General features: G+C 61.0%; 202 protein-coding genes, 10 tRNA genes, 1 other RNA gene, 3 pseudogenes and 3 riboswitches (1 of these 219 only partly in view). Of the genes and pseudogenes, 90 read left to right on the forward strand and 126 right to left on the reverse strand.

The genetic code is table 11. The annotated features are described in order from the left end of the window. The first annotated feature begins 170 nt into the window (after window positions 1-170). Entirely contained in the window at window positions 171-1,283 is a 1,113-nt protein-coding gene (locus QMY55_RS14830) for a porin (protein WP_283484959.1), read from the forward strand. A gap of 151 nt (window positions 1,284-1,434) precedes the next feature. Then, window positions 1,435-3,006, forward strand: a complete 1,572-nt coding sequence (locus QMY55_RS14835; protein WP_283484960.1) for an acetolactate synthase large subunit — start codon at window positions 1,435-1,437, stop codon at window positions 3,004-3,006. Window positions 3,007-3,124: 118 nt separating this feature from the next. Here the strand turns inward: QMY55_RS14835 and QMY55_RS14840 are convergent, their stop codons facing one another. The 9 genes and pseudogenes from QMY55_RS14840 to istA all read right to left on the reverse strand — a co-directional run. Continuing rightward, a complete protein-coding gene (locus tag QMY55_RS14840; protein ID WP_283484961.1) occupies window positions 3,125-4,183 on the reverse strand; it encodes a BKACE family enzyme in 1,059 nt (352 codons plus the stop codon). Window positions 4,184-4,406: 223 nt separating this feature from the next. Beyond that, the gene (locus QMY55_RS14845) at window positions 4,407-6,419 is read right to left on the reverse strand and encodes a UvrD-helicase domain-containing protein (protein WP_283484962.1); all 2,013 of its coding nucleotides are present in this window, start codon (window positions 6,417-6,419) and stop codon (window positions 4,407-4,409) included. Between the two features lie 210 nt (window positions 6,420-6,629). Further along, on the reverse strand, window positions 6,630-6,923 hold the full coding sequence (locus QMY55_RS14850) for an H-NS histone family protein (protein ID WP_283484963.1): 294 nt from the start codon (window positions 6,921-6,923) through the stop codon (window positions 6,630-6,632). A 423-nt stretch (window positions 6,924-7,346) separates the two neighbouring features. Then, entirely contained in the window at window positions 7,347-7,784 is a 438-nt protein-coding gene (locus QMY55_RS14855; protein ID WP_283484964.1) for an outer membrane protein assembly factor BamE, read from the reverse strand. A 45-nt stretch (window positions 7,785-7,829) separates the two neighbouring features. Next, a complete protein-coding gene (locus QMY55_RS14860) occupies window positions 7,830-9,119 on the reverse strand; it encodes an HlyD family efflux transporter periplasmic adaptor subunit (protein WP_407650521.1) in 1,290 nt (429 codons plus the stop codon). Continuing rightward, window positions 9,116-11,383: a type I secretion system permease/ATPase gene (locus QMY55_RS14865; RefSeq protein ID WP_283484965.1), complete on the reverse strand. Its 2,268-nt coding sequence runs from the start codon at window positions 11,381-11,383 to the stop codon at window positions 9,116-9,118. Before QMY55_RS14865 ends, QMY55_RS14860 begins: the two co-directional genes overlap by 4 nt. Continuing rightward, window positions 11,380-12,759, reverse strand: a complete 1,380-nt coding sequence (locus QMY55_RS14870; RefSeq protein WP_283484966.1) for a TolC family outer membrane protein — start codon at window positions 12,757-12,759, stop codon at window positions 11,380-11,382. The genes QMY55_RS14865 and QMY55_RS14870 overlap by 4 nt, the downstream gene beginning before the upstream one ends. A gap of 315 nt (window positions 12,760-13,074) precedes the next feature. Further along, window positions 13,075-13,617 carry a hypothetical protein gene (locus tag QMY55_RS14875; protein WP_283484967.1) on the reverse strand — a complete coding sequence of 181 codons (543 nt, stop codon included), beginning with the start codon at window positions 13,615-13,617 and terminating at the stop codon, window positions 13,075-13,077. A 34-nt stretch (window positions 13,618-13,651) separates the two neighbouring features. Beyond that, window positions 13,652-14,131 (reverse strand): annotated as a pseudogene (gene istA, locus QMY55_RS14880) (IS21 family transposase); the annotation flags it as partial. Between the two features lie 11 nt (window positions 14,132-14,142). Here istA and istB point away from each other — a divergent pair. Next, a pseudogene (gene istB / locus QMY55_RS14885) lies at window positions 14,143-14,805 on the forward strand (IS21-like element helper ATPase IstB); the annotation flags it as partial. On the opposite strand, the pseudogene QMY55_RS14890 reads toward istB, so the two are convergent. The 15 genes and pseudogenes from QMY55_RS14890 to QMY55_RS14960 all read right to left on the reverse strand — a co-directional run bounded on the left by QMY55_RS14890 (window position 14,701) and on the right by QMY55_RS14960 (window position 30,148). Next, window positions 14,701-15,591: pseudogene (locus tag QMY55_RS14890) on the reverse strand (IS3 family transposase). The pseudogenes istB and QMY55_RS14890 sit on opposite strands and share 105 nt — an antisense overlap. Window positions 15,592-15,872: 281 nt before the next feature. Continuing rightward, window positions 15,873-16,373: an HAD domain-containing protein gene (locus QMY55_RS14895; RefSeq protein WP_283484968.1), complete on the reverse strand. Its 501-nt coding sequence runs from the start codon at window positions 16,371-16,373 to the stop codon at window positions 15,873-15,875. Window positions 16,374-16,636: 263 nt separating this feature from the next. Then, window positions 16,637-16,713, reverse strand: a tRNA-Pro gene (locus QMY55_RS14900). A gap of 30 nt (window positions 16,714-16,743) precedes the next feature. Next, complete coding sequence (locus QMY55_RS14905; RefSeq protein ID WP_283488973.1) at window positions 16,744-17,202, reverse strand: MerR family transcriptional regulator; 459 nt, start codon at window positions 17,200-17,202, stop codon at window positions 16,744-16,746. 138 nt (window positions 17,203-17,340) lie between these two features. Continuing rightward, the gene (locus QMY55_RS14910) at window positions 17,341-17,667 is read right to left on the reverse strand and encodes an integration host factor subunit alpha (protein ID WP_218240006.1); all 327 of its coding nucleotides are present in this window, start codon (window positions 17,665-17,667) and stop codon (window positions 17,341-17,343) included. Window positions 17,668-17,695: 28 nt separating this feature from the next. Then, the gene (pheT, locus tag QMY55_RS14915; RefSeq protein WP_283484969.1) at window positions 17,696-20,149 is read right to left on the reverse strand and encodes a phenylalanine--tRNA ligase subunit beta; all 2,454 of its coding nucleotides are present in this window, start codon (window positions 20,147-20,149) and stop codon (window positions 17,696-17,698) included. A 165-nt stretch (window positions 20,150-20,314) separates the two neighbouring features. After that, on the reverse strand, window positions 20,315-21,367 hold the full coding sequence (gene pheS / locus QMY55_RS14920) for a phenylalanine--tRNA ligase subunit alpha (protein ID WP_283484970.1): 1,053 nt from the start codon (window positions 21,365-21,367) through the stop codon (window positions 20,315-20,317). A 115-nt stretch (window positions 21,368-21,482) separates the two neighbouring features. Next, complete coding sequence (rplT, locus tag QMY55_RS14925) at window positions 21,483-21,842, reverse strand: 50S ribosomal protein L20 (protein WP_283484971.1); 360 nt, start codon at window positions 21,840-21,842, stop codon at window positions 21,483-21,485. Window positions 21,843-21,868: 26 nt separating this feature from the next. After that, entirely contained in the window at window positions 21,869-22,072 is a 204-nt protein-coding gene (rpmI, locus tag QMY55_RS14930) for a 50S ribosomal protein L35 (protein ID WP_003053571.1), read from the reverse strand. Between the two features lie 281 nt (window positions 22,073-22,353). Beyond that, a complete protein-coding gene (infC, locus tag QMY55_RS14935) occupies window positions 22,354-22,983 on the reverse strand; it encodes a translation initiation factor IF-3 (RefSeq protein ID WP_283484972.1) in 630 nt (209 codons plus the stop codon). Window positions 22,984-23,066: 83 nt separating this feature from the next. Further along, a complete protein-coding gene (gene thrS / locus QMY55_RS14940) occupies window positions 23,067-24,986 on the reverse strand; it encodes a threonine--tRNA ligase (protein ID WP_283484973.1) in 1,920 nt (639 codons plus the stop codon). Between the two features lie 342 nt (window positions 24,987-25,328). After that, entirely contained in the window at window positions 25,329-26,666 is a 1,338-nt protein-coding gene (locus tag QMY55_RS14945) for a cytochrome-c peroxidase (protein ID WP_283484974.1), read from the reverse strand. Beyond that, the gene (locus QMY55_RS14950; RefSeq protein WP_283484975.1) at window positions 26,666-28,132 is read right to left on the reverse strand and encodes a metallophosphoesterase; all 1,467 of its coding nucleotides are present in this window, start codon (window positions 28,130-28,132) and stop codon (window positions 26,666-26,668) included. Before QMY55_RS14950 ends, QMY55_RS14945 begins: the two co-directional genes overlap by 1 nt. A 194-nt stretch (window positions 28,133-28,326) precedes the next feature. Continuing rightward, on the reverse strand, window positions 28,327-29,658 hold the full coding sequence (gene aceA / locus QMY55_RS14955) for an isocitrate lyase (protein ID WP_283484976.1): 1,332 nt from the start codon (window positions 29,656-29,658) through the stop codon (window positions 28,327-28,329). Between the two features lie 322 nt (window positions 29,659-29,980). After that, window positions 29,981-30,148 (reverse strand): hypothetical protein, encoded by a 168-nt coding sequence (locus QMY55_RS14960; RefSeq protein WP_283484977.1) that lies wholly within the window; start codon window positions 30,146-30,148, stop codon window positions 29,981-29,983. Here QMY55_RS14960 and QMY55_RS14965 point away from each other — a divergent pair. Then, window positions 30,147-31,061 carry a DMT family transporter gene (locus QMY55_RS14965; RefSeq protein ID WP_283484978.1) on the forward strand — a complete coding sequence of 305 codons (915 nt, stop codon included), beginning with the start codon at window positions 30,147-30,149 and terminating at the stop codon, window positions 31,059-31,061. The two genes, QMY55_RS14960 and QMY55_RS14965, sit on opposite strands and share 2 nt — an antisense overlap. 28 nt (window positions 31,062-31,089) lie before the next feature. Here the strand turns inward: QMY55_RS14965 and rraA are convergent, their stop codons facing one another. Together rraA and QMY55_RS14975 are read right to left on the reverse strand one after the other, a co-directional pair. After that, on the reverse strand, window positions 31,090-31,596 hold the full coding sequence (gene rraA, locus QMY55_RS14970) for a ribonuclease E activity regulator RraA (RefSeq protein WP_283484979.1): 507 nt from the start codon (window positions 31,594-31,596) through the stop codon (window positions 31,090-31,092). A 141-nt stretch (window positions 31,597-31,737) separates the two neighbouring features. After that, window positions 31,738-31,968: a hypothetical protein gene (locus QMY55_RS14975; RefSeq protein WP_283489062.1), complete on the reverse strand. Its 231-nt coding sequence runs from the start codon at window positions 31,966-31,968 to the stop codon at window positions 31,738-31,740. On the opposite strand from QMY55_RS14975, the gene QMY55_RS14980 reads away from it, so the two are divergent. Next, window positions 31,886-32,194: an SWIB/MDM2 domain-containing protein gene (locus QMY55_RS14980; RefSeq protein WP_283484980.1), complete on the forward strand. Its 309-nt coding sequence runs from the start codon at window positions 31,886-31,888 to the stop codon at window positions 32,192-32,194. The genes QMY55_RS14975 and QMY55_RS14980 overlap by 83 nt on opposite strands. 75 nt (window positions 32,195-32,269) lie before the next feature. Here the strand turns inward: QMY55_RS14980 and QMY55_RS14985 are convergent, their stop codons facing one another. The 5 genes from QMY55_RS14985 to QMY55_RS15005 all read right to left on the reverse strand — a co-directional run bounded on the left by QMY55_RS14985 (window position 32,270) and on the right by QMY55_RS15005 (window position 37,296). Then, window positions 32,270-33,679: a flavodoxin domain-containing protein gene (locus tag QMY55_RS14985; RefSeq protein WP_283484981.1), complete on the reverse strand. Its 1,410-nt coding sequence runs from the start codon at window positions 33,677-33,679 to the stop codon at window positions 32,270-32,272. Continuing rightward, entirely contained in the window at window positions 33,676-34,791 is a 1,116-nt protein-coding gene (locus QMY55_RS14990; protein WP_283484982.1) for an FAD:protein FMN transferase, read from the reverse strand. Before QMY55_RS14990 ends, QMY55_RS14985 begins: the two co-directional genes overlap by 4 nt. Before the next feature lie 208 nt (window positions 34,792-34,999). Beyond that, window positions 35,000-35,800, reverse strand: a complete 801-nt coding sequence (locus QMY55_RS14995) for a DUF4198 domain-containing protein (RefSeq protein ID WP_283484983.1) — start codon at window positions 35,798-35,800, stop codon at window positions 35,000-35,002. 184 nt (window positions 35,801-35,984) lie between these two features. Beyond that, window positions 35,985-36,506 carry a DUF2271 domain-containing protein gene (locus tag QMY55_RS15000; protein WP_283484984.1) on the reverse strand — a complete coding sequence of 174 codons (522 nt, stop codon included), beginning with the start codon at window positions 36,504-36,506 and terminating at the stop codon, window positions 35,985-35,987. 139 nt (window positions 36,507-36,645) lie between these two features. Continuing rightward, window positions 36,646-37,296, reverse strand: coding sequence for a PepSY-associated TM helix domain-containing protein (locus QMY55_RS15005; protein WP_283484985.1), 651 nt, complete (start codon window positions 37,294-37,296; stop codon window positions 36,646-36,648). Between the two features lie 358 nt (window positions 37,297-37,654). Here QMY55_RS15005 and QMY55_RS15010 point away from each other — a divergent pair, with 358 nt between their 5' ends. From QMY55_RS15010 to QMY55_RS15040, 7 genes are all read left to right on the forward strand, one after another. Then, a complete protein-coding gene (locus tag QMY55_RS15010) occupies window positions 37,655-39,919 on the forward strand; it encodes a TonB-dependent receptor (RefSeq protein WP_283484986.1) in 2,265 nt (754 codons plus the stop codon). Window positions 39,920-40,187: 268 nt separating this feature from the next. Next, window positions 40,188-40,868 (forward strand): Fe2+-dependent dioxygenase, encoded by a 681-nt coding sequence (locus tag QMY55_RS15015; protein ID WP_283484987.1) that lies wholly within the window; start codon window positions 40,188-40,190, stop codon window positions 40,866-40,868. A 135-nt stretch (window positions 40,869-41,003) separates the two neighbouring features. Then, the gene (locus QMY55_RS15020) at window positions 41,004-42,170 is read left to right on the forward strand and encodes an alpha-hydroxy acid oxidase (RefSeq protein ID WP_283484988.1); all 1,167 of its coding nucleotides are present in this window, start codon (window positions 41,004-41,006) and stop codon (window positions 42,168-42,170) included. A 106-nt stretch (window positions 42,171-42,276) separates the two neighbouring features. Then, window positions 42,277-42,579: a (2Fe-2S)-binding protein gene (locus tag QMY55_RS15025; protein ID WP_283488974.1), complete on the forward strand. Its 303-nt coding sequence runs from the start codon at window positions 42,277-42,279 to the stop codon at window positions 42,577-42,579. A gap of 148 nt (window positions 42,580-42,727) precedes the next feature. After that, entirely contained in the window at window positions 42,728-43,450 is a 723-nt protein-coding gene (locus QMY55_RS15030) for an energy transducer TonB (protein WP_283484989.1), read from the forward strand. A gap of 23 nt (window positions 43,451-43,473) precedes the next feature. Further along, window positions 43,474-44,196 (forward strand): MotA/TolQ/ExbB proton channel family protein, encoded by a 723-nt coding sequence (locus tag QMY55_RS15035; protein WP_283484990.1) that lies wholly within the window; start codon window positions 43,474-43,476, stop codon window positions 44,194-44,196. 3 nt (window positions 44,197-44,199) lie between these two features. Then, the gene (locus tag QMY55_RS15040; protein ID WP_283484991.1) at window positions 44,200-44,616 is read left to right on the forward strand and encodes an ExbD/TolR family protein; all 417 of its coding nucleotides are present in this window, start codon (window positions 44,200-44,202) and stop codon (window positions 44,614-44,616) included. A gap of 160 nt (window positions 44,617-44,776) precedes the next feature. Here the strand turns inward: QMY55_RS15040 and QMY55_RS15045 are convergent, their stop codons facing one another. Continuing rightward, a complete protein-coding gene (locus QMY55_RS15045) occupies window positions 44,777-45,760 on the reverse strand; it encodes an IS5 family transposase (RefSeq protein ID WP_283484992.1) in 984 nt (327 codons plus the stop codon). A gap of 345 nt (window positions 45,761-46,105) precedes the next feature. On the opposite strand from QMY55_RS15045, the gene QMY55_RS15050 reads away from it, so the two are divergent. Beyond that, on the forward strand, window positions 46,106-46,273 hold the full coding sequence (locus QMY55_RS15050; protein WP_407650699.1) for a hemin uptake protein HemP: 168 nt from the start codon (window positions 46,106-46,108) through the stop codon (window positions 46,271-46,273). A gap of 225 nt (window positions 46,274-46,498) precedes the next feature. On the opposite strand, the gene QMY55_RS15055 is transcribed toward QMY55_RS15050, so the two are convergent. Continuing rightward, the gene (locus QMY55_RS15055; RefSeq protein WP_283484994.1) at window positions 46,499-46,906 is read right to left on the reverse strand and encodes a GlcG/HbpS family heme-binding protein; all 408 of its coding nucleotides are present in this window, start codon (window positions 46,904-46,906) and stop codon (window positions 46,499-46,501) included. Between the two features lie 193 nt (window positions 46,907-47,099). Here QMY55_RS15055 and QMY55_RS15060 point away from each other — a divergent pair, with 193 nt between their 5' ends. The 3 genes from QMY55_RS15060 (at window position 47,100) to QMY55_RS15070 (ending at window position 48,993) form a co-directional block, all read left to right on the forward strand. Continuing rightward, window positions 47,100-47,792, forward strand: coding sequence for a Bax inhibitor-1/YccA family protein (locus QMY55_RS15060; RefSeq protein ID WP_283484995.1), 693 nt, complete (start codon window positions 47,100-47,102; stop codon window positions 47,790-47,792). Between the two features lie 102 nt (window positions 47,793-47,894). After that, on the forward strand, window positions 47,895-48,251 hold the full coding sequence (locus tag QMY55_RS15065; RefSeq protein WP_283484996.1) for a hypothetical protein: 357 nt from the start codon (window positions 47,895-47,897) through the stop codon (window positions 48,249-48,251). Window positions 48,252-48,453: 202 nt separating this feature from the next. Continuing rightward, on the forward strand, window positions 48,454-48,993 hold the full coding sequence (locus tag QMY55_RS15070) for a DUF2325 domain-containing protein (protein WP_283484997.1): 540 nt from the start codon (window positions 48,454-48,456) through the stop codon (window positions 48,991-48,993). 166 nt (window positions 48,994-49,159) lie between these two features. On the opposite strand, the gene rlmD is transcribed toward QMY55_RS15070, so the two are convergent. Together rlmD and QMY55_RS15080 are read right to left on the reverse strand one after the other, a co-directional pair. After that, the gene (rlmD, locus tag QMY55_RS15075; RefSeq protein ID WP_283484998.1) at window positions 49,160-50,659 is read right to left on the reverse strand and encodes a 23S rRNA (uracil(1939)-C(5))-methyltransferase RlmD; all 1,500 of its coding nucleotides are present in this window, start codon (window positions 50,657-50,659) and stop codon (window positions 49,160-49,162) included. A gap of 141 nt (window positions 50,660-50,800) precedes the next feature. Next, the gene (locus QMY55_RS15080) at window positions 50,801-51,112 is read right to left on the reverse strand and encodes a hypothetical protein (RefSeq protein WP_283484999.1); all 312 of its coding nucleotides are present in this window, start codon (window positions 51,110-51,112) and stop codon (window positions 50,801-50,803) included. A 233-nt stretch (window positions 51,113-51,345) separates the two neighbouring features. Between QMY55_RS15080 and QMY55_RS15085 the strand changes: the two genes are divergently transcribed. From QMY55_RS15085 to QMY55_RS15105, 5 genes are all read left to right on the forward strand, one after another. Continuing rightward, window positions 51,346-51,900 carry a GbsR/MarR family transcriptional regulator gene (locus QMY55_RS15085; protein ID WP_283485000.1) on the forward strand — a complete coding sequence of 185 codons (555 nt, stop codon included), beginning with the start codon at window positions 51,346-51,348 and terminating at the stop codon, window positions 51,898-51,900. 43 nt (window positions 51,901-51,943) lie between these two features. Continuing rightward, window positions 51,944-52,828 carry an NAD-dependent epimerase/dehydratase family protein gene (locus QMY55_RS15090; protein WP_283485001.1) on the forward strand — a complete coding sequence of 295 codons (885 nt, stop codon included), beginning with the start codon at window positions 51,944-51,946 and terminating at the stop codon, window positions 52,826-52,828. Between the two features lie 19 nt (window positions 52,829-52,847). Further along, window positions 52,848-53,267, forward strand: coding sequence for a DoxX-like family protein (locus tag QMY55_RS15095; protein ID WP_407650700.1), 420 nt, complete (start codon window positions 52,848-52,850; stop codon window positions 53,265-53,267). Beyond that, window positions 53,264-53,740: a DUF2269 family protein gene (locus QMY55_RS15100; RefSeq protein ID WP_283485002.1), complete on the forward strand. Its 477-nt coding sequence runs from the start codon at window positions 53,264-53,266 to the stop codon at window positions 53,738-53,740. The genes QMY55_RS15095 and QMY55_RS15100 overlap by 4 nt, the downstream gene beginning before the upstream one ends. A gap of 93 nt (window positions 53,741-53,833) precedes the next feature. Next, window positions 53,834-54,592: an MHYT domain-containing protein gene (locus tag QMY55_RS15105; protein ID WP_283485003.1), complete on the forward strand. Its 759-nt coding sequence runs from the start codon at window positions 53,834-53,836 to the stop codon at window positions 54,590-54,592. Between the two features lie 34 nt (window positions 54,593-54,626). Here the strand turns inward: QMY55_RS15105 and QMY55_RS15110 are convergent, their stop codons facing one another. After that, window positions 54,627-55,103, reverse strand: a complete 477-nt coding sequence (locus QMY55_RS15110) for an Lrp/AsnC ligand binding domain-containing protein (RefSeq protein WP_283485004.1) — start codon at window positions 55,101-55,103, stop codon at window positions 54,627-54,629. 168 nt (window positions 55,104-55,271) lie between these two features. Between QMY55_RS15110 and putA the strand changes: the two genes are divergently transcribed. Next, window positions 55,272-59,039, forward strand: coding sequence for a trifunctional transcriptional regulator/proline dehydrogenase/L-glutamate gamma-semialdehyde dehydrogenase (putA, locus tag QMY55_RS15115; RefSeq protein WP_283485005.1), 3,768 nt, complete (start codon window positions 55,272-55,274; stop codon window positions 59,037-59,039). A gap of 206 nt (window positions 59,040-59,245) precedes the next feature. On the opposite strand, the gene QMY55_RS15120 is transcribed toward putA, so the two are convergent. From QMY55_RS15120 to tauA, 4 genes are all read right to left on the reverse strand, one after another. Continuing rightward, the gene (locus QMY55_RS15120) at window positions 59,246-59,461 is read right to left on the reverse strand and encodes a TOBE domain-containing protein (protein ID WP_283485006.1); all 216 of its coding nucleotides are present in this window, start codon (window positions 59,459-59,461) and stop codon (window positions 59,246-59,248) included. A 134-nt stretch (window positions 59,462-59,595) separates the two neighbouring features. After that, on the reverse strand, window positions 59,596-60,498 hold the full coding sequence (locus tag QMY55_RS15125) for an ABC transporter permease subunit (protein WP_283485007.1): 903 nt from the start codon (window positions 60,496-60,498) through the stop codon (window positions 59,596-59,598). A gap of 94 nt (window positions 60,499-60,592) precedes the next feature. After that, window positions 60,593-61,447 carry a taurine ABC transporter ATP-binding protein gene (locus tag QMY55_RS15130; RefSeq protein WP_283485008.1) on the reverse strand — a complete coding sequence of 285 codons (855 nt, stop codon included), beginning with the start codon at window positions 61,445-61,447 and terminating at the stop codon, window positions 60,593-60,595. Continuing rightward, complete coding sequence (gene tauA, locus QMY55_RS15135) at window positions 61,434-62,456, reverse strand: taurine ABC transporter substrate-binding protein (protein WP_283485009.1); 1,023 nt, start codon at window positions 62,454-62,456, stop codon at window positions 61,434-61,436. Before tauA ends, QMY55_RS15130 begins: the two co-directional genes overlap by 14 nt. A 203-nt stretch (window positions 62,457-62,659) precedes the next feature. On the opposite strand from tauA, the gene tauD reads away from it, so the two are divergent. Next, window positions 62,660-63,499 carry a taurine dioxygenase gene (gene tauD, locus QMY55_RS15140; protein ID WP_283485011.1) on the forward strand — a complete coding sequence of 280 codons (840 nt, stop codon included), beginning with the start codon at window positions 62,660-62,662 and terminating at the stop codon, window positions 63,497-63,499. A gap of 170 nt (window positions 63,500-63,669) precedes the next feature. On the opposite strand, the gene QMY55_RS15145 is transcribed toward tauD, so the two are convergent. Continuing rightward, entirely contained in the window at window positions 63,670-64,896 is a 1,227-nt protein-coding gene (locus QMY55_RS15145; protein ID WP_283488976.1) for an FAD-dependent monooxygenase, read from the reverse strand. A gap of 139 nt (window positions 64,897-65,035) precedes the next feature. On the opposite strand from QMY55_RS15145, the gene QMY55_RS15150 reads away from it, so the two are divergent. Together QMY55_RS15150 and QMY55_RS15155 are read left to right on the forward strand one after the other, a co-directional pair. Continuing rightward, window positions 65,036-65,977 carry a LysR family transcriptional regulator gene (locus tag QMY55_RS15150; protein WP_283485012.1) on the forward strand — a complete coding sequence of 314 codons (942 nt, stop codon included), beginning with the start codon at window positions 65,036-65,038 and terminating at the stop codon, window positions 65,975-65,977. 555 nt (window positions 65,978-66,532) lie between these two features. Further along, entirely contained in the window at window positions 66,533-66,955 is a 423-nt protein-coding gene (locus QMY55_RS15155) for an SgcJ/EcaC family oxidoreductase (protein WP_283485013.1), read from the forward strand. Between the two features lie 635 nt (window positions 66,956-67,590). Here QMY55_RS15155 and QMY55_RS15160 read toward each other — a convergent pair. The 3 genes from QMY55_RS15160 to QMY55_RS15170 all read right to left on the reverse strand — a co-directional run bounded on the left by QMY55_RS15160 (window position 67,591) and on the right by QMY55_RS15170 (window position 70,871). After that, a complete protein-coding gene (locus QMY55_RS15160; protein ID WP_224648616.1) occupies window positions 67,591-68,787 on the reverse strand; it encodes an IS91 family transposase in 1,197 nt (398 codons plus the stop codon). 9 nt (window positions 68,788-68,796) lie between these two features. Beyond that, entirely contained in the window at window positions 68,797-69,672 is an 876-nt protein-coding gene (locus QMY55_RS15165) for a tyrosine-type recombinase/integrase (RefSeq protein WP_283485014.1), read from the reverse strand. A 236-nt stretch (window positions 69,673-69,908) separates the two neighbouring features. Then, window positions 69,909-70,871, reverse strand: coding sequence for a LysR family transcriptional regulator (locus tag QMY55_RS15170; RefSeq protein ID WP_283485015.1), 963 nt, complete (start codon window positions 70,869-70,871; stop codon window positions 69,909-69,911). A gap of 94 nt (window positions 70,872-70,965) precedes the next feature. Here QMY55_RS15170 and QMY55_RS15175 point away from each other — a divergent pair, with 94 nt between their 5' ends. From QMY55_RS15175 to QMY55_RS15185, 3 genes are all read left to right on the forward strand, one after another. Continuing rightward, window positions 70,966-71,952: a Bug family tripartite tricarboxylate transporter substrate binding protein gene (locus QMY55_RS15175; RefSeq protein ID WP_283485016.1), complete on the forward strand. Its 987-nt coding sequence runs from the start codon at window positions 70,966-70,968 to the stop codon at window positions 71,950-71,952. 9 nt (window positions 71,953-71,961) lie between these two features. After that, window positions 71,962-73,149, forward strand: coding sequence for a M20 aminoacylase family protein (locus QMY55_RS15180; protein WP_283485017.1), 1,188 nt, complete (start codon window positions 71,962-71,964; stop codon window positions 73,147-73,149). A 419-nt stretch (window positions 73,150-73,568) separates the two neighbouring features. Next, the gene (locus tag QMY55_RS15185; RefSeq protein WP_283485018.1) at window positions 73,569-74,060 is read left to right on the forward strand and encodes a GNAT family N-acetyltransferase; all 492 of its coding nucleotides are present in this window, start codon (window positions 73,569-73,571) and stop codon (window positions 74,058-74,060) included. Between the two features lie 167 nt (window positions 74,061-74,227). On the opposite strand, the gene QMY55_RS15190 is transcribed toward QMY55_RS15185, so the two are convergent. From QMY55_RS15190 to QMY55_RS15250, 13 genes are all read right to left on the reverse strand, one after another. Beyond that, window positions 74,228-76,195, reverse strand: coding sequence for a family 2A encapsulin nanocompartment cargo protein cysteine desulfurase (locus tag QMY55_RS15190; RefSeq protein ID WP_283485019.1), 1,968 nt, complete (start codon window positions 76,193-76,195; stop codon window positions 74,228-74,230). A gap of 48 nt (window positions 76,196-76,243) precedes the next feature. Then, window positions 76,244-77,176 carry a family 2A encapsulin nanocompartment shell protein gene (locus QMY55_RS15195; protein ID WP_283485020.1) on the reverse strand — a complete coding sequence of 311 codons (933 nt, stop codon included), beginning with the start codon at window positions 77,174-77,176 and terminating at the stop codon, window positions 76,244-76,246. Between the two features lie 51 nt (window positions 77,177-77,227). Further along, the gene (epsC, locus tag QMY55_RS15200; protein ID WP_283485022.1) at window positions 77,228-78,160 is read right to left on the reverse strand and encodes a serine O-acetyltransferase EpsC; all 933 of its coding nucleotides are present in this window, start codon (window positions 78,158-78,160) and stop codon (window positions 77,228-77,230) included. 196 nt (window positions 78,161-78,356) lie between these two features. Further along, window positions 78,357-78,845 (reverse strand): rhodanese-like domain-containing protein, encoded by a 489-nt coding sequence (locus QMY55_RS15205; RefSeq protein WP_283485023.1) that lies wholly within the window; start codon window positions 78,843-78,845, stop codon window positions 78,357-78,359. Window positions 78,846-78,942: 97 nt separating this feature from the next. Next, on the reverse strand, window positions 78,943-79,875 hold the full coding sequence (locus QMY55_RS15210; protein WP_283485024.1) for a CysB family HTH-type transcriptional regulator: 933 nt from the start codon (window positions 79,873-79,875) through the stop codon (window positions 78,943-78,945). Between the two features lie 61 nt (window positions 79,876-79,936). Further along, window positions 79,937-80,944 (reverse strand): ATP-binding cassette domain-containing protein, encoded by a 1,008-nt coding sequence (locus tag QMY55_RS15215; protein WP_283485025.1) that lies wholly within the window; start codon window positions 80,942-80,944, stop codon window positions 79,937-79,939. Window positions 80,945-81,079: 135 nt separating this feature from the next. Beyond that, window positions 81,080-81,916, reverse strand: coding sequence for an aliphatic sulfonate ABC transporter permease SsuC (ssuC, locus tag QMY55_RS15220; RefSeq protein WP_283485026.1), 837 nt, complete (start codon window positions 81,914-81,916; stop codon window positions 81,080-81,082). Window positions 81,917-81,926: 10 nt separating this feature from the next. Next, complete coding sequence (locus QMY55_RS15225) at window positions 81,927-83,231, reverse strand: FMNH2-dependent alkanesulfonate monooxygenase (RefSeq protein ID WP_283485027.1); 1,305 nt, start codon at window positions 83,229-83,231, stop codon at window positions 81,927-81,929. A gap of 11 nt (window positions 83,232-83,242) precedes the next feature. Continuing rightward, on the reverse strand, window positions 83,243-84,307 hold the full coding sequence (locus QMY55_RS15230; protein ID WP_283485028.1) for a sulfonate ABC transporter substrate-binding protein: 1,065 nt from the start codon (window positions 84,305-84,307) through the stop codon (window positions 83,243-83,245). 20 nt (window positions 84,308-84,327) lie between these two features. Next, window positions 84,328-85,350 carry a sulfonate ABC transporter substrate-binding protein gene (locus QMY55_RS15235; RefSeq protein ID WP_283485029.1) on the reverse strand — a complete coding sequence of 341 codons (1,023 nt, stop codon included), beginning with the start codon at window positions 85,348-85,350 and terminating at the stop codon, window positions 84,328-84,330. Window positions 85,351-85,548: 198 nt separating this feature from the next. Next, the gene (gene ssuE, locus QMY55_RS15240) at window positions 85,549-86,145 is read right to left on the reverse strand and encodes an NADPH-dependent FMN reductase (RefSeq protein ID WP_283485030.1); all 597 of its coding nucleotides are present in this window, start codon (window positions 86,143-86,145) and stop codon (window positions 85,549-85,551) included. A 51-nt stretch (window positions 86,146-86,196) separates the two neighbouring features. Beyond that, window positions 86,197-86,400: a hypothetical protein gene (locus tag QMY55_RS15245; protein WP_283485031.1), complete on the reverse strand. Its 204-nt coding sequence runs from the start codon at window positions 86,398-86,400 to the stop codon at window positions 86,197-86,199. Window positions 86,401-86,458: 58 nt separating this feature from the next. Next, window positions 86,459-87,496 carry a sulfate ABC transporter substrate-binding protein gene (locus tag QMY55_RS15250; protein ID WP_283485032.1) on the reverse strand — a complete coding sequence of 346 codons (1,038 nt, stop codon included), beginning with the start codon at window positions 87,494-87,496 and terminating at the stop codon, window positions 86,459-86,461. A 145-nt stretch (window positions 87,497-87,641) separates the two neighbouring features. Here QMY55_RS15250 and QMY55_RS15255 point away from each other — a divergent pair, with 145 nt between their 5' ends. The 3 genes from QMY55_RS15255 (at window position 87,642) to mnmC (ending at window position 90,915) form a co-directional block, all read left to right on the forward strand. Then, the gene (locus QMY55_RS15255) at window positions 87,642-87,917 is read left to right on the forward strand and encodes an oxidative damage protection protein (protein ID WP_283485033.1); all 276 of its coding nucleotides are present in this window, start codon (window positions 87,642-87,644) and stop codon (window positions 87,915-87,917) included. 163 nt (window positions 87,918-88,080) lie between these two features. Further along, a riboswitch (glycine riboswitch) is annotated at window positions 88,081-88,173 on the forward strand. A 13-nt stretch (window positions 88,174-88,186) separates the two neighbouring features. Then, a riboswitch (glycine riboswitch) is annotated at window positions 88,187-88,307 on the forward strand. Between the two features lie 51 nt (window positions 88,308-88,358). Then, window positions 88,359-89,024: a trimeric intracellular cation channel family protein gene (locus QMY55_RS15260; protein WP_283485034.1), complete on the forward strand. Its 666-nt coding sequence runs from the start codon at window positions 88,359-88,361 to the stop codon at window positions 89,022-89,024. A 46-nt stretch (window positions 89,025-89,070) separates the two neighbouring features. Then, window positions 89,071-90,915: an FAD-dependent 5-carboxymethylaminomethyl-2-thiouridine(34) oxidoreductase MnmC gene (mnmC, locus tag QMY55_RS15265; protein ID WP_283485035.1), complete on the forward strand. Its 1,845-nt coding sequence runs from the start codon at window positions 89,071-89,073 to the stop codon at window positions 90,913-90,915. A 134-nt stretch (window positions 90,916-91,049) separates the two neighbouring features. Here mnmC and QMY55_RS15270 read toward each other — a convergent pair whose 3' ends face one another. Then, window positions 91,050-92,375 (reverse strand): hemolysin family protein, encoded by a 1,326-nt coding sequence (locus QMY55_RS15270; protein WP_283485036.1) that lies wholly within the window; start codon window positions 92,373-92,375, stop codon window positions 91,050-91,052. Between the two features lie 275 nt (window positions 92,376-92,650). Between QMY55_RS15270 and QMY55_RS15275 the strand changes: the two genes are divergently transcribed. The 8 genes from QMY55_RS15275 to QMY55_RS15310 all read left to right on the forward strand — a co-directional run bounded on the left by QMY55_RS15275 (window position 92,651) and on the right by QMY55_RS15310 (window position 100,499). Next, window positions 92,651-93,454 (forward strand): sulfite exporter TauE/SafE family protein, encoded by an 804-nt coding sequence (locus QMY55_RS15275; protein ID WP_283485037.1) that lies wholly within the window; start codon window positions 92,651-92,653, stop codon window positions 93,452-93,454. Between the two features lie 7 nt (window positions 93,455-93,461). Beyond that, complete coding sequence (locus QMY55_RS15280; protein WP_283485038.1) at window positions 93,462-95,249, forward strand: nitrite/sulfite reductase; 1,788 nt, start codon at window positions 93,462-93,464, stop codon at window positions 95,247-95,249. Between the two features lie 25 nt (window positions 95,250-95,274). Beyond that, the gene (locus QMY55_RS15285) at window positions 95,275-95,682 is read left to right on the forward strand and encodes a DUF934 domain-containing protein (protein ID WP_283485039.1); all 408 of its coding nucleotides are present in this window, start codon (window positions 95,275-95,277) and stop codon (window positions 95,680-95,682) included. After that, window positions 95,679-96,329, forward strand: coding sequence for a phosphoadenosine phosphosulfate reductase domain-containing protein (locus QMY55_RS15290; protein ID WP_283485040.1), 651 nt, complete (start codon window positions 95,679-95,681; stop codon window positions 96,327-96,329). Before QMY55_RS15285 ends, QMY55_RS15290 begins: the two co-directional genes overlap by 4 nt. 138 nt (window positions 96,330-96,467) lie before the next feature. After that, window positions 96,468-97,400, forward strand: a complete 933-nt coding sequence (cysD, locus tag QMY55_RS15295; RefSeq protein WP_283485041.1) for a sulfate adenylyltransferase subunit CysD — start codon at window positions 96,468-96,470, stop codon at window positions 97,398-97,400. Window positions 97,401-97,529: 129 nt separating this feature from the next. Beyond that, complete coding sequence (locus QMY55_RS15300) at window positions 97,530-98,903, forward strand: sulfate adenylyltransferase subunit 1 (RefSeq protein WP_283485042.1); 1,374 nt, start codon at window positions 97,530-97,532, stop codon at window positions 98,901-98,903. A gap of 147 nt (window positions 98,904-99,050) precedes the next feature. Continuing rightward, complete coding sequence (gene fdxA, locus QMY55_RS15305) at window positions 99,051-99,380, forward strand: ferredoxin FdxA (RefSeq protein WP_283485043.1); 330 nt, start codon at window positions 99,051-99,053, stop codon at window positions 99,378-99,380. A gap of 36 nt (window positions 99,381-99,416) precedes the next feature. Beyond that, window positions 99,417-100,499, forward strand: coding sequence for an NAD(P)/FAD-dependent oxidoreductase (locus QMY55_RS15310; protein ID WP_283485044.1), 1,083 nt, complete (start codon window positions 99,417-99,419; stop codon window positions 100,497-100,499). 151 nt (window positions 100,500-100,650) lie between these two features. Here the strand turns inward: QMY55_RS15310 and QMY55_RS15315 are convergent, their stop codons facing one another. Together QMY55_RS15315 and def are read right to left on the reverse strand one after the other, a co-directional pair. Continuing rightward, window positions 100,651-102,141, reverse strand: a complete 1,491-nt coding sequence (locus tag QMY55_RS15315; protein ID WP_283485045.1) for a nucleobase:cation symporter-2 family protein — start codon at window positions 102,139-102,141, stop codon at window positions 100,651-100,653. A 594-nt stretch (window positions 102,142-102,735) separates the two neighbouring features. Further along, on the reverse strand, window positions 102,736-103,275 hold the full coding sequence (gene def, locus QMY55_RS15320; protein WP_283485046.1) for a peptide deformylase: 540 nt from the start codon (window positions 103,273-103,275) through the stop codon (window positions 102,736-102,738). Window positions 103,276-103,504: 229 nt separating this feature from the next. Between def and QMY55_RS15325 the strand changes: the two genes are divergently transcribed. The 4 genes from QMY55_RS15325 (at window position 103,505) to QMY55_RS15340 (ending at window position 103,952) form a co-directional block, all read left to right on the forward strand. Next, window positions 103,505-103,580: transfer RNA gene (locus tag QMY55_RS15325), tRNA-Asn, on the forward strand. A 48-nt stretch (window positions 103,581-103,628) separates the two neighbouring features. After that, a tRNA-Asn gene (locus tag QMY55_RS15330) sits at window positions 103,629-103,704 on the forward strand. Window positions 103,705-103,752: 48 nt separating this feature from the next. Beyond that, window positions 103,753-103,828: transfer RNA gene (locus QMY55_RS15335), tRNA-Asn, on the forward strand. A 48-nt stretch (window positions 103,829-103,876) separates the two neighbouring features. Next, a tRNA-Asn gene (locus QMY55_RS15340) sits at window positions 103,877-103,952 on the forward strand. Window positions 103,953-104,002: 50 nt separating this feature from the next. Here QMY55_RS15340 and QMY55_RS15345 read toward each other — a convergent pair. Further along, on the reverse strand, window positions 104,003-104,239 hold the full coding sequence (locus tag QMY55_RS15345; RefSeq protein ID WP_283485047.1) for a hypothetical protein: 237 nt from the start codon (window positions 104,237-104,239) through the stop codon (window positions 104,003-104,005). A gap of 305 nt (window positions 104,240-104,544) precedes the next feature. Here QMY55_RS15345 and aat point away from each other — a divergent pair, with 305 nt between their 5' ends. The 3 genes from aat (at window position 104,545) to QMY55_RS15360 (ending at window position 107,037) form a co-directional block, all read left to right on the forward strand. Then, window positions 104,545-105,333 carry a leucyl/phenylalanyl-tRNA--protein transferase gene (aat, locus tag QMY55_RS15350; protein WP_283485048.1) on the forward strand — a complete coding sequence of 263 codons (789 nt, stop codon included), beginning with the start codon at window positions 104,545-104,547 and terminating at the stop codon, window positions 105,331-105,333. A 2-nt stretch (window positions 105,334-105,335) separates the two neighbouring features. Continuing rightward, a complete protein-coding gene (locus QMY55_RS15355) occupies window positions 105,336-106,091 on the forward strand; it encodes an arginyltransferase (protein ID WP_283485049.1) in 756 nt (251 codons plus the stop codon). A 115-nt stretch (window positions 106,092-106,206) separates the two neighbouring features. Next, a complete protein-coding gene (locus QMY55_RS15360; RefSeq protein WP_283485050.1) occupies window positions 106,207-107,037 on the forward strand; it encodes an IclR family transcriptional regulator in 831 nt (276 codons plus the stop codon). 99 nt (window positions 107,038-107,136) lie between these two features. Here QMY55_RS15360 and pbpG read toward each other — a convergent pair whose 3' ends face one another. From pbpG to QMY55_RS15395, 7 genes are all read right to left on the reverse strand, one after another. Next, window positions 107,137-108,387, reverse strand: a complete 1,251-nt coding sequence (pbpG, locus tag QMY55_RS15365) for a D-alanyl-D-alanine endopeptidase (protein WP_283485051.1) — start codon at window positions 108,385-108,387, stop codon at window positions 107,137-107,139. A gap of 112 nt (window positions 108,388-108,499) precedes the next feature. Then, the gene (locus tag QMY55_RS15370; RefSeq protein WP_283485052.1) at window positions 108,500-110,038 is read right to left on the reverse strand and encodes a 2-isopropylmalate synthase; all 1,539 of its coding nucleotides are present in this window, start codon (window positions 110,036-110,038) and stop codon (window positions 108,500-108,502) included. A 107-nt stretch (window positions 110,039-110,145) separates the two neighbouring features. Beyond that, on the reverse strand, window positions 110,146-111,816 hold the full coding sequence (leuA, locus tag QMY55_RS15375; protein WP_283485053.1) for a 2-isopropylmalate synthase: 1,671 nt from the start codon (window positions 111,814-111,816) through the stop codon (window positions 110,146-110,148). 237 nt (window positions 111,817-112,053) lie between these two features. After that, window positions 112,054-112,923 (reverse strand): CDP-diacylglycerol--serine O-phosphatidyltransferase, encoded by an 870-nt coding sequence (gene pssA / locus QMY55_RS15380; protein WP_283485054.1) that lies wholly within the window; start codon window positions 112,921-112,923, stop codon window positions 112,054-112,056. Between the two features lie 196 nt (window positions 112,924-113,119). Next, window positions 113,120-114,136 carry a ketol-acid reductoisomerase gene (gene ilvC / locus QMY55_RS15385; RefSeq protein WP_283485055.1) on the reverse strand — a complete coding sequence of 339 codons (1,017 nt, stop codon included), beginning with the start codon at window positions 114,134-114,136 and terminating at the stop codon, window positions 113,120-113,122. A 74-nt stretch (window positions 114,137-114,210) separates the two neighbouring features. Further along, complete coding sequence (ilvN, locus tag QMY55_RS15390; protein ID WP_283485056.1) at window positions 114,211-114,702, reverse strand: acetolactate synthase small subunit; 492 nt, start codon at window positions 114,700-114,702, stop codon at window positions 114,211-114,213. 160 nt (window positions 114,703-114,862) lie between these two features. Beyond that, window positions 114,863-116,650, reverse strand: coding sequence for an acetolactate synthase 3 catalytic subunit (locus tag QMY55_RS15395; RefSeq protein WP_283485057.1), 1,788 nt, complete (start codon window positions 116,648-116,650; stop codon window positions 114,863-114,865). Window positions 116,651-116,912: 262 nt separating this feature from the next. Here QMY55_RS15395 and QMY55_RS15400 point away from each other — a divergent pair, with 262 nt between their 5' ends. The 6 genes from QMY55_RS15400 (at window position 116,913) to QMY55_RS15425 (ending at window position 120,365) form a co-directional block, all read left to right on the forward strand. Beyond that, window positions 116,913-117,479 (forward strand): RNA polymerase sigma factor, encoded by a 567-nt coding sequence (locus QMY55_RS15400; protein WP_283485058.1) that lies wholly within the window; start codon window positions 116,913-116,915, stop codon window positions 117,477-117,479. Further along, window positions 117,476-117,931, forward strand: coding sequence for a DUF3619 family protein (locus QMY55_RS15405; RefSeq protein WP_283485059.1), 456 nt, complete (start codon window positions 117,476-117,478; stop codon window positions 117,929-117,931). Before QMY55_RS15400 ends, QMY55_RS15405 begins: the two co-directional genes overlap by 4 nt. A 20-nt stretch (window positions 117,932-117,951) precedes the next feature. Further along, complete coding sequence (locus QMY55_RS15410; RefSeq protein WP_283485060.1) at window positions 117,952-118,794, forward strand: DUF3106 domain-containing protein; 843 nt, start codon at window positions 117,952-117,954, stop codon at window positions 118,792-118,794. A 105-nt stretch (window positions 118,795-118,899) separates the two neighbouring features. Continuing rightward, on the forward strand, window positions 118,900-119,364 hold the full coding sequence (locus tag QMY55_RS15415) for an RDD family protein (protein WP_407650701.1): 465 nt from the start codon (window positions 118,900-118,902) through the stop codon (window positions 119,362-119,364). A 12-nt stretch (window positions 119,365-119,376) separates the two neighbouring features. Continuing rightward, window positions 119,377-119,775, forward strand: a complete 399-nt coding sequence (locus QMY55_RS15420; protein ID WP_283485062.1) for a diacylglycerol kinase — start codon at window positions 119,377-119,379, stop codon at window positions 119,773-119,775. Beyond that, complete coding sequence (locus QMY55_RS15425; protein ID WP_283485063.1) at window positions 119,772-120,365, forward strand: LOG family protein; 594 nt, start codon at window positions 119,772-119,774, stop codon at window positions 120,363-120,365. The genes QMY55_RS15420 and QMY55_RS15425 overlap by 4 nt, the downstream gene beginning before the upstream one ends. 135 nt (window positions 120,366-120,500) lie before the next feature. Here QMY55_RS15425 and QMY55_RS15430 read toward each other — a convergent pair whose 3' ends face one another. Further along, on the reverse strand, window positions 120,501-120,839 hold the full coding sequence (locus QMY55_RS15430) for a P-II family nitrogen regulator (RefSeq protein ID WP_283485064.1): 339 nt from the start codon (window positions 120,837-120,839) through the stop codon (window positions 120,501-120,503). A 50-nt stretch (window positions 120,840-120,889) separates the two neighbouring features. After that, on the reverse strand, window positions 120,890-122,536 hold the full coding sequence (locus tag QMY55_RS15435) for an NAD+ synthase (RefSeq protein WP_283485065.1): 1,647 nt from the start codon (window positions 122,534-122,536) through the stop codon (window positions 120,890-120,892). A gap of 206 nt (window positions 122,537-122,742) precedes the next feature. Here QMY55_RS15435 and QMY55_RS15440 point away from each other — a divergent pair, with 206 nt between their 5' ends. Then, on the forward strand, window positions 122,743-124,008 hold the full coding sequence (locus tag QMY55_RS15440) for a GNAT family N-acetyltransferase (protein ID WP_283485066.1): 1,266 nt from the start codon (window positions 122,743-122,745) through the stop codon (window positions 124,006-124,008). 58 nt (window positions 124,009-124,066) lie between these two features. On the opposite strand, the gene QMY55_RS15445 is transcribed toward QMY55_RS15440, so the two are convergent. From QMY55_RS15445 to QMY55_RS15460, 4 genes are all read right to left on the reverse strand, one after another. Continuing rightward, window positions 124,067-125,821, reverse strand: a complete 1,755-nt coding sequence (locus QMY55_RS15445) for a methyl-accepting chemotaxis protein (RefSeq protein ID WP_283485067.1) — start codon at window positions 125,819-125,821, stop codon at window positions 124,067-124,069. A 413-nt stretch (window positions 125,822-126,234) separates the two neighbouring features. Next, on the reverse strand, window positions 126,235-127,992 hold the full coding sequence (locus QMY55_RS15450) for a methyl-accepting chemotaxis protein (RefSeq protein ID WP_283485068.1): 1,758 nt from the start codon (window positions 127,990-127,992) through the stop codon (window positions 126,235-126,237). Between the two features lie 233 nt (window positions 127,993-128,225). After that, window positions 128,226-128,753, reverse strand: a complete 528-nt coding sequence (gene ppa / locus QMY55_RS15455) for an inorganic diphosphatase (RefSeq protein ID WP_283485069.1) — start codon at window positions 128,751-128,753, stop codon at window positions 128,226-128,228. 205 nt (window positions 128,754-128,958) lie between these two features. Next, window positions 128,959-129,504, reverse strand: a complete 546-nt coding sequence (locus tag QMY55_RS15460) for an Mpo1 family 2-hydroxy fatty acid dioxygenase (RefSeq protein ID WP_283485070.1) — start codon at window positions 129,502-129,504, stop codon at window positions 128,959-128,961. A gap of 127 nt (window positions 129,505-129,631) precedes the next feature. Here QMY55_RS15460 and QMY55_RS15465 point away from each other — a divergent pair, with 127 nt between their 5' ends. The 6 genes from QMY55_RS15465 (at window position 129,632) to QMY55_RS15490 (ending at window position 134,950) form a co-directional block, all read left to right on the forward strand. Then, on the forward strand, window positions 129,632-130,429 hold the full coding sequence (locus QMY55_RS15465) for a Crp/Fnr family transcriptional regulator (RefSeq protein WP_283485071.1): 798 nt from the start codon (window positions 129,632-129,634) through the stop codon (window positions 130,427-130,429). Between the two features lie 143 nt (window positions 130,430-130,572). Continuing rightward, entirely contained in the window at window positions 130,573-131,154 is a 582-nt protein-coding gene (locus tag QMY55_RS15470) for a DUF2889 domain-containing protein (protein ID WP_283485072.1), read from the forward strand. A gap of 99 nt (window positions 131,155-131,253) precedes the next feature. Next, window positions 131,254-132,396 carry a GTP 3',8-cyclase MoaA gene (gene moaA / locus QMY55_RS15475; protein ID WP_283485073.1) on the forward strand — a complete coding sequence of 381 codons (1,143 nt, stop codon included), beginning with the start codon at window positions 131,254-131,256 and terminating at the stop codon, window positions 132,394-132,396. Between the two features lie 10 nt (window positions 132,397-132,406). Continuing rightward, the gene (gene mobA / locus QMY55_RS15480) at window positions 132,407-133,096 is read left to right on the forward strand and encodes a molybdenum cofactor guanylyltransferase MobA (protein WP_283485074.1); all 690 of its coding nucleotides are present in this window, start codon (window positions 132,407-132,409) and stop codon (window positions 133,094-133,096) included. Window positions 133,097-133,191: 95 nt separating this feature from the next. Further along, the gene (gene moeA / locus QMY55_RS15485; RefSeq protein ID WP_283485075.1) at window positions 133,192-134,583 is read left to right on the forward strand and encodes a molybdopterin molybdotransferase MoeA; all 1,392 of its coding nucleotides are present in this window, start codon (window positions 133,192-133,194) and stop codon (window positions 134,581-134,583) included. A 40-nt stretch (window positions 134,584-134,623) separates the two neighbouring features. Then, on the forward strand, window positions 134,624-134,950 hold the full coding sequence (locus QMY55_RS15490; RefSeq protein WP_283485076.1) for a thioredoxin family protein: 327 nt from the start codon (window positions 134,624-134,626) through the stop codon (window positions 134,948-134,950). Between the two features lie 89 nt (window positions 134,951-135,039). Here QMY55_RS15490 and rnhA read toward each other — a convergent pair whose 3' ends face one another. Then, on the reverse strand, window positions 135,040-135,489 hold the full coding sequence (gene rnhA / locus QMY55_RS15495) for a ribonuclease HI (RefSeq protein ID WP_283485077.1): 450 nt from the start codon (window positions 135,487-135,489) through the stop codon (window positions 135,040-135,042). A gap of 19 nt (window positions 135,490-135,508) precedes the next feature. Further along, the gene (locus QMY55_RS15500) at window positions 135,509-136,426 is read right to left on the reverse strand and encodes a class I SAM-dependent methyltransferase (protein ID WP_283488977.1); all 918 of its coding nucleotides are present in this window, start codon (window positions 136,424-136,426) and stop codon (window positions 135,509-135,511) included. A 19-nt stretch (window positions 136,427-136,445) separates the two neighbouring features. Here QMY55_RS15500 and gloB point away from each other — a divergent pair, with 19 nt between their 5' ends. Then, on the forward strand, window positions 136,446-137,219 hold the full coding sequence (gene gloB, locus QMY55_RS15505; RefSeq protein WP_283485078.1) for a hydroxyacylglutathione hydrolase: 774 nt from the start codon (window positions 136,446-136,448) through the stop codon (window positions 137,217-137,219). Further along, a complete protein-coding gene (locus tag QMY55_RS15510; protein ID WP_283485079.1) occupies window positions 137,219-138,733 on the forward strand; it encodes a transglycosylase SLT domain-containing protein in 1,515 nt (504 codons plus the stop codon). The genes gloB and QMY55_RS15510 overlap by 1 nt, the downstream gene beginning before the upstream one ends. Window positions 138,734-138,929: 196 nt before the next feature. On the opposite strand, the gene recR is transcribed toward QMY55_RS15510, so the two are convergent. The 3 genes from recR to dnaX form a co-directional block, all read right to left on the reverse strand. Further along, complete coding sequence (gene recR, locus QMY55_RS15515) at window positions 138,930-139,520, reverse strand: recombination mediator RecR (RefSeq protein ID WP_283485080.1); 591 nt, start codon at window positions 139,518-139,520, stop codon at window positions 138,930-138,932. A 175-nt stretch (window positions 139,521-139,695) separates the two neighbouring features. Then, window positions 139,696-140,028 carry a YbaB/EbfC family nucleoid-associated protein gene (locus QMY55_RS15520; protein WP_158392060.1) on the reverse strand — a complete coding sequence of 111 codons (333 nt, stop codon included), beginning with the start codon at window positions 140,026-140,028 and terminating at the stop codon, window positions 139,696-139,698. 27 nt (window positions 140,029-140,055) lie between these two features. Next, window positions 140,056-142,191, reverse strand: a complete 2,136-nt coding sequence (gene dnaX, locus QMY55_RS15525; RefSeq protein WP_283485081.1) for a DNA polymerase III subunit gamma/tau — start codon at window positions 142,189-142,191, stop codon at window positions 140,056-140,058. 102 nt (window positions 142,192-142,293) lie between these two features. Here dnaX and ffs point away from each other — a divergent pair. Next, window positions 142,294-142,389: signal recognition particle sRNA small type (gene ffs, locus QMY55_RS15530), an RNA gene on the forward strand. 137 nt (window positions 142,390-142,526) lie between these two features. Here ffs and QMY55_RS15535 read toward each other — a convergent pair. After that, a complete protein-coding gene (locus tag QMY55_RS15535) occupies window positions 142,527-143,813 on the reverse strand; it encodes a TIGR03862 family flavoprotein (protein WP_283485082.1) in 1,287 nt (428 codons plus the stop codon). 237 nt (window positions 143,814-144,050) lie between these two features. Here QMY55_RS15535 and trxA point away from each other — a divergent pair, with 237 nt between their 5' ends. The 7 genes from trxA to QMY55_RS15570 all read left to right on the forward strand — a co-directional run bounded on the left by trxA (window position 144,051) and on the right by QMY55_RS15570 (window position 153,130). Next, entirely contained in the window at window positions 144,051-144,380 is a 330-nt protein-coding gene (gene trxA, locus QMY55_RS15540; RefSeq protein ID WP_158385286.1) for a thioredoxin TrxA, read from the forward strand. 293 nt (window positions 144,381-144,673) lie between these two features. Continuing rightward, complete coding sequence (gene rho, locus QMY55_RS15545) at window positions 144,674-145,936, forward strand: transcription termination factor Rho (RefSeq protein ID WP_003053478.1); 1,263 nt, start codon at window positions 144,674-144,676, stop codon at window positions 145,934-145,936. 183 nt (window positions 145,937-146,119) lie between these two features. Further along, complete coding sequence (locus QMY55_RS15550) at window positions 146,120-147,607, forward strand: efflux transporter outer membrane subunit (protein ID WP_283485083.1); 1,488 nt, start codon at window positions 146,120-146,122, stop codon at window positions 147,605-147,607. A gap of 11 nt (window positions 147,608-147,618) precedes the next feature. Continuing rightward, the gene (locus QMY55_RS15555; RefSeq protein WP_283485084.1) at window positions 147,619-148,698 is read left to right on the forward strand and encodes an HlyD family secretion protein; all 1,080 of its coding nucleotides are present in this window, start codon (window positions 147,619-147,621) and stop codon (window positions 148,696-148,698) included. 20 nt (window positions 148,699-148,718) lie between these two features. Beyond that, on the forward strand, window positions 148,719-151,505 hold the full coding sequence (rbbA, locus tag QMY55_RS15560) for a ribosome-associated ATPase/putative transporter RbbA (RefSeq protein WP_283485085.1): 2,787 nt from the start codon (window positions 148,719-148,721) through the stop codon (window positions 151,503-151,505). 159 nt (window positions 151,506-151,664) lie between these two features. Further along, window positions 151,665-152,792: an ABC transporter permease gene (locus QMY55_RS15565; RefSeq protein ID WP_283485086.1), complete on the forward strand. Its 1,128-nt coding sequence runs from the start codon at window positions 151,665-151,667 to the stop codon at window positions 152,790-152,792. Window positions 152,793-152,881: 89 nt separating this feature from the next. Next, window positions 152,882-153,130, forward strand: coding sequence for a helix-hairpin-helix domain-containing protein (locus QMY55_RS15570; RefSeq protein WP_283485087.1), 249 nt, complete (start codon window positions 152,882-152,884; stop codon window positions 153,128-153,130). Between the two features lie 89 nt (window positions 153,131-153,219). Here QMY55_RS15570 and QMY55_RS15575 read toward each other — a convergent pair whose 3' ends face one another. The 4 genes from QMY55_RS15575 to QMY55_RS15590 form a co-directional block, all read right to left on the reverse strand. Further along, a complete protein-coding gene (locus QMY55_RS15575) occupies window positions 153,220-154,425 on the reverse strand; it encodes an acetate/propionate family kinase (RefSeq protein ID WP_283485088.1) in 1,206 nt (401 codons plus the stop codon). A gap of 71 nt (window positions 154,426-154,496) precedes the next feature. After that, window positions 154,497-155,624 carry a bifunctional enoyl-CoA hydratase/phosphate acetyltransferase gene (locus QMY55_RS15580; RefSeq protein WP_283485089.1) on the reverse strand — a complete coding sequence of 376 codons (1,128 nt, stop codon included), beginning with the start codon at window positions 155,622-155,624 and terminating at the stop codon, window positions 154,497-154,499. Beyond that, entirely contained in the window at window positions 155,621-157,939 is a 2,319-nt protein-coding gene (locus QMY55_RS15585; protein ID WP_283485090.1) for a DUF3141 domain-containing protein, read from the reverse strand. Before QMY55_RS15585 ends, QMY55_RS15580 begins: the two co-directional genes overlap by 4 nt. A gap of 183 nt (window positions 157,940-158,122) precedes the next feature. Beyond that, entirely contained in the window at window positions 158,123-158,596 is a 474-nt protein-coding gene (locus tag QMY55_RS15590; RefSeq protein WP_283485091.1) for a phasin family protein, read from the reverse strand. A 541-nt stretch (window positions 158,597-159,137) separates the two neighbouring features. Between QMY55_RS15590 and QMY55_RS15595 the strand changes: the two genes are divergently transcribed. From QMY55_RS15595 to QMY55_RS15605, 3 genes are all read left to right on the forward strand, one after another. Then, window positions 159,138-159,383, forward strand: a complete 246-nt coding sequence (locus QMY55_RS15595) for a type B 50S ribosomal protein L31 (protein WP_184708200.1) — start codon at window positions 159,138-159,140, stop codon at window positions 159,381-159,383. Window positions 159,384-159,601: 218 nt separating this feature from the next. After that, window positions 159,602-161,329, forward strand: a complete 1,728-nt coding sequence (locus QMY55_RS15600; protein WP_283485092.1) for a hypothetical protein — start codon at window positions 159,602-159,604, stop codon at window positions 161,327-161,329. Continuing rightward, complete coding sequence (locus QMY55_RS15605) at window positions 161,326-162,684, forward strand: MATE family efflux transporter (RefSeq protein WP_283485093.1); 1,359 nt, start codon at window positions 161,326-161,328, stop codon at window positions 162,682-162,684. The genes QMY55_RS15600 and QMY55_RS15605 overlap by 4 nt, the downstream gene beginning before the upstream one ends. Window positions 162,685-162,695: 11 nt before the next feature. On the opposite strand, the gene phoR is transcribed toward QMY55_RS15605, so the two are convergent. From phoR to pstS, 7 genes are all read right to left on the reverse strand, one after another. Continuing rightward, entirely contained in the window at window positions 162,696-164,099 is a 1,404-nt protein-coding gene (gene phoR / locus QMY55_RS15610) for a phosphate regulon sensor histidine kinase PhoR (protein ID WP_283485094.1), read from the reverse strand. Window positions 164,100-164,254: 155 nt separating this feature from the next. Continuing rightward, complete coding sequence (gene phoB, locus QMY55_RS15615; protein WP_283485095.1) at window positions 164,255-164,950, reverse strand: phosphate regulon transcriptional regulator PhoB; 696 nt, start codon at window positions 164,948-164,950, stop codon at window positions 164,255-164,257. A 19-nt stretch (window positions 164,951-164,969) separates the two neighbouring features. Next, complete coding sequence (gene phoU, locus QMY55_RS15620) at window positions 164,970-165,671, reverse strand: phosphate signaling complex protein PhoU (protein WP_283485096.1); 702 nt, start codon at window positions 165,669-165,671, stop codon at window positions 164,970-164,972. A gap of 81 nt (window positions 165,672-165,752) precedes the next feature. Then, window positions 165,753-166,529 carry a phosphate ABC transporter ATP-binding protein PstB gene (pstB, locus tag QMY55_RS15625; protein WP_283485097.1) on the reverse strand — a complete coding sequence of 259 codons (777 nt, stop codon included), beginning with the start codon at window positions 166,527-166,529 and terminating at the stop codon, window positions 165,753-165,755. Window positions 166,530-166,545: 16 nt separating this feature from the next. After that, window positions 166,546-167,430 carry a phosphate ABC transporter permease PstA gene (pstA, locus tag QMY55_RS15630; RefSeq protein WP_283485098.1) on the reverse strand — a complete coding sequence of 295 codons (885 nt, stop codon included), beginning with the start codon at window positions 167,428-167,430 and terminating at the stop codon, window positions 166,546-166,548. After that, a complete protein-coding gene (pstC, locus tag QMY55_RS15635) occupies window positions 167,427-168,365 on the reverse strand; it encodes a phosphate ABC transporter permease PstC (protein ID WP_283488978.1) in 939 nt (312 codons plus the stop codon). The genes pstA and pstC overlap by 4 nt, the downstream gene beginning before the upstream one ends. A 166-nt stretch (window positions 168,366-168,531) precedes the next feature. Then, complete coding sequence (gene pstS / locus QMY55_RS15640; RefSeq protein WP_283485099.1) at window positions 168,532-169,563, reverse strand: phosphate ABC transporter substrate-binding protein PstS; 1,032 nt, start codon at window positions 169,561-169,563, stop codon at window positions 168,532-168,534. Between the two features lie 331 nt (window positions 169,564-169,894). Here pstS and QMY55_RS15645 point away from each other — a divergent pair, with 331 nt between their 5' ends. Continuing rightward, window positions 169,895-171,376 carry a Ppx/GppA phosphatase family protein gene (locus QMY55_RS15645; RefSeq protein WP_283485100.1) on the forward strand — a complete coding sequence of 494 codons (1,482 nt, stop codon included), beginning with the start codon at window positions 169,895-169,897 and terminating at the stop codon, window positions 171,374-171,376. A 184-nt stretch (window positions 171,377-171,560) separates the two neighbouring features. On the opposite strand, the gene ppk1 is transcribed toward QMY55_RS15645, so the two are convergent. The 5 genes from ppk1 to QMY55_RS15670 form a co-directional block, all read right to left on the reverse strand. Beyond that, window positions 171,561-173,600 (reverse strand): polyphosphate kinase 1, encoded by a 2,040-nt coding sequence (gene ppk1, locus QMY55_RS15650; protein ID WP_407650702.1) that lies wholly within the window; start codon window positions 173,598-173,600, stop codon window positions 171,561-171,563. A gap of 422 nt (window positions 173,601-174,022) precedes the next feature. Beyond that, complete coding sequence (gene glmM / locus QMY55_RS15655; protein ID WP_283485102.1) at window positions 174,023-175,357, reverse strand: phosphoglucosamine mutase; 1,335 nt, start codon at window positions 175,355-175,357, stop codon at window positions 174,023-174,025. A gap of 49 nt (window positions 175,358-175,406) precedes the next feature. Then, window positions 175,407-176,246 carry a dihydropteroate synthase gene (gene folP, locus QMY55_RS15660; protein WP_283485103.1) on the reverse strand — a complete coding sequence of 280 codons (840 nt, stop codon included), beginning with the start codon at window positions 176,244-176,246 and terminating at the stop codon, window positions 175,407-175,409. 67 nt (window positions 176,247-176,313) lie between these two features. Further along, entirely contained in the window at window positions 176,314-178,236 is a 1,923-nt protein-coding gene (gene ftsH, locus QMY55_RS15665) for an ATP-dependent zinc metalloprotease FtsH (RefSeq protein ID WP_283485104.1), read from the reverse strand. A 246-nt stretch (window positions 178,237-178,482) separates the two neighbouring features. Continuing rightward, the gene (locus QMY55_RS15670; RefSeq protein ID WP_283485105.1) at window positions 178,483-179,145 is read right to left on the reverse strand and encodes an RlmE family RNA methyltransferase; all 663 of its coding nucleotides are present in this window, start codon (window positions 179,143-179,145) and stop codon (window positions 178,483-178,485) included. 32 nt (window positions 179,146-179,177) lie between these two features. On the opposite strand from QMY55_RS15670, the gene QMY55_RS15675 reads away from it, so the two are divergent. Beyond that, entirely contained in the window at window positions 179,178-179,648 is a 471-nt protein-coding gene (locus QMY55_RS15675; protein ID WP_283485106.1) for a YhbY family RNA-binding protein, read from the forward strand. Window positions 179,649-179,710: 62 nt separating this feature from the next. Continuing rightward, the gene (locus QMY55_RS15680; protein WP_034367331.1) at window positions 179,711-180,469 is read left to right on the forward strand and encodes a glycosyl transferase; all 759 of its coding nucleotides are present in this window, start codon (window positions 179,711-179,713) and stop codon (window positions 180,467-180,469) included. 117 nt (window positions 180,470-180,586) lie between these two features. Here QMY55_RS15680 and QMY55_RS15685 read toward each other — a convergent pair whose 3' ends face one another. The 21 genes from QMY55_RS15685 to rpsB form a co-directional block, all read right to left on the reverse strand. Beyond that, window positions 180,587-181,471, reverse strand: coding sequence for a Kdo hydroxylase family protein (locus QMY55_RS15685; protein ID WP_283485107.1), 885 nt, complete (start codon window positions 181,469-181,471; stop codon window positions 180,587-180,589). A gap of 46 nt (window positions 181,472-181,517) precedes the next feature. Next, entirely contained in the window at window positions 181,518-181,937 is a 420-nt protein-coding gene (locus QMY55_RS15690; protein ID WP_283488979.1) for a DUF4149 domain-containing protein, read from the reverse strand. 135 nt (window positions 181,938-182,072) lie between these two features. Beyond that, window positions 182,073-182,549 carry a transcription elongation factor GreA gene (greA, locus tag QMY55_RS15695; RefSeq protein WP_283485109.1) on the reverse strand — a complete coding sequence of 159 codons (477 nt, stop codon included), beginning with the start codon at window positions 182,547-182,549 and terminating at the stop codon, window positions 182,073-182,075. Between the two features lie 234 nt (window positions 182,550-182,783). Then, window positions 182,784-186,032 (reverse strand): carbamoyl-phosphate synthase large subunit, encoded by a 3,249-nt coding sequence (gene carB / locus QMY55_RS15700; protein WP_283485110.1) that lies wholly within the window; start codon window positions 186,030-186,032, stop codon window positions 182,784-182,786. Further along, on the reverse strand, window positions 186,025-187,197 hold the full coding sequence (gene carA, locus QMY55_RS15705; RefSeq protein WP_283485111.1) for a glutamine-hydrolyzing carbamoyl-phosphate synthase small subunit: 1,173 nt from the start codon (window positions 187,195-187,197) through the stop codon (window positions 186,025-186,027). The genes carB and carA overlap by 8 nt, the downstream gene beginning before the upstream one ends. A gap of 170 nt (window positions 187,198-187,367) precedes the next feature. Next, window positions 187,368-188,159 carry a TrmH family RNA methyltransferase gene (locus tag QMY55_RS15710; RefSeq protein ID WP_283485112.1) on the reverse strand — a complete coding sequence of 264 codons (792 nt, stop codon included), beginning with the start codon at window positions 188,157-188,159 and terminating at the stop codon, window positions 187,368-187,370. Between the two features lie 203 nt (window positions 188,160-188,362). Further along, window positions 188,363-189,094: a ribonuclease HII gene (rnhB, locus tag QMY55_RS15715; RefSeq protein ID WP_283485113.1), complete on the reverse strand. Its 732-nt coding sequence runs from the start codon at window positions 189,092-189,094 to the stop codon at window positions 188,363-188,365. Further along, complete coding sequence (lpxB, locus tag QMY55_RS15720; protein WP_283488980.1) at window positions 189,057-190,199, reverse strand: lipid-A-disaccharide synthase; 1,143 nt, start codon at window positions 190,197-190,199, stop codon at window positions 189,057-189,059. The genes rnhB and lpxB overlap by 38 nt, the downstream gene beginning before the upstream one ends. A gap of 128 nt (window positions 190,200-190,327) precedes the next feature. Then, window positions 190,328-191,116 carry an acyl-ACP--UDP-N-acetylglucosamine O-acyltransferase gene (gene lpxA, locus QMY55_RS15725; protein WP_283488981.1) on the reverse strand — a complete coding sequence of 263 codons (789 nt, stop codon included), beginning with the start codon at window positions 191,114-191,116 and terminating at the stop codon, window positions 190,328-190,330. A gap of 15 nt (window positions 191,117-191,131) precedes the next feature. Further along, entirely contained in the window at window positions 191,132-191,572 is a 441-nt protein-coding gene (gene fabZ, locus QMY55_RS15730; protein ID WP_003053425.1) for a 3-hydroxyacyl-ACP dehydratase FabZ, read from the reverse strand. Continuing rightward, window positions 191,572-192,573 (reverse strand): UDP-3-O-(3-hydroxymyristoyl)glucosamine N-acyltransferase, encoded by a 1,002-nt coding sequence (lpxD, locus tag QMY55_RS15735; protein WP_283485114.1) that lies wholly within the window; start codon window positions 192,571-192,573, stop codon window positions 191,572-191,574. Before lpxD ends, fabZ begins: the two co-directional genes overlap by 1 nt. A 19-nt stretch (window positions 192,574-192,592) precedes the next feature. After that, on the reverse strand, window positions 192,593-193,099 hold the full coding sequence (locus QMY55_RS15740; RefSeq protein WP_283485115.1) for an OmpH family outer membrane protein: 507 nt from the start codon (window positions 193,097-193,099) through the stop codon (window positions 192,593-192,595). Continuing rightward, window positions 193,099-195,414: an outer membrane protein assembly factor BamA gene (gene bamA / locus QMY55_RS15745; protein ID WP_283485116.1), complete on the reverse strand. Its 2,316-nt coding sequence runs from the start codon at window positions 195,412-195,414 to the stop codon at window positions 193,099-193,101. The genes QMY55_RS15740 and bamA overlap by 1 nt, the downstream gene beginning before the upstream one ends. A gap of 44 nt (window positions 195,415-195,458) precedes the next feature. Next, window positions 195,459-196,826: an RIP metalloprotease RseP gene (gene rseP / locus QMY55_RS15750; protein ID WP_283485117.1), complete on the reverse strand. Its 1,368-nt coding sequence runs from the start codon at window positions 196,824-196,826 to the stop codon at window positions 195,459-195,461. Between the two features lie 94 nt (window positions 196,827-196,920). Further along, on the reverse strand, window positions 196,921-198,099 hold the full coding sequence (gene ispC / locus QMY55_RS15755) for a 1-deoxy-D-xylulose-5-phosphate reductoisomerase (RefSeq protein WP_283485118.1): 1,179 nt from the start codon (window positions 198,097-198,099) through the stop codon (window positions 196,921-196,923). After that, a complete protein-coding gene (locus tag QMY55_RS15760; protein WP_283485119.1) occupies window positions 198,096-198,953 on the reverse strand; it encodes a phosphatidate cytidylyltransferase in 858 nt (285 codons plus the stop codon). Before QMY55_RS15760 ends, ispC begins: the two co-directional genes overlap by 4 nt. A 14-nt stretch (window positions 198,954-198,967) precedes the next feature. After that, window positions 198,968-199,705: a polyprenyl diphosphate synthase gene (uppS, locus tag QMY55_RS15765; RefSeq protein ID WP_283485120.1), complete on the reverse strand. Its 738-nt coding sequence runs from the start codon at window positions 199,703-199,705 to the stop codon at window positions 198,968-198,970. 26 nt (window positions 199,706-199,731) lie between these two features. Beyond that, entirely contained in the window at window positions 199,732-200,292 is a 561-nt protein-coding gene (gene frr / locus QMY55_RS15770; protein WP_283485121.1) for a ribosome recycling factor, read from the reverse strand. A gap of 39 nt (window positions 200,293-200,331) precedes the next feature. Beyond that, the gene (pyrH, locus tag QMY55_RS15775; protein WP_283485122.1) at window positions 200,332-201,054 is read right to left on the reverse strand and encodes a UMP kinase; all 723 of its coding nucleotides are present in this window, start codon (window positions 201,052-201,054) and stop codon (window positions 200,332-200,334) included. Between the two features lie 96 nt (window positions 201,055-201,150). Further along, entirely contained in the window at window positions 201,151-201,981 is an 831-nt protein-coding gene (gene tsf / locus QMY55_RS15780; RefSeq protein WP_283485123.1) for a translation elongation factor Ts, read from the reverse strand. Between the two features lie 108 nt (window positions 201,982-202,089). After that, a complete protein-coding gene (rpsB, locus tag QMY55_RS15785) occupies window positions 202,090-202,842 on the reverse strand; it encodes a 30S ribosomal protein S2 (RefSeq protein WP_283485124.1) in 753 nt (250 codons plus the stop codon). A 225-nt stretch (window positions 202,843-203,067) separates the two neighbouring features. Here rpsB and QMY55_RS15790 point away from each other — a divergent pair, with 225 nt between their 5' ends. Next, a complete protein-coding gene (locus tag QMY55_RS15790) occupies window positions 203,068-204,459 on the forward strand; it encodes an amidase (RefSeq protein ID WP_283485125.1) in 1,392 nt (463 codons plus the stop codon). Between the two features lie 236 nt (window positions 204,460-204,695). Further along, complete coding sequence (locus QMY55_RS15795) at window positions 204,696-206,264, forward strand: NAD(P)H-hydrate dehydratase (protein WP_283485126.1); 1,569 nt, start codon at window positions 204,696-204,698, stop codon at window positions 206,262-206,264. Between the two features lie 173 nt (window positions 206,265-206,437). Here QMY55_RS15795 and rnr read toward each other — a convergent pair whose 3' ends face one another. Next, on the reverse strand, window positions 206,438-208,993 hold the full coding sequence (gene rnr / locus QMY55_RS15800; RefSeq protein WP_283485127.1) for a ribonuclease R: 2,556 nt from the start codon (window positions 208,991-208,993) through the stop codon (window positions 206,438-206,440). Window positions 208,994-209,027: 34 nt separating this feature from the next. Between rnr and QMY55_RS15805 the strand changes: the two genes are divergently transcribed. From QMY55_RS15805 to QMY55_RS15825, 5 genes are all read left to right on the forward strand, one after another. Then, window positions 209,028-209,112 (forward strand) — tRNA-Leu (locus QMY55_RS15805). 131 nt (window positions 209,113-209,243) lie between these two features. Beyond that, a tRNA-Leu gene (locus QMY55_RS15810) sits at window positions 209,244-209,328 on the forward strand. 142 nt (window positions 209,329-209,470) lie between these two features. After that, window positions 209,471-209,555 (forward strand) — tRNA-Leu (locus tag QMY55_RS15815). Between the two features lie 144 nt (window positions 209,556-209,699). Then, window positions 209,700-209,784, forward strand: a tRNA-Leu gene (locus tag QMY55_RS15820). A gap of 143 nt (window positions 209,785-209,927) precedes the next feature. Continuing rightward, a tRNA-Leu gene (locus QMY55_RS15825) sits at window positions 209,928-210,012 on the forward strand. A 133-nt stretch (window positions 210,013-210,145) separates the two neighbouring features. Here QMY55_RS15825 and QMY55_RS15830 read toward each other — a convergent pair. From QMY55_RS15830 to QMY55_RS15840, 3 genes are all read right to left on the reverse strand, one after another. After that, complete coding sequence (locus QMY55_RS15830) at window positions 210,146-212,809, reverse strand: DUF349 domain-containing protein (protein ID WP_283485128.1); 2,664 nt, start codon at window positions 212,807-212,809, stop codon at window positions 210,146-210,148. Between the two features lie 215 nt (window positions 212,810-213,024). Further along, window positions 213,025-216,894 carry a DUF748 domain-containing protein gene (locus tag QMY55_RS15835; protein ID WP_283485129.1) on the reverse strand — a complete coding sequence of 1,290 codons (3,870 nt, stop codon included), beginning with the start codon at window positions 216,892-216,894 and terminating at the stop codon, window positions 213,025-213,027. Window positions 216,895-217,436: 542 nt separating this feature from the next. Then, window positions 217,437-217,688, reverse strand: a complete 252-nt coding sequence (locus QMY55_RS15840) for a hypothetical protein (protein WP_283485130.1) — start codon at window positions 217,686-217,688, stop codon at window positions 217,437-217,439. A 116-nt stretch (window positions 217,689-217,804) separates the two neighbouring features. Between QMY55_RS15840 and QMY55_RS15845 the strand changes: the two genes are divergently transcribed. From QMY55_RS15845 to nrdR, 3 genes are all read left to right on the forward strand, one after another. After that, window positions 217,805-218,671, forward strand: a complete 867-nt coding sequence (locus QMY55_RS15845; RefSeq protein WP_283485131.1) for a lytic transglycosylase domain-containing protein — start codon at window positions 217,805-217,807, stop codon at window positions 218,669-218,671. Window positions 218,672-218,884: 213 nt separating this feature from the next. Beyond that, window positions 218,885-219,041, forward strand: a riboswitch (ZMP/ZTP riboswitch). A gap of 34 nt (window positions 219,042-219,075) precedes the next feature. Then, window positions 219,076-220,323, forward strand: a complete 1,248-nt coding sequence (glyA, locus tag QMY55_RS15850) for a serine hydroxymethyltransferase (RefSeq protein WP_283485132.1) — start codon at window positions 219,076-219,078, stop codon at window positions 220,321-220,323. A gap of 21 nt (window positions 220,324-220,344) precedes the next feature. Next, on the forward strand, window positions 220,345-220,830 hold the full coding sequence (gene nrdR, locus QMY55_RS15855) for a transcriptional regulator NrdR (RefSeq protein ID WP_283485133.1): 486 nt from the start codon (window positions 220,345-220,347) through the stop codon (window positions 220,828-220,830). Window positions 220,831-220,948: 118 nt separating this feature from the next. Here the strand turns inward: nrdR and QMY55_RS15860 are convergent, their stop codons facing one another. Continuing rightward, window positions 220,949-222,775: a bifunctional metallophosphatase/5'-nucleotidase gene (locus tag QMY55_RS15860; protein WP_283485134.1), complete on the reverse strand. Its 1,827-nt coding sequence runs from the start codon at window positions 222,773-222,775 to the stop codon at window positions 220,949-220,951. A 162-nt stretch (window positions 222,776-222,937) separates the two neighbouring features. Beyond that, complete coding sequence (gene aroC / locus QMY55_RS15865) at window positions 222,938-224,035, reverse strand: chorismate synthase (RefSeq protein ID WP_283485135.1); 1,098 nt, start codon at window positions 224,033-224,035, stop codon at window positions 222,938-222,940. A gap of 107 nt (window positions 224,036-224,142) precedes the next feature. Between aroC and QMY55_RS15870 the strand changes: the two genes are divergently transcribed. After that, complete coding sequence (locus tag QMY55_RS15870) at window positions 224,143-224,388, forward strand: hypothetical protein (protein WP_283485136.1); 246 nt, start codon at window positions 224,143-224,145, stop codon at window positions 224,386-224,388. Here QMY55_RS15870 and QMY55_RS15875 read toward each other — a convergent pair. Together QMY55_RS15875 and QMY55_RS15880 are read right to left on the reverse strand one after the other, a co-directional pair. Then, window positions 224,368-225,795, reverse strand: a complete 1,428-nt coding sequence (locus QMY55_RS15875) for a CoA transferase (RefSeq protein ID WP_283485137.1) — start codon at window positions 225,793-225,795, stop codon at window positions 224,368-224,370. The two genes, QMY55_RS15870 and QMY55_RS15875, sit on opposite strands and share 21 nt — an antisense overlap. A 110-nt stretch (window positions 225,796-225,905) precedes the next feature. Next, window positions 225,906-226,361, reverse strand: coding sequence for a CBS domain-containing protein (locus QMY55_RS15880; protein ID WP_283485138.1), 456 nt, complete (start codon window positions 226,359-226,361; stop codon window positions 225,906-225,908). Between the two features lie 254 nt (window positions 226,362-226,615). On the opposite strand from QMY55_RS15880, the gene QMY55_RS15885 reads away from it, so the two are divergent. The 4 genes from QMY55_RS15885 (at window position 226,616) to QMY55_RS15900 (ending at window position 230,120) form a co-directional block, all read left to right on the forward strand. Continuing rightward, window positions 226,616-227,914 carry an O-acetylhomoserine aminocarboxypropyltransferase gene (locus QMY55_RS15885; RefSeq protein ID WP_283485139.1) on the forward strand — a complete coding sequence of 433 codons (1,299 nt, stop codon included), beginning with the start codon at window positions 226,616-226,618 and terminating at the stop codon, window positions 227,912-227,914. Then, the gene (locus tag QMY55_RS15890) at window positions 227,914-228,336 is read left to right on the forward strand and encodes a GNAT family acetyltransferase (protein ID WP_283485140.1); all 423 of its coding nucleotides are present in this window, start codon (window positions 227,914-227,916) and stop codon (window positions 228,334-228,336) included. Before QMY55_RS15885 ends, QMY55_RS15890 begins: the two co-directional genes overlap by 1 nt. Window positions 228,337-228,402: 66 nt before the next feature. Continuing rightward, window positions 228,403-229,212, forward strand: a complete 810-nt coding sequence (locus QMY55_RS15895; RefSeq protein ID WP_283485141.1) for an alpha/beta fold hydrolase — start codon at window positions 228,403-228,405, stop codon at window positions 229,210-229,212. A gap of 17 nt (window positions 229,213-229,229) precedes the next feature. Next, complete coding sequence (locus QMY55_RS15900; protein ID WP_283485142.1) at window positions 229,230-230,120, forward strand: PoNe immunity protein domain-containing protein; 891 nt, start codon at window positions 229,230-229,232, stop codon at window positions 230,118-230,120. On the opposite strand, the gene QMY55_RS15905 is transcribed toward QMY55_RS15900, so the two are convergent. After that, window positions 230,106-230,686 carry the 3' portion of an alpha/beta fold hydrolase gene (locus QMY55_RS15905; RefSeq protein ID WP_283485143.1) on the reverse strand. Its footprint extends 235 nt past the window's final position, so the window shows 581 of its 816 coding nt (coding positions 236-816); its start codon lies beyond the right edge, outside the window; the stop codon is at window positions 230,106-230,108. The genes QMY55_RS15900 and QMY55_RS15905 overlap by 15 nt on opposite strands.

A 230,686-nucleotide genomic window follows, 5' to 3' on the forward strand; every position in this document is an offset into this window, starting at 1 on the left:
GCGGCGACCTCATGCTCCACTGCGGCAACGGCCCGACAGAGCCCGGTGCCGCAGCCTGAGCAGCCCCTGCTTCCACCTTCACTCCCGATTCCAGCCTTGGCGAGCGCGTATCCATGCGCCCGGTGGCTGACTGCGCCCGCAATCTGGCGCGTTTTCTGAAAGAAACGGCAATGCATCCTTCCAAACTCATGTGGAGTCTCATGGCGCTCGCGCCCTGCCTGGCATCCGCTCAATCGTCGGTCAGCGTATATGGCGTGGTCGATATGGCGATTTCGTCCTATCACGGCACGGGCTCTGGCTCCAAGCAAATGCTGACATCCAGCGGCAACCAGGCCAGCCGTATCGGCTTCAAAGGTCAGGAAATTCTGGGCGATGGCCTGTCGGCAGGCTTCGAGCTTGAGGCCGGCCTCAATACCGATTCGGGGACCGGTCAGCCGACTAGCGCCGACAATCAGAAAAATACGGACAGCGGTGGCGGCCTGACCTTCAACCGCAAAGCCTACGTCTATCTGCAAAACAACGATTGGGGACAGCTGCGCCTGGGCAGAGACTACACCCCCGCCTTCTGGAATCTGTTTGCCTACGATCCATTTCGCGTAGGCGTTGGCATCAGCAGCCAGGTGGTCTATGGCACGACAGCCACAGGGTTTCGCGCCTCCAATAGCATTGGCTACTTTTCTCCCGGCTGCTACAGCTTTCAGTGCAAAGGCGCTTTCTTCCAGGGCATGGTGGCCTTTGGCGAAAACGGCGGCAATGCCCCCAGCCGGCACGATGGCGATCTTCACGCCTTCCGTCTGGGCTATGGTGGTGAAAATTTTGACGTCGCCATTGCCTCCGCCACCACCAAGAGTGCAGCCTACGGTGACTACATCCAGAGAAATATTGGCGCATCCTATCTGTGGCAGGGCCATCGCCTGATGGGACTGCTTGGACAGAACAGAACCAGCAATCTGGTGAACTTCAAGGATGGTGGCTCAGCCAACCGCATCAACTTCTGGCAGTTGGGCGCATGGATCTCCACGGGCCCGGGCAAAGGCTATTTCCCGGTCAGCTATATGCAGCTGCGACGCAACGATGTGCAGGGTGCTTCCTCCGCCCGCAAATTAGCGGTTGGCTATGTGCATCCGCTATCCAAGCGCACCGTCCTGTACGGAACATATGCGCATATCAGCAACAAGGGTGCGCTGCGCTTTCCCGTGAGTTCGGGCTCGGCGCAAGGGCCGGAACCGGTGGCAGGCGGCAATGCATCGGGTGTCGATCTGGGCATCCGCCACATCTTCTGAGCGGCTCCGACCACGCGGCTGAATAAACATCAAATCAGCCGCAAACGCTTTCTCCTTGAGCGCAAGCAGCTATTGTTTTGCGCTTTTTTTATTTCCAAGGCACAGCTTGCCTGCCTTGCGCGCAAACTCCATCCAACAAGGACTCTCCACCATGAATGGCGCAGAAACACTGGTCCACACGCTGCTTGACCATCAGCTCGATGTCTGCTTTACCAACCCTGGCACTTCCGAGATGCACTTCGTCGCGGCGCTGGACAAGATCGACGGCATGCGCTGCGTGCTGGGCCTGCATGAGACCGTGGTAACCGGTGCGGCTGACGGCTATTACCGCATCGCCGAACGCCCTGCCGCCACGCTGCTGCATCTGGGGCCCGGGCTGGCCAATGGTCTGGCCAATCTGCACAACGCGAAAAAGGCACGCTCGGGCATAGTCAACATCGTGGGCGACCACACCGCCAGCCATCTGGCGCTGGATGCGCCACTGACCTCCGATATCCACGGCATTGCAGCCCCCATGAGTGACTGGGTGCACACCACGGCCTGCGTGCAAGACATTGCCAGTGACGGCGCCGAAGCCGTGCGCCGTGCCGGCGCCCGGCCCGGGGCCATTGCCACGCTGGCGCTGCCCGCCGATGTCGCCTGGTCCGAAGTGCCCGAAGCGCATCGCCAGGCTCATGCAACTGACAGCCCAGCCAGTGCAGACAGCGCAGGCGATGCCGAACCTCGGGACTGGCAGGCCATCATCAAGGCCTTGCGTGATGAGCCCCAGTCCACCCTGCTCCTGCTGGGCGACCGCGCTTTGCGCGAAAGCGGCACGCTGCTGGCCGGCAAGATCGCCGCTGCCACGGGATGCGCGATACACGCCGAGTTCTATACCGCCAGAATGGAACGCGGCGCCGGCCGCGTGCGCGTACCGCGCCTGCCCTATGCCGTGGACCTGGGTGTGGCAGCTCTGGCCTCTTTCCGGCGCATCATTCTGGTTGGCGCCAGGCCACCCGTGGCTTTCTTCGCCTACCCCGACAAGCCTGGCCGCTTGAGCGCCCCTGGCTGCGAATTCCTCACGCTTTCCACCCCGCAAGACTGCCCCGAGCAGGCACTCTCCGGGCTATGTGATGCCCTCAATGCCCATCACCTGCCGCCAGCCCACATCAGCGAACTGCAGCAGACGCAATCTCTGTCCGGCCCCTTGACACCGGAGGGCATTGGCAAGGTGCTGGCGGCAACCCTGCCCGCCCAGACCATCGTGGTGGAAGAAGCCATGACCACAGGCCGGGGCTTTGATGCGCTGACCGCCGAAGCTGCGCCCCATGATTGGCTGACCAGTTGCGGCGGCTCCATCGGCTTTGCCTTGCCTGCAGCCGTAGGGGCGGCCATTGCGGCGCCGGAGCGGCGAGTCCTGGCCCTGGAAGGTGATGGCAGCGGCATGTACACCTTGCAGTCGCTGTGGACGATGGCGCGCGAGAGTCTGAACATCACCACCGTGATTTTTGTGAACCGTGCCTATGGAATTTTGCGCGGCGAACTGGCGGCCGTAGGCGCAGGCAAGCCAGGCAAACGCGCCACGGACATGCTGTCGCTGGACAGGCCCAACCTCGACTGGTCTGGCCTGGCGCAGAGCATGGGGGTAAGCGCCGTCAAGGTCGGCAATCTGGAGTCGCTGACCCAGGCGTTGCTACGCTCATACAGCAGCCCTGGCCCCAGTCTGATCGAAGTCATTTTCTGATCGGTCAACAGCTCTGCCGCATGAAAAAGGTCTCCACGAATGGAGACCTTTTTTGCGCATATCAGCTCAGAGAGTTAAGCCGGACATTGCCCAAAGAGCGCAGCCTCGCTTTTGATCATCAGGCCGTTTTGCGCAAAAAGCCTTGATTGGCGCCTGGGCGGTTGGGCGCAAAGCCGTTGGCCGCCAGGCTTTCCTCCACGGTGTCGTAGAACACGCCGATCTTGCTGATTTCACGCGCTTCCTTGGCGGTGGCAATGGGGCGGCCGAACTCGCGCGAGATGCGCACCAGCTGCTCGATCTGCGAGACGGTGCTGGCCTTTTCGGTACGCGTCTGGTTCCACAGACAGTCTTCGGTGCCGCAGCGCACATGCAGACCGGCGGCGATGCCCCACATGTTCACGGGCAACACATTGCGCACATTGCTCTCCACCGTCAGCACCGCGCCATCGGGCACGGCGCGCACAAAGTTGGCCAGGCTGTACAGGCTGGGGGTGTCCATGCCGCCAGCAATCGCCACCCAGTTCATGACCAGCGGTCCCATGTAGAAGCCGCGGCGCATCAGGCGCTCCACCGACTCAAAACTGTTGAGGTTGTAGCACTGGAAGGCGCTCTGAATACCGGCCTTGGTCAGGCGGCGCACATGCTCCTCCACCCAGCCCGGCTGCGCGGGCACGGTCATTTCCTTGTAGGCATTGAACAGCGTGGGGTTCTGGCGCGACGTGCCGGCAAAGTCGGCGTCTTCGGCCTGGTCGGTCACATTCATCTGTGAGGTGTTCACCGTCACGGTCACCTGATCGGGCACAGGGTCCAGATCGGCCAGCATATGGCGGGTATCGTCACTCAGCCACTTGGCCGCCTGGCCCTCGTCTTCGGGAGCAAAGCTGATGGAGCCGCCGACCTGGATGATCATCTCCGGCACGGCCTTGCGCACACCGGCGATCAGCTCGTTGAACTTGGACAGGCGCTTGCTGCCCTTGCCATCGAGTTCGCGCACATGCAGATGCAACACAGTCGCCCCAGCGTTGTAGCAATCCACTGCTTTCTGGATTTGCGCTTCCATCGTGACGGGGATGTCCTCGGGGAAGTCGGAAGGCAGCCAGCCTGGCGCGTAAGGCGCTGCGGTGATGATCAGGGGCTGCTGGTTTTCAGGGAACAGATGGCCGTCGAGAAAGTTCATGTGCGTCTCCAGTTGAATGCTGATTTCGGCGGATCTGCCAGGTTGGGCTCGCACCTTGCGCAAGGTGCGGGCTCCCTGATCGGACTGACTGCCTGCAGTCATTCATCCGCCCAAAGCCAAAGTCAATTCACTGTAGAACAGGCATGGGCCTGAGCATTTGCCATATCGCGCTGCCGGCTTGGCAAAGTACGCCACGCCGCAGGCGAAAACGCGCAAGCCCGCCCTATACCGGCCCCGGCCTGACGGGCTTGGCACGCCCTTCCAGCAGCCACAGGGCCGCACGCGCACGGGTCATCGCCACATACAACATATTGCGCTCCCTATAGGCCTCCTCATGCCGCGAGGGGCCGGGGAAGCGCCCCCTCTCCACAAAGGGCACAGCCACAAACATGAACTCACGCCCCTTGCTGGCTTCAATGCTCAGAATGCGCAGGGTCACGGGCTCCTTGCTTCTGTGCATCTCAATGCTCTTGGTCACGATCAAGGTCAGGCGCCCCAGAAATTCACCCACCGGTATGCCGCGCGCCAGATCGGCCAGGGCCTTCAGGCTGGCCAGGCAGGCTTTGCGCTCTTTCTCGTTGATCGGCGCTTCAGCAAAAATACGCCGCAGCAATGAATGCTCGCAAAATTCCCCGGCGTCATCGGGCCATGGCCCGGAGCTGCCCAGGATGGCAGCGCAGGCATCCGTCTGGGGCACGGCCCTCAGGTCCAGCGTTCCATAAGTGATATAGCGCCGTGTACGCTCTATGTCGCCATGGAGCGACGCCGCCACCGTATGGCCTTCCCGGATACCCGGCAGCTCGCGCCAGCCGGACTCGTCAAACTGGCTTTGCGCCAGGCGATCAGGGTTAGCCGCCTTGCTGCCCAGGCTGCGGCGACCATAGTGCGCCAGCCCTTCCACGGCGGCGCTGAGGATGCCCGGCGTCAACAGCTTTTCCCCGGCATTGCCGTGGATGGCCCACATCAAAGCCAGCGTCAGCGCCACCTCCTTGCGCAGATAAAAGGGGCTGATGCCCTGGCAGCCATAGTGCACGCCTTCATGCCCGAACATCCATTCGATCAGGAAGCTGTCCTTGGGCTCGCGCAGTATGACGTTGAGCGCGCTGTCCCCACCCTGCCTGCCCTGTCTAGAGCTCCAGCCATTCGCGACCTGGGCATGCAGCTCCACCAGTTGCTGCACGCAGTGCAGATCCGTGTCGTAGCTCAGCGGCACAAAGGCATCGGACACCTCTTCCAAAGGCTGAAATTCCACCTTGAACAAGGGGTTCAGCGCATTGCAGATTTCTGCGCCGAAACGGCGCGTGGTGTTGATGTTCAGAACCTCGGTATCTTCAGGGAGATAGGCCTTGATGCGCTGCAGCGACTCGCCAAAGACGGAAAAAGCACCTTCGTGGATATGCTGGTTGAAGTCCCCGGCGCCGACAAAAATGCCGTTGTTGCCATGTACCAGCTTGCGCAAGACCATCAGCGCGCCTTCGTCCAGGTCGTGCAGCTCATCGAAAAGCACGGCGTCATAGCGCTCTTGCAGCCACTCATAGGGCTGGTCCCAATCCAGCAAATCCAGTTGGCGGCATACCTCGAAAGTACAGTCCCCTTCGGCGTAAAAGCCAGGCTCCCCATTGATGCCAACACGCATGCGCTCGTATTTTTGATAGAGCCTGTAGCAGCCGTAGTGCAAATCCATGTCGGCGCAAAAATCATGGAGGCTCATGCCCGAGTCCTGCTGCTGCCTGTCCAGCAGCCTTTTCTTGACCAGGGCTTCCAGGGCCAGAAACGCGTCGATATCCACATCCCGTGCCAGCCATTCGCCAAGCTCCAGGTCATGTTCATGCTCCAGGTCCTGCAGCAAGGCCTGCTGCGCCTGCAGGATCATTTGGCGCTTGCGCACCGGGTCCTCCAGCCGCTCCATGGGGTCGCCCTGCTTTTCCAGCAGACCCGCGCAAAGCTGCTCGATGGTGAGGACCTCCAGACCCTCGGGCATCACGCCATTGAGCCTGACCATACGGTCGCGAATGGCAATGACCCCGGCCCGGGAATAGGCCAGCACCAGAATGCGCGCCTTGCCCCCCTGCCGGCTGATCAGATTGCAGGCTTTCATGCACAGCGTGGTCGTTTTACCGGTTCCGGCCAGCGCACTGATGATGATCGCAGCAGCGCCGGAATCCAGTACCTGCCGCTGCTCGTCGGAAGCGGTGATACGGGGCTTGAGCCAATGATTGGCAAAGGGAAGATTCATGGGAGCGTTCGACGCGGGAAGCAAAGGGCTACGCCCATTGTCCACGAGCCCAGACCCATGAATGGCATAGCCCTAGAGAAGCAGTTCTTTCGTCGGCCGCATTTCACTCATGGTGCTTTCTTTTCAACACGAGCTACACAAATCAGGTTCAAGTCAGAGCTCCGCCTCTGGACAACAGCCCTTGGTGCATCCTTTTTTGCGTAAGCCCTATTAAATTTCGAACCGCGCAAAATCCTGGCCCTTGATCCACTCCGGCTGCCTGCCCCATCCTGTCCAGGTGCGACCACTCACTGGGTCACGATATCTAGCGGCGCCCTGGTTTCTTTCACGCTTTGGCTTGGCGGTTGGGAACACATCGGCCTGAGTCAGGCCGAACTCCTCAATCAGCGCCCGGGCTTGCTTTATGGCTGCACCGACTTCAGCTTCTCGAACCATGGCAATCTGCTGCTCAAGAGCCGCGTGCTGTTTCAGCAATTCTGTGTAGCTGGTGCTTGGTGTTGTCATGACGCGTCTCCTCTATGAATCCTCTAGGTGCGCTTGGCTTTCAATGCCTGCGGGCGTATCCGCGGCGCCATTTTTTGCTGCGAGATGCCGGAACCTGTCCATGAACTGAGATTCGTCCTGCCGATAGTTCCGGGCCAGGTGGCGTGCTTCGACACCTACTTTCCAGCCCCACACTGCCACGACGGGCAGGAAGACACTGGAAGTTGCAAGCCACCCTCTTGACTCCGGCGCACCAGGGCATCGAAGAAGCGGCAAGCTCCACGGCACCGGTCCTCGGCTCGACAGAACGCCGCACAGGCAAGAACACCTGTTTGTGCGGCTGTGCCATTGATCAGCGCTCGCTCACACCGGGGTCTGAGCAGATGGCTGCAATCAACCAGCAGTCATCACGCCAATCCTGGAAGAGTCGGAACTGGTGAGGCCTCAATGCTGCGCCAGTTGCTGGCACTGCCGGCGACGCCAGACAGACTCGCGTACCGCTTTGGCATCATCGAACACCACCTTGTACTGGCACACCAGCAGATTGCCCGATTGGGGCTGGCGCAGCTTGAAGTTGTAATCCCACTCCTGCCCCTTGGGGCTGGAAGTTTGCGTCAGGGGTTCGCCCAGCGCCTGCTGCACCTGCTCCTGGGCCATGCCGGGCTTGATGGCGCGAACGCCGTCAAGCTTGTTCAGCACGCCATCGCGGGCGAACTCTGGCTTCATCTCGGCGTAAGACACATTGACGTCGGAATACTGCAGCTTGTCCGGGTTGCTGATGGCATCCTCGGGGTTGTCGCGTGCCCCTGCGGGCATGGCGATACAGGCTGCGGCAGCCAGCACCAGGGCGGAAAGGCGGAAGGTGGATTCAAACATGCTCATGGCATCCTCTCTCATTAGAATCAAAAAAACACGCGCTGCCGGGCTTCAGCGCTCTCGCAAGGCCTCGCGCGCCTTGTTCAGCGGCTTGGTCAAATAGTCCCAGACGGTCTTGCGACCCGTGCGGATATCGGTAGCTGCCACCATGCCCGGCACAATGGGCATGCGCTGGCCGGCCTTGTTCACCAGCACGTCCGAATCGGTGCGCACCAGAACCGGGTAATAGACGATTTCGGGCTTGACCTCGTCGCGCTGGGTGTCCGGGGCAATCGTCACCACCTGGCCCTTGAGGCCGCCATAGACCGCGTAGTCATAGGCAGTCACCTTGACCAGAGCCTCCTGGCCTGGACGGATGAAGGCAATGTCGCGCGGCGAGATATGGGCCTCCACCAGCAACTGATCATCGAGGGGCACCAGGGCCATCAGCAAGCCGTTGGGTGGTACCACGCCGCCGATGGTCGTGACCTGCAGGCTCTTGACCACACCCCGCACCGGCGACTGCAGTGTCAATCGCTCCAGTGAATCCGCACGTCCACGCACCACCGAAGACAGGGACTTCGCCTCCGCATCTGCCTTGGCCAGCTCCTCGCGGCTGCGCACCATGTAGCTGGAGCGCGCCTCGGCGATCTTCAGCTCCAGCTCCGCTCCCTGACGCTGCAAGCGGATAAGCTCGACGCTGCTGGCCGCACCGCTGGCCTGCAGCGACTGCGTGATGCCCAGTTCCTTGCGCACCAAGGCCAGCGCCTGGTTCAGACCTGTCACCGTATCGTTCAGCGCCGCGCGGCGTGAACGGAACAGCGCGCTCTCCGAGGCCTTGAGCTGCGCATGATCATCCAGCTCCTGAGGGAACTGCAGGCTGTCGCGGCCCTCGACCTCGGCACGCAAGCGCACGCTGGCGGCCAAAGCCGCACGGTATCGGGCCGCAGTCTCCTCCACGCTGGACTCGCCACGCGTAGGTTCCAGCTTGGCCAGCACCTGACCTTTCTCCACGATATCGCCCTCGTGCACCAGCAGCTCGGACAGAATGCCGCCCTCCAGTGACTGGATGCGCTGTTCGCGCGAGGACGGGATAACCTTGCCACTGCCGTTGGATACCTCGTCGATCTCGAAGAACCAGGCCCATGCCAGAAAAGCCAGCACAAAGGCCGTGACCAGCCACACCACACGATCCGAATGGCTTGCGCGTACCTCGTCGAAGTCACCTATGACCGGCATGGCAGCATGCCGACGCGCAGACCCGGGCATGGGTGAAGGCATGGGCGCGGACTCAGCCGTCATCGCGGGTGTTGTTGTGGATGTGGCCTTCGATGTCTCACCGGGCACTGCTGTCTCCGTCATTCCTGCCCCTCCTCTGCAGAGACCAGTCTTTTCACCGGTTGCACCGCTACCTTCATGCGCCCACTCTGCACGACGCGAACATTCTGCTGCGGGGCTGCCTGCTGGACACCGCCATTCAGGCGCTTGAGCACCTCATCGCGCGCGCCCTGCAACACCACCTGCCCCTTGTCCACCACGATGATCTTGTCCACCGCCTGCAGCACAGCGGGCCGGTGCGTGGCCACGACCAGGGTGCGCCCCGGTGCAAGCTTGCGCAACCGGGCAATCACGTCACGCTCGGCCACATCGTCCAGCGCCGCCGTGGGCTCGTCCAGCAGCAGCACGCGCGGCTGGCGCAACATCAGGCGCGCCAACAACAGACTCTGACGCTGACCGCCCGACAGGCCTTGCCCTCCTTCCATGACCATGTGATCCAGCCCCGTGGGCAGGGTGCACACAAAGGCCCAGGCACCCGCGTCCTGCAGCGCAGCCATGAGTTCCGCATCGCTCGCATGAGGAGCGCCCAACAGCAGGTTCTCGCGCAGCGAACCGTAGAACAGTCGCGCATTTTGCGTCAGCAGGCCTACGTCGCGGCGCACGTCGGCCGGGTCTATGTGGGCCAGAGCCACGTCGTCCAACAGCAGGCGCCCGCTCACGGGTTCGGTCAGACCCGACAGCGCCTGCAGCAGCGTCGACTTGCCCGCTCCGTTGCGCCCCAGGATGGCGATGCGCTCACCGGCTGCGATCTGCAGCTTCTTGACCTGCAGTGCCGGGGTCTTGCCGTCGTAGCTGAACACGGCTTCGCTGAAGTCGTAGCGCCCCTCGATGACAGGGCGGTGGACGCGGCTGCCGTCCTCGGCGTGGTCCACGGGCAGGTGCATGAGCTGGTCCAACCCATCGCTGGCCATCTTGGCCTGCTGCCAGCGATTGAGCACACCGGTCACGCTGGACAAGGGCGCCAGCATGCGGCTGACCAGAATGGAAGAGGCAACCAGCACGCCTGTGCTCATCTCGCCGCGCATCACCTGGGGAGCGCCAAAGAACACCACAAAGGCGAAAGCACTGCCCTGCACCGTCTGCATCCAGTTGCTCAGATGATGCAGCAATGCCCGCAGCTTCAGACCCGACTCGGCATTCACGACGTTGTAGTGATTCCACTGATTCTGAAAGCGCGGCTCGGCCTGCAGCAGCTTGATGTCCTCAATGCCCTGCACCGTCTCCACCAGCATGGCATTGCGCAGCGCCGATTCGCGCATGTTGGCCTGAGCCAGCTTGCGCAGACGCTTTTGGGCCAGCAGGCTGGGCGCCAGCAGCAGCACAAAGGCCGCCAGCGGCACCCACACCAGCGAGCCCGCAATCATCCAGAAGATGAAGCAGAACAGCAGAAAGAACGGCAGGTCGGCCACGGCCGCTGCCGTGGTGGAAGTCAGCATCTCCCGCACCGGCTCCAGCTCACGGATCTGGGCCACAAAGGTTCCTGTGGCGCGCGGACGGGCGCTGTTCTTCACGCGCAGCGCATGACCGAAGACGCGGTCCGAAATGCGCAGGTCTGCCCGCTTGCCCAGCATGTCGGTAATGTGCATGCGCGCGGCGCGCATGGCCCAGGCAAACGCAATGGACAGCAGCACACCGCCGAACAGCACATACAGCGTGGGCTCGGACTGGGACGGCACCACGCGGTCATAGACCTGCATGGAAAACAGAATGCCGCCCAAGGCCATCAGATTGGTGATGAACGAGGCCAGCAGAATATGGCCATAAGGTCGCAGATCGGCAAACACGATGTCGCGCAGCCAGTGACGCTTCACGGGGCGCAGGTAGCTGTCCACGCGCGAGTCGGGTGCCGACTGCAACGGACGCAGCACCGCCATGGTCTCCACCTCGGGCTGCAACTCGGCCAGCGTGTGCGTGCTCTCGCCGCCCTCGTCGCCGCTCAGCAGCAGGCGCAAGCCGCCCTCGGTCAGAGCCGTGACGACAGCCACCTGCCCGCCGCGCAGCTGCACGGCCACGGGTAGACGCCAGGCCGTCAACCGCGCCAGGTCCGGAGCCACCTCGGTCACGGCAAGACCTGCCTGCTGGGCCATCTGGCGCATGCCGTGGCGCAAATCCTCGCTAGACATGCCATCGGCCGCCCAGGCTGCGTCCACACGCAGACGCTCGCGCGAGGTATCGATCTGGTAATGCGCTGCCACTGCCAGCACGGCGTCCAGCCAGCCCTGCATCAATGGCGGCAATTGCTTGGCGCTTGCCTGCTCGGCAGCTACCTGGTTCATCGCTTCGTTCATCGCATCACTCCCTGGCCCCGGTCACGCAGCCGGGTATCCAGCGCGAACTCATCGGCCAGCCGCCCGCTCTGGTACCAGCACTCCACGGCCAGCCGCTGCAGGTCATGGGCGCTATCCACCTGTTCAAAGCGCGCGCCGTGGTATTCCTGCTCGGCGTTGAGCAGATCCAGCAGCGAGCGTGTACCCAATTGCAGATACTGCTCACGGTACAGATCGCGCGTGATGCGGATGCTGGCGATACGCTGGTCAACCACTGGCTGACGCTCCAACAGACCCAGGCTCTGGTCCTGCGCGTCGCGCAGCGACTGACGCGCCTGGAACTCGGCGTTGGCCACTGCCGCGTCGGCGGCCTCCAGCGCATGGCCGGCCGCGCGCTGGCGTGCCTGGTTGCGCCCGCCTTCGAACAGCGGTGCCGAGACATTGAACATCACGCGCATGTCCACATCCGGGTAACCTGCCGGACGCGAGGCGGCGTTCAACCCGCGCGAGGCCGAGCCATCCACCGACAGCGTGGGCATGAGTTGCGCATCGGCCGCCTTCAATTCGGCCAGGGCCTGTGCCCGCTGCCCCTGAGCCCGGCGCACCGCTGCCGTGGGCTGCACCTGCGCGGCGGCGCAGGCCTGGGGCAGAGCATCGGGCACACCGCCTTTTCCTGAATTCGCTTCACTCACTGTAGGTGGCGTCTGCAACCCGGTCAGAGTCATCAGCCGCGCTTGCCAGCGGCGCGCCTGCGCCTCGTAATTGATCAATTGGCCACGCGCGCCATCCATGCGCGACTGTGCCTGCATAAAGTCCGAACGGGTGCTCGCACCCTTGAGCTGACGCTCCCTGGCCAGCTCCGCCAGCGCGCCCACGCCTTCGAGCTGACTTTTGGCAATCGCCACCATGGCCTGCTGGCGGCGCAGCTCCACCCAGGCCTGCGCAGCCTCGCGTGCCACATCGTCGGTGGACAGATAAACCTGCGCCTGGGCAACCTCAATGCTGGCCTCGGCCTGCTGCACGGCGCTGTCCACCTTGCCGAAGTCGTACAGCATCTGCGACACCGAAACGCTGGCGTCATAGACACGTCGCGAGGTATAGGGGTAGACATCCCGGTTGTTCACCTGCGCCCCCAACTCGCCCTTGACCTGCGGGTAATAACCGGCGCGGGCCGAAGCCACGCCCTCATCTGCTCCCAGCAATTGCCCCTGCGCCGTACGCACGGCAGGGTGCCACGCCACAGCCGCCTGTACCGCTGCACGCATATCCATGGCCAGGCCCGGCCTGGCCTGGCTTGCAGGCTCTGCTGCCTGGGCTGCACCCATCGCGCAGACCAGCGCGACCGCTGCTGCGGCCTGGCGCATGGAAGGCACAGGAAGTGGGGACTTGATCAACATATCCATCGCTATCGCTATCTCTATCGCTGGGGACTCACGCAGATCAGGATTCGCCAGGACCGCTTCCTTGAGGCGAAGCAGGTACCCGAACCTGATTTGCGTAAGTCGTGTTGCTGTTTCACAGCTTGGCATCACGGCGCTCTGCCGCGATCACCACTCCACATCGCAGCACCCAGGCCGGCGACACAGACTGTTTGTTCTTCTGATTGCTATCGCTTATATAGCTGGCAGCGCACACAGCACGCCGTTTCAAGCATTTCTCATACTTGAAACGGCGTACCTCAGGCGCTGGCAGCTATCAGGTTTGATGAAGCATCAAACATGCACCGGCTGGTGCAGCTCCTCCTCAGGCAGCGGAGCTGGCATATACAGCGCCAGATCCTGCGGCGCAGCTACAGGCGCTGCGGGTGCAGCAGGCGCATCCGCCGAACCCAGTCCTGCGATATTGCCGCCAGCCTCGCCGGCTGCAGTCTGGGGCTGTAGCACATCGTGCAGCGCAGGCAGAGCGGCAGGATCGTCCGCATCCGCATGCAGGGCATCAAGATGCTCCAGATCCAGGCTCATGGCCATCATCGGCGACGCATGCGCAGGCTTGGGTCCGGGGTCCCCACCGTTGTAGACCACCTTCACATCCTTGACGGTCGATGCGGTGTCGCCATCCATGTCCTGAATGGTGTAGCCGAACTTGTCCCAATAGGAACTCTGCGCCTTGCCCACATAGGTGAACTTGGCCGTATCGAGCTCCACGGTCAACGAGCCCTCCATCCCCGTCTTGACGGTGATGATGTGCTTGACTTGTTGATTTCCACCCAGAAGTGACCCACTAGCCCCCGGTTTTTCCATCTCAATCTGACCCACGCATTAACCCTAGCCTGCTGCTTTCTTGTGCAGCAGGAGACCAGGAGTGATTGACGTGGCCACTTTGCTCTAGCCAATCGTTGAGGGCTCTGAGTGTCGGAAACGCTGGTACAGATTGCCAGATACGATGGCGAGCGTCCCGAACATTCTTCTCGACCTGTCCCTTCTCCCATCCCGAGGCTGGATTGCAAAACTGTGCCTCGAACAGGAAATGGCTGGCCATAGCGCTGAAGCGGGCGTTGACCTCTCTGAGCTTGCCACGGCCGACACGATCGACGGCTGTGCGCATGTTGTCGTAGATCCCCCGCCTAGGGACGCCTCCAAACACCGCAAAGGCACGGTTGTGGGCATCGAACAGCATCTCATGGGTTTGCAGGGGATAGGCCCGCAGATAGAAGGCTCGGCTGTGGCTGAGCTTGAAGTGAGCCACTTGGAGCTTGGTGCGTACACCCGCGATGACAGCCCAATCCTCGCTCCAATCAAACTGGAAGGCTTCTCCAGCGCCGAAGACCAGGTTCCCTGGTCTACAGAGATCTGGCAGGCTTTGACTTCGCACACAGTGAAGTCAATGAAGCCTTGGTACGCAGCCTTCATCGCTGTGAGTTCATCGAGAAGGCTAACAATGTGGTGCTTGTCGGTGGGCCTGGCACGGGCAAGACGCACATTGCTACGGCACTGGGTATTCAGGCCATTGAGCACCACCGTCAAAGGGTGCGCTTCTTCTCTACTGTGGAATTGGTTAATGCCTTGGAGCAAGAGAAAGTGCAAGGCAAAGCCGGACAGCTCGCCCACAGGCTGGTGCATACGGATCTGGTGATACTCGATGAGCTGGGCTATCTGCCCTTCAGCTCATCAGGTGGTGCACTACTGTTTCATCTACTCTCGACGCTTTACGAACGCACCAGCGTAGTAATCACCACCAACCTGAGCTTCAGCGAATGGGCCAGCGTGTTTGGTGATGCCAAGATGACCACGGCTCTGCTGGACCGCCTGACCCACCACTGCCATATTCTGGAAACAGGCAACGACAGCTACCGCTTCAAGCACAGCAGTTGGGCTGCTGCCGGTTTCGTCGACACCAGCCTAAGCTTCTCGAGCTTCCTCGAACTCTATCGGACTGATGTACCCAAGCGTCGAGTGCCGACGCGTCGGGTTGTAGAACCGCTCGATGTAATCAAATACATCTGACCTCGCTTGCTTGCGCGAGCGGTAGATCTTGCGAGCCGTGCGCTCCGTCTTCAGACTGCTGAAGAAGCTTTCCATTGCCGAGTTGTCCCAGACTTCGCCAGCACGGCTCATGCTGCACACGATGCCTTGCTCATTCAGCAGATGCTGGAAGTGCTCGCTGGTGTACTGGCTGCCCTGGTCAGAGTGATGCAGCAATTCCTGCGGCCGTCCACGACGCCAAACAGCCATCATCAGCGCATCAGCCACGAGTTGGCTGGTCATGCTGGACTGCATCGACCAACCCACGATGCGTCGCGAGTACAGGTCCAGCACCACCGCCACATACAGCCAGCCTTCAGCCGTCCAGATATAGGTAAAGTCGGCCATCACTCAGGCTACGCTGGCTGCGTGGCCTCACCAACCAGGCATAGAAGCTACTTCGCGAGACACCGAGCGCCTCGCACATCAGATTCACCGGCCAGGCCCCTCGGTGTTTCGCAACGAAGCCGAACTTCACATCGACTCCTTGGCGAAGAAGGCCGCGGCTTTTTTCAGGATGTCGCGCTCCATCTTGAGCTTGGCAACCTCCTTGCGCAGCCGCTCTATCTCGGCCTGCTCGGGCTTCATCACACCCTTGCCGGGGAACGCCTGCTGCGAGTCTGCCGTCAGCTCGCGCATCCATGCCCTCAGCCGCGTCTCGTGCACATCTAGATCGCGCGCAGCTTGCGCCACTGCAACGCCTCGCTCGGTCACCAGCTTGACCGCTTCAACCTTGAATTCCCGGCTGAACTGCCGTCTCGTCCCCATAAACTACCTCCGGTTTCATCTTCCACCTTAACAAGGTGTCTTTGAAACCGGCAGCAGCCCAGAAGGAGAGAAACAAAACCTGATCCACATCTTGAGCCTTGCGGCTCAAGTCAAAGGGTGGGTCAGTTTGAGATGGAAATGGCGGGTCAGTTTTGCGTGGAAATTAACACACGAACGGCAGCTCGCAGCCTGAAGCAGCCCCACAAGTGAGGGTATGCAGAATTTTCTGTACACAGGCAAAACCGGATCAACCGTGAGGCTCAGATCGGAACTTCTATAAGCTATCGCAACATGCAATACTCTTGCAGCTTTTCCGAGAGCTCGGCAACTGCCTGTGGATCTGCTATTCCATTGCGCCCGCAGGTCAGCACAAGATGCTTGGATGCAGCACCTATCCATCCTTCGTCATCATCATCGAGCGCCACCCAACGAGTGGCCGACCTCCGTGTTGCATCAGCCAAGACTTGTGCGCCGCGAGTCATGGCATCGAACTCAAATTTGTTCATCGTGCTGTGAAAAGTGGCACCGATCACTCGTGATCGTAAAGCTTCTGGAAGATAGGCCTTCGCTTGAGAGAATCCCAGAACGCGAACCCATGATGTCGACAAAACGATACGCACGTCAGGATGCAGCGCCAGTGCGTCAACGAGGATTTCTGCGTGTTCGAACAAGGCATGACCAGTGTGGTCGACACCGAAATACATTCCACCTCTAGGGTGCCTGTAGACGGGCTCTGGATGCAGGACTCCGTCATAGTCAAGATAGAGAATCGTCTTGGACATGCACTCTTGTGGACTGAAGCCATCGGTCACATGGAAACAACCTCCTGGGCATCCTATTTGCAAAACGAGGAGATGCCGGGAGTGATGAGTCTAGAGCAGTCGCAGACTGAATCACCTTGTGCATGGAGGTCTGCGTCGCGCCCCTGCGGTCAGGCACGGTATTTCTATCTACCGTTACCCCCTGAGTTACCCCCTTTTTGAGGTAATTTCGCTACAATAGAAAAAGGGCTCCTAACTTCATAGCTAGGAGCCCTTATCTAGATTGGTCGGAATGGCGGGATTCGAACTCGCGACCCCTTGCACCCCATGCAAGTGCGCTACCAGGCTGCGCTACATTCCGAAGACTTGAATTATACACAGATTTCTGCCATCAAAGAGAAAGCAGCGACCTGATCTGCAAAAGCTCCTCTTTGACTTCTTCAATGCTCAACGTTGGCACCTCCTTGGTGGGGCGTTGCGCCAGTATTTCCTGCAGCAAATGATTCTTCTCTGCCAACGCTTCCTGAGAGAGCACGGAAGCAATTGCGGGCAGCTCCTGCCCCTGCCTGACGGACTGACTGGCATGACCTGCAGAAGCCAGCTCACGCAGTCGGTTGCGTGCCCCGCTGATGGTGAAGCCCTGTTCATAAAGCAGTTCGCGGATGCGACGCACCATCAGCACTTCATGGTGCTGGTAGTAACGGCGATTACCCCGGCGCTTCATGGGCTTGAGCTGCGCAAACTCCTGCTCCCAATAGCGCAGCACATGGGGCTTCACATCGCACAAATCAGCCACCTCCCCAATGGTGAAGTAGCGCTTGGCGGGAATCGCTGGCAAATAGGAAGCCATGACGGGTGCGGTCAAGTGTGAGTTTTGAAAGAGGAAGTGCTGCAATATAGCGCGAAGAGCTGACAAATCATGCAGACCTGTCAGCTCTTTCATTGTGCAATGCCTGGCAAGCTCAGGCATCAGGCTTCACGCCTATGACTACAGCTCCGGGCTATCGCCCTGAATCAGCTCCTTGAGCTTGCTGCTGGCATGGAAGGTCACCACGCGGCGCGCAGCGATGGGAATCAGCTCTCCGGTGCGCGGATTGCGACCGGGACGTGGCGCCTTGGTGCGGATCTGGAAGTTGCCAAAGCCCGAAAGCTTGACATCTTCGCCGTCCACCAGCTTTTGCGAGATCAGGTCGAAAAATGCATCCACCATGTCCTTGGCTTCGCGCTTGTTCAAACCGATTTCGTCAAACAGCAGATCGGCCAGCTGCGCCTTGGTCAGCGCAGGGCTGTCGATGCTCTCTACAGCAAGCTCCATGGGTCGATCTCCTTGTGGATTGAACATATCAGCGCAGACGAGCCGCAACGCGTTCAACCAGAGCCGCAATGGTGCCCTGCATGGCGGCCTCGATTTCCGCATCGGTCAGCGACGCGGTGTCGCTGCCCAGCGTCAGACGCACGGCCAGGCTCTTCTCGTCCTGGGCCAGACTGCCCGGTGCAGCTTCCTCGCCAGCCTTGAGCTTCTTGGGACGGAAGACGTCGAACAGCACGGCCGAGCGCAGAATGCCGCCCTGCACACCTTGCTGCACGGCTTCCATCACCTGGGCGTGGGTCACGGCTTCCTTGACGACCACGGCAATGTCGCGCTCCACGGCCTGGTGCTTGGCCACAGGCTTGAAGACGGGCACCTGACGGGCCAGCACGGCATCAAGCTCCAGCTCGAACATCACCGGAGCCTGGGCCAGATCCCATTCCTGGCGCCATTGGGGGTGCAGCTCGCCGACAAAGCCGATGGCCTTGCCGTCCAGCAGCACGCGCGCGCAGCGACCGGGGTGCATGGCCGGATGCTCGGCAGGCTCGAACACGGGCTTGGCCGGGGCCAGCAGTGCCTCCACGTCGCCCTTGACGTCGTAGAAGTCAACCTTGGCTTCTGCCCTGCCCCATTGCAGCTGGTCGGCAGCGCCGTAGGCGAGACCCGCCACGCGCATGGGCTGATAAAAGCCCTTGACGGTGGTGTCGGAGTCGACCACGGACTCGTCCTTGAAGAACACGCGACCCAGCTCGAACACACGCACGCGCTGAGCCTTGCGGTCCACGTTGAACTTGAGCACCTGCAGCAGCGAGCCCAGCAGGGACGAGCGCATCACGCTCAAATGGCTGGCGATGGGGTTGAGCAGCTTGATGGCGTTGTTGTTGCCGGCCAGCTCCTGCTCCCACTTTTCTTCGACAAAGCTGAAGTTGATGGTTTCCTGGTAGCCCAGGCCCGCCAGCTCGTGGCGCACGGCATAGGGGCTGCGCTCGTTCTCGGCGCGCAGCTTGGGCGAGATCGGGGCCAGTGGCTTGGTGGTCGGCAGGTTTTCGTAGCCGATCATGCGGGCCACTTCTTCGATCAGATCTTCTTCCAGATTGATGTCGAAGCGGAAGGTGGGAGCGGTGACGCTGATCACGCCTTCGCTGGCCACCGCAGCAGGCAGACCCAGGCCGTTCAAGGCATCCAGGCATTGCTGCTGGGTCACGCCCATGCCGATGACCTTGGCCGCACGCGCAACGCGCAGTTGCACGGCCTTGGAGGCGGGCATATTGGGCTTCTGGTCGTCCATGGCACCGACCTGTGTCTCGGGCGTGCCGCAGATTTCCAGCACCAGCGCGGTGATGCGCTCGATGTGCTCGGTGGTGAACTCGGGGTCCACGCCACGCTCGAAGCGGTGACCGGCATCGGTCGAGAAGTTGAAGTGGCGCGAACGGCCGGCCACGGCCTTGGGGAACCAGAACGCGGCTTCGATGTAGATGTTCTTCGTGTCGTCGGACACGGCCGTGGCGTCGCCGCCCATGATGCCGGCCAGCGACTCGACCTGCTTGTCATCGGCAATCACGCCGACCTTGATGAAGTCGTCGATCTTGATGGTGTTGCCATTGAGCAGCTTGAGCGTTTCGCCCTCCTTGCCCCAGCGCACATTCAGGCCGCCGCTGATCTTGTCCAGATCGAAGATATGGCTGGGACGGCCCAGCTCGAACATCACATAGTTGGAGATGTCCACCAGCGGGCTGACCGAGCGCTGGCCGCAACGCGCCAGGCGATCCACCATCCACTGGGGCGTCTTCACCTGGGTGTTGACATTGCGCACGATACGACCCGAGAAGCGGCCGCACAGATCGGTCGCCTCGATCTTCACCGGCAGCTTGTCCTGCAAGGCCACGGCAGCAGCGGGGAAGGACAGGGCTTTGAGCGGCGTGCCGGTCAGGGCCGACAGCTCGCGGGCCACGCCGTAGACGCTCAGGCAGTGCGCCAGATTGGGCGTGAGCTTGAGCGTAAACAGCGTGTCGTCCAGGTTCAGGTACTCGCGCACGTTCTGGCCCAGGGGCGCATCGGCGGGAAACTCCAGCAGGCCGCTGGCGTCTTCGTCAATGCCCAGCTCTTTGGCCGAGCACAGCATGCCAAAGCTTTGCACGCCGCGCAGCTTGCCGATCTTGATCTTGAAGGGCTTGCCGTCTTCGCCGGGAGGCAGCTCGGCGCCCACGGTGGCGCAAGGCACGCGGATGCCGACGCGGGCATTGGGCGCGCCACAAACGATGTTCAGCAGCTCGGGGCCGCCCACATCCACTTGGCAGATGCGCAGACGGTCGGCGTCGGGGTGCTGCACGGCTTCCTTGATTTCGCCGACCACGATGCCGGTGAAAGGAGGTGCCACGGGATCGAGTTCCTCCACTTCCAGACCGGCCATGGTCAGGGTGTCGGCCAGCTCTTGGGTCGTCAGCTTCGGGTTGCAGTATTCGCGCAACCAGGATTCAGGAAATTGCATAGTCAGACTCTTTGGCGTTCAGGCCGGTTGCACCTTGCAGGTCTGCAGCCGGCTGGGCATGCGTACATTCAAAAGAGGAGCAGCCTGTGCGCTTGTACCTAGGACTTCAACATCAAAACCATCTGAAGTGCTAGGTGCATGCGCTAGGGCAGCTCACTTTTTTAATTACTGAAATTGCGACAGGAAACGGATGTCGCCGTCGAAGAACAGGCGCAGGTCGTTCACGCCATAACGCAGCATGGTCAGGCGGTCGGGGCCCATGCCAAAGGCAAAGCCGATGTACTTTTCGGGATCCAGCCCCATATTGCGCACCACGTTGGGGTGCACCTGGCCGGAGCCAGCCACTTCCAGCCACTTGCCGGCGAGAGGGCCGCTCTGGAACTGAATGTCGATTTCAGCCGAAGGCTCGGTGAACGGGAAGAAGCTGGGGCGGAAGCGCAGCACCAGGTCATCCTGCTCGAAGAAAGTCTTGCAGAAGTCGGTGAACACGACCTTCAAATCCTTGAAGCTCACGTTCTCGCCAATCCACAGGCCTTCGCACTGGTGGAACATGGGTGAGTGGGTGGCGTCCGAGTCCACACGGTAGGTGCGGCCGGGGGCAATCACGCGGATTTCGGGCATGGACTGACCAGCATCCAGTTGATTGCGGTATTTCTTGACATGCTGCACAGCGTGGCGCACCTGCATGGGGCTGGTGTGCGTGCGCAGCAGGTTGGGCGCGTGGGCCGTGCCGCCTTCCACATAGAAGGTGTCGTGCATGGAACGCGCGGGGTGGTCTTCGGGCGTGTTCAGCGCCGTGAAGTTGAACCAGTCGGATTCGATCTCTGGGCCCTGGGCCACATCAAAGCCCATGGAGCCAAAAATGCCCTCGATGCGCTCCAGCGTGATGGACACGGGGTGCAGACCACCGGCACCGCGGCGGCGGCCGGGCAAGGTCACATCCAGCACCTCGGCCTTCAGATGGGCCTGCAGCTCGGCATCGGCCAAGGCCTTGCGGCGGGCGGTCAAAGCAGCTTCGATCGCTTGCTTGGCCACATTGATGGCAGCGCCGCGCGATTTTTTCTCTTCGACGGAAAGCTGCGCCATGCCCTTCATGAGCTCGGTCATCTTGCCCGACTTGCCCAGAAACTGCGCCTTGGCGTTTTCCAGATCAGCGGGGGTGGCGGCCTGCGCAAACAGTTGTTGCGCGCTCTCGACCAGAGAATCCAACTCGTTCATATCGACTCTTTATCGAATCTTAAAAATAAACAAGGGCTAGTGCCTTTTCAAGCCCTAGCCCTTGCTGTTTGTGCACCAGCAGCTACTGAATCAAGAGTAACTACCGATCGTGACCTTAGGCAGCCAGCTTGGCCTTGACTTGGTCGACGATGGCTGCAAAAGCAGCCTTGTCGTGCACAGCGATATCGGACAGCATCTTGCGGTCGATTTCGATGGCAGCCTTCTTCAGGCCATTGGCGAATTGGCTGTAGGTCAGGCCCAGTTCACGTGCAGCAGCATTGATACGGGCGATCCACAGTTGGCGGAACACGCGCTTCTTGGTACGACGGTCACGGTAGGCGTACTGACCAGCCTTCATTACGGCTTGCTTGGCAACGCGGAAGACGTTACCACGGCGGCCGCGGAAACCCTTAGCAAGGGCCAGAACTTTTTTGTGACGGGCGCGAGCCGTTACACCACGTTTGACGCGAGGCATGTGTTTTCTCCTTGTTCGTCAGTGAATTACAGGCCTGCGGAAGGCAGCATCTTTGCGATGGAGCCCATATCGCCGGAATGCACGTTGACAATGCCACGCAGGTGACGCTTGTTCTTCGTGGTCTTCTTGGTCAAGATGTGACGCTTGAAGGCTTGACCGCGCTTGACGGTACCACCGGGACGAACGCGAAAACGCTTCTTCGCGCTGCTCTTGGTCTTCATTTTGGGCATGTGAATGCTCCTATTGAATTGTGCTCGCAAGGCGGCGTGCAACCTGCACGCACTTCGCTAGCCTCCGAGGCACTTATTCATCAGCCCCGCCAAAGCCGGGCCGATGTCTTGCAGGAAACCCTGCAAATTCCCAGGACTTACGCTATCAAGGATGTGCCAGGAACCTCAGCCTTGAGGCGAAGCTCCTGCCTGAACCTGATTTGCGCAAGTCGCGATTCTTTCCCTGCCGTACAAAACAAAAGTGGGCCGAGCCCACTCTTGCCTGCAAAGCAAGACAGCAATTATGCCTTATCTACGGCCTCAGGTGTAGCAGCGGCGCTATCAGCCTGGGCTTTTGGGGCAGCAGCAGACTTTTTACCTGCACGAGCCGGGGCAACCATCATGATCATCTGACGGCCTTCCAGCTTGGGGAACTGCTCCACCTGGATGGAGTCGGCCAGATCGTCACGCAGACGATTGAGCAGATTCAGACCCAGTTGCTGGTGCGTGATTTCACGGCCACGGAAACGCAGCGTGACCTTCACCTTGTCGCCATCAGCCAGGAAGCGGCGGATATTGCGCAGCTTGATGTTGTAGTCGCCATCATCCGTACCAGGGCGGAACTTCACTTCCTTGATTTCGATGACGGTCTGCTTGGCCTTGGCCTCAGCTGCCTTCTTCTGCTCCTGGTACTTGAACTTGCCGTAGTCCATCAGACGACAGACAGGAGGAACTGCCGTCGCAGCAATTTCCACCAGATCAACGTCCAACTCACCAGCCATGCGCAGCGCTTCTTGCAGCGGCACAATGCCCAGCGGCTCGTTATCAGGTCCAGACAGACGCACTTCAGGCGCCATGATTTCTCGGTTCAGTCGATGCTTGCGCTCTTCACGGTGGCGCCGATCGCGAAATTCAGTAGCTATGGTTTTCACCCTTGGATTGAAATGGCTACAACAGCGTAGCCGCTTGCGCGCAGCGCACGCAAACGACTCGCCACGGAGAGGAAACCTCTGTATCAAGCCTTAGCTGCGATGTCCTTGGAGAGCAATTCAACAAACGCATCAACCGACATCACACCGAGGTCTTTGTTACCCCGGGCGCGCACTGCAACCGCACCAGCCGCCTTCTCCTTGTCGCCTGCAACCAGGATAAAAGGCAGCTTCTGCATTGAATGCTCACGTATTTTATACGTAATCTTTTCATTGCGCAGATCAGTCACTACTCTAACACTTTGATTCGGCAGTGCTTTTTGCAGCTTTTCCGCCACCTCGCGGGCATAGTCCGACTGCGCATCGGTGATATTGAGCACCGCCACCTGCACCGGAGCCAGCCATGCGGGCAAGGCGCCAGCGTGCTGCTCGATCAAGATACCGATGAAGCGCTCGAGCGAGCCCACGATCGCGCGGTGCAGCATGATGGGACGGTGGCGCTCGCCATCTTCTCCCACGAATTCGGCATCGAGGCGCTCGGGCAGGTTGGGGTCGACCTGAATCGTGCCGCACTGCCATTCGCGGCCCAGCGCGTCCTTCAGCGTGTACTCGATCTTGGGGCCGTAGAAGGCACCTTCGCCGGGCAGATATTCGAACTCGCAACCCGAAGCACGCAGGCCTTCGGCCAGCGCGTTCTCTGCCTTGTCCCAGCTCTCGTCCGTACCGATACGCTTTTCGGGACGTGTCGACAGGCGGTACAGAATGTTGGTGAAACCGAAGTCAGCATAGACCTTCTGCAGCAGCGAGGTGAAGGCCGTCACTTCCGCCTGGATCTGGTCTTCGGTACAGAAGATGTGGCCGTCGTCCTGCGTGAAGGCGCGCACGCGCATGATGCCGTGCAGGGAGCCGGTGGGCTCGTTGCGGTGGCAGTTGCCGAATTCGCCGAAGCGCAGCGGCAGGTCGCGATAGCTCTTGATGCCTTGCTTGAAGATGATGATGTGGCCCGGGCAGTTCATCGGCTTCAGAGCATATTCACGCTTTTCGGACTCGGTCGTGAACATGTTTTCGCGGTACTTGTCCCAGTGGCCGGTCTTCTCCCACAGACCCTTGTCCAGGATCTGCGGCGCCTTGACTTCCTGGTAGCCGTTGTCCTGATAGACCTTGCGCATGTACTGTTCGACCTGCTGCCAGATGCTCCAGCCCTTGGGGTGCCAGAACACGGTACCGGGCGAGCATTCGTCGATGTGGAACAGATCGAGTTCACGGCCCAGCTTGCGGTGATCGCGCTTCTCGGCTTCTTCCAGGCGATGCAGGTATTGCTGCAACTCGTCCTTCGAGGCCCATGCCGTGCCATAGATGCGCTGCAGCATCTCGTTACGGTGATCGCCGCGCCAGTAGGCGCCAGCCACCTTCATCAGCTTGAAGTGCTTAAGCTTGCCGGTGCTGGGCACATGAGGGCCGCGGCACAGGTCTTCAAACGCACCTTCACGGTACAGGCTCACGTCCTCGTTGCTGGGGATGGAGGCAATGATCTCGGCCTTGTAGTTCTCACCCAGGCCCTTGAAGTACTGCACGGCTTCATCACGGGGCAGCACGCGGCGCACCACCTGCTCGTCCTTGTTGGCCAGCTCGGTCATCTTCTTTTCGATAGCCGCCAGATCCTCGGGCGTGAACGGGCGCTTGTACGAGAAGTCGTAGTAGAAGCCGTTCTCGATCACGGGACCGATGGTGACCTGGGCTTCGGGGAACAGCTCCTTGACTGCGTAGGCCAGCAAGTGGGCGGTGGAGTGACGGATCACATCCAGGCCATCGGCATCCTTGGCAGTGATGATGGACAGGGGCGAGTCCTGCTCGATCACAAAGCTGGTGTCCACCACCTTGTCGTTGATCTTGCCGGCCAGCGCGGCCTTGGCCAGACCTGTGCCAATCGATGCAGCCACATCGGCCACGGAAACCGGACCTGGATATTCGCGCTTGGAACCGTCGGGAAGAGTGATTTGGACCATGTCTTTCAATCTCGCGTCGTGGGACGCGCCTCTAGAAAACAAAATGCGCGGACTGGCCGCGCAAACTTGTGAATTGAATCGAATTGTATAAAACGGCCGCGCCTGCAAAGGTGCGCGGACCAGCACCTCAGGCGGTCGGGAGTACTCCCGTAGAGCTCTGCGTTCGCGGTGTCATAACCTAGGTGCCTTCCTTCCCTGTATCTGCGTCAACGCCGCAAAGCACATGATGGCATCGCGGTTGACAGATGAATCCAACCATTTTAACGCGCGCCGCAGATCTGTCTCGGTTTGCGGATTTTGCGGCCTTGCACGTATCGCAGAAGGCGCCCATCACCTTCCATCTCAGCGGCGCTGCGGTACAAGTGGCATGAGCGCCACGTAGCGCTCATCAGTCAAGGTGCGCAAGAAACTCACAAGGTCATCAATGTCCGTATCGGAGAGCGCCGTAACACTGCCCGGCTTGCGGTTGAGCGGAGGCGAGTTCACGTTCACGTTGTCGTGAAATTCCGGCGCCAGATCATCGAACGTCCCGCTCTTGCCAAACCAGCGCACAGGATCTGTCCCGCGCGTGTTGTAGAACTCCATCACCTCGCGCAGTGAAGACAGCGATCCGTTGTGCATAAAGCTCTGGCGGATGGCCGCATTGCGCAGGCCCGGCGTGCGCACATAGCCGCACCATTGTCCGGGCTCCGGCCACTTCAGTTTTTTCGCGGTTTCGCACAGGCCGTTGTCGAAATGCCGCGGATTGCGGTTTTCAACAAGCCTTTTGTTGCGCGGCGCCGCCAGGGCCTCATAGCCGAAATCCGTGAACAGCGAGCGCTCCGGGCGCGAAGCCGTCTCGGACACGGTATGGCATGAAGCGCAGTTGCCCTTATCCGGATTCTTGAACAGAGCAAGACCGCGCAATTCAGCCACATCCAGATTTCCCTGACCCCGAATGAAGCGGTCGAACTTCGACGTGAATGGCGACAGTTCATCCGATTGGAGATAGGCCTGCAGCGAAACGCCCAAAGCATCAAGCAGGGCCTTAGGATCGCTTCTCACCTTTTCGCCAAACCGCGGCACGAGCATCTGTGCGACGCCGTTACGCCTGAGGCGCGCGAGCAGGTTTGCCACGCTGCGGTTGTTCATCTCGCGCGGGTTGAGCAAGGGTGCGCTCACCTGCTCGGCCAGCGAGTCGCTGCTCGCATCCACCATCAGACCGCCGAAAAAGGACGGCACGAGGGCATCGTCGTCCTGATAAAAATACCGGCGCGGCACATAGCGCGCGTACAGCAGCGAAGGCGCTGCACGCTGGCCAAACTGCCCCGCCCGGCTGCCCAGCGCAGTGCCCGGGCTTTTCTCGGCATCGCGAAGGCCGCGCCGCAGGTCCGGACCGAATGCACGCGCCGGGTCATGGCAGCTTGCACAGGAGGTCCCCGATGGCTCCGACAGCCGTGTGTCATGGAACAGCTGCCGCCCCAGCGCGACAAGCTGCGGGTCGGGCGTGAACTTGGCCTGGGTCGGGTCGTAGCGCTGGGCGACCTGCGGTGTAGCTGCAATCATCGCCACCACCCTCGCGCCAGCACCCGGAGCGAGCCAGACCCGTGTTTCAGGCACTCCTTGCGCCTGTGCGGCGAAAGCACAAAGCGCCGCCAGCGCGGTGGCGGCGCCAGACTTCAAAAACAACTGGCCAAGCATCAGGGCGTCAGAAAGCCGGTCTTGTCGCAGCTGAGCGAGTAGCCTTCCTGCAGGCAGGTGGCCAGCAGTTTTCCATCGGCCGTATAAGCCTTGAAGCTCCAGCCGGTCGAAGGCTTGGCGCGATGCTCCATCAGCAGGAAGCCGAAGCTCGCATGGTGCGAGATATGGTCGACGATGGCACCGGGTGCGGGCACCACATCCGCACCCAGCGGATCGGGCAGAGCCACGTCGAGGTTGTCGCCCGCCGTGCCGCTCACGATTGTCGCGGTCTGGCCGCTCTTGAAGCTGATGGCCTGGAAGTCATGCACATGGCCGTGCAGTGCCAGGTTCACGCCAGGCGGATAGTAGGCCTGCGCATACAGGCTGGTCATCACGGACTGCATGAACGGGTTCGCCTGCGCCGGCTTGGCTCCGGCAATGGGGGCGAAGGCAAGAATGGGGTGATGGTTGGTGAAGATGCTGTTGGCCACACCGCCCTTCGCGGCGAGGGTTGCCACCTGCTGGAATTGCTTCTGGTAGATCGCAAACTGCGTGTCTTCAGGCTTGAGCGCTGCCTTGCCGTTCTTGGCCGAATCGAACACGATGACCTGCGAGTCGCTGCCAAGCTTCACGGCATAGGGATCGCTGTAATTGGCCGTCGCGTCGTTCGCGGCAAGGTCGCAGGAGCGCGCATCGCTGAACGGCTGCGGATCGAGGAAGCGGAACCAGCCCTGGCCGGCGCGTGCGCACTCCTCATGGTTGCCACGCACCATGACCCAGGGAGCCTTGGCAAGCAGCTTGGCCGCAGGCTTGAACAGATCGGCCTGCCAGGTATCCCAGCCATAGCCCCAGGGGCTGTTCTTGCAGCCCGCGACGTCAGGCGGACAGGCGTTTTCGCGATAGTGGTAGTCACCCACATGCAGCACCAGATCGGGGCTGAAGGCCGCCGCGGCATTCGCCACCTTCTCGAAAGGCCAGGCCGCCGTGTCGCCGCAGGCCTGCCATGCGTTATCGGCCTTCTTCAGGCGGCAGCCGCTATCGCCAAACACGACGATGCGTTGAGGATCCGCCTTGGGCAGAGGCAATGACTGACCGGCAACGCTCACGTCCTTCGCGCTCGCAGGCAAGGTCTGCTCGCACACGCTGACCGGGAAAGTCGAAGGCTTGGAATCCTCGGGAGCGCTTGCCGTGGGTCGCAATGCCGGATTGCTCGGCGCCACACGCAGCGACATGCGCGAGACATTGCCATCCACCGAAATCTGCGGACAGGCGGCCTGCGCACCACCGGACACTGGCGGTACGTAATTGGTGATCACGCGCGCAATGGCCTCATTCTTGGTGCCGACCATGACAAAGGCCGACTGGATATAGCCCGAACGGCTGGCTTCATCGGCATCCGAGCCTCCGCATCCATGCAGGGCCAGCAATGCGGCTGCGGATGCCAGGGTGAATCCGCCCAGATAAATTGTGCGTTGTTGTGTGTTCATTGATTGTTCCGTGAGGCTTTGACTTCAGCTCTCTTTTCTGAAGGCCCACGGAGCTTATGAACGGATCGTGACGCGTTGGTGACTTCAACAGTCCTGTGACGGCAACTGCGCTTGCGCGCACGCAAAAAAGCGCCCGAGACTTTCGCCCCGGGCGCATAACCCACTTTTTACTACCTAGACAGATTGACCAATGTTCAGTGGAACTGCTCCTCTTCGGTGGAGCCGGTCAGCGCCTTCACGCTGGAAGAGCCACCTTGAATCACGGTGGTCACGTCATCGAAATAACCCGCGCCCACTTCCTGCTGGTGCGACACAAAGGTGTAGCCCTTGTCGCGAGCGGCGAATTCAGGCTCCTGCACCATGTTCACATAGTGCTTCATGCCTTCGCCGCGGGCATAGGCATGGGCGAACTGGAAGCTGTTGTACCAGTTGATATGGATGCCGGCCAGTGTGATGAACTGGAACTTGTAGCCCAGGGCAGACAGCTCGTCCTGGAAGGAGGCGATCTGGCTGTCGTTGAGGTTCTTCTTCCAGTTGAACGAAGGCGAGCAGTTGTAGCTCAGCAGCTTGCCGGGGCAGGCGGCATGCACGGCCTGGGCGAACTCGCGGGCAAAGCCGATATCGGGCACGCCGGTTTCGCACCACACCAGGTCTGCATAAGGTGCGTAAGCCACGCCGCGGCTGATGGACTGCTCCAGGCCGTTCTTGACGCGGTAGAAGCCCTCTTGCGTGCGCTCGCCGGTCAGGAAGGGCTTGTCATTGGCATCGTGATCGCTGGTGATCAGGTTGGCAGCTTCCGCATCGGTACGGGCCAGAATAATGGTGGGCACACCCATCACGTCAGCGGCGAAGCGCGCTGCAATCAGCTTTTCGCAGGCTTCCTGCGTGGGCACCAGCACCTTGCCGCCCATGTGTCCGCACTTCTTCACGGCCGCCAGTTGGTCTTCGAAGTGAACACCGGAAGCACCTGCGGAGATCATGTTCTTCATCAGCTCGAAGGCGTTGAGCACGCCGCCGAAACCGGCTTCTGCATCGGCCACGATGGGCAGGAAGTAGTCGATGAACTCCTTGTCACCGGGGTTGATGCCACGGCTCCACTGGATTTCGTCGGCGCGCTTGAAGGTGTTGTTGATGCGACGCACCATGGTCGGCACCGAGTCGTAGGCGTACAGCGACTGGTCGGGGTACATGGTCTCGGAAGTGTTGCCGTCGGCAGCCACTTGCCAGCCCGACAGATACACGGCTTCCAGACCGGCCTTGGCCTGCTGCATGGCCTGGCCGGCAGAGATGGCGCCAAAGGCATTGACGTAGCCCTTCTTGGCATCGCCGTTGATCTTTTCCCACAACTTGGCCGCACCGCGCTGAGCCAGCGTGTATTCAGGCTGCAGGCTGCCGCGCAGACGCACCACATCGGCAGCGGAGTAACCGCGCTTCACGCCTTTCCAGCGTGGGTTTTGTGCCCAGTCCTTTTCGAGGGCGGCGATTTGCTGTTCACGGCTCAGTTGCTGGCTCAGAGATTGGGGCATGGTGCACTCCTTAACGGTTGAAACGGGATGGTTGGTGTTCGTCCTTGGGATCCACTGTACGACGATCAAGCGTCTTCAATCACTCTTATGTCTTATAAAAGACCATAAATTTATTTCAATAAAATCAAATATTTATTTTTATTTATCACAATATGATAAGTTATTTCTCATATTGAGAAATATTGCCGCACCGCAACATTTAAATTTTTCATAATATGGAAAACAAATCTTGCCTGATGAAAAACCTTGAATCCATATCGCTGCAATTTCCGCCACTGCCCAGCGAATTAGTTCATCTGAACCATCAATGAAGCAGATTTCGTCAGCATCCTGGGCTTTTCTGCCCAGTGGCAAGCACTGCAATCCATGCACTCCAGATCCACTTCTTGTTGATCAGGGTTTGCAAGCCCGAAGGAATGACGGCATCCATCACGGCAACCGCTATGCTTTGTGCCCAAGCCTTATTCCCTTGTCCAGTCTCATCAGTCATGACCCTAGCGAGCCGCCCTATTGCCTATTTCTGTCTGGGTTTGAGCATGACGCTGGTTGGCAGCTATGTGGCGCTCTCCAAACCGTTGGCGCTGATTTTTCCTGTCATGCTGCTGGCCTGGCTGCGGTTTGGCATTGGCGCCATTGCCATGCTGGGATGGGTCAAGCGCCCTGCCGACGAGCCCCCGCTATCCCGTCAAACCCGCTGGCTGCTGTTTTTCGAGTCGTTTTTTGGCAACTTTCTTTTCACGCTCTGCATGATTACCGGCGTGGCGCTGACCAGCGCCGTCACCGCAGGCGTAACCATGGCGGCCATTCCTGCCGCTGTAGCGATCATGAGCTGGATTTTTTTGCGTGAATCCGTAGCTGCACGCACCTGGGCCGCCATTGCCCTGGCGGTGCTCGGTATCAGCCTCAACGCCTTGAGCAAGCCGGATACCCCCGGTGCCAGCCTCTCGGCCTCCCAGCCGCTGCTGGGCCAGTTACTGCTGGTAGCGGCGGTGCTCTGCGAAGCCACTTATGCCGTCATCGGCAAGAAGCTGACCGCCAGCGTCAGCCCCAAACGCATCACCGCACTGATCAACCTCTGGGGATTTGCCCTGTCTGCACCTGCCGGCCTGTACCTGGCCTGGCAGTTCGACTTTGCACAGGTCACGCTGCCGCAATGGGGCCTGCTGCTGTTTTACGCCTTGGCCGCCTGCGTCTGGACGGTCTGGCTATGGATGACGGGCCTGAGCACCATCCCAGCCTCTCAGGCTGGCATCTTCACCGTGCTGCTTCCCATCAGCGCGGCACTGATGGGCATGCTGGCACTGGGCGAGCGCATCAGCGGCATGCAGTCTCTGGCATTTGCGATTGCGCTGACCAGCGTTGTGATTGCAACCTGGCCCCAGAGCAGATCAGTCAAGCGCTGACAGCTATCAAAATTGATAGCCACCCGCATCAAGCCATGAGATTGCGGCGGCTGACGACAATACCGTCCTCGTCCGCATACAACCAGTCGCCGCTGCGCACGGGTACACCGGCGATCTGCACCGCCACATCCCGCAGCCCCTGTCCTTGCTTGACCGTGGGCATGGGGTTCAACGCCAGCGCGTAAAGGCCTACCGGTGTGGCACCAAGCTCGGCCACATCGCGCACGCAGCCATAGACCAGTACGCCCGCCCAGCCGTTTCTGGCCGCAGATGCCGCCACATTGCCGCCCACCAGCGCACGGCGCAAGGAACCGCCGCCATCAACGACCAGCACACGCCCCAGCCCCGGCTCGGCCAATGCAGCCCGAACCAAGCTGTTGTCATCCAGGCACTGAACGGTGCGGACCTCGCCCGCAAAATATGCATGCCCGCCCAGACTGCGAAAAACCGGCGGCAAAACCCGAAAATCGCCGCTGTCATCGCTGATCTGGGCATCGCAAAGGTCGCAGGTACTGAAAGCACGGGCATTCGTCATCACAAACTCCAATCAGAGTGCAGGAAAGAGCCCGATCTTGCCTTGCTCGCGCCGCCAGTCACTGCACACACGCCAGACAACGCCTACAGAGAGCAACTTTTTCACAACACTCTCGGGGGAAAAACTGTGCAAAACAGGGTTTCAAGGGCCTATGCGCAACAAATCGAGGCAAAAAAACAGCCTACTAGCTTGGAAGAGCGATTTTTTGCCATTAGCATCAGGTTCAGCCAGTGGATTGCAGCTGTATTTCGCTGGTGATAAGTCCACTACCCAATTAGGAATAAGCAAAATGGCAACTGCAAAGAAGGCAACCGCTGCAGCACCCGCAGCAGCTCCCGCCGCTAAGAAGCGCACTCCCAACGCTGCCTTCATGAAACCCCTGACTCCTAGCGCTGCTCTGGCTGCAGTGGTCGGCAAGGATCCCCTGCCCCGCACGGAAATCATCAGCAAGCTGTGGGTCTACATCAAGGCCAACAATCTGCAAGACGCTGCCAACAAGCGCATGATCAATGCCGACGCAAAGCTCAAGGAAGTTTTCGGCAAGCCCCAAGTCTCCATGTTCGAGATGGCCGGCCTGATCGGCAAGCACGTCAAGTAAGCCAAGGCTTGCAGACAAGGAAAAAGCTGGCATTGCCAGCTTTTTATGTTTCCGGGCAGCCTGTTTGCTAGCCGCTCAGTACACATCCCTGCGATAGCGGCCCGAGGCCAGCATCGCATCCACCTGTGCCTCGCCCAGAATGGCTTGCAGCGCCAGATGCACCCCCTGGCCCATGCCCTGCAGGCTGCCACAGACATAGATGGCAGCGCCCCGCTCCACCCAGCGCACCACTTCCTCGGCCTCACGATTGAGCAACTGCTGCACATAAAGCGACTGCGTGGCATGGCGTGACCAGGCCCGATCCAGGCGGGCAAGATGACCCTGCACCAGCCAGGTCTGCAGTTGCTCGCCATACAGCGCATCATGCTGCGGGCTGCGCTCACCAAACAGCAGCCATTGGTCGCCACACCCTTGCTGCACGCGTGCACGGATATGGCTGAGCAAGCCCGCCAGACCCGAGCCATTGCCCACCAGAATCAAGGGACGCCCGGCGTTCTCGCCCAGGCGAAAGCCCGCATGTTCGCGCACAGTCAATGGCAGCACATCGCCCACAGCCATGCCCCGGCACAGCCAGTCGGATGCCAGACCCGGCGAGCCGTCTTCACGCGTGCTCTGGCGTACCAGCAGTTGCAGGCTGCCATCGGCGGGCGTCGATGCAATCGAATAATCACGCGCGCGCTCGGGATCAGCCGGCACACATAGCGACACCAGATCGCCAGATTGCCACTGCGGCAACGCACCGAACTGCGGCTTCCATTCCAGCCAGTAAAGCGGCCCACCCTGGCTGCCGGGATTGAGCAGCTTGCGCTGGCTCAGCACCATGGGCACGGCTGCCGGCGTCTGCAGCCAATCCTGCGCCGGCGCGCTGACCGGAGCACCGGCTTTCCCCCCCTGCAGGCTCTGGTGCATCTGCGTGACCAGGCCTTGCCAGTCCTGCAGGCTCTGGCTGTCCATATTGTCGACACAGACCACCTGGCTTCGCGCGCCACAGGCCTGTAGCCACTCATGAACCTGAAGGCCAAAGGCGCAGAACTGCTGGTATTCGCGGTCCCCCAGTGCCAGTACCAGGCTTTGATGGTTTTGCAGGTCCGGTTGCGAAGCCATCAGACCCTGTACAAATCCCAATGCCTGATCTGGAGCATCGCCCTCGCCCGTGGTCGACAGCAGCCACAGGCTTTGTGAATACCGGGCCAGCAGCTCGGCGCCGAGCTTTTGCGCAGCCAATAGCCGCACCTGCAAGCCCCGCTCCGTCAACATGGCGGCCGTGGCGCGGGCCAGTGCCTCGGCCTGGCCCGTCTGGCTGGAATACACCACCAGCACTGCAGGTGCATCGGTCTTACCCTCTGGCGCGCTGCCCTGGGCCTCGTCGGCCAGACGCTGTTTGCGTACCTTGGCACCGATACCCCAGCACATGCCGGTGTATGCCGCGAGCAGGCCCATGGCAGCCGAGAGGCGATCGGGCGTCAAAATCCATTCCACTGTCATGCCCCAAATCTCTGAATCCAGGCGGGGCTCTTCAGCTGCCGCCGCTCTTGTCCATGCGCCGTCAGCACCGCGGCAATCGCGTGCTGCCGTGCAAACTCCATGCCTTGCTCAGGCCCAAGCACCGTCAGCACCGTCGCCAAAGCATCGGCGTGCATGCACTCTTCATGAAACACGGTGACGCTGGCCAGGTCATGCTGCACCGGCCAGCCCGTGCGCGGGTCCAGCGTGTGTGAGTAGCTGCGCCCTGCCACCGAAAACCGATGCCAGCAGTCGCCCGAGGTAGCAAAAGAGCCTTCCCCCAGGCTCACCACCAAGGGGGAGCTTTCATCTTCCGCACCCGTTCCCAGTTGCACCCGCCAAAGGCCGTCGTCAGGCCGGCGACCCCAGCTGCGCAGCTCACCGCCAATTTCAAACAAGCCGCCCTGCCAGCCAGCGGCTTGCAGGCGCTGCACCACCCAGTCCACGGCAAAGCCCTTGGCTATACCGCACAGGTCCAGCTCCAGTCCACCAGGTTGCAGCAACTCGCACCTGTCGGCATTCCACTGCAAATGGCGGTAGCCACTGGATTGCAGCAGGCGGTCAATATCCTGAGCCAGAGGCAAGCTGGCCGCATGCGGCTGCAGAGGTTTTTGGCGCGGACCAAAGCCCCAGAGCGAGACCAGCGCCCCCATGCTGGGGTCCATGGCCGAGCCCGAGAGCTTGGCCCAGTGCAAAGCCGCATCCAGAACATGAGCAAACTCCGCAGGCAGTGTCTGCGTTTGCCCAGGTTTTGATGCATTGAACTGGCTGATGGCCGAATCTGCCTCCCAATTGCTCATCTGGGCAATCACGGCATCCAGCACCTGCTGAACCAGCGCCTGCACAGGCTCCATGGGCTGGTAGTCAGGGTTGGCCAGCCGCAGCGACCAGGTCGTACCCATGGTGGCGCCGCTCAGGCGATGAACACGGCCATCGCTTTGCTGCTGCATGCGCGCTGACTGCCAGTGCACGCCGCCGAAATTGACTGCTGCACCGGACGCCACACCTGCGGATATGCCATTTGCAGGCGTTGCAGGCCGTGGCAGCTGCCACAGGCTGGCATCAAAGCGGACGCGGGGGGTTGAGGAGGTCATCAATACGGTCTTCACCTAAGAGCCACTCACACAACCCGGCAAATCGCAGATTTGCGGTTGAGACGAGGCGCGAAGCCGCAGGCAGTACAAGAGTACGACAAGGCGAAGCAACGACGTATCAAGGGTTGTGTTAGCGGCTCTAAACAACGACGCGCCCCGGGCATGGAATTGCCGAGGGCGCGTGTCTCAAGCCATCTGGGCCTGAAAATTAAGGCAGCACTTCCAGAGTGGCGGTATAGCTCAGGCGACGCTCGGTAGCCTTGGCAATCGTGGTCTTGTTGTCCTTGGCATCCGTGTTCAGCCAGAACAGGCCAGCGCGGGGGAACTTGATCAACACCCGTCCCTTGGCATCGGTCTTGAACTTCATCGCGTCCATACCATCGCGGTAACGGATGCCATCAGCCACCAGTTCAATCTCCAGGTCGGCGGCGGGCTTGCCATCGATCAGGAAATCAAACGTGGCTTCTTCGCTGGCCACCAAGTCGTTGGGATGGGTCACGGGCTTGAGCTCCAGACCCTTGCCGCTCACGCCCAGTGCCGAGGGCTTGCCCAGGGACACAAAGGTCTCCATCCGGCGCAGGCTTTCAATCACATGCACCTCCTTGGCATCAGCGGGGATCTGCTTGAGCACCTCTTCCACCGAACCGCGCACGCGCTTGGGCTGTCCTTTGGCATCCTTGTAGCTGCCCATCACACCGGTCGACAACATGGTCACGCGGTGCGTGCCGGTCTGCTCGGGCTTGAAATCAAAGACGCTGCGCAACTCACCCTTGGCCACATTCTTCATTTCCACGGCCGAGCCATCGGGAGCGCTGACCTTGACGCCTTCCAGGCCCAGAGGACGATGATTGAAGAAGAACACATCGTTGGAGACAGCGGCATCCACCGTCACCCAGTCCGACTTGGACAGCACTGTGCTCGAAGGCTTGAACCAGATGTCATGGGCCTGTGCACCCAAAGCGGCCAGAGCCAGGGTTGCAGCAACGAGAGCACGTGTTTTGAATTTCATATCGGGTCCTTGAAAACAGAAAGGATGACAAATCGAAAACAAAAGGCGCGTTCTCAAAAACTGGCGCGCCCTTATGAAAGAGACAGCGAGCAAGACCTAGGCGCCCCCCGCCGCCGCGCAGCGAAGCTGTCGTCCCCCTCCCTAGTGCGCAGCACGTAGAGAGAGGGGGAAGCGGCAAAGCCGCTCAGGGGGTGACATTTAACTTGATCGCACCCAGCTCGGTCTTGCCCGTGGCGCTCAGGCTGGTGGCAGATTTCGCGGGCCACTCGAAGGGAATGGACACCAGTTCACGGCCACCGACTTCGCGCGCGGCCTCCACCATCAGCTTGTACTGGCCGGGAGCCAGCTTGGGCAGCGGGTTCTTGCCTTCGGCAAACGACAGAGCATGGGCGCCCGCAGGCTTGGTAGGCTGAGTCACGCCGTCGATGGGAAAGCTCAGCTCGCGACCGGTACGGCGCCACCACTGGCGCATGTCCTTGAGCCATTTGGTGCCTTCGGCATCGTGCTTTTTCACGTCGTACCAGACGGACAGATTGGCCGCCATGCCGCCCTCGGCCTTTTCCAGCCACACGGCCACATAGGGCTTGTGGTACTCGGCCACCTGCAACTGGGGCACGGTCACCGTCACATCCAGTCCGCCAGCGATTGCCGGCAGACCCACCACGGCGCTCAAAGCCACCGAGGTCTTGAAAATCCGCTTCGCCATTTTTTCTTCCTTCACAAATTCCAGTAGTACTCCGCGCAATCAGCACCCCAACTCAGAGACAGCCAGCAAGGGCCTGAGCTGGCCGCGCCGCCCCGTCCCCTTTTGGGGGAAGCGGCTCAGCCGCTCAGGGGGTACTTCACTAATGCACCAGCAGCAGCACCAGCAGTGCTGGCAGCACCAGCCCAAGCCCCACCATGGGCCAGGTCATGGGACGGCGCTGTGCATGCATCTTCAGAATCAACAGCCCGGTGATACAGAACACCAGGCAGCCAATCGCAAATACATCAATGAACAGACTCCAGACGCCGCCGGTATTGCGGCCCTTGTGCAAGTCGTTCAGATAGGAAATCCAGCCTCGGTCGGTGCGCTCGTATTCCACGGCACCATCCTTGAGATCCACCCGCAGCCAGGCATCGCCACCGGGACGCGGCATGGGGACATAGGCCTCGTCCTCGCTCCACTCCACAGCAAAGCCCTTGGCGCTGACCCTGATCTGTTGGGCCAGCCAGCCGTCAACATCGACGGGCAAGTTCACTCCTGCATTGCTAGCAGCTTGCGCGCTCTGCTCCTGGGCTTGCAGGAGTTTTTTCAATAAATCTTCGGGAAGCTGCGCCTCGCGCGTTTCCACCTTGGGCCTGGCTTCGATCTGCCCTGCGTGGTTGAGGGTGAAACCTGTCACGGCGAACAACAACATGCCGATCAGGCAGATGGCAGAGCTGATCCAGTGCCATTCATGCAGTTTTTTGAGCCAGTACGCCCGCTGCGGAGCATTGGAAGAAGCCGCTGTCATTCAGAACTTTCAGGGATTGCAAAGCCACCAGACCCCAGCGGGACGCTTGGCACGCTGGGGCAAAACCTTGGACACCTTGTAAAGGCTTGCACAGCAAGGCGGCATTCTAGTTGCGCGAAATTCTAAATGCATATCACTTCTATTTACTTTACCTGACGTAAACAAACCCACAGCCGTCAGGTCCGCCAGGACAAAGCCGCTTGTCGAGCCTGAACCCAAGCTGCGCCGACCGAACTGTTGCCGCTCGGCAACAAGTCAAGAGCTGCCATTCCTTTTTTGGTAATGGTATCAAGAACCATTATCAATATCATCTAGAATCCGCCACGCTTTGCAAAAAACCGATTCTTCATCCAAAAGCATGTCCAACCACAACCACCTGACTCCCACCGACTCCAACGGCTTGCGCTGCGAGCTCAAGCAAATCGTGATTGCCGCAGGCCTGTGCCTGATTGGCGCCAGCGCGATGGCTCAGCAGGAAACCACACTCTCCACCGTGAACGTGGAAGCCGCAGCCGACAATGCCTTCAAGGCAGAAACCAGCAGCCAGGGCAAGTTCACCGCCCCGTTGTTGGACACGCCCAAGACCGTTCAGGTCATCAATGAAGAAATCATCAAGCAGACCGGCGCCACCAGTCTGCAGGACGCCCTGCGCTCCACCCCCGGCATCACCTTCGGCAACGGCGAAGGCGGCAACCCCTCGGGCGATCAGCCTTTCATTCGCGGCATGGACGCCCAGTCCAGCACTTTTGTGGACGGCATGCGCGATATCGCGGCCGGTACGCGCGAAGTGTTCAACGTGGAGTCGGTGGAGGTCATCAAGGGTGCCGACTCGGCCTACGCCGGTCGTGGCGGTGCAGGTGGCTCGATCAACATCACCACCAAGAAGGCCAAGAACGAGAACTTCATCTCGGGCGACGTGGGCCTGGGCACCGACAACTATCTGCGCGGCACGCTGGACATCAACCGCAAGATCAACGAAACCACTGCCATCCGTCTGAACGCCATGGGCCACAGCGCCGACGTTCCCGGCCGCAACGGTCCCGACAACAAGCGCTGGGGTATTGCTCCCACCGTGACCTTCGGCCTGGGCACCCCTACCGAAGTGACCCTGTCCTGGCAGCATCTGCAGACAGACAACACGCCCGACGGCGGCGTGCCCTATCTGTACAGCAACACCGCCATGGCCAAGCTGCCCGGCGGCTCCACCGTGCGCCCCACTTATGGCAATGACCGCGCTAACTGGTACGGTCTGAACAACCGTGACTATGAGAAGGAAAAGAGCGATCTGTTCACCGCCTCGGTCACACACAAGTTCACCGACACCAACAAGGTCCGCAACAGCCTGCGCTACAGCAAGACCAAGCAGGACTACATCTGGACTCAGCCTGACGACTCCAAGGGCAATGCCATCAACGGCTTTGTCTGGCGCCGTGGCAACTTCCGTTTCTGGGACACCACCACGCTGCAGAACGTGACCGAGTTCACCGGCAAAGAACAGACGGGCTCCATCGGCCATACCTATGCCTTTGGTCTGGAACTGTCCAAGGAAAAATCTGACGGTACTTCCGGCGCCATCCAGAGCGCCAGCGGCGTCTGCACCTCGGTGTCCGACCCCTGGTGCACCACGCTGAGTAACCCCAGCGGTGCCAATGCTGCCTGGAATTTCCCGATCACGCTGCCTGCTCAATCGACGATCAACAAGATCGACACGATTGCCCTGTATGGCTTTGACACGCTCAAGCTCAACGAGCAATGGCTGGTGAACGCCGGTCTGCGCGTGGACCACTACAAGCTGTCCTCCTCCGGCCCCGCCGGTGGCCGTGCCCCCAACAACTACCCTGCGTATGACCTGAGCCGCAGCGACACCCTGTTCAATTACCAGCTGGGTGTGGTTTACAAGCCTGCAGCCAATGGCAGCATCTACGCTAATATCGGCACTTCCTCGCGTCCCGGCGGCTCCACCCTGGGTAACGGCAGCGAAGACCTGACCACGACCACGGATGCGCTGATCAGCCTGAAGCCTGAAAAGACCAAGTCCATCGAGCTGGGCACCAAGTGGGATCTGCTGGACAAGAAGCTGAACCTGGCGGCTGCCATCTTCCGCAACGAAGTGACCAATGTCCGTATCTCCGATGCCACCGGCACCTATATGGGCGGCAACAAGGAAGTCAACGGTCTGGAACTGGGCTTCACCGGCCAGATCCTGTCCAACCTGAGTGTGTTCGGCGGCTATACCTTCATGGATAGCGAGCAGAAGAACATGGGCATCGGCAACGTGGCCAATGGTCAACCCTTCACCAACACGCCCAAGCACAGCTTCAGCCTGTGGACCAGCTACAAGCCCATGCCCAAGCTGACTCTGGGTCTGGGCATCTATGCACAAAGCAGCGTCAATGCCGCCTATGCAGTGTCCACCGTGGATGGAGGCATCGTGACCAAGGGCGCCAATGGCTTTGCCCGTTACGACGCCATGCTGGCCTACCAGATCGACAAGAATCTGAGCTTCCAGCTGAACGTCTACAACCTGGGCAACAAGGTGTACTACACCGGCGTGCGCTCGCCTCATTACGCCAATATGGGCGCTGGCCGCTCCGCCGTGGCTTCGCTCAAGTTCATGTACTAATTGGAGTCCGGCCTGTGCTTGATCCAGCACAGCTCAGCCTCAAGTCATGACACACAGCCCCGCCGGCCTCTGGTGCCAGCGGGGCTTTTTACATGCACACTTGCAGACTGGAAACCGCATTGCGCCAGTCCCAGCTATCAAAAGCATTGCTGCCAGCACTTGATATACAAGGTTTTAAACCATCAAGGCATTGAACTCAAGTAACAGCAAGCGCCAGTTGCTATGGTTTCCAGCATCTGTAGATCGATATCTCCTACCAGACCCAGCCATGCTGCTAAGAATTCCCGCCCTGCTCACTCCCGATGAAGTCCGTCACTGCCGCCAGGCACTGGAAGCTGCCACCTGGCAGGATGGACGCACCACGGCTGGCCATGTGGCGGCCCAGGTCAAAAGCAATCTGCAACTGCCGCTGGACAGCAAGACGGGCCAGCAGATTGGCGACCTGCTGCTGGACCGGCTGGGCCGCAACCCGCTGTTCATGTCGGCCGCCCTGCCGCTCAAGGTTTTGCCCCCGCGCTTCAACCGCTATGAAGGTGGCGGCACCTACGGCAACCATATCGACAATGCGTTCTTCACCATTCCGGGCACGGCCATCAAGGTCAGAACCGATGTCTCCACCACGGTCTTCTTCAGCGACCCTGAGGAATACGAGGGCGGCGAGCTGATGGTGGAAGACACTTTCGGCCAGCAAAGCGTGAAACTGGCGGCCGGCGATGCCATCGTCTATCCCGGCACCAGCCTGCACCGCGTCAACCCTGTGACCAGCGGCACACGCTATGCCTCTTTTTTCTGGACGCAGAGCCTGATCAAATCCGCCGAGCAGCGCCGCCTGCTGTTTGACCTGGACCAGACCATCCAGCAGCTGACGCAGGAGCAACCCGAGCACTCACGCATTGCTGCACTATCGGGCACTTATCACAATCTTTTACGCATGTGGTCTGAAAGCTAATCCCTGAGGGGGGACAACGCCCTCGGCTGGGCGCCCCCGCCGCGAGGCGACTCTTGCGCGGCGTCTCTGGGTTAGAGCATGCCGGTTTGCACATCGCGCCCAAACATTGATTTCGCTTGAGAACGCACCCGCAAAATGAATTCCACTCCCCTCAATATTCTTGGCACGCCGGCGCAGCCGCCTTTGCAAAGCATTCCGACCAATATCGCCAGTCTGGCCGACTACGCCTCTCTGGCACGCGAGCATATGGAAGCTGGAGCCTGGGCCCATATTGAAAGCGGCGCCGACCAGCAGCTGACACTGGCCCATAACCGCGCCGCCTTCGACCAACTACGCCTGTGCCCGCAGGCGCTGGCGGACCTATCGAGCGCGCACACAAGACAGACGCTGCTGAACGAGCCACTGCACTGGCCGGTGCTGCTGGCACCCGTGGCCTACCAGCGCCTGGCCCACCCCGAAGGCGAGCTGGCCGCCGTACGCGCCGCCATGGCCATGCGCACCGGCATGGTGGTCAGCACCTTGTCCAGCCATAGCCTGGAAGACATCGCCCAGGCTGCGCAGAGCGCGGCTCAGGAACTGGGACGCAGCGGCCCGCTGTGGTTTCAGCTCTATCAGCAAGCCTCGCGCGAGCACACGCTGCAGCTGGTGCGCCGTGCCGAAGCCGCAGGCTACACAGCGCTGATGTGGACGGTGGATGCGCATATCAAACGCTCCAGCTACCCGCTGCCGCCCGGCGTGGAGGCCGTCAATCTGCGCGGCATGCCGCAGCAACGCCACAGCGCCGATCTGATGAGCGAGCAGATTCTGTTCGGCACCGAACTGACCCGCCACGCCCCCAGCTGGGACGACCTTGTCTGGCTGCGCGCACAGACCCGGCTGCCACTGATTGTCAAAGGTGTGCTGTCCCCCCAGGTCGCCGCCAGGGCGGCTGAGCTGGGCGCCGATGCGGTCGTTGTCTCCAACCACGGCGGGCGGGTGCTCGATGGTGCTGTGTCGCCGCTGGAAGTGCTTCCGGCCATCCGCGCTGCCCTGCCCGGCTCCATCCCACTTCTGATGGACAGCGGCGTACGCCTGGGCACCGATGTGCTCAAAGCCGTGGCCATGGGTGCCAGCACCGTCATGGTCGGCCGCCCACAGATGCATGCACTGGCCGTAGCCGGCATGCTGGGTGTGGCCCATATGCTGCATCTGCTGCGTGCCGAACTGGAGCTGGCCATGGCCCAGACAGGCTGTGCCACGCTGGCCGACATCGGGCCGCAACTGCTTGTTTCCCAAGCATTTTCAGTGGAAAGCCAGCTTTAACCACAGCAGCAACACGCCTAATTGGCGGGCATGCATTGCAAATGCGATGGATTCTCATTTATACTCCAGCTATCACCTCAATAGCCAGCAACAACTGCCTGTAGCCATGATCGTCTGTGTATGCCGCCGGGTTTCCGACCGAGAAATAGCACGCCACGCGCATGCGGGTATGAGCTTTGACGAAATCCAGTTTGAATTGGGTGTTGCCATGCAATGCGGGCGCTGCGAAGGCTGCGCACGCGATGTGGTTGCCCAATGCAGTGCCACCCATCCGATCGCAGCCATTCATAACGAATCGCACGCCGGTGCATCCGTTCAGACGGTTCAGCTTGCCACCAATATTCTGGAAAGCAAAGCATGGCCCACCTCGCAAACTACACCGTCCTCTCAGCCCTTGTTGGCAGCCTGATTCTTGTGATGGCATGCACCTGGTGGATACTGCGTGACTGATCTTGTTGCGCCAGCGCACGCAGAACCCCTCACCGGGCGCCCTCTAGCCGGTTAACCAGCGCTTTCTTTTCTGATTCCAGCCTGCTCTGGTTGCCTTCCCCGCTCTTATGTCCCAGTCTGATCAATTTGCTTCTGCCAGCGGCCCCAGCCGCAACCTGGCAGTAGCTGGTGCCGTGGTTGTTGCACATGCTGCCGCCCTCTGGGCCATGCAGCATGGTCTGGCGCAGCAGCACCCTCCCGAGGTCGTGGTGCCTGCCGCCGTGATTGCCGAGTTCATAGCACCACCGGCGCCAGAGCCCAAGCCACCGGCTCCGCCACCACCGCCTCCAGCCCCGGCACCCAAACCGCAGCCCAAGCCCCAGATCAAGCCTGAGCTGAAAAAAGCGCCGCTACCCAAGGCCATCAAAGACCCCACGCCTGCTCCCGCAGCCCCGCAAGGCTCGACGGAAGACAGCCAGAGCAAGCCGGACAAGAATCCGCCTGCACCACCGGCGCCTCCGGCCCCGCCCGCACCGCCAGCGCCCCCCGCTCCACCGGCTCCACCCAAGATCGAGCAGCCGTCGAGCAATGCTGCCTATCTGAACAACCCTGCACCCGCCTACCCTTCGGTCAGCAAGCGCATGGGCGAGCAAGGTAAGGTCATGCTGCGTGTCTATATCAACGAGCAGGGTCAGCCCGAGAAGATCGAAATCAAACAGTCCAGCGGATTTGACCGCCTGGACGACGCCGCCATCAACACCGTGCGCCAGTGGAAGTTTGTTCCTGGCAAGCGCAATGGTGTGCCCGAAGCCATGTGGCACATCGTCCCCATCAACTTTGTTCTCAAATAAAACCGCAGTTTTCAGGAGTACCCATGGAATCCCAATTCGGCATTGCCCACGTCTGGACACAGGGCGACTTCGTGACCCGCGCCGTGGCCATCATCTTGCTGGCCATGTCGGTGGCCTCTTGGCTGGTCATCGTCATCAAGGCGCTGGACATCGTGAAATTCAAGAAGTACGCCAAGACTGCGCAGGACTTCTGGCACAGCGCCGATCTGGCTACAGGCCTGGAAAAGCTCGGGGACGACAAGCAGAACCCCTTCCGCTTCATGGTGCTCGAAGGCCGCGAAGCCTCTGCCCACCACCGCAAGACCAGCGCCCATCTGCATGACACCCTGGACATCAGCGACTGGGTGACCCGCTGCCTGCGCAACGGCATCAACGAATTCACGGCACGCCTGCAATCCGGCCTGGCGATTCTGGCCTCCGTCGGCTCCACGGCCCCCTTCATCGGCCTGTTCGGCACCGTCTGGGGCATCTACCACGCGCTGGTGGCCATCGGCATGTCGGGCCAATCCTCCATCGACAAGGTGGCAGGCCCCATCGGCGAAGCGCTGATCATGACCGCCCTGGGCCTGGCCGTGGCCATCCCCGCCGTGCTGGGCTACAACGCTCTGGTGCGCGGCAACAAGGGCATCCTCAATGCCCTCAACAGCTTTGCCCACGATGTGCACGCCTATTTCGTGACCGGCGCCCGCGTTTCCGTGGACGGCCAGGTCTCCGGCAATGTGCTGCCGCTGAAGAAAGGCGCCTAAGCCATGTCATTCGGAACCATGGACGATGGGGACAGCGACGAGGTGATGAACGAGATCAATATGACGCCTCTGGTGGACGTCATGCTGGTGCTGCTCATCATCTTCATCATCACCGTGCCCGTGATGAAACATTCGGTCAACGTGGACCTGCCGCGCGCCACCAATCAGCCCGAGGACACCAAGCCTGCCACCGTGCAACTGGGCATCACGGCCGACGGCAAGTATTCGTGGAATGGCCAGGAGGTCAGCGACGAACAACTGGAAAGCAATCTGCAGGCCGAAGCCGTCAAGGAACCCCAGCCTGATCTGCATATCCGCGGCGACAAGGAAGTGCGCTACGAACGTGTAGCCCAGGCCATGGCGGCGGCCCAGCGCGCCGGCGTCAAGAAGATCGGCTTTGTGACCGATCCAACCAAATAAACCACCACTGCATTTATCTCTGAACGGCCCCTAGGGAAGGTCTGCACGAATTACTTGGAAGTGAGCTACGCCCGTCCGTGAGATAAAGCCTGCCTCAGCAAGGCGCCCAAACGTTGTCCAGGCGCCTCCAGGGGGATGCAATTCCCCGATTTCGTGGGCATTACGCCCCTTGCACGCGCACCTGTGCCATGGCTTTCAGCTTGTGCCTGGCCATCCACAGGTTGGACAGGGCAAACAGCGTCACGATCTGCGCCGTGTTTTTCTTCAAACCACGGTAGCGCACCTTCACATATCCAAACTGCTGCTTGAGCACCCTGAAGGGGTGTTCCACCTTGGCCCGGATGCGCGCCTTGGTGCGCTCCAGCTGGTCGATCAGATCATCAAGAGGCTTGTCTTTGTCCAGCGCCCGGCGCAGGCCTGGGCGCATGGCCACGTGCCAGCACACGGCTTGCCTGGCATCGGGGCGCTTGTCCGCCCCTTGGTAGCCCGCATCACCAAAGGCATCTGTCTCCTGCCCGTGCAGCAGGCTGTTGGCTTCGACGATGTCGCTGACGTTGCCAGCCGTGCCCCGCACTGTGTGCACCAGGCCCGAGTCGGCATCCACCCCGATGTGGGCCTTCATGCCAAAGTACCACTGGTTGCCCTTCTTGCTCTGGTGCATCTCGGGGTCACGCTCGCCACTTTGGTTCTTGGTGGAACTGGGGGCCGCAATCAGCGTGGCATCCACCACGGTGCCCGCCTTCAACTGCAAGCCCTTGGCTTGCAGCAGTGCGTTGACCGTGGCCAGGATTTGTTCGGCCAGCTTGTGGCGTTCCAGCAGGTGCCTGAAGCGCAGGATGCTCGACTCGCTGGGGATGTGTTCGTCCCAACGAGACAGACCTGCGAAGTCACGAAACGCAGGCACATCATGCAGCGCTTCTTCCATTGCAGGGTCGCTGAGCTTGAACCACTGCTGCATGAAGTGGATGCGCAGCAGCGTCTGCACCGCAAAGGGCTGCTGACCCCGCCGCCCACTCTCGGGGGCGTAGGGCGCTATCAGCGCTACCAGTTCAGCCCAAGGAACCACCAGCTCCATGGCGTCCAGGAATTCGCGCTTGCGGGTGCGCTTGACGGTGTTGCTCAGGCCCAGGCTGCTTTGCTTCATGTCTGTATTGTCTGGGCTTCAGGCCCTTGCAAGCACATCAGGCGTGGATTCGTGCAGAGGATCCCTAGGGGCCGTTTTTCATGGAGAAAATCAGGCAAAAACAGGCTTAACCCCTTTGCAGTCATACGTCGAACGCTATGAATTTCAAAGCATCTAAGTAGCTACCAGCCAGCACATCGATTCACTCCTGAAAATAGACAGCAATTTTTTCTTGAATGAGACTGGGTATCACTTGCATTTCAATTGAGAATTGTTATCATTACACCAGTTTTGAATTTAAGGAATCACGGCATGTCCGCATCGCTTGCTGCGACTTCGCAGCTCCAAGTCCACCAAGCCGCCTCCATGGCCGCCGCATCCTCCCTGACACCTGACTCAGCATACCCTGCCAGCCACGCGGGCCTGGACAGCGCCCAGTTGCTCAACGGTCAGAAGGCCGTAACCATCGTGCACAACGGCACCCCTTATCGCCTGCAGGCCACCAAGCTGGGCAAGCTCATACTGACCAAGTAAAGGCCGCCCACATCCGTCAGCCGTACCGTTTCATCGTGGGGCGACACCGCAAGTGTCGTATTCGCCAGCCACAGCGGCCGTGGAGCACAAGCCCTCTCTTGCGCTCACGCCGCCGGTAGCCACGCGTTTTTTCCACATCCTGCGTCCAAAACAAAACCCCTGCCGCTTTCGCGCGCAGGGGTTTTGTTTTGGGGCCCGCCGCTCCAGGCTGCGGGACAGAGGCAATTACAGGCCCAGAGCAGCAATGCCGGCCTTGGCCACTTGCGCATCCTCGTTGGCCTTCACACCGGACACACCCACGGCGCCCAGCACCTGACCGTCCTTGACGATGGCCACGCCACCTTCGAGCAGACCGTCCACAAAGGGAGCGCTCAGGAAAGCGGTACGGCCGTTGTTGATCATGTCTTCAAAGGCCTTGGTGTCCTTGCGGCCCACGGCAGCAGAGCGGGCCTTGGCGGGAGCAATGTGAGCGGAAATGGGAGCCGCACCATCCATGCGCTGCAACAGCAGCAGGTGGCCGCCATCATCCACGATGGAAATCGTCACGGGCCAGTTGTTCTTCAGCGCTTCAGCTTCGGCTGCTGCGGCGATAGCTTTCACGTCGGCCAGTTCGAGTTCGTGCTTGGTCTTCATATAGGTAAAAAACTCCGTCGGATTGTTAATAAGAGGAGGATATTCTGTACGTTAACGGCAAAAATAGATGTCATGTGCAAAACATCCGAACCTAAAACTGCCTTTTTCCACCGGGGTATTGCAATCCCTCCGCAATACCCCCACCTAGAATGACAACGTTTCCATACACAATTCCTGAAGGAGGAATGGCTACATGAACGAACAAGTCACCACACTGGGCTCTGCGGGCTACGGTGTCTCGCAGCAAGAGCGCAACCGTGTTCTGCGCAACACGTACTGGCTGCTGGCACTCAGCCTGATCCCCACCGTGCTGGGCGCTTGGGTGGGCGTAGCCACTGGCATCACTGCATCGCTGCGCGGCGGCGTGGGCCTGATCGTTTTCATGGTCGGTGCCTTCGGCTTCATGTACGCGATCGAAAAGACCAAGAACAGTGCTGCGGGCGTGCCCGTGCTGCTGGGCTTTACCTTCTTCATGGGCCTGATGCTCTCGCGCCTGATCGGCATGGTGCTGGGTTACTCCAACGGCGTGCAGCTGATCATGACGGCCTTCGCCGGCACGGCAGGCGTCTTCTTCGTGATGGCCATGCTGGCCACCGTGATCAAGCGCGACCTGTCTGGCATGGGCAAGTTCCTGTTCGTGGGCGCTCTGGTGCTGATGCTGGGTGCGGTCATCAACGTGTTCGTGGGCTCCACCGCCGGCATGATGGCCATCTCCATGCTGGCCATAGCCATCTTCTCCGCCTACATGCTGTATGACCTCAAGCAGATCATTGACGGCGGCGAGACCAACTACATCAGCGCCACTCTGGCCCTGTACCTGGACCTGTTCAATGTGTTCCAGAGCCTGCTGGCCCTGCTGGGTATCATGGGCGGCGAACGCGACTAAGCTGCGGCCCTGCCCCGGATTTGAAAAAGGAGTGCTTCGTGCACTCCTTTTTTATATGTCCTGGGCTAAATTCTCACCAGTTGCTGCCGATATCCAGACAAGATGAAGCCAAACCACCTTCCCCGTGCGCTTGCCCTGGCCCTGCTGCCTCTGGTGCTCGCAGGCTGCAAGATTGAAGACATTCCAGGCCTGGGCCCCGATCCACGCACCATCGCGCGTGAATCCGAAGCCAAGGCCATCGGCGGCGCCTGCCGCCATGCCATGCGCGGCCTGGAAGACTGCTATGTCCTCAACCCCAAGGCCCCCAAAGCGCTGGTCTTTGCCGGCTGGAAGGATATGGACGAGTACATGCGCTCCAACAAAATCGAAGGCGTGCCTTCTGTTCTGGGCCAAAGTGCTCCGGAAAAGCGCAGCAGCACAGACAGTGATACCAATAGCGCCAGCCGCAACCGCAGCTGAGTCGCGAGTTCTACCGCTCAAACCCCAAGGCCGCAGCCACAGTGCTGCGGCCTTTTTTCATTCCACCTTGGCGTCACAAAACACGCCTCGCTTGTATCTCATTTATTGATAACGATTCCCAATTGCATTATCATTAATTCATGATCAAGCGACAGGCAGATGAGCTCCGGCCGGCCTGCCACTGACCCAGGAGGGATCTGCCATGAGCAATGATGAAATTGAGCAATTGCGGCGGGAGCATGGGGCTCTCTTGCTGAACTACCGCGAGGTTCAGCAGCGCTGCAGTGCCGAAATCCAGTCATTGGCCCGCCAGGTACAGACGCTGAGCCAGCAGTTGGTGCGCACCCGCGCCCAGCTGATCGCGCGAGACAGCGCCCTGGCCTGGGAGAGAGAGCTACGGCAAACCCTGGTCGCGCAGCAGCTGACGGCCTGGCTATCGTCACCCTCCACCGCGGTGCAGCCGGTCTCCCTGTTCAATCAGACAACTCTGGCACCGCAAGACGACGACCAGCTGGAACAGCAATTGCTGGAAAACAGCCTTCAGGCCGCCGATCTGGTGATCTGCCAAAGCGGCTGCATCAGCGATGGTGCTTTCTGGCGGGTTCAGGATCACTGCAAGCGCACGGGCAAGCCCTGTGTGCTGCTGGATGCCGCCAGCAACGCCCTGCATGTGGTGCAGCTGCATAGCGGCATGGAAGATGACTCACCCCAGCCCGCGCTGGGCAACCAGGAGACCGCATGATGAATGCCTATATGGAATCAAGCCGCCACAACCCGCACCCGAGCATGCGTACCCAGACCGTGCTGGGCTTGCTCATCTGCCTGGGAGGTCTGCTGGTGCTGCTCTCTTGGTGCTGAAATGGCCGAGCTGCACTCCTGTCAGGCAAAGCCCGGACCTCAGAGCCTGATCAGTCGCGCTCGAAGACGGCCATGGACTCCACGTGGGCCGTGTGCGGGAACATATTGACCACACCGGCTGCCACACAGCGGTAGCCTGCCTGATGCACCAGCAGGCCGGCATCACGCGCCAGCGTGGCAGGGTTGCAGCTCACGTAAACGATGCGCTTGGGGAAGTTCCAGCTTTCCTGGCCTTCAGGCAGGGGCGGCAACAGATCGGGCTGCTCTTCGGTGGCCACACCGGTCTGCTTGGCGCCGATACGGATCTGGTGAATATCGGCCATGGCTTTGGCCAGAGCAAACGCACCTTCGCGCGGAGGGTCCACCAGCCACTTGTCGGCATTGCCGTCGGCAATCAGCATGGCCGGCGTCATCTCGAAAAGATTGCGGGCCACAAAGGCGGTAGGCGCCAGCTTGTCTTCCTCGGCACGCACGGCATTGTTGGCCGCATAGTTCTCGTGCGAGCGCTTGACCAGGGTGTCCGAGCCTTCGATACCCAGCACCTCGCGTGCCATGGTGGCAATGGGCAGGGTGAAGTTGCCCAGGCCGCAAAACCAGTCGATGACGCGTTCGTCCTTCTTCGCGTCCAGCAGGCGCAGTGAGCGTGTGACCAGCACACGATTGATATGCGGATTGACCTGGGTGAAATCCGTGGGCTTGAACGGCATGGTGATGCCGAAGTCTGGCAATCCGTAGGACAGTAGAGTGCCGCCCTCTTCCATCAGGTGCACCGTGTCCGGGCCCTTGGGCTGCAGCCACCACTGCACATCATGCTCGGCGGCAAAATCACGCAGACGCTGCTTGTCGGCATCGCTCAGGGGCTCCAGGTGACGCAGCACCAGGGCCGTCACATGGTCGCCGCAGGCCACTTCGATCTGCGGGCAGGTCTCGCGCGCATCCATACTGGCAATCAGGGCGCGCATGGGCATCAGCATGGCATCCACATGGGGAGGCAGGATCTTGCAGGTCTCCATGTCGGCGATGTAGCGGCTCTTGCGCTCATGGAAGCCCACCAGCGCCTTGCCCTTTTTGATCACATAGCGCACCGACAGGCGCGAGCGGAAGCGATAACCCCAGGCCGGGCCTTCGATGGGGCGCAGCAGGGTCTCGGGCTTGACCTTGGCCAGATGCCAGAGGTTGTCTTCCAGCACGCGCTGCTTGATGGCCACCTGGGCCGCCACATGCAGGTGTTGCATCTTGCAGCCGCCGCAAGCGCCCACATGCAAGCCGAAGTTGGGGCAACCGGGCGTCACGCGCTGGGAGGATTCGCGGTGGATTTCGGTCAGCGTGGCGGCTTCCCAGTTGTTTTTCTTGCGATGGGTGTTGGCACTGACGATCTCGCCCGTCAGGGCTCCGTCGATGAAGACGACCTTGCCGTCGGGCTTGCGGGCAACGCCCTGGGCATCCATGTCCATGGACAGCACTTCCAGCCAGCCCTCGGGCAGCGCCGGGGCATCAGACGGGACTTCGGGCAGGTTTTCGGGAATTTTGTTGTCGCGGGATTCACTCATGGTGCCCCGATTGTCTCAGGCTGCCCCATACCCGAGAGCCGACCACGGCAAAAAGCTGCGGCCTCCACCAGCAGGTCAAGCCGACAGTTTCAATAGAAATCAGCTGAAACGCTTGCCCTGCAATCGCTATCAGCTATGCAATCAGAAGCGCGAATCTTCGCGCAGACGCCGCTCACGGCCATTGCGTGCCTGGGACATCAGGGCCCGCTCGGCAATCAGATTGACCTCGGTTGCGCAGTTGTATTCGTCCAGTGAAAAAAGAAGGGTCGCGCCAGGAGAGAGCTTGGGCACCGTCATATGCAGCGGCAAAGACAGATCGACGGGAGAGCGATTGGAGCGGTAGATCAGCTCGTTGTTGGGCGCATAGACAAAGTAGCAGGCGGCAGAGGCAGCCTGCGCCAGAGCGCAGGCCGACAGAACCAGCGCGGCACGCATGGCGGATAAAGCGGTCATGAAGTCTCCCTTCCCTCGGAGCGATCTGCCCCGGCATCTTGGCGCCATTCTATAGAGGGAGTGCCGCAGACCCACCATTCGTACGAAATTTCCAAAAGCACAGAAATATCCCTCAGGCGCCCATTCAAAAGCGATATCAGCTGATCATTCGGCCATTCTGCCTCTTCAAGCGCCTTGTCAAATTACAAATTTCTGTATTGACAGAAATTTCAAAGAACACCACACTGCGGTGCATGCAACTGAGTCCTATCGCCGAACGCTTTGTGCACCACTGGGGTGACATGGGCAATGCCTGGGGTGTGAACCGCACCGTGGCGCAGATCCATGCCCTGCTGTTCTTTCATGGCCGCCCACTCAATGCCGATGAAATCTGCGAAACCCTGGGTGCGGCGCGCTCCAACGTCAGCACCAGCCTGAAAGAGCTGCTGAACTGGAACCTGATTCGCACCAGCCGCAAAAGCGGCGACAGGCGCGAGTATTTCGAAACCTCGGCCGATGTGTGGGAGCTGCTGCGCACCATTGTGCGAGAACGCAAGCAGCGCGAATTCGACCCTACCAGCGCCCTGCTGCGCGAGCTGATCGCCCAGCCCGAGTTCGAACAGGAAACTCCGGACACCCAGGACCGCGTGCACGAAACCTTGCGGCTCATGGATTCCATGGGCGTCTGGACCGACGAGATGCTGCGCCTGTCGCCCGCCACACTGGACAAGATCTTGCGCCTGGGCGCCAGCGTTCAGCGCTTTGTCAGAGGTACGGGCAAGGACAGCGACAAGGTCCCAAACCCATGACATGGAATTTCTGCAATGGCAGAAATCATGAAAGGAGCCCCATATGCGAGTTCTGATCTGCGGCGGCACCGGCTTTCTGGGCAAGCACATCGTCAATGCCTTGAGCCAGTCGGGCCATGACCCGGTGGTGCGCAGCCGCCATTCCAGCCCGGCACTGGATTTTTCCCGCTGCACCGCACCCGAGCAGTGGCTGGAGCATCTGCAGAACATCGATGCCGTCATCAATGCCGTGGGAGCGCTGCGCGACAAGCCCGGCCAGGACCTGCAGACCTTGCATATGAAGGCCCCTGCCGCCTTGTTCGAGGCCTGTGCCCAAGCCGGGGTAAGACGCGTGGTACAGGTGTCGGCGCTGGGCGTGGACAAGAGCGAAACCCGATACGCGACTACCAAGCGTGCAGCCGACGACTATCTGCTGGCCCTGGGCGAGCTGGACCAGCTCAACCCCGTCGTGGTACGCCCCAGTATCATCTTTGGCGGTGGCGGCTCCAGCAGCAAGCTGTTTCTGCTGCTGGCCGGTCTGCCCCTGTTGCCGCTGCCCTCCGTCATGCGCAGCGCCCATATCCAGCCCGTGGCAGTACGGGATCTGGCCGAAGTGCTGGCCAAAATGGCTGTCTCGACCACTCCATCCGGCGTGATCGAGATCGGCGGACCGGAGCCCGTCTCCATAGAACGCTTTATCGCCAGCCTGCGCTCGCAAATGGAATACGGCCCAGCCAGAGTGCGGCTGCTGCCGAACTGGCTCAGCAAGGCCAGCGCCAGCATGGGCGACCGCCTGCCATGGATGCCCTGGTGCAGCGAAGCTGCTGCGCTGCTGGAAAACGACAACATCACCAATCCACAAACACTGGCCGATCTGCTGGGGCGCGCACCTGTCGATATCCGCGACATGCTGGCCACCTTGCCCAAGGGTGGGCGCCTTCATGCCTGAACTTATGCCTGAGCATTCAATGATGGCCAAGACGCCTCCACCAGCGACCCGCGCCATGCATGCCAGTCTGGTCGCAGTCTGGCTGGGTACGGCCCTGGTCAGCGCACTGGACTATCTCGGTTTCTCCGGCCTGAACCACGAAGGCGCGCGCCTGCTGGCCGAGGGAGGCATTGCCAACCTGCAATGGCAGGCCTTGCTGATCTGGTCAGGCCTGCTGGCCGACCTGCTCATCGGCCTGGCTCTGCTGCTGCGCCCAGGCCGGGCCAGCTATCTGGCAGCGTTGCTGCTGATGACGGCCATGACCGTGGTGGGCACTGTGCTGCAACCCGCGCTGTGGCTGCACCCGCTGGGGCCGCTGCTCAAGAACCTGCCGATTGCCGCCATGTTGTGGTTTTTGCTGCAGGCAAGATCTTCTTCATCCGACGGACGCGAATCATGAATACCTATCTGCTGCTCAAGATGGTCCACATTCTCTCCAGCGTGCTGCTGGTGGGCACGGGGCTGGGCTCGGCCTTCTATATGTTTTTTGCCAACCGCAGCGGCTCGGTCGCTGCCCAGGCCGTGGTCAGCCGCCTTGTGGTACGCGCGGACTGGTGGTTCACCACTCCCTGCATCTTCATTCAACCCATCACCGGCATTGCCATGGCCTATATGGCGGGCTGGCCGTTGAGCACGCCCTGGCTGGCCATGTCACTGGGCCTGTATGTGCTGGCAGGCATCTGCTGGCTGCTCGTGGTGTGGTTGCAGATCCGCATGGCCGCCATTGCCGCCGAGGCCCAGGTCGGCAACCAGGCTCTGCCCCGCCTCTACCAGCAATACCAGCAGCGCTGGGAGGCCCTGGGCTACCCGGCCTTTATTGCCATGGCCGTGACCTATTTCCTGATGGTGAACAAGCCGGCGCTCTGGGGATAGCTTCAAAAATATCAGATTGATACTTTTTAAACATTTTGATAAAACTCACGCTGCACAGTCTCGATTCTTCTTTTCCAACACTGGGAGAAGCGCATGGATGCAGCGGTCAACACCAGCTACAACATGGAACTTGTTGTACTGTCTTATGTGATCTCGGCGGTCGGTGCCTTTATGGCGCTGGTCTCGGCCAAGCGGCTGCTTTCGGGCAAAAGCGCCAGCCAGTCCTACCGGCTGGGCCTGCTCAGCACCGGCATCGCCCTCGGAGGCATCGGTGTCTGGTCCATGCACTTCATTGCCATGCTGGCCCTGCGCATGGACCTGGGCGTGGGCTACTCCATCTGGGAAACCGGCATTTCCCTGATTGCAGCGGTGCTCATCTCTGCCCTGGCCTTCCATATCGTGGCACGCAATCCGCACAACATGGGCCGGCTGCTGACGGCGGGCTCCATGCTGGGCATGGGTGCCGTGGTCATGCACTATCTGGGCATGTACGGAATGCGCTTTGGCGGCCACTTCCAGTGGGACTACGGGCGCGTGGCCCTGTCCGTGCTGATTGCGCTGGTCGCCGCCACGGCGGCGCTGTGGCTGGCGTTCCATACCGTGCAGATCAGCGCCCGCCTGCTGGCGGCAGCCATCATGGCCATTGCGGTCTGCGCCATGCACTACACCGGCATGAGCGCTGCAGAATTCATCTGTACCACCAACACTCCACTGGCCATTCCCGGTGGCAGCTCCGTCGTCAGCGCCCTGGGCTTGCCCATGGTCGTGGTGGCGCTGGCCTTTGGCATGTCGCTGTTTCTGATACTGGATCTGCTGCGGGCTTCGTTTCAGAGGTATCAGCGCCCGGCCTGAGCCGGATGCACAAACCGTGCCCGGCCTCAATCTGCTACAGCGGCAGCCGGGCATCGTCCTTGACCTCCTCCATCACCGCATAGGTACGCGTTTCACGCACGCCGGGCAGTTGCCACAGCACACGCCCGGCAAATTCGCGGTAGGCCCCCATGTCGGCCATGCGGGTCTTGAGCAGATAGTCAAAGCCGCCTGCCACCATATGGCATTCCATGATGGCCGGATAGGCCAGCACGGCGGCCTTGAATTCGTCGAACACATGAGGCGTGGTGCGGTCCAGCAGCACCTCGACAAACACCGTCATGCCCACGCCCAGCTTGCGCGGATTCAGGCGCGCCTCATAGCCCAGGATATAGCCGTCGCGCGTAAGCCGCGTCACCCGCGCCTGCACAGCCGTGGGTGACAGCGCCACCTTCTCGGCCAGGCGCAGATTGGAAATGCGGCCATCGGCTTGCAAGATCGACAGGATTTTGCGATCAATCCTATCCAGATCTACTTCCAAAGCATCACTCATTGGTGAATTCCTCTTTTGAATTTCAAAAATATAGTGATTCATTCGTTGAAAGACCAGCAATGATTTGCCCCATGTAGACACCGCGTCGCAAGCGGCTTGCAATGCGGGTGTTCACAGGTGATGACAGCGCACCGACTCGCTGCCCGGCCCGCATTCTTCCGATCCGATATGCAGACCTCCAACTCCGTGTTCACCCCGCTTCCCGGTCCCCATCGCCCCGCCGACGCTTTGCGCCAGGCCATCACTGCTGCCACGCGCATGAGCGAAAGTGCCGCAGTCACCCGATTGCTGCCTGCCGCCACACTGCCTGCCTCTCAGGCCGCTCAAGTCGCCTCTCATGCACGCCTGCTGGTGGAGCAGTTGCGCGCCCAGCCCGCCAGCGTGGGCCGCCAGGGGCTGGTGCAAGGCCTGTTGCAGGAGTTTTCACTGTCCTCGCAGGAAGGCGTGGCACTGATGTGTCTGGCCGAGGCACTGTTGCGCATCCCCGATGACTGCACACGCGACGCGTTGATCCGCGACAAGCTGCGTGGCGGCGACTGGCAGGCTCATCTGGGCAAAAGCCCGTCGCTCTTCGTCAACGCTGCCGCATGGGGCCTCGTGATTACCGGCAAGCTGGTCGACACGCATAGCGAATCGGGCCTGCTCTCGGCGCTCAAGCGCCTGACGGCCCGCGGCGGCGAGCCACTGGTGCGCAAAGGCGTGGATATGGCCATGCGTCTCATGGGCGAGCAGTTCGTGATGGGCGAGACCATTGGCGAGGCTCTGCAGCGCGCGCGCGAGCTGCAGGCCAAGGGCTTTCGCTATTCCTACGACATGCTGGGCGAAGCCGCGCTGACCGCGCAGGATGCTCAGCGCTATCTGCAGTCCTATGTGGATGCGATTCACGCCATCGGCCAATCGGCTCCGGGCCTGGGCATCTACGAAAGGCCCGGCATTTCCATCAAGCTCAGCGCCCTGCACCCACGCTACAGCCGCGCGCAATGGCAGCGCGTGATGGATGAGTTGCTGCCACGCATGCTGCAACTGTGCGAGCTGGCACGCAGCTACGACATCGGACTCAATATCGACGCCGAAGAAGCCGAGCGGCTGGAGCTGTCGCTGGACCTGCTGGAGCAACTGGCCCACGCCCCCAGCCTCGCAGGCTGGAACGGTCTGGGCTTTGTGATTCAGGCCTATCAGAAGCGCTGCTCCTATGTGATCGACTATCTGGTCGATCTGGCCCGGCGCAGCGGCCGCCGCCTGATGGTGCGCCTGGTCAAGGGAGCCTACTGGGACAGCGAAATCAAGCGGGCGCAGATCGACGGCCTGGCCGACTACCCGGTCTACACGCGCAAACACCACACGGACCTGGCCTATATCGCCTGCGCCCGCAAGCTGCTGGCCGCGCCCGACGCCATCTACCCGCAATTCGCCACACATAACGCCCAGACCGTGGCCACCATCGAATCGCTGGCCAGCACCGAACCCTATAGCTCGGGCCGCTATGAATTTCAATGTCTGCACGGCATGGGCGAGCCGTTGTACCGCAACGTGGTCGAGGCTGGCGACCCAGCTGCGCGCCGCCCCTGCCGCATCTATGCACCCGTGGGCACGCATGAAACACTGCTGGCCTATCTGGTGCGTCGCCTGCTGGAAAACGGGGCCAATTCATCGTTTGTGCACCGCATTGCCGACCCCGACTGGCCCATATCGGATTTGATAGCTGCCCCCGCAGACCAGACCTTGGCTGAAAGCCAAAATGACTCCACGCCCATAGGACAGCCCCACCCGTGCATTGCCCTGCCCCGCGACCTGCTGGGCACGCAGCGCCAGAATTCCGACGGGCTGGATTTGAGCGACGACAAGGTGCTGGCTGCTCTGACCCAAAGCCTGAAAAGGTCCGAACCGGCCCCGTCAGCGGAGCAAGCCGACGCCATCACCAACCCCGCCAATCACCAACAAGTGCTGGGCCATGTGCCAGAAACCACGCCAGAGCTGCTTCGGCAGGCACTGACCGCTGCCGAACAGGCCCAGCCTGCGTGGAGCCAGACCGCTGCAGCACAGCGCGCCGCCTTGCTGGAAGCGGCTGCCGACAACTACCAGACCCATATCCAGCCGCTGATGGCGCTGCTGATGCGCGAGGCCGGCAAGACGGCTGCGAATGCCGTCTCGGAAGTGCGCGAAGCCATAGATTTTCTGCGCTACTACGCGGCGCAGATGCGCAGGCAGGATGAGGCCGGGCTGCTAGCAGCCGGCATAGGCCCCGTGGTCTGCATCAGCCCCTGGAATTTTCCGTTGGCCATCTTCACCGGCCAGATTGCTGCAGCGCTGGCCGCCGGCAATGTAGTGCTGGCCAAGCCTGCAGAGCAGACGCCGTTGATCGCCATGGAAGCCGTGCGCCTGCTGCATGAGGCAGGCATTCCTGCGCCCGTGCTGCAGTTGCTGCCAGGCCGCGGTGAAACCGTAGGGGCAGCTCTGGTCGCCGATGCGCGTGTGGCCGGCGTGCTGTTTACCGGTTCCACCGAAGTGGCGCGCCTGCTCAACCAGCAGACCGCGCAACGCCTGCGTGCCGATGGCGAGAGCGTGGTGCTGGTGGCCGAGACCGGCGGCCAGAACGCGATGATCGTGGACTCGTCGGCGCTGGTGGAACAAGCTGCGCTGGACATTGTGTCCTCGGCTTTTGACAGCGCAGGCCAGCGCTGCTCGGCGCTGCGCCTGCTGTGCGTGCAAAGCGATTGCGCCGACCGGCTCCTCGCCATGCTGCACGGCGCCATGCAGGAGTTGCGCTGCGGCGACCCGGCCCTGCTGGCCACCGACATAGGCCCGGTGATCGACGCCGAGGCCCAGGCCCATATCGAAAAACATATCGCCAGACTGCAGGCCCAGGGTCTGAACGTTCATCAATCGCCACTGGCTGCCGAAGTAGCCGCGCAAGGCCATTTTGTGCCACCCACACTGATCGAACTCAAGGACCTGCACAGCCTGCAACGCGAAGTCTTTGGTCCCGTGCTCCATGTGCTGCGCTACCAGCGCCGCGAGCTGCCGCAGCTGCTGGAACGCATCAACGCCCTGGGCTATGGCCTGACCATGGGCTTGCACACCCGCATTGACGAAACCATGGAGCAAGTCGTGCAAGCAGCCCATGTGGGCAATCTTTATGTCAACCGCAATATGGTGGGCGCCGTGGTCGGCGTGCAGCCTTTTGGGGGCGAAGGCCTGTCGGGCACCGGCCCCAAGGCAGGGGGACCGCTGTATTTGCCGCGCCTGCAGCAAACCGCCGCTGCGCCGCTGCAACTGCTGAGCCAGTTGCTACAGCAATCGGGCCCGGCGCTGCCCGCGCCGTCAGCCTCCTTTTCAGTGGCCAGCAAGAATCCACGCCAGCTGACAGATTGGGCACTTCGCCAATTGGCTGGCTGGGCCAATTGGCAGGGCGATAGCTTTTTGGCCGATCACTGCCAGACGCTGCTGGCCCAGTTTTCCGAGCTGCAAGCCGCACGCCTGCTGCCCGGCCCCACGGGCGAGCGCAATCTCTATACCCTGATCGGCAAGCCGCGCACGCTATGCCTGGCGCAAGGCAAGGCCATGTTGCAGCAGCAGCTGGCGGCAACCCTGGCCAGTGGCTCCAAAGCCGTCTGGGTCAATACCTCCGTCAGCGCCGATCTGTTTGCCAGACTGCCTGCTGCGCTCAGGGACCATGTCGAATTGCTGGCCGCAGACCTGCCACTGCCCGATATCGCCAAAAACACCGCCATGGACAACGCCTTGCTTGAATGCGATGACGCCCAGCTTCTGCAATGGTCGCAGGCTCTGGCGCAGCGCACCGGCCCGCTGGTACTGCCTGTGCGCTGCCATGCAGACCGGCCGATACAGCTGGAGCGGCTGTGGCATGAACGCACTCTCTCGCACAACACGGCTGCGGCCGGTGGCAATGCAGCATTGATGACACTCTCCCCCTGAGGCGCTTCGCCTGGGCAGCTCCGTACCTTCCCCCTCTCTGCTTCGCGGAGGGGGACGACAGCGGAGCGTGAGGGGCTGCCCTTGCTTGCTGTCTCTTGGCTGGAGCGCGCCAGTTTCAAGTGCCGCGCCCATCATTCATTCAAAAAAATAGCACCTAATGCAATACAGGCCTGCATTAAGTGCCGTTTTTGATGAATTTCTGAGATTTACAGCTTGGCGATGGACACCTCCGTGGACTTGACCAGGGCCACGACTTCCGAGCCCACCTGCAGGCCCAGATCCTTGACCGAGCGGGTGGTGATCACCGAAGTCACGATGCCCCAGGGCGTTTCCACATCCACCTCCGAAACCACATCGCCCAGGATGATCTCCTTGACCTTGCCCTTGAACTGATTACGCACATTGATGGCCTGGATCGACATAAATACCCTTCTGAAAAGTCTGTTCCTGAAAAGTGCGGCAACTGCTGCACCGGTGAAATCCATTCTGGATGCGGTTTCTAAAAACTCAAACAAATAAGAAATTGATTTTTTATTTCTCAAACATCTAATAAACCTCAGCGGCCATGCCAGGGCAAAAGCCAGTGCTCCAGCCTGCGCAGCAAGGCGTCGAGCAGCAGCGCGATCGCACCGATGACAAAAATGCCCATCACCACAATATCAGTGCGCAGAAAGTTCGATGCATTGAGCACCATCTGCCCCAGCCCCTGTGTCGCGGCCACCATTTCGGCAGCCACCAGCGTGGTCCAGGCAAATCCCATGGCGATGCGCAGACCCACCAGAACATCGGGTAGGGCTGCGGGCACCACGGCATGGCGCAGCAGTTGCCAGCGCGTGGCGCCCAGCGAGCGCAAGGCATTGATCTGCTCGGCACTGGCGTTGCGTGTGCCGGCCCGCGCGGCCAGGGCCATGGGCGCAAAGCAGGCCAGATAGATCAGCAGCCATTTGGAGGCCTCGTCAATGCCCAGCCAGATCACCACCAGCGGCAGATAGGCCAGCGGCGGCAGCGGGCGATAAAACTCCAGGATCGGGTCCAGCACGACCTGCGCCCAACGGTTCACGCCCATGGAAATGCCCACGGGCACTGCGGTCACGACCGCCAGTGTGAAAGCGCCCAGCACGCGAACACTGCTCCACTGCGCATGTACCCACAGCGCATCTCCCCCCTGGATATCGCCACGCCATGCCTGGCCGAAGGCCTTGATCACGGCCTCGGGCGGCGGCAGAAACAGGGGTGGCACCCAGCGCAGCTCGGTGGCCAGCCACCACAGCGCCAGCCAGGCTGCCACGCTGAGCAGTGCCCACCAGCGACGTGGGCTGGGCCGGTGATTGCGAAATGGGGCAACGGCGGGAATGTCCGTGGCAGGAATCTCTGCAGCAGGCTCCGCCCTCTCCAGGGCTTGCAGCGGCCGCTGGGCTGCCAAGGCCGGGCCTGTGGAAGAAAAAGTGCTTGTGCTCATATTCATAGCCCATGCATGGGCCAGTCAGTGGCAACAGATGCCGGATAGCGCTGCAGCGCTTATGGGACATACGCCTGCAGCTATTTTTTCGATATCAAACCGACAAAACTTCGGCTTGCGATGCCTGGGCGATGGCAGCCATCAGGTGCTCGCGCATGGCAATGAATTCGGGCAGGGATTTCACGGCCCGTGCGCTTTGGCCAGACAGATAGCGGCGGCCAAAATCCACATCGAGACTCTCGGTGATGCGGCCGGGCCTGGGAGCCATCACGATGATGCGCGAGGCCAGAAACAGCGCCTCCTCCACATCGTGGGTGATGAAGAACACGGTGCGGCGCGCCGCCGCCTGGGGCCGTTCGGCAGCCCATAGCCGCAAGATCAATTCCTGCAAGGCTTCGCGCGTGAAGACATCGAGTGCACCCAGGGGCTCGTCCATCAGCAGCAGGTCGGCGTCACCCACCAGTGCGCGCGCAATGCCCACGCGCTGTTGCATGCCGCCGGACAGCTGCCAGGGATAGGCTAGCGCCCGCTGCGCCAGCCCTACATGGGCCAGTTGCTCACGCGCAAGCCGCAGGCGTTCCTCGCGCCCCACACCGCGCAGGCGCAAACCCAGCGCCACGTTGTCTATCACATTGAGCCAGGGCAGCAGCGCATGCTTCTGAAACACCACGCCGCGATCCGCTCCGGCATCCACCACGGCCTGACCGCGCCATTCAAGGCTTCCGGCAGAAGGCGCGGTAAACCCAGCAATGCAATTGAGCAGCGTAGTCTTGCCGCAGCCCGATGCACCGACGGCAACCACAAACTCTCCGGGCTCGATCGTCAGATCCAGCTGGTGCAAAGCCAGGGCCTGCGCATCGCCCGCAGGTGCGCCCTCATAGCGCACCGACAGGCCTTGCACGGCCAGACCTGCATTACCGGTCGATGCAGCAGCATCACTGCGCGGCACGGCGCACCCAGCTATCGTTGACGCCCACGGCGTAGTCGGGCAGCAATTGCTGCACCGAGCCCTGGGTCTGCAGGAACTGCGCCGTGGCCGCCAGAGACTTGGCCACGACCGAGTTCTTGCCGCCACCCAGCCATTGGCTGCTGGCCTGCTCTGCAGGCGGGATGAAGGCATAAAGCTTGAGGCTGTCGGGCACGCTGGCAGCCTCGGCCCCCGACCACTTGGCAACGGCCTTGACCTCGGCCGAATCAGGCGTCCAGGCTGCGGGCTTGCTGGTGTAGCGCTGATCGGCCTCTGCCAGCACCTTGACGAATCGGGCCAGGAACTCGTCATGGCCCTTGGCAAAGTCCGTGCGCACGGCCAGCGCATCGAACGTGGCCTTGCCCGTCTTGGCCGCGATCTCACCCGATGTGGTCAGCACCTGCCCGGTTTGCTTGATCCTGGCCAGCACCGGGTCCCAGACAAAAGCCGCATCGATATCGCCGCGCTCCCAGGCAGCCAGGATTTCTGGCGGGCGCAGATTGAGAATCTTCACATCCTTGGCGTTGAGGCCTGCGGCCTGCAGTGCGACCAGTGCATGGAAATGGCTGGTGGAGACATAGGGAATGCCGATCTTCTTGCCCTTGAGATCAGCCAGCGTCCGGGCATTGCTGCCATTACGGGCCACCAGGGCCTCGGCGTTGTGGATGTTGTCTGCCACCCAGAAAATCTGAATCGGCACGCCCTGAGACAGCGCTGCCGCAAACGGCGAAGAGCCGGCCTCACCAATCTGGATGGCACCGCTGGCCAGGGCCCGCGTGACCTCGGCGCCGCTGGCCAGTTTGCGGTAGCTGATCTTGTAGCCCGTGGCTTTTTCCACGGCCTGGGTTTCCTGGGCATAGCGCCAGGGCAGGACCATGTCCTGGTAGCCGATCACCACCTCGCGGGTCTCGGACCACGCAGGCAAAGCCACCGCGCCTAGCGCAAAGGCGGTCAACAGCAAAGAGAAAAGGCGACGGTTTTTTTGTGACATGCAAATGACTCGGTGGCGCTTGATGGGAATGCGCCGAGTCTAGAAATTTCGCCTCTGCTTGCATGCTCGCAATTCGCATGTGCAAATGCAAAAAACGCGCAAGCCCCCAGGCTGCGGCCAGGCCACACTGAAAAGACCAACGGGGCACTCATCAGCGGAAGGCCCCGGTCTTTTTTCTATCGTCCTTGCGCCTTCTGTTCACCATGGATATCCAGCCTTTGGGCCCCGCCTTGGGAGCCACCGTCACCGGTGTTGACCTGACCCAGCCTTTGAGCGCCGACCGGCGCGACGCACTGCATGCCGCGCTGCTGGCGCATCAGGTGCTGTTCTTTGAAAACCAGCCCGTCACACCCGAGCAGCAGCGCGCCCTGGCCGCGCAGTTCGGCCCGCTGCACATCCATCCCGTCTACCGCAACATCCCCGAAGTGCCCGAAATCATCGTGCTCGACACCGATGACAACAACCCGCCCGACAACGACAACTGGCACACGGACATCACCTTTACCGCAGCTCCGGCGCAGGCCGCCCTGCTCTCGGCCAGACTGCTGCCGCCCAGCGGCGGCGACACGCTGTGGGCCAGCAATACCGCTGCGTTTGAAGCCCTGTCCGCCCCCTGGCGCCGCCTGCTCGAAGGCCTGCATGCCGAACATGACTTCATCAAATCCTTTCCCGCCTGGCGCTTTGCGCGCACGCCCGAGGAGCGCGTGCAATGGGAAGCCGCCAAGGCCAAGCACCCGCCGCTGCTGCACCCTGTGGTTCGTACCCATCCCGAAACCGGCAGGCAGGGGCTGTTTGTCAATGAAGGCTTCACCACACGTATCGTGGAACTCAGTGCCACTGAAAGCGACGCCGTGCTGCGCCAGCTGTTCGCCCATGTGAGCAAGCCCGAGTTCACCGTGCGCTGGCGCTGGAAGGTGGGCGACCTGGCCTTCTGGGACAACCGCTGCACCCAGCATTACGCCTGCGCCAACTACCTGCCCCATCGCCGTGTGATGCACCGCGCCACGGTGCTGGGCGAGCGCCCTTTCTACCGGGCATCTTGAGGTAGTGCGCCAGAGCAGGTGCAACTGGCGGCACAAAAATGCGACCGGGTGACCCAGTTGTTGAAACTGGCAGCCCGATAAAGCACATCAGGCGCCAGCAAAGCTCATCCGGCCGCTTGGTTTTCGTCACTGGGGAAATGGCTTTCTATCCGTGCGCAATCCAGCACCCGTCATTCAATGCGGTAAAGGCTGCCAATGCCGTCTCCCTCCACTGAAGTGATTTCAGCTCCACCAAGCATCGGTAGACCCTGCCCCCATCCGGCGGCCAAGACCTGCACATCACTCACAGGATCGGACGCCTTGGCCCGCTCGTTGCGGATGCGACAGATTTCGGGATCGGTGGCAAACAATCCGCGTGCGAAGACCCGGCCCTGTTCCGCCAGCCTTGCTGTCTTGGGGGCCCGAATTCTCGAAAACGCCTGGAAGACATCGTCCAAGCCACCACTTGCGCCATCCAGGCACCGGGCCAAATGCCACGCATCCTCCAGCGCCTGGCACGCACCTTGCCCCGAAGTCGGCAACGGCGCATGCGCGGCATCACCCACCAGCAGTACATTCGCCCGGCTCCATGTATGCAGCGGCTCCAGGTCATGCACCGCAATCAGCTGGATGGCATTGGCGGGCGTGGATCGGATGAGATGTGCGACCGGTTCAGGCCATTGCGCAAACAGGTCCTCGACCTCCTTACGCATATCTGCGGTGGGCGTGGCCTCATGCAGGGGTCGCACCTGCGCCGCGGCCCAATACACCAGGTCGGGTCGAATCGGCACGCAACCAAAGCGCTCGCCCGCCCCCCAGAAGTCCTGAATCGAAATATCGTCCACCAGCGGATGCTGCCCCTGCGCCACGCCGATCCAGTTCACAAAGCCTTGATAGATTGGTGTGTTGTCACCCGCGACAAACTTGCGCGCCACTGACCCCATGCGGCCGTCGGCACCAATGAGCAGATCCGGGCGGATGCTCGCGCCATTTTCGAAATGCGCCACAGCTCTGCCATGAGCATCCAGTTCGATGGCCACCGCCCGGCGCCCGAACTCCACCGGAATCTTCGCCCGTGCCGCATGGTCCAGCAACACCTGCTGCAAGTGCCTGCGCAGCACCGTATAGCTTGGGTATCCCATCGTACGGTCCAGCAAACCAATATCGAGGCCTCCCAATGCATTTCCCGCAGCATCCTGGCGGCGCATTGTCAGTGGTCGACCGCCAATGGCCGCTATGTCTTGCAGCAGTCCCAGTTCTTCCAGCACAAAGCTGGCATTGGGCCACAGCGTCACGCCGGCCCCCATGGTTGCAGGCACCGCACGGCGCTCATAGACCCGAGGGTTGTAACCCTGCTTGCGCAATGCCAGTGCCACGCTCAGGCCCGCGATGCCGCCACCAAGTATTCCAATTTCCACGCTGAAGCTCTCCTGTTCATACGGTGCCCAGTGCACGGTCCAGCGCGTCACATCGGGCAAAAGGGCATCTTAAATTTCGCCACTACAGAGAACTAGCATGCAAAATTGGGACGTTTTCATACCTCAAACGGGATAATCAATGCGCGATGCACTTGATCTGAATACTGTCCGTGTCTATGCGGCAGTTGTTGATGAGCAGAGCTTTGCTGGCGCATCGCGTCTATTGGCCATGCCTTCGTCCAATGTCAGCCGCCACGTTGCCGCACTGGAGAGCAAACTCGGCACACGCCTGCTGGAACGAAGCACCCGCCATCTGCGCATGACGGAAGCCGGTCGGCTGCTCTACGAACGCGCCAAGCCCTTGCTCGACACACTGCTCTCCACGCAGGAAGAGCTTGGTGCGGTACAGCGCGAACTGCGTGGTCCTCTGAAGATGTGCATGCCGGGCGAGGCACCAAGGCTGCTCGCCCCCATCCTCGCCGAATTCTGTAGTCTCCATCCAGGCATCGAGCTCGAATGCGATACCCGGATGACCGGACTGGAAGTGCTTCGAGAGGACGTTGACCTTTCCATCGTCTTCCATCGGGGCCATCAGGAGGACAGCGCTTTCATCACCCGCGAACTCGCCACTCTGCCCAGCATCGTGGTTGCCGCCCCCTCCTTGCTGGCCAGGACAGGCATGCCACGCCATGTGCGCGAGCTGAAGTCTCTGCCCTGCATCACCACCCTCAGTGCGCTGAAGGGCCAACCCTGGCAGTTTCAGGACGCCGCGGGCGAAATCGTCAAGGTGCCGGTCCGCAGCCGCTACCGCGTCAACAGCGGAGAGCTGGCCGTGGCTGGCGCACGGCAAGGCATCGGCTTCACGATTGTGGCTGCCTACCCCTGCCAGGAAGACCTTGCTACGGGCCGATTGCAGGAAGTACCACTGGACCTTCGTCCTGCCCCTCTGCAATTGCTGGGGGCGTACAGCCATCGCCATTCCGTGACTGCGCGCGTCCGGGCGCTGCTGGAGTTGATACAGGTACGGTTGGCTGGATCGGTTAACCCTCCCATGGACCCCAGTCCTTTTAGGACGATCTAGGATCGCGGACTCAAGGTGGAGTCCTTTGGAATGCAAGCAATCGCTTGGCATGACTTTCTCAAGCTCAGGTTTTGGCTGAGCGATGACGCCCTGCCCCAGTTGACTGCCTGTCCTGAACCGGACTCTCAAGGCGCAGCCCCGAGAGTCAGCTTTGCGGTGCTGTGCCCGCAAGTAGCTAAACCCGGCTGCGGCCAATAGCAGTCCTTGGAGCTGTTTCTGCAAGGGACGGCTTCTGGCTGTGTGAGCGGTCTGTCGCTGGATGGCCGACTTGATGGGGCAGCGCGATAAACAGAAGCTCCTCATCAGAGATCCTTCATGTCGACCAGCAATCGCCCCTAAAGAGACATTCTCTTAACAACCGCAAAGCGGTCTGCCACGCACCAAAATCCAAGGTGTCAAGCAGGAGGCCATCCCGTCCGTAGCAACCGGATTAAGCCTCCCTGACAATCAGCCACAATGGCAAAGGCGTTCATTGCCAGATCGAATAAATTCGACCTCTGATCGATCCCGTACATTCGCAGTCTTGCCCCCATGCACAGGTCAATACGGAGTCCCATGACCAATATGAAGACACCTGAAGACGTGGTCGCTGCGTTTCAAGCAGCCTGGAATGATCACGACATGGCCGCTTTCGGCCGCTTGTTTGGTCAGGACGCAACGTTTGTCAATCGCTTTGGTCACTATGTCCGAGGCGTTGAACAGGTAGTGGCGCTTCATGTCCCTATCCACGAGACGATCTATCGCGATTCGACATTGCAGAACGAGCTAATCGATATTGCCTGCGTTGCCGAGGGAGTTGCTGTTATACATTTCTGGAGCCGTCTAACTGCAGATGCAAGCCATCCGGCTGGGCCACACGTCATAGATACGGTGATCCAAGCAGTGCTCACAAGACAGGATGCAGCATGGCGAATTCAAGCGCTGGAGAATACGACTCTTACCAACCCTCGGACGGGTGAGATAGTCCTGCGCGGCTAAAAGACCGGCCCTTCTCTGTTTAGCAGCACCAAAGGTCATCTGAACCATATAGCCAAGCGTTGAAGGGTCCGTTCTCGACAGAAAGGTATGGCAACTTCTGGCCGATTGATGACGCCCCGCACCCATTGGCTGCCTGTCCTCAATCGGCCCCTCAAGGTGCAGCCCGGAAGTTAGCTTTGCGGTGCTGCGCTCACAAGTAGCTAGGCCCGGCTTCGGCCAATAGCGGCCAGTCAATGCGATTGTTTGGTGGGCGGCTTTAGTTTAGGGTTGTGGGATACCTGCCCGGAACGACTCCCCACGCGACGATCGCTCCCTGCCTGAGGGCAGGTGTCGCACAAGCCTCGATGGTGGAAACCGCGGAACACTTCTGTGTCGGTGTTCTGGGCGCAAACGCTATGGGGATTAAAGCGTTGCTCCTGCAAGCTTGGGCACTCTAATCAAGCTGTTCAGCCCGCTCCAACCTGGGAATGCAACCCGCAGGCGACGCCAAGCGCAGGTGTTCATGCCTGTGTGGCACCTGCTGGTAGTCCTATTGCATGCCCAGCCCTGCTTGCTGCAGAGACAGGCGCGCCAATCCCCTGTCGAATGGCTCATGAGCATCGACCTTGCTAGTAAATGAATGATCGGCAAGCTGTTCATGATGCTGGCGGTGCACGGATGGCCTGCCAGCATTGCAGGATCACCATGGCTTTGCCGCAGTGACGGCAGACAAAGGCTGGTGCAGTTCCTGCCTCTGCCTCTGGCTTGGCTGTTTTGTTCAAACTTGCTGTGTCATTGATGGCGGCCTGCATGGGAGTGGTTTGCAGCAGTTCACGGGCCAGTGCCAGACAGCTCTTGCGGGCCCCGTTGGCCAGCAAGCCGTAGTGCCTGATGCGGTGGAAGCCGCAGGGCAGCACATGCAGCAAGAATCGGCGCATGAACTCTTCGGGAGCCAGGGTCATAGTCTTGTGCCGTGTGCGGCCCTTGGCCCGGTAGTCCTTGTACTTGAAGCGCACGCCATGCTCATCCATGGCAACCAGCCGGCTATTGGAGATGGCGACGCGGTGCGTGTAGCGTGAGAGGTAGGCCAGCACTGCTTGCGGCCCAGCGAATGGTCGCTTGGCATAAACCACCCATTCACATTGGCGCATGGGGGCCAGCCATTGTTGGAAGTACGCTGCATTGGCCAGCGCTGCCAGTGTCCCAAAGAATCGGAGTCTGCCGGCTTGATGAAGACGCTCAAGCTCTTCAATAAAGCGTCTGCGCATCAGCCGGGACAGCACACGCACCGGCAGAAAGAAGCCGGGTCGGCAAGCCCTCCAGCATTGACCGCCATCTGCCAAGCCGCCTCCAGGCACGATCCCGTGCACATGCGGGTGATGGGTCAAGGCCGATCCCCAGGTGTGTAGTACCAACGTTGCCCCGATGCGAGCGCCCAGGTGTTTGTGATCTGCAGCGATGGTTTGCAGCACCTCGGCGGCAACATCAAACAGCAGCCCATAGAGCACCGCCTTGTTCTGGTAGGCCAGATCCGCAATGGGCGCAGGTAAGGTGAAGACCACGTGGTAATACTGCACGGGCAATAGGTCGCTCTGGCGGGCTTCAAGCCAGCGTTTGGCTGCAGCACTTTGGCACTTGGGGCAGTGGCGGTTGCGGCAGGAGTTATAGGAGACTTGCTCGGCAGCACAGTCTTCGCAGCGCAAAACATGACCACCCAGTGCCGCTGTGCGGCACTGTTCGATGGCCGACATCACTTTGAGCTGAGACAGGCTCAGGTGACCACGTTGGCTCTCACGCCAAGCAGCGCCATGTTGGAGAAAGATGTCGGCGACCTCCAGGGAGGGCCGCTGCACGAGTGCCTCTCAACTCGGCAGCATTGGCTCCAGCGGACCCATCACTTCCCGCAGCAGATCGGTCGCCACATGGGCGTAGATGGAAGTCGTCTCCAGCTTCTGGTGTCCCAGCAGCACTTGAATCACACGAATATCGACCTTGCGCTCCAGCAGGTGTGTGGCAAAACTATGGCGCAAAGTATGCGTCGTGACACGTTTGTCGATACCAGCGGCCTCGGCTGCAGCGTGCACCGCTCGGTTGAGCTGACGAATCGTCAGTGGCTCCAAGACCGTCATGCCAGGGAACAGCCAGCCACCGGGCAGCATCTTGCCCTGGGCATGTGCCAAATGCCACCAGGTGCGAAGGCGCTGAAGAACCACCGGGCTGAGCATGGCGTAACGATCCTTGGCACCCTTGCCTTGCTCGATGCGCAGGGTCATGCGCTGGCTATCGACATCTGTGACCTTCAAATGCACAACCTCGCTGGCACGAAGACCTGCGCCATAGGCCACGGACAGCGCCACTTGGTGCTTGATGTTGTAGGCGGCAGCCAGCAACCGTGAGACTTCTTCGTGGCTGAGCACCACAGGCAAGGTGCGAGGCAGCTTCACGGGCTGCATCTTGCCCATCAGCTCAATGTGGCCCAGCGTCACATCAAAGAAGAACTTCAGGCCCGTCAACGTGGCGTTGAGCGTTGTGGGTGATGAACCCGCATCGACCAAGTGGAGCTGGAAGTTGCGCAAATCCTCCACGGTGGCCGTGTCCGGGGAGCGCTTCAGATAGGCGGCCAGATTGCACACGGCACGAATATAGGCATCCTGGGTGCGAGGCTGGAGCTTGCGCATTCTCATGTCGTCGAGCATGCGCTGACGCAACGGGGAGATGGTTTGAATCGAGGGGGTCATGATCGCGCTCCTGTCGAAGAACGAGGCCGATTGCCTCATTCGTCAACATAGAGAGGGGCGCGATATGTACCTTGCGTCATGGCCTTCGCGTCGGATTACCGCGCGAGCGGTTTAGTCCTCAGATTGAGAGAGGTCATCAAGCTTTGACTGCTCAACGACTCCTGTTGGCCAATAATCACAAAAGAAAATGAGCCCTCTACGAAGCACAGCGCAATCGAAATAGGAAGACAAGCTCCTTACTGCGATCTGTCCGCCAAGTACTCAGTCAGCAGATCCACGCCATGTTTTTCGGGTGTTTCTGGCACCAGCAAGCCAATTGCGGCCAGTGTGGAGGGAAACTGTAGCGCCAACACTTGCAGCCAGCCTGCCTGTACAAAGGGCTGAACCACGCTGAGCGGCGTTAGCGCCACTGCATCCGTGGTGCGCAGGTACTCCAATAGCATGGGCAGGGAGCGCGTGATCAGAGGTGAATGCTGAGGTAATTGCTCGCAGGCTTCGAACAAGCGTTCGAAAGCTTCATGCATCTGCGTGGACAGGGGGGCCAGAACCCATCGCTGTCCAAGCATCTGGTTTGCATGCAATACACGCTTGCGTTGCAGCGGATGGGTGGGCCCGGCTACTGCAACCACCTTGTCCTCCAACAGTGGCACGAAACGCATCCCGCTGGCGACGACTGCGGGCTCGCGCACGAGCACCATATCGAGCGTGCGCGCCGCCAGCCCAGCTAACAGAGCATGGTGACTGTCTTCCACCACCTCCACACGCAATTGCGGATGCTGCTGAAGAAATGGCGCTAGCTCCCGGCCTAGAAAGCCCGACAAGGCACCTGTAATAGCCCCCACGCTGAGCACACCCTGCGCGCCTTCCGCGGCCGCAGCCAACATCTCTGCGCAGCCAGTGAGTGAGCCCAGCATGCTGCGCAACAGCGGTAGTAGGTCGCGGCAGATCAACGTGGGGCGTACTCCGCGTGCGTGACGCTCAAAGAGCGGCAAACCCACCATCCGCTCCAATTCAGACAAAGCTTTGGTCGCTGATGACTGCGTTTGTCCCACCACTTCGGCTGCGCGCTGGATGCTGCCCAGGTCGGCAATCAGCACGAGCAGCTGCAACTGACGCAACCGCGTGCGCGCCAACAAACGATTGAGCAAGGCCGAAGAGCGCCCTGAATTGGGCAAGTGCGAGGTAGTCGTAGATTGCATAGCTAAGTGCAATTTAGCACCTGAAAGATGGATCTCATGCCCCAGACTTGCCCTTGCCCGCTATCGAGGCTTGCCATCAATAAGGAGACGCATCATGACCTCTATGCCCCACTCATTTGCCCGTCGTCTGTTCTGCACGGCAGCCACTGTCAGCACTGCCTGGGCGCTGGCAGCCTCTGCCATGGCGGCAGGTTTTCCGGACAAACCCATCACCTTGGTCGTGCCCTTCGCCTCGGGCGGCTCCATTGATGCCGCCATCCGCGTGGTGCAGCCCAGGCTATCGGCTGAACTGGGTCAGCCCGTGGTGATCGAAAACCTGGGCGGTGCTGGCGGTGCCCTGGGAGCGGCCAAAGTAGCCAACGCCGCCAAGGATGGGTATACGCTGCTGGTGGGCTCCATCAACGATGTGGTGCTGGTACCCGTGCTCAACAAAAACGTGCGCTACGAACCCAAGGACTTTGTGCCCATCGGTCCTATCAGCTCGAACTCGCCACTGCTGGTGGCACGCAAGGATTTGCCTGCGAATGATTTGGATGGCGTGATTGCTGCGTTGCGTGCCAAGCCGGAATCTATCAGCTATGGCAGCCCCGGCATGGGCACCATGCAGCATCTGGTGATGGAAGACCTTCAGCAACGCGCCAATGTGCGAATGCTGCATGCACCTTACAAGGGCGCTGGCCCGCTGCTGACAGATTTGCTGGGGGGGCAGATCGACTTGGCTGTCATGGTGCCAGCAACTGCCCTGCCGCATATCCAGGCCGGTCGCATCAAGGTTCTGGGAGTGGCGAGTTTGCAGCGACAGCCCATGATCAAGAACATTCCCACGCTCAACGAGGGCAAGGTCGTCAAGGGTCTGGAGATGAGTGGCTGGATGGGCCTGCTGGCTCCTAAGGGTGTCGCACCGGATCGCATAGCTCGTCTGAAGACGGCATTGGAAGCTGCGCTTGCATCAAAAGGCGTTCCCGAGCAACTGACAGCCATGGGCATGCAAGTGGCGACGGCGACCGAGCAGCGCCAATTTGCCGATCAAATTGCGCGCGACGAGGCCAAAGCCCGTAGTTTGAGCGTGAAATTGCAATAAGAGAGCACCATGCCCATCATTCAAGCCATTGCCGACAACCCCGAATTCCGTCAGATTCGCCGCGACTTGCATGCCCATCCTGAACTTGGCTTTCAGGAAGAGCGCACCAGCGCGTTGGTGGCCAACTACCTGCAACACTGGGGCTATGAGGTCACGCGCGGCGTGGGCGGAACGGGCGTGGTCGGCACGCTCAGGCGCGGCCAGGGAGCGCGCCGCATAGGTCTGCGTGCCGACATGGATGCGCTGCCCATGCAGGAGCTCAATACCTTTGCACACCGTTCACAGCACGCAGGTCGTATGCATGCCTGCGGCCATGACGGCCACACGGCGACACTGTTGGCAGCTGCCTGGTATCTAGCCCAAAGCGGCAAGTTTGACGGCACGCTGCACTGCATTTTTCAGCCCGCTGAAGAAGGCGGACAGGCTGGCGCGCGCGCCATGATTGAGGACGGCCTCTTTGAGCGCTTTGACTGCGATGCGGTCTTTGGCCTGCACAACGCCCCGGGACGTGCCATAGGCAGCTTTGGCGTGCGAGCCGGACCATTCATGAGCTCCAGCAACCGCTTTCGCATTGATGTCAAAGGCAAGGGGACACATGCCTCACAGCCTGACACAGGTGTGGACCCACTGATGTGCGCGGGCCAGATCCTCATGGGTCTTCAGACCATCATCTCGCGCAATCGCACGCCTGATGATGCGGCTGTGCTGTCCGTCACGCAAATCCACGGTGGCGATGCCGTCAATGTGATTCCCGACAGTGCCTGGCTGGGCGGGACTGTGCGCGCGCAAAGTGCAGACACATTGGACATGATCGAGCAGCGCATGAAGGATATCGTCCAAGGCTCGGCCACGGCCTATGACTGTGAAGCACAGTTGCACTTTGAGCGTAGCTATCCGGCGCTGGTCAATGACCCCGAGCAGACGGCATTTGCGGTGCCGGTCATGCAGGAAGTCGTTGGTATCGAGCAGGTCGATGACAACGCGCCTCGGCTGACAAACTCCGAGGACTTTGCCTTCATGCTGCAGCAACGTCCCGGCTGCTATGTATTGCTGGGCAATGGAGAGGGTGACCACCGCCTGCCCGGCCATGGTCCTGGACCCTGCCAGGTGCACAACCCATCGTATGACTTCAACGATGCGCTGATTCCCGTCGGGGCCAGCTATTTTGTGCGACTGGTGGAGCGCTTCCTGAAGTGAAGTGCTGCAAGGCAAGAATTGATACTGACATCAGTGATCGTCATCCGCGTCGGTACTTGGATAACTGCTGTGGAAGCATGACTAGGAAGTAACGATACAGCTAGGACTGACTGCATTTGCTAAAAGCAGTCGTCGCTGACCAAGAATCGAAGGACTGCACGGGTCGATCGCTGGCGGGCTCGGTGGGCTGCTGATAGTTACCCTCCGTGTATCGCGTTGCCCCGTGAAGTCTGCCATCCGGCGACAGACCGCTCGTACAGCCAGAAGCAGTCCCTTGCGGGAACATCTTCAAAGGCTGCTACTGGCCGACAGTGACCGGTAGGGCCCCTGAGCTGCCGATCAGTTGTAGGTAAAGCGGCCAGCCATCACCACTTTGGTATGCTGGGTCTGGTTGATAGACAGCCATATTTAGCTTAAGCATGACCCTGGAGTTCAAGCGCCTTACCGAAGTTGACCTGATAGACATCATTTCGCTCAACAACAATCCCGATGTGCTAAGGCAAATGCCGCTTGGAAGTGCAAACTTCGACCTAGCGAAGGCAAAAGAATGGGTCCAGCAAAAAGATGCACAGTGGCTGCAATATGGCTATGGTCCGTGGGCATTTCTAATTGATCAGAAATTTGCTGGCTGGGGCGGCTTGCAGTACGAAGAAGGTGACGCCGATCTAGCTTTAGTGCTTCACCCTGACTTCTGGGGGAGTGGAAAAGCGATTTGCCAAGAGATTGCTAAACATGCATTCACCTCTCAGGGGCTGGAGTCCATAACAATTTTGCTTCCACCCTCAAGGACGAGAATTAAAGGGATTTTCAGGCTGGGCTTCCAGCCTGACGGCGAAGTTGACATTGAAGGTGCTCGCTTTCAGCGTTTTCGCCTTTATGCACCCAACGAACCAGTTCCGTCAGATAGCTGAGCAGTGTGCATGAAGTCGGCCTCCTATCCAGCGACCAGATTGACCAACTGGATTTGGCCGACCAGAGACCATCCCGAAGATCTTGATCTCACACTTTCTGATTTGAAATAAAACAGCGGCCAGCGCATTTGCTTCATACGCTGGCCGCTCTCTTTTTGATACCTGATTCAGTGCGTTGCAGGGCGTCGTGATGCCAGCTTGCGCACCTCGTTGACCATCAGATCAATCTCCTCGAAGGTGTTGTAGAAGGCAACCGAGGGACGCACCGCCGTCTCCACCCCAAAGCGCCGCAGAATCGGCTGCGCGCAATGGTGGCCGGTGCGCACGGCGATGCCCTCATGGTTCAGCGCCTTGCCCACTTCGTCGGTGGTATACCCGTCCAGCACAAAGGACAGCGCACTGGCCTTGCCCGGCACGGTGCCAATCAGGCGCAGGCCGGGGATGGTGGCCAGCTGCTGCATGCCGTAGTCCACCAGGGCATGCTCGTAGCGGCTGATGGCTTCGATGCCGATACGCTCCACATATTCCAGCGCTGCGCCCAGGCCTACGGCATCGGCGATATTGCCGGTGCCCGCCTCGAAGGTATTGGGCAGGGGCTGGAACAAGGTTTTCTCAAACGTCACATCGGCAATCATGTTGCCGCCGCCTTGCCAGGGCGGCATGGCTTCGAGCACCTCGCGGCGGCCCCAGAGCACACCGATGCCGGTGGGGGCAAAGATCTTGTGGCCCGAGAAGACAAAGAAATCCGCACCAATGTCCTGCACGTTGACCGGCGTGTGTGCAATGGACTGCGCGCCGTCGATTAGCGTGGTGATGCCTCGCGCCCTGGCGCGTGCCACCACTTCCTTGACCGGAACCACGGTGCCCAGCACATTGGAGACATGGCCGATGGCAACCAGTTTTGTGCGGTCGTTCAGCAGCTTTTCGTATTCGTCGAGGCGAATCTGGCCCTGATCATCGACCGGAATCACGCGCAGCCTGGCACCCTTGGCCTGCGCCAGCTGCTGCCAGGGCACGATGTTGGCGTGGTGCTCCAGGTGGCTGACGATAATCTCGTCGCCTTCGCCCACGTTTTTTCCGCCCCAGCTCTGGGCCACAAGGTTGATGGCCTCGGTGGTGCCGCGCACAAAAATCACCTCGCGCGCATCGGGCGCATGGATAAAGCGGCGCACCACTTCACGCGCGTGCTCGTAGGCATCCGTGGCACGGGCAGCCAGTGTGTGGGCCGCGCGGTGGATGTTGGAGTTTTCATGCTCGTAGAAATGCGCAATGCGCTCTATCACCTGGCGTGGCTTGTGTGTGGTGGCGGCATTGTCCAGCCACACCAGTGGCTTGCCGTTGATACGCTCGGCCAGGATCGGAAAGTCGCGGCGCACGGCGTTGACGTCGAAGCCGGGGTGGCGGTCGGCCCGGGCCTGCGGCGTGCTGGCAGTTTGCCCATGCGGATGGGGCTTGGCCGGAGTGACAAAGCCGCTGGGCAAGGTAACCGCATCCACAAAATAAAACCGGGGCGCCGTGCTGACAGGCGCGGCACTGGCGGGCAACGATGACTGAGACGAGACGGCCCCTAATCCCAGATCGGGCACATCCACAAAGCGGGGACGCGGGGCTCCAGCAGACAAGGCATGCAGCGCCTGCTGGCTCAAGGTATCCAGGCTGTCTGGAGCAACTGCCGTTGGAGCCTGCGGCAGATTCGCGCTGTCCGTGAGCCCCGCCAGGCGCGGCTCATAGGCAGGCAGCGCGGCAAAGGCTTTGTCAGGCACGCCATTGCCGGCCTGCGCCTGCGGCAGTGCTGCCGGCGCACGGTTGACCAGCGAGAGCGAGGTGGCGGGGCTGGACGGCAGCAGATTGCTGCCCGGCACCTGTCCCTGCAACGGCGAAGTACCTGGCACATTGGGCGAAAAGCCCGAGGGCGCTGCCAGCGGCGAGCCGCCGGGTGCCCATGTCGCAGGCGGCTGTGCGCCCTGCACGGGCAAGGCAGGTGCATCGCCTGGCAGGCTGCGAAACAGGCTGCTGGCCAGCTGCGCCAGCACCGCCGGATCAATGGGCGGCTGGGCACTGGCGGGCGCAATATTTGCAATATCGGAACTCAAGACCGTTCCTCCTGAATGAATCGCGAACTCGCTGGCAGGCATCGGAATCGATAGCCGCCAACGCTTTAAAACCAAGGGCTGCGGCGACTTTTACTTGTAGGTATCCAGTGCCGAGTAGTCGTGGTAACGGTCGATGCGCACATCGTCCAGCACCGCCAGCGCATCGGGCGTCAGCACCGCCAGCGAGCAGTACAGCGAGATCAGATAGGAGCTGATGGCCTGATCGTTGATGCCCATGAAGCGCACGGACAGACCCGGGCTTTGCTCGCCCGCCAGACCCGGCTGGAACAGGCCCACCACGCCCTGGCGGCGATCGCCCACGCGCAGCAGGATGATGCTGCTCTTGCCATCGGCCACGGGAATCTTGTCCGAGGGAATCAGCGGCACACCGCGCCAGGTGATGAACTGGCTGCCAAACAGGCTCACCGTGGGTGGCGGCGTGCCACGGCGCGTGGCTTCGCGGCCAAAGGCCGCAATCGTCAGCGGGTGGGCCAGGAAGAAGGCAGGTTCCTTCCACACCTTGGTCAGCAACTCGTCCAGGTCGTCGGGGGTGGGCGCGCCGCCGTCGTTCAGGGGGAAGATGCGCTGCTCGTCCGTCACCTGCGCCAGCAGACCATAGGAGGCGTTGTTGATCAGCTCGCTTTCCTGGTTCTCCTTGATGGTTTCTATGGTCAGGCGCAACTGTTCCTTGATCTGGTCGTGCGGGCTGCTGTACAGATCGGAGATGCGCGTATGCACATCGAGCACCGTGGAGACCGCATTCAGGAAATACTCTCGCGGCGCTTCGTCGTAATCCACAAAGGTGCGCGGCAGCTGGTTTTCAAACTGCTTGGCCGTGCAGGTGACTTTGATGTCCTCGGGGTTCCTGACCTGATTGACGCGGTAGATACCCGCTTCCACCGGCACCCACTGCAGCAGATGGGTGAGCCAGCGAGGCGTGATGGTGGCCAGCTGAGGCGCGGTCTTGGTAGCGTTGGCAAGTTGGCGGGCGGCGTTGTCGCCCAGAGTGTGCAAGGTTGTCATGAAGCTTGGTTACAGCGGTTGGGAGAACGGGTTGGGAAAAATCTTGAAAGCTCAGGCCGCAGCGGGCAGCGGATGGACTTTTTCCACCGGGCTGGTCTGGGAGACATGGGTTTGCGGCGGCACGTCCTGCGTGACCCAGACATTGCCGCCGATGACGGCACCACGGCCAATCGTGATGCGGCCCAGAATCGTGGCGCCGGCATAGATCACCACGTCGTCCTGCACGACGGGATGGCGCGGCCAGCCTTTTTGCAGATGGCCCTGGGCATCGCGCGGAAAGCGCTTGGCCCCCAGAGTCACCGCCTGGTAGATGCGCACATTGCGGCCAATCACCGCCGTCTCGCCCACCACCACGCCGGTGCCGTGGTCGATGAAGCAGCCCGCGCCAATGCGTGCGCCGGGGTGGATGTCTATGCCCGTCTGGCCATGGGCCAGCTCGGCCACCATGCGCGCCAGCAGCGGCAGCTCCAGCCGGTACAGCACATGGGCAATGCGGTGATGGATCAGCGCCAGCACGCCGGGGTAGCTGAGCACGACTTCGTCCACACTCTGCGCCGCCGGGTCGCCATGAAAGGCAGCCAGCACATCCACATCCAGCAGCTTGCGCAGACCGGGCAGCTCCCTGGCAAATTCGTGCACGGCCTTGGCGGCACGCAGCTCATGGGCACGCTCGCTGTGTTCGCTATCGCGGTCACCGTCCTGGCGGGCGCGGTAGCGCAGCTCGATACGGGCCTGGTCCTGCAACGTCTGCAAGGCGGTATCCAGCGTGTGGCCGATATAAAAGTCTTCGCTGGACTGGCGCAGCTCGGTCGGCCCCAGGCGCAATGGATAGAGCACGCCCTTGAGCGACTCTATGGCCTGCGTCACCGCGTCCCGCGAAGGAAACTCACGCTGAGCCGTATCGGTGCGGCCCTGCTGTACACGCCACTGCTCGCGCACCTGGCGCAGCTCGGCAACGATTTCGGGGATGGGAAAGTCACTCATCATTCACCTCTTTTCAGAGTCAAAACAGCCCACAACGCTTTCTCTCAAAGCGCTGACAGCTACTATTTTTGAAATTCAAAAAACCGTTATGGCTTGAAAACCGGCGTGCCCCAAGTCAGAGACGGCCAGCAAGGGCCGCCCCGCAGCCAAGGCCGTCGTCCCCTTCAGGGGGAAGCCGCGCAGCGGCTCAGGGGGCTCAATCCTGCACCCAGGGCAAGCCGTGGAAGCGCCAGCCATCGCCTTTGCCGCGGTGCTGGGCCTCGTCCAGCTCGCCTTCAAAGCCTTCGCTGATATTGAAGACATGGGCCAGACCGGCCTTGGCCGCTTCCTGCGCAGCCAGTGTGGAGCGCTTGCCGCTGCGGCACAGCAGCAAGGCGATGGGGGGAACATTCGGCTGGGCACCCCCCTCCTGCGTCCGCCTTGCCAGCAGTGCCGTCAGTTCACGCACAAAACGCGGGTTGCGCGACAGTGCCGTACCCGTAGCCCAGGGTACATGGGCGCTGCCAGGCACATGACCCACAAACTTGCGCTCTTCGGCGGTGCGTACATCGACCAGCAGGGCCAGGCCCTGCTCCACCAGTTGCCAGGCCTCACGCGGGGGGATGGAGCCGGCAAATGACAAGCCTTGCGCCGCGGCCTGAGCCGCAGCTTCTTTCAGCGCGGGAAGGTTGGAGACATCTGTCATGACTGATTCATCTAAAGAATTCAATGAGCTCATGCTGCGCCCAATAAGACATTCCAACAACGAACAAAAATCAGATTGCTTATGCGAAAAACAAGGATCAAACCGCTTCTAACTGCACGGCCTCACGAACCACCTCGGCGGTCAGCGTGGGCACAAAGCTTTCAATGAAGGCATAGGCATAGCCGCGCAGCCAGGCACCGCGGCGCAATGCCAGCCGCGTCAGATTGACTTCGAACAGATGACGCGCGTCGATGGCATGCAGATGGCGGTCACGCTCGGCATCAAAAGCGATGGACGCGATGATGCCCACGCCCATGCCCAGTTCCACATAGGTCTTGACCACATCGGCATCCATGGCGGTCAGCACCACATCGGGTGCCAGCCCTGCCTTCGCAAACGCCTTGTCGATATGGGCGCGGCCCGTGTAGCCCTGCTCGTAGGTGATGATGGGATGACACGCCAGCGCCTGCAGCGACACGGGGCCGGGCTCATCGAGCAAGGGATGGCCCGGCGGCACCACAATGCTGTGCGACCAACGGTAGCAGGGCAAGGTGGCCAGTTGCTCGTAACTGCCCAGCGCCTCGGTGGCCACGCCGATATCGGCTTCGCCCGAGATCAGCATTTCGGCCACCTGGCGCGGCGAGCCCTGGTGCAGATGCAAGGACACCTGGGGGTACAGCGCACGAAAGTCGCGCACCACCTGCGGCAGCGCATAGCGCGCCTGGGAATGGGTGGCGGCAATCGACAGGCAGCCCTGCTCGCTGGCCCGAAAATCCTCGCCGGCACGGCGCAGATTGTCGGCTTCGAGCAGCATGCGCTCGACGATGGGCAGCAAGGTCGTTCCCGGCGGTGTCAGCCCCGTCAGTCGCTTGCCCGCGCGCACAAAGATGTCGATGCCCAGCTCATCCTCCAGCTCCCGAATCTGCCGGCTCACGCCTGGCTGGGAGGTATGGAGCATGGCTGCCACTTCGGTGAGATTGAAACCCCGTCGCACGGCCTCGCGCACGGATCGCAGTTGCTGAAAATTCATTTTTTGATAGCTGCTGACGCTTTCTCCTCTTGCGTCAGCAGCTGTTTTCTCTTGTTTTCTATCAGATCGCCCAGCGCAGCCCTGTCGCGGGTACGCCGGGCCAGCTGTCCTGGGTAGGAGCCTGGGCCACATCGGTCTCGGGCTTTTGCAGCACGCGGTCCAGAATGCGGGTCTCCAGCGCCGCAAAGCGTGCATCGCCATGCACGCGCGGGCGCGGCAGGTCGATGCGCTCGTCGAGTGCAATGCGGCCGTCCTCGATCAGCACCACACGGTCTGCCAGGGCCACGGCCTCCTGCACGTCGTGGGTGACCAGCAAGGCCGTGAATCCGCGGCTGCGCCACAGACCTTCGATCAGCCTGTGCATCTCGATGCGCGTAAGCGCATCCAGCGCGCCCAGGGGCTCATCGAGCAGCAGCAGGCGCGGCTGGTGCACCAGGGCCCGCGCCAGGGCCACACGCTGGCGCTGGCCGCCAGACAGGCGCGCGGGCCATTCCTTCTCGCGGTCGGCCAGGCCGACCTGGGCCAGTACCTCGCGCCCTCTTTCGCGTGCCGAAGCAGGCAGGCCCAGAATCACGTTGTCCAGCACCCGCAGCCAGGGCAGCAGGCGCGCATCCTGAAACATGATGCGCGTGTCTTTCTTGGCCACTCTGGCCTCATGTGCATCCCCGCCATCCGCCAGCACCTGGCCGTCGCTGGCTTCTTCCAGCCCCGCCACCAGCCGCAGCAAGGTGGACTTGCCGCAGCCGCTGCGCCCCACGATGGCAATGAACTCTCCGGGTTGCACATCAAGCTGCACCTGCTTGAGCACCTCGCGCTCGCCATAGCGCTTGGTCAGCTGCCGGGTCTGCAGATGCACGCCGGGCAACTGGCTGCGCTCGGCCAGCGCAGCTGCCCTGACCTCGCCCGCCTGCTCCTGCTCTGCCTCCCCGGTCTTGCCCCGCTGCTTGTCGCCCGCCAGCAAGGCCTCGGTCTCTTCCCACGATGCCTCCCAGGCCACCAGCGGCCGCCGCGCATTCATGGTTCCGGCACTGACCAGAGACTGCGTCAAACGATTCCACAAATTGCCCATCACAAACTCCTGTCTTTTCTGTTCAAAACTGGCGCAGCACATGTGCGTGACAGCGAGCAAGCGCCGCCGCGCAGCGAGGCTGTCGTCCCCCTCCCGAAGAGAGAGGGGGAAGCGGCAAAGCCGCTCAGGGGGAGGCTACTGATACCCCGGATGCCAGCGCAGCCACCAGCGCTCCAGCCCACGGGCAAACAGATCGGCCAGCTTGCCCAGGATCGCGTAGAGCAAGATGCCCACCAGCACCACATCGGTCTGCAGAAACTCGCGGGCATTCATGGTCAGATAGCCGATGCCGGACTGGGCCGAGATGGTCTCGGCCACGATCAGGATCACCCACATCAGGCCCAGCGAAAAACGCAGACCCACGAGAATGGAAGACAGTGCGCCGGGCAGCACGATGTCGCGGTACAGCTGCCAACGCGTGAGGCCGTAGCTTTTGCCCATCTCGATCAGTCCCGGGTCCACATTGCGGATGCCGTGAAAGGTGTTCAGGTAGATGGGAAAGAACACCGAGATGCTGATCAGAAACAGCTTGGCCGACTCGTCGATGCCGAACCACAGGATGACCAGTGGAATCAGCGCCAGCGCGGGAATGTTGCGCACCATCTGGATGGTGGAGTCCAGCAGCGTCTCGGCCCAGCGCAGCGATCCCGTGAGCAGGCCCAGCAGCAGCCCGGCGCTGCCGCCAATGGCCAGGCCTGCCAGGGCGCGCCCGGCACTGACCTTGACATGGGTCCACAGCTCGCCAGACTCGGCCAGCGCCCAGGCCGCACGCAGTACATCCAGCGGCGCGGGCAGTACCCGCGTGGACAGCCAGCCATGGGCCGACGCCGCCTGCCAGACGGCAATCAGCGCCAGCGGCACCAACCAGGGCAGCAGCCGCAGGCTGACCTGCCGCGCGAACAGCTCCAGGCGCGGCGTGGCCGCAACGACCTGATCCGAGGGTTTCAGGGCCAGAGTTTGAATTTCGCTCATATTCAATCCTTCAGCTTTGCGAGACTCGGACCGTTTCGCGCGACGCAGCGGCGCTCGGCACGGCGCCCCCCGGCGTATCGACGCCCGGTGCATAAAGATTGGCCACGGTTTCACCAAACGGGCCGCCGGGGTTGCCGCCGCCCAGCTTCTGCCGCACGTTGACGGGCAGCAGCGGGAAGACCAGCTCGGCAAAGCGATAGGCTTCTTCGAGGTGCGGATAGCCCGAAAGCACAAAAGTGTCTATGCCCAGATCGGCGTACTCCGTGATGCGATCGGCCACGGTCTGGGCACTGCCCACCAGGGCCGTGCCCGCGCCGCCACGCACCAGGCCTACACCGGCCCAGAGATTGGGGCTGATCTCCAGGTCCTCGCGGGTACGCCCAATCGCCGACGGGCCGCCCCTAGGCGATTGAGCCCCCTCGGGGGGCAGCGAGGACGCGTCAGTGCCGAGCGTGGGGGCTTTGTTTCTCGCCCTCGCATGCAGCTGCGCCATGCGGCGCTGGCCTTCGGAGTCCATGCGCGCGAACGCGGCCTGGGCCTGCACCACGGTCTCGTCCTTGAGGCGGCTGATCAATCGCTCGGCATCAGCCCACGCTTCCTCGTCGGTCTCGCGCACGATCACATGCAGGCGAATACCGAACTTGACGCTGCGGCCATGACGCGCAGCCTTCTCGCGCACATCGGCAATCTTCTTGGCGACTTCTGCCGGTGGCTCACCCCAGGTCAGATAGGCATCGACCTGCTCCGCCGCCAGATCATGGGCCGCTGCCGACGAGCCACCGAAATACACGGGCGGATAAGGCTTTTGCAGCGGCGGGAACAGCAGCTTGGCGCCCTTGACACTCAGATGCTGGCCTTCGAAATCCAGCGACTTGCCTTCGTGGCTGCGCGCCAGAATTTCACGCCAGATCCTGATGAACTCGGCCGACTGCTCATAGCGCGTGGCATGGTCGAGGAAAACGCCATCGCCTTCGAGTTCGGCCTGATCGCCGCCCGTGACCAGATTGATCAGCAGGCGTCCCTCGGAGAGACGGTCAAAGCTGGCCGCCATGCGCGCCGCCAGGCTGGGCTGGTGCAGGCCGGGGCGCACGGCCACCAGAAACTTGAGGCGTTTGGTTACGGGCAGCAGGCTGGAAGCCACCACCCAGGGGTCTTCGCAGGAACGGCCCGTGGGAATCAGCACCCCTTCGTAGCCCAGGCTGTCGGCAGCAATGGCGACCTGCTTGATGTAGTCATGGCTGAGCTGGCGCGCGCCTTCGCCGGTGCCCAGATAGCGCGAATCGCCGTGGGTGGGAATGAACCAGAAAACTTGCATGAAATCTCTCCTCAAACCTTGGGGGTTGCCGCCTGGGCAAGTGCAGGGCCGGACTGGCCATAACTCGCGTATTCCGCAGGCGTTGGCTGCCAGACGATGTCGGCGACCTTGACCTGGCGCGGAATCACGCCCAGACGAAAAAACGCATCGGCCACGCGCTGCTGGTCGGCAACGATGGAGTTGCCCAGCAGCGTGGTTGGCGAGCTGGGCCGACGACCGATGAAGCGGCTCACCACATTGGCGTCGAGCCCGCTGAACGCGGCCACCAGTTGCACGGCCTCCTTGCGCGAGGTCTGCACCAGTTGGTCGGCGCGTGTGAGTTCCTCGAACAAGGCCTTGATGACCTGCGGATGCCTGTCCACCAGAGGGCGCGAGGCCAGATAAAAGGAGTTGTTGCCCGTCAGGCCCTCACCGTTGCTGAGCACACGCGGGTGAATGCTCAATTCCGTGGCCGCGTAATACGGGTCCCAGATGGCCCAGGCATCGACGCTTTTGCGCTCGAAGGCCGCGCGTGCATCGGCCGGAGCCAGATACACGGGCTGAATATCGGTCCAGGCGATGCCGGCCTTGTCCAGAGCGCGCACCAGCAGATAGTGGGCGCTGGAGCCTTTTTGCAGTGCAATGCGCTTGCCTTTGAGGTCGGCCAGGTTTTGCAGCGTGGAGTCCGCAGGCACCAAGATGGCCGAGCTTTCGGGCTTGGGCGGCTCGGCCCCCACATAGCGCAGCTCCTTGCCGGCCGCCTGTGCAAACACGGGCGGCGTGTCCCCGGTCAGGCCGAAGTCCAGGCTGCCTGCCGACAGCGCCTCCAGCAGCTGCGGGCCGGCAGGAAACTCCAGCCAGGTGACCTTGGTGCCGGGAAAACGCTTTTCCAGCACGCCATGCTGCTTGAGCACCACCAGATTGACGGCAGACTTCTGATAGCCCACACGCAGCTGGGCCGGCGCCCCGGCCACAGGATTGGTCTGGGCCCGGGCATAGTGAGAGGCCAGGGTCCAGCTGAATGCCGTCGTGCCCAGCAGCTGCAGCGCCTGGCGGCGGCCGCGATTGAAACGGGGGCGGGAGAGAGAAGAACTCATGATCACAACTCTTTCAGGGTTCAGCGCGCGGCCACCAGGTCCACGGGCGCCGCATGCAGCAGGTTGAGCTTCTTGGGAATCAGCTTGAGATCGAAGAAGGTGTCGGCGATCTTTTGCTGCTCGGCCAGAATGTCGGCGTTGACGGCGCTGGTGCCGTAGCGTGCGCGGCTCAGGTACAGCTGGGTCACGGCGGGATCCAGGCCCAGAATCTGGGACAGCTCGGCGGCTGCCGCGCTCTGGTTCTTGGCGGCCCAGCTATCGATGGCGGCAATCTCCTCGATGGCAATGCGCAGCACATCGGCATTGCGGCTGGCAAAGTCACGCGAGGTGAAGTAGTAGGCACGGTTGTTGACCACGCCTGTGGCATCGGCCAGCAAGCGCGCATCCAGCGACTTCTGGGCCGAAGCCAGGAAGGGATCCCAGATCACCCAGGCATCGACCGAGCCTTTTTCAAATGCGGCGCGTGCATCGGCCGGAGCCAGGAACACGGACTGCACATCGCCGTATTGCAGGCCGTGCTTTTCCAGCAGCTTGACCAGGAAGTAATGGACGTTGGAGCCCTTGTTATAGGCAACGCGCTTGCCCTTGAGGTCAGCCACCGAGCGTATGGGCGAGCCCTTGGGCACGATCACGGCCTCCAGGCCAGGGCGCGCCACGGTGGCACCCGCATAGACCAGGGGCGCACCAGCAGCCTGGGCAAAGATGGGCGGCGCCTCGCCCACATCGCCGAAGTCTATGGAGCCGACATTGAGCGCCTCCAGTTGCACGGGGCCGGCATTGAATTCGACCCAGCGTACGGCCACTCCCAGCGGGGCCAGGCGCTTTTCCAGCGTGCCGCGTTTTTTGAGGATGGACAGCCAGCCTTTTTGGTGACCCACACGCAGGACGCGCTGGCCTGATTGCACGGCATTGCCGGGCTGGGCATGCAGGCGGCCGGCGGCCAGTGCCAGCGCCGACACGGCAGCCCCGGCCAGCCAGTGACGGCGCGTGGTGCTCAGCACTTGCGAAGATGCGGTGGAAGAAATGTGCTTGCTATCGGTCATGAAAATCAATCCAGGGAATTCGCAGTCCACACATTGCTGGCACTTCTCATAACTGATCCAGACCTGATTTCAGGCGTAGAGCGGCCATCACAGTGCGGAGACTGCTATCAAAACAAAGACTTTGGAAAATCGGGTTCGCCCAATCCATGGGCCAGCGGGCAAAGACCTGGGCGGCCCTGCCGCCCTGCAGGTTCTTGTCTAGACGCTACATCGCACATCGGCAAACGCGATGTCTTCGAACTCGTGCGTGGCAGACCATTGCGCGGCACGGCGCAGGTCGGTCGCCAGCAGCTGGACGGCGTCGTCCACCCGTTGGGCAATATCGGGTGCCAGGCCATAGCCGCCCTCTGGCAGCAGCGGCAGGCTTTGATCGGTGGCATAGATGCCGGGCAAAATATGGCTGGCACCCAGCGACTGCAGCACGGGACGCAGCGCATAGTCCAGCGCCAGCATGTGGTGAGGGCTGCCGCCTGTGGCCAGGGGCAGCACGCGCTTGCCCTTGAAGGCCGTCTGGGGCAGGACATCCAGAAAAACCTTGAGCAGGCCGCTATAGGCAGCCTTGTAAACGGGCGTGGCCACCACCACCGCATCGGCGCGGGCCACGCGCTCGCTCACGGCGCGAATTTCAGGGTGGTCAAACCGGGCTTGCAACAGGGCTTCAGAGTCCAGTTGCCTGAGCTGCAGCAAGGGCTCGGTGCTCAGGCCCTGCGCCTGCAGGCGGGCTGCCACGGCGCTCAGCAAGGCTGTGGAGCGCGAGGGCTGTGTGGGACTACCGGCAATCAGCAAAATCGACATGGCTTGGCTTGATGTTTGTAGCTGCGTTAAGAGCTGTTAGCAGGCAATACCTCAGGGGGCTTGCACCGTGCTGGAGGATGCCTCCTGGGCCCTGCCTCCGGCCTGGGTTTGCGGTGGCTCAGGCCACAGCTTGCCGCTGGCAATCAATGCCTCGGCCTCATCCCACGAAGCCTCCCACGCCAGCAGCGGCTGGCGCGCATTCATCGCTCCCGCGCTCAAGAAAGACTGCCCCAGACGGCTCCAGAAATTGCTCATAACCCGCTCCTTTTTTGCTGTGACCTGGTGTGCGGCGGGCCAGCCCGCCGCGCTGTGCTTACTTCTTGGTGTAGATCTGGTCGAAGCTGCCGCCGTCGGCAAAGTGCGCCTTGTCCGCCGCAGCCCAGCCGCCGAACGCCTGGTCGATGGTGAACAGTTCCAGCTTGGGGAATTGCTTGGCAAACTCGCCGGCCACCTTGGCATCCGTGGGGCGGTAGAAGTTCTGGCCGGCGATGCGCTGACCTTCTTCGGAGTACAGATACTTCAGATAGGCCTCGGCCACGGCACGCGTGCCCTTTTTGTCGACCACCTTGTCCACCACGGCCACCGAAGGCTCGGCCAGGATGGACAGCGATGGCACGACGATCTGGAATTTCTCCGGACCAAACTCCTTGAGCGCCAGATAGGCCTCGTTCTCCCAGGCCAGCAGCACATCGCCCAGATTGCGCTGCACAAAAGTCACGGTGGAGCCGCGCGCACCGGTATCCAGCACGGGCACGTTCTTGTAGAGCTTGGTGATGAAGTCCCTGGCGCCGGCCTCGCCGCCATATTTGCGCTTGGCAAATTCCCAGGCCGCCAGATAGTTCCAGCGCGCGCCGCCCGAGGTCTTGGGGTTGGGCGTGATCACCTGTGTGCCCGGCTTGACCAGATCATCCCAGTCCTTGATGGCCTTGGGGTTGCCAGTGCGCACCAGGAACACGATGGTCGAGTTATAGGGCGCGCTGTTGTGGGGCAGGCGCTTTTGCCAGTCGGGCTTGACGCTGCCGTTCTTGACCAGCGCGTCGATATCGCCTGCCAGCGCCAGCGTGGCTACATCGGCCTCGATGCCATCAATGATGGAGCGCGCCTGCTTGCCCGAGCCGCCATGCGACTGCTTGATGCTCACGTCCTGTTTTTGCGTGGCTTTCCAGTGCTTGGCAAACGCCTGGTTGAAGTTCACATACAGCTCGCGGGTCGGGTCATAGGAGACATTGAGCAGTTGCACGGGTGCCGCGCCTTGTGCATGGGCGGGCAATGTTGGCAAAACAGATAGGGACAAGCCAGCGATCAGACCGGCGGCCAGGGGAAACTTGATAAAGTTGCGGCGATTTTTCATGTGACTGCGTGTTCTTGGAGTGAATGGGAAACGGGCTTCTCCCCCGTTGCTATGCATTCTTCAACCACAGTCTTAAAACTCAAACTACTAAGATTTCAGTTTGTTATTACCCAAACATCTGAGATCAAACAAGAGGACACTCGACATGGCACGTACCGTTCATTGCATCAAGCTGGGCCAGGATGCTGAAGGCCTGGACTTCCCCCCCGCTCCCGGCGAGCTGGGCAAGCGCATTTACGAAAGCGTGAGCAAGCAGGCCTGGGCCGACTGGCTCAAGCACCAGACCATGCTGATCAATGAAAACCGCCTGAACCTGGCCGACGCCCGCGCCCGCCAGTACCTGGCGCGCCAGATGGAAAACCATTTCTTTGGCTCTGGTGCCGATGCTGCGCAAGGCTATGTGCCGCCCAGCGAGCAGTAAGTCCTGCACGTTCTGCGAAGAAGCCCTGGGGTTTTGGCCTCAGGGCTTTTTTTGTTCAGGGATGACGGCCTGGCCAGCCGCGCCAAGCCCTGGCCCTGCGCAAAAACCAGTCAATCCAACTCAGTACAAACCCGAGTCCATCCTAGAAACTGGCTAGAATCCCGGCCATCCTGCGGGAGAGCGGAACCCTTCAACGGTTCCCGCCGAAGGCGCAAACTCCCATAATCGCTCAGGCAAAAAGTACCGCAGGTGGATCTGAACCGATCCGGATATCGCCAACTGGAGAGCAGCCCGCCGCTGAAAGCAAAATGCAGCAGGGCTCACCGAAGGGGCAAGCACGCAGCAGGACCGCGTGCGCAACTCTCAGGTACAAAGGACAGCGGGAGAGGCAAACCAGGCATTCCGCTGATGTGAGTGGCTGGTCTATTTTCAAGTGCCTTCATGCTTCCCTCCGTATCCCTGCTGGACTCGTTCCAGGCTTCCAATTTCACCGTCATGCTGGTCATCTATCTGGTGGCCATCACGGCGGAAGCCATGTCGGGCGCCCTGGCTGCGGGCCGACGCAATATGGACATCTTTGGCGTGGTCGTCATCGCTTTTGTCACCGCTCTGGGCGGCGGCACCATCCGCGACATGGTGCTGGGCCACTACCCCATAGGCTGGACTCAGCACCCCGAATATGTGTATCTGGTCATCAGCTTCGGCCTGCTGACCACGGTGATTGCGCGCCACATGGTCAAGCTCAAGCAGGTGTTTCTGTTGCTGGACGCCATGGGCCTGATCGCTTTTTCGCTGATCGGCAGCAATACGGCGCTGGAACTGGGCTACCCCACCGTCGTCGTCATCATGGCCGGCATGATTACCGGCATCAGCGGCGGCATCTTGCGCGATGTGCTGTGCAACCAGGTTCCCGTGGTCTTCCGCCGCGAGCTGTATGCCAGCGTCTCGCTGACGGTCTGCCTGCTGTTCCTGGGCCTGCGCTATCTGGATATCAGCCCGAACATCAGCACCATCATCTGCTTTGCCGGTGGGCTGGCCTTCCGTCTGGCTGCCATTCGCTTCAAGTGGCGCTTGCCGGTCTTTTCTTACCAGCAGCGCTGGGAGTGATTGCCCCCAGGCTTTGAGCGCTCTTCGCCCTATTCATACGTTTTCCATGTCCGAAACTGTTCATCGCCTGCTTGAAGGAATGCCTTCCAACGCCCAGCAGTGGCGGGTTCTGGAAACCGACTTCGGCTGCGGCCTGAGCTTTTTACAGACCTGGGCAGCATGGCAGGAACTGCCGCAGCGCCCACGCATTCTGCATTTTGTGGCTTTGCTGGATGTGCCTCCCACCCAAGCACAGTTGCAACAAAGCATGGCAGGCAATAGCGCGCCCCAGGCCCTGAGCCAGCAGCTGAGCGCCCAATGGTGGGGCCTGTTGCCCGGCGTGCACCGGCTGTCATTTGCTCAGGGTCAGGTGCTGCTGACACTCTATATCGGCGATACGCAGAACCTGCTGCGCAGACAGCCGCCACTGGCCGCTGACAGCATCAGCCTGAGCAATGCCGATGACGGCTGCTGGACGAATGACGCACTCAAGAATCTGGCCCGCCACTGCCGTCGTGGCACATTGCTGACAGCCCCCGCAAGCCTTCTCGCGCCGGCTCTGAGCAAGCTGGGTTTCAAGCAGCAAGCCATGTCCGGCACAGGCCTTATGGCGCATTACGACCCTGCGTGGGAGCCCCGTCATCGCTCTGACGGTCTGCCTCTGCCTGTTCAAACCCCGGGCCGCTGCCTGGTGCTGGGTGCAGGCCTTGCGGGTGCTGCAGCCGCCTCCAGCCTGGCAAGGCGCGGCTGGCAGGTGACGGTACTGGACGCGGCAGAGCAGCCCGCAGCCGGCGCATCGGGTCTGCCTGCTGGCCTGTTCTGCCCCCATGTCTCGCCAGATGACAGCCTGATCTCGCGCCTGTCGCGCAACGGCGTGCGCACCACGCTCCAGAATTTGCAGCAACTCAGCAGCCAGCAAAAGCTGCAACCGGGCCTGGACTGGGCGCAGGACGGCGTGCTCGAACATGATTTGAACCAGCCTGCACATCTGCCGCTGCAATGGCTAGCTAGCAGCGATACCCAATCGATCTGGGGCCTGCACTGGAGCCTGCCCGCCACGGCCGAACAGTTGCAGGCTGCACATCTGCCCATGGGCAGCCATGCCTTGTGGCATGCACAGGCGGGCTGGGTACGGCCAGCCCAGTTGGTCAAGGCCTTGTTGAACCAAGCTGGTATTCAATGGCAAGGCCAGACCCAGGTGGCCCGGCTCCGGCGCTCATCAGGCCAGGCTCGGCTCTGGCAGGCGCTGGATGAGCAAGGCCTGGCGCTGGCCGAAGCCGAGATGCTGGTGCTGGCGCTGGGCCCGGCCACTGCACCGCTGCTGGCGGCCAGCGGCCTGGAGGCCGGGCAGTGGGAACTGCAAGCGATACGCGGCCAGGTCAGCGTGGCAGAACATGATGCGCAGACGCAGGCCGCCATGCCGCCCTTTCCTGTCAACGGTCATGGCAATCTGGTGCCCGATTTTCCCGACAGCCGGGGCGCACGCCAGTGGGTCATGGGCTCGACCTTCGAGCGGGATGTGACCGAGCTGCCGCCCTCTGCCGCAGACCAGCAATCCGCGCACGCCAGCAACGGCGAGAAGCTGGCCGATCTGCTGCCCGCATGCCGCAGAGCACTGGATGGCTTTTTCGAGCAGCCCGATCTGCCGCCGACCTGGGCACGCCTGCGCTGTGCAGCCTATGACCGCATCCCCGTCACCGGTCCTGTCGGAGCCGATGCCGGCGCAGATACCAGCGGGCTTTGGGTGCTGACGGGCCTGGGCTCACGCGGGCTGACCTTGTCGCTGCTCTGCGCCGAAGTGATGGCCGCACAGCTGCATGGCGAGCCGCTGCCGCTGGACGCCAGGCTGGCCCAGGCCCTGGGTTCGGCACGTCTCTATGCCAGGGCCAGCAAGCAAAGTGCTTCCAGATAGATAGCCGCTGGCGCTGAATGGAAAAGGGCTTCCAGCCAATTTGACTGCAAGCCCTTTTTTGCGAGGCGCTGATGCTGCGGTATTACCCACAGACCCGCCTCTATCTGACTCAGAAATCGGAGCCTGCGGAAGTCTTAATCGCCAGCACTGACCAGCCCGCTCAGCAGACTGTCATCGGGCAGGCGGCTGGCCAGCACCTTGTCCAGCGTCTTGCCATCCATGTCCATGACTTCAAAGCGCCAGCCCTCCCATTCCACACTATCGGCCTCCCTGGGAACGCGGCCCAGCAGCAGCATGACCATGCCGCTCAATGTGTGATAGCGGCCGCGCTCCTCCTCGGGAACGCTGGGCAGATCCAGGTGGTCCTTGAGCTCGGGCACGGGAATATGGCCGTCCAGCAGCCAGCTGCCGTCTTCACGCTGCACGGCCCAGCTTGATTCGGGGTCGCGCGGCTGGAATTCGCCGGTGATCGCCTCGATCAGATCCTGCAGCGTGACGATGCCTTGCACCTCGCCGTACTCGTCGATGACAAACGCCATGTGCAGATCGGAATTGCGGAAGTTGTCCAGCAGTTCCATGCCGGTGATGGTCTCTGGCACGTAGAGCGCAGGCTGCAGCGGCTGATCCTTGAGCGTTTTCTCGCCTTTGTTGCGCACGGTCTGGGCCAGCCACTGGCGCGCGTTGAGCACGCCCACGATATTGTTCATATCGCCGCGAATGACGGGAAAGCGTGCATGGTCGGCCTGCTCCACACGCTCCAGATTCACCTCCAGGCTGTCATCGATGTCCAGGCAGATCACATCGCTGCGCGGCACCATCAGCGAGCCAATCTGACGGTCATCCAGGCGAAACACATTGCGCACCATGGTGTGCTCATGCGATTCGATCACACCGGCGGTGCGGCCTTCCACCAGGATGGCCTGAATCTCCTCCTCGGTCACCACCGCATTATTGTTTTCCTTGACGCCCATGAGCTTGAGCAGGCCACGGGTCGATGCCGACAGCAGCCAGACAAAGGGCTTGGTCGCCAGCGCCAGGAAGTTGATGGGGCGCGAGATCAGGCGTGCCAGGGCCTCGGGATGGGTCTGACCCAGACGCTTGGGCACCAGCTCGCCCACCACGATGGAGAAGTAGGTGATCAGCACCACCACCAGACCGGTGGAGACATAGCCAGCGGTCCTGGCCTGCATGCCCACCTCGGTCAGCCAGACGGCCAGAGGCCCGGCCAGAGCAGCCTCGCCCACGATGCCGTTGAGCACGCCGATGGAGGTGATGCCGATTTGAATGGTGGAGAGAAAGCGGGTTGGATCTTCTCCCAGTTTGATAGCGGCCGCCGCGCCGCTGTCGCCCTCGTCCACGAGCTTTTGCATACGGGTCTTGCGCGCAGTCACGAGCGCGATTTCCGACATGGCAAACAAGCCGTTCAAACAGATGAGTGCGAAAAGTATGGCTATTTCCATAGTCAGGCACCTGCTTTCAATCCAGGCGCCTCGGTCATTGAACAAGCCCCGATTCTATGAAAACCCAGGCGCCACCACGTATTGCCATACGCAAGCACCCTCCTGGGAGATAGGGACCGCACGGTCAAAACACGGCCCCTGAAAGGTGTATGTGAGCACCTCCTGGCGCAGCCCCGCAGCCGCAGATGCTCTCCGCCAGCACATGCACTTTTCGATATATATGAAGGACAAAATAATCGTTTGTTTCTATAAGGGGCCACTTTACAGTTCGCCCCATGCACGATTTCGCGTTCATCTTTGCTGGTTTTGCCGTGGGCCTGATTGTCGGACTCACGGGTGTGGGCGGCGGCTCGCTGATGACGCCGATTCTCATTTTCTTCTTCGGTGTCAAGCCTTATCTGGCCGTTGGCACCGACCTGCTGTTTGCCGCCTTCACCAAGATGGGCGGCACCGTCAGTCTGACGCGCCAGCGCCTGGTGCCCTGGCGCGTGGTCGGCCAGTTGTGCCTGGGCAGCATCCCGGCAGCGCTGCTGGCGCTGTGGGCACTCAAGGAACTGGGCCCGGCCAGCGCTCAGGCCCAGCACATCATGACGACCACGCTGGGCTTTGCCCTGCTGCTCACGGCAACCGCCACGTTCTACAAGGTGGTGGTGTTCTCCCAGAAGCGCCAGAGCGAAGAGCAGAGCCTGCGTGCCAGCAGCGGCCCCGAAGCCCTGCGCCCGCGCCACTGGAGCCTGCCCGTGCTGTTGGGCGCCGTGATCGGCACGCTGGTCACCTTCACCTCGGTAGGTGCCGGTGCCATCGGCGTCACCGTGCTGCTGCTGGTCTATCCGCTCTTGCCGCTGCCACGCATCATCGGCGCCGATATCGCCTACGCCGTGCCGCTGACGCTGCTGGCAGGCCTGGGCCACGCCACGCTGGGTTCGGTCGACTGGCCGCTGCTGGCGCAGTTGCTGGCAGGTTCGCTGCCCGGCATCTGGCTGGGCTCGCGCCTGGTCACCCGTACCCCGGAACGCCTGATCCGCTCTCTTCTTTCCGTGCTGCTCGCCTGGGCGGGCGCCAAACTGGTTTTGATCTGACCCCACCATGTACCAATACACAGAATTCGACCAACAATTCGTCAAGCTCCGCGCCCAGCAGTTCCGCGACCAGCTCGAACGCTGGCAGCGCGGCGAACTGACCGATGAGCAGTTGCTGCCACTGCGCCTGCAAAACGGCTGGTACATCCAGCGCTATGCGCCCATGGCCCGCATCGCCGTGCCTTATGGCGAGATCAACAGCACCCAGCTGCGCATGCTGGCGCGCATCGCCCGCGACTACGACAAGCCCGAACCCGAACTGCTGGCCCATGCCCAGGCCACGCAGGACCAGTTGCAGGCCGCCCAGCCCGGCCTGACCCTGGCCGCCGCGCCGCTGAAATACGGTTACGGCCACTTCACCACGCGCACCAACGTGCAGTTCAACTGGATTCCCATCACCAAGGCCGCCGACGTGATGGATCTGCTGGCTGACGTGGGCATGCACGGCATCCAGACCAGTGGCAATGCCATGCGCAATATCAACTGCGAAGCCTACGAAGGCATTGCCGAGGACTGCATTGTCGATGCCCGGCCTTTTGCCGAAATCCTGCGCCAATGGAGCACGCTGCACCCCGAATTCGCCTTCCTGCCGCGCAAGTTCAAGATGTCGCTCAACGGCTCTGCCGAAGACCGAGCCGCCACCAGCTGGTACGACATCGGCCTGCAGACCGTGCGCAACGATGCGGGCGAAGTCGGTTTCGTCGTCAAGGTGGGCGGCGGCATGGGCCGTACCCCGGTCATCGGTACCGTGCTGCGCGAGTTCCTGCCCTGGCACCAGATGCTCAACTACATTGAGGCCGTAATTCGCGTCTACAACATCTACGGACGACGCGACAACAAGTACAAGGCCCGCATCAAGATCCTCGTCAAGGCCGAAGGCCAGAAGTTCATCGATGCGGTGGAAGCCGAGTACCAGGCCATCCTGGAGCAGGACGGCGCCCCCCACACCATCACCCAGGCCGAGCTGGACCGCATCAGCGCCAACTTTGTCGTGCCCGAGCTGAAGGCCGCCAATCTGCCTTCCAGCGTCAAGACGGACGGCCAGCTCTACCAGCGCTGGATCCAGCAGAACGTGCGCGGCCACCGCTTGCCGGGCCTGCGCGCCGTGGCGCTGTCGTTCAAGCGCGTGGGCTTTGCCCCCGGCGACGCCGATGCCGACACCATCGACGCCCTGGCCCAGCTGGCCGACCAGTTCTCGGCCGGCGAAGCGCGCCTGACGCACGAGCAGAACCTGCTGCTGCCCTGGGTGCATGAAAGCGACCTGCCCGCACTATACGAAGCTGCGCGCAAGCTGGGCCTGGCCCAGCCCAATATCGGTCTGCTGACCGACATGATCGCCTGCCCCGGCGGCGACTACTGCGCGCTGGCCAATGCCCGCTCCCTGCCCATCGCGGCGGCACTGACCGAGCGCTATCAAGACCTGGACGAGCTGTTCGACCTCGGCCCCATCGACCTGCACATGAGCGGCTGCATCAACAGCTGCGGCCACCACCACAGCGGCCACATCGGCATCCTGGGCGTCGACAAGGACGGCAAGGAGTGGTACCAGATCACGCTGGGCGGCGCCGACGGCACCACACAGTCCGGTCCGGCCATCCCGGGCAAGGTGGTCGGTCCCTCGTTCTCGGCAGCCGAAGTGCCCGATGTGATCGAGGCCGTGCTCTCCACCTTCCGTGAGCTGCGCAAGCCGGGCGAATTCTTCATCGACGCGCTGCGCCGCATCGGCCACGACCCGTTCAAGGCCGCAGCCAATGGCGCCCGCCACCCCAAGGCCGAAGAAGCCATTGCCGAATAACGCAGCCGCCCCAAGAGAAAACGCTATGAAAATCATTGCTGCCAACGCTGTACCTGCCAGCGACAACGACCAGAAAACGCTGCAGATCGCCAATGACGCCGAACTCGCCGAGATCGCGGCCAGCGGCGCCCTGAAGGGCGTGGAGCGCATCGAGCTCTCCTTCCCCAAGTTCACCGACGGCCGAGCCTTCAGCCAGGCCGTGCTGCTGCGCCGCCGCTATGGCTTCACCGGCGACCTTCGCGCCACCGGCGATGTGCTGATCGACCAGCTCGTGCAGATGGCCCGCAGCGGCTTCACCAGTGCCGTGCTGGCCGAGGGCCTCAGCGCCGATGCCGCCGAGCGCCAGTTCACCCGTTTCAGTGCCTTCTATCAGGGCGATGCGCTGCAGCCCCGCCCCCTCTTTGCCCGCGAATCCGCACAGGAGGCCGCATGAACGCCGTCCATGCTCCCCATGCCGTGAATGCCGCCGAACTGGCGCGCGTGAATGCCGAGCTCGGCCGCGACGCCGCTGCCCTGGTGGACTGGGCCCTGAGCCTGGGCCAGCGCGCCATAGTCACCACCAACTTCCGCCCGTTCGAGGCCGTGATCCTGCACATGGTCACGCAGGTACAGCCCGACGTGCCCGTCATCTGGATGGACAACGGCTACAACACCGAGGCCACCTACCAGTTCGCCGACGCAGTCACCCGCCAGCTGGGGCTGAATCTCAAGATCTACCTGCCGCTGCGCTCGCGCGCCCACCGCGAGGCCGTCGAAGGTCCCACGCCCGCGCTCGACGATCCACGCCACGCGGCCTTCACCGAGGAAGTCAAGCTCGAGCCGTTCGCCCGCGCCCTGCGCGAGACCGCACCCCAGGTCTGGTTCACCGCGCTACGCGCCACCGACAGCGCCGTGCGCGCCCAGATGGAGCCCGTGAGCATCAACCCGGACGGCCTGATCAAGGTGGCACCGCTGCTGCACTGGTCGTCCAAGGACCTGTACGAATACTGCGAGAAGCACGGCCTGCCCAACAACTTCGACTATGTGGACCCGACCAAGGGCGAAGAGCAGCGCGAGTGCGGACTGCACTTGGCGCATTGAGATGACACCCCCTGAGCCGCTTCGCGTCTTCCCCCTCTCTCGCTACGCGGGAGGGGGACGCAGCCAGCGCGGCGGGGCGGCCCTTGCGCGGCTGCCCTCGCTCGGAGCGCGCCAGTTTTGAAAGCATTGGAAAAACAAATGAACGCCCGTGTTGACACTTCCGTTCTGACTCACCTCAGCAACAGCCACCTGGACGCACTGGAAGAAGAAACCATCTTCATCCTGCGCGAAGTGGCCGCAGCCTTCGAGCGCCCCGCCCTGCTGTTCTCGGGTGGCAAGGATTCGCTGGTCATGCTCAAGTGCGCCGAGAAGGCCTTCGGCGCCGGCCGCATCCCCTACCCGCTCTTGATGATCGACACCGGCCACAACTTCCCCGAAGTGACCGACTTCCGCGACCAGCGCGCCAAGGAACTGGGCGCTGAGCTCATCGTGCGCAACGTGGAGGACTCCATGGCTCGCGGCACGGTGCGCCTGGCCCACCCCGGCGAATCGCGCAACGTGCACCAGTCGGTGACCCTGCTGGAAGCCATCGAGGAATTCCGCTTCGACGCGCTGATCGGCGGCGCCCGCCGCGACGAGGAAAAGGCCCGCGCCAAGGAGCGCATCTTCTCCCACCGCGACAGCTTCGGCCAGTGGCAACCCAAGGCCCAGCGCCCCGAGCTGTGGACGCTGTTCAACACCCGCATTGCACCGGGCGAGCACTTCCGCGTGTTCCCCATCAGCAACTGGACCGAGCTGGACGTGTGGCAGTACATCGCCCGCGAGAACATCGCCCTGCCTTCGATCTACTACACGCACAAGCGCGATGTGGTGGAGCGCAAGGGTCTGCTGGTGCCCGTGACCGAACTGACCCCGCCGCGCGACGGCGAGCAGGTCGTGGTGCGCGACGTGCGCTTCCGCACCGTGGGCGACATCACCTGCACCTGCCCCGTGGAAAGCGATGCCGCGACCGCCGAGGACATCGTGATCGAAACCCTGGCCGCCGAGGTCAGCGAACGTGGCGCCACCCGCATGGACGACAAGACCAGCGAAGCCTCCATGGAAAAGCGCAAGAAGGACGGGTATTTCTAAGGCTCCCCCTGAGCGGCTGCGCCGCTTCCCCCTCTCTCGCTTCGCGGGAGGGGGACGACACCCTCGGTGCGCGGCGGCGCTTCCTCGGTGTCTCTCCGTTGGGCTGTGCCTGATCAAAGAAAGAATGCGATGACTGAAACTATTAATTCCGTAGCTGCTAGCGCAATTACATCAAGCGCTACAGGCCAATTTGACGCTCATAACAGCAGTGCGCTGCGCTTCATCACCTGCGGCTCGGTGGACGATGGCAAGAGCACGCTGATCGGACGCCTGCTGGTGGATACCAAGGCCGTGCTGCAGGATCACCTGGCCGGCGTGACCAAGTCGGGCGAGACCGATCTGGCCCTGCTGACCGACGGCCTCTCCGCCGAGCGCGAGCAAGGCATCACTATCGACGTGGCCTACCGCTATTTCGCCACCGAGCAGCGCAAGTTCATCATCGGCGACGCGCCCGGCCATGAGCAGTACACGCGCAACATGGTCACGGCGGCCTCGAGCGCCGATGCCGCCGTGGTGCTGGTGGACGCCACCAAGCTCGACTGGCAGAACCCCAAGCTGGAACTGCTGGCCCAGACCCGTCGCCACAGCCTGCTGGTGCACCTGCTGCGCGTCAATTCGCTGGTGTTTGCCATCAACAAGCTGGACGCCGTCGCCGACCCGGCTCTGGCCTTCGCCCATATCAGCGCCGCTCTGCGCCAGTTTGCCGAGTCTGCGGATATCCAGGTCAAGGCAACAATCCCCGTCTCCGCCCTCAAGGGCTACAACGTGGTCAACGCCCACGAAGGCTGGGCCGGCTACCAGGGCCCCAGTCTGCTGCAACTGCTCGAGCAACTGCCCAATACGCCCAGCGATGTGGAACTGCCTCTGGCCTTCCCCGTGCAATGGGTGGAGAAGTTCTCCTCCTCGGCCGACACCTCCCAGGGCCGCCGCGTGTTCTGGGGCCGCGTGGCCACAGGCCTGGCCCAGGTCGGTGCTCAGGTGCAGATCCTGCCCAGCGGCCAGTTGGCCACGGTGGCCCAGGTCATCGACCATGCACGCGCGCCCAAGGAAGTGGCCGCCGGCCTGTCGGCCGGCATCACACTGGACCGTGAAGTAGATGTCTCGCGCGGCGACTGGATCGTGGCAGCGCCCGTGCAAGCCGAAGTGGCCGAAGACGACTTTGACGCCCCTGCAGCCATCAGCCCCTGGCCCAGCCAGCGTGAGCTGAACGTGACCGTGGCCTGGATGGATGACGAGCCTCTGGTACCCGGCCGCGTGTACTGGGCACTGCACGGCCATCGCTGGATCAAGGCCAAGGTGCGCAGCGTGACCCACCGCCTGAACATCAACACACTGGCCAAGGAAGAGGCCCAGAAACTGGAAGCCAATGCCATAGGCCAGGTACAGCTGCAACTGCAGGAGGCGATTCCCGCCGCAGCCTTCACCAAGGCGCGTCAGCTGGGATCGCTGATCCTGGTGGACACGGCCAGCCACGCCACTGCCGGCGCCGTTCTGGTGCAATAAACATCGCTCCTGAACAAGGCCGCAGAGGCAGATCTGGCAGACAAACCAGATCGCTCTGCGGCCTTATCCGTGCCGGGTGCTGGCGCGCTTCAGGAAAAAACCTAAAATCATGGGGTTTACCAATCCCCATCCAGAAGAAGAATCTCCATGACTCACGTCGTCACCGAAAACTGCATCAAGTGCAAATACACCGATTGCGTGGATGTTTGCCCCGTGGACTGCTTCCGCGAAGGTCCGAACTTCCTGGTCATCGATCCCGACGAGTGCATTGACTGCGCTGTCTGCATCCCCGAGTGCCCAGCCAACGCCATCTTTGCCGAAGAAGATGTGCCCGCCGATCAACTGGCTTTCATCAAGCTCAACGTCGATCTGTCCCAACTCAAGAGCTGGAAGAGCATCACCAAGCGCAAGGCTTCGCTGCCCGACGCCGACGAGTGGAATGGCAAGCCGAACAAAATGGATTTGCTCGAGCGTTGATGCTCTGAGGCAGCGGACTGCGCTACGCTTGGCTGCATGAGCCCATCTGACGCGTCGCCCACTGCTTCCCCTCTCTCACAACCCGCCGTAGATACCGATGCCCTCATCATTGGCGCCGGTCCGGCGGGTTTGTTTCAGGCCTTCCAGCTAGGCCTGCAAGGTATTCAGGCCCATCTGGTCGATGCACTGCCCCATATAGGTGGCCAGTGCAGCCAGCTCTACGGTCACAAGCCCATTTACGACATTCCCGGTATTCCCGTCTGCACAGGCCAGGAACTGGTACAGCTGCTGGAAGCGCAGATCGCCCCCATGGCCGTGCCACGCAATCTATCGCAGCAGGTAGAAACCGTGCGACCGCTGGACGACGGCCGCTGGCAGGTGGGCACCACGGCAGGTACGGTGTTCCATGCGCGCACGGTCTTCATCGCAGCCGGTGTCGGAGCTTTTGTGCCCAAGGCACTGAAGGTGCCAGGCGTAGAAGCTCTGGCTGCAGATCAGCTCTTTTATCACCCCAGTCAGCTGGACATGGTGCAAGGCCGCACCGTAGTGATCTACGGCGGCGACGAAGAAGCGGTGAATGCAGCCATCCAATGCAGCGCTGAAGATGGTGCCAAGGCTGCAAAAACCTATTTGATGCATCGCCGCGATGCCTTCAATGCCGAGCCCGCCCAGCTGGCACAGCTGCAGCAGCTGCGTGACAACGGAGCCATTGAGGTGCTGATCGGCCAGATCACCGAGGTACAGCCCAATGGCGAGCTGCTCAAATCCGTTCAATGGATGGATGGCGATGGCAACGAGCACCCTCTTCCCACAGAGTTGCTGCTGGTCTTCCAGGGCATTTCACCTCGCCTGGGGCCTCTGACCGACTGGGGGCTCGCACTGGAACGCAAGCAGTTGCTGGTCGACCCTGCCACACTGGCCACCAGCGCCCAGGGTATCTATGCGATCGGGGACATCGTCAGCTACCCAGGCAAGAAGCGTCTGATTCTCTGCGCCTTCCATGAAGCGACGATGGCCGCTTTTGCCGCCGCCGAATATCTGCAAGGTCACAAGCCTTTGCTGGAGTACACCACGACCAGCGCACGCCTGCATTCCATCCTGGGTGTCAGCCACAGCTGAGGCCCGCTGATTGCTGGCAGAGTCCCCCCAAGGGGACTCTCATGGCCTTGGTGCGGCCCGGCCAGCCATAAAAAAACCGCTATCCCATTTGTGTGGGATAGCGGTATCAATCACGACGGGGTTCAACCCCACCGCGCGCACTTGCAGTATTTCAATGTCCGTGGGCTGGCTTGGCGGTAATGATCGGCACTTCCTTGCCGTCCTTGTCGTAGACCTTGCCGCCTTCAACACGGTCACCATCGGCCAGCATCTCCAGCACATGCTCGCTCAGGGCACGGCCATAGCCGGCCTCGAACACGGAAGGCTGATCCGTGTTGCCTTGCTTGAAGTGGTTGTAGACCAGGTTCAAAGTCACGGCCACCAGAGCCGTAGCACTGATACCGGAGTGGAAAATCGTGGCAAACCATGCCGGGAAATGGTCGTAGAACTTGGGAGCCACCACAGGCAGCAGGCCTGCGCCCACCGAAGTGGCCACAATGATCAGGTTCATATTGTTGTTGTACTCCACCTTGGCCAGGGTACGAATGCCGCTGGCAGCCACGGTACCGAACAGCACCAGACCGGCACCGCCCAACACGGAAGAAGGAACACAAGCCACGATACGGCCCATCACGGGCAGCACACCGAACACGATCAGGATCAGGCCGGAGAAAGCCACGACAAAGCGGCTCTTGATACCAGTCACCGCCACCAGGCCCACGTTCTGGGCGAAGGCGCTCTGTGTGAAGCCGCCGAAGATGGGAGCCACGATGCTGGACAGCATGTCGGCACGCAGACCATCGCCCAGACGACGACCGTCCACGGGGCTGTCCACGATTTCACCAACCGCCAGCACGTCGGCCGAGGTTTCCACCAGGATCACCAGGATCACGATGAACATGGAGATGGTGGCAGCCATATCGAAGGTGGGCCAGCCGAAGTGCAAGGGTGTGGGCACCGCAAAGATGGGGCCGTTGAACACTTGCGAGAAATCTGCCTTGCCAAAAAACACTGCGGCCAAGGTACCCACCACAATCGCGACCAGGATGGACAGGCGCGACAGCATGGCATTGCCCAGCTTGCTGAACAGCAGCACCATGAACAGCGACAGGCCAGCCAGACCGATATTGCCCATGCTGCCGTAATCGGCAGACTTGGCATTGCCGCCCATGGCCCAGTGCGCCGCCACAGGCATCAGCGACATGCCGATCACTGTAATCACGCAACCATTGACCAGTGGCGGGAAAAATTTGGTGATGCGCGAGAAAACCGGAGCAATGATCAACCCCAGTACCGAGGCGTACATGACAGCCCCCAGCACGCCTTGCATGCCACCGCCGGTATGCAAGATGCTGACCATGGTGGCAACACCGGCAAACGACACGCCTTGCACCAGGGGCAGACGGCAGCCGAAGAAAGGAATGCCCAAAGTCTGCAGCAGAGTGGCAACACCGCCCATGAACAGGCAGGCAGTCACCAGCAGACCGGCATCTGCAGCCGACATGCCAGCAGCCTCCGCCACAATCAGCGGCACAGCCACAATGCCGCCATACATGGTCAGCACGTGCTGCAGGCCATACATCAAGTTGGCCGTAAAACCGAGATTCTCGTCCTCGGGGCGCTGAACGCCTGTGTTTGTTGATGATCCGGATTGCTCGTTCATCGCTGTCTCCTAATGCTCTTCCTGCTGACCGAGGCTCGACCGGCCTCTTCTCTAACTCAATACTTCTGTAATTTGCTCGCGAAATCGCTGCCATCCGAACAGACGACAGCCAAAGCGGCACCTTCACCTGCCAACCAGGGCTTGCTTATGGCTCCTGAGTGCGTTGCGGGAGAACCAACGTTCTCTGCCCTGGCTACAGGCCTCAACCCCTGACAGCTCCTGAAGCAGCTCGATGCGACAAGCCATTCCATTGCGCTATCAAAGTCATACCCTTTAGGTCATGATGTCGAGACTGTACGTTCTCAGCACACCAAAATTGTCTACAGTTTTGTATACAAAGTGCTGACAAGAACCTTCCCAAGGGAAAACCCATGGTTTTCCCTGAATTCCAGACAGTCAATCAGGCGAATTCCCTTGGCAAAGGCGTCTAGGAGAGGGCAAAAGTCCGTGCCCCCAACCGACGCCAGCCGGCACCAGGGGCTATATCACAGTAAAAATCTTGGCTATTGCAGAGATTTGCACCGCCAGTCACCGGCACTGCTCAGGCCAACTGCATGAAGGACTGCCATCGAACAGGCTGCCGTCCCGCCTGTCTCAATCCTCTTCAGATGCGGCAATCCCCGGAAACAGAACATCTGTAAAGCCAAACTGGGCGAAATCACGCATGCGCATGGGGTAAAGCTTGCCCCAGAGATGATCACACTCATGCTGGACCACGCGTGCATGAAACCCCTCTACTGTGCGATCGATGGCATCCCCATAAACATCGAAACCGGTGTAGCGCACCTTGTTCCAGCGCGGAACCATGCCACGCATGCCCGGCACGGAAAGACAGCCTTCCCAATCCAGCTGCTCCTCATCTCCAATAGGGGTGATGACAGGATTGATGAGCACTGTACGAGGTACCACCGGAGCTTCGGGATACCTAGGGTTCACTTGACCGGAGCCAAAAACCACCATCTGCAGATCTTCTCCAATCTGGGGCGCAGCCAGGCCTGCGCCATTTGCCGCATGCATGGTGTCGAGCAAGTCCTTGAGCAACAGATGCAGTACATCCGTATCGAACTCGGTCACCGGCTTGGCTGTGCGCAGCAAACGGGGATCACCCATCTTCAAAATTGTGCGAATCGTCATGGCGTTAATGATCAGCCTGCCCCAAGACTGCCCAGGCAACGGACTGATGCTCCTATATATATGAAAGAAAGATGCCGCCCCCTCAAGGGCAGACACATCTGAAAAGCATAGCGCGAGGCCAGCGACCTAGGCCGCAAGCAAGGTCTTGGCGCAACTCCCGACAAATTTTCATGAAATTCTGGTGCGCTTCTTTTGAGGCTCGTTTTACAGCCTATAATCTAGGTCTTCTTCCTCAATAGCTCAGTCGGTAGAGCGCCGGACTGTTAATCCGTAGGTCCCTGGTTCGAGCCCAGGTTGAGGAGCCAGAATTCAAACGCCTTGCAATCGTTCAAGGCATTGTCAAACCGACATCTTCCTCAATAGCTCAGTCGGTAGAGCGCCGGACTGTTAATCCGTAGGTCCCTGGTTCGAGCCCAGGTTGAGGAGCCAAAATTCAAACGCCTTGCAATCGTTCAAGGCATTGTCAAACCGACATCTTCCTCAATAGCTCAGTCGGTAGAGCGCCGGACTGTTAATCCGTAGGTCCCTGGTTCGAGCCCAGGTTGAGGAGCCAGAATTCAAACGCCTTGCAATCGCTCAAGGCACTGTCAAACCGACATCTTCCTCAATAGCTCAGTCGGTAGAGCGCCGGACTGTTAATCCGTAGGTCCCTGGTTCGAGCCCAGGTTGAGGAGCCAAATAAAAGCCCACATGCAATGCATGCGGGCTTTTTCTTTTTCAGCAGCCATCACGCAGCTCGCACCACCCCCACGGCAGGGGACACCTGAGGAGCATCCATCACAACAGGCTTGGCGGCCGTGATGTGTGACGTCGCAGAATAGCGATGAGGCACCTCCGGCACATGGTGCTGATCACCAGCCTCCCACAGCCGCAACTCTTCTTCGAGCCTGGCTGCCCGCTCGGCATACATCTGCGCCGATGACTGGTAATACTCGGCCGCGATGGAATGCTCAAGCACAGCCATACGGGCCTCCTGCAAATAAGCCCTCGTACGGCGGATGTACCGGGGCTCAGAGAAACCAAAGCTGAAAAACTTAAAAGCCATTTCCGCCTCCTCTGCCTGCAGCGCACACAGCCATTGCATGCATCCCGCAGTCAACAAACCCAACTTAACCCAGTCTACCCCTGGCTCTTGTCCCACGAAAAGAGTTCGGCGCGTAGGAGTTCTACTCACCTCAATGACCCATTGGTGAAATACCCCAGCACAGCTCTCTTGCCATGGCCCAAAGCTGTGCAAGACTGAGAGGCATTCACGCTTTCCACTCATTCATGACACACGCCCTGCCCTGGCTGCTGCCCGCACAGGAATTTCCACCTATCGATACCACCTGGAGCGACCGTGACCCGATCCCCGGCCTGCTCGCAGCCGGCAACACCCTGGATGCAGCACACCTGCGCCGCGCCTACAGCCAGGGGATATTTCCCTGGTTCAGCGAAGGCCAGCCTGTTCTGTGGTGGTCACCCAATCCCCGCATGGTGCTTCACCCGCAGGAGTTTCGCCTGCGCCGCAGTCTGCGCAAGACATTGCAGAAATTCAGAGACACCCGAGGCTGCGAAATCCGCATCGACAGCGCTTTTTCCACGGTGATGCAGCACTGCGCCCAAACCCCTCGGGAAGGCCAGAGCGGCACCTGGATCGTGCAAAGCATTGTGGATGCATACAGTGAACTGCACCGCCAAGGAGCAGCGCATAGCGTCGAAACCTGGATCGACGACAAGCTGGTCGGAGGTCTGTACTGCGTGGCCCTGGGTCGCGCCGTGTTCGGCGAGTCCATGTTTTCACTGCAAAGCGATGCCTCCAAGATTGCCCTGTCGGCATTGGTTGCCATGTGCCGTGCTCAGGATGTGCCTCAGATCGACTGTCAGCAAGCCACCGCTCACCTCTCCTTCATGGGAGGGCGCGAAATAGCTCGCTCGGAATTCGCCGAGATTGTCGAGCAACAGCATAGGCGCGCCGATATGCAATGGCAGTTCACCTCCGTATACTGGGATCAGTTGCTGGGGCCGCAAACAGATACCCAGCAGACTCACGTTCCATTGCCAGCTGCCCCGGCCTGAACATGACGCACCCGAACGAACTCCCCTTGCAGGCCCTGCAGTTCTATGCGACTGCAGCCTACCCTTGCAGCTATCTGCCCGGACGACTGGCACGCTCCCAGGTCGCAACCCCCAGCCACCTCATTCAAAACCCCGCCTACTCGGAGTTGGTCAACCTCGGGTTTCGGCGCAGCGGCATGTTTACCTATAGGCCGTATTGCGATGGCTGCCACGCCTGCATTCCTTTACGCATCCTCGCCGCCGAATTCCATCCCAATCGCAGCCAACGCCGCGCCGCCACCCAACACGCCGGCCTGATCGCATCCACACAGCGACTGCACTACTCGGACGAGCATTACCAACTTTATCTACGCTATCAGCAACATCGCCACAGCGGCGGCGGCATGGATCATGACAGCGTCGACCAATACACCCAGTTTCTGCTGCAAAGCCGCGTCAATTCCCGGCTGGTCGAATTTCGTGAGCCAACGACAGATGGGCAGCCCGGTACGCTCAAAATGCTATCGATTCTGGACGTGCTGGAAGACGGCCTCTCTGCGGTCTATACCTTCTACGACCCCGAAGACCACGCCAGCTACGGCACCTACAACGTGCTCTGGCAGATCAATCAAGCCCGCTCCATGAATCTGCCCTATGTATATCTGGGCTATTGGATCGCCGAGAGCCCGAAGATGAACTACAAGGCCAGTTTTCTGCCGCACGAAATCCGCTGCGGCGAGCGCTGGGAACGCGTGGACCAACAAAGCCGCAAACGCTAGCAATATTGCAGCAACTCGTCTCGATATCCATCGTATGCAGATATGAGCAGATGACATGGCTGCATAGCGATTGCTGCCGCTAGAATGCCCTCATCCCGCAACGTATTTCCACCGTATGAAAAAAGACGACCTCTCGGCCTCCGCAAAGCCTAGCGTCCAGGTTCTGGAACGCATGTTCACGTTGATTGACGTGCTGGCATCGCGCGAGGAAGCGGTTTCTTTGAAGGAAATCAGCGAACGCACGGGCCTGCACCCCTCCACGACCCACCGCATCCTCAACGACCTGGCTCTGGGCCGTTTTGTGGATCGCCCCGAATCGGGCAGCTACCGACTGGGCATGCGCTTCCTGGAATTGGGCAATCTGGTCAAGGCCCGCCTGAACGTGCGCGAGGTTGCACTTCCACCCATGCGCCAGCTCTATAAGCTGATTCAACAGCCCGTCAGCCTGTCTGTGCGCCAGGGCGATGAAATCGTTTATGTAGAGCGAGCCTATAGCGAGCGCTCGGGCATGCAGGTGGTGCGCGCCATTGGCGGCCATGCCCCCTTGCACCTGACCTCCAATGGCAAGCTGTTTCTGGCTGCCGATGATTCGCAGCAAGTGCGCGCCTACGCCACCCGCACCGGCCTTCCCGGCAAGACACACTTCAGCATCACCCAGCTTGGCGAGCTGGAACATGAACTGGAAAAAGTGCGCCGATACGGCATTGCCCGTGACAACGAAGAACTGGAGTTGGGTGTGCGCTGCATGGCCGCAGGCATTCATGACGACCAGAACAAGCTGATTGCAGGCCTGTCCATCTCTGCGCCTGCAGATCGCCTCGATGAAAGCTGGGCGCCCAAGCTGCAAGCCACCGTCCAGGAAATCTCGGAGGCCTTGGGTTACAGCCGCCAGCGCCCAAGCGCCTCAACAGCATCCCCCTACAGCCGCAGCCAGCATCAGGACTGATAGTATTTCTATAGCGCACAGCGCTTACCCAACAAGAATTTCAACCCAATTTGATATAAAAAAGCCACCCAAAGGTGGCTTTTTTGCGGCAATCTGAAATCAACCGCGAATACGCTGGGCGATGGTGGTGCTGGCTGTCGGCCCCATGGCTTCCACCCAGTGGCGCACACGCTCCGCATCGGCCAAACGACTGAATTTACCGGCCGAGTCCAGGAAGACCATGATGAGCTTGCGACCGGAGACCTGGGCCTGCATCACCAGGCAGCGCCCGGCTTCTGAAATATAGCCAGTCTTTTGCAGACCGATATCCCAGTTGTCGCTCTTGACTAGGCGGTTGGTATTGTTGAACTGCAGCGTACGGCGGCCCACGGCCACTTCATAACCGGGTGAAGTGGAATATTCACGCATCAAAGGCTCGCCATGGGCAACACCGACCAGCAAGGCCAGATCACGGGCACTGGACTGATTGCTGCTGGACAGACCGGTTGGCTCCACATAGCGCGTATCCTTCATGCCCAGCTGCCGCGCCTTGGCGTTCATCTGCTGCACGAACTGAGCCAGACCGCCTGGATATGTACGGCCCAGCGCGTGGGCTGCACGGTTCTCACTCGACATCAGGGCCAGATGCATCATTTCGGAACGGCTCAGCGTCGTGCCCACGCGCAGGCGCGAGCTGCTGTGCTTTTCCGTATCCACATCATCCTGGGTGATGGTGATCATCTCATCCATAGGCAAGCGTGCTTGCGCGATCAGCAGACCCGTCATCAGCTTGGTCAGCGATGCAATGGGCAACACTGCCTGATCGTTCTTGCTCAACAGCACTTCATGCGTATCTTGATCGATCACATACGCCACGCTGGACTGCAGATCCAGAGGATCGCTCACCGAATGCAAGCCAGCCATCTGCCCGTAGGACAGGCGAGCAGGCTCGACAGGGGCCGCAATCGCTGCAGCCGCCAGCGCGGCACCACCAGCCGCTCCTGCACGCACCAGATGTTTTTTACCCGAGGAGCGCTCTGCTCGCTCAGCCTTGGCGATAGCCGTCTTGCTTCCGTGCTTGCCGGCCGCCGCCACACTGACCTTTTCGGCCTTGCCCCTGCCGGGCTTCTCAGCCTTTTCGGCCTTGGCAACCCGCCCAGCCTTGGCCGACTTGGCATCCGCTGCCACCTTGCCCTTGGCTACTGGCTCCTTGGCCGCAGCCTTCTTGGCAGAAGCCGCCGCAACCGGCTTTTTGACTTCTTTTTTACCCCCTGCAGCATGCGCTGCTGGAGCGGCCAGTACACAACTGAGAAGCGCCACAGACATCAGTTGAGGAAGCTTGGCAAGGCGGAAGGGAGTGAGCAGCTGCATGCGATACCCCAGACAACAAGATGTAATGATTTAATTCAATCAAAAAAGTTGTGAAGTGACAAGCACTTGCACAACTTTTTCGATAATCTGAGTGAAATTATAAATCCTGTACTCAACCTTGTGCAGCCACAATTTCCATATTGCTGTGCAATTTGTTAAGAGCGCTCAGATATGCCTTGGCAGAAGCCACCACAATATCGGGGTCCGCCCCCACGCCATTGACCACGCGACCACTGCGCTGCAGGCGCACAGTGACCTCGCCCTGGCTCTCGGTGGATCCGCTGATCGCATTGACGGAGTACAGCACCATCTCGGCGCCGCTGCGGACTTCGGATTCAATCGCCTTGAACGAAGCATCCACCGGGCCATTGCCTTCAGAGCTCGCCTTGATCTCACGCCCTTCGTTGCTGAACACCACGGTGGCCTGCGGGCGCTCCCCGGTCTCGCTTTGCTGCGCCAGCGAAATGAACTGGAACTGATTCTCATGGTGCTGTGCACCCTCCACATTCACCAGCGCCAGGATGTCCTCGTCGAAAATCTCGCTCTTGCGGTCGGCCAGTTCTTTGAAGCGGGTGAAGGCCTGGTTGATGGCAGCCTCGCTGTCCAATTCCACGCCCAGCTCCTGCAAGCGCTGCTTGAAGGCATTGCGGCCGCTGAGTTTGCCCAGCACGATCTTGTTGGCGCTCCAGCCCACATCCTCTGCGCGCATGATTTCGTAGGTGTCACGCGCCTTGAGCACGCCATCCTGGTGAATGCCGGAAGCATGGGCAAAGGCATTGGCACCCACCACCGCCTTGTTGGGCTGCACCACAAAACCCGTGGTCTGGCTGACCATGCGGCTGGCGGCAACGATGTGCTGGGTGTCGATATTCACATCCAGGCCAAAATAATCCTTGCGGGTCTTGATGGCCATGACCACTTCTTCCAGCGAGCAATTGCCTGCACGCTCACCCAGACCGTTGATCGTGCACTCGATCTGGCGCGCGCCGCCAATCTTCACACCAGCGAGTGAATTGGCAACAGCCATGCCCAGGTCGTTGTGGCAATGCACGGACCAGACAGCCTTGTCGCTGTTGGGCACGCGCTCGCGCAGATTGCGAATGAATTCACCATACAGCTCGGGAATCGCATAGCCCACGGTGTCAGGCACGTTGATGGTGGTGGCACCTTCCTTGATGACGGCTTCGATCACGCGCGCCAGGAAATCGGGTTCGCTGCGGTAGCCGTCTTCGGCGCTGAACTCGATGTCCTCGATCAGATTGCGGCCAAAGCGCACCGCCTGCTTGGCCTGCTCCAGCACCTGCTCGGGTGTCATGCGCAGCTTTTTCTCCATGTGCAGCGGGCTGGTAGCAATGAAGGTGTGAATACGCGCACGATTGGCATCCTTCAAAGCCTCTGCGGCGCGCGCGATATCCCGGTCATTGGCGCGCGAGAGCGAGCACACCGTAGAGTCCTTGATGGCACGGGCAATCCCCTGAATGGATTCGAAGTCACCATTCGACGCTGCCGCAAAACCCGCCTCGATCACATCCACCTTCAGGCGTTCCAGCTGGCGCGCAATACGCAGCTTCTCGTCACGCGTCATGGAAGCTCCGGGCGATTGCTCGCCGTCGCGCAAAGTGGTGTCAAAAATAATGAGTTGGTCGGACATGGTGGGTCTCACTTAAGTTATGGCGCAGCTTATACGCCGTTTTAGTACAGGGATTACCGATAAAAAAGCCGGAACGCTTTTGGCGGCTCCGGCTTTGGACACTAGCTTCAGGCAGCAACCGCTTCTACAGTTGCCGGAGCACGTTGCACTCCCGAGATGATGGCGCGAAGCGAGGCAGACACGATATTGGCATCCACCCCAACGCCGTAGCAGACCTGCTCGTCATCGACGCGCAGCTCCACGTAGGCAATCGCCTTGGCATTCGCACCTTCGCCAATCGCATGCTCGGCGTAATTGAGCACACGCACATTGCGACTCACGGCTGCCGAGAGCGACTGCACAAAGGCATCAATGGGGCCCGTACCTTCGCCTTCCAAAAAATATTTCTCGCCTCCCACTTCAATTTCAGCGGTCATGTTGACGACCCCATCCGCCTCCTGCAAGCGGTACTGGGGCGCCTTGACCGTGTTCACAGCGTATTCACGCTGGAACAAGTCCCACAGGTCGGCAGCCGACAATTCCTTGCCGCTGGCGTCCATCTCTCGCTGCACAACCTGGCTGAATTCGATCTGCAAGCGACGGGGCAGCTGCAGACCGAACTCGCTCTCGAGCAGATAGGCAATACCGCCTTTGCCCGACTGGCTGTTGACGCGAATCACAGCCTCATAGCTACGACCCAGATCCTTTGGATCGATAGGCAAATAAGGCATATCCCAGATATCGCCATCCTTGTGAGCGGCGAAGGCCTTCTTGATGGCATCCTGGTGGGAGCCGGAGAAGGAGGTGTAGACCAGATCACCCACGTAAGGGTGACGCGGATGCACGGGCAACTGGTTGCAATGCTCAACCGTTGCTCGGATATCGTCGATATTGGAGAAATCCAGGCCGGGATTCACACCCTGGATATACATATTGAGGGCAACGTTGACCACATCGAGATTGCCGGTGCGCTCGCCATTGCCAAACAAACAACCTTCGAGGCGATCGGCACCAGCCATCAGCGACAACTCGGCGGCTGCGGTACCAGTACCGCGGTCATTGTGGGGATGCACCGAGATCACCACGCTGTCACGGCGCTCGATATTGCGGTGCGTCCACTCCACCATGTCGGCAAAGATATTGGGCGTGGAATGCTCCACCGTGGTGGGCAAGTTGATGATGCACTTGTTCTCGGGCGTGGGCTGCCACACGGCAGTCACGGCATCGATCACACGCTTGGAGAACTCCAGCTCGGTATCCGAATACATCTCGGGCGAATACTGGAAGGTCCATTGGGTCTGCGGATACTGAGCTGCTATGTCCTTGAACATCTGGGCATTGATGGTGGCCAACTCCACAATCTCATCCTCGCTCATATTCAGCACCACGCGGCGCATCACGGGCGCGGTGGCGTTGTAGAGGTGAACGATGGCACGGGGCACCCCCTCCAGTGCCTCGAAAGTGCGGCGAATCAGATGCTCACGCGCCTGGGTCAGCACCTGGATCGTCACATCATCGGGAATGCGGTTTTCATCGATGAGCTTGCGCAGAAAGTCAAACTCCACTTGCGATGCCGAAGGGAAGCCCACTTCGATTTCCTTGAAGCCGATCTTCACCAGCTGCTCGAACATGCGCATCTTGCGCTCGATATCCATGGGCTCGATCAAGGCCTGATTACCGTCGCGCAGGTCCACACTGCACCAGACCGGGGGCTTGGTAATCACCGCGTCAGGCCAAGTGCGATGGGTCAAGCGCACGGGAGCGAAAGCACGGTATTTGGTGGAGGGGTTCTGCAACATGGTCAGTCTCTTGAATGGAATTGGAAAAAGTGAAAACCCAATCAGCGACGCCCAAACGCAAAAACGGCCCGTCGCTGTAGCTACGGGCCGTCGAGTAGGTGTGTGTCTGTACGTTTGTACGCGCGCGCTACTTCCTCTGCCCGTTGGACATTAGTAGTAGAGCTAGCGACAGGTTTTGCATACGGATCACTTTAACACAAGAAAAGTTGACAAGAGCAAGATTTTTGCGCCGCAGCGTCAATCATCATGCAGCCCACGCTCATCGGGCTCATCCTTGCTGGTTGCCACGATGCTCACCTGCTCACCCTTGGCCCGGCGCCACACATAGATCACATAGCCCGAAATGGAGTAGCCCACAAACACCAGGAACAGCATGGTTGCAGGCTCCACACTGACCACTGCCATCAGCAGGGCCACTACGACCAGCGAGACAAAAGGCATGCTCTTGGCTCCACCAATGTCCTTGAAGCTGTAGTAGGGAATGTTGGTAACCATGGTCAGGCCGGCAAACAAAGTGATGGCGAACATGATCCACGACAGATCGGCCCTATCCGTGGGATAGCCCCCGAACCAGGAAATCACATCGCCAAAGATGGGCACATCGCGGTGCGAGACCATGAGTGCGCTGGTCAACCAGATGAACCCTGCCACAAGCGCCGCCGCGGCAGGCGAAGGCATGCCTTGGAAGTAGCGCTTGTCTACCACACCCGTGTTGACATTGAAACGTGCCAGACGCAACGCAGCACAGGCGCAATAAACGAAGGCCGCAATCCAGCCCCATCGTCCCAGGGGACGCAGTGCCCATTCATAGGCAATCAAAGCCGGAGCCGCACCAAAAGACACCATGTCTGACAGCGAGTCCATCTGCTCGCCAAACGCGCTTTGCGTGTGCGTCATGCGCGCCACACGGCCGTCCAGACTGTCGAGCACCATGGCGCAGAACACGCCCACGGCCGCCAGCTCGAACTTGTTGTTCATGGCCATCACGATGGCGTAAAAGCCACCAAACAGTGCAGCCAAGGTAAATAGATTGGGCAGCACATAAATACCTTTGCGCAGCTTGCGCGAAGCGCCACCAATCTCGCCAGACTCATTGCTGTTCTGCATTAAACAGACCTCCAGTGCTTGCATGTCAATCGCATGCAGCTATTAAAACCATAGTATTTTAAGCAATACCGCATTGGCAATGCCTACTGGAGCCAGTGTACCCGCCAGCCATGCTGTACTTGGAATGAAAAAGGCCACCCTGGGGTGGCCTCTTGCTGACAGGTTTCATCGAGCCTGAGCCCGATGAGATCTGCCATCAGTTGCGAGTCTGGTCGACCAGCTTGTTCTTGGAGATCCAGGGCATCATGGAGCGCAGCTGGCCGCCCACCTGTTCGATGGCGTGTTCGGCATTCTGGCGACGGCGAGCAGTCATCGAAGGATAGTTCAGACGGCCTTCGCTGATGAACATCTTGGCGTATTCACCGCTCTGGATGCGCTTGAGGGCGTTGCGCATGGCCTTGCGGGATTCCTCATTGATGACTTCGGGGCCGGTCACGTACTCACCATACTCGGCATTGTTCGAGATGGAGTAGTTCATGTTGGCAATGCCGCCTTCATACATCAGGTCAACAATCAGCTTCAGCTCGTGCAGGCACTCGAAGTAAGCCATTTCGGGAGCGTAGCCAGCTTCGGTCAGGGTTTCGAAGCCCATCTTCACCAGTTCCACCGCACCGCCGCACAGAACGGCTTGCTCGCCGAACAGGTCGGTTTCGGTTTCTTCCTTGAAGTTGGTTTCGATGATGCCGCCCTTGCCGCCGCCGTTGGCGGAAGCATAGGACAGGGCCACGTCACGGGCCTTGCCGGACTTGTCCTGGTAGATGGCGATCAGGGAAGGAACGCCGCCGCCCTTCAGGTATTCGGAACGCACGGTGTGGCCAGGGCCCTTGGGGGCAACCATGATCACATCCAGATCGGCGCGGGGCACGACCTGGTTGTAGTGCACGTTGAAGCCGTGGGCGAAAGCCAGGGTCGCGCCGGACTTGATATTGGGCTCGACGTTGTTCTTATACACCTCGGGGATGTTCTCGTCGGGCAGCAGGATCATGACCACGTCGGCAGCCTTCACCGCGTCGTTGACTTCCATCACGGTCAGGCCGGCCTTGCCGACCTTGTCCCAGGAAGCGCCGCCCTTGCGCAGACCCACCACGACCTTCACACCGGAGTCGCTCAGGTTCTGAGCGTGGGCATGGCCTTGGCTGCCGTAGCCGATGATGGCAACAGTCTTGCCCTTGATCAGGCTCAGGTCACAGTCCTTGTCGTAGAAAACTTTCATGTTGGCTCCAGGTCTCTTATCTTGAGGGGGTTAAAAAGGTTTGTTCAGATTCAAAAACGCCGCAAAGACAGCGATTAGACACGCAGAATGCGTTCGCCACGGCCAATACCCGAGGCACCTGTACGCACTGTCTCCAGAATGGCAGTACGGTCCAGCGCTTGCAGGAAGGCGTCGTTCTTGGACTGGTCGCCCGTCAGCTCGACGGTGTAGCTCTTTTCGGTGACGTCGATGATGCGCCCACGGAAGATGTCGGCCATGCGCTTCATTTCCTCGCGCTCCTTGCCCACGGCACGCACCTTGACCATCATCAACTCACGTTCGGTATACGAGCCTTCGGTCAGGTCCACCACCTTCACCACTTCAATCAGGCGGTTCAGATGCTTGGTGATCTGCTCGATGACATCGTCCGAACCCGTGGTCAGAATGGTCATGCGCGACAGCGACGGGTCTTCCGTCGGCGCCACAGTCAGGGATTCGATGTTGTAGCCGCGGGCAGAAAACAGGCCCACGACGCGCGACAGTGCTCCTGGCTCGTTCTCGAGCAGCACGGCAATAATGTGTTTCATTGGGAGATTCCTCTTTTCGCCGCCCTCCCCTGACACCGGTAAGTGCCAAGCTTGGCGGGCAATAGATTCGTCAAAAATATCGCTATAAAGAATATAGCTGCTAGCGCTTACTTTACTTTGACTTCATGTCGATTTCATTCACAAATCGACATATCAGTCATCACAAATCGTCAGCACCCAACAGCATTTCCGTGATGCCGCGGCCTGCCTGCACCATCGGGAACACGTTCTCCGTAGGATCGGTGCGGAAGTCCAGGAACACGGTCTTGCTTTCCTCGCGCACGATACGGCGGGCCTCGCGCAGAGCCCCTTCCACATCGGCGGGGTTTTCGACCAGCAGGCCACGATGCCCATAAGCCTCGGCCAGCTTCACAAAGTCAGGCAGCGAGTCCATATAGCTGCTGGAGTAGCGGCCCGAGTACTCAATTTCCTGCCACTGGCGCACCATGCCCAGGAAACGGTTGTTCAGCGCGCAGATCACCACAGGCGTGTTGTACTGCTTGCAGGTCGCCAGCTCCTGAATGTTCATCTGGATCGAGCCTTCACCCGTGATACAGAAGACTTCAGAGTCTGGCTTGGCCAGCTTGATGCCCATGGCATAGGGCAGGCCCACACCCATGGTGCCCAGGCCGCCGGAATTGATCCAGCGGCGCGGCTCGTCAAAGCGGTAGTACTGCGCGGCCCACATCTGGTGCTGCCCCACATCGGAGGTGATGTAGGTGTCGGCATCCTTGGTCATGTTCCACAGCGTGTCGACCACGAACTGGGGCTTGATCACCTCGGTATTGGCCTTGTCGTAGCTCAGGCAGTCGCGGCTGCGCCAGCCTTCGATGGTATTCCACCACTGCCCCAGGGCCGCCTCGTCAGGGCGCTGAGTCGCTTCGCGCAGCATGGCGATCAGCTCGGTCAGCACATCCTTGACATCGCCCACGATGGGCACATCCACCTTCACACGCTTGGAGATGGAGGAAGGATCAATGTCGATGTGGATGATCTTGCGCTCCACCGACATGAAGTGCTTGGGGTTGCCGATCACACGGTCGTCAAAGCGCGCACCCACCGCCAGCAGCACGTCACAGTTCTGCATGGCATTGTTGGCTTCGATCGTGCCGTGCATGCCCAGCATGCCCAGGAACTTCTTGTCGCTGGCCGGATAGGCGCCCAGGCCCATCAGCGTGTGCGTCACGGGGTAGCCCAGCATGTCGACCAGGGTACGCAGCTCGTTGCAGGCATTGCCCAGCAATACGCCACCGCCGGTGTAGATATAGGGGCGCTTGGCCGTCAGCAGCAACTGCAGCGCCTTGCGGATCTGGCCCGCATGGCCCTTCTTGACCGGGTTGTACGAGCGCATTTCCACTTTTTCGGGATAGCCGGTGTACAGCGCCTTCTTGAAGGAGACGTCCTTGGGGATATCCACCACCACGGGGCCGGGACGGCCGGTACGGGCAATGTGGAAAGCCTTTTTCATGGTCTCGGCCAGGTCGCGCACATCCTTGACCAGGAAGTTGTGCTTGACGATGGGACGAGTGATACCGACGGTGTCGCACTCCTGGAACGCATCGGTACCGATGTAATTGGTCGACGTCTGACCGGCCACCACCACCATGGGGATGGAGTCGGTGTAAGCAGTCGCGATACCGGTAACCGCATTCGTCAGGCCGGGGCCGGAAGTCACGAGGGCGACGCCCACTTCACCAGTGGCACGCGCAAAACCGTCGGCGGCGTGCACGGCAGCCTGCTCATGGCGCACCAGCACATGCTGAATGCTGTCTTGCTTGTAAAGCGCGTCGTAGATATAGAGAACAGCCCCGCCTGGGTAGCCCCACAGATGCTTGACACCTTCGGCTTGCAGAGACTTGATGAGGATTTCGGAGCCCATCAATTCCTGGGCGCCCTTGGGGGAGGATGCGGCGGCTGCGGAGGCCAGCTCGGCTTTGGAGATTTCCATGATCAACCTTTGTGAATTTCTCTAACGAAAAACCTTCGGTGCCCTTAGCCTGAAGCCCTTGTGAGGCCGGTTTAGGACTTAAGACCACAAGCCATGGGCGTTCGTGTATACGCCGGACCGTGATCCGTTTGCTTCTTTAAGTTGGAAACATTATCGCACTGCAACAAGACCTTCAACTGCAGTACGCTAAAAAACATCAAGCGATGCCATAATCGCTCATTTTTCGCCGACCGGTAACCGGCTTCTCCAGGGTTTTCTTCTCTTGGCCACAGAACAAGAACTGACTGCATTCTTCAAGGACGTTGAAAAGCGCGCATTCAAGCGCAGCTTCTTCCATGTCCGTGATGAAGATGCGGCCCTGGATATCGTTCAGGACAGCATGCTCAAGCTGGCTCAGCACTATGGCGACAAGCCGATGCAGGAGCTGCCCATGCTGTTTCAACGCATTCTCTCCAACTGCACCCTGGATTGGTTTCGCCGTCAGAAGACACAAAAAGCGGTCTTCACCCATTTCAGCGATCTTGAGTCTTCCGACGAAGATGGAGATTTCAACTGGCTCGACACCTACGCCACCAATCGTGACGACTCCGAGTCCCTCAATGCAGAGAGCCTGACCGAGCGCAAGCAGGTTCTGCAAAGCATAGAAAAAGAAATACAAGAGTTACCGGCGCGTCAACGGGAGGCTTTCCTCATGCGTTATTGGGAGGAGATGGATGTCGCCGAGACCGCTGCCGCCATGGGCTGCTCAGAGGGTAGTGTTAAAACACATTGTTTCCGCGCCATACAAACATTGAGCAAGGCACTCAAGGCCAAAGGAATCGAGTTATGAAATCTGCGCCCACTCTCCGGCAAGAACAGGCTGCCGATCGTATCGCCCGTCATATCACTGCGCGTCTCAGTGAGGGCGAAGCCTTGCTCCCTTACGAAGTGACCGAGCGACTGCGTGCTTCGCGAGAGCGCGCCATCTCCGAGCGTCGCCGTGAAATCTCCGTTCTGCATACCCAGGCCAGCACTGCGGCCTCCGCTCATGGTCACACCATGACGCTGGGCACGCCTGAAAGCGAAGGCAACGGCTGGTGGCGCACGCTGATTTCTGCCATACCGGTTTTCGCACTGATTGCCGGCCTGGTGGTTTATAACGCTCCATCTGACCAGAGTCTGCTGAACGAGGTGACCGAAGTCGATACCGCCTTGCTGACCGACGACCTGCCGCCCGCCGCCTACGCCGACCCTGGCTTCATCCAATACCTCAAGACCTCTGCCACCAGCTCAGAGCATTGATACACCCGACAACTGTCTGAATGCCTTCTGAAAACCGCACCTCTTTGCCACCCGTCAACAGCGCCGCCATCATGGCGGCGATGTTGTTGATAGCCCTGGGCTACACAGGCTGGAATGTGGTGCAGCAGGTGCGACTGGCCCCAAGCTCCGTTCCGCCTGCCACGGTTGCGGCCTCCAAGGCTGTTCACGCTGACCCCAGCACCCGCCAGAAAACCTCCGCCATGGCGGCCGGGCCGCGCTGGGCCGAGCTCAGCCGCCATCAGCGCGACGTTCTGGAGCCCCTGGAAGAACGCTGGCCCATGATTGGCGCCGGCCAAAAGCGCCGCTGGATGGCGCTGGCAGACGGCTTTGACAAGCTCAGCGAACGCGAGCAGGAAAAGCTGCGCAGCCGCATGGAATCCTGGTCCAGCCTGAGCGCAGCCCAACGCAACCAGGCCCGGCTGAACTTCGCCATCACCAACAATCTGGCCACCGACAAGCAGGCTCAATGGGAAGCCTATCAGGCGCTGAGCGACGAGGAAAAGCGGATGCTGGCGGCTCGCGCCGCCCCCAAGGTGGTGACGGTCGCTCCGGCCATCAAACCCATCCCCCAAAAGAAACTGGCCCGTATTCCTGCGGCGACAGCCACCCCCAGCAATGTGCCGAATCTGCCCAAGATTCCCCCCGCCACCATTCACCACCCGCCGCCACCGGTGCCCGCCACTCCGGCCATGGTGGAGACACATCCTGTGCGTACTCCGTCCATCATCGTCGAGACGGCGCCTGTGGATATTCCCCGCGCCACCCCCACGACTTTGCCGCCACTCGATGCGCCAGCGCAAGAATCAGGTTCGAGCCAGGGCAGCAGCCTTCAGGGCAACTAAAGTGCCCTCTACAATGCCCTCATGCAGCAAGAATTACCGGCTCGCGAGGGCAACACCGCCCCTTCCGACACCCCAGTATTGATAGCACCCGGCCTGCGCCGCAGAATGGCTTGCTGGCTTTATGAGGGCATGCTGCTGTTTGGTGTGATCTTTATTGCCGGTTATCTGTTCAGCACCCTGTCGCAAACGCGCAATGCGCTGGACAATCGCCACGCGCTGCAGGCCTTCATGCTGGTAGTGCTGGGAATTTACTTTGTCTGGTTCTGGAGCAAGGGTCAGACCCTGGCCATGAAAACCTGGCATATCCGCGTTGTGGATGCAGCGGGCCGCCCTCTGACTCAGACCCGCGCCCTGCTGCGTTATGCGGCCAGCTGGATGTGGTGGTTGCCACCGCTGGCCGTGCTCTATCCTCTGGGCCTGCCGCCACTGGAAGTGCTGATCCTGCTCATGGGCTGGGTCCTGATCTGGGCTCTGCTCAGCCGCTTTCACCCACAACGCCAGTTCTGGCACGACGCCTGGGCCGGCACGCGACTGATTCACCAAGAGCCCGCACCCAAGCGTATTCGCTAATCACCTTTCCACATGACCCTGCCTCAGCAAGACCCTGTCAATCCACAAAAAAGCCGCACCGGGCTGTCACGCTTTCTGCATGCCGGAAAATACTCGCTACAGGGCCTGCAAGCCGCCTGGTTCGAGCCAGCCTTCCGCCAGGAAGTCATCTGTGCCTTTATTCTGGTACCCGCAGCATTCTGGCTGGGCCAGAGCTGGGAGCAGACAGCGCTGCTGGCCGGCACCGCCATCCTGGTGCTGATCGTGGAGCTGCTCAACACCGGCATCGAGGCGGCCATTGACCGCGTGGGCCTGGAATGGCACGAGCTCTCCAAAAAAGCCAAGGACATGGGCACGGCTGCCGTATTCCTTTCCTTGTGGCTATGCGGCGCCGTCTGGGCCGCTGCGCTCTATCACCGATTCATTGCATGACAAATCCCGCTTTTTCCATCTGCGTGTACTGCGGCTCGCGCCCCGGCACCAATCCTCAATTTACCGAAATCGCCAAGGCCACCGGCCAATGGATTGGCGAGCGCGGCGGCCAGTTGGTCTATGGTGGCGGACGCAGCGGCCTGATGGGTGTGGTGGCCGAAGCCACACGCCAGGCTGGCGGCCGCGTCGTCGGCATCATTCCCCAGGCACTGGTGGACAAGGAGCTGGCCAACCAGGCCTGCGACGAGCTGCATATCGTCAAGAACATGCACGAGCGCAAAGCCATGATGGCCGAGCGCAGCGATGCCTTTGTGGCACTGCCCGGCGGCATAGGTACCTTCGAGGAACTGTTCGAGGTCTGGACCTGGCGCCAGCTCGGCTATCACGACAAGCCCATCGGCCTGATCAATGTCGATGGCTACTACGACGCCATGCTGCAGTTTCTGCAATCGTGCGTCAGCAATGGCCTGATGGGTGAGTGGCAGATGGGCCTGATCGAAAGCAGCAGTGACGCCCCGGCCCTGCTGCAGAACATGGTTCAGAACTCAGGCACCCGCCTCGACACCCCCAACCTGAGATCCGTGATCTGAATAACAAAAAGCCAGCTTTTCTGCTGGCCTCTGCTCAAATCGCTCCCTGAATCAGGAACAACAGGCAAGGGCCTAGGCGGCCCCACCGCCCCGCAGCGATGGTGCCGTCCCCGCACAGCGCCTCAAGGGGGAAGATTAGATCGCCGAGTCGTCCAGCTCGCCCGTGCGGATGCGCACGACACGCTCCACGGGCGTGATGAAGATCTTGCCGTCGCCAATCTTGCCGGTGCGTGCCACATTGACGATGGCGTCCACGCAGCGCTCGGCGTCTTCGTCCTTGACCACCACCTCGATCTTCACCTTGGGCAGAAAGTCCACCACATACTCGGCACCGCGGTACAGCTCGGTGTGCCCCTTCTGACGACCAAAGCCCTTGACCTCCGTCACGGTCAGGCCATTCACCCCACATTCGGCCAGCGCCTCGCGCACTTCCTCGAGCTTGAATGGCTTGATGACGGCTGTGATCATTTTCATGGGCTTAACTCCTGACTAAATTGAATCGGCATCGCGTCTGAGGCCTGGCCTCAGGCGCGGAATTTGTTGGTGATGGGATAGCGCCAGTCCTTGCCAAAACTGCGAACAGTCAGACGCGGGCCTATGGGTGCCTGGCGGCGCTTGTATTCATTGATTTGTATCAGACGCGTGACCCGCTCGACATCGGCCGCTGCAAAACCCTCGGCAACGATGGAGCTTATGCTCTCATTGTTTTCCATATAGCGAGCCACGATGGCGTCCAGCACCTCGTAGGCAGGCAAGCTGTCCTGGTCTTTCTGGTCGGGGCGCAACTCGGCACTGGGCGGGCGCGTGATGATGCGCTCGGGAATGGGATCCAGACCCGTGCCGAACGGGTCATTGGCATTGCGCCAGCGTGCCAGCGCAAACACCTCGGTCTTGAACACATCCTTGATGACCGCAAAGCCACCGGCCATATCGCCATACAGCGTGCAGTAGCCGGTGGACATCTCGCTCTTGTTGCCCGTGGTCAGCACAATGGAGCCGAACTTGTTGCTCATGCCCATGAGCAGGGTGCCGCGGATACGCGCCTGCAGGTTTTCCTCGGTCGTGTCCTCGGCCCGGCCCGCAAAAGCCGGAGCCAGCGCCGCCTTGAAGGCCTCGAACTGGGGCGCGATATTGATTTCCTCATGCTGCACGCCCACGCGCTCGGCCATCTCGCGCGCATCCAGCCAGCTGATGTCTGCCGTATAGGGCGAGGGCATCATCACCGTGCGCACCTTGTCTGCACCCAGCGCATCGACGGCGATGGACAGCACCAGGGCCGAATCCATGCCCCCCGACAAGCCGATGATGGCACCGGGAAAACGATTTTTGCCCACATAGTCGCGCACGGACAGCACCAGAGCCGACCATAACGCCTCATGGTGAGCAGGCGCAGGCTGGATTTCGCCAGCCAGAGCCAGACGCCCGCCAACTGCCTGCGCTTTGACCAGGAGCAGGTCTTCGCCAAATGCAGCAGCGCGCGCAGCGATCTGGCCATCGGCCTGCACGGCGAAGGAGCCGCCGTCAAATACGACCTCATCCTGTCCACCCACCAGATGGGCATAGACCAGTGGCACACCTGTTTCTGTAGCACGCTGCGCAAGTACTGCCTCGCGCTCTGCCTGCTTTCCTGCATGAAATGGCGATGCATTGATGACTGCCAGCAGCTGTGCGCCAGCATCCACTGCGGCTTTTGCCGGGCCCGAGTGCCAGGCATCCTCACAAATCAGCAGGCCAATGTTCACGCCATCGATGTCCACCACACAGGGCTGATCACCGGCTGCAAAATAGCGCTGCTCGTCGAACACGCCAAAATTGGGCAGCAACTGCTTGGCATAGCTGGCCATCAGCTGGCCATCGCACAGCACGCTGGCAGCATTGAACAATGGAGCACCCGCAGCATCTTGCCGGGGATGACCGATAAGCAACGCCAGGCCAGGCCACCGGGTGCTGGCAGCCCTGAGCTGCTCCAGCGCCTCCTGGCAGGCGGCGATAAATGCAGGGCGCAGATACAGGTCTTCGGCAGCGTAGCCGCACAGCGCAAGCTCGGGTGTCAGCAGCAGGCGCGCGCCCTGGGCATGGGCCTGTTCAGCGGCATCAATGATTTTCTGGACATTGCCAGAGAGGTCGCCCACGACGAAATTGCGTTGGGCACAGCAGATGGAGAGCGTCATGAAAAGCAAGCTGGGTGCGAGGGCCACCTAAGAACGTGTTTACGATCTCCACGCGGGTGTGTAGTCGCGGCCTCGGGCGGTCTGCGTTGTTGCAAATCCTCGCAATAGCCAAACTATTGCTGCGGTTTGCGCCTAGCAGCCCATCCCGATCCGCATCCCACACCCCTTCGCGCAAGATCGCAAACACGTTCTCAGACAATCAGGGCATGGCCGAAAACAAGATTATCACTCGCGTGCTTGCCAGCGTGCAGCAGCTGGACGCACAAACCTGGAATGCCTTGCTGGCCTGCCAGCCCACGCCCACGCCTTTCATGCGCCACGAATACCTGGCCGCCATGGAACAAAGCGGCAGCGCCAGCGCCCAGACGGGCTGGGCCTGCCGCGTCATCACGGTTTGGGATGGAGATGAGCTGCTGGCCGCCTGCCCCGTCTATCTCAAGAGCCACTCCTACGGCGAATACGTGTTCGACTGGGCCTGGGCTCGTGCCTATCAGCAGCATGGCCTGCCCTACTACCCCAAGGCCATCGTCGCCGTACCGTTCACACCGGTGCCCGGCACCAGACTGCTGGCACGCAGCCAGCCGTTGCGCATGGCACTGGTTCAGGCGCTGCAGCAATGGGCGGAGGATGAACAGCTATCGTCCTTGCACCTGCTGTTTGGCGATGCCCATGATCTGCAAGCCTGCCATGCCGCTGGCTGGATGCAGCGCAGCACCGTGCAGTTTCATTGGACCAACGGGCAACGTGCCAACGAACCGGTTGCCATGGGCCAGGCATTTCTGGACTTCGATGACTTTCTGGCTTCCTTGCAGCAGGAAAAGCGCAAAAAAATCCGCCAGGAACGGCGCAAGGTGCGTGAAGCCGGCGTGCGCTTCAAAAGCCTGCAAGGCAAAGAGATTACGGCCAGCGACTGGGCTTTTTTCTATCGCTGCTATGAGCGCACCTATCTGGAGCACGGCAACCCGCCCTATCTGACGCCGGAGTTCTTTACGGCCATGAGCGAATCCATGCCCGAGAACTGGGTGATGTTCATTGCGGAACGGGATGGCCGCCCTATTGCCTGCAGTTTGATAGCGGTCAGCGCTGACCAGCCCCCATTTTCAGCGTTAAACCATTCTGAAATCATTTCCAATCAAGCGTCAGCAGCTATCAATAACAAAGTAGCCTACGGCCGCTACTGGGGAGCACTGGAGAGGGTGGACAGCCTGCATTTCGAGGCCTGCTACTACCAGCCCATAGCATGGTGTATTGCCAACGGCTACGGCCGCTTTGAAGGTGGCGCCCAGGGCGAGCACAAAATGGCCCGCGCCCTGCTGCCCATGGAAACACCCAGCGCGCACTGGGTGGCTCACCCGGCCTTTGCCGATGCCATTGCCCGCTTTCTGGAGCGCGAAGGCGAAGGCATGGCCGACTATCTGCAAATGCTGCAGGCTCACAGCCCGCTGCGCCAGACAAGGGAGCCGCAACCATAAAAAAGGCCGCTTTGCAGCGGCCCAAGAGGAAGAGACACGGCGGTCTCAGCCATACCAATCAGAAAGTTTCCCAGTCGTCCTCGGTGCTTGAGGTCTTGCGCGATGTGCTGCCCGTTAGCGCCTGAGGTGCCGGCTGCGGCACAGTCTTGGGCGATAGCGGTCGGCGTGGTGCCGGCATGGCTGCGCTGGCAGTCGGGCTAGCAACCGGACGGGAGGCAGAGCTGGCAACAGACGGCACCGCCGCCGAATGCGCGCCTCGCTCATGCATGGCATGGGGCGGCAACTGAAAGACGGCAACGGCCTGCACCAGTTCCTGGGCCTGCTTGCGCAGCGCGCCTGCGGCTGCGGCGCTTTCCTCCACCAGCGCAGCATTTTGCTGGGTGGTCTGGTCCATCTGCGTAACGGCCTCGCCCACCTGGGCCACGCCCTGGCTTTGCTCCTGGCTGGCCGCACTGATCTCCGCCATGATGTCGGTGACGCGGCGAATCGCCGTCACGATGTCCTCCATGGTGCTGCCGGCCTTGTCCACCAGCTGCGTGCCTTGCTCCACACGCTGCACACTGGTGGTGATCAGCGCCTTGATTTCCTTGGCAGCTTCGGCGCTGCGCTGGGCCAGCGTGCGCACCTCGCCCGCCACCACGGCAAAGCCACGGCCCTGCTCGCCCGCACGAGCGGCTTCCACCGCCGCGTTCAACGCCAGGATATTGGTCTGGAAAGCAATGGAGTCGATGACCGAGATGATGTCGGCAATCTGGTGGCTGCTGTTGTTGATGCCCTTCATGGTTTCGACGACTTCGGCCACCACGGCACCGCCCTGTGCCGCCACCTTCGAGGCGTTCTCCGCCATCTGATTGGCGGCGCGGGCGTTATCGGCGTTCTGACGCACGGTAGAGCCCAGTTGTTCCATCGAGGCAGCGGTTTCCTCCAGCGCACTGGCCTGCTCTTCGGTACGGCTGGACAGATCGGCGTTACCGGAGGCAATCTGCGAGCTGGCCGAAGCCACGCCTTCGGCGTTCAGGCGTACCGAACGCACGGTCTGCACCAAGCTGGTCTGCATGCGCTCCAGAGCCATCAGCAACTGACCGGTTTCGTCATGACGCGTGGCCCGGATGTCGGCACTCAAGTCACCGTTGGCCACCCGGTCGGCCGCCTTGACCGCCTGCTCCAGCGGCGCACGGATGGAGCGCACCAGCCAGATACCGGCAATCACGGCCAGCAGCAGCGCCACCACGGTGGCTCCCACCAGCATCACGACCGCACGGTCGTACACCTCGTTCGAGGCCTTGGTCTCGGCACGCGCCATATCGCTGTTGTATTTGACCAATTTCTCCAGCGTGGCCGTGGACTGGTTATAGAGCGTCAGCGATTCACCGGCCATGAGTTCCTTGGCCTTGTCCTTTTCGCCGTCATGCGAGAATTTGAGCAACTGCGTGCTCAATTCCAGATAGCGCTCACGCTCCTTGATGAACTGGTTATAGAGGCCCTGCTCCTCCGGAGAGATGATGAGCGGCTCATAGAATTTCTTGTCCGCCGCCAGGCGCACCTGCAGTTCGGCATATTGCTTTTCCACCTGCGCCATCTGCTCTGCGTCGGAGCTGTTGACATGACGCAATTCCAGCAGACGCGCGCGTACCAGCTCGGTGCTGATGGTGTTGATGGTTTCCACGCTGGGCAGTGCGTTGCCGGTAATGGTTTCGGTGTTTCCACGCATGGAGCGCAGCTGCATCAAAGCAATGCTGACCACCACCACGAGCAAAAGCACCAGAATGCTGATGAGTCCCAAGATGCGCGTGGAGATTTTGATGTTCTTCATCCCAAGTGCTCCCTCTGTCCCTGAAAATGTGGACGAATGCTGTGCTGCCAAGCAATAAGGCATTCAATGATTAATTCATATTCTCATCTGGCCAGGCCAGCCATCACGCACATGCTGCATGCGTTTTATCCATGCCAGTACTGCGCTTCAATTGATTGTATTTAATTGTTTCTTCATAAATTCGACCCGCACCCTTGTCAGCCCAGCCAAGATGCAGACGCGCTCCGAAAAACAATGGAATCTCGTTGATTAGCAAAGCAAAAATCCCGAACCAAATTTCGGTTCGGCAGGAACATCAAGAGGGAGCCGCACATTTATTGACGCTCAGGTGACTCACTCTGTACCTAGTGAAAAAGAAAGCCTCTGGCTGCCGGCAGCACAGAGGCTTTTTCACCAGGCGGCTGGTGGAAAAACTAGAACTGTTCCCAGCTGGAGTCGTCCAGCGAGACCGCATTCGCCACTCGCGGCGCAGCCACGGCGGCGGGCGCTGAAACGGCTGCCGCCTTGACTACGGGGGAGCGCGGCACAGCAGCGGTCCTGCTTGCAGGGGCGGCGCTGGGCTGGACAGAATTGAACTGAGCCGCAGCATCATTACCCAGCTGAAAAATGGCAACGGAATCCACCAGCGCACGGGCCTGACGCTGCAAAGCATCGGCCGCAGCAGCACTTTCCTCGACCAGCGCGGCATTTTGCTGCGTGCTTTGGTCCATCTGGGTAATAGCCTCGCCCACCTGTGCCACACCCTGGCTTTGCTCGCGGCTGGCAGCGCTGATTTCACCCATGATATCGGTCACACGACCAATGGCTGTCACGATCTCTGCCATCGTCTCGCCGGCCTTGTCCACCAGTTGCGAGCCCTGCTCCACACGCTCCACGCTGGCGTTGATGAGCTGCTTGATCTCTTTGGCCGCCTCTGCGCTGCGCTGCGCCAGTGTGCGCACCTCGCCGGCCACCACGGCGAAACCCCGCCCTTGCTCACCCGCACGGGCGGCCTCCACCGCGGCATTGAGCGCCAGGATATTGGTCTGGAACGCAATGGAGTCGATCACGCCGATGATGTCGGAAATCTGGTGGCTGCTGTCGTTGATGCCCTTCATGGTGTCCACCACCTGGGCGACCACGGCCCCGCCACGGCCTGCAACATCCGAGGCGTTTCTGGCCATCTGGTTGGCCGTCTGCGCATTGTCTGCGTTCTGGCGCACGGTAGAACCCAGCTGCTCCATGGAGGCTGCCGTCTCCTCCAGCGCGCTGGCCTGGCTTTCGGTGCGTGCCGAGAGGTCGGCGTTGCCCTGTGCAATCTCCCCCGAAGCCAGCGCCACGCCTTGTGCATTGCCACGCACTTCCTGAACCACGCTGGCCAATTGGCGGCGCATGTCTTCCAGTGCGTTGAGCAGCAAGCCCATTTCATCACGGCGCTGGCTGCGCACCGCTGTGGCCAACTTGCCCGCAGCCACATCCTGAGCCAGTTTCACGGCGGTCTCCACAGGCTTGGTGATGGCCCGCGTCATGGCAAAACCGACGGCAGCCGCAATCAGTACCACCAGCACCAGCGTGCCCAGCAACCAGTAACGGGCCAACGCAAACGCAGATTCTTCCGCCTGCTGCGCGCTGGCCGCAGCGTCCAGCTGCAGCGTCATGACCTTGCCTGTACTCTCGGCCAGCCGGGCAAAAGCGCTTTCAGATTCACCGGCAAAAAACAGACCCATCTCGTCTGCCATGGCCGCCTGCTCTTCCACGGTGTTGTAGCGGCCATCGCGTGCACGGCTGAGCAGTTGCTCGTGCAGGTCCAGAAAGGTCTCCTTGTGCTTCTGGTACTCGGCATAGGCAGCGCGCAGGGCCTCGCCTGCCAGCAGGCCCGCCATCACTTTTTCCTGCTCGCCGATGGTCTTCAGCCGCTGCTGGATCTGTTGCTCGTACCCCTCGATTTCCACCAGCGTGCGAGCCGTGGCAATGCCAGCCTCATGGCGGCGCAGGCGGTTGAATTCGGATCGCATGGAGGCTGCGTTGTAGACGCTGGGCAATGCCACCTCGGAGACAGCCGTGCTGGCCGCATGAATCTGTGTCAGTTGCAGCCAGGCGACCAACCCCAACAGCGCCGAAAAAAACACCATGACCAGAAAACTGATCCCCAGCTTGGTACCTATGCGCCAGTTCGATATCTGCCAACTCATGCCATCCCCCCGTTTTTTCTTGGACGATTCATGCCTGTCCGGGCAATAAAAAAGCCCCCACGCTTGCCCACTAACGTGTGGCTGCTGCCCCCTCAAGGGGGTTTATTGCCTTGGGGCGGCCCGGCGGCAATAAAAAACGCGCCAGACGCAAATCTGGCGCGTTTCAAATTGTATCCAACCCTTGTGCGCAACAGGGCTGCGCATCCAGGTTAGAGACTCTTTACTGCCTGGGATCAACCCTTGTAGTTGGCGATACCGTCGGCAATTTCCTTGTGCGCCACGTCCACGCCCTTCCAGCCCAGAACCTTGACCCACTTGCCCTTTTCCAGATCCTTGTAGTGCTCGAAGAAGTGAGCGATCTGCTGCAGGGTCAGGTCATGAATGTCGCCCAGCGTGTTGATCTTGTCGTAGGCGGGCAGCAGCTTCTGTGTGGGCACAGCCAGCACCTTGCCGTCGATACCGGACTCATCTTCCATCTCCAGGATGCCGATGGCGCGGCAAGGCACGACCACGCCGGTGGGCAGGGGGAAGGGAGTCATCACCAGCACGTCCACGGGATCGCCGTCGCCGGACAGGGTCTGAGGCACATAGCCGTAGTTCACGGGGTAGTGCATGGCTGTGCCCAGGAAGCGGTCCACGAACACGCAGCCGGTTTCCTTGTCCACTTCGTACTTCACGGGAGCAGAGTTGGCCGAGATTTCGATGACGACGTTGAAGACTTCAGGCGCCTTGGAGCCGGGGGTCACATTGTTCAGAGACATGATGGTTGGGAAAGTAAAACAAAAAAGGCCCCACTAGGGGTCACCCCGTAATTCTAGGCGCATGACCCTAACACTGGCATTACATGTTTGAAAGATGCAGCTGCACCGCTCTTCAGCCACAGAGGGTTTCAAGCCAAATCAGCCTCAAGCCATTTATCCATCGACGCTAAAAGCTATTCAAAAAAATAGCACCAAAGAGCGCCACTCAGGCTCCAGCCAGCTCCCTGCGGCGAACCGGGCCGCTGCGCCGCTCAATTTCGGCTTGCAGCGGCTTGCGCAGCCCCATGGCAAAGCTCAATTCCGCCACCACGAACAGCGGGCCTATCACCAGCCCCATCACATCGTCAAAAAATGCGGGCTTGCGCCCCTCGTAATAGTGACCGATGAACTGGATCACCCAGCCCACGCCAAACAGGCCCAGCCCCCACGCCAGCCAGAGCGCCGAGGACTGCGCGGCAATCGGTATGGCCAGAGCCAGCATGGTCGCGAGCAGCGCCGTCATGAACAAGCCGTAACGCAGATCGAGCCTGCAGTAGTAGACCGCAGCCGCCGAGGCGGCCACCAGGGCCAGTGACAGCGGCACACCGGCCAGCAGCCCCCACTGCACGCGCGCCAGCAAGATGACGACAGCCCACATGATCATGGGCACACCGATGTAATGCGTGAAGATGTTGCGCGGATCGCGGTGGTAGTCCGCATAGCTGGAGAGCTGATCGACTAGGGCAGGACTTCCGCAAACAAGGATGCGCAAGGCCTGTGTCCAGGGTGCAAACGTTTTGCCTGAACCTGACTTGCGTAAGTCGTTTAGGGTTTTCATCGCTGTATCTCCTTGTGTCATGCACCAGCATGGTGGCGCAGCCTCAACCGCCTCGTCTGTCATGCAACCGACACAAGCTCCTCTCCCGCAGTCCGGGCTGGCTCCCACGCGCAAGCGCAGTCTTCCCGCCACCTCTGCCAATGACCTCTGGGCCATCGTCCAGGCGGGTCGCTGGTTCCGTGCACTGCCACCCGAGCTGGTCCAGGAGTTGCAGCGCATGGCCAGACCCCGTTTTCTGGCACCTGGCGAATGGCTGTTTCGCCGGGGGGATGCACCATGCGGCATCTACGCCGTGGCGCGCGGCTCGCTCAATATCTCGGGCACGGCAAGCCTGCAGGAGCAAACCCGCACCGCGCTGCTGACTCTGGTGGAGCCGCCCATGTGGCTGGGCGAGATCGCCCTCTTCGATGGCGAGCCCCGCACCCATGACGCCCATGCCAACACGGCCTGCGCGCTGCTGCAGGTGCCGATTGCCCCGCTGCGCGACTGGCTCGATGTTCATCCTCATCATTGGCGCAGCATGGCGCTGCTGCTGACGGACAAGCTGCGCGCCAGCCTGACGGCGCTGGAGGAGCAAACCGTGTTGCCCGCCCCGCAGCGGCTGATGTGCCGGCTGGTACAAATGGCTCAGGGCCACGACCAGTGGGCCGACCGCCTGCGCACCCACCGCGAACTGGCGGTATCCCAGGAGCAACTGGCACGCATGCTGGGCCTGTCCCGCCAGACCACCAACCAGATCCTGCAGGACTTGCAGCAAGCGGGCTGGCTGCAAGTGCGTCGTGGCAGATTGGAAGTGCTGGACCTTCCCGCCCTGCGCGACGCCGCAGCCTTCGGCCAGACTCGCGCCCCGACAGGCTGACGGCGCGGACAGTTCTGTCCTCTTTGCGCTGGACAGCGCCCTGCCAGCTTCGATAATGAGTGCCGCGCTGCATGCACTGCGGCGCCGCACCCACGATCGAAAAAAGCCGGCGGGCCAGCAGCCCGCCAGAACCATCACCGCTCATGCCCCTGCCACCCAGCGCCAGCCGCACGCCTCTTCCCATCCACATGCGCGATGTCAAATACCGGGGCTATGCCCGCGATGACGGCATGTGGGACGTAGAAGCCGAACTTGTCGACCAGAAGACCTATGACATCGAGCTGCACGGCCGCCGCCAAGTGCCAGCCGGCAAGCCCATCCACCACATGTGGATTCGCCTGACCATCGATGCCGACATGGTGGTGCATGGCATCGAAGCCGCCATGGATGACCACCCATTGGCCCATTGCCCCGAAGCCACCCGTGCCATGCAGAAGATGCTGGGCTGCTGTATCGCCCGAGGCTGGCGCCGCGCCATTGCCGACAACCTGGGCGGCGTGGTGGGCTGTACCCATCTGCGCGAGCTGCTGTTCAATATGGCCACGCCGGCATTTCACACCGTGCTCAACCAGTTCAACACCGATGATTCAGGCCTTCCACCACGCCACCTGGGTCAATGCCTGGGCTGGGACTTCAACGGCCCCGGGGTCGCCGAGTTCTACCCGGAATTCAAGGGCTGGAAGCCATTGGTCCAGCAACCAGCATCAAGCCTGAAAAACGGCTGAAACGCAATGTCAGCAGGCTCAGGCAGCTATCAAATTGGAATCCCATCAATCAAGCCCGCGCCCAGCCCGGGCATAGAGCTTGCGGCACAATCGGACACCATGGCAGAACGTGTGATCCCTCTGGTCGATGAACGTGCGGCATCGCGCCCCGCAGTCGTCCCTCCCAACCTGCAGACCCCGACCGGGCTGCTGCAGGATCAATGGGGACGGCCTTTGCGCGACCTGCGCATCAGCGTGACCGACCGCTGCAACTTCCGCTGCAATTACTGCATGCCCAAGGAAGTCTTTGACAAGAACTACCAATATCTGCCGCACAGCTCGCTGCTGAGCTTTGAGGAAATCACACGCCTGGCCCGCCTGTTTGCCGCCCATGGCGTGCGCAAGATCCGCCTGACCGGCGGCGAGCCGTTGCTGCGCAAAAACATCGAAGCCCTGATCGAGCAATTGGCAGCACTGCGCACGCCCGATGGCCAGCCGCTGGAGCTGACGCTGACCACCAATGCCACGCTGCTGGCGCGCAAGGCGCAAGCGCTCAAAAACGCGGGGCTGAACCGCGTCACCGTCAGCCTGGATGGCCTCGATGATGCGGTTTTCCGCCGCATGAACGATGTGGATTTTCCCGTCGCCGACGTGCTGGCCGGCATAGCAGCGGCTCAGGCTGCAGGCCTGAGCGGCCTCAAGGTGAATATGGTGGTCAAGCGCGGCACCAACGACGACCAGATCCTGTCCATGGCACGTTACTTCCGCGGCACGGGGGTGACGCTGCGCTTTATCGAATACATGGATGTAGGCGCTACCAATGGCTGGCGCATGGACGAGGTCCTGCCCTCGGATGAAGTCATAGCCCGTCTGCGCGCCGAGCTGCCACTGATTGCCCTGGCGCCCCGCACCGTAGGCGAAACCGCCGTACGCTGGGGTTATGCCGGAGCAAACGGCCAGCATGACCCGGCCCTGGGCGAGGTGGGCGTCATCAGCAGCGTGAGCCACGCTTTCTGCGGCGACTGCAACCGGGCCCGCCTGTCCACCGAAGGCCAGCTCTATCTATGCCTGTTCGCCAGCCAGGGCTGGGATTTGCGCAGCCTGCTGCGCAGCGGCGCCAGCGATGCCGAAATCGCCTCGGCCATCGCGCCCATCTGGCAGCGACGCGACGACCGCTACTCCCAGTTGCGCAGCGAAATGCCGCCGGATGCCACGCCCGCAGGCACCGGCCGCCGCATCGAGATGAGCTATATCGGTGGCTGATTCGCCGCACATGAAGAGCCTTGCCCTCACGCCAGCAGACATCACGGGCTGTGTGCTGGCCGGCGGACGCGGTTCGCGCATGGGCGGTGTCGACAAAGGCCTGCAGACATTTCAGGGGCAGCCCATGGCCGCTCATGCACTGAAGCGCCTGGCGCCCCAGGTTGGCAGACTGCTCATCAACGCCAACCGCCATGCCGATATCTATGCCGAGCTGGCCCGCCCGCTGGGCGCGCAGCTGTGCAGCGATGCCCTGCCTGACTATCCGGGCCCGCTGGCCGGTTTTCTGTCGGGTCTGACGCAGTGCCAGACCCCCTGGCTGCTCTGCATTCCCTGCGACACGCCTTTGTTCCCGGCCGATCTGGTGGATGTGATGGCCCAGGCCTATCAACTGGCAGACATGCAGGCCGACATCATCATTGCCCATGGCCGCGAAACCGAGAACGATGGCGAATGCGCCAGCCCGGGCCAGCTCCCGGAGCTGCGCGCCCAGCCCGTGTTCTGCCTGCTCCGGGCCTCGCTCAGGGACAGCCTGGAGGAATTCATCACTTCGGGCGGCCGCAAGATCGACGCCTGGACCCGCCAGCACCGCTGCATCGCGGCCTTGTTTGACCGCCCCCAGGACGCCCAGGCCTTCAGCAATGCCAATACCCTGGCCCAGCTCCATGATCTGGAGCAAGCAATGCCCGCAGCAAAGCCATGAACCATCGGCAAGCCACGCCAAAAGCGTAAAGTTGCTTCAATCCATGGGCCGGCCCCGCGCATATCGGGCTCTGCGGCTTTCTCATTTCTTCCGCCATGACTGCGACTTTTCATCCCGCTGCCGCCTCCACCGCCCAGAATCTGAGCACAACCCAGGTTCTGGAACAGTTGCGCGCCCTGCTGCAACCTCTGGGCGCAGTGGCCGAGCAGGAAACACTGAGCCTGTCCGATGCACTGGATCGCATCCTGGCAGAGCCCGTGGCCTGCCCCGTCGACGTTCCACCCCATGACAACAGCGCCATGGACGGTTACGCCTTCGACGGCACAGAACTGGACTCGGTCAATGGCGGGCTCTTGCGTCTGCGGGTGGTGGGCACCGTGCTCGCTGGCGCGCCGTGGACCCAGGCCTTGGCCCAAGGCGAATGCGTGAAGATCATGACGGGTGCCGTCATGCCCGCCGGCCTAGATACCGTGGTGCCGCACGAGCAGGTCACGGCCTGCGGCGAAGAGATTGAATTTGACACCTGCGGCATCAGGCCGGGCGCCAATCGCCGCCTGCGCGGCGAAGACCTGCGTCAGGGTGAAGTCGCTCTGCCAGCCGGCCAGCGCCTCACACCCGCAGCCTTGGGTCTGCTGGCCAGCCTGGGCCTGGGCCTGGCCACGGTGCGCCGCCGCCTGCGCGTGGCCTATTTTTCCACCGGCGACGAGCTGCTCAACCCCGGCGCGGCGCCGCGCGAAGGCGCCATCTACGACAGCAACCGCTTCAGTCTGCAAGGCCTGCTGCGCCGCATGGGCGCTCAAGTACTGGACCTGGGCTCTGTTCCGGACGAACCCGCCGCGCTGGAGGAACGCCTGCGCGAAGCCGCCACCCTGGCCGATGTGGTGCTGACCAGCGGCGGCATCAGTGCCGGCGAAGCCGACCACACCCGTGCCATGCTCCAGCGCCTGGGCACGGTGCAATTCTGGCGCGTAGCCATGCGCCCCGGCCGCCCATTGGCCGTTGGCCTGCTGGCACCGGCGGCCATGGCGCTCAACCCCGTGGCCGAGAGATTCACCGAAAAATCAGCAATCAGCCCAATACCAGAAAGCGTCAACAGCTCTGAAAAGCAGAGCATCTCCATGTCCAGCAAACGCCCTGCCGTCTTGCTGGGCCTGCCGGGAAATCCGGTCGCCGCCATGGTCAGCTTTCTGATGTTTGTACGTCCATCGCTTGCCTTGCTTTCGGGAGAGCGCGCCGCCCCCACAGTCATGCTGCAGGCATTGAGCAGCGAGCGACTGCGCAAGCGCGAGGGCCGCACCGAATATCTGCGCGGCGTACTGGATCTGAACGAGCAGGGGCAGGCCACCGTGCGCACCACAGGCCCTCAGGGCTCGGCCCTGCTGAGCTCCATGGTCGATGCCAATTGCATCATCGTCCTGGATGATGCGCGTGGCGATGTGCAGCCCGGAGAATATGTCCACGTCCTGCCCATGCACGGGCTGATCTGAAGCCGGATTTCACAGGCCAGTCTTTTTTCGAGGAAGCACCATGCCCTACCAAGCCACCCACTGGGCCACAGAACCCACCAGGCAGGCCATCGATGCGCTGCAAGGCGCGAACCTGCTGGAGTTCGGCACTCCCTGGTGCGGCCATTGCCAGGGTGCGCAGCCGCTGCTGCAGGCAGCACTCTCGGCTTACCCCGATCTGCAGCACATCAAGGTGGAGGATGGCCCGGGCCGCCCGCTGGGCCGCAGCTATCGCGTCAAGCTCTGGCCTACGCTGATCTTCCTGCGCGACGGCAAGGAGGTGGCTCGCCTGGTTCGCCCCGAAAGCGAGCAACAGATTGCCCAGGCATTGGCACTGATCGCCCCCTGAGATCGCGCCGAAGTGGCCGAGGGCTGACACATCTCAACACCTGGCGCTTCTTCCAGCCATTCACGCCAGGCCTCTGACTGCATGGCCGATCAGCCGTTCTTCAAAGCCAGCTCGACTCCTTTGTTGGCCAGAGCATCGGCGTGTTCATTGCCAGGATCACCCGCATGGCCCTTGACCCAGCGCCAGTCAATACGGTGACCGCTGCCTTGCACCAGAGCATCCAGCTGCTTCCAGAGTTCGGCATTCTTGACGGGCTCCTTGGAGGCCGTGACCCAGCCCTTGGCCTTCCAGCCGTGAATCCATTCGGTGATGCCTTTGCGCACATACTGGCTGTCCAGATAAAGCACCACATCGCAAGGCCTTTTCAGGGCCGACAAAGCCTGGATCACGGCCATCAGCTCCATGCGGTTGTTGGTGGTGCCCAGCTCTCCGCCAAACAACTCCTTTTGCGCCGCTCCGGCCTGCAGCAATGCGCCCCAGCCACCCGGGCCGGGATTGCCCTTGCAGGCACCGTCGGTATAGATCACAACTTGATTCAATTTCTTTCCTTGTTAGGACTTACGTAAACAAGGGTGCACCAAGGACTGCAGCCCTTGAGGCGAAGCTCTTGTCTGAACCTGATTTGCGTAAGTCGTGCTTGTTTTGTCGGCTCAGCTCGCGCCAGACCGTATCCGGCGGCTGTTTGCTGGTGACGGGCGCCTTCATGCCGGCAGGCGCGCTGCGGCCACGCCAGCTGGGGGTCAGCATGCGCATGCCCTGCACGCGCTTGACGGCCACCACGCAGTAAACACCGCCCAGCACCGGCCAGCAGCGATGGCCGAGCTTTTCCATGAACTGCCAGTGAGCCAGCCACTGCGCACTTTGCGTGGCAGGACGATAACAGCCAAATTGCACGGCTTCGATCTCGAAGCTCAACAATCTGAGCCAATCCCGCAGCCGCCAGTAGCCCACGCCCAGGCTCAGATCGGGCAAATGTCCGGCACTGCGCTCCACACCACGCTGCAGCCCCAGCAAACTGGCCGGATTCAGGCCGCAGATCACCAGCCGGCCTTCCGGCACCAGAACGCGGGCCGCTTCGCGCAAGGCCGCATGGGGGTCCGCCGAGGACTCCAGCGTATGCGGCATCAGAAGCAGGTCCAGACTGCTTTCGGCAAACGGCAAAGCCGCAGCATCGGTCACCAAAGAGGGGCGCACGGCATCATCCCCAGGCCGGGGCAAGTCTTGCTCCGCCCCACTGACCTGCCCGGCTTGCGCTACAGTGCTTGCTTTTGTATCGATTTTTGCATCGGCGACGGTCTCGCCTGCATGCAGCGCCAGCCAACGATGCGGCATGCGGTTGCTACGCAGCCCCTGGAGCTGTGGCAAACCCAGCTGCACGGCGTGATAGCCAAAGATATCGGCCACCGCTTCGTCGCAGCGCTGCTGCTCCCATTCCAGGAGATAGTGCCCAAGGGCTGAGTCCGTCCAGTGTTGCATCTCTATAATTTTGCAGCCCATGAACCTGTTGCCTATTCCCGCTTTCTCCGACAACTACATCTGGCTGCTCCATGACGGCGAGCAGGCCCTAGTCGTCGACCCCGGGCAAGCCGAGCCGGTGCTGACCGCCCTGACCCAGCTGCAATTGCGGCTGCAGGGCATTTTAGTCACCCATCATCACGCCGATCATGTGGGCGGCGTCCAGGCCTTGCAGCAGGCAACCGGGGCTCCTGCCTGGGGCCCTGCCTACGAGCGCCTGCCCGAACCCATTTCCCGCGTGCAGGGGGGCGACACGGTCGATCTGCTGGGCGGCCCCTGGCAGGTCATCGATGTGCCGGGTCACACCAGCGGTCATATCGCTTTCTTCAGCGTCCATGCGCAAAAGCAGCCGGTTCTGTTTTGCGGCGATACCCTGTTCTCGGGTGGCTGCGGCCGCCTGTTTGAAGGCACGGCCGCGCAAATGCAGAACTCCTTGGACCAGCTTGCGGCATTGCCCGGCAACACGCTGGTGTGCTGCGCCCACGAATACACAATTTCCAACCTGCGTTTTGCGCAGGCCGTGGAACCAAACAACCAGGATCTGGCTCAGTACCTGGAACACTGCCAGGCACTGCGCTCGCAGGGACAGCCCACGCTGCCGTCCACCCTGCAGATCGAACTGGCCATCAACCCCTTCATGCGCAGCCGCGCCGCCGATGTGATTGCGGCGGCCGTACAGCATGACTCTCACACCCGGCCCGAAGAGCCCGCCAGCGTGCTGGCAGCCCTGCGCCAATGGAAAAACGTTTTTTGATGAAGCTGCTCCAAACCCTGTTGCTATCCAGCGTACTGGTCATCACCGGCTGCGCCACCACCAGTAGCGTCGACCCCATGTATCCCAACGGCCCGCTCAAACCTCTGGGTCAAGGCAGGATCGGCAATTCCGAAGTCGCCTCTCTGGAAGCCACTGGCGATCTGTGGATGCGCATCCGTGGCGGCTTCGGCATGCCCGATCTGGAGCAGGACCTGGTCCAGGATCAGGAGCAGTGGTACGCCAGCCGCCCTGATTACATCCAGCGCATGACGGAGCGCTCGAGCAAATACCTGTTCCACATCGTCGAAGAGCTTGAGCGCCGCGGCATGCCCAGCGAACTGGCCCTGCTGCCCTTCATCGAAAGCGCGTTCAATCCGCAGGCCGTCTCCAGCGCCAAGGCGGCCGGCATGTGGCAGTTCATGCCCGCCACCGGCACCTACTTCGACCTCAAGCAAAACATCTTCCGCGACGACCGCCGCGATGTGCTGGCCTCCACCCGCGCAGCACTCGACTATCTGCAAAAGCTCTACGGCATGTTTGGCGACTGGCACCTGGCCCTGGCCGCCTACAACTGGGGCGAAGGCAGCGTGGGCCGCGCCATCAAGCGCAACGAAAAGCTGGGCCTGCCCACGGGCTACACCGATTTGCAGATGCCGGCCGAAACCCGCAACTACGTGCCCAAGCTGCAGGCGGTGAAGAACATCGTGGCCCACCCCGAGCGCTTCAACGCCGAGCTGCCCGTCATCGAAAACCACCCCTATTTCCAGGCCGTCACCCTGCCCCACGACATCGATGTGGAGCTGGTGGCCAAGCTGGCCGACGTCAGCGTCAAGGACTTCAAGGCCCTGAACCCCAGCTTTCACAAGCCCGTGATCTTCGCGCGCGCCACGCCGCAGATTCTGCTGCCCTGGGACAATGCCAAGGTCTTCCGCCGCAATCTGCAGGCCTATACCGATGGCCAGTTTGCCAGCTGGACCGTCTGGACCGTGCCCACCACCATCACCGTGACAGAGGCAGCCCAGCGCACGGGCCTGAGCGAGGCGGATCTGCGCAGCATCAACAATATTCCGCCCCGCATGTTGATCAAGGCCGGCTCGGCGCTGATGGTGCCACGCGACCCCAGCATCAAGAACGACGTGCCGGGCCATATCGCCGATAACGGCCAGATCTCTTTCGCCCCCGAAATAGTGACCGTGCGCACCACGGTCAAGGCCCGCAAGCGCGACACCCTGGTCAGCGTGGCCAGCCGCTACGGCGTCAGCGTCTCCAATCTGGCCGACTGGAACGATCTGAAATCCACCGCTTCGCTGCATGCTGGCCAGTCGTTGATCGCCTATCTGCCAGCGCGCGCTGCCCGCGCGGCCCGTGCGGAAGCACATCAGCCAAGCCCGCGCGCGGCCGCCAGCCGTGGCTCGGCCAAGGTGGCCACCAGCAGCAAGGCTGCAGCAGCCCCTCGTGGCGGCAAGAACGAGCCCAAGCCGCGCGGTGGCACACCCGCCAAGAAACGCAAGTAAGCCAACCCGGCAAAAATGCCCCACGCTTGCCCACTACGTGTGGCTGCTGCCCCTACGCCGCCCCCGAGGGGGCCGCTTTTTGCCCTGGGGCGGCCGCAAAAAAGCCCGCAGACCATTTCCGGCTGCGGGCTTTTTCTATGGTTTTGATAGCTGGAAGCGCTTGATACATAAGCGCCAGAGGCCATTCTTATTGAAGTCAGCGCCTATCCACCAGTGCATGGGCAATCGTGCCCAGATCCACATATTCGAGTTCGCTGCCGATCGGCACACCGCGCGCCAGCCGCGTCACCAGCAGGCCGCGCGCCTTGAGTGCCTCACTGATGGCATGGGCCGTGGCTTCGCCCTCGGCCGTAAAGCTGGTCGCCAGAATCACCTCCTGCACCACGCCGTCACAGGCACGCTCCAGCAGCTGTCGCATGCCGATTTCCTTGGGCCCCACGCCGTCTAGCGGCGACAAACGCCCCATCAGCACGTAGTAATAGCCCTGGTAAGCGCCTGTGCGCTCCATGGCCGCCAGATCGGCAGGCGCCTCCACCACGCACAGCCGCGCGCCATCGCGCCCCGCATCGGCGCAGATGCTGCAGATCGCGCCTTCGGTAAACGTATGGCAACGCTCGCAGTGATGCACCGAATTGACCGCTGCATCCAGCGCCCTGGCCAGTTGCAGCGCTCCGGCCTGGTCACGCTGCAGCAAATGAAACGCCATGCGCTGAGCCGACTTGATGCCCACGCCCGGCAGCTTGCGCAGCGCCTCGATCAAGGCATCCAGAGATTGCACATCCGACACAGCTTGTCCTTTCATTCACCAGAAAAAAGGCGATCCAAAGATCGCCATTGTTTGCTCGACTGAAGCCTCTAAAAACAGGCATGTGCCAAGGCCAGAGGCGCCAGGCAAGAGCCGCCTCGCGGCGATGGCGCCGTCCCCCTCTGGGGGAAGCGGCAACGCCGCTCAGGGGGAGCTATCAGAACGGGAATTTCATACCGCCAGGCAGACCTGGCATACCGGCCGTGATCTTGCCCATCTTCTCGCTGGAGGTCTCTTCGGCCTTGCGCACGGCGGCGTTGAAAGCGGCAGCCACCAGGTCTTCCAGCATGTCCTTGTCTTCGGCCAGCAGGCTGGGGTCGATGGTGATGCGCTTGACGTCGTGCTTGCAGGTCATCACGACCTTGACCAGACCGGCACCGGACTCGCCTTCGACTTCGATATTGCCCAGCTCGTCCTGAGCCTTCTTCAGGTTGTCCTGCATGGCCTGGGCTTGCTTCATCAAACCGGCGAGTTGTCCTTTGTTGAACATGAGAATTCCTTCTTTTGTTGAAACGCCTTATTCAGGCTGAATGGAGATTGGCTTGATGCTGCCCGGCACGATCTTCGCACCAAAGTCCCGCCTCAAGGTTTGCACCAGAGGGTTGCTGTTCACAATGTCTTCGGCAATCCCCTGGCGCAGATGGTTTTCCACGGCCAGGCGGCGCGCCGGACTGTCCGTGACCGCGCCCTGCTCGATCTGCAATTGTCGCGCATGACCAGCCGCTTCCAGCGCAGCACGCAAACGCTCGCGCGCGCCGGCCTGGTTCAGCGAGTTGGATTCCACCCGCAGCATCCACAGATCGCCCTCGCGCGCGACCAGCTGCGATTGCAATGCCAGCTGCCGCGCCAGTGCCACCACGGCATCGTTTTGCAGCAGCTCTTGCACCACCGTCTGCCAGAGGTCACCTTCGCTGGTGCGCTCGACCGTCGGCGCATCCTGGGTATTTCCGCCCGTTTGCGCTTCCGGCTCTTCTTGAGGATGCGTCGGCATGGTCTGCATGGGCAGACCCACGTCCACATCGGCATCATCGCCCCAGCGGCCGTCATCGGCCCAGCCTTCGTCAGGCATTCCGGCCCAGGCACCTTCATCCGGACCGGCATCATCGGCAACGAACTCATTGCCGGACTCTTCGGTCTCGGGGCCTTCTGCTGCGGCTTCTACTGCGGCTTCTGCTGATCCGGCCTGCTGCAACGGCGCTGGCACCGGCTCAGGGGCTGCCACCTCTTCAGAACTGGCCTCCACTGCAGGGACTGGCGCAGCGTTAGCTGGCTTCGCTACGGATTCAGAAGCATTCAGCACAGTCTGCATCTGCGCTGCAGCCGATTTTGACTCCAAATCTGCCACAGGCTCGGTCGCCAACTCTGGGTTGGGCTGCACAGCAGCGGCCACCGGAGTGTTCGCGACCACGGCTGCGGGCACGGGCATAGCCGCAGGCACAACCGGGGTCGAGGCAACAGCGGCACCCCCTTGCGCGGCAGCAGGAGCGGCATTGACCGGGCGGCTAGGCCTCAGCGCTGGAGTTTTTTTTTCAGCCGCGCCGACTTCGGCGTTTTCAGGCTTGAAGGCCAACAGCCGCAGCAGCGCCATGGTCAGGGCCGCATATTCGTCAGGCGCCAGGCCCAGCTCGGTACGGCCATGCAGACAGATGCTGTAGAGCAGTTGCGTCTCGTCGCGGGGCATCAGGCCGGCCAGACGGTCCAGCTCGGCCGCTTCAGGGTCGCTGGCATCCAGCGGCATATCTGGCACGGCTTGCAGCACGGCCATGCGCTGCAGCACATTGCACATTTCCTCCAGCGTCGAAGCGGCGGACAAACCGTTGTGGCGCAACTCCTCGGAAGTTTCGACCACAGTGCGCCCATCGCCCTGGGCCAGTGCGTCGATCAGGCGAAAGACATGACTGCGATCCACGCTGCCCAGCATCTGGCGTACCGTGGCTTCCTGCAACTGGCCGCTGCCAAAGGCGATGGCCTGATCGGTCAGGCTCAGCGCATCCCGCATGGAGCCACGCGCAGCGCGCGAGAGCAGGCGCAGGGCTTGCGGCTCGGCCGGCACACTCTCCTTGGCCAGCACATCGGTCAGATGCTCCAGCACCGTATCCGGGGCCATGGGGCGCAGATTGAACTGCAGGCAGCGCGAGAGCACGGTGACCGGCACTTTTTGCGGGTCGGTCGTGGCCAGCACGAACTTCAGATATTCAGGCGGTTCCTCCAGCGTCTTGAGCATGGCGTTGAACGCCGTGTTCGTCAGCATGTGCACCTCGTCGATCATGAAGACCTTGAAGCGCCCCTGCACCGGCTTGTACACGGCCTGCTCGAGCAGGCTTTGCACCTCGTCCACGCCGCGATTGGATGCGGCATCCAGCTCGGTGTAATCGGGGAAACGACCGCTATCGATTTCAGTGCATGCCACGCAAACTCCGCATGGGGTTGCCGTGATTCCGCCCTTGCCGTCAACACCTTGGCAGTTGAGGGACTTGGCCAGAATGCGCGACACCGTCGTCTTGCCCACCCCTCGCGTACCCGTGAACAGATAGGCATGATGCAGCCGCTGCTGGGTCAACGCATTGGTCAAAGCCTGAACCACATGCTCCTGCCCCACCATTTCGGAGAAGGTACGGGGCCGGTATTTGCGAGCAAGCACTAAATAAGACATAGCCGCCGATTCTACGGGGCCGGCGCATGCCAACAAGGCGGCACCAGGAATCTATTGCCATGTAACCCGGGGATGTGTCTTTTTCGACCTATAATCGTTGGTGACGGGCCTCCTCGCATGGGGAAGCAGCCAACCGGGTCAGGTGGGGAACCAAGCAGCCCTAACTGTGAAACCAGTGCCGAGATCAGGCTCGTCACCTTTAGCTGGAAATCCTCTTTAGAGACAAGAGGCAGCCTTCCGCAAAGGACATCCCCCATATATGTTGTGTCACTTCGGTGTATCGCTTTTGTCCAGGCTGGAAAAGCGGACTCGCCATCGGCAAGCCCGTCTTCGGCTTATTTGCGGCCCAGGTAATTGAGCACGCCTTGCGCCGCATGCACCCCGGAAGACATGCAGGCAGTGAGCAGATACCCCCCGGTCGGAGCCTCCCAGTCCAGCATCTCGCCGGCGCAGAACACGCCAGGCAACGCCGTGCACATGCTATTTGCGTCGAGCGCCTCGAAGCGCACGCCTCCGGCCGTGCTGATGGCCTCATCCATGGGGCGAGGCGCCATCACAGTCACCGGCACGGCCTTGATGGTACGCGCCAGGAGCTTGGCATCCGCCATGCCGTCCTTGCCCAGGACCTCATACAACAGACCGCTCTTGATGCCATCAAGCCCCAGCCTGCCCTTGAGATGACTGCTCAGGCTGCGTGATCCACGCGGGCGCAGCACTTCCTGCTCCACGCGCTCCTGCGTCCATTGCGGCAGCAGATCCAGTTGGAACTGCGCACTGCCAGCTTTGGCAATACGCTCGCGCAACAAGGAAGAGACGGCATAAATCAGACTTCCCTCCACACCACTCTGGGTCGCCACAAATTCGCCCTGGCGTGCAAAGCTGGCGCCAGATTCATCGGCATAGTGCAAAGCCACAGACTTGAACGGCTGGCCCGCAAAGCGCTGACCGAACACCTCACTCCAGCCCGGCGCGCGCCCGTCATGCCAGCCCACATCGAATCCGCAGTTGGAAGGCCGAAGCGGTGCCATGTCCACCCCGCGCTCCTGCAGCCAGGGGAACCATGCGCCATCGGAACCCAGGCGGGCCCAGCTGCCGCCACCCGTGGCCAGCACCAACGCCTTGCACTGCAGCTTGCACTGCGACTGCTCACGCTGGAAAACGGGCAGCTTGTCCTCGTCCCAGCCCAGCCAGCGGTGACGGGTGTGGAACACCACCCCTTGTCCCTTGAGCCGCGACAACCAGCCGCGCAGCAAAGGCGCGGCCTTCATATCAGTCGGGAACACCCGGCCGGAGGTGCCCACAAAGGTGTCGAAACCCAATGCCTTGACCCATTCGCGCAAGGCATCGCTGCCCCAACGCGTCAACAAAGGTTGCAGCTGAGCGGCTCGCTCGCCATAGCGCGTCACAAAACTGGCGAAGTCTTCCGAATGGGTCAGGTTCAGCCCGCCCTTGCCCGCCAGCAGAAATTTGCGGGCCACTGAAGCCTTGGCCTCGAACACATGCACGGACAGGCCTGATTGCGCCAATTGCTCTGCCACCATCAGGCCGGCAGGGCCGGCCCCGACCACCGCAACATCACAACTCAGCACCTCATCGGCCGCCACAGGCTCCGAAACATTCATAGTTTTCCATATCCGGTTCAATATGCGGCTGGCGAAAAATCGGATTCGCAGCCGCGAAAGGCTGCGCAGAATACCACCGCAGCCATTTCGGCAACATCACAGGCACTATTGGCGTCATAGCGGGAAACAACCGCCCACACTACACAGCGGGAGATGAGTTTCTGTCACAATGAAATCACAAGGCGGATATTTCACCGCTCTTTTTGATTTTTGACTGAAGAAAATCCAGGACTACAAATGGCTAGCGAATTGATCAAGCACATCACTGATGCAAGCTTTGAATCTGACGTACTGCAACCCGGCACCACGGTTCTCGTGGACTACTGGGCCGAGTGGTGCGGCCCCTGCAAGATGATTGCCCCCATCCTGGACGAAACTGCCGAAAGCTATAAAGGCAAGGTGCAGATCGCCAAGATGAACGTGGACGAAAACCGTGAAATCCCTGCCAAGTTCGGCATTCGCGGCATTCCCACGCTGATGTTGTTCAAGGACGGCCAACTGGCCGCCACCAAGGTGGGCGCGCTGAACAAGACTCAGCTGTCCGCTTTCCTGGACCAGCACATCTAAAGCACATGCTTGACAACAAGGCCTGCACCCAGGCCTTGTTCTTTTTGCGGGCCGGACTCCACCGTCGTGCCCTTGTTTTTCAAGGTCTGAATGACCTGCGCCAGACACCGAAGGCCGGTCCTTCAAAATTCCTGTAGTCCGCGCTGATTTTCCTGTCATAATGTACAAATCGCCGGCCGCAGCATGCGGGTCGCGCTAGATTTCTCCAGGCAAGCCTGCCCACTATCACAGTGTTTCGTTAGGCCCTACGCCTCCCCCCTGGTTATTCCTCACTCCACACTTGGAGTTATTTCATGCACCTTAATGAACTCAAGGCACTGCACGTGTCTGAAGTCCTGAAGCAGGCCGAAGCGCTTGAGATCGAAAACGTCGGTCGCATGCGCAAGCAGGAGCTGATGTTCGCCATCATCAAAAAGCGCGCAAAGGCCGGTGAACAGGTCTTTGCCGACGGCGTGCTCGAAATTCTGCCCGACGGTTTTGGCTTCCTGCGCAGCCCCGACACCAGCTACACCGCCAGCACGGACGATATCTACATCTCGCCCAGCCAGGTGCGCCGCTTCAATCTGCACACCGGTGACATGATCGAAGGCGAAGTGCGCATCCCCAAGGATGGCGAGCGCTACTTTGCCCTGACCAAGCTCGACAAGGTCAACGGCGGTCCACCCGAGCAAAACAAGCACAAGGTGCTGTTTGAGAATCTGACCCCCCTGTTCCCCAAGGAGCAGATGCGCCTTGAGCGCGACATCAAGGGCGAAGAAAACATCACCGGCCGCATCATCGACATCATCGCCCCCATTGGCCGCGGCCAGCGCGCGCTGATCGTGGCACCGCCCAAGAGCGGCAAGACCATGATGATGCAGAGCATTGCGCACGCCATCACCGCCAACCACCCCGATGTGCACCTGATGGTGCTGCTGGTGGACGAGCGACCTGAAGAAGTGACGGAAATGCAGCGCTCGGTGAAGGGCGAAATCATCGCCTCCACCTTCGACGAGCCAGCTACCCGTCACGTGCACGTGGCCGAAATGGTGATCGAGCGCGCCAAGCGCCTGGTGGAGCTGGGCAAGGATGTGGTCATCCTGCTGGACTCCATCACCCGCCTGGCCCGCGCCTACAACAACGTCGTGCCCTCGTCGGGCAAGGTGCTGTCGGGCGGTGTGGACTCCAACGCACTGCAGCGCCCCAAGCGCTTCTTCGGCGCGGCCCGCAATGTGGAAGAAGGCGGCTCGCTGACCATCATCGCCACGGCACTGGTCGACACCGGCAGCCGCATGGACGAAGTGATCTTTGAAGAATTCAAGGGCACCGGCAACAGCGAACTGCACCTGAACCGTCGCCTGTATGAAAAGCGCGTGTTCCCTGCCATCGAACTCACCAAGAGCGGTACACGCCGCGAAGAGCTGCTGCTGGCTCCCGAGATTCTGCAAAAGACTCGTATCCTGCGCCAGTTCATGTACAACATGGACGAGATCGAGTCCATGGAGCTCATGATCAAGAACATGAAGGCCACCAAGAACAATGTGGAGTTCTTCGACATGATGCGCCGCGGCGGCTGATACAGCCCGCACGCACCGAACAAAGCCCCGCTTGCGGGGCTTTGTCGTTTCCGGCACCCGACCCGTTGATTGATATGGGTCAACCTGTGCTACAGGCGCACCCACCATACTGGTGCTTGCATTTGATACAAATCATGCAGATGCCGGGAGCTAGGGGCTTTCAGGCTTGCATGTTCTGCATTCATGGCCCAGCACTCCATCCTTCGCCTACACCGCATTCCCCCCGCGCTGCCGCGCCTGCTGACCTCTGCTCTGCTGCTGACCGCGCTCGCAGCCTGCAGCCCTGGCCTGCCACTGCTGCAGCCTCAGGCCCAGATACTGCCCGGCCAGTGGCCGGCGCAGCCAAGCGGCAAGTCGGCGCCCGTCACGTCGACACCGGCTGCGGCCATTGCCTGGCAGGACTTCTATCTGGACCCAGCCCTGCAGGAACTGATCCACGCGGCACTGGCGCATAACCAGGACCGGCGCCTGGCGCTGCTACGCGTGCAGGAGGCCCAGGCGGCCTACGGCATCCAGAGCGCGGCCAGGCTGCCGACGATCGGCCTGGGCAGCAGCCATGCCAGAGCACGCGTGCCTGCCGACCTCAATGCCAGCGGCCGCTCCGTGGTGGCCGGAGATCAGGAGGTCTTTGTGGGCCTCAACAGCTGGGAGCTCGACCTCTGGGGCCGTGTCAAAAGCCTCAGCGATGCCGCCTTGGGCAACTATCTGGCGCTGGATGCCACGCAGCATGCCGTTCAATCCAGTCTCATCAAACAGGTGGCGCTGAACTATCTGGCCCTGCGCAGCCTCGATGAGCGCTTGGCCCTGACGGAGCGCACGATTGCCAGCCGCGAGGAATCGCTGCGCATCTTCAAGCGCCGCACCGAGGTGGGCTCCACCTCGCGCTATGCGCTCACGCAGGTACAGACGCTGGTTCACCAGGCCAAGGCCATAGGCACCCAGCTGGCACAGCAGCGGGCGCTGCAGGCCCATGCGCTGCAGCGGCTCACGGGTCTGGATGCCGAGCGCCTGCCGCAGCAGCTGTCCACACCGGTCGTCCTCAAACCCGTGGCCGAAGGCCTGCCCTCGGCTCTGCTCACGCAGCGCCCGGACATCATTGCCGCCGAGTACGGCCTGCAGGCCGCCAAGGCCAATGTGGCCGCCGCGCGCGCCGCGTTCCTGCCCCGTATCGCGCTGACCGGCAGCTGGGGCACGGCCAGCGCCGAACTCGACGGCCTGTTCAGAAGCGGCAGCCGTGCCTGGCAGTTTGCTCCCACGATTTCGCTGCCGATCTTTGACGGCGGCCAGCGCCAGGCCAACCTGAATCTGCAGGCCGTGCGACAGAACATGGCGGTCGTCCAGTACGAAAAAACCATAGAGACAGCAATGCGCGAAGTGCTGGATGCACTGTCCAGCCGCACCATGCTCGAGCAGCAGCTCGTGGTGCTGACCGAGCAGCGCGCAGCCCTCAAGGAACGCGCCCGGCTGGCGCGGCTGCGCTATGACCAGGGCGCCTCGCCCTATCTCGATGTGCTGGATGCCGAACGCGACCTGCTGAGTGCCGAGCAGCAACTGGTTCAGGGCCGCGAGGCCCTGCTGTCCACCCAGGTCGCTCTCTATGCCGCTTTGGGTGGAGGCTACTTGGCTCAAGGCCAGAGCAGCGCCCCCACCCCTTCGGCCCTCCAACCTTGACCAGCGAATCCATGTCCATGAACAAGAAATTGACCATCGCCGCGCTCATCGTTGCCGCCGCCGCCCTGGGCGCTTATGGCTGGCAGCAATGGCGCAGCGCGCAGGCATCCGAAGGCTTGATCAGCGGCAACGGCCGCATCGAAGCCACCGAAATCGACGTCGCCACCAAATACGCCGGCCGCATCGCTGAAATCCTGGTTCAGGAAGGCGAGTTCGTGAAAGCCGGTCAGCCACTGGCGCGCATGCAGATCGAAAGCCTGCAGGCTCAGCAGCGTGAAGCCATCGCCGGCCGCGAGCGCGCCTCTCATGCAGTGACCTCGGCGCGTGCCGAAATCGCGCTGCGCGAAAGCCAGTATGCGGCCACCATCGCCACGGTTGCGCAACGCGAGGCCGAGCTGGATGCAGCGCTGCGCCGCGTCAATCGCTCCGAAACACTGGCGCGCGAAGGTGCATCCTCGGAGCAGGAACTGGACGACGACCGGGCGCGCGTGCGTGGCGCCCGGGCCGCGCTCAAGGCCGCCGAGGCCCAGGCCACGGCCGCCAAGGCAGCCATCGACGCAGCCAAGGCCCAGACCATCGGTGCGGAATCGGCGGTGACAGCCGCCGCCGCCACCGTCCAGCGCATCGATGCCGACGTCAAGGACAGCGAACTCACCGCCCCGCGCGATGGGCGCGTGCAATACCGGCTGGCCCAGCCTGGCGAGGTGATCGGCGCTGGCGGCAAGGTGCTCAATATGGTGGATGTCTCGGATGTCTACATCAGCTTCTTCCTGCCCGAGACCGTGGCTGGCCGCGTGGCCCTGGGCACCGAGGTGCGTATCGTGCTGGATGCGGCACCGCAATATGTGATCCCGGCCCAGGTGTCCTTTGTCGCCAGCACCGCCCAGTTCACGCCCAAGACCGTGGAGACGACCAGCGAAAGACAAAAGCTGATGTTCCGCGTCAAGGCCCGCATCGCCCCGGATCTGCTGCAAAAGCATCTGACACAGGTCAAGACAGGCCTGCCTGGCGTGGCCTGGATCAAGCTCGATAAGGAGCGCGAATGGCCGGCCCGACTGGAGCTGCGCACCGGCGACGCTTCGGCCTCGTGAACGTTGCGACCCCATTTGCCATGACCCAGCATGTAGCCACCTTGCGCGATGTGACGCTCGCCTACGGCAAGACGCAGGCGCTGCGCGGACTGAGCCTGGAGATTCCTGCAGGCATCATGGTCGGCCTGATCGGCCCTGACGGCGTGGGCAAGTCAAGCCTGTTGTCTTTGATTGCCGGCGCGCGCGCGCTGCAGGGCGGCGAGATACAGGTGCTTGGCGGCGATATGCGCAGCAAAAAGCACCGCGATGCCGTCTGCCCCCGCATTGCCTACATGCCTCAGGGCCTGGGCAAGAACCTCTACCCCACACTGTCGGTGGAAGAGAATCTGCAGTTCTTCGGCCGCCTTTTCGGGCATGACGCGGCCGAGCGCCGGGCGCGCATCGACGATCTGACCCAGAGCACCGGACTGCAGAAATTCCTCTCCCGCCCAGCCGGCAAGCTCTCGGGTGGCATGAAGCAGAAGCTGGCACTGTGCTGCGCCCTGATCCACGACCCGGACCTGCTGATTCTCGACGAGCCCACGACCGGAGTGGACCCGCTGGCGCGCGCGCAATTCTGGGATCTGATCAACCGCATCCGTGGCCAGCGCCCGCAGATGAGCGTGATCGTGGCCACGGCCTATATGGACGAGGCCCAGCGCTTCGACTGGCTGGCCGCCATGGATGACGGCCGGATTCTGGCCACCGGCACGCCTGCCGAATTGCTAGCACGCACCGGTATGCCGGCGCTGGAGGCCGCCTTCATCGCCCTGCTGCCCGAAGAGAAAAAACGCGGCCATGCCGCCGTTGTGATCCCACCGCTGCAGACCCGCGATGACGACATCGCCATCGAGGCGCGCGATCTCACCATGCGCTTTGGCGATTTCGTGGCCGTGGACCATGTGAACTTCCGCATCCGGCGCGGCGAGATCTTCGGCTTTCTGGGCTCCAACGGCTGCGGCAAGTCGACCACCATGAAGATGCTGACCGGGCTGCTGCCCGCCAGCGAGGGAGATGCCTGGCTGTTCGGCAAGAAGATCGATCCGCATGATGTGGCCACGCGCCAGCGCGTGGGCTATATGTCCCAGGCCTTCTCGCTCTACGGCGAGCTGACCGTGCTGCAGAACCTGGTGCTGCACGCCGAACTCTTCCACGTGGACCCGGCCGAGATCCCCGCGCGGGTCGAGGAGATGATCACGCGCTTCGGCCTTGCCGAGGTGCGCGAGACCCTGCCCGGCAATATGCCGCTGGGCATGCGCCAGCGCCTGTCGCTGGCCGTAGCCATGGTGCACAAGCCGGAGCTGCTGATTCTCGACGAGCCCACCTCGGGCGTGGACCCCGTGGCGCGCGACCAGTTCTGGCGCCTGCTGATCGAGCTCTCGCGCCGCGACCGTGTGACCATCTTCATCTCCACACACTTCATGAACGAGGCCGAGCGCTGCGACCGCATGTCCATGATGCATGCGGGCAAGGTGCTGGACAGCGACCGGCCGGCAGCCCTGACCGCCAAGCGCGGCGCGGCCACGCTGGAAGAGGCGTTCATCGGCTATCTGGTGGAGGCCTCGGGCGAAGCCGCACCCGTGCTTGATATCAAAAAAGAAGCTGTTACCGCTGACTCAGCCTTATCCTCAGCATCAAAAGTATCTGATACCAATACAGATAAAGCGCAGCAAGCTCCTGTTTCCGACGCGCACAAAGGCCCTGGCTTCAGCCTGCAACGCTTGTGGAGCTATCTGTGGCGCGAGTCGCTGGAGCTGCAGCGCGATCCCGTGCGCGCCACGCTGGCTCTGGTGGGCTCGCTGGTGCTGATGGTGGTGATCGGCTTCGGCATCAGTATGGACGTCGAAGACCTGAAGTTTGCCGTGCTCGACCGCGACCAGAGCACCATCAGCCAGAACTATGTGAACAATCTCGCAGGCTCGCGCTATTTCATTGAAATGCCTCCCATCCAGGACTACGCGGACCTGGACCGGCGCATGAAGAGCGGCGAGCTGGCACTGGCCATCGAGATACCACCCGGTTTTGGCCGTGATGTGCTGCGCGGCTCGAAGGTTGCCGTGGGCGCCTGGTTCGACGGCGCCATGCCCCAGCGCGGCGAGACCGTCAAAGGCTATGTCCAGGCCATGCACCAGCTGTGGCTGGTGCAGCAGGCGCGCGAGCGACTGGGCGTGCAACTGGGCAGCCAGGTCAGCCTGGAAACCCGCTTTCGCTACAACCCCGATGTGAAAAGCCTGCCCGCCATGGTGCCGGCCGTGATTCCGCTGCTGCTGATGATGCTGCCGGCCATGCTCACGGCCCTGGCCGTGGTGCGGGAAAAGGAGCTGGGCTCCATCGTGAATCTGTACGTCACTCCCGTGACCCGCATCGAGTTTCTGCTGGGCAAGCAGCTGCCTTATGTGGTGCTGGCCATGCTGAACTTCTTTCTGATGTGTGCCATGGCGGTGTTCGTGTTTGGCGTCCCGATGACCGGCAGCTTCCCCTTGCTCATCGTGGCCGCCCTGCTCTTCAGCGTCATTGCCACGGGCATGGGACTGCTGGCCTCTGCCGTCACCAGCAGCCAGATTGCCGCCATGTTCTTTGCCATGCTGGGCACGCTGATTCCGGCCACGCAGTTCTCGGGGCTGACCGACCCGGTGTCCTCGCTCGAAGGCGCCGGTCGCTGGATTGGCGAGATCTACCCGGCCACCTATATGTTCGCCATCAGCCGCGGCGTCTTCAACAAGGCGCTGGGCCTGCACGATCTGGCGCCGACCTTGCTGCCGCTGCTGATTGCCATTCCCGTGATCATGGGCGTGGCCATCTGGGCCTTGCCCAAGCAGGAGAAGTAATGAAGCTCCCCCTGAGTCGCTGCGCGCCTTCCCCCTCTCTCGCTGCGCGGGAGGGGGACGACACCTTCGCTGCGGGGCGGCCCTGGCTCGGTGTCCCTACGTTGGGCCTGCGCTTGTTCAGAGCGTCCTCTGCTTCACGGCACACCTTGGACTTTTACGATGTTGCATAGCCTGAAAAATATCTGGCGCCTGGGCGTCAAGGAACTGTGGAGCCTGTGGCGCGACCCGGTGATGCTGGTGCTCATCGTCTACACCTTCACGGCCTCGGTGTACACCGCAGCCACGGCCATGCCCGATACGCTGCACAAGGCGCCGATCGCCATCGTCGACGAAGACCAGTCGCCACTGTCCGCACGCATCACCTCGGCTTTCTACCCGCCTCAGTTCATGCCACCGCAGATGGTCGATTTCAGCCATGTGGATCCCGGGCTGGATGCAGGCGACTTCACCTTCTCGCTGACCATTCCTCCCAACTTCCAGCGCGACGTGCTGGCCGGCAAAAAGGCTGAGCTGCAGCTGAACGTGGATGCCACGCGCATGAGCCAGGCGTTCTCCGGCAGCGGATACGTGCAGCAGATCGTGCTGGCCGAAGTCAACGAGTTCGTGCAGCGTCACCGCGGAGCCAGCGCACTGCCCGTGGATCTGGAGCTGCGCGCCCGCTTCAACCCCGGACTGAACAAGATATGGTTCGGCGGACTGATGCAGATCATCAACAACGTCACCATGCTCTCCATCATCCTCACGGGCGCGGCGCTGATCCGCGAGCGCGAGCACGGCACCATCGAGCATCTGCTGGTCATGCCTGTGACGCCTACCGAGATCATGCTGGCCAAGGTCTGGTCCATGGGTGCCGTGGTGCTGCTGGCAGCGGGTGTCTCGCTCAATCTGGTCGTGCGCGGCGCGCTCAAGGTGCCCATCGAAGGTAGTCTGCTGCTGTTCATGGCAGGCTCGGCCCTGTGCCTGTTCGCCACCACGGCCATGGGCATCTTTCTGGCCACCGTGGCGCGCAGCATGCCGCAGTTCGGCCTGCTGATGGTGTTGACGCTGCTGCCGCTGCAATTGCTGTCCGGCGGCATGACGCCCCGCGAATCCATGCCCCAACTGGTGCAGGATGTGATGCTGTTCGCCCCCACCACGCATTTTGTGGAGCTGGGTCAGGCGATTCTGTATCGCGGCGCCGGCCTGGAAACCGTATGGAAGCCCTTTGTGTGGCTGGCGGGAATCGGCGCCGTGCTGTTCTGGCTGTCGTTGATGCGGTTCAGAAAAACCTTGTCGAGCATGGCCTGAGTTCTGGCCGGGCACCGTAGCGACCATGGAGGGCATATTGCTCGGTTTCTGCTGAAAGTTCTTTCCTTCCAACCTCAAGGCCTCGGCCCATGCCATTCACCACCGAAGAACGACAATCACTGCTTGCACTCAAGGGCGTGGGCCCCACGGTGCTGAGCCGGCTGGAATCCCTGGGCTACGGCTCATTTGCGCAGTTGCGTCAGGCCAACGCCCTGGACATCGTCGCCAAGGCCTCGGCCCTCACAGGCTCCAGCTGCTGGAAGAACAGCCCTCAGGCACGCGCAGCCATCCAGGCGAGCATCGATGCGGCCAGGCAGCAGACAGAGCAGGAGAGCTAAGCATTCGCTGAAACCCGCGCTGTCCTCCGGACTGTGCCCTCATGCATATCATTGCAGCAGCGCAGGCCTGAGCGGCAGACGGCCTTTTCTCAAGAAGACGGTTGCGCACCAAGAATGCACAGCGTATCGCGGGCGGCCACCCACTCCTCGTTGGTGGGCTCAACCCCCACCAGTACCCGGCTGTCTGCAGATGAGATAACTGGTGCATGGGCTGCATTGGCCTGCTCATCCAGCTCCAGGCCCAGCCATGCCAGATCGGCGCAAACGCGGGCACGAATCTCCTCGCTGTGCTCGCCGATGCCCGCCGTGAACACCAGCATGTCCACCCCACCCAGCGCAGCGACCAGAGAACCGATCTCGCGCACGATGCGGCGCACAAAGAGGTCCAGCGCGATGCGCGCCCGCTCGCCCGCCTCACCTGAATCCCGGACATGGCGCAGGATCACGCGCGGCTCGGACGAGATGCCCGACACGCCAAGCAGCCCCGAGTCGTGATAGAGCAGATGCCCCACCTCTTGAAGCGTCAGCTTTTCGATCTCCATCAGATAGAGCACGGCCCCCGGGTCCAGCGCCCCAGTGCGCGTGCCCATCATCAATCCGTCCAGGGCCGAGAAGCCCATGGTGGTCGCCACGCTTTGCAGCTGCTGCATGCCGCAGAGGCTGGCGCCGCTGCCCAGATGGGCGACGATGGTGCGGCCCCTGGCCCTTTCACCATGACGTTCGGCCAAGGCAGTCGCCATATAGGCATACGAGAGCCCATGAAAGCCATAGCGGCGCATGCCGCGCTGCCACCATTCGTAGGGCAGTGGCAGGATCTGCTCCACCTTGGGCAAGCTGTGATGAAACCCAGTATCAAAGCAGGCAATCTGCACGATATCGGGCCGCTCGCGCAACAGGATCTCGATAGCCTCCAGCGCAAACGGCTGATGCAGCGGTGCCAGCGGCACATAGCTGCGCAAGTCTCGCAACACGCCTGCATCGATGCGCGTGGACTCGAAATACTTGCTGCCGCCATGCACCACCCGATGGGCGATCGCCGCCACGGGCCGATCCTCGAGCCGAGCCGTGATGCGCTCGCGGATGATGCGCAGCGCATCGTGATACGGATGCTCTGCACCCAGCTCGATGGCAAAGGGCTGGACGCCGGTTTCGCCGAAGTCGGGACCGGGCCCGCCAATGCCCTGCACCTTGCCGTTCCACAGAGGCTTGCGCGGCAGGGGACTAACGGCCTCGAAGACGGCGAACTTGATGCTCGAGGAGCCGCAGTTCAGGACGATGATGACGGAATTGCTCATGCCAGGGCCTTTGTCTGCCGATGGGACAGAGACTGCAGCGTTTGCCAGTCCGGCGCCATCGGCCATGTATTTCAGGGCGGCGTCTGCCGGTAGTGATGTGCGAGCAGCAGCGCAATCGCACAGGATGCAATGCGGGATTCGCGCGAGTCCGCCCGGCTGGTCAGCACGATGGGCACCTTGGCGCCAAGCACGATGCCTGCGCTGGCAGCGCCGCCCAGGTACATGAGCTGCTTGGCCAGCATATTGCCGCTTTCCAGATCGGGCACCAACAGGATGTCGGCCTGACCGGCCACTGGCGAAGTGATGCCCTTGGTACGCGCGGCCTCGATGGAGACCGCATTGTCGAAAGCCAGCGGGCCGTCCAGCACGCCTCCGGTGATCTGGCCCCGGTCGGCCATCTTGCACAGCGCGGCCGCATCCAGGGTTGCGGGCATGCTGGGGTTGACCGTCTCGACGGCAGCGAGAATGGCCAGCTTGGGCCTGGCCACTCCCAGGACCTGCGCGAGCTCGATGGCATTGCGTGCGATGTCGGCCTTCTGCAAGAGATCGGGGGCCAGGTTGATGGCCGCGTCGGTGACGATGAAGGGGCGTGGGTAGCTGGCCGTCTGCAACACAAAGCAATGGCTTACACGCCTCTTGGTGCGCAACCCGGCACTGCCGGCAACGACAGCCGCCATCAGCTCGTCGGTGTGCAGGCTGCCTTTCATCAGTGCCTCGACTTCGCCGCTGGCGGCGAGTCTGGCACCACGCTCGGCTGCAGCATGACTGTGCGGCACGTCCTCGATGCGCAGGCCCTGCAGCTCGAGCCCCTGCGCAAGCGCAACCGCCTCCAGCCTGGCGCGCGGAGCGATCAGGACCGGCTCGATCAGCCCCAGCCGATGCGCGTCAAGCGCGGCCGACAGGCTGGTGGCATCGCAGGGATGGACGACCCCCACGCGAACCGGCGGCAGTTCCTTGACAGCCGCCAGCAGCCGGATCAGGCCATGATGGGTGGCCACGTCCAGCGGCTGCTCCGCTCCGCCCAAAGACAGGTCAGCCACCTGCGGTGACGCTGTGGTGAAAGCCTGGGCCTGTGCCTCGCGGGCGCAGCGCAGGGTCAACGTGCTCGCATCACGGGCGGCAACGGTGACATGCAGGCTGTCGCCGACAGCCAGGCCCTCGAACGGCTCCCGCATCCCCTCTGGACTCGATTGACTCATCGCACTCCTTTCTTGCCGCGTGCTGCGGTCGGTTGACGTCGCGCGGCAGGCTTGGGCCGCGTGGCGGTGGCGGAAGCCCGGGCCGGCGCCAGCTGCGGTACCTGAGCCTCGTCCATCGGGGCCTGCTGCTCCAGCGCGGCCTGCTCGAACAAGGCCTGCACCTGCTGCAAGGCATGTCTTACGGCCTCATCCTCCGCGCCAGGCTCCTTATCGATGGCTGCCATCTGGGTGATGGCTTCGCCGGCCTTGCGGATGGTGTCGGCAGGCGTGCTCTTCAGCAGGCCGGGAATGGCTTCGATGGCAGCGCTGCCGCATTGCCTCATCACCAGGGTCTGCTCGCGGATGGCGGCTCGCAGCTCGGCCAGACTCCAGCGCCCAGGTGCTTGCTGCTCCAGCAATTGCGCAGCCAGGTGGTAGTAGCGCTCGTCCACAGCGCGACGCTGGGACAGCACGCTCAGCAAGCCGCGCAGCGTGGCTTCGAGCACGCCCCCTTGGTCCACACTGCTCTCGATCTGTCGCAGCCTGGCCGCCATCAGTGCCAGATGCTCGGGGGTGGAGCCTGGATGCTGGCGCACCGCTGCGCTCTCGCCATAAGCATGCCCAGCCAGCGCCTGCATGAGCGGCAAGCCATAGAGCATGTCAAACCACAAGGCATAGATGTGGTCGCGCCGGTCGCGGAAATCATCGAGAGCGCGATCCAGTGCTGCCGAGCACCGCTGCTGCATGTGCAGCCAGGGATTGGCCTCATCCACGGGCTGGCGATGTTCGCGTATGTATTGGGCGCTGCTGCGTATCAGGCAAGCCAGCGGGTGCTGGCTGCTCCAGGCCTCGAATTGCAGGCGCATGGGATGCAAGGTCTGCAACCAGTGCGCCGATTGGGAAGTGCTCAGCGCACGCACCCAAGGTTGCCATATGCTGCGATACAGAGCCAGGTTGATATCGGATACCCGGGCCGCCGCGTCGAAACGGCGATCGGACTCCGGATCGGGCTTGACGATATCGCGCACTTCATCGATGCCGCTGGCACGGATGCTCAGCAGATAAGGGTCATGGAGCAGCTTTTGCTCCTGCTTCGTGGCATCGTCAACGCTGGCGCGGTAGATGCCTGCCGGCAGCAGATTGATCTGCTCGATGGCACTGGCGAACTTGCGGTGCTGCTTGCTGCCGACGGCACCCGAAACAAAGATGCCCAGATGCCCGATGCTGTCGTGCGTGCTGAAGATGATGGTCTGGTCGTGGCCGCGCACGTCGTCGTCGCTGGCGTACAAATCGGTGATCCAGCCCAGAGCCTGGGCCGGCGGCGTGATGTTGTCGCCATAGGAGCAGAACACGAGGATGGGCGAGCGGATATTGCGCAGATCGATGCGCACCCCGTCCGATGTCAGCAACTGGGCCGTCGACAGCCTGTTGCCTATGAACAGATTGTCGACGATGTACTGCATCTCCACATCGTTGAGGAAGACATAGCCGCCCCAGTATTTCTCGAAGTCTATATAGCGCTCAGCTTCGGTGTCGACATTCGCATAGACCTTGTACTGCTTGCTCCACAGCGTGTTGGCCGGATCGAGCTGCTCGAAGTTCTGCACCAGATGGGCGCCGTCGAAGCGGCCATTGCCCAGGTCGCTGGCCAGAGCCGTCATCCAGCTGCCCCCGAGAAGCCCGCCCGAATAACGCATGGGATTGTCACCGGCCCAGTACGACAAGGGCGCTCCGGCGACGATGATGGGCCCGAACAGCTCGGGCCAGACAGCGGCCGTCATCAGGATCTGCCAACCCGCCTGGCAGTTGCCAATGACCGCGGGCTTGCCCTCGCTGTCGGGGTGCAGCTCGGCCACGCGACGCATGAACGCGGCCTCGGCACGCATCACATCTTCCACCGTCTGACCAGGTACGGGATCAGGTAGAAAGCCGACAAAGTAGCAAGGGTGACCGGCCTCCAGCGCCGCACCGATCTCGCTATGGGGCTTGAAGCCACCTATGCCCGGGCCATGTCCGGCGCGTGGATCTATCACGACGAACGGACGCTTGGCGGGGTCGGCAGGCCGGTCTTCTGACGCCTGAATGCGAACCAGGCCATAGTTGACGGGTCTGGGGAGCTCCAGCCCCGACATCACGAGTTCTGCGGGGAAATGCAGCACGTTGGGCATCCTGGCCTCACGCTGGCTCCGGTACTGGTCACCCACCTGCCGCTCGATATCGGCATACAGCACCGCACGTTGAGCGGCATCCACCGCATAGGCCCCGGCGGCCCGCCACCATGCAAAAGGATCAACAGACCCGTTGGTCGACGGACCGCCCCCGCTGGGTTTGCTCATGTCTTGCTCCCGAAGTCACAATCTTCTGTCTCAAGAAGATTCAAAAACAATAGCATCCAGCGTTTTATGGATCACCACAAAACGCCGAAAACATCGGATTTTTTGCAATGGAGAGCCTGCTGACCAGCCGGCCCGCAGGCGGCAGCGTCGCCATCTTGGGCTGAAGCTGCGCCAGCCGATCGCCTACTTCTGAGCTGCTTTGCCGCTCTTGGCCTGGGCGGGGTCCTGAGTGGCCGGCGTCCAGGCAGACAACCATTGCTTGAAGATGTCCTGCATGGGCAAAGCGGGCAGATTCGAGGCACCGTCGGCACGCAGGGCTTCGGCCACGGATTTCTGCCAGGCCTCCAGGGCTTGCTGCAGACCGCTGGCAAACGCCTGCTGGTTCTTGATCGCGATGTCGCTGGCGTTCTTCGCATTGATCATGCGGTCTTCGAGCCTGCGCATGACTGCCTCGGCGGGCAGGCTTGCCAGTGATTGCCAGTCCTCGGCTTGGAGCAGGCTGTGCAGCTCCGCCGTGGTTTCGCTGAGGCCCGCAGCACTGGTCTGCTGCACGGCCTCCAGCCAGCGATGACCGCTTTCACGCATCAGCTGGGCGATGCGCAACTGCAACTCTGCATTGGCCTTGAACAGATTCAGGGGGGTCGCTTGAATGCTCATGTCAGTCTCCGCACGGTGATGATGGAGCCTCGCAACAAGGCTGGCGGACCGCCCGATTTATCACCATGGCCGGGCGGCCATTGAGAAACCAATACTCGAATACGTACCGACCAGGCGCATCCTCCAGCGGCCTGAAGTGCTTGCCGCCCATGCATGGCGGCAGCAACGGGACGGCCTTGAGCCATACTCGGCTGCTGCCCCGTGTAGTTGTGATCAACCATGGTTGCCTCTTTTGCTGCATGGCAATATCGCAACATCTTAGGGGGCATACGTGTTTTCACATATTCAATCCCCACAAAACTTGCGCTTCATCAAGCTACACCGGCACGGGCATGGCCTCCAGCCCCCGAGCAGTGGCAGCCTCGCCTAGGCGCCCCACGCTGCAGGCGTCGCAGAACAACAATGCTCCCCGACTCATGACCGGGTTTTGACAACGGCGATGGCCGCAGCATTTTCCGAATATGTGTAATAATCGAGAGCTTTTTGCGGAAAGTACACCGGGCTGGCCGGTGCGGCTCCCGCACTTGACCAAAGGAAGATCATGAAAGAAGGCATTCACCCCGACTACCGCGAAGTTCTGTTCGTGGACCTGTCCAACGGCTTCAAGTTTGTGACACGTTCTTGCGTGAACACCAAGGAAACCGAAACCTTCGAAGGCAAGGAATACCCCCTGTTCAAGCTGGATACCTCCTCTGAATCGCACCCCTTCTACACTGGCACACAAAAGTCGGTGGACAACATGGGCGGCCGCGTGGAGAAGTTCCGCAACCGCTTCGGCAAGAAGTAATTTCTACTTTTTGCGAGCAAGGGCAGCCGGGCAACCGCGCTGCCTTTTTTTTGCCCGCGATGGCGCCCAGCCCGGTGCAGCTGAATGACTGTGCCAGCACGGTGCCGTATCCAGACCTCTTCAACGCTCCTATCATGGGAGCATCTTGCGCTTGCTCACAAAGCGCTACCGCTTGATTTGACCGTCAATCATCCGACGGCCTACACAGGATTGTTCGCGTGAATCAGCCCACTCCCGCCATTGTTGCCCAGAGCGCCGTGCGCAGACTGCCCCGCTGGGCGCTGCTTTTGCTTTGCCTGGCTTATGTGGTTCCTGGCTTTGTCATGCGCGGCCCCTGGCGCTCCAATGACATGGAGGCGTTTGGCTATATGCGGGAGCTGGCTCTGGGCAACACCTCCTGGCTGACTCCTCTGCTGTCTGGCCTGTCGCCCAGCATGGATGGGTTGCTGCCCTACTGGCTTGGCGCCTTGTCCCTGCAGACGCTTGGCGGGTTGCTCGGGCCGGAGATGGCGACGCGCATCCCCTTCGCCGCACTGCTGGTGCTGACGCTGGCGGCCACCTGGTGGGGGGCCTACTATCTGGCGCGCACGCCAGGTGCACAGCCCGTGGCTTTCGCCTTTGGCGGCGAAGCTCAACTGGTGGATTATTCCCGCGCCATGGCGGATGCAGCGCTGCTGGCCCTGGTCGCCTGCCTGGGACTGGCCCAGCTGTCACACGAAACCACGAGCTACGTCACCCAGTTGGGATGCACCGCCCTGCTGTTCTTTGCAGCCTCTGCCATGGCCTATCACCCCTACAAGGCCGCCGCCGCCATGGTGTTCGGCATGCTGGGCATGGGCTTGAGCGGTGCGCCCACCATGGCCGTGCTGTTTGGCCTGGGCGCAAGCATCATCACCTTCACCCAGCGCAGCTGGGGTGACAACCCCGGCCGGGTACACCAGCAGGCTCGCCTGTGGGCTGCAGCCTGGCTGGCCGCCACCCTCATAGGCGCAGCCCTGATTACCGGCCTGCAACAATGGAGCTGGCATCTGGTGGACTCCACCCGGGATGCCGGCGAGCTGCTGCAGCTGTTGCTGTGGTTTTGCTGGCCTGCATGGCCTCTGGCACTCTGGACCTTGTGGGTCTGGCGCCGCCAGATCGCCGAACCCAGCCACTACCCGCACCTGAGCATCGCGCTGCTGTTTGCACTGCTGCCGGTCATTGCCTGCCTCAGCAGCACACCGGCCGACCGCGCCCTGCTGCTGGGTCTGCCCGCCATCGCAACGCTGGCTGCCTTTGCCCTGCCCACCTTCCGCCGCAGCATCAGCGCACTCATAGACTGGTTCACCTTGCTGTTCTTCACGGCAGGCGCACTGGCCATCTGGGTGGTGTGGCTGGCATTCCAGACCGGCTACCCACCCAAGATTGCCGCCAATATTGCGCGCCTGGCCCCGCAATTCGAAGCCAGCATTTCCTGGCCCACCGTCATCGTGGCTCTGATCGCCACCGCCGGCTGGTTTGTGCTGGTGGTCTGGCGCACTTCGCGCAACCGTGCCGCCATCTGGAAAAGCCTGGTGCTGCCCGCCAGCGGTGCCACGCTGGGCTGGGTGCTGCTGTCCACACTCTGGATGGCGCCACTGGATCACGCCCGCAGCTATGAGTTCCAGATGCAGCAGCTGGCTTCCAGCATGCAACAAAACCGGGCACAAAGCTGCGTGCTGACCTATGGCCTGGGCCGCTCACAGATCGCAGCCGTGCGCTACTACACCCATGTCGACACGGCTTTGCTGCGCCGCAGCACGCCCGATGTCTGCGACTGGGCCCTGGTAGATGCCGACCGCTGGGCCGGCGACCATAACCGGCTACTGCGCCAGGGCTGGGAAGAGGTCTCGCGCATCAACCGTCTTGCGGGCAAAAAGGAAGTGCTGATTCTGCTCAGGCGCAGCGACATGGCCAAAAAGCCATGAAAGGCGAGCTTCAGCACATCAGCCGCCATGCTGTCACGGTGCTGGCAGGCCAGCTGGCCGTGATGGCCTTTGGCACGACAGACACCATTGTTGCCAGCCGCTATTCCGATGAAGCCGTGGCCGCCCTGTCTGTGGGGTCGGCCATTTTTGTCAGTGTCTATGCCTCGCTGATGGGCATTTTTCAGGCCCTGCTGCCGCTTTGGTCCGAGCAACGCGGCGCGGGCCAGGCACAGGCCATAGGACACTCTCTGCGCCAGTCCATGTATCTGTGCCTGCTGGCCTGCCTGCTGGGCATGTCGGTCCTGCTGATGCCCGATGCCCTGCTGCGCTGGACCCATGTTCCCGAAGCCATGCAGCTCGAAGTGAAACGCTATCTGAGCGTACTGGCCTGGGGCTTGCCTCCGGCCCTGCTGTTTCGCATCTACAGCGCGCTCAACCAGGCCCTGGGCCATCCGAAGCTGGTGACCTGGCTGCAGCTGACCTCTTTGCTCATCAAAATACCGCTTTCCATCTGGTTCACTTTCGGTGGCCTGGGTCTGAACCCCATGGGAGCCGTGGGCTGCGCCCTGGCCACGCTGGTCGTCAACTACACCATGTTTGGCGTGGGTCTGTGGCTGATCCGCACCCAGGATCTCTATACACCTTTGGCCCTATGGACCCGGATGGAGCGACCTGACATCCGGATGCTGGCGCGTTTTTGCCGGCTGGGCATTCCCGCGGGTCTGGCCATTCTGGTGGAAGTCACTTCCTTTACCCTGATGGCGCTGTATGTTGCACGCCAGGGCTCGCTGTCTTCGGCCAGCCACCAGATCGCCGCCAACCTGGCCGCCATTGGCTATATGTTCCCGCTGTCCCTGGCCATTGCCGCCAGCGCCCGCGTCAGCTACTGGCGTGGTGCCGGCGACGAAGCCCAGGCTCGGCAGCTGATTCAACAGTGTTTCAAGCTCTCGACGCTTATGGGGGCTGCGGTTGCAGCTACGCTTTTAATTGCGCGCGGCCTGATTGCCGACATCTATACCGACTCCAACCAGGTGCAGGCCCTGACCTCCTGGCTGCTGATCTGTGTGGCGGCCTACCATCTGGCAGACTCTGTACAAACCTACTGCATCTTTGTGCTGCGCAGCTACCGCGTCACGGTGGCTCCGCTGCTCATTTATTGCGTGCTGCTATGGGGTGGTGGCCTGGGCCTCGGTTACTGGATAGCCTATGAATGGCAGGCTCCGGCCTCATGGCATGGCTGGCAGGCCACGCCCATGCCGTTTTGGGCCTGCAGCACGGCAGCCCTGTTCCTGACGGCAGCAGCCTTCAGCACCATTTTGTTCAGGGTCATCAAACCAGCCCCCGAACAGGCCTAGCGCCGCACCCCTCAGCTCTGCGCAGTCGACGCCAGTTGCGGGGCAGCTGTCGCCGCTCGCACGCGGCTGGCCGGGAAAGTCACGGCAAACTCAGAACCCTTGCCTTGCTCGCTCGCGATGCTGAGCACGGCGCCATGGCGCTGCAGCACATGCTTGACGATGGCCAGTCCCAGTCCTGTGCCCCCCGTATCGCGGGAACGGCTGCGATCCACACGGTAAAAACGCTCGGTCAGGCGGGCTACATGCTTGGGATCAATGCCCGGGCCGGAATCCTTGACCGCAAAGCGTGCCGAACCATCGGCAAGCTGCACCCAGCTCACATCGATCTGCCCACCGGCCGGCGTGTAGCGCATGGCATTGCCCAGCAGATTGGAAAACGCGCTGTGCAGCTCTGCACTCGCGCCGGCGATGTCTCCGGCCTGCGCCAGCACGGCATCATCCGGGAAATTCAGCACATGGGGACGGTTCTGTTTGCGCGTCAGAGTGGCAGATAGACCGCGCGCTTCGTTCTCGCAGCGCTTAAGCAACTGGGCCACCGACATCCAGTCGTTATGGCTGGGCGGAGGGCTGCCCTCCAACCGGGACAACGTCAGCAGATCTTCCACCAGATGCTGCATGCGCTCGGCCTGCTGGGACATCAGTTCCAGATAGCGTTTGCGCTCGTCGGCCTCCAGAGGCAGGTTCTGCAAGGTCTCGACAAAGCCCGCCAACACCGTCAGCGGCGTGCGGATTTCATGAGAGACATTGGCCACGAAATCACGGCGCATGGCCTCGGCCTGCTCCACCGCCGTCACATCGCGGGCCAGCAACAGCTTGCGCCCCTCGCCATAGCCATACAGCTGCACCGACAGCTTGACGGGCCGCGACGGCGTGCTTTCGCGTCCCTGCATCACCAGATCCCGGGTGAAATCCTGCGCAGCAAAATATGCGCTGAACTGAGGGTCTCGCAGCAGATTGCCAATGCTTTGCATCACGTCGCGATTCGCATCAAAGCCGAACTGGCGCGCCGCGATCTGGTTGCACCATTCGATGCGGCCCTGGGCATCCAGCAGAACCACGCCGTTGGGACTGGCCTGGAGTGCCGAAAGAATATCGCTGAGGCGCTGATCCCCCTGCTGGGCCTGCTGCACGGTCTGACGGATCCAGCGGCGCATGCGTATGCTGGCCTCACCCCAGATACCCGACAGATTGGGCGCATCGCCAAGACTGGACTGACGCAGCCAGCCCAGCAGGCGCGCACCGTTCCAGCTATCCACCAGCCACCAGATCCAGCCACCAATCAGTGCACCGGCCAGAGCTGCCAGACATTGCTGGACACCACCGGCCTGAGGCTGAACCCCGTAGCTCCAAACCAGCCAAGCCACCAGTGCCGCCGCGATCTGAGAGGCCAGTAAACGAAATCCACGCCACCCCATATTGATGTTCTCTTGTGATTTTTACGGAGGCCCGATCTGTGGTGATCGGGCCGTGGCAGTTCATGAGGACTTACGCCAGCGAGGATATGCCGAGATGTTGCCTTGAGGCAAAGCGTTGGCCTGAACCCGAGTGGCGTAAGCCGTATTTATCAGCCTCAGGCCAGGGCCTGCGCACTGAAGCGATAGCCTGCGCCGCGCACGGTCTCGATCAAGGTACCGGCCACGCCCAGCGATTCGCGCAGACGCTTGACATGCACATCGACCGTGCGCTCCTCGATGAACACATGGTCACCCCAGACCTTGTCCAGCAGCTGGGCTCGGCTGTGCACACGCTCCGGGTGCTTCATCAGATAGTTGAGCAGCTTGAACTCCGTAGGGCCGATCTTGAGTAGATCGCCCTGCCAGCTCACGCGGTGAGCCGCGGCGTCCAGCACCAACTCGCCGATGCTGACCTTGTCCTGCATTTGCTCGGGGGCACGGCGACGCAGCACGGCGCGAATGCGCGCCAGCAACTCCTGCGTGGAAAACGGCTTGGTGATGTAGTCATCCGCGCCGGCATCCAGCCCCGCCACCTTGTCCGGCTCATCGCCGCGCGCGGTCAGCATCAGAATGGGCACGCCTTTGGTGCGGCTATCGGCGCGCCATTTGCGCGCCAGCGACAGACCGCTGGCACCCGGCAACATCCAGTCCAGAAGTATCACCTCGGGCAGCACCGCATCCAGCTCGCGTTGCGCGGAAACACCGTCTTCCGCCCAGACAGGCTGGAAGCCGTTATGCCTCAAATTGACCGCAATCAACTCTGCAATCGCGGGTTCGTCCTCCACGATGAGGACCATGGGCATCTTCTTCATCCCTTGAATTCCTCCTGCTTCACTGCAATGCAGATTCGATTTCCGCCATGGTCTGATGGCGCACATCCTTGCCCTCGACAAGGTAGATGATCAGCTCGGCCACGTTCTTGGAGTGGTCGCCGATACGCTCGATCGCCTTGGCCAAGAATAGCAAGTCCAGGCTGGCCGAGATCGTGCGCGGGTCTTCCATCATGTAGGTGATGAGCTTGCGCACAAAGCCGTCAAACTCGTCGTCGATCAGGTCGTCTTCCTTGAGGATGGCCACTGCTGCCTTGGTATCGAGGCGGGCAAATGCATCCAGAGTCTTGCGCAGCAAGTCGGACGCCATCTCGGCCGCCACACGTAGCTCGCCGCTGGGCAGGGAACGCGCCGCGCCGCTTTCGATGATGGCCTTGACCATGCGGGCCATCTTGCAGGCCTCGTCGCCCATGCGCTCCAGATTGGCCGTAGCCTTGGAAAACGCGATCAGCAGGCGCAGATCACGCGCCGTGGGCTGGCGGCGGGCAATGATGGACGAGAGTTCATGGTCGATTTCCACTTCCATGGCGTTGACGCGATTTTCCGTCGCGATCACCTGGTCCACGGCTTCGCGGCTGAAGCTGGTCAGGGCGTAGACGGCATTGCGGATCTGCGATTCAACCAGGCCGCCCAGCTCCATCACGCGGGCCGAGACACGGTTGAGTTCGGCATCGAACTGGCTGGAGAGATGTTTTTCTGTCATATGCGTTTCATTTTTAATGAAAATGGTCTCTAGCGCCCGTCTATCAAGCGCAAACAGCTATCAATTCAAGAGCTTTACCCATCAACCGAACCTACCCGTGATGTAGTCTTCGGTTTCCTTGCGCTCTGGCTTGAAGAACATCTTTTCCGTCTCGCCGAATTCCACCAGATCGCCCAGATACATATAGGCCGTGTAATCGCTGCAGCGCGCGGCCTGCTGCATGTTGTGGGTCACGATGACCACGGTGTATTCATCCTTGAGCTCGGCAATCAGCTCTTCGATCTTGGAGGTCGAAATCGGGTCCAGCGCCGAGCAGGGCTCGTCCAGCAGCAACACCTCGGGCTTGATGGCAATGCCGCGGGCAATGCACAGACGCTGCTGCTGGCCGCCGGACAGACCCGAGCCCGTCTGATTGAGCTTGTCCTTGACTTCGTTCCACAGCGCAGCCTTGCGCAGCGCCCATTCCACGCGGTCATCCATGTCGGAAGCGTTGAGATTTTCAAACAGCTTCACACCGAAGGCGATGTTGTCATAGATCGACATGGGAAACGGCGTGGGCTTCTGGAACACCATGCCGACCTTGGCGCGAATCAGCGCCACATCCTGCTTGCTGGTGAGCAGGTTCTCGCCGTCCAGCAGGATCTGGCCTTCTGCACGCTGCTCGGGGTACAGCTCGAACATGCGGTTGAAGGTACGCAGCAAGGTGGACTTGCCGCAGCCAGAGGGGCCAATGAAGGCCGTGACCTTCTTTTCGGGAATGTCCAGATTGATGTTCTTGAGCGCGTGGAACTTGCCGTAATAGAAGTTCAGGTCGCGTACGGACAGCTTGGAGTTGGCGGAAACAGAAGTTGCAGTCATGTCTTGCACTCTCGAATTATTTTTGGCGAGTGATGAAGCGCGCCAGGATATTCAGGCCCAGCACGGCCACCGTGATCAGGAACACACCGGCCCATGCCAGGTGCTGCCAGTTCTCATAGGGGCTCATCGCAAATTTGAAGATGGTCACGGGCAGGCTGGCCATGGGCTTGCTCATGTCCGCATTCCAGAACTGGTTGTTCAGCGCGGTGAACAGCAGCGGGGCGGTCTCGCCGGCGATACGGGCCACGGCCAGCAGCACCCCGGTGATCACACCGGCGCGGGCGGCTCGCAGTGTCACCATGATGATGACCTTCCACTTGGGCGTGCCCAGGGCGTAAGCCGCTTCGCGCAGGCTGGCAGGAACCAGCACCAGCATGTTCTCGGTGGTGCGGATGACCACGGGAATCACGATCAGCGCCAGAGCAACCACACCGGCCATACCGGAGAAGCTCTTGACGCGCACCACGACCACGGTGTAGACAAACAGACCGATGACGATGGAAGGCGCAGACAGCAGGATGTCGTTGACAAAGCGCGTCGCGCTGGCCAGCCAGCCCTTTTTGTCGTACTCGGCCAGATAGACGCCAGCCATGACGCCAATGGGCGTGCCGACGAAAGTGGCCAATGCCACCATCATCAGCGAGCCGAAGATGGCATTGGCAATGCCCCCCTCCTCATTGGGCGGCGGTGTCATCTGCGAGAACAGGGCCAGGCTCATGCCGCCCACACCCAGGCGGATGGTTTCCCAGAGAATCCAGATCAGCCAGAACACGCCAAACAGCATGGCGCCCATGGACAGGGCCAGGGCGACCTGGTTGAGACGCTTGCGCCTGTCGTACTTGGCCTGACGAACCGCAGCCAGATCGGCGGCGTTGAGCATTTTGGTGGAAGTCGAGCTCATGAGCGTGCACCCTCATTCTTTTGCAGGCGGTTGAGCAGCAGCTTGGACAGCGCCAGCACCACAAAGGTGATGAAGAACAGAACCAGGCCCAGATAGATCAACGAAGCCTGGTGCAGACCTTCGCCAGCTTCGGCAAATTCGTTGGCCAGCGCCGAGGTGATGCTGTTGGCTGCCTCGAAGACCGACAGGGAATTGAGCTGGTTCATATTGCCGATCACGAAGGTCACGGCCATGGTCTCGCCCAGGGCACGGCCCAGGCCCAGCATGATGCCGCCGAGCACGCCGGTCTTGGTATAGGGCAGAACCACTTTCCAGACCACTTCCCAGGTGGTGGAGCCCAGGCCGTAGGCCGATTCCTTGAGCAGGGCCGGAGTGACTTCAAACACGTCGCGCATCACCGAAGCGATGAAGGGGATGATCATGATGGCCAGGATGATGCCGGCCGACAGAATGCCGATGCCCACGGGGGGGCCCGACACGAAAGCGCCCAGATACGGCACGCCGGAAAGCAGGTTCTGCAGCGGCTGCTGCACATAGGTCGCCAGCACAGGCCCGAACACCATCAGGCCCCACATGCCGTAAACAATCGAGGGAACGGCCGCCAGCAATTCGATGGCCGTGCCCAGAGGGCGCTTGAGCCAGGCTGGCGAGAGTTCCGTCAGGAACAGGGCAATGCCGAAACTCACGGGCACTGCAATGATGAGCGCGATGGCCGAGGTGGCCAGCGTGCCGTAAATCATGACCAGGCCGCCGTACTGGTTCTGCACGGGATCCCAGACGCTGCTGGTCAGAAAGCCCAGGCCATATTCGTGGATGGCGGGCCATGCGCCAAAGACCAGTGACACCATGATGGCCACCAGCAGCGCCAGCGTCAGCATGGCGGCCAGACGTGCCAGGCCACCAAATAAACGATCCGCCAGACGGCCCGAGATCATCGGTGCACGTGGCGGAGAAGGGATGCGCTGCTGAGCGGATTGCTGTTTGTTCATGGCAGCCAGCGAGCTTGAGGGCGACGTAGTGGACACTGGAAGCGCCTTTATTCGCAAGAAGGTGGAAAAAGCCACGAGATGCCGACCGGTTCGGCATCTCGCGACGGGTGGCTTACTGTGTTACGGCTTTGCCGGAGGTGTCCTTGATCTGGCCCCAGGACTTGTAGATCACATTCTTGACGGACTCAGGCATGGGTACATAGTCCAGGTCTGCGGCAGTCTTGTCGCCATTCTTGTAGGCCCACTCGAAGAACTTCAGCGAAGTTGCAGCCTGTGCGGGCTTTTCCTGGGTCTTGTGCATCAGGATGAAGGTGGCCGATGTGATGGGCCATGCGCTCTTGCCAGGCTGGTTGGTCAGGATCTGGTAGAAGCTCTTGGCCCAGTCGGCGCCGGCAGCGGCTGCCTTGAAGGTGTCGTCATCGGGAGAGACGAAGCTTCCGTCCTTGTTCTGCAGCTGGGTGAATGTCAGCTTGTTCTGCTTGACATAGGCGTACTCCACATAACCGATGGAGTTGGGCAGACGGCCCACGAAAGCGGCCACGCCTTCATTGCCCTTGCCGCCGGCGCCCGTAGGCCAGTTCACTGCCGTGCCTTCGCCGACCTTGTCCTTCCACTCGGAGTTGACCTTGGACAGATAGTTGGTGAAGCCGAACGTGGTGCCCGAGCCATCAGCGCGGCGTACAGGGGTGATGGCAGCGTCAGGCAAAGCCACGCCGGGGTTCAGTGCCGTGATGGCAGCGTCGTTCCACTTGGTGATCTTGCCCAGGTAGATGTCGCCCAGTACCTGGCCGTTGAGCTTGAGCTGACCGGGAGCCACTCCCTTGATGTTGACCACGGGCACAATGCCGCCGATCACGGTGGGGAACTGCACCAGGCCCTTCTTTTCCAGCTCGTCATCCTTCAAAGGCGCATCGGAGGCACCGAAGTCAACGGTCTTGGCATCGATCTGCTTGACGCCGGCGCTGGAGCCCACCGACTGGTAGTTCACCTTGACGCCAGTCGCCTTGTTGTAATCGGCAGCCCACTTGGAATACAGAGGAGCGGGGAAACTCGCACCAGCACCTGTGGCTTCCTGGCTTGCATGTGCCATACCGGCAGCAGACAGAGCAGCGGTAACCAGAACGTGAATCAGAGACAACTTCATGTAACGACCTTTGGGGTTGAAAGACTCGATGCACTGGAATGTAAAAACCATTTATGACAGCGTCGTGACACAAACATTTCCGTCATTCATGTTGTCATACACCAGGATTTTTATCGTCATACTCCTGACACACGAGGTCTCCAGACTGGCTTGCCCCGTGTTTTTGCCTGCTGTCGCATGCCTTGCGTTCAGTGAATACCCGAGCACCATGAGGTTTCAAGCAGACGCTCACACCTGCAACAACGCAGCTGCTGCATATTCACGTGTCTGCATGCCGCGCAGCCCCGGGGTCGCGCCTGTTTTCAAGAACACCACACCAACAAGATTTTGAATGGCTCCTGAATCTTTGCTTGCCGCCGTCGATCTAGGTTCGAACAGCTTTCGACTCGAAATCGGCCGTGTCGGCTCCCACCAGCGCATAGAGCGCGTGGAATACCTCAAGGAAACCGTGCGCCAGGGCAACGGGCTCAACAGCCGTCACGAGCTGTCCCTGGATGCCATGCAGCGCGGCTGGGAGTGTCTGGCCCGCTTTGGCGAACGCCTGAGGGGTTTTGCCCCCGCCCATGTGCGCGCCGTGGCGACGCAGACCCTGCGCGAAGCCTGCAATGCAGACGACTTCGTGCGCCGCGGCAGCGAGCTGCTGGGCTTTCCCATTGCAATCATTCCAGGCGAGGAAGAGGCCCGGCTGATCTATCGCGGCGTCTCCAGCTCTTTGCCACCCAGCCAGAATCGGCGCCTGGTCATCGACATCGGCGGCCGCTCCACCGAAATCATCATCGGTCAGCAAAGCCAGACGCTTCAGCTGGCGTCGTTTGCACTGGGCAGCGTGTCATGGAGCAACCGCTTCTTTGCCGATGGTGCATTGAGCAAATCCAACTTCGCGCAAGCTGTAGCCGCCGCCAAACAAGCCCTGGACCAGTCCCGGTTCGCCTACCCCGGCACTGCCTGGGACTGTGCTTACGCCTCCTCGGGCACGGCCAATGCCGTGGGCGATGCTCTCACGGCCCAGGGCATGGATGGCAAGGTCATCACGCTACGCAAGCTGCGCCATCTCTACGACCAGTTGCTGGAAATCGGCCATGTGGACAAGCTGCGCATCCCCGGCCTCAAGGAAGACCGCCGTCCCGTGGTCGCAGGCGGCATCAGCGTGATGCTGGCCGTGGTGGAGCTGCTGGACATCAACGAACTGGAGGTCGCACAAGGCGCACTGCGCCAGGGCGTGCTGCATGACCTGCTGGACCATGAGCCGCCGGCCGACAAGGAACTGGCCGAGATCCAGGCCCTGCAACAGGACTTCGGCATAGACACCGGCCATGCCGAGCGCGTGGAGCGCATCGCCATGCAGCTGTGGCAGGCCATAGAGCCCGCAAACACACCGCAAGCCGGCACCCAGGCTCTGCATATTGCGACGCAGCTGCATGAAGTCGGCATGCGCGTGGCCCTGAGCAACTATCACCGCCATGGCGCCTACATCACCGAACACTGCGGGCTGGCCACCTGGGAACCCGCGCTGCGCCAGCGCATCACCCAGCTGGTGCTGGGCCATCAGGGCAAGCTGCGCAAGCTGGAAGACGCGATCGAGGAGCCAGAGCTGGCCCTGCCACTGATGGCCTTGCGCATTGCCGTGCAGCTTTGTCATACAAGACGTGAGCCCGACATTGCAGGCCTGCAACTCAGGCGCTCCGGCATGGAGTGCAGGCTCAGCACCCCTCAGGGATGGATGCTGGCCTACCCTCAATCTGCCAGATTGCTCGAAGAGGAAGCCATGGCCTGGAGCAAGACGCCCTGGAGCCTGAAGCTTCAGCTGCGTTGATCCGACGCACTGCACCCATAAAAAAGGGACTGTCTTGCAGTCCCTTTTTTATCTCTTGGTCAACCCTGAAATGCTATTTAATTTGCAGCATTTGACGCTCTACAAGCATGAGATATTCAATCAAAACATATTGAAGTTCATACATAGATAGCACCAGAAGCTCACTAAAACATAGCACCAGGCATCAGCGCCCTCGTCCATAGCGCTCCACCAGAGCCTGCTGTGCACCGCTTCCATCGACGGGGCGCTTGGGCTTTTGATAGGCCCCGGAAGCCTCCAGCGTCCAGGCATCTCTGTCGTCGCCCAGGTAAGCCACCAGGCACTCATCAATCACGCGCTGGCGCAGCTTTTTATCCAGCACAGGCCATGCCAGTTCCACGCGGCGCACCATGTTGCGGCTCATCCAGTCCGCGCTGGACAGCAGCAGCTCCTCGTCCTTGCCCCAGGCAAAATAGAAGACGCGCGAATGCTCGAGAAATCGGCCGATGATGGAGCGCACACGAATATTGTCGGTAAAGCCCTGGCGCTGCGCCGGCAGCATGCAGGCCCCGCGCACGATCAAATCGATTTGCGCCCCCTTCTGCCCCGCATCGACCAAAGCCCGGATCAAAGGCTCATCGGTCAGCGCATTCATCTTGATGACCATGCGCGCATGCTCGCCCTTGGCGGCAGCATCGCCCACCTTCGCGATCAACTCCAGCATGCGGCTTTGCAGATGGAACGGAGCCATCACCAGCTTTTGCAGCTGGGGCATGGCATTGTGGCTGGAGAGATGGCGGAACACCGCGTCCATATCGGCCGTGATTTCCGCATCGCAGGTCAGCTGGCTGATGTCCGTGTACAGACGCGCGCTGCGCACGTTGTAGTTGCCTGTAGACAGATGTGCGTAGCGCTTGAGCTGGTTGCTGCGCTTTTCGCGCCGCGTGATCAGCAGCATCTTGGCATGGGTCTTGAGGCCGACCACGCCGTAGACCACCTGCACGCCCAGCGATTCCAGCTTCTCGGCCCAGTTGATGTTCGCCTCTTCATCAAAGCGCGCCTTGAGCTCCAGCACCGCCAGCACTTCCTTGCCACGCCCCACCGCCTCTGCCAGCAGGCTCATGATTTCGGAGTCCGAGCCCGTGCGGTAAATGGTTTGCTTGATCGCCAGCACCTGCGGATCGTTCACGGCTTCGCGCAGCAGTTCCAGCACCGCATCAAAGCTCTCGAAGGGCTGATGAATGATGATGTCGCTCTTGCGCATCTGCGCCATGATGGGGCGTTCAGGCGTCAGCTGCGTGGGCCAGGTGGGCTTCCACTTGGGAAACAGCAAGGCCGGGTCGTCGACCAGATCGACCAGCTGCATCTGGCGCACCAGATTCACAGGCCCCTTGACCTTGAACAGCGCCTCGGCCGGCAGGCCATATTGCTCGAGCAGCAAATCCGACAGCATGGGTGAGCAGGATGATGAAACCTCCAGCCGCACGGCCTGGCCATAGTGACGATGATTGAGACCCTGACGCAACGCCATGCGCAGATCGACCAGATCATCCTCATCGACCGCCAGATCCGAATTGCGCGTCACGCGGAACTGGGAGAATTCAGTGACTTCGCGCTCAGGGAACAGCTCGGCCAGATGCGCACGCACCACGCTGGAGATGCTGACAAAAAGGCGCTGCTTGCCCGAAATCTTCTCCGGCAGGCGAATGAGCCGCGGCAAAGCCCGTGGCACCTTGACAATGGCCACCTCATTGGAGCGACCAAAGGCATCCACACCATTGAGGCGCACGATGAAATTCAGCGCCTTGTTGGCCACCTGAGGAAACGGGTGCGACGGATCCAGCCCCACGGGCATGAGCAAAGGCTGTACCTCGCGCAAAAAGAACTCTCTGACCCATTTGCGCTGCGTTGCATTGCGCTCGCCATGCGAGACCAGCCGGATCGCATGCTTGGCGAATGCGGGGATGATGGAGTGGTTGTAGAGGTGATACTGATGCGCGACCAGTGCGTGGGCCGTCGCCATCAGGGTTTCAAAACTGCGGCGGGTATACAGCCCCTTGTCGTCGCCGGCATTGGCCGCCGACACATGGGGCGCGCTGCGCACCTCGAACCATTCGTCGAGATTGGAAGAAACGATGCAGAGGTAGCGCAGGCGTTCCAGCAGCGGCACGTCTTCACGCTCCGCCCAGCTCAACACCCGCTGATTGAACGCCAGAATGCTGTGATCACGATCCAGCAATTCCAATGTAGCGGCTGGCGGCTCGGACGGCGGAAGCGAGACGGGGGCCTTGGCGACGGTGCGACGACGGCGAGGAGCCGCCTTGGAGGCCAGAACCTTGGCGCTGGCAGGCGCTGGAGCCTGCACCGTTGATCCCGACAAAGGTTGAGCGCCAGGCACAGCGCTGGGGGTTTCTACATTGTCTCTTGCCAATCCCAGGGAAGCAGGTCCCGCCCCCGGATGAGCAGGCGTCAGAGGCTCAGATGAAGAGGAGGCGCGGCGAACCTCGGATGCATTAAAAGATGTAACTGAACCCGGAACAGATTGAGACATGTCATCAAAGGCAGGAAAGCCAAGAAGTACCCTTTAAGGGCTTTCCCACAGTCTGCCCGCCATTTATGACGATTTTGTGACTCTTTGATGACTTGCCTGACTCATATCATGACGATTCAGCCTGCTTTCACAACCTGCACCAGCCGTTCTGCGCAATTGCTGGCCATCGCTTCATCCCTGGCTTCCACCATGACGCGCAGCAAAGGTTCGGTACCGCTGGCCCGGATCAGCACCCGGCCGCTATCTCCCAGCTGCTTCTCCACCTCTTGCTGAGCCAGAGGCAATTGCTCATTTTTCTTCCAGTCCTGACCGGGCTGCAAACGCACATTGATCATGACCTGAGGGAAAAGCTGCACGTTCTCCAGCCACTGCGCGACCGTCTTGCCGGAGCGCACACAGGCCTGCAGTACCTGCAGGGCACTGACCAGACCATCGCCCGTGGTGTGCTTGTCCAAGGCCAGCAAATGCCCAGAACTCTCACCCCCCAGTTGCCAGCCATTGGCGCTCAGGGCTTCCAGCACATAGCGGTCACCGACCTTGGCACGGACAAAGCCCACGCCCTGCGCCTTCAAGGCCTGCTCGATAGCCATATTGGTCATCAGCGTACCGGCCACCCCCGGCACAGATTCATCTCGCGCCAGACGATCAGCGGCCATCAGATAAAGCAGCTCGTCCCCGTTGAACAGGCGCCCCTTGGCATCCACCAATTGCAGGCGGTCGGCATCTCCGTCGAGCGCAATGCCGAAATCGGCGCTATTCGCCCGCACCGTGCGCACCAGCGCATCAGGATGGGTCGCGCCAACGCCCTCGTTGATGTTCAGGCCATCCGGCGAGCAGCCGATGGAGATCACATGCGCTCCCAGTTCATGGAACACCTTGGGAGCAATCTGATAGGCCGCACCATGCGCCGCATCGACCACGATCTTCAGACCGCGCAATGACAGCTTGTGGTCAAAGGTACTCTTGCAGAATTCGATATAGCGACCGGCAGCGTCCTCCAACCGGCTTGCCTTGCCCAGTCCTGCCGAGTCCACCCACACAGGCTCTTGCAGCAATGCAGCTTCCACCTCTTCTTCCCAGGAATCGGGCAGCTTGGTGCCCTGGGCGCTGAAGAATTTGATGCCGTTGTCATAGAACGGATTGTGGCTGGCACTGATCACGACGCCGAGACTGGCCCGCTGCGCCCGGGTCAGATAAGCCACTCCAGGCGTTGGCAGAGGCCCCAGCAGCATCACGTCAACACCGGCAGAGGCAAAGCCAGACTCCAGCGCGCTCTCCAGCATATAGCCCGAAATCCGCGTGTCCTTGCCAATCAATACCAAAGGGCGCTCCTGGGTGCGACGCAGCACGCGCCCCACGGCATGGGCCAGGCGCAATGCGAAGTCCGGAGTGATCGGAGACTTTCCCACAGTTCCTCGAATACCGTCGGTCCCAAAATATTGGCGTGCCATGGCTCTCTCCCCTCTTTCTTTTCGATCAAATAAGTTGAAGCCGCAAAATCTAAATAGCCGAGTCCTGCATGGCCTGCCACACTGACAGCGCATCCACGGTCTCTTTGACATCATGTACCCGAACAATGCGGGCACCTCTCTCCACCGCCAGCAACGCAGCAGCCACGCTCGGGATCATTCGCTGATCCACCGACAGCCCCGAAACCTGGCCCAAAGAGCCTTTGCGGGACCAGCCAGCCAGCAGAGGAAAGTCTAGTTCCAGCAGGCTCTGCTGATGTGCAAGCAAGGCAAAATTTTGTGCGACGCTTTTACCGAAGCCGATGCCGTAATCCCAGACAATGCGCTCGCGCGCAACGCCCGCTTTCAGTAGCGGTGCCGTGACCTCCACCAGGAAATCGCGTACGTCCGTCACCACATTGCCTTGCATGTGATCCAGGTGCATATTCTGCGGCGTGGCATGCATGTGCATGAGGCAGACTCCACAACCAGGGTGCGCCGTGATCGTCTCCCTGGCACCGGGCTGGCGCAGTGCCCAGATGTCGTTGACGATATCCACCCCCATATCGAGAGCCTCACGCATGACTTCGGGCTTGTAGGTATCGATGGAAATCGGCACCTGCAGCTTGACGGCCTCCGCCAGCACGGGCAGCACACGCTCCAGCTCCTGCTGCAAAGGAACTGCCGGCGAGCCAGGCCGTGTGGACTCTCCGCCGATGTCCAGAATATGAGCCCCATCGCGCAACAGCTTCTCCGCATGGCTCATGGCCCCCTTGACGCCCGCGTGTTGTCCACCATCCGAGAAAGAATCCGGCGTCACATTGACAATGCCCATGACCTGGGGTTTGTCCAGATTCAAAATAAAACGCGAGGTTTGCCATTGCTGCGACATGATGACTCCAATGCTCATAGATAAAAAACAAAAGGCCCCTAAGGGCCTTTTGTGACTCACTTGTCAATCAAGCGGTAGTGGGCGAAGGCTCGGCATTCGAGGCCGGAGTTCCTCCGGAAGAGTTGCCGCCATCGGAAGATGGAGGGTTCCGGGGAGTCCAGTCCTTGGGTGGACGAGGTTCCTTGCCTGCCATGATGTCGTCAAGCTGCTCCGCATCAATGGTTTCCCAGTCGAGCATGGCCTTGGCCATGGCATGCATCTTGTCGCTATTGTCTTCGATGAGCTTGCGTGCCAGGCCGTACTGCTCATCGATGATGCGGCGAACCTCCGCATCGACCTTCTGCATGGTCTCTTCACTGATGTTGCTGGACTTGCTCATGGAGCGGCCCAGGAAGGGCTCACCTTCCTGCTCGGCGTACACCATGGGACCCAATGCATCGGTCATGCCGTAGCGGGTCACCATGTCGCGAGCGATTGCCGTGGCACGTTCAAAGTCATTCGATGCACCGGTGGTCATCTGGTTCATGAAGACTTCTTCAGCAATACGGCCGCCGAACAGCATGGCGATCTGGTTCAGCATGTACTCCTTGTCATAGGAGTAGCGGTCCTTCTCGGGCAGGCTCATGGTCACGCCCAGCGCACGGCCACGCGGGATGATGGTGACCTTGTGCACGGGATCGCACTTGGGCAGCAGCTTGCCGATCAAGGCATGGCCAGCCTCATGGTAGGCCGTGTTGCGGCGCTCTTCCTCGGGCATGACCATGGTCTTGCGCTCGGGGCCCATGATGATCTTGTCCTTGGCTTTTTCGAAGTCCTGCATCTCCACGGTGCGCGCATTGCGGCGCGCAGCCATCAGAGCGGCTTCGTTGCACAGGTTGGCCAGATCGGCGCCCGACATGCCGGGCGTGCCTCGCGCAATGATCGCAGGGTTCACATCCTGACCCACGGGAATCTTGCGCATGTGCACGTTCAGGATCTGCTCGCGGCCACGGATATCGGGCAGCGTCACATAGACCTGACGGTCAAAGCGTCCTGGGCGCAGCAAGGCCGCATCCAGAATGTCGGGGCGGTTGGTGGCAGCGACAACGATCACACCGAGGTTGGTCTCGAAACCATCCATCTCGACCAGCATCTGGTTCAGGGTCTGCTCGCGCTCGTCGTTGCCGCCGCCCATGCCGGCGCCACGCTGGCGACCGACGGCGTCGATTTCGTCAATGAAGATGATGCAAGGCGCATTCTTCTTGGCATTCTCGAACATGTCGCGCACGCGGGCAGCGCCCACGCCGACGAACATTTCCACGAAGTCGGAACCCGAGATCGAGAAGAACGGCACCTTGGCTTCGCCCGCAATCGACTTGGCCAGCAGCGTCTTGCCGGTACCTGGAGGGCCAACCAGCAGCAGACCACGAGGAATGCGGCCACCGAGCTTCTGGAACTTGTTGGGGTCCTTGAGGAAGTCCACGACTTCCTTGACCTCTTCCTTGGCTTCATCGCAACCGGCCACATCGGCAAAAGTCACGGTGTTGTTGTTCTCGTCCAGCATGCGCGCCTTGGACTTGCCGAAGCTGAAGGCACCGCCCTTGCCCCCGCCCTGCATCTGGCGCATGAAGTAAACCCACACGCCGATCAACAGCAGCATGGGCCCCCAGCTCACGAGCAGGGTCATCAGCAGCGAGCCTTCTTCGCGGGGCTTGACGTCAAACTTGACGTTGTTGTTGATCAGATCGCCAACCAGACCACGATCCAGGTAGGTGGCGGTGGTACGGATCTTGCGGTCATCCGTCGTGGTGGCCACGACTTCAGTGCCGCCGGAACCTTCCTGAATGGTTGCGCTCTTGATGCGGTTGCTGCGCACCTGTTCCAGGAATTCGGAGTAACCGACATGGGAGGCACCACCAGCGCCGCGGGTGTCAAATTGCTTGAACACCGTAAACAGCACCATGGCGATGACCAGCCAGACGGCGATTTTTGAAAACCACTGATTGTTCAAGCGGGGCTCCAAGGAATATTCAGACGTAAAGACCAGAAGCGGACTTCCAGACCTAGTTGAGGTTCATTTTAGGTGTTTCAAGCAGCAAGGCCGCCTATTTCCCCCTATAGCGGCCATAGGCAGAATGCAGTCTTGCACCAAACCTGCCCTAAGCCTCTGTTTTATCTAGGCTTTGCGCTATCAGTTTCGCTGATTTGCTGCACCGGGCCATAAGGTCAAATGTCCCTATGTCAGCCGCCAGCTTCATCAGGCACCGCTCTTGAGGCCCATACCGACCAGGAAAATCTCGGCAGACCGGTCGCGCGATGCCTTGGGCTTGATGGGCTTGACCACCTTGAAGGTTTGCTTGAACAGATCCACCAGCTCGTTATAGCCGCTACCGTGGAACAACTTGACCACCAGCGCGCCCTCGGGCTTCATGTTGTTGATCGCGAAATCGACGGCCATCTCGATAAGCACCGCGACCCGCGCCCCGTCCGTAGCGCCATGGCCCGAAAGATTGGGCGCCATGTCCGACACCACCACATCGGCCTTGCCGCCGCCCATGGCTTCTTCCAACTGAGCCAGCACAGACTCTTCACGAAAATCGCCCTGGATGTAATGCACACCCTCTATGGGCTCCATGGGCAGCAGATCCAGCGAGATGATGCGGCCGTTGAGCTCGCCCACAGCCGCACCGCTGGGAGACAGGCGACGGCGCACATACTGGCTCCATGCGCCGGGCGCGCAACCCAGGTCAACCACGGTGTACCCTGGTTGAATGAGCTTCAAAGACTCGTCGATTTCCTTGAGCTTGTAGGCCGCGCGTGCACGATAGCCATCCTTCTGGGCAGCTTTCACATAGGGATCATTGATGTGATCGTGCAGCCAATTCTTATTGACCTTCTTGCTTTTGGTTTTGGTTTTCATGTCTGAATTCTCGCAGCCTTGATAATATGGGTATGCCCCAAATTGAATTAACTCCCGCAGAGCGCCGGGTACACCGCGCTGAAGCCCACCATCTGGACCCTGTGGTCATCATCGGTGGCGATGGTTTGACCCCTGCCGTACAGAAGGAAGTGGACGCCGCCCTCAATGCCCATGGTCTGATCAAGGTTCGCGTTTTCGGCGACGACCGTGCAGTCCGCGAGCAGATCTATCAACAACTTTGCGACGAACTGAACGCCGCTCCCATCCAGCACATCGGCAAGCTGTTGGTGCTGTGGCGCCCCACCCCCGAAAAGGAAAAGGCGTTTGACGAAGACCGCATGCCCGGCCCTCGCGACATCAAGGTGCTCAAGTTCGGTCGTGCGGGCCAGAAGCCCGAAGTCAAGCAGCTGCGAGTGCTCGGCAACCAGCGCCTGACCGCCGGCGGCACCATCAAGCGCGCCAAGCCCAAGCAGAAGTCGGTCAAGAAAGGCCGTCAGGACTGATCTGACGATCCGCCCTGTCTGCCCGCCCACCCGCCTTTTTTCTTCGCCTAGACCACCAAGCCATGGCTCAGACCACACAGCAGCAACGCCACATTCTTTGCATGAAATGGGGCACCAAATACGGCCCGGAGTACGTCAACCGACTCTACGCCATGGTGCGCCGCCATCTCAGCGGAGATTTTCGCTTTGTCTGCCTGACCGACAGCACAGAGGGGATTCGCTCCGAAGTGGAGTGCTTCCCCATCCCCGACCTGAACATTCATCTGGCTCCCGGCCAGCGTGACGGCGCCTGGAAGAAGCTCACCACCTTCGAGCGCGACCTGCACGGCCTCAAGGGTCAGGCGCTGTTTCTGGACCTGGATGTGGTGATTGTGGGCAGCCTAGACGAGTTCTTCACGCTGCCCGGCGACTTCCGCATCATTCACGACTATCCACGTTTCTGGCGCTTTGGCGAACGCATTGTCGGCAACTCTTCGGTCTACCGCTTCGAGCTGGGTGCCCATGCCGATGTGCTGGAGCATTTCCGTGCACACACAGAAGAGATGCGCGCCAAGTACCGAAACGAGCAGGAGTACCTGTCGCACTTTCTGCACAAGCAGGGCAAGCTTGACTACTGGCCTGCAGCCTGGTGCCCCAGCTTCAAGTACTACTGCATTCCGACCTGGCCCACCAACTACTGGAAGGAGCCGGTGCCGCCGACCGATGCGCGCATCGTGATCTTCCACGGCGAAGTGAACCCGCCAGATGCCCTGGAAGGCCGTCGCAACAAGCGCTTTCGCCATATCGAGCCCGCCAGATGGATAGAAAAGGCCTGGGGCTGAGGAACGGCTGCAGTTGCAAGTTGCAGCCTCAAAAACAAAAGGCGTTGACCGCAAGGTTCAACGCCTTTTTTGTGGCCGCCCGATTTCATCAACGAGCGGCCGGCATGCCGAACAGGCTCAGCGGTACCTGGCATCGACCAGCGGACGCCCCTTCATGCGCGAGAGAATGGACAACGGGCTGGCTGCGGGGTTGTATTCGCTGCCTGGCGGCAGAAACAAGGTCTGCTCCAGCATGTACTGCCCCGACATGACGGCATGCACTGCCTGATCGGAGAAGCACACCCAGGTGGAGCCTGCCGCAAAAGGCACGGTTTCCTGGGGTGCATTTTTCTGATAGTCAGGATCACCCTTCATGCCGTCGTGCAGCTGCAGCATCAGGTGGTCGTATTCGCTGCGATAGGACTTGGTCACATGCAGCAGCTCCAGCGCCTTGGCCTGCCAGGCGCTGTAGGGCTTGGCACGCGGTACAAAACGCTTGGCGACATCGGTGAACGGCTCGCCCACGCGCCAGACGCGCGGCTGGCCCTCGGGGTTGACATTGGTGAAGACTCGCAAGATGCGCTCGCCATAGTTGGGCCGCGAGGGAAATGCGTCCACATGCATGCGCTTGTCGTCGGCACGCCAGGACTGAGCGCGCGTTTCAACCTGCGAGGGGCGGTAGCTGGTAGGCGCCATACGCACCACCGGCATATAGGCGGGAAACAGGCCCGCAATCAGCGCCGTGGCCTGCTCGCGAAAGCGCCCCACCATGGCTGCCACCTGCTTTTGCGTGGCTTCGTCACCCGCCACACCCTTGATCGAGCCATCAACATTGAGGCTGATATTGCGCGTCTTGGGGTCACGCACATCGGGGCGCAGCAGTGTTTTCTCCTGCTCGGTCAGCTCGAAGGTCAGCTGCGGAAAGTACAGCACCTTGCCGGCTTCGACGGCAGCAGTCCATTCATCGCGTCCCTGGACATTGCTCCAGTCGGTCGCGTCGATTTTTACGATTTGAGATTCCATGGCTTCGGCAGTGTACTCCCCGCTACTGGAGCGAGCTTGGCCTGGATCAAGCCGGCTTGCGAGTACCTGCCACACGCCAAAGCACCAGGGCTGCACACAGCCACTGCAAGGCGTACATGACCGTACCCACGCCATGCCAGAGCTTGAGATTCTCGCGCGCCACGATCTTGGGCGAGACACCGTACTGGACGAGCAAGGCCAGCAGCATGCCTGTGATCACAAAACCGATAGCGGCCTGCGCCCACTGCTCCATCTTTTCAGCATGTTTTCTCTTTGAAAACACCAACAGCAGCGCGCAGCATGCTATGGAAATCCAGGTCTGCGCCGCAAACAGCTTGGCCGCCATAAAGCCTGCCAACGCAGGCGTAGGCAGGTTGGCAAAGAGCATGGGCACGGCCACAAAACCAATAGCGCTCAGGCTACCCCACCACAGAGCGGCAAAGAAAACAGGCAAGCGTTCAAACATCATGGTGAAACGTCAGCATGGCAGAGCGCAAACCAGAGATGCCTAGCAAGAGCCGCCTCGCAGCGAGGGCATCGTCCCCTCCCGCAGCGCGAAGCGCTTAGCAAGAGGGGAAGGCGCGCAGCGCCTCAGGGGTGATCAGATGTACTTTACGCCCACGATCTCGTAGCGGCGCTCGCCACCGGGCGCCTGCACCACGGCGGTATCGCCCTCTTCCTTGCCGATCAGAGCGCGGGCAATGGGGCTGGACACATTGATCAGGCCATGCTTGAGGTCGGCCTCGTCCTCGCCCACGATCTGGTAGGTCACGGCTGCGCCGCTGTCTTCGTCTTCCAGATCCACGGTCGCGCCAAACACCACACGGCCACCGGCATCCAGCTCGGAGGGGTCGATGATCTGGGCGGCGGACAGTTTGCCTTCCACCTCGATGATGCGGCCTTCGATGAAGCCTTGCTGCTCCTTGGCGGATTCGTATTCGGCGTTCTCGCTCAGGTCACCCTGGGCACGGGCTTCGGCAATGGCCTGGATGACGGCAGGACGCTCCACGGTCTTCAGACGTTGCAGCTCGACCTTGAGCTTTTCAGCGCCGCGCTTGGTGATGGGAATGGTGGCCATGGACAAGTCTCCAAATTCAGTAAACGCCGCGCATGGCACGGCACCTCTCGCACGATCCCGCCAGACAAAGCCCAGCAGGGGCCCGTGCCCCAAAAGCAAACCGCCGCACGTTGCCGCGCGGCGGTTGAAATTCATTACCGGCCATTATGCCCCGTTTGCCGCGGCACAAATCCGGTAAAACCCGCTGCCCTTGGGGCAGTCACGGGTTGTGACACATATCAGCAGTGTCGCAAATCAATGTGACAGCTGTGCGTGCAACTCCTGCACCGAGTACACGTCCAGGTTGCCGCGCATGGCCTTCATGCCGTCCACGGCGGCTTCAGCGCCGAAGATGGTGGTGAAGGTGGTCACACGTGCCAGCAGCGCGCTGGTACGGATCTGGCGCGAGTCGGCGATGGCGTTGCGGCGGTCTTCCACGGTGTTGATGACCATGGCGATTTCACCATTCTTGATCATGTCCACCACATGAGGGCGGCCTTCGGTCACCTTGTTGACGGCTTGCACGCTCAGGCCGGCAGCTTCCAGCGCAGCAGCCGTGCCACGCGTGGCGCACAGCGTGTAGCCCATGGCCACCAGCTCCTTGGCCACAACCACGGCGCGCACCTTGTCGGCGTTCTTCACGGACAGGAAGATCTTGCCTTCGGTCGGCAGCTTGACGCCGGCGCCCATCTGGCTCTTCACAAAGGCTTCGCCGAAGGTCTTGCCCACACCCATGACTTCACCGGTGGACTTCATCTCGGGGCCGAGGATGGTGTCCACACCGGGGAACTTCACGAAGGGGAACACGGCCTCCTTGACGCTGAAGTAAGGTGGAGTCACTTCCTTGGCCACGCCCTGCTGGGCCAGCGTTTCGCCGACCATGCAGCGTGCCGCCACCTTGGCCAGCTGAATGCCGGTGGCCTTGGAGACAAAAGGCACGGTACGCGATGCGCGGGGGTTCACCTCCAGCACATAGATCACATCCTTGCCGTCGCGCTCCTGAATGGCGAACTGCACGTTCATCAGGCCAACCACGTTCAGGCCATGGGCCATCTCGGCAGTCTGACGCTTGATCTCGGCCACGGTTTCGGGCTTGAGGTAGTAAGGGGGCAGCGAGCAGGCCGAGTCACCGGAGTGAACGCCAGCCTGTTCGATGTGCTCCATCACGCCGCCGATGAACACGGCACCGGTCTTGTCACGCACGCAGTCCACATCGCACTCGATGGCATTGGACAGGAAGTGGTCCAGCAGCACGGGGGAGTCATTGCTCACCTTCACCGCTTCGCGCATGTAGCGCTCCAGATCGCGCTGCTCGTGTACGATTTCCATCGCGCGGCCGCCCAGCACATAGGAGGGACGCACCACCAGGGGGTAACCGATGGAGGAAGCGTGTTGCAGCGCTTCTTCTTCGGTACGGGCCGTGGCGTTTGGCGGCTGCAGCAGCTTGAGTTCGTTGAGCAGCTTCTGGAAGCGCTCGCGGTCTTCGGCAGCATCGATGGAGTCAGGCGAAGTACCAACGATGGGCACGCCTTCCTTTTCCAGGCCCAGGGCCAGCTTCAGAGGGGTCTGGCCGCCATACTGCACGATCACGCCGGCAGGCTGCTCCACGTCCACGATCTCCAGCACGTCTTCCAGCGTCAGCGGCTCGAAGTACAGGCGGTCGGAGGTGTCGTAGTCGGTGGACACGGTCTCGGGGTTGCAGTTGACCATGATGGTTTCGTAACCATCTTCGCGCATGGCCATGGCAGCGTGCACGCAGCAATAGTCGAACTCGATACCCTGGCCGATACGGTTGGGGCCACCGCCCAACACCATGATCTTTTTCTTGTCCGTGGGCGCTGCTTCGCATTCCTCGTCGTACGTGGAGTACATGTACGCAGTGTTGGAAGCGAACTCGGCCGCGCAGGTATCCACGCGCTTGAACACGGGACGCACCTTCAGGGCCTTGCGCGCTTCGCGCACGGCCTTGTCGGAGGTCTTGAGCAGCTTGGCCAGACGGCGGTCGGAGAAGCCTTTTTGCTTCAAGGTACGCAGTGTGGCGGCATCCAGCAGCGACAGCGCCTTGTCACCATGGGCTTCATAGTGCTTGTCCAGGTCGAGTTCGATCTTCACGATCTCTTCGATCTGCACTAGGAACCACTTGTCGATCTTGGTGATGTTGTGAACTTCGTCCAACGTCCAGCCGGCAGCGAAAGCATCGCCCACATACCAGATGCGGTCGGGACCGGGCTCGCCCAGTTCCTTTTCCAGGATCTCGCGGTCCTGGGTCTTCTCGTTCATGCCGTCCACGCCCACTTCCAGACCGCGCAGGGCCTTCTGGAAGGATTCCTGGAAGGTACGGCCGATGGCCATCACTTCACCCACAGACTTCATCTGCGTGGTCAGGCGGTTGTCGGCAGCAGGGAACTTCTCGAAGGCGAAACGTGGAATCTTGGTGACCACGTAGTCGATCGAAGGCTCGAACGAAGCCGGGGTCTTGCCGCCAGTGATTTCGTTTCGGAGTTCGTCCAGCGTGAAGCCCACGGCCAGCTTGGCAGCGATCTTGGCAATGGGGAAGCCCGTGGCCTTGGAAGCCAGCGCCGAGGAACGCGAGACGCGGGGGTTCATCTCGATGACGATCATGCGACCGTCCTTGGGATTCACCGAGAACTGCACGTTGGAGCCACCCGTATCCACACCGATCTCGCGCAGAACGGCCAGAGATGCGTTGCGCATGATCTGGTATTCCTTGTCGGTCAGTGTCTGTGCGGGAGCCACGGTGATGGAGTCACCGGTGTGCACGCCCATCGGGTCCAGGTTTTCGATCGAGCAGACGATGATGCAGTTGTCAGCGGTGTCGCGCACCACTTCCATCTCGTACTCTTTCCAGCCCAGCAGGGACTCCTCGATCAGCAGCTCGTTGGTAGGCGAGGCCTCCAGACCGCGCTTGCAGATGGTCTCGAACTCTTCCGAGTTGTAGGCAATGCCGCCACCCGTACCGCCCAGCGTGAAGCTGGGGCGGATCACCGTGGGGAAGCCTACGTGCTTTTGCACTTCCCAGGCTTCGTCCATGGTGTGAGCAATACCCGAGCGCGCGGAGCCCAGACCGATCTTGGTCATGGCGTCCTTGAACTTCAGGCGGTCTTCGGCCTTGTCGATGGCTTCGGGCTTGGCACCAATCAGTTCGACTTGGTACTTGTCGAGCACGCCGTGCTTCCACAGGTCCAGAGCGCAGTTCAGCGCGGTCTGGCCGCCCATGGTCGGCAGGATGGCATCGGGGCGTTCCTTGGCGATGATCTTCTCGACCGTCTGCCAGGTGATGGGCTCGATATAGGTGACGTCCGCGGTGGCGGGGTCGGTCATGATCGTGGCAGGGTTGCTGTTGATCAGGATGACCTTGTAACCCTCTTCGCGCAGGGCCTTGCAGGCCTGAACGCCGGAGTAGTCGAACTCGCAGGCCTGACCGATCACGATGGGACCGGCGCCAATGATCAGAATGCTTTTTAGGTCGTTGCGCTTAGGCATTGTTGTGTTTCTCCATCAGCGCTGTGAAGCGGTCAAACAGATAGCCGATATCGTGCGGGCCGGGCGATGCTTCGGGGTGACCCTGGAAGCAGAAGGCGGGAACATCGGTGCGCTCCAGGCCTTGCAGCGTGCCGTCGAACAGGCTGATGTGCGTGGCGCGGGTGTTGGCGGGCAGCGACTCGATTTCCACGGCAAAACCGTGGTTCTGGCTGGTGATGCTGACGCGGCCGGAATCCAGGTCCTTCACGGGGTGGTTGGCACCGTGATGGCTGTTTTGCATCTTGAAGGTCTTGGCGCCGGAGGCCAGGGCCATGATCTGGTGACCCAGGCAGATACCGAACAAGGGCTTCTTGGCAGCCATGATCTCTTGCGCAGCGGCAATCGCATAGTCGCAAGGTGCGGGGTCGCCAGGGCCGTTGGACAGGAAAACGCCATCGGGGTTCATCGCCAGCACATCCTTGGCGGGTGTCTGGGCAGGCACAACGGTCACATCGCAACCGCGCTCGGCCAGCATGCGCAGAATGTTCTTCTTCACGCCGAAGTCATAGGCCACGACCTTGAACTTGGGCGATTCGAGCTTGCCGTAGCCTTCGCCCAGCTTCCATTCGGCTTCGGTCCAGGGATAGGCCTTCTCGGTGGTCACCACCTTGGCCAGATCCAGACCCTTCATGTCGGGCGCAGCCTTGGCGGCGGCAATGGCTTCGTCGATCCTGGCCTGGGTTACTTCTTCACCGGCAGCCAGACCCACGATTGCACCATTCTGTGCACCCTGGTCACGCAGCAGACGTGTGAGCTTGCGGGTGTCGATGTTGGCGATGGCGACAGTCTTGCCCTCGATCAGGTACTCGGACAGCGTCTGTGTGCTTCGGAAGTTGCTGGCCAGCAAAGGCAGGTTCTTGATGATGAGACCTGCGGCATGGATCTTGTCAGCCTCGACATCTTCAGGATTGACACCATAGTTGCCGATATGCGGATACGTGAGCGTCACGATCTGCTGGCAGTAGCTGGGGTCGGTGAGAATTTCCTGGTAGCCGGTCAGCGAAGTATTGAAAACAACTTCACCAACGGTGGTGCCTTGCGCACCAATCGAGTTGCCAATAAAGACCGTGCCGTCTGCGAGCGCCAGGATGGCGGATGGGAAGTTTCCCTTGAGAGACAAAAGCACTGGGTTCTCCGGTTTTTTAATTACGGTTACGCCCAACGAAGCCCCGGCATAGGTACTGGGACGTTTGTGTCTACAGGGAATGGCGAGAAAGCGTCGCTAGGCGTATGAAGATGCTTGAAAGCCGCCCATTATAAGCCCCGGTCGCTTCAGCCCTGTGATTCGCTGCGGGATTACCCTCTGCGCCGCAGCATGCTTACGCTGCTCGCATGCAGGCAGATCGCCGCAGCCGCCCCCACATTGAGTGACTCCTCACCTCCAGGCTGCGCAATGCTGATTCGGTGCTGCGCCATTTCCATCAACGCATTGCCCACACCCTGCCCCTCATGACCCATGGCCCAGGCGCAGGGCCAGGGCAGGTCTGCGTCATGAATCAATGTCCCCTGATGGGAGCTGGTCACTATCAGAGGCACTTGCAAAGCCTGCACATCTTCGACGGAAGCCGCCTCCACCAGATGCAGGCCAAAATGCGCCCCCATGCCAGCACGCAGCACCTTCTGGCTCCACAGTGCCGCCGTTCCCTTGAGGGCCACGATCTGCTTGAAACCGAAGGCCGACGCGCTGCGCAGGATAGAGCCCACATTGCCCGCATCCTGCACCCGATCCAGCACCACGGTGGACACGCCGGATTGAGGCTGAACACCGGCATCCCAATCCATCACATAGCCCATGCGCGCCGGCGATTCCAGACTGCTGATTTCGTCAAACAAGGCATCGGCAAGCACTATGACTTTGCCAGCAGGCAACACCCACTCCTCGGGCGCTTGCGGCCAAACAGACTGGGCGAACACCGCCACCTTGGGTGCCAGGCCGCGCGCCAGTGCGGCGCGGCACAGATGATCCCCCTCCAGCCAGACCTGCGCCTGCTTGCGATAGGCCGTGCTGTCCTGTGAGAGGCGGCGCAGTTCTTTGACAAAAGCGTTGTCGCGCGAATGAATTTCCGTGACCTGGGGGCGTGCAGCCATGTCAACCTCTGAATGCAAAAAAGCACGACTTACGCCAATCAGGTTCAGCAAGACGTTTGCCCCATGGGCATATTCCTTGTGAATCCTTGTTTGCGTAAGTCCTAAAAAGAAAACCCGGCCTGCTCCTGCAAACCGAGCCCATGGTCCGAAGATAAGACGCCCGGGCCAGCCTCTGGCCGCACTCGGGAATGCCTCGGCCCTACTCAGTTGTAAAGCGACGCCTGCGACATCATCAATGTGGAGGCGACGCCGGAGATGCCGCTCTCGCACAGCACAGGCTGGGCCAGACCACCTTCGCACACAGGCCCCGCCTGCAAAGCCTGGGCCACGGGTGAAAAGGAACGCCGATGCTCGGCCGTCGCGCCGTGAACGCGCAAGGCTTCCAGATGCGCCGCCGTGCCATAACCCTTGTGCGCAGCAAAGCCATATTGCGGGTACTGGGCATCCAGCCGCTCGCACCAGCGATCACGCGTGACTTTGGCCAGAATCGAAGCCGCCGAAATCGCCTGCACCAGCGCATCGCCCTTGACGATGGCCTCGGCCTGCACATCGATCTGCGGCAGTTGATTGCCATCCACCAACACCAGCACGGGCTTGAGACGCAAGCCCATCACGGCGCGGCGCATGGCCAGCATGGTGGCTTTGAGGATGTTGATCTCGTCGATCTCCTGCACCGAGGCCTGGGCTATGCAAAAGCACAGCGCCTTGGCACGGATCTCGTCATAAAGCACCTCGCGGCGGTTGGCCGTGAGCTTCTTGGAGTCGTTCAGCCCGGCAATGGGCTTCATGTCATCCAGAATGACGGCGGCCGCCACCACCGGGCCGGCCAGCGGGCCGCGTCCTGCCTCATCCACCCCGGCAACCAGCCCGGGCGGATGCCAGGGCAGGCAGCCTTGCTCAAGCAGAGGGGGTGGCAATGATTTTTTCGATCGCATGGGCAGCCAGTTCGGCAGTATCTCGGCGCAGTTCGTGGTGTAGCGCGGTGAAGCGCTCAACCAGCGCTTCAATGGTGACAGGAGAATCCTGGCTGGCACGCAGCCAGCCCAGTGCGGCTTGCGCCAGTGCCTCAGGGGTTGCCGCATCCTGCAGCAGCTCGGGCACGACGAAGTCGCCGCACAGAATATTGGGCAGCCCCACCCAGGGCTGCAGCTGCTTGCGCTTCATCAAGCGCCAGCTCCAGGGGTGCATGCTGTAGCTGATGACCATGGGGCGCTTGTAGAGCGCGGCCTCCAGCGTGGCCGTGCCACTGGCAATCAGCGTGCAGTCGCAGGCAGCCAGCACATCGTGGGACTGGCCCTGCACGATGATGGCCCTATCCTGCATGCCGGCCTCGGCTGCAATACGGCGCACCTCGTCGATCTGTGCAGGAACTGCGGGAACTATGATTTTGGTAGCTGGCAGCGCTTTTTGCACAAGGGCTGCAGCCTTGAAAAAGCCAGCAGCGATATAGCGCACTTCCGAGCGGCGGCTACCGGGCAGCAGCGCCAGCACCGGGCCATCCTCGGGCAGGCCCAGACGCGCGCGCGCAGCCGCGCGATCGGGATGCAGCGGAATCACCTGGGCCAGCGGATGACCGACGTAAGTAGCCGATATGCCATGCTGGGCCAGCAACTCCGGCTCGAATGGGAAGATGCACAGCACATGATCGGCCGCGCGGCGGATTTTCTCCACGCGGTCGGCACGCCAGGCCCAGATCGACGGGCAGACAAAGTGCACGGTCTTGACACCCGCCTCGCGCAGCGAGGTTTCCAGGCCCAGATTGAAATCCGGCGCGTCCACACCGACAAACACCGCAGGCGGATGGGCAATCAGACGCTGGCGCAGCTTTTTGCGAATGCCCAGCAGCTCGGCCACACGGGCCAGCACTTCCCAACTGTAACCATGCACGGCCAGCCGCTCGGACTGCCACCAGGCATCAAAGCCGCGCTGCTGCATCTGCGCGCCGCCAATGCCCATGGACTGAAGCTGGGGCCAACGCTGGCGCAAGCCATCGAGCAGCAGCGAAGCCAGCAGATCGCCCGATGCTTCGCCTGCCACCATGGCAATGCTGGGCACTATGGAATCTGCAGCTGCTTGCACCGGCTGCTTGGAGCTTTCAGAGCTGTTCACGTCTCAATCTTCAGTGTGGTCGGCGCAAGCCGCTATGCAAAAAATAGCTGCAGACGCTATCAGCGCGCAATGCCGCGAGTGGATGCTGCCAGAAAGCCCAGCATATGATCCACATCCTGCACGGCTTCGGGCATCTCGGCCTTGAGGCCTTCGATGGCCTGCTTGGCAGCTTCCAGCGTCAGGCTCTGGCGGTAGAGCAGCTTGTGCATCTGCTTGACGGCCGCCAGGCGCTCCGGCGTGAAGCCGCGGCGGCGCAGGCCCTCGACATTGAAGCCGCGCACGGCCAACGGGTTGCCGTCCACCATCATGAAGGGCGGCACATCCTGCGAGATATGGCTGGCAAAACCCGCCATCACATGGGCACCGATATGTGTGAACTGGTGCACGCCCGTGAGGCCGCCCAGAATCGCCCAGTCGTCCACATGTACATGACCGGCCAGCGTGGCGTTATTGGCCAGGATGGTGTTGTTGCCGACCATGCAGTCATGGGCAATATGCACATAGGCCATGATCCAGTTGTCATTGCCAATGCGGGTCTCACCACGGTCCTGCACGGTGCCGGTATTGAAGGTGCAGAACTCGCGCACCGTATTGCGGTCACCGATCACCAGACGCGTGGGCTCACCCGCATATTTCTTGTCCTGAGGCTGGGCACCCAGCGACGCAAACTGGAAGATCTGGTTGTCACAACCGATGGTGGTATGGCCCTCGATCACGCAGTGCGCGCCAACCGTGGTGTTGGCGGCAATGCGCACCTTGGGCCCGATGACGGCATAAGGCCCCACCGATACCGATGAATCAAGCTCCGCCGCAGGGTCGACCACTGCGGTGGGGTGAATAAGACTCACAGCCGTCATCAGCACTTATCCCACGTGACGCATGGTGCACATCAGCTGTGCTTCTGCGGCCACTTCGCCGTCGACGCTGGCCACGGCGTTGAACTTCCAGATGCCGCCACGCACGCGGTCGATGGTGATTTCCAGGGCCAGCTGGTCTCCAGGCACCACGGGGCGCTTGAAGCGCGCGGAATCAATGCCCACGAAATAGTAGATATTGTTTTCGTCCGGAACCTGCCCCATGGCATCAAAGGCCAGCAGGCCTGCGGCCTGGGCCAGAGCTTCCAGAATCAGCACACCGGGCATGACAGGGCGACCGGGGAAGTGACCGGTGAAGAACGGCTCGTTGAAAGTCACGTTCTTGATCGCCTTGATGCGCGTGTTGCGCTCAAGCTCCAGCACCCGATCCACCAGAAGAAAGGGGTAACGGTGAGGCAGTTGCTTGAGAATTTCTTGGATATCCATCATCAATTTCCGTTGTTGCTTTGCTGGTTCCGAGCCAGCGCTTGTTCAAGCTTTTTGACACGCTCGCGGAGCGCATACAGCTGCCTGAAGGTTGCAGCGTTCTTTTCCCATTGCTCGTTCTCTTGCAACGGAAAGATGCCTGTGTAAAAGCCCGCTTTGGGCAGGGAGCGCGTGACCATGGATGTCGGCGAGATCACCGTGCCATCCGCAATCGTCAGATGCCCCAGAATATTGGCCGCACCGCCGATCTGGCAATGCCGTCCGATGCGCGCACTGCCGGCAATACCGGTATTGCCGGCAATCACTGTATGTGCACCGATGTGCACGTTGTGAGCGATCTGCACCAGATTATCGATCTTGACGCCATCTTCAATGATGGTGTCGTCGAGTGCCCCACGATCAATACAGGTGTTGGCGCCAATTTCCACATCGTTGCCTATGCGCACCGCCCCCAGCTGCTCGATCTTTTCCCAGCGACCTGCCGATGGCGCAAAACCAAAACCGTCCGCACCGATGACCACACCGGGATGCACGATGCAGCGCTCGCCCACCACACAGCCCTGGCCGACGGTGACGCGCGACTTGAGCACGGTGTCTGCGCCAATCACGGCGCCAGCATCCACCACGCACTGCGGTCCGATATAGGCCGAAGCATGCACGGTCGCCGACGCATCGACCACGGCACTGGGGTGGACTCCGCTAGGCTTCTGGCCCTGCTGGTTCGCCTTCCACCACTGTGTGGCACGCGCAAAATAGGCATAGGGATCGGCCGTGACAATGCAGGCACCGCGCTGCGCGGCTTCATCACGCATCGCCGGCGCCACAATGACACAGGCCGCCTGTGAGGCGGCCAGTTGCTGGCGATAACGAGGATTGCTTAAAAAGCTCAGATCTCCGTGGCTCGCGGAATCCAGCGGAGCGATACGCGAAATGGACATTTCGCGTTCGCCTCCAACCAGCTCTCCACCGAGCGCATCGAGAATCTGTCCCAATAGAGCGCTCACGTTAATGCAACCCTTGGGCTTACTTGGAGCCGTTCAGGTTCTTGATCACCTTGTCTGTGATATCGAACTTGGGGTTGATATACACAGCTTCTTGCAGGATCACGTCGTACTTCTCAGACTCGGCCACTTGCTTGACGACCTTGTTGGCGCGATCCAGAACCGCAGCCAGCTCTTCGTTCTTGCGAGCGTTCAGGTCTTCCTGGAATTCGCGACGCTTGCGCTGGAATTCACGATCCTGATCCACCAGTTGACGCTGGCGCGAAGCACGCTGGCTTTCGGCCATGGTGGGCGCTTCACGTTCGAACTTGTCCGAAGCAGTCTTCAAAGCATTGCCTTGATCGACCAAATCTTTTTCACGCTTAGAAAACTCCTGCTCAAGCTTGGCTTGGGCAGCCTTGGCGGCAGAAGCCTCACGGAAGATGCGATCCGTGTTGACAAAGCCCGCCTTGAATTCCTGTGCATGCGCAGAGACGGCCATGGCGCCAAGCAGCACAGCCAAAGAAAGATGGCTAGAGAGAGATTTCATTAGAAAGATGTTCCGATTTGGAATTGCAGTTTCTGGATTCTATCGCCGGTTTCCTTGCGAATTGGCTGAGCATAAGCCAAACGCAGCGGACCTAACGGCGAAATCCAGCTGATACCGATACCCGTGGAGGCTCGCAGGGAGTTCAGCTCCATGCTTTCACCTTCCGCCCATACATTACCCACGTCAACAAAGGTGAACAGACGCAGGGTTCTGTCATTTCCGGCACCAGGGAACGGGATCATGAATTCGCCGTTCAGGGTCAGCTTGCGCGTACCGCCCAGAGCCAGATTGGTATTGACGCTGTCGTGACGACCCAGCGAGCCCTGTTCAAAGCCGCGCACCGATCCCAAACCGCCAGAATAGAAGTTCTTGAAAATAGGATATGGGTTGCCACCAATACCCTTGCCCCAACCCAGTTCGCCATTCAGCGCAATGGTGTACTTCTTGTTCAGGGGAATATATTGCTGAATCTGGTAATTGGCCTTCCAGTAGCGCATATCGCTGAGGAAAGATGCTTCCAGATTCACACGCTGATAACGGCCGGCATTGGGAGCCAGGGCGCTATCGCGATTATCACGGGACCAGCCCAGAGTCAGAGGAATGCCGGTCTTCGAGCAGCCTGTATTGGAAGTGGCCGTGCCACCGCAATATTCGCTGTAGACGCCGGGCATATAGGTGCCGGGCTTGATCTCGTTGCCTTCGACGCCGGCGCCAAAGAAGATCGTGTCCACTTCGCTGAACGGCACACCAAAGCGCACGCTCGCACCCTTGGTGACGATCTTGTAGGCGCCGTCGTCATAGTAAGGACGGGTGGTACGGTAATAGACGTCGTAGGTACGCGAGATGCCCGTATCCGTGAAGTACGGATTGGTGGTGGACACCACCAGAGTGCGGTTGTACTTGCTGGTGTTGACATCCAGGCCCAGATAATTGCCGGAGCCGAAGACGTTTTCCTGCTTGATGCCGAAGGACAGCGAAACCTTTTCCGCACTGGAGAAGCCGGCACCCAGCTGAATCGAGCCAGTGGGCTTTTCCACCACGTTAATCAGCAGGTCCACCTGATCCGGAGAGCCAGGCACTTCCTGGGTTTCGATTTCCACCTGGGTAAAGAAGCCCAGACGGTCCACGCGGTCGCGCGAGAGTTTGATCTTCTGACCGTCGTACCAGGAGGCTTCGAACTGGCGGAATTCACGACGGATCACTTCATCGCGTGTCTTGTTATTGCCGCTCACATTGATGCGACGAATATAGGCACGGCGCGAAGGCTGGGCCTGCAGGACGACCTGCACCCGGTTATTCGCACGGTCGATTTCAGGCACGGCTTCGACCTTGGCAAAGGCAAAGCCGAAGTTGCTGTAATAGTCCGTAAAAGCCTTGATGGTGTCGGAAACCTGATCGGCGTTATAGGGCTCGCCGGGCTTGATCTTGATCAGCGACTTGAACTCGTCATCGCGGTCCAGGAAGTTGCCTTCCATCTTCACACCGGACACCACGTACTGATTACCCTCGTGGATATTCACGGTCAAACCGATGTTCTGCTTGTCCGGAGAGATGGCCACCTGCGTGGAGTCGACACGGAACTCCAGATAGCCGCGCTGCAGATAGTAGGAGCGCAGGGCTTCCAGGTCCGCATTGAGCTTGTTGCGCGCGTAGCGGTCCGACTTGGTGTACCAGCTCATCCAGTTGCCGGTGTCCTGGTCGAACAAATCCGTGAGCGTGGACTCCTTGAAGGCCTTGTTGCCCACAATGTGGATTTCATTAATCTTGGCAGGCTCTCCCTCGGAGACCGTGAAGGTCAGGTTCACGCGGTTGCGCTCTATAGGCGTCACCGTGGTCACCACTTCCGCGCCATACAGACTGCGGTTGATGTACTGACGCTTGAGCTCCTGCTCGGCGCGATCCGCCAAAGCCTTGTCGAAAGGACGGCCTTCGGCCAGCCCCACATCGCGCATGGCCTTGGTCAAGGTGTCCTTGTCGAATTCCTTGGTACCGGCAAAGCTCACCTCGGCGATGGTCGGGCGCTCTTCCACGACCACGACCAGCACATTGCCATTGGCTTCCAGGCGCACATCCTTGAACAGACCCAGAGCAAACAGCGAACGGATGGCTGCAGCACCCTTTTCATCGTTGTACTCGTCGCCCACACGAACAGGCATGGATGCAAAGACGGTACCCGGCTCCACACGCTGCAGTCCTTCGACACGGATGTCCTGAACTTTAAAAGGCTCCAGCGCCCACGCGGCCTGCGCAGCCAAAACCATAGCAGCCAAGGCAGTAGCAGTGCGCTTGCCAAAGCGATTGAAATGTTTTTTCATGTGTGGAATTGCCGCCAGCGCGGCTTACCGAAAGCGGTAGAAAATTAGCCCCAGAGCCGATTGATATCGTTGAAAAAGGCGACTGACATCATCAGTAGGATTACAGCCACGCCAGCGCGCTGCAACCTCTGCGCCCAGACATCAGAGACATTCCGCCCCGTCACGCCTTCCCAAAGATAATACATCAGGTGCCCACCATCAAGAACGGGCAATGGTAGCAGGTTGAGTACGCCCAGACTGATGCTGATAAGCGCAAGAAACGATAAATACTGTACCAAGCCCATGCTGGCGGATTTGCCTGCGTAATCGGCGATCGTCAGAGGGCCGCTGATATTTTTCAATGAAGCCTGACCAATCAGCATGCGCCCCATCATGCGCAGCGTCATCGAGGACAGTTCCCAGGTTTTCTTCACCCCTGCCGCCAGGCCGTCCCAAGGCCCCAACCGTACTTCCACCATGGCAGGTTGCCCGCCAATATAGGCATTCACGCGAGCCGTTGATGGCTGACCATTCTTGCCATCGACCCGCTCGGGCCTGACTTGCAGCTGCAGCGTTCGACCATTGCGCTGAACCACCCAGATCTGAGGCTCGGCCCCAGCTGCACCAAGCTGGCGAATCATGTCCAGCAGCTGCAGACCATCGGAAGCAGGCTTGCCATTGAGGCTTTGTACCCAGTCACCCTTGCGCACGCCCGCCTGATCTGCGGGCCCGCCCTTCACCACATCATCGACTACGGGCGAAGTCCAGGCACCGACCAGACCGAGCTGCTTCATGAAGGCCGCATCGGGCTCTTTCTGCGCCAGGCTGCCCAGATCCAGCTTGAGCACGCGAGGTGCAGCATTTCCATCTGCCGCGACTTCCAGCTCAACAGATTCACCTTCAATGGCCGCCGTGGTGATGGCCCAGCGCAAATTGCTCAGGGAAGTGACCGTCTCCCAGTCCTGCCCACCCTTGGCAATACGCCGAACCCAGTCACCACTTTGCACGCCAGCCGTCTGCAGGATCGAACCTGCGGGAGGTGCGGCCAGCCGCGCCGCAGGTTCGCTCTGCCCCATCCAGTTCACTGCGGTCAGCAAAGCAACCGCCAGCACCAGGTTGGCAATCGGTCCTGCAGCCACAATGGCGGTGCGTGCACGCAAGGGCTGGTTGTTGAAGGCCAGATGCCTTTCCTCGGGGCTGACCTCGGCTTCACGCTCGTCGAGCATGCGCACATAGCCTCCCAGGGGCAGGGCTGCAATCACGTATTCGGTACCGGACTTCTTGCTGGTCCAGCGCAGCAGAGGCCTGCCAAAGCCGATGGAGTAACGCAGCACCTTGACGCCACAAGCCACGGCCACCCGATAGTGCCCCCACTCATGCACAGCAATCAGAATGCCGAGCGCAACGATGAAAGACACAACTGTCAGCAACACCTGATACTCCTTTTTTCCAATCAGCCAAAGGAATGCGGGCCGCAGCAGATCCCGTTACGACTCGCCGACGACATCAGTGAACGCTATCCCGCGATCACAGTGCCCATTGTCGCGCGACCGATGCCGCCTGCTCCCGCGCACGTGCATCCAGAGCCATCAGGTCTTCAAGACTGGATACATTGCCGGGCTGCACGGACTCCAGCGTCTGCAGGTTCACCGCATGAATACGATCAAACGACAGGCGGCGCTCAAGAAAGGCCGCAACGGCAACTTCGTTGGCGGCGTTAAGCACCGTGGTCGTCCCTTCGGGCGCACGCAGCGCCTGCCAGGACAGATGCAGACCCGGAAAGCGCTTGGCGTCAGCCTCTTCAAAGGTCAGCGCAGCCAATTGAGCAAAGTCCAGCAGCGGTGCGCCACTGGCAATGCGCTCGGGCCAGGCCAGGCCGCAGGCAATGGGCACACGCATATCAGGCGTCCCCAGTTGCGCCAGCACCGACGAATCCTTGAACTGCACCATGGAATGCACGATCTGCTGCGGATGAATGACGACCTTGATCTTCTCGGGCGCCATGTCGAACAGCCAGCGCGCTTCGATCACCTCCAGCGCCTTGTTCATCATGGTGGCCGAATCCACCGAAATCTTGCGGCCCATGGAGAAATTGGGGTGCGCACAGGCCTGCTCCGGCGTGATCTCGGACAAGGTAGCCGGATCACGCTGGCGGAAAGGGCCGCCTGAAGCCGTCAGCAGCAGGGAGTCCACACGGTCTGCCCAGGTGCAGCTGTCTTCGGGCAGGCACTGGAAGATGGCCGAGTGTTCGCTATCGATAGGCAGCAGGGTCGCACCATGACGCTTGACCGCATCCATGAACAAAGCGCCGCCCACTACCAGAGCCTCCTTGTTGGCCAGCAGCAGACGCTTGCCCGCCTTGGCAGCCGCAAGACATGGAGCCAGACCAGCTGCCCCCACGATGGCGCCCATGACGGCATCTACATCGGGATGGGAAGCTATTATTTCAAGAGCATCTTGCGCTTGAAGGACTTGCGTTTGAAGCCTATTTTGCTTCAGCTTCTCCGCCAGCTGCTGAGCATGGGGCGCACTGGCCATCACGGCAAACTGCGGCTTGAACTGGGCGCATTGGCCGAGCATCAAGTCCACTTGCGTGGCTGCGCTCAGCGCAAAGATTTCATATTGATCGGGGTGGCGAGCCACCACATCCAGGGTATTGGTTCCTATGGAACCGGTAGAACCCAGAACCGTGATTTTCTGCTTCATGGATGCACAAAGGATGAGAGCATCATTGCCAGCGGCAGTGTGGGCAGAAGAGCATCAATGCGATCCAGGACACCACCATGGCCGGGCAGCAAGCCGCTGCTGTCCTTGACACCAACGCTGCGTTTGATGAGGGATTCGACCAGGTCGCCCACCACACTCATCGCAGCCATAAACACTGCAGCCAGCAGCAGGAACCATGTTCCGTGCGACTGCAGCACCGTATAGAAACTTGAAACGCTGGAGCCATAGTGACGATCCGCCCAACTCCAGACCAGCGCCAGCACCACCACACCGGCCATTCCGCCCCAGACACCTTCCCAGCTCTTGCCGGGGCTGATGGAGGGCGCCAGTTTGTTCCTGGTGAATTTGAGGCCGAAGGTTCGGCCCGCGAAATAGGCAAAAATGTCGGCCACCCAGACCAGCACCAGCACCGACAACAGGAAATTGATGCCGATGTTGCGGGCCTGAACCACGGCCATCCAGGCCAGCCACAGAGCCAGCACGCCGCCAATCAGGCGTACTGCTGCAGGGATATGCGGCCATCCCACCACACCAGCGCGCAGCAGCAATACACCGCCCAGCACCCAGCAGCAGCCAGCCACAATCCAGACCGTGGTCAGAGATTGCTGCAGCCAGCCCGCCCACCATGAGCCAGCACAAAGTGCGGTGCAAAGCGCGCCCAGCCCCAGTGCTCCAGCCTGCCCAAAACCGTTGAGTCGCCCCCACTCCCAGGCACCGGCGGCCATAAAGATCAGCATCAATACCGCAAACGGCACCGTGCTGGCGGGATAAAACAAGGCCGGCAGCAAAATGGCCAGCAATATCAAGGCGGTAATGACGCGCTGCTTGAGCATGGCACCTCTTGTGGTTAGGCCGTCAAAGTCGCATCCGACGGCTGTTGAATTTGTTCCGAAGTCTGGCCAAAGCGACGCTCCCGGCCACTGAACACCGAGATGGCTTCGTCCAGCGCTGCTTCGTCGAAGTCGGGCCAGAGGCTATCGCTGAAGAACAGCTCCGTGTAAGCGGCTTGCCAGAGCAAAAAGTTGCTGATGCGCGTTTCACCACCGGTGCGAATCATCAGATCCGGATCAGGCACATGTGCCAGCGCCATGGCCTTGTCGAGGTTTTCCGGCGTCAGCTCCAGGCCTTGCTCCACCACCTTCTGCGCGGCCTGGGCGATGTCCCAGCGGCCTCCGTAGTTGAAACAGACATTGAGAATCAGGCGCGTGTTGTGCGCCGTGATGCGTTCTGCCTCGGCCAGGCCTGCGCGAACCTTCTCGCTCAGCCCCTGGCGATCACCGACGAAGTACAACCGCACGCCATCGGCACTCAGTTGCTTGACTTCCTTGGCCAGTGCTGTCGCCAGCAGGCTCATCAGGCCCGAGACTTCTTCCTGCGGGCGATTCCAGTTCTCCGAGGAAAAGGCGAACACCGTCAGCACCTGCACGCCCTGCTCCACGCAGGCACGCGCGCAGCGGCGCAGAGACTCCACGCCCTGCTTGTGACCGGCAAGGCGTGGAAGCAAGCGGCGCTTGGCCCAGCGCCCATTGCCATCCATGATGATGGCGATATGGCGCGGGACCGCGCCGTTCTTTGAGCTTGTCAAAAGTGCAAGTCCTTTGGCTTGATGCCTTAGACCGCCAGGATGTCCTGCTCTTTGGCAGCCACCAGCACGTCGATCTCGGCAATATGCTTGTCCGTGATCTTCTGTATCTCGGCTTCGGAACGCTTCTGATCGTCCTCGGAAGCCTCCTTGTCCTTGACCAGCTTCTTCACGCCTTCGTTGGCATCGCGGCGCAGATTGCGGATGGCGATCTTGGAGTTTTCGCCTTCGTTGCGCGCCAGCTTGGTCATTTCCTTGCGGCGCTCTTCGCTCATGGGAGGCATGGGAACGCGGATCAGGTCCCCCATGGATGCGGGGTTCAGGCCCAGATCACTTTCGCGGATGGCCTTTTCCACCTTGGCTGCCATGTTCTTTTCCCAGGGCTGCACGCTGATGGTGCGGGCATCCAGCAGGGACACGTTAGCCACCTGGGACAGCGGCACCATGGAGCCGTAGTACTCCACATGGATCGCATCCAGCAGGGCCGGGTTGGCACGGCCGGTACGCACGCGGGACAGGTTGTTCTTCAGAGCCTCGATGGATTGACCCATCTTGGTTTCGGTATTTTTCTTGATTTCAGCGATCGTCATGTTCTTATTCCTTCACAGGCAATAGGCCGCAGCAAACGCTCAAGCGTACACCAGAGTGCCTTCGTCATCACCCATGACCACGCTCTTGAGTGCGCCGGGCTTGACGATGGAGAACACACGGATCGGCAGCTTCTGGTCGCGGCACAGCGCGAAAGCCGTGGCATCCATGATGCCCAGATTGCGCGAGATGGCTTCGTCAAAAGTCAGCTTGTCATAACGGGTGGCGGAAGGATCCTTGACCGGATCGGCGGTGTAGACGCCATCGACCTTCGTGGCCTTCAGAACCACTTCGGCACCGATTTCGGCACCGCGCAGCGCAGCCGCAGTGTCGGTGGTGAAGAAGGGGTTGCCGGTACCTGCGGCAAACACCACGACCTTGCCCTCTTCCAGATACTGCAGCGCCTTGGGGCGCACATAGGGCTCAACCACCTGCTCGATACCGATGGCCGACATCACACGGGCCGTCAGTCCCTGCTTGTCCATGGCGTCAGCCAGGGCCAGCGCGTTCATCACCGTGGCCAGCATGCCCATATAGTCGGCCGTGGCACGATCCATGCCCACGGAGCCCCCTGCCACGCCGCGGAAGATGTTGCCGCCGCCGATCACCACCGCGACCTGCACACCCACCTTGGTCACTTCCACGATCTCGGCCACCATGCGCTCGATGGTTGCGCGGTTGATGCCGAACTGGTCATCCCCCATTAACGCCTCACCCGACAGCTTGAGCAAAATGCGCTTATGGGCAGGAATGGCGTTGGACATGGTGTTTCTCCGAGAGAAGTTAAGGTGAGAATGAAAAATGGGAGGGGAGATAAATCAATCGCGGCACCAGGCCGCGATTGTTGCTAAGGCTTAGGTTTAAGCACCAGCCTTGGCTGCAGCCACTTGGGCAGCCACTTCGGCAGCGAAGTCGTCAGTCTTCTTCTCGATGCCTTCGCCCACGACATACATCGTGAAGCCCTTCACGGTAGTGTTGGCAGCCTTGAGCATCTGAGCCACGGTTTGCTTGCCGTCAGCAGCCTTCACGAAGACCTGGTCAGCCAGGGAAACTTCCTTCAGATACTTCTGCACCGAGCCTTCAACCATCTTGGCGACGATGTCGGCAGGCACGTCAGCGGAAGTCACGGCCACGGGCTTCATGGCAGCCACGTGCATTGCCACATCCTTGGCAGCAGCAGCTTCGCCGTCGAATTCAACGACCACACCAATGCGGGTGCCGTGCACGTAGGCAGCCAGGCCGGCGCCGTTGAAAGCCTTGAAGCGGCGGAAGGACATGTTTTCGCCGATCTTGCCGATCAGACCCTTGCGCACGTCTTCCAGGGTGGGGCCGTAGCCGTCTTGCTCGTAAGCCAGAGCGCCCAGGGCGTCGATGTCGGCGGGGTTGTGCAGAGCCACCAGCTTGGCAGCGGCATTGGCCATGGCCAGGAAGCTGTCGTTCTTGGACACGAAGTCGGTTTCGCTGTTGACTTCGATCAGGCCACCCTTGTCGCCTTCGATGAAAGCAGCCACAACGCCTTCAGCGGTCACGCGGGAAGCGGCCTTGCCAGCCTTAGTGCCCAGCTTGACGCGCAGCAGCTCTTCCGCCTTGGCCATATCGCCGTCAGCTTCGGTCAGAGCCTTCTTGCACTCCATCATGGGAGCGTCGGTCTTGGCACGCAGTTCGGCCACCATGCTTGCAGTAATTGCCATCGTATTTCTCCAGTATCAGTTCGATTCGTTACAGGATTTCGGCTAAAAAAACGGGGCTTCTCAGAGCCCCGCTTTTTCTCGCGATGCGGTCGCGCAGCCGGACTTCGCTTAGGCGGCGGATGCTTCCACTTCCACGAACTCGTCGCCGTCTTCACCAGCGGCAGCCTTGACCACGTCGTTCAGACGGGCTTCACGGCCTTCCAGGATGGCGTCGGCAATGCCTTGGGCGTACAGCTGCACAGCCTTGGCGGAGTCGTCGTTACCAGGAATCACGTAGTCGATGCCTTCGGGGTTGTGGTTGGTGTCAACCACGCCGATCAGGGGAATGCCCAGCTTCTTGGCTTCAGCGATAGCGATCTTGTGGAAGCCCACGTCGATCACGAAGATAGCGTCGGGCAGGCCGTTCATGTCCTGGATACCGCCGATGTCCTTTTCCAGCTTTTCCAGTTCGCGAACGAACATCAGCTGTTCCTTCTTGGACATGGATTCCAGACCGGCTTCTTGCTGAGCCTTCATGTCCTTCAGACGCTTGATGGAGGTCTTGACGGTCTTGAAGTTGGTCAGCATGCCGCCCAGCCAGCGCTGGTCAACGTAAGGCACGCCAGCGCGCTGAGCTTGCTCAGCCACCAGTTCACGGGCTTGACGCTTGGTACCCACCATCAGCACAGTGCCGCCGTTAGCAGTCAGCTGCTTGGCGAACTTCTGGGCTTCCTGGAACATCGGCAGGGACTTTTCCAGGTTGATGATGTGAATCTTGTTGCGGTGACCGAAGATGAACGGAGCCATCTTGGGGTTCCAGAAGCGAGTTTGGTGACCGAAGTGGACGCCAGCTTCCAGCATCTCGCGCATTGTTACTGCCATGTTAATTACCTCTAAGGTTAGGTCTAAAATCCGGCCCAACGATTGCTGTAATGCTCGGAGCATTGCCAGCAACACCTTGAATAGGCCGGTTTGCTATTTGCCTTGCTTGCCTGAAAGAGCGCCGCAGCATCACAAAAGCGTGCCGCATCCACCACTTACAGTGCTTCTCGATATGCCCCTTACGGGCCAACCCTTAGCAAAGCCGCAAAATTTTAGCACATCGCCATGCAATACGACCTCAGTCACGCAGCTCTTGAGATTCGCGAGGGCCGCGAAAGCGCATCCAGCCTCATGGAATTGAGCATTGCCGCCGCACAAAGCCCTCTGTGCGCACATGTTTTCAGCCAGACTTTTTTCGACAGCGCCCGCTGGGCCGCCGCAGAAACTCCGCGCACCCAACCTCTGGCAGGCCTGGCCGTTTCCATCAAGGACCTGTTTGATATGCAAGGTTCGCGCAGCGCCGCCAGCTCCAAGGTGCTTCGGAACGCTCCTCTGGCAGAAAGCACGGCGACCGCTGTTGCCCGCCTGCAGAATGCAGGCGCTGCCCTCATCGGCCGTACACATATGGTGGAGTTTGCGTTTTCAGGCGTGGGGGTGAATCCGCACTTTGGCACGCCTGCAGCACTGGATGCACGCCACCCCGCCAACCCGCAGCTTGCGCCGACACGCCCTGCCCGCATTCCTGGCGGCTCATCTTCAGGGGCTGCAGTCTCGGTCGCCAGCGGCGCAGCCTGGGCTGCCCTGGGCTCGGACACCGGCGGCTCCATCCGCATTCCGGCCGCCCTCAACGGACTGGTTGGCTTCAAAAGCACGGCTCGCCTGGTCCCCACCGACGGCACCATCCCCTTGTCCCCCACTCTGGACACTGCCTGCGCCATCACGCGCAGCGTGCGCGATGCCGTGCTGCTCCATGAAATCCTCGCCGACCGCCAGGTCACCAGGATCGATCGTCCTCTGAATCAATGGCGTCTGGCCGTACCACGTCAGATCTTCTTCGAGCAGATCGAGCCCGCTGTCAAAGTCGCGTTTGAGCGCAGCGTCGCCCAGCTGCAGGCTGCGGGAGCATCCATCGAATGGATAGACCTGCCCGAACTTGAGGAGCTGGACGCCGTCAACATCATCGGCGGCTTCTCCCCCACAGAGAGCTATGCCTGGCACCGTCCCTATCTGCAGGACCCTGCCCAGGCCGCACTCTATGACCCACGCGTGCGCTCGCGCATCGAGCGCGGCGCCAACATGAGCGCAGCCGACTATCTGGATCTGATCGCTGCGCGCAAGCGCTGGATTGCCAGGATGGAAGCTGCCATGGCTTCGTTTGATGCGCTGCTCTCCCCCACCACCCCCTTGACCGCCCCCACCATCAGCTCCGTTGCACCCGCCAATGGCCTGAGCCCGGAGGCCGACGCCAAGCACGATGCGGAATTTGTGCGCGTCAATGCCTTGCTGCTGCGCAATACCAGCGTCATCAATATGCTGGATGGCTGCGCACTCTCCCTGCCCTGCCATCAGGCCAATGAGCTGCCCATGGGCCTGATGATCTGGCACGCTGCGCTGCATGACGATGCCGTGCTGCAAATCAGCGCGGCCATTGAAGCCGTGCTTCAAGCCAACGCCTGATCTCGTTACGACTTACGCAGATCAGGCTCCGGGCAAGAGCTTGGCCTCAAGGCCGCAGTCCTTGGGACATCCTTGTTTGCGCAAGCTTTACCCATTATTGATAGCTGCCAGCGCTTACCAGCAAAGGGTTAGCAGCCTATTTCATGCAAATCCATCACTCACCCCAACAGGCCGTTGACACTCAAAAGTCAACTCTATGAATAAGCAATGACTGCCGCTGGCGCTATGCTCGTCGCATGCTGCGCATCGCCTCCGACACCACACCCACCAGCGCCCCTGGCTGGCCGCTGTTTGACACCGCCGCCACCCGACGGATCGAACAGGACTACGCCCGTCAACTCCCGACTCACACCCTGATGCAACGTGCAGGCCTGGCAGTTGCGCGTCTGGCCATGGCTATTGCGCCTCATGCACAGCGCATCTGGATTGCCTGCGGTCCGGGCAACAACGGCGGAGACGGCTTTGAAGCCGCCGCACAACTCAAGGCCCTTCGCCCCTTATCGCAAGTTCTGGTCAGTGAAGTGCGCGCCCCGCAACACCTGCCGGCCGACGCAAAAGCCTCATGGCTGCGCGCCCAGGCAGCAGGCGTGCAATGGGTGGAGCAATGCCCCGAATACATGGGAGCGCAGGATTTGTGCATTGATGCCCTGCTTGGCATCGGACTTCAAGACAAAAGCACCACCAAGCCCAATACGGATCAGCGCAGGCTGCTTCAACTATTGCAGCAAGTGCAGCGCAGCAGCTGCCCCGTGCTATGTGTGGATATCGCGTCGGGGCTGAACGCCGACACAGGGCAATACCTGACCGAACTTGCACCGACAGCAGTCCCAGAACACCACCCCAGCCCGCGCCACACCTTGGCTCTGCTGACATTGCATCCCGGCCTGTTCACCTCACAAGGGCGCGATGCTTGCGGCCAAGTCTGGTGGGATGACCTCGGCTACAGCACTTGGAACGCACAGACCCCAGCAGCAGCTCCAGCCGCCAGATTGAGTACACGCCCCACTTCAGGCTCGCAGCCTGCTCGCCCACACTCCAGCCATAAAGGCAGTTATGGCGATGTGGTGATCCTGGGCGGCGAGGGCCTTGGACATCGAGGTTTATCCATGACAGGCGCCGCATGGTTGGCCGCCCTGACCGCACTGCATGCTGGCGCGGGACGCGTGATGCTTGCGCTGCTGGACGCAGAGCATCGAACCGATCAGGCCATCTCCCCTTGGCCAGAAATCATGCTGCGTCAGCCGCAAGCGCAAGACTGGCATAGCGCAACCGTGGTCTGCGGATGCGGCGGAGGTCAGGCCATCGAGCCCTGGCTGCCCACGGTTCTGCAGCAAGCCCCTCGCCTGGTGCTGGATGCCGATGCCCTCAATGCCATCAGCCAAAGCGCGAGCCTGGCCAAGCTGCTGTGCAGCCGCGCCACGCGTCAGCAGTCGGCCATACTCACACCCCACCCTCTGGAGGCTGCCCGGCTGCTTAAGACCGATACCCAAAGCGTGCAAGCCGACCGTTTGCGCGCCGCGTCGGCCCTGGCGCAGCAGTTCCAATGCACCGCCCTGCTCAAAGGATCCGGCACCGTGATTGCAAGTCCCGCAAGTACTCCATGGATCAATTCCAGCGGCAATGCGCTGCTGGCGCGTGGCGGCACGGGGGATGTGCTGGCCGGGCTGACAGGCGCCATCTGGGCAACTGGCTGCACGGCAGAACAGGCCGCCGTTCAAGCAGCCTTCCGTCACGGGCAGTTGGCCGACGAATGGCCTGCCCACATTCCTTTCAGCGCCAGTGTCCTGGCCATGCACCTGGGTTGAACAACGCCACAAGCCACTTGACATACCCCCCACGCTTGCCCACTTCGTTTGACCGCTGCCCCCCAAAGGTGGCCGCTTATTGCCTTAGGGCGGCCCGGCGGCAATAAAAAAGGCCTTGTCACTGCGGACAAGGCCTTTTCCCCTTGCGCCCTTGGCAATAGCGCGCCGAATGTTTAACGCTCGGTCTTGCGCTTGGCAGTTTTCGTGGCCGCAGCAGACGCCTTGGCACGCTTGACGGGCTTGGCCTTGTCAGATACCGCTGCCTGCACGACCGGTTTGGCTGCAGGAGCATCACCACCCAGCAGGGCCGCCACCTTCTTCTTGCCGGCCGCCTTGCGTGGCGATGCGGCAGCCACAGGCTTGCTCGCCAAAACAGGGGCTGCGGCAGGCTTGGCTACCATGCCTTCCTGAGCATATTCAGCCTCCAATGCCGCCAAATTCACGCCTTTGAGCATGGCCTTCTTGGCAGCCTTGCGGCCTTGCTTGCCCCCATTCGCATCGACAACGGCACCAGCAGTGTTGCGCTGCGCACGGTTGACCTTGGCATCACGACGGCTCCATTTTTCGGCATAGCTACCGCCTGCGCGATCATCGCGTTGGTCACGCGGCTCACGGCGGCCTCGCACTTCTTCCTTGCCAGCACCACGGCGAGGAGACTGCATGATGGCGTCCTCACCGTCGCGCACCAGACGGAAGTCAATGCGGCGACCATCAAGATCCACCCGGCTGACCTGAACCCGCACCCGGGTACCAATGCCATAGCGCACACCGGAGCGCTCACCGCGCAATTCCTGACGCGCCTCGTCAAAGCGGAAGTAGTCGCCACCCAGCTCGGTAATGTGAACCAGGCCTTCCACATACATAGCGTCCAGCGTCACAAAGATGCCGAAGGTCGTGACCGAGGACACAGCGCCCGCAAACTCCTCCCCCAGGTGCTCGCGCATGTATTTGCACTTGAGCCAGGCCTCCACATCACGGCTGGCCTCATCGGCGCGGCGCTCGTTGGCACTGCAGTGCAGACCCGCAGCCTCCCAGGCCTGAAACTCCTTGCCCGCGGCGCGCTTGCGCGGCTTCTGGCCGGGTTCGACCACGCGGGAAGCCAGGCGCTTGGCCATCTTGGCGTGGGCCTCACCGGGCGTGGGCAGGTTCGGCAGCTTGTAGTGCGTACCGCTCAGCTCCGCCTTGATGACGCGATGCACCAGCAAATCCGGATAACGACGGATGGGGCTGGTGAAGTGCGTATAGGCCTCGAACGCCAAGCCGAAATGGCCTGTGTTCTCAGGTGTGTAGAAGGCCTGCATCATGGATCGCAGCAGCATGGTGTGGATCTGCTGCGCATCGGGCCTGTCCTTGGTGGCTGCCGCAATCTGCTGGAACTCCCTGGTCGTAGGGTTCTCGCTGATGCTCATGCCCACGCCCATGGCCTTGAGATAGTTGCGCAGGATCTCCTGCTTTTCCAGCGAAGGCTTGTCGTGCACGCGAAACAGGCCCAACTGCCCGCTTTGCTCGATGAAGTCGGCGCTGCAGACGTTGGCCGCCAGCATGGCCTCTTCAATCAGCTTGTGCGCTTCGTTGCGGGTCCGCGGCACGATCTTCTCGATGCGGCCATTGTCGTCGCAGACGATCTGCGTCTCCGTGGTCTCGAAGTCAACGGCGCCACGCGCTTCGCGCGCCTTGAGCAAGGCCTGATAAACACCATGCAGATTCAGCAGATCCTGCACGCGCTCCTTGCGCCTGGCCGCCTCCGGACCGCGCGTATTGGCCAGGATTGCCGCCACTTCCGTATAGGTGAAGCGCGCATGGCTGTGCATGACCGCAGGGTAGAACTGATAGGCCTGCACTTCACCCTTGGCCGTGACCAGCATGTCGCAGACCATGCACAGACGGTCCACATCAGGGTTAAGGGAACACAAGCCGTTGCTGAGCTTTTCCGGCAGCATGGGAATCACGCGGCGCGGAAAGTAGACGCTGGTGGCGCGATCGTAGGCATCCACGTCAATGGCACTGCCGGTCGTCACATAGTGGCTCACATCGGCAATCGCCACCAACAGACGCCAGCCCTTGCCGCGCCCCACCTTGGCGGGCTCGCAATACACGGCATCGTCAAAGTCACGGGCATCTTCGCCGTCAATCGTGACCAGCGGAATATCCGTCAGGTCAATGCGCTGCTTGCGGTCGGCAGGGCGCACCGTCTCAGGCAAGGCCTTGGCTTGCTCCAGGCAAGCATCGGAGAAAATATGCGGCACATCGTACTTGCGCACCGCAATTTCGATCTCCATACCCGGATCATCAACCTCACCCAGCACTTCGGTGATGCGCCCCACCGGCTGACCAAACAGGGCCGGCGCTTCGGTCAGCTTCACCACCACCACCTGCCCTGGTTGGGCAGAGCCGGTGGCGTTCGATGGGATCAGGACGTCCTGACCGTAGCGTTTGTCTTCGGGTGCAACAAGCCACACACCGCTTTCCTGCAGAAAGCGGCCAATGATGGGCTGATCCGGACGCTCCACAATTTCAACCACACGCCCTTCAGGACGGCCACGGTAGTCGTTCCGGGCAATGCGTACCTGGACTCTGTCCTTGTGCAGCACGGCTCGCATTTCATTGGGGGGAAGGTAGATGTCACGCTCACCATCGTCACGGACGACAAAACCGTGTCCGTCGCGGTGGCCCTGCACAGTGCCCAAGATTTCTTCGTTCATATCGGCAGCTTTAGCGCGAGGGTTCATTTTTTTGATATACAATCTATGTCTTTCCTGAGATGCCCAGGTGGCGGAATTGGTAGACGCACTAGTTTCAGGTACTAGCGGGTAACTCCGTGGAGGTTCGAGTCCTCTCCTGGGCACCAAGTTTAACGACAACCCAACAAGGTTTCGATGAACTGGGGAAACATTCTGACAATTGGAATGTTTTGGCCCTGTTGGCATCTCTTGAAAATTGAAGTTTGAATTTACGCTATAATTCAAATCTTCCCTGAAAGCCCAGGTGGCGGAATTGGTAGACGCACTAGTTTCAGGTACTAGCGGGTAACTCCGTGGAGGTTCGAGTCCTCTTCTGGGCACCAAACACGACAAGCCGTTGCATGCAAATGCAACGGCTTTTTCGTTTCCCCCGCCACTCTCTCGGCCTCTCAAAAACTTTGCAGAAATTGCGCCAACTCGCCAGAACACTGCATTGGCCGCTATATAATTCATCCCATCCTGAGAGCCCAGGTGGCGGAATTGGTAGACGCACTAGTTTCAGGTACTAGCGGGTAACTCCGTGGAGGTTCGAGTCCTCTTCTGGGCACCAAACACGACAAGCCGTTGCATGCAAATGCAGCGGCTTTTTCGTTTCTCCCACTACCCTCTAGACCCCTCAAAAAAACTTTGCAAAAATTGCGCCAACCCGCCAGAACACTGCGTTGGCCGCTATATAATTCATCCCATCCTGAGAGCCCAGGTGGCGGAATTGGTAGACGCACTAGTTTCAGGTACTAGCGGGTAACTCCGTGGAGGTTCGAGTCCTCTTCTGGGCACCAAATACGACAAGCCGTTGCATGCAAATGCAGCGGCTTTTTCGTTTCTCCCATCCCCCTCTCAGCCTCTCAAAAAACTTTGCAGAAATTGCCCCAACTCGCCAGAACACTGCGTTGGCCGCTATATAATTCATCTCATCCTGAGAGCCCAGGTGGCGGAATTGGTAGACGCACTAGTTTCAGGTACTAGCGGGTAACTCCGTGGAGGTTCGAGTCCTCTTCTGGGCACCAAATACGACAAGCCGTTGCATGCAAATGCAGCGGCTTTTTCGTTTCTCCCATCTACCCTCTCAGCCTCCATACGAACAATCCAGGTACAAAAAAAGGGAGTCTTGCGACTCCCTTTTCTAGTTTGCCGGAACGCTTATTTGCGCAGCAGCTGTTTGAGCGCAGACTGCAGGCGGCGAGCCGAGGCTTCATCGCTGCTGCTTGCCAGCACGACGGCCACATCCTGACCCCAGGTTTGCTGAGGCGATGGATCGTTGCGGCGGGTCAGCATCTGCAGTTGCAATGCACGACGGGCTGCCAGCTGGTCGGCAGGCGTATGCACATCGGCTGCCATTTCAAGACGCAGCAGCGCTTCGGCAGCATCACCCTTGGGAGCTGCAGCAATGGCATTGCTCCAGGAGGAGCGCACAGGTGCCGTCACCTTTCCACCCAGTTGCTGGGCCGAAGGCATCTGCTCTGCATCACGAGCCTGCCATGCCCCCATGAGCTGGGTCAGGGCCTCGCCATGGGCTTGGGCCGCCAGCTTGCGCAAAGCTTCCTGAGCATGCTCCATCGCGTCACGCTGAGCACGGAAAGCAGGATCTGCCAGACGCGGACCACGCTCTTCACGGCCAAATTCACGACGACCGCGCCCCATGTCACGACTGCTATCACGGCCATCGCGACCACCGCGATCTCCACGCGCTGCATCGCGGCCACGCCCACCGTCCCTGCGATCACCAGGACGAGCACCAGCCACAGGAGCAGCTTCCTTCTTCGCACCGGGGCGGTCGTCACCGCGCACAGCCACCACAGGGCGCGCTGGTTTGGCTGCAGGAGCCTCAGCAGCCGCTTCTGCTTCAGGAGCAGCTTGCGCTTGATTTTCCTGGGCTTGAGCCTGATTTTCATCAGATTTTTCCGCCACAGGTTGCGCCTTCATGGCAGCTTCCAGCTCGGCCAACGCGGTACGGATTTTCTGCGCATCGCCGCTTGCGTTGGCGACTTCCACAGCCTGGGAGGCCTCCAGCACACGGCGGTCATGCTCGGACAGCTCCACGACCAGACCGCGCGAGCCGCGATCGACACTCTTGCGGTTGAAGGCTTCATCCAGCGGCTTGCGGAAAGCATCCCAGAGCTTTTGCTCATGCTTGCGATCGAGGGGCACGCCTTGCGCCTCGGCCTGCCAGCGCTGCTGCAATGCCTTGACTGCGTCGATGCGCAGGCTGGCAGCCGCACCCAGCGTCACAGCCTCGTCGATCATGGCGTGGCGGCGGTCCAGGCTGGCTTTTTGCGCAGCCTGCAAAGGAGCCTCGGCAGCAGCCATGGCTTGCTTGAACAGCGGTTGCAGCTCGGCAAACAGCTTTTCGCCGATATGACCGCTTTCACGCCAGCGCTCACCAAACTGGCGCAGTGCGCGCAGCATGGTCTTCCAGTCCTGGCTGGCCGAATGCTCTGCAGCCCAGGCCTTGATCTCTTCGATCAGAGCCATGCGCTGGGCCTTGGCCTGCGTGCTGTCCTGGCGGATCTTGTCGTGCCAGGACTCGACCACCTTGTAGGCAGCGTTGCAGGCCTCGTCAAACTTCTTCCACAGAGCGTGGTTGGCCATGGCGCCCTGGTCGGCTTGCTTCCACTGCTCGCGCAGGCTGCGCAGGGTTTCCTGAATCTTGCGACCACCCAGAGCCTGACCTTCGGGACGGTTGAGCAAAGCTTCGGCCTTGGCCACCAGCTCTTCACGCAGCTTGTCTGCATTCTGACGCTGCCAGCCGTCGGCTTCACCCGCAGCCAGCAGGGCTTCGTGCACTTCTGCGACCAGGGCCTCTTCGACAAAACGGCCATGCGTCTTGATGGCAGCGCGCAGAGCTTGCACAGCAGCAGAACCGGCCTTGCTGTTACCAGCCGCCGTTTCTTCCTTCAGTGCCTGCAAAGCCTGACCCAAGGCAGCCTTGGCAGCTTCCACTTGCTCTGGCGAAGGCTTGCCGCGACCTGCAGCAGCTGCACGGGCAGCGGGCTTGACGGCTTCCACAGGCGCTGCCTCAGGTGGCAGGCCACGGGCCACGCGAATTTCATCGGCCCAGACAGGCACCGTGGGTAGAGGTGCGGCGTCGTCTGCAGCAGCAGCTTCGGTCTGCGCCAGCGCGGACTGGAAAGCCTCCCAAACCAGCGCCAGCTGCGCCGATGCTGCTTCCAATTGAGGAGGGAAACGACCGTCCACGCTGCTCCAGCTGGCATCTCCGGTCAGATCCTTGGCCTGCTCCTGCCAGCGGGCCACGTCAGCGCCCAGGGCTTCGAGAACCGCCTTGGCATCCTTCCAGGACTTGGTGGACAGTACTTCGATGCGTTGCGCCAGCAGCAGTGCCACTTCACGCTGCACCTGGGTGCGGTGTTGCAGATCTTCCACGGCCTTCACACGCTCGACCAATTGCACCTTGAACTGCGACAGCGGCTCGCGCGACAGTGCGGCGCCCGCCTTCGCAGCATCACGCTGCCAGGCCGCAGCTGCAGCAGCGTCGAAAGGCACGGCAGCCAGCAGGGTCTGAGCCTTCTCGGCCCATTCCACGGAAATCTTTTCCTGGTTTTCGGTACGGCGGATTTCGTCCAGGCGCTCGCGCACGGCGCGGGCCGCGCTCTTGTCGCGGCCATTGAGTTCCTTGTGGACTTCCTGGAGTTGCTCAACCGAGGGTTGAGTGGTCAGCCAATCACGGATGCGCGCGGCGCGATCACCCGAGGTTTCGGCAGAAAAAGCACCACCCGTCAGCGCATCCAGCGGATGTTGCTCAGAATTCTTGGCAGAGGCCGGGCTTACTTCAGATGCATCAGACATGGTGCTGCTAGGAGAGATAGAGGTCATGTAGGGGTCAAAAAATGCTTGTCAGCCTTTGCAGAAATCGCTGCAACCGGCCCGTGCCAACCCATCTGAGGGCAGGCATCGCAAGCTCAAGACCAGATGCCAAAGCACCTGGGCAAAGCGCTATTTTCGCCTTTATTTGAAGACAAGCCAAAAAAGGCGAAATCAAGGTGCGCTGCGCGCACCTTCGATCACTGCGCAGACAGGCTCAGTTGGGCGCGCGGAGTCCAGTCCTTGTCCTGTACATCCAGCTTCGGAGCGCCAAGGAACAGACGCTCCAGCGGCAGATTCTGTGTCGCCAGATAGTCTCTGACTGCCACACCGCGCGCCAGGGCCAGCTCACGCATGGCGTCATCAGGCACCTTGATGCTGGCCACCAGCAGCTCCTTCATCTGATCGGCAGGCAGATCCTTGGCCATTCCGACCATATTGCGGGGCTTTTTGATGTCAGCACGGCCATAGACCGCCTTGAGCAATGCAGGCCGCTCGGCCTCGCTGAACTCGGTGATGTCTTCGGCGTTCTTGCCTTCGCGCAGATTTTTGCGGCGCTTTTCTGCCAGCAGCAGACGATCGAGCTCCACAGCCTTCCACGCTTCCTTGTCTTCCGCTTCGCGCGACTCTCCCGCAACAGTCATCTTGAGCGCAGGACGGTCGTTGAGCGCCTTGACGATCTTGCTCAGTTGATCCTTGGCCTTGGCATCGAGCTGGGCACTACCTGGCGCAAAGTTCACGGCACCCGATTCATCACCACCCGAGAAAGCGCCTGACAGCAGCGCAAACGGCGCCGTCACAGCCTTCATGATGATGTTGCCTATCACCTTGAAGATGATGGGAGCCAGGCGGAACTGGGGGTCATTGAGCGAGCCGCTCAATGGCACATCCAGATCTATCACGCCATTGCGGTCGGACAGCAAGGCCACGGCCAGCTTGACGGGCAGCGATGCTGGCGCACCTTCGACCTTGTCACCAAAGGTCAGCTGACGCAACACCAGCTTGTTGGATGCTGTCAGCTGCCCATCGGGCTGCACCTTGTAGTTGACATCCATATAGAGCTTGCCGCGCTCGATGCCATAGCCCGCGTATTTGATGGAGTAAGGCGACAGCGGCGACAACTCCAGGTCATTCATCTGCGCGCGCACATCAAGCGCCAGAGGCTTGGCCAGGGGGTTGACCTTGCCACTGATATCCAGCGTCGCCGTGCCCTGTGCCCTGCCCTTGATTTCCAGATCGGCCATCTGAGGCTCGGCCTGACCTTGCGGAGGCTGGGACGAAAACGCACTCAAGCGGCCATTGAGCTGACTCAGATCCGCCGAGTAGTTGGGCTGAATGAAGTAGTCGGAAAACTGCACCTTGCCCCCCGTCAGCACGATCGGGCCGACGTTGATGACGGGAGCGGGGCCGCTGTCTTCTGCCTTGGCAGGCTCGGGCGCTTTTACCACTGCAGGCTTTTCGCCTGCCGCAGCCTGGGCATTGGCCTGCTCGTTCTGGGCCACGGACTGCTCGGACTTCTCCGTCTTCAAAATGTCCTGCAGATTGATACGTCCATTGCGCTGCACGATGACACGAGCAAAGAAATCGCTGAGCGCCGTCTCTCGCACGCTCACACGCAGCGGTTGCTGCGGGCGCAGATTCAGGTCAAGCCCGCGCACGGCCAGGGTCTTCCAGGCCAGCAGATCGTCGCCCAGCCCCAGACCCGTGCGCTCCGACAAGGCCTTGGCACGCTCTGCAGTGGAGTCGTTGAGCACCGCTGTGAGCGCCCCCTTGGCAGTGACTGGCTTGTCGGTTTCTTCACGTACGGGCGCAGCCAGGGTGGAGCGCACACGCAGATCGGTCAGCTCCACATCACCAAGCACGCTGAGCTGCGGTCCCCTTGGTTGGGCAAGATAGTTGAGCTTGCCGCGGAAGTTGCCGTCCGCACGCACGAGGTTCACATTGAGCTTGTGCCCGAAATAAGGCTCAAACGCGTGCAGCGGCACAGCCTGCGCCTGCAGCTGACCTTGAGCAGACAGGGGAGTCAGCCCCAGCTGACCACGGAAATTGATACTACCGGCCTTCACACGACGGCCAGCACCCAAACGCGCAGACACTTCCAGCGGGCTGGGCGCAGCTTTCGCGGCCAAAGGCTCAAATGCCCCCAGTCGCACGCGCAGCGCACTCACATCCAGCTCCACGGGCTGAGCACTTTGTCCTTGCACAGGAGCCGCATCGCTGAAGCGCACTGAGCCGCCGTCCACCGCCAGTCCTGCAAGCTTCACATTCCAGGGCTTTTCCTGGCCAGCCTTGGCCGCAGCCTTGGTGCTTTTTCCACCCTTGGCCTGAGGCAGCCAACGCTCGTACATCCAGTGACCTTGCGCATCACGCAATGCCGCCAACTGGGGCTTTTGCACCTCCAGCGACTCCAGCTGCACCAGTTGCTGAGCTACATCTATATGAGCGCCCGCCAGCTTGATCTGATCGACCGAAACCGGAGCTTGCTTGTCCTGCACCTGCAGCTTGTCTGCGGTGAACTCCTTCACCTCGGCGACCACACCAGCCTCGCTCCAGCCGACCCGGGCATCCGCCTGCAGCATGGCACTGAGCTGAGGTTTGAAATGCGCCTCTATATATGGTTGCACCCACTGCAGCGGCAATTGCTGCAACTTGATATCAAGCTTGCCGTCCTTAGGGGTTGCCTGACCTTCCACCGTCAGAGTCGCAGCCCCCTCTTCCTTGGCTTGCTCGCCAGAATGCAACCGGGCCTTCAAGTCCAGATCAAGCGGCTCGCTCATGGGCCAGCGCACGTTCTTGACCTGCACGGCCAAAGGCGCCAGAGTCAAAGCCGCAGGAGCTGCACCCGTAGCCTCATCCCGCCAACGGACCGTAGCTTCATCCACATCGAACTGGCGCACATGGACAGCCAATGCCTGGGCAGGCTTTTGAACCTCGGTCGAGGCATTCCCCTCGGCCTTGACCGGCTTATCAGCAACTTCAGCGCGCTCAGCCTGAGCAGAGGCACCCAAGCCCAGCCAGTTGATGACGCCTTGCGCATCACGGCTGGCAAAAATCTCGGGCTTGACCCAACGTACAGACTCCAGCGTGATCTGGTTTTGCAACGGTCGCACATCGGCCAGCTGCAGCTGCAACGACTCGAACTTCAGCAAAGGGGCATGCTGGCGATCCTGCAGTTCCACACCAGACAGTTCCAGCTTGCCGTTCACGCCAACAACCGCTTGCTCCTTTTGCTCGAAGCTGATCTGCAAATCCGTATCAAGCACACCGGACAAGGGCCTGACAGGCACACTGGCCGGCACATAGCCGAGGTAGGGAGTGAGGTCGATCTGGTCCCACTTGAGCGTCATGGTCGTCTGGCGGCTGTCGGCAAACGGCGTGCTCTCGCCGCTGGACTCGAACTTGCTGCCATTGAGGTCGAAAGCCAGATGCGGCAGGACCTTGATTTCGCGCTTGGACTCCAGATTGCTGATGAAAGGAATGCCCAGCTGCAGATCCTTGAGCTCATGCTTGCGCCGCACGGACTCATCATTGAGCTCCACACGCCCATCGCGCAAAGCGATGTTGTAGAGCGCGAAATTCATGGGCCTGGAAGGCTCTTCGTCCTTGTGCTCGGAGAGCTTGGCGATCACATCGTCGATGTCCAGCTTGCCCAGCGAGTACTGCGTCAGACGCACCACAGGGGCATCGACCTCGATGGCATCCAGCACCGGTGCCAGACGGAAGATGGATTGAGCACTGGCATCGACAAAAATGCGCTTGATTTCCAGTTGCGGCTCGGCGGCAGACTGCAAATCCTTTTGCCCTTCAGCGCTTTGTGGATCTACGCCATCAGCTACTTTTTTTATAGCTTTATCAATCACCAGATCATGAATGGTGACCGCCATGGACCATGGTGCAAATTCCACCTTGCCCACATGCACGCCGCGCCCCAGCTTTGCGGACGCCTGTTTTTCCAGTTGACTTTTGGATACTGAAGGCACGATAGCCCAGAGCAGCAGCCATAACAGCAAGACGGCCAAAACAGACCAGATCAACCGGCGCAACCAGCGGTTCGATGTGAACAATGACATATGTGTTTTTCTTGGAACGAAACTCGAAGGCTTCCCTAGGCCTTCGGGTGCTTGGACTGGCGATGAGCAGGATGTCACTTTACTCCGTACAGAGCCGTGTCGCCTCCTTGCATTGCTCTATATATAGAGGGCACTCTCATCTCCTGGGAGAAGTCTGCGTCAGCCAGCGCCGCTCCTGATCAAAAACAAGGCCAAACCGGGCCTGGGAATGCAAACAATCCACAAACACCAGGGGCAAAAAGCGTCGGCATTTTGAGCCCAGAAATGACAAAGCCCGGAAGTGGTCAGAGCCGACTTCCGGGCTTTACGGCTGGTACCAGACCAGGCCGTTTTTCGCGGATCAAGGAGGGTGTGGTCCTTGCCGCTGGAAGCAACAGATTGCTCCCTTAAGTGCCGCAGCGAAGATAACGAGCAACTGCCAAAAATCTGAAACACAGAGTCCTGGCGAGAGTTTGCTTTTCCTTTCCGTTGGCATACACCTGCGACTTGCAGGCAGATTCACTATAACCGTGCTTGTAAAGGGTTACCAACTTTTTTGCACTTTATTTCGGCTTGATGACAAAACTAACGAAGTTAGCGTACACACAGCGAGAAGCCATCATTTCCTGCTGCTTCATTGCAAGCAATCTGTACATACATACAGTTTTAATATTTCCAAAATGAATATTGATTTCAATCAATAGTATTGACTGTTTATTTAGCGCACTTCTAGAATCCGCCACCGCTCGAAATGAGCCATTTTTTGTTTCCGCTGCCTCACGACTGAGCAGACCGATGGCGCCTGACACCCACATGGCAGGCGCCTTTTAATCGGCCCGCAGCAACACCTCATCGAGGCTGTCGTCCTCGCTGCAGCAACCATGCTGGTTGCACTGCCGCACTCGGGTGACCCCTCCAGAAAGGACTAGCTATGTCAGCGTCAGGAAAATTCATCGCCACCGTGCGAACGTTGGGCCATAAGACGGCTCACGGTTTTCTTGCTCTTACCCACAACGGTTTTGCCCTCCTGGGCTTGGCCGTGGCCATCTCGGCCCTGATTTTGATTTCCCGCCCCGATCTGCGTCTGGCTGGCGAGTCCCAGCTGCGCCAGTGGCTTGATGCCCGCCATGCGCCTGTTGCAGAAGTCGAAGAAATTGAAGAGCCTCAAGCCACCAGCATGATGCTGGCGGCCAGCGACCGGGCTACTGCGGTCAACCCCAAGAACCTGCCCAAGGAGCAGGCGGCCGTGGCCTACTGGCTCAGCAAGAAGTACCGCGTGGCTCCGGAGCCTATCGCGGCACTGGTCAGCGAAGCCTATGTCCAGGGCAAGGCCAATCAGCTCGACCCCACGCTGATCCTGGCCATCATGGCCATAGAGTCGAGCTTCAACCCCTTTGCTCAAAGTTCGGTGGGCGCGCAAGGCCTGATGCAGGTCATGACCAAGGTTCACACCGACAAGTACGAGACCTTTGGTGGCCAGCACGCGGCATTTGACCCCGTGACCAATCTGAAGGTCGGCGTGAAAGTGCTCAAGGAATGCATCGCACGCGCCGGCTCCATCGAGGGCGGGCTCAAGTACTACGTGGGTGCAGCCAATCTGGAAAGTGATGGCGGCTATGCGGCCAAGGTGCTGGCCGAACATCAGCGCCTGCGCATGGCCGCTGGCCTGCGCAGCAGCTCCGTGATGACAGCCAAGGCCAGCACACCTGCAGCCAAGCCTGCAGCGACAACCACTGCCGCAGCCACCACCACGGTGTCGCATGCCGAGCAAGTGGCTCTGGCCGACCCCAAGCTCTAAGCTCGGAACCTCCAATCAATTTCAAGCTGGCCATTGCCAGCTTTTTTTGTTGCCGGACCGCCCCAAGATGGAAACTCCGGAGCAGCCTAGGAGCACTCGGATGAGCAGCAGCCACATCCAATGGGCAAGCGTGGGTTGTCATTTCTCATGGTGCCGCCGGAATACAGGAAAAGCCGCGTCCGGCTTCAGCCCTCCGTCAGCTCAGCTACACTAGCGGATGTACGCAACTGGCGATAGGCGCTGCCAACCGGCTGCCGCTGACGTGGAAACCAGCAGACTGCAAGGTCTGTGAACCACCGGGGAGCGTACCGCCCAAGGTCGCAGCGATTGCAACCCTCAAGCGTTTCAGCCGTTCGCCTGGGCAGCCCTTGGCTTCAAGGGAATATCTAGTTCACAGGACTGCCATGTTTCAACGCACCGATACCGTCGAGAAAGTCGACCCCGAACTGTTTGCCGCCATCCAGGCTGAAAACCATCGCCAGCAAGAGCACATCGAGCTGATCGCCAGCGAGAACTACTGCTCGCCCGCCGTGATGGAAGCCCAGGGCTCGCAACTGACCAACAAGTACGCCGAAGGCTATCCAGGCAAGCGCTACTACGGTGGCTGCGAGCATGTGGACGTGGTCGAACAGCTGGCCATCGACCGCATCAAGCAAGTCTTTGGCGCCGAAGCTGCCAACGTGCAACCCAATTCCGGCTCGCAGGCCAACCAGGCCGTGCTGATGGCTTTTGCCAAGCCCGGCGACACCATCCTGGGCATGAGCTTGGCCGAAGGCGGTCACCTGACCCACGGCATGGCGCTGAATATGTCGGGCAAGTGGTTCAAGGCCGTCTCCTATGGTCTGAACGCTGACGAAGCCATCGACTACGACAAGCTCGAAGAGCTGGCTCGCGAGCACAAGCCCCGCATCATCGTGGCTGGCGCCTCGGCCTATGCCCTGCGCATCGACTTCGAGCGCTTTGCCAAGATCGCCAAGGAAGTCGGCGCCATCTTCTGGGTGGACATGGCCCACTATGCCGGCCTGATCGCCGCAGGCGTGTACCCCAACCCCGTACCCCACGCCGACGTGGTCACCACCACCACCCACAAGAGCCTGCGCGGTCCTCGTGGCGGCGTGATCCTGATGAAGGCCGAGCACGAGAAGGCCATCAACAGCGCCATCTTCCCCGGCCTGCAAGGCGGCCCTCTGATGCACGTGATCGCCGGCAAGGCCGTGGCTTTCAAGGAAGCCCTGACCCCCGAGTTCAAGGCCTACCAGGAACAAGTGGTCAAGAATGCCAAGGTGTTCGCCGAGACCCTGACCGAGCGTGGTCTGCGTATCGTTTCCGGCCGCACCGAGAGCCACGTCATGCTGGTGGACCTGCGCGCCAAGGGCATCACGGGCAAGGCTGCCGAAGCGGCCCTGGGTCTGGCTCACATCACCGTGAACAAGAACGCCATCCCCAACGACCCCGAAAAGCCTTTCGTGACCAGCGGCATCCGCATCGGCACTCCCGCCATGACCACTCGCGGTTTCGGCGAGGAAGAGACCCGCCTCACCGCCAACCTCGTGGCCGATGTGCTGGACAAGCCCGAAGACGAAGCCAACCTGGCCGCCGTGCGTGCCAAGGTGGCTGAGCTGACGGCCAAGTTCCCCGTCTACAGCAAGTAAGACAGGACGCGCGGCCCGACCATGAAGTGCCCCTTTTGCAGCAATCCGGACACGCAAGTGGTCGAAACCCGCGAGTCCGAGGATGGGGGCTTCATTCGCCGCCGCCGCCGCTGTGGCGGCTGCGACAAGCGCTTCACCACCTATGAGCGCCCCGAAGTCAGCCTGCCCACCATCGTCAAGAAGGACGGCAGGCGCATCGAGTACGAACGCGCCAAGCTGCAGGGGTCTTTTCAGATCGCCCTGCGCAAGCGCCCTGTGAGCACCGAACTCATCGACGAGGCCATAGACCGCATCGAAGACCGTTTGCTCAATCTGGGCCAGCGCGAGATCGATTCCAGCCGCCTGGGCGAGCTGGTGATGGATGAGCTCAAAGGTCTGGACAAGGTCGGCTATATCCGCTTTGCCAGCGTGTATCGCAGCTTCGAGGATGTGGACGACTTCAAGAGCATCATGGATGAGGTCCGCACCCCAAAGACCAGGGCCAAGTCCAAGCCGACTCCCCAGTGAGAAACAAAAAAAGCCACCTTCAGGGTGGCTTTTTTCATCCTCAATGCAAACGCTCTCAAATCAAGAGCATTTGGCGTCACTCCTGCCTAGGTATTGAATTCATTTTCAGCAGAAATCATTAGTGAATGCGCGCTATGCGCTCCTGCAAAGGTAGCAGCATGGGACCATGCTGGCTTTGTGCGCGTATATATGCCACCAGCGCATCCAGATCCAGCATCCCGCCTACCACGTCCTTGCCCTCAGTGAAGACACTGAAGTTATCGCCGCCTGTGCCCAGATAGCTTTGCATGCCGACGCGATAGCTCTGGGCAGGAGCTAGCAACTGCCCATTCAGACGCATCTCGCTCACGCGCTGCCCCGCAGGCTGGCTGCGATCAAAGCGATAGCTGAAGCCCGAAGAGACCTGCAGAATGCGCGGCGCATCGACGGTGTTGGTGCCGCTGGCGAACTGCTGCTCCAGTGCCTGATGCAGCTGCGCGCCCGTCAGACTCATCACCATCAGCGTGTTGCCAAAAGGCTGAACGCTGAAAAGCTGCCCGTAGTTCACGCTGCCGTCGGCCGCCGGCACCAGATCAGCGCGCACGCCCCCGGAGTTCATCAAGGCCAGTTGCGCACCGCCTGCCGTCTCGTCCTGAGTGGCCGCCAGTATGGAGTCCGCCACCATGCGACCCATCACGCTTTCACCATTGGCCTGCAGCACGCGGCTGGCGGCCGCTGCCAGCCGCCCCACGCTGGCTTCGGCCAAGGGCTGGGCCGCGGCCTTGTAGCGTGCCACCAGTTGGGCGACCTCCGCATCGGCCGCATAGACGGGAAATTCGCGCTGCAGCGCCACCGGGCCCGAGCTGGCGGTAAACGGCTCGCCCTGCACAATGTTCTGGCGTGCAGAGCGGTGCGATACGCGGCGGGTCTTGGCATCGACGGTGAGCTGCACCTCGGTCAGCAAGGTCCCGTACAAACCGGCGCTGGTCAGCAAAAATGGTTTGCGCGCATCCACCTTGGCGTAGTCGCAGAGATAGGAGCGATGGGTGTGGCCGGAGATCACCACATCCACCTCGCTGGAAAGCTGCTCCAGGATGGGCACGATATCCCCGGACAGGCCCTTGCAGCTATCGTCCTGCAAGCCTGAGGTGGTGGCCCCGCCCTCATGAATCAGCACCACGATGACATCCGCGCCCTGGGCCCGCAACTGCGGGATCAGCGCGTTGGCGGTCAGCGCCTCACCCGTGAACGTCAAGCCCTTGACCCCGCTGGGACGCACCATATGCGGTGTGTTCCTGAGCGTCATGCCGATAAAGCCCACACCTATGCGCAAACCATCCTGCTCGAAGAACTTCACGCCCATCGCAGGAAACAGCGGCTGGCCGTCGTTGCGAAGCGTATTGGCCGCCAGATACTGAAAATCCGCGCCCTTGAAGGGCTTGCTGAGCTGACAAGGCTGTTTGCTCGTGAATTTTTCGCAGCCGCCGCCCTGCATGCGCAGCAGCTCTGCATAGCCCTGGTCGTATTCATGATTGCCGGTGGCAGCAAAGTCCACCTTCATCAAATTCAGCGCTTCGATGGTCGGCTCATCGAGAAACAGCGACGACACAATGGGTGAGGCTCCAATCATGTCCCCAGCCGTGACCAGCGCCACATGGCGGTTGGCTGCTCGACGTTCGGCAATGGCCTGGGCCATATAGGCAGCGCCGCCCGCAGGCACGCTGACATTGCGGCCCTGGGCATCCTGCGCAATCACGGCCTGCTTGGGCGGCTCCAGATTGCCGTGAAAGTCATTGAAGCCCAACAGCGTGATCTGCATGCTGGCCGGGCGCACGACGCTGCCTCCGCCGCAAGAACTCAGCCCCAGCGCCAGCAAGGCCATGCCCAGGCCACGCAAAGCACAACGCCAGCCTGGCGAGCTGGCGCGGGGCTGGCGTTGAATCGTTTGAGAAATTGCTACCACCATCGAACTCTCCTGAGCCGAGGTTGTACTGCACAAAGCAGTCTGCCTGATGTCAACACGATTTGCGCAAATCAAGTTCAGGCAAGAAATCTTCCCTATGGGAACGCTCCTTGTGCATCCTTGTTTGCGCAAGTCCCGGCCAAGGGAACCGGGTCAGGGCACCGGTCAGGCCGCCGATGCAGGAATGGGCTTGAGGCCGGAGTCCACATCGCCACACTGGGCCCGGTGGCGCAGTGCGTGGTCCATGACCACCAGCGCCAGCAGTGCCTCGGCAATCGGCGCGGCGCGAATGCCCACGCAGGGGTCGTGCCGGCCTTTGGTGATGACTTCGGTGCTCTGGCCGTGCACGTCTATGGACTCACGCGGTGTGATGATGGAGCTGGTGGGCTTGATGCCAATACGCACTTCCAGATCCTGCCCCGTGCTAATGCCGCCCACGATACCGCCCGCGTTGTTGCTGCGGAAACCCTCGGGGCTCAGCGAATCGCCATGCGTGGTGCCGCGCTGGGTCACGCTGTCAAAGCCTGCGCCGATCTCCACGGCCTTGACCGCATTCAGACCCATCATGGCGTAGGCGATGTCGGCGTCCAGGCGGTCATACAGGGGTTGGCCCAGGCCTACAGGCATGTTGCTGGCATTCACACGCAGCGCCGCGCCGCAGGAGTCGCCGCTCTTGCGCAGCTGCTCCATGTATTCCTCGAAGCGGCTCACATCGGCCACAGGCGCGAAAAACGGGTTGCTCTGCACATGCTCCCAGCTCTCGAAGCCTATGGACAGATCGCCGATCTGGGTCATACAGGCGCGGAACTCGGTGCCGAACTTTTGCTTGAGCCACTTCTTGGCCACGGCACCCGCGGCCACCGTGGGCGCCGTCAGGCGTGCCGAAGAGCGGCCGCCGCCGCGCGGGTCGCGGATGCCGTATTTCTGGAAATAGGCATAGTCAGCATGGCCAGGGCGAAAGCTCTGGGCAATGTTCGAGTAGTCCTTGCTACGCTGGTCGGTATTGCGGATCAGCAGCGCAATCGGCGTACCCGTGGTCTTGCCTTCGTAGACGCCGGAGAGGATTTCCACCGCATCGGGTTCGTTGCGCTGGGTCACGAACTTGCTGGTGCCGGGGCGGCGGCGATCCAGATCGAACTGGATGTCTGCCTCGCTCAGCTCCATGCCCGGAGGGCAACCGTCAATCACACAGCCGATGGCCGGGCCGTGGGATTCACCAAAATTGGTAACCGTGAAAATTGTGCCAAAGGTATTGCCGCTCATGGACAGAGATTATCGTTGAAGTGACAGCCCGCCTGCACAGGCCGGTCCTGGCAATTCGGGTTGCACTGCGTTGACTGCCGTTTGCCCAGCCATCTACAGTTGCTGGCATGAAGCTGCTGTTTGTACTGGCCTCTGCCTTGCTGTCCATCGTCGTGGGCGGTATTGGCGGCCTGCTGTTCAACGAATTCGCCCCCTCGCGCTGCGCAGGCCAGTATGCCTGCGGCTATGGCAAGGCCGTCATCAGCATGATGGTGGGCCTGGGCATCGCCCTGCTGTGCTTCGTGGGGCTGCTGTTCAAAGGTCTGCGCAACCGGCGCGACAATACGCCCGCGTCACCAGAGCGCCGGATGTGAGCCTGGTGGCATGGCCACATGCTCCCAGGCTGCGGGTGTGCGCGAGAACTGAGCGCAATGCCGTACGGCCTGCAATTGACCAAAGCCACTGTCCAGGGTCTCCAGGTAGGGACTCATATCGGCACGCGGCTGATCCCAGTCACCCGCCTCCACTGCAACCCGGCCCAGGCTGCGCAGCCAGTACGCCACTCCTGCCAGCGTGACGCGCACACGCCAGCTGCCGCCTTCTGTGGCCTGGCGCAGCAAGGCAGCCTGAATGCCAAAGGCCAGCAAAAAGCCTGCACCGTAGTCAAGTGCCTGCACGGGCAGCACGCGCGGTTTGCCATCACCCCGTGTCAGTCCTTCATCCACATTGATGCCCGAGGCCGTTTGCACCAGCGAGTCAAACCCGCGCCGCCCGGCCCATGGCCCCTGCCAGCCATATGCAGCAAGTTCCGCCACCACGATACCGGGGCGCAGCTGTGCCAGTTGCTCGGCCCCGAAACCTTTGGCCGCAAGAGCATCGGGCCTATAAGCCTGCAAGAAGACATGGGCCTCGCGCAGCAGCTGCTGCAAATCGCCACGCCCTGCTTCGCCGCGCAAATCCAGTTGGGCTGACCGCTTGCCACGGCTGAGCTCGGCAATGGCCTCGATATTGGGCAAATGCGGGCCGTTAATCATCAGCACATCGGCACCATAGGCAGCCAGCGTGCGCGCGGCCACCGGGCCCGCGATGATGCGGGTCAAGTCCAGCAGCTTGATGCCCGCCAGCGGCCTTTGTCCATCGCCCAGTTGCGGCCAGGGCAGCGGCGGTGCATCGCTCACGCGCTCCAGAGCGATCAATGGGCGGTTGGCGATTTCGGCTTCCTGGCCCTGCTCCAGCCATTGCTCGTGGCTGCGCAGCGCCACTATTGGCAATCCGGCAGCTATGGCGCGGGCTTCAAAGTCTGCCGCCGAACATTGCTGCAGGGCCTGCTGAACCTCGATGCGCGACGTTTGCGCGTCGGTCGGCAAACCCAGCAGCGCCAGCGCACCATCGCGGTGATGCTCAAAATTGGCATGGATGCGCACCCAGCCCGGCTGACCTATGCCAGCCCCGCAGGCATACAGACCCGAGATGGGCGACCACAGGTCAGGCACCACGCCATCAAGCGCGAAATAGCCGCTGGCCTCGAAAGCAGCATGCCGTGCATCCACGCTGATTTGCTGGGCCTGTCGTCGCGGTTCGCGTAGTTGCTCGATTTGCGTGGAGGCCAGTGCAGCAGCGGCCACGCTAGCCTGAATCGCAGGCACGACGGCGAAGCTGCTGGCAAAGCCTTGTGGGCAGCCATCGCCCGTGAATTGCACACTCTGCAGTGCTGCGGCATCCAGGCGCGCACCATTCCACAAGGCCTGCAGGACATTCATAGGTGCCACTATGGGATTCATAGCTGATTGCGCCTGACTGGCAAGCGTTAGAGGTAATTTTCGCTCTATAAAAAACAAACCCCGCAACCAGGTGGGGCGGGGTTTGATCTCTGAACCAAGGGTTTGGGCACTCAGTCGGCAGCGCCCTGGCGCTCGCCTTCAGGCCAGTCGCGGATATAGGCCTTGAGCATGCGGTTTTCAAAATTCTGGCTGTCCACCACAGCCTTGGCCACGTCATACAGCGAGATCACGCCCATCAGCATGCGCTTGTCCATCACGGGCATATAGCGCGCATGGCGATCCAGCATCATGCGGCGCACCTCGTCCATATCGGTTTCCATGGTGCAGGTCATGGGCGCGTCGTCCATGGCGCCGCGCACGGAGATGTTCTCCACGCCGCCGGTCTTCACAAAGCCCTGGATCACTTCGCGGAAGGTGAGCATGCCCACCACATCGCCGTGATCCATCACGACCAGCGAGCCGATGTCCTTCTCCGACATCACCTGCACCGCCGCGGCCAGGCTTTCGTCGGGCGACACCGTGTACAGGGTATTGCCTTTGACGCGCAGGATGTCACTAACTTTCATTGCTGTTCTCCGAAGTCTGTTTGGCACGCTGTGGCAGCTTTTGTCCTGCATGTGTCAGCACATGCGGCATCGCTTTGCACAGAATGCAGGTGCGTGCACAAATATAGCCCACAATGGCTTGCATTGAGAAAAACTAAAACAATGACGAAACATATGAATTTCTACATATTTAATCGTCTATTCGACCAAATTGATCTTTGATTGCCTGCTCGATCACACATTGCGTCAATCAATACCAGCCATGGAGACACAACATGCCCGGTTACTCTGACCCCGGCTTCGACACCCTGAGCCTGCATGCAGGCGCCCAGCCCGACCCCGCCACCGGCGCACGCGCCGTGCCCATCCATCTGACGACCTCCTTCGTCTTCGAATCCAGCGACCACGCGGCCAGCCTGTTCAATCTGGAACGCCCCGGCCATGTCTACAGCCGCATCTCCAACCCCACCAATGCCGTGCTTGAGCAACGCGTCTCGGCCCTGGAAGGCGGCGTGGGCGCGATTGCCGTGGCCAGCGGCCAGGCTGCGCTGCACCTGTCCATTGCCACGCTGATGGGCGCGGGCAGCCATATCGTGGCCAGCACGGCCCTGTATGGCGGCTCGCAAAACCTGCTGCACTACACGCTGGCGCGCTTCGGCATAGAGACCACCTTCGTCAAGCCAGGCGACATCGATGGCTGGAAGGCTGCGGTGCGCCCCAACACCAAGCTGTTCTTCGGCGAAACCGTGGGCAACCCCGGACTCGATGTGCTGGACATTCCCACGGTCAGCCAGATCGCCCACGAAGCCGGCGTGCCGCTGCTGGTCGATTCGACGCTGACTTCGCCCTGGCTGATCAAGCCTTTCGAGCATGGCGCGGACATCGTCTATCACTCGGCCACCAAGTTCCTGTCCGGCCACGGCACGGTGATCGGCGGCATCGTCGTCGATGGCGGCAGCTTCGACTGGGAAAAATCGGGGCGCTTTCCCGAGCTGACCCAGCCCTATGACGGCTTTCACAACATGGTGTTCAGCGAGGAGTCCACCACCGGCGCCTTCCTGCTGCGCGCCCGCCGCGAGGGCCTGCGTGACTTCGGCGCCTGCATGAGCCCGCACAGCGCCTGGTTGATCCTGCAAGGCATAGAGACTCTGCCGCTGCGCATGGAGCGCCATATACGCAACACCGAAAAAGTGGTGCAGTTCCTCGCCAGTCACCCGCTGGTCAGCCGCGTGGGCCACCCCATGCTGGAGACCCACCCCTCACACGCTCTGGCCAGGAAGCTGCTGCCGCGTGGCGCCGGTTCGGTGTTCAGCTTTGACATTGCCGGCAACCGCAACCAGGGCAAGAAGTTCATCGAAACGCTGAAGGTCTTCAGCCATCTGGCCAATGTAGGCGACTGCCGCTCGCTGGTGATCCATCCCGCCAGCACCACGCATTTCCGCATGAGCGACGAAGCGCTGGCCCAGGCCGGCATAGGCCAGGGAACGATCCGCCTGTCGATCGGACTGGAAGACGCCGACGACCTGATCGACGACCTCAAGCGTGCGCTCAAGGCGGCCGAGAAAGCCGTCTGATGCAGGTTCGAGCCTTCACGCCGGCAGACACAGAGGCCGTCGTCCAGCTATGGCAGGACTGCGAGCTGACCCGCCCCTGGAACGATCCGCACAAGGACATTGCGCGCAAGCTCAGCGTCTCGCCCGACCTGTTCTGGTTGGGCTGCGACGCGGATGGCCGGATCATCGCCAGCATCATGGTCGGCTATGACGGCCACCGCGGCTGGATCAACTACCTGGCCGTGCACCCTGCGCATCAGCGCCGAGGCCATGCACGCCAGCTGATGCAGCGCGCCGAACAGACGCTGAGCGAACTGGGCTGCCCCAAGCTCAACCTGCAGGTGCGTGCGGGCAATGAAGCGGTGCTCGCCTTCTACGAAAGACTGGGCTATGCCGACGACCAGACACTGAGCCTGGGCAAGCGGCTGATTCCCGATCTTTGAGCCGCTTGCATCGCCTATTTATATAAAAAACAGCCTCTAACGCTTACCCATACTGCGGAGACAGCTATGTTTTTAGAAGTCAACAAGGCCAATATCTACGCCTACACCGGTGGCAAGGCCTTCGACGCGGCCAAGCCCACGGCCATTTTCATCCACGGCGTACTCTGCGATCACAGCGTCTGGGCACTGCAAAGCCGCTATATGGCCAATCACGGCTGGAACGTGCTAGCCATCGATTTGCCCGGCCATTGCAGAAGCGGCGGCCAGGCCCCGCAAACTGTCGAAGAGGCCGCGAGCTTCATCGGCGCCCTGATGGATGCGGCCGGATTGCGCAGCGCTGCCCTGATAGGCCATAGCTGGGGCAGCCTGATTGCCATGGAGACTGCGGCCAGGCTGCGGGAACGCATCAGCCATCTGGTCTTGGTGGGCACGGCCTTTCCCATGAAGGTCTCTCCCGCGCTGCTGGAGTCGGCGCTGAATACGCCCGAAAAAGCCATACAGATGGTCAACACCTTCTCGCGCGCCACGCTGGCACCGCCCAATGGTGCAGGCAGCTGGGTATTTGGCGCCGGCATGGCCCTGGGCCGCCGCGTGCTGGCCAGCAACACGGGCACGAATCTGCTGCATGCGGGCTTCAAGGCCTGCGACAGCTATGCAGGTGGCGAAGCGGCCATGACCCAGGTCAGCTGCCCGCTTCTGTTTGTGCTGGGCGAGCAAGACCAGATGACCCCGCCCAAGGCCGCAAAAGGCTTGATAGAGACCGCCAAAGGCGCGGGCAAAGCGGTGAAGGTGCAGGTGATTCCCAACGGCCATAACCAGATGACGGAGTCACCGGACGCGACGCTGTTTGCGATTCGGGATTTTCTGGCGGCATGAGCCATTAAGCTTGGGCCATGAGCCAAACCTTCCAGCACCACGGCCAACTGGCTGACGCCTGCGCCGAATGGGCCAAGATTTCACTGAACGGTCTGCAGCCCCGGCGCAATCTCCATCTGAGCGACAAAAAAGCCGACTGGAAGGAGGCACTGAGCGCGCTCAAGCGCTTTGCCGGCAGCGATAGCTATCAAGCCCCCCAGGACTTCAAGGCACATGCCGCGCTGGAAAACTACTGGAAATGGAAGGAAGTGGGCGAGCAGGCGCGCTGGCTGCTGATCTATGGCATTGACCTGGGCCTGAGCGGCGATGTGCTGCGTCCCATCTATCAGCAAGTAGCCGCGCTGTGGATTGATACGGCCTCGGTGGCCGAACATGCGCGCGCCAGCATGGCGCAGGAAACCGGCGCGGACTATGGCGTCGCTGCGCCCATCAACACGCGCACTGACGATTACCCTATTGCCGTGACCCTGCTGTCACTGGCCACACTGCTGGATGCACAGGACGACGTGCCGACGCTTGATGAGCATGTGCTGGCCTTCGATACCGACCAGTTGCTGGATTATCTGTGCGCAGGCGGCCTGCAGTTGCAGCAGGTCAGCGAGGAGCTTTTCCACAAACGCCCATACGGCGCCATGAAGCCTTTTTTCGAACAGCTCGAAGCCCTGCCTGACCCGCTGCTGTCCTATCTGCAAACCCAGTACCAGGAGTTCCACAAGCTCTCGCCCAAGCAGCAGAAAAAAGGCGGCAAATGGCTGGGGACCGGCTATTGGGCGCTGGAAGTAGGTGCGCTGGCCGTGCTTTACGGCTGGGACGACAGCGCCTTGCGCGCCGACGCACACTATCCCGCCCAGCTGGTGGACTATGCGCGCCAGCGCATCGCGCAGACCGCCGAGTCAGGGGATATCTGAAAGAAAGCGGGTAATTCGGCCTGTGATGCGCTCTGGCAGTTCGCGGTGCGGTACATGGCCGCCTCCGGCAATGATCTCCACCTCCGACGGCCCCTGGGACCAGGCGCTGATGTTCTCCGGATGGACCAGGGAACCAAACTCATCGAGTTCGCCATGAATGGCCAGCACCGGGCAATGCACCTGCTTCAAGGCGGTATCCAGCCGGTAATGCGCAAAAGGCTCGCTGAGCCAGGTGTCCACCCAGGCCGACAGCACCCAGGCCGCCTTGTCGCCGTGGTAGCGCGACAGGCGATCGAGCTGGCCGGGCTTGGCAAAGTTGTCACGCGCCTCACTGATGCCGTTGAGGGTGCGGTCCTCCACAAAGCTCTGCGCCGACTCGGTGATCAAGGCCTTGCAATGCCGGGGATAGGCCGCGGCAGTCATGCAGGCCATGCCTCCACCCACGCTATGACCGAGCAGCACAAAATCACCGATACCCAGTGCCTGGTGGATGGGCGTAAAGCCCGCTTTCACTTCGTTCTCCACAAAGTCGGGCAACAACTGGCGCGGGTTGGCATCGGAATGAC

The organism is Comamonas resistens, assembly GCF_030064165.1.
Classification (GTDB): Bacteria; Pseudomonadota; Gammaproteobacteria; order Burkholderiales; family Burkholderiaceae_C; genus Comamonas; species Comamonas resistens.

Coding starts and splice junctions, on each gene's coding strand:
- QMY55_RS14990 (WP_283484982.1), bottom strand. CDS start 34,791: ATGACCTCCTCAACCCCCCGCGTCCGCTTTGATGCCAGCCTGTGGCAG.
- QMY55_RS15255 (WP_283485033.1), top strand. CDS start 87,642: ATGGCACGTACCGTTCATTGCATCAAGCTGGGCCAGGATGCTGAAGGC.
- QMY55_RS14855 (WP_283484964.1), bottom strand. CDS start 7,784: ATGAGCATGTTTGAATCCACCTTCCGCCTTTCCGCCCTGGTGCTGGCT.
- QMY55_RS15060 (WP_283484995.1), top strand. CDS start 47,100: ATGAACGAACAAGTCACCACACTGGGCTCTGCGGGCTACGGTGTCTCG.
- QMY55_RS14985 (WP_283484981.1), bottom strand. CDS start 33,679: ATGACAGTGGAATGGATTTTGACGCCCGATCGCCTCTCGGCTGCCATG.
- bamA (WP_283485116.1), bottom strand. CDS start 195,414: ATGAAAAAACATTTCAATCGCTTTGGCAAGCGCACTGCTACTGCCTTG.
- QMY55_RS15585 (WP_283485090.1), bottom strand. CDS start 157,939: ATGAGCAAACCCAGCGGGGGCGGTCCGTCGACCAACGGGTCTGTTGAT.
- QMY55_RS15880 (WP_283485138.1), bottom strand. CDS start 226,361: ATGAAAGTTAGTGACATCCTGCGCGTCAAAGGCAATACCCTGTACACG.
- mobA (WP_283485074.1), top strand. CDS start 132,407: ATGAAGAGCCTTGCCCTCACGCCAGCAGACATCACGGGCTGTGTGCTG.
- QMY55_RS15250 (WP_283485032.1), bottom strand. CDS start 87,496: ATGAAAAATCGCCGCAACTTTATCAAGTTTCCCCTGGCCGCCGGTCTG.
- QMY55_RS15790 (WP_283485125.1), top strand. CDS start 203,068: ATGCAATACGACCTCAGTCACGCAGCTCTTGAGATTCGCGAGGGCCGC.
- phoU (WP_283485096.1), bottom strand. CDS start 165,671: ATGACAGAAAAACATCTCTCCAGCCAGTTCGATGCCGAACTCAACCGT.
- pssA (WP_283485054.1), bottom strand. CDS start 112,923: ATGCAGAACAGCAATGAGTCTGGCGAGATTGGTGGCGCTTCGCGCAAG.
- QMY55_RS15595 (WP_184708200.1), top strand. CDS start 159,138: ATGAAAGAAGGCATTCACCCCGACTACCGCGAAGTTCTGTTCGTGGAC.
- ilvC (WP_283485055.1), bottom strand. CDS start 114,136: ATGAAAGTTTTCTACGACAAGGACTGTGACCTGAGCCTGATCAAGGGC.
- rho (WP_003053478.1), top strand. CDS start 144,674: ATGCACCTTAATGAACTCAAGGCACTGCACGTGTCTGAAGTCCTGAAG.
- thrS (WP_283484973.1), bottom strand. CDS start 24,986: ATGGTCCAAATCACTCTTCCCGACGGTTCCAAGCGCGAATATCCAGGT.
- QMY55_RS15090 (WP_283485001.1), top strand. CDS start 51,944: ATGCGAGTTCTGATCTGCGGCGGCACCGGCTTTCTGGGCAAGCACATC.
- QMY55_RS15895 (WP_283485141.1), top strand. CDS start 228,403: ATGTTTTTAGAAGTCAACAAGGCCAATATCTACGCCTACACCGGTGGC.
- QMY55_RS14960 (WP_283484977.1), bottom strand. CDS start 30,148: ATGACTGATGAGACTGGACAAGGGAATAAGGCTTGGGCACAAAGCATA.
- pbpG (WP_283485051.1), bottom strand. CDS start 108,387: ATGCAGCTGCTCACTCCCTTCCGCCTTGCCAAGCTTCCTCAACTGATG.
- QMY55_RS14860 (WP_407650521.1), bottom strand. CDS start 9,119: ATGACGGAGACAGCAGTGCCCGGTGAGACATCGAAGGCCACATCCACA.
- QMY55_RS15430 (WP_283485064.1), bottom strand. CDS start 120,839: ATGAAAATGATCACAGCCGTCATCAAGCCATTCAAGCTCGAGGAAGTG.
- lpxB (WP_283488980.1), bottom strand. CDS start 190,199: ATGGTGGCAGGCGAAGCATCGGGCGATCTGCTGGCTTCGCTGCTGCTC.
- fabZ (WP_003053425.1), bottom strand. CDS start 191,572: ATGATGGATATCCAAGAAATTCTCAAGCAACTGCCTCACCGTTACCCC.
- QMY55_RS15190 (WP_283485019.1), bottom strand. CDS start 76,195: ATGCCTGCCAGCGAGTTCGCGATTCATTCAGGAGGAACGGTCTTGAGT.
- QMY55_RS15360 (WP_283485050.1), top strand. CDS start 106,207: ATGAAAAAAGACGACCTCTCGGCCTCCGCAAAGCCTAGCGTCCAGGTT.
- rplT (WP_283484971.1), bottom strand. CDS start 21,842: ATGCCTCGCGTCAAACGTGGTGTAACGGCTCGCGCCCGTCACAAAAAA.
- QMY55_RS15000 (WP_283484984.1), bottom strand. CDS start 36,506: ATGGCGAAGCGGATTTTCAAGACCTCGGTGGCTTTGAGCGCCGTGGTG.
- QMY55_RS15185 (WP_283485018.1), top strand. CDS start 73,569: ATGACCCTGGAGTTCAAGCGCCTTACCGAAGTTGACCTGATAGACATC.
- QMY55_RS15550 (WP_283485083.1), top strand. CDS start 146,120: ATGGCCCAGCACTCCATCCTTCGCCTACACCGCATTCCCCCCGCGCTG.
- rpmI (WP_003053571.1), bottom strand. CDS start 22,072: ATGCCCAAAATGAAGACCAAGAGCAGCGCGAAGAAGCGTTTTCGCGTT.
- QMY55_RS14980 (WP_283484980.1), top strand. CDS start 31,886: ATGGCAACTGCAAAGAAGGCAACCGCTGCAGCACCCGCAGCAGCTCCC.
- QMY55_RS15345 (WP_283485047.1), bottom strand. CDS start 104,239: ATGGCTGTGCTTGAGCATTCCATCGCGGCCGAGTATTACCAGTCATCG.
- QMY55_RS15445 (WP_283485067.1), bottom strand. CDS start 125,821: ATGAAGAACATCAAAATCTCCACGCGCATCTTGGGACTCATCAGCATT.
- QMY55_RS15005 (WP_283484985.1), bottom strand. CDS start 37,296: ATGACAGCGGCTTCTTCCAATGCTCCGCAGCGGGCGTACTGGCTCAAA.
- dnaX (WP_283485081.1), bottom strand. CDS start 142,191: ATGTCTTATTTAGTGCTTGCTCGCAAATACCGGCCCCGTACCTTCTCC.
- QMY55_RS15010 (WP_283484986.1), top strand. CDS start 37,655: ATGTCCAACCACAACCACCTGACTCCCACCGACTCCAACGGCTTGCGC.
- pstC (WP_283488978.1), bottom strand. CDS start 168,365: ATGATCTCGGGCCGTCTGGCGGATCGTTTATTTGGTGGCCTGGCACGT.
- rlmD (WP_283484998.1), bottom strand. CDS start 50,659: ATGAGTGAATCCCGCGACAACAAAATTCCCGAAAACCTGCCCGAAGTC.
- QMY55_RS15310 (WP_283485044.1), top strand. CDS start 99,417: ATGAGCCCATCTGACGCGTCGCCCACTGCTTCCCCTCTCTCACAACCC.
- ispC (WP_283485118.1), bottom strand. CDS start 198,099: ATGAAGCAGAAAATCACGGTTCTGGGTTCTACCGGTTCCATAGGAACC.
- QMY55_RS15210 (WP_283485024.1), bottom strand. CDS start 79,875: ATGAATTTTCAGCAACTGCGATCCGTGCGCGAGGCCGTGCGACGGGGT.
- QMY55_RS14830 (WP_283484959.1), top strand. CDS start 171: ATGCATCCTTCCAAACTCATGTGGAGTCTCATGGCGCTCGCGCCCTGC.
- QMY55_RS14975 (WP_283489062.1), bottom strand. CDS start 31,968: ATGAAGGCAGCGTTGGGAGTGCGCTTCTTAGCGGCGGGAGCTGCTGCG.
- cysD (WP_283485041.1), top strand. CDS start 96,468: ATGAACGCCCGTGTTGACACTTCCGTTCTGACTCACCTCAGCAACAGC.
- QMY55_RS14865 (WP_283484965.1), bottom strand. CDS start 11,383: ATGAACGAAGCGATGAACCAGGTAGCTGCCGAGCAGGCAAGCGCCAAG.
- rraA (WP_283484979.1), bottom strand. CDS start 31,596: ATGACGAATGCCCGTGCTTTCAGTACCTGCGACCTTTGCGATGCCCAG.
- QMY55_RS15795 (WP_283485126.1), top strand. CDS start 204,696: ATGCTGCGCATCGCCTCCGACACCACACCCACCAGCGCCCCTGGCTGG.
- moeA (WP_283485075.1), top strand. CDS start 133,192: ATGACTGCGACTTTTCATCCCGCTGCCGCCTCCACCGCCCAGAATCTG.
- QMY55_RS15760 (WP_283485119.1), bottom strand. CDS start 198,953: ATGCTCAAGCAGCGCGTCATTACCGCCTTGATATTGCTGGCCATTTTG.
- aceA (WP_283484976.1), bottom strand. CDS start 29,658: ATGCCCCAATCTCTGAGCCAGCAACTGAGCCGTGAACAGCAAATCGCC.
- carB (WP_283485110.1), bottom strand. CDS start 186,032: ATGCCTAAGCGCAACGACCTAAAAAGCATTCTGATCATTGGCGCCGGT.
- pstA (WP_283485098.1), bottom strand. CDS start 167,430: ATGAGCTCGACTTCCACCAAAATGCTCAACGCCGCCGATCTGGCTGCG.
- QMY55_RS15110 (WP_283485004.1), bottom strand. CDS start 55,103: ATGAGTGATGCTTTGGAAGTAGATCTGGATAGGATTGATCGCAAAATC.
- leuA (WP_283485053.1), bottom strand. CDS start 111,816: ATGTTGCAGAACCCCTCCACCAAATACCGTGCTTTCGCTCCCGTGCGC.
- gloB (WP_283485078.1), top strand. CDS start 136,446: ATGAACCTGTTGCCTATTCCCGCTTTCTCCGACAACTACATCTGGCTG.
- QMY55_RS15170 (WP_283485015.1), bottom strand. CDS start 70,871: ATGCAATCTACGACTACCTCGCACTTGCCCAATTCAGGGCGCTCTTCG.
- glyA (WP_283485132.1), top strand. CDS start 219,076: ATGTTTCAACGCACCGATACCGTCGAGAAAGTCGACCCCGAACTGTTT.
- QMY55_RS15215 (WP_283485025.1), bottom strand. CDS start 80,944: ATGGGCAATTTGTGGAATCGTTTGACGCAGTCTCTGGTCAGTGCCGGA.
- QMY55_RS15195 (WP_283485020.1), bottom strand. CDS start 77,176: ATGACAACCTTGCACACTCTGGGCGACAACGCCGCCCGCCAACTTGCC.
- mnmC (WP_283485035.1), top strand. CDS start 89,071: ATGTCCGAAACTGTTCATCGCCTGCTTGAAGGAATGCCTTCCAACGCC.
- QMY55_RS15870 (WP_283485136.1), top strand. CDS start 224,143: ATGAAGCTGCTGTTTGTACTGGCCTCTGCCTTGCTGTCCATCGTCGTG.
- QMY55_RS15510 (WP_283485079.1), top strand. CDS start 137,219: ATGAAGCTGCTCCAAACCCTGTTGCTATCCAGCGTACTGGTCATCACC.
- nrdR (WP_283485133.1), top strand. CDS start 220,345: ATGAAGTGCCCCTTTTGCAGCAATCCGGACACGCAAGTGGTCGAAACC.
- QMY55_RS15290 (WP_283485040.1), top strand. CDS start 95,679: ATGAACGCCGTCCATGCTCCCCATGCCGTGAATGCCGCCGAACTGGCG.
- QMY55_RS15035 (WP_283484990.1), top strand. CDS start 43,474: ATGGAATCCCAATTCGGCATTGCCCACGTCTGGACACAGGGCGACTTC.
- QMY55_RS15675 (WP_283485106.1), top strand. CDS start 179,178: ATGCCCCAAATTGAATTAACTCCCGCAGAGCGCCGGGTACACCGCGCT.
- QMY55_RS15890 (WP_283485140.1), top strand. CDS start 227,914: ATGCAGGTTCGAGCCTTCACGCCGGCAGACACAGAGGCCGTCGTCCAG.
- QMY55_RS15285 (WP_283485039.1), top strand. CDS start 95,275: ATGAAAATCATTGCTGCCAACGCTGTACCTGCCAGCGACAACGACCAG.
- QMY55_RS15235 (WP_283485029.1), bottom strand. CDS start 85,350: ATGACCGATAGCAAGCACATTTCTTCCACCGCATCTTCGCAAGTGCTG.
- QMY55_RS14965 (WP_283484978.1), top strand. CDS start 30,147: ATGACCCTAGCGAGCCGCCCTATTGCCTATTTCTGTCTGGGTTTGAGC.
- rpsB (WP_283485124.1), bottom strand. CDS start 202,842: ATGGCAGTAACAATGCGCGAGATGCTGGAAGCTGGCGTCCACTTCGGT.
- QMY55_RS15470 (WP_283485072.1), top strand. CDS start 130,573: ATGCCCCTGCCACCCAGCGCCAGCCGCACGCCTCTTCCCATCCACATG.
- QMY55_RS15680 (WP_034367331.1), top strand. CDS start 179,711: ATGGCTCAGACCACACAGCAGCAACGCCACATTCTTTGCATGAAATGG.
- QMY55_RS15835 (WP_283485129.1), bottom strand. CDS start 216,894: ATGTCATTGTTCACATCGAACCGCTGGTTGCGCCGGTTGATCTGGTCT.
- QMY55_RS15670 (WP_283485105.1), bottom strand. CDS start 179,145: ATGAAAACCAAAACCAAAAGCAAGAAGGTCAATAAGAATTGGCTGCAC.
- QMY55_RS15900 (WP_283485142.1), top strand. CDS start 229,230: ATGAGCCAAACCTTCCAGCACCACGGCCAACTGGCTGACGCCTGCGCC.
- QMY55_RS14870 (WP_283484966.1), bottom strand. CDS start 12,759: ATGTTGATCAAGTCCCCACTTCCTGTGCCTTCCATGCGCCAGGCCGCA.
- ilvN (WP_283485056.1), bottom strand. CDS start 114,702: ATGAAACACATTATTGCCGTGCTGCTCGAGAACGAGCCAGGAGCACTG.
- QMY55_RS15395 (WP_283485057.1), bottom strand. CDS start 116,650: ATGGAAATCTCCAAAGCCGAGCTGGCCTCCGCAGCCGCCGCATCCTCC.
- moaA (WP_283485073.1), top strand. CDS start 131,254: ATGGCAGAACGTGTGATCCCTCTGGTCGATGAACGTGCGGCATCGCGC.
- QMY55_RS15070 (WP_283484997.1), top strand. CDS start 48,454: ATGAGCAATGATGAAATTGAGCAATTGCGGCGGGAGCATGGGGCTCTC.
- pheS (WP_283484970.1), bottom strand. CDS start 21,367: ATGAACGAGTTGGATTCTCTGGTCGAGAGCGCGCAACAACTGTTTGCG.
- QMY55_RS15555 (WP_283485084.1), top strand. CDS start 147,619: ATGTCCATGAACAAGAAATTGACCATCGCCGCGCTCATCGTTGCCGCC.
- QMY55_RS15840 (WP_283485130.1), bottom strand. CDS start 217,688: ATGTGGGTGTCAGGCGCCATCGGTCTGCTCAGTCGTGAGGCAGCGGAA.
- QMY55_RS15270 (WP_283485036.1), bottom strand. CDS start 92,375: ATGGAAATAGCCATACTTTTCGCACTCATCTGTTTGAACGGCTTGTTT.
- QMY55_RS15410 (WP_283485060.1), top strand. CDS start 117,952: ATGCCTTCTGAAAACCGCACCTCTTTGCCACCCGTCAACAGCGCCGCC.
- QMY55_RS15565 (WP_283485086.1), top strand. CDS start 151,665: ATGTTGCATAGCCTGAAAAATATCTGGCGCCTGGGCGTCAAGGAACTG.
- QMY55_RS15440 (WP_283485066.1), top strand. CDS start 122,743: ATGGCCGAAAACAAGATTATCACTCGCGTGCTTGCCAGCGTGCAGCAG.
- QMY55_RS15015 (WP_283484987.1), top strand. CDS start 40,188: ATGCTGCTAAGAATTCCCGCCCTGCTCACTCCCGATGAAGTCCGTCAC.
- QMY55_RS15150 (WP_283485012.1), top strand. CDS start 65,036: ATGCGCGATGCACTTGATCTGAATACTGTCCGTGTCTATGCGGCAGTT.
- QMY55_RS15065 (WP_283484996.1), top strand. CDS start 47,895: ATGAAGCCAAACCACCTTCCCCGTGCGCTTGCCCTGGCCCTGCTGCCT.
- QMY55_RS15420 (WP_283485062.1), top strand. CDS start 119,377: ATGACCCTGCCTCAGCAAGACCCTGTCAATCCACAAAAAAGCCGCACC.
- QMY55_RS15095 (WP_407650700.1), top strand. CDS start 52,848: ATGATGGCCAAGACGCCTCCACCAGCGACCCGCGCCATGCATGCCAGT.
- QMY55_RS15275 (WP_283485037.1), top strand. CDS start 92,651: ATGCACGATTTCGCGTTCATCTTTGCTGGTTTTGCCGTGGGCCTGATT.
- QMY55_RS15260 (WP_283485034.1), top strand. CDS start 88,359: ATGCTTCCCTCCGTATCCCTGCTGGACTCGTTCCAGGCTTCCAATTTC.
- QMY55_RS15085 (WP_283485000.1), top strand. CDS start 51,346: ATGCAACTGAGTCCTATCGCCGAACGCTTTGTGCACCACTGGGGTGAC.
- QMY55_RS15230 (WP_283485028.1), bottom strand. CDS start 84,307: ATGAGTTCTTCTCTCTCCCGCCCCCGTTTCAATCGCGGCCGCCGCCAG.
- QMY55_RS15120 (WP_283485006.1), bottom strand. CDS start 59,461: ATGTCGATCCAGGCCATCAATGTGCGTAATCAGTTCAAGGGCAAGGTC.
- QMY55_RS15165 (WP_283485014.1), bottom strand. CDS start 69,672: ATGACCCCCTCGATTCAAACCATCTCCCCGTTGCGTCAGCGCATGCTC.
- QMY55_RS14840 (WP_283484961.1), bottom strand. CDS start 4,183: ATGAACTTTCTCGACGGCCATCTGTTCCCTGAAAACCAGCAGCCCCTG.
- QMY55_RS15415 (WP_407650701.1), top strand. CDS start 118,900: ATGGCTTGCTGGCTTTATGAGGGCATGCTGCTGTTTGGTGTGATCTTT.
- tauD (WP_283485011.1), top strand. CDS start 62,660: ATGGATATCCAGCCTTTGGGCCCCGCCTTGGGAGCCACCGTCACCGGT.
- tauA (WP_283485009.1), bottom strand. CDS start 62,456: ATGTCACAAAAAAACCGTCGCCTTTTCTCTTTGCTGTTGACCGCCTTT.
- QMY55_RS15100 (WP_283485002.1), top strand. CDS start 53,264: ATGAATACCTATCTGCTGCTCAAGATGGTCCACATTCTCTCCAGCGTG.
- QMY55_RS15180 (WP_283485017.1), top strand. CDS start 71,962: ATGCCCATCATTCAAGCCATTGCCGACAACCCCGAATTCCGTCAGATT.
- QMY55_RS15045 (WP_283484992.1), bottom strand. CDS start 45,760: ATGAAGCAAAGCAGCCTGGGCCTGAGCAACACCGTCAAGCGCACCCGC.
- QMY55_RS15570 (WP_283485087.1), top strand. CDS start 152,882: ATGCCATTCACCACCGAAGAACGACAATCACTGCTTGCACTCAAGGGC.
- QMY55_RS15020 (WP_283484988.1), top strand. CDS start 41,004: ATGAATTCCACTCCCCTCAATATTCTTGGCACGCCGGCGCAGCCGCCT.
- aroC (WP_283485135.1), bottom strand. CDS start 224,035: ATGAGCGGCAATACCTTTGGCACAATTTTCACGGTTACCAATTTTGGT.
- QMY55_RS15355 (WP_283485049.1), top strand. CDS start 105,336: ATGACGCACCCGAACGAACTCCCCTTGCAGGCCCTGCAGTTCTATGCG.
- QMY55_RS15080 (WP_283484999.1), bottom strand. CDS start 51,112: ATGACCGCTTTATCCGCCATGCGTGCCGCGCTGGTTCTGTCGGCCTGC.
- ssuC (WP_283485026.1), bottom strand. CDS start 81,916: ATGAGCGAAATTCAAACTCTGGCCCTGAAACCCTCGGATCAGGTCGTT.
- QMY55_RS15860 (WP_283485134.1), bottom strand. CDS start 222,775: ATGGTGGTAGCAATTTCTCAAACGATTCAACGCCAGCCCCGCGCCAGC.
- QMY55_RS15205 (WP_283485023.1), bottom strand. CDS start 78,845: ATGACAGATGTCTCCAACCTTCCCGCGCTGAAAGAAGCTGCGGCTCAG.
- aat (WP_283485048.1), top strand. CDS start 104,545: ATGACACACGCCCTGCCCTGGCTGCTGCCCGCACAGGAATTTCCACCT.
- fdxA (WP_283485043.1), top strand. CDS start 99,051: ATGACTCACGTCGTCACCGAAAACTGCATCAAGTGCAAATACACCGAT.
- phoB (WP_283485095.1), bottom strand. CDS start 164,950: ATGAAGAAGATGCCCATGGTCCTCATCGTGGAGGACGAACCCGCGATT.
- QMY55_RS15685 (WP_283485107.1), bottom strand. CDS start 181,471: ATGGAATCTCAAATCGTAAAAATCGACGCGACCGACTGGAGCAATGTC.
- QMY55_RS15050 (WP_407650699.1), top strand. CDS start 46,106: ATGGCCGCCGCATCCTCCCTGACACCTGACTCAGCATACCCTGCCAGC.
- QMY55_RS15300 (WP_283485042.1), top strand. CDS start 97,530: ATGACTGAAACTATTAATTCCGTAGCTGCTAGCGCAATTACATCAAGC.
- QMY55_RS14910 (WP_218240006.1), bottom strand. CDS start 17,667: ATGGAGCTTGCTGTAGAGAGCATCGACAGCCCTGCGCTGACCAAGGCG.
- QMY55_RS15315 (WP_283485045.1), bottom strand. CDS start 102,141: ATGAACGAGCAATCCGGATCATCAACAAACACAGGCGTTCAGCGCCCC.
- putA (WP_283485005.1), top strand. CDS start 55,272: ATGCAGACCTCCAACTCCGTGTTCACCCCGCTTCCCGGTCCCCATCGC.
- QMY55_RS15155 (WP_283485013.1), top strand. CDS start 66,533: ATGACCAATATGAAGACACCTGAAGACGTGGTCGCTGCGTTTCAAGCA.
- epsC (WP_283485022.1), bottom strand. CDS start 78,160: ATGAGTGACTTTCCCATCCCCGAAATCGTTGCCGAGCTGCGCCAGGTG.
- greA (WP_283485109.1), bottom strand. CDS start 182,549: ATGGCCACCATTCCCATCACCAAGCGCGGCGCTGAAAAGCTCAAGGTC.
- QMY55_RS14950 (WP_283484975.1), bottom strand. CDS start 28,132: ATGAACACACAACAACGCACAATTTATCTGGGCGGATTCACCCTGGCA.
- ppa (WP_283485069.1), bottom strand. CDS start 128,753: ATGTCTCTGAACAATGTGACCCCCGGCTCCAAGGCGCCTGAAGTCTTC.
- QMY55_RS15535 (WP_283485082.1), bottom strand. CDS start 143,813: ATGAATGTTTCGGAGCCTGTGGCGGCCGATGAGGTGCTGAGTTGTGAT.
- trxA (WP_158385286.1), top strand. CDS start 144,051: ATGGCTAGCGAATTGATCAAGCACATCACTGATGCAAGCTTTGAATCT.
- QMY55_RS15425 (WP_283485063.1), top strand. CDS start 119,772: ATGACAAATCCCGCTTTTTCCATCTGCGTGTACTGCGGCTCGCGCCCC.
- QMY55_RS15125 (WP_283485007.1), bottom strand. CDS start 60,498: ATGAGCACAAGCACTTTTTCTTCCACAGGCCCGGCCTTGGCAGCCCAG.
- QMY55_RS15875 (WP_283485137.1), bottom strand. CDS start 225,795: ATGAATCCCATAGTGGCACCTATGAATGTCCTGCAGGCCTTGTGGAAT.
- QMY55_RS15370 (WP_283485052.1), bottom strand. CDS start 110,038: ATGTCCGACCAACTCATTATTTTTGACACCACTTTGCGCGACGGCGAG.
- QMY55_RS15055 (WP_283484994.1), bottom strand. CDS start 46,906: ATGAAGACCAAGCACGAACTCGAACTGGCCGACGTGAAAGCTATCGCC.
- QMY55_RS15225 (WP_283485027.1), bottom strand. CDS start 83,231: ATGCAAGTTTTCTGGTTCATTCCCACCCACGGCGATTCGCGCTATCTG.
- QMY55_RS14995 (WP_283484983.1), bottom strand. CDS start 35,800: ATGAAATTCAAAACACGTGCTCTCGTTGCTGCAACCCTGGCTCTGGCC.
- QMY55_RS14905 (WP_283488973.1), bottom strand. CDS start 17,202: ATGGCTTCCTATTTGCCAGCGATTCCCGCCAAGCGCTACTTCACCATT.
- QMY55_RS14895 (WP_283484968.1), bottom strand. CDS start 16,373: ATGTCCAAGACGATTCTCTATCTTGACTATGACGGAGTCCTGCATCCA.
- QMY55_RS14945 (WP_283484974.1), bottom strand. CDS start 26,666: ATGCTTGGCCAGTTGTTTTTGAAGTCTGGCGCCGCCACCGCGCTGGCG.
- QMY55_RS15580 (WP_283485089.1), bottom strand. CDS start 155,624: ATGAGTCAATCGAGTCCAGAGGGGATGCGGGAGCCGTTCGAGGGCCTG.
- QMY55_RS15690 (WP_283488979.1), bottom strand. CDS start 181,937: ATGTTTGAACGCTTGCCTGTTTTCTTTGCCGCTCTGTGGTGGGGTAGC.
- QMY55_RS15450 (WP_283485068.1), bottom strand. CDS start 127,992: ATGAGTTGGCAGATATCGAACTGGCGCATAGGTACCAAGCTGGGGATC.
- QMY55_RS15490 (WP_283485076.1), top strand. CDS start 134,624: ATGCCCTACCAAGCCACCCACTGGGCCACAGAACCCACCAGGCAGGCC.
- rnhB (WP_283485113.1), bottom strand. CDS start 189,094: ATGCGATCGAAAAAATCATTGCCACCCCCTCTGCTTGAGCAAGGCTGC.
- QMY55_RS15435 (WP_283485065.1), bottom strand. CDS start 122,536: ATGACGCTCTCCATCTGCTGTGCCCAACGCAATTTCGTCGTGGGCGAC.
- QMY55_RS15645 (WP_283485100.1), top strand. CDS start 169,895: ATGGCTCCTGAATCTTTGCTTGCCGCCGTCGATCTAGGTTCGAACAGC.
- QMY55_RS15590 (WP_283485091.1), bottom strand. CDS start 158,596: ATGAGCATTCAAGCGACCCCCCTGAATCTGTTCAAGGCCAATGCAGAG.
- QMY55_RS15280 (WP_283485038.1), top strand. CDS start 93,462: ATGTACCAATACACAGAATTCGACCAACAATTCGTCAAGCTCCGCGCC.
- rbbA (WP_283485085.1), top strand. CDS start 148,719: ATGACCCAGCATGTAGCCACCTTGCGCGATGTGACGCTCGCCTACGGC.
- QMY55_RS15025 (WP_283488974.1), top strand. CDS start 42,277: ATGATCGTCTGTGTATGCCGCCGGGTTTCCGACCGAGAAATAGCACGC.
- QMY55_RS15175 (WP_283485016.1), top strand. CDS start 70,966: ATGACCTCTATGCCCCACTCATTTGCCCGTCGTCTGTTCTGCACGGCA.
- def (WP_283485046.1), bottom strand. CDS start 103,275: ATGACGATTCGCACAATTTTGAAGATGGGTGATCCCCGTTTGCTGCGC.
- rnr (WP_283485127.1), bottom strand. CDS start 208,993: ATGAACCCTCGCGCTAAAGCTGCCGATATGAACGAAGAAATCTTGGGC.
- QMY55_RS15575 (WP_283485088.1), bottom strand. CDS start 154,425: ATGAGCAATTCCGTCATCATCGTCCTGAACTGCGGCTCCTCGAGCATC.
- QMY55_RS15030 (WP_283484989.1), top strand. CDS start 42,728: ATGTCCCAGTCTGATCAATTTGCTTCTGCCAGCGGCCCCAGCCGCAAC.
- QMY55_RS15605 (WP_283485093.1), top strand. CDS start 161,326: ATGAAAGGCGAGCTTCAGCACATCAGCCGCCATGCTGTCACGGTGCTG.
- pstS (WP_283485099.1), bottom strand. CDS start 169,563: ATGAAGTTGTCTCTGATTCACGTTCTGGTTACCGCTGCTCTGTCTGCT.
- glmM (WP_283485102.1), bottom strand. CDS start 175,357: ATGGCACGCCAATATTTTGGGACCGACGGTATTCGAGGAACTGTGGGA.
- tsf (WP_283485123.1), bottom strand. CDS start 201,981: ATGGCAATTACTGCAAGCATGGTGGCCGAACTGCGTGCCAAGACCGAC.
- pheT (WP_283484969.1), bottom strand. CDS start 20,149: ATGCAATTTCCTGAATCCTGGTTGCGCGAATACTGCAACCCGAAGCTG.
- pstB (WP_283485097.1), bottom strand. CDS start 166,529: ATGACTGCAACTTCTGTTTCCGCCAACTCCAAGCTGTCCGTACGCGAC.
- QMY55_RS15105 (WP_283485003.1), top strand. CDS start 53,834: ATGGATGCAGCGGTCAACACCAGCTACAACATGGAACTTGTTGTACTG.
- QMY55_RS15500 (WP_283488977.1), bottom strand. CDS start 136,426: ATGCAACACTGGACGGACTCAGCCCTTGGGCACTATCTCCTGGAATGG.
- QMY55_RS14850 (WP_283484963.1), bottom strand. CDS start 6,923: ATGACAACACCAAGCACCAGCTACACAGAATTGCTGAAACAGCACGCG.
- QMY55_RS15845 (WP_283485131.1), top strand. CDS start 217,805: ATGTCAGCGTCAGGAAAATTCATCGCCACCGTGCGAACGTTGGGCCAT.
- pyrH (WP_283485122.1), bottom strand. CDS start 201,054: ATGTCCAACGCCATTCCTGCCCATAAGCGCATTTTGCTCAAGCTGTCG.
- QMY55_RS15740 (WP_283485115.1), bottom strand. CDS start 193,099: ATGAAATCTCTCTCTAGCCATCTTTCTTTGGCTGTGCTGCTTGGCGCC.
- folP (WP_283485103.1), bottom strand. CDS start 176,246: ATGTCGCAGCAATGGCAAACCTCGCGTTTTATTTTGAATCTGGACAAA.
- QMY55_RS15040 (WP_283484991.1), top strand. CDS start 44,200: ATGTCATTCGGAACCATGGACGATGGGGACAGCGACGAGGTGATGAAC.
- QMY55_RS15405 (WP_283485059.1), top strand. CDS start 117,476: ATGAAATCTGCGCCCACTCTCCGGCAAGAACAGGCTGCCGATCGTATC.
- QMY55_RS15885 (WP_283485139.1), top strand. CDS start 226,616: ATGCCCGGTTACTCTGACCCCGGCTTCGACACCCTGAGCCTGCATGCA.
- QMY55_RS14835 (WP_283484960.1), top strand. CDS start 1,435: ATGAATGGCGCAGAAACACTGGTCCACACGCTGCTTGACCATCAGCTC.
- ssuE (WP_283485030.1), bottom strand. CDS start 86,145: ATGTCGATTTTGCTGATTGCCGGTAGTCCCACACAGCCCTCGCGCTCC.
- QMY55_RS15830 (WP_283485128.1), bottom strand. CDS start 212,809: ATGTCTGATGCATCTGAAGTAAGCCCGGCCTCTGCCAAGAATTCTGAG.
- QMY55_RS15465 (WP_283485071.1), top strand. CDS start 129,632: ATGCAACCGACACAAGCTCCTCTCCCGCAGTCCGGGCTGGCTCCCACG.
- QMY55_RS14845 (WP_283484962.1), bottom strand. CDS start 6,419: ATGAATCTTCCCTTTGCCAATCATTGGCTCAAGCCCCGTATCACCGCT.
- frr (WP_283485121.1), bottom strand. CDS start 200,292: ATGACGATCGCTGAAATCAAGAAAAATACCGAAACCAAGATGGGTCAA.
- QMY55_RS15245 (WP_283485031.1), bottom strand. CDS start 86,400: ATGAGCAATTTCTGGAGCCGTCTGGGGCAGTCTTTCTTGAGCGCGGGA.
- QMY55_RS15710 (WP_283485112.1), bottom strand. CDS start 188,159: ATGGCTGCACGCCCCCAGGTCACGGAAATTCATTCGCGCGACAACGCT.
- phoR (WP_283485094.1), bottom strand. CDS start 164,099: ATGGGGTGGCGTGGATTTCGTTTACTGGCCTCTCAGATCGCGGCGGCA.
- QMY55_RS15520 (WP_158392060.1), bottom strand. CDS start 140,028: ATGTTCAACAAAGGACAACTCGCCGGTTTGATGAAGCAAGCCCAGGCC.